General features: G+C 72.4%; 173 protein-coding genes, 1 tRNA gene, 14 pseudogenes and 1 riboswitch (2 of these 189 running past the window's edge). Of the genes and pseudogenes, 78 read left to right on the forward strand and 110 right to left on the reverse strand.

Going from position 1 to position 230,686, the window contains the following annotated elements; translation table 11 throughout:
* The 3 genes from AC4IHM_RS02220 to AC4IHM_RS02230 form a co-directional block, all read right to left on the reverse strand.
* A protein-coding gene (locus AC4IHM_RS02220; protein WP_490865390.1) for a DUF6343 family protein crosses the window boundary here: on the reverse strand, window positions 1-291 show its 5' portion. It extends 51 nt beyond the left edge of the window; the window shows 291 of its 342 coding nt (coding positions 1-291); the start codon lies at window positions 289-291; its stop codon lies off the left edge, out of view.
* A 68-nt stretch (window positions 292-359) separates the two neighbouring features.
* Entirely contained in the window at window positions 360-794 is a 435-nt protein-coding gene (locus AC4IHM_RS02225) for a PPC domain-containing DNA-binding protein (RefSeq protein ID WP_490865391.1), read from the reverse strand.
* Between the two features lie 65 nt (window positions 795-859).
* Entirely contained in the window at window positions 860-1,636 is a 777-nt protein-coding gene (locus tag AC4IHM_RS02230) for an IclR family transcriptional regulator (RefSeq protein ID WP_490865392.1), read from the reverse strand.
* Between the two features lie 86 nt (window positions 1,637-1,722).
* Here AC4IHM_RS02230 and AC4IHM_RS02235 point away from each other — a divergent pair, with 86 nt between their 5' ends.
* The 8 genes from AC4IHM_RS02235 (at window position 1,723) to AC4IHM_RS02270 (ending at window position 9,070) form a co-directional block, all read left to right on the forward strand.
* On the forward strand, window positions 1,723-2,895 hold the full coding sequence (locus tag AC4IHM_RS02235; RefSeq protein ID WP_490870736.1) for a cupin domain-containing protein: 1,173 nt from the start codon (window positions 1,723-1,725) through the stop codon (window positions 2,893-2,895).
* Window positions 2,892-3,731: a fumarylacetoacetate hydrolase family protein gene (locus AC4IHM_RS02240; RefSeq protein ID WP_490865393.1), complete on the forward strand. Its 840-nt coding sequence runs from the start codon at window positions 2,892-2,894 to the stop codon at window positions 3,729-3,731. The genes AC4IHM_RS02235 and AC4IHM_RS02240 overlap by 4 nt, the downstream gene beginning before the upstream one ends.
* Complete coding sequence (locus AC4IHM_RS02245) at window positions 3,731-4,429, forward strand: maleylpyruvate isomerase family mycothiol-dependent enzyme (RefSeq protein ID WP_490865394.1); 699 nt, start codon at window positions 3,731-3,733, stop codon at window positions 4,427-4,429. The genes AC4IHM_RS02240 and AC4IHM_RS02245 overlap by 1 nt, the downstream gene beginning before the upstream one ends.
* A 31-nt stretch (window positions 4,430-4,460) precedes the next feature.
* Complete coding sequence (locus AC4IHM_RS02250; RefSeq protein ID WP_490865395.1) at window positions 4,461-5,756, forward strand: FAD-dependent oxidoreductase; 1,296 nt, start codon at window positions 4,461-4,463, stop codon at window positions 5,754-5,756.
* Window positions 5,753-6,271 carry a hypothetical protein gene (locus AC4IHM_RS02255; protein WP_490865396.1) on the forward strand — a complete coding sequence of 173 codons (519 nt, stop codon included), beginning with the start codon at window positions 5,753-5,755 and terminating at the stop codon, window positions 6,269-6,271. Before AC4IHM_RS02250 ends, AC4IHM_RS02255 begins: the two co-directional genes overlap by 4 nt.
* A complete protein-coding gene (locus AC4IHM_RS02260) occupies window positions 6,268-6,960 on the forward strand; it encodes a 3-oxoacid CoA-transferase subunit A (protein WP_490865397.1) in 693 nt (230 codons plus the stop codon). The genes AC4IHM_RS02255 and AC4IHM_RS02260 overlap by 4 nt, the downstream gene beginning before the upstream one ends.
* Window positions 6,960-7,601 (forward strand): 3-oxoacid CoA-transferase subunit B, encoded by a 642-nt coding sequence (locus AC4IHM_RS02265; RefSeq protein WP_490865398.1) that lies wholly within the window; start codon window positions 6,960-6,962, stop codon window positions 7,599-7,601. Before AC4IHM_RS02260 ends, AC4IHM_RS02265 begins: the two co-directional genes overlap by 1 nt.
* 176 nt (window positions 7,602-7,777) lie before the next feature.
* A complete protein-coding gene (locus AC4IHM_RS02270) occupies window positions 7,778-9,070 on the forward strand; it encodes an MFS transporter (protein ID WP_490865399.1) in 1,293 nt (430 codons plus the stop codon).
* A gap of 29 nt (window positions 9,071-9,099) precedes the next feature.
* Here the strand turns inward: AC4IHM_RS02270 and AC4IHM_RS02275 are convergent, their stop codons facing one another.
* The 3 genes from AC4IHM_RS02275 to AC4IHM_RS02285 all read right to left on the reverse strand — a co-directional run bounded on the left by AC4IHM_RS02275 (window position 9,100) and on the right by AC4IHM_RS02285 (window position 11,195).
* Window positions 9,100-9,537 carry a VOC family protein gene (locus AC4IHM_RS02275; protein WP_490865400.1) on the reverse strand — a complete coding sequence of 146 codons (438 nt, stop codon included), beginning with the start codon at window positions 9,535-9,537 and terminating at the stop codon, window positions 9,100-9,102.
* A 145-nt stretch (window positions 9,538-9,682) separates the two neighbouring features.
* Entirely contained in the window at window positions 9,683-10,108 is a 426-nt protein-coding gene (locus tag AC4IHM_RS02280; protein ID WP_490865401.1) for a PPOX class F420-dependent oxidoreductase, read from the reverse strand.
* Between the two features lie 82 nt (window positions 10,109-10,190).
* Window positions 10,191-11,195: an NAD(P)-dependent oxidoreductase gene (locus AC4IHM_RS02285; RefSeq protein WP_490865402.1), complete on the reverse strand. Its 1,005-nt coding sequence runs from the start codon at window positions 11,193-11,195 to the stop codon at window positions 10,191-10,193.
* Window positions 11,196-11,308: 113 nt separating this feature from the next.
* On the opposite strand from AC4IHM_RS02285, the gene AC4IHM_RS02290 reads away from it, so the two are divergent.
* Window positions 11,309-11,773 carry a type II toxin-antitoxin system PemK/MazF family toxin gene (locus AC4IHM_RS02290; RefSeq protein WP_490865403.1) on the forward strand — a complete coding sequence of 155 codons (465 nt, stop codon included), beginning with the start codon at window positions 11,309-11,311 and terminating at the stop codon, window positions 11,771-11,773.
* On the opposite strand, the gene AC4IHM_RS02295 is transcribed toward AC4IHM_RS02290, so the two are convergent.
* The gene (locus tag AC4IHM_RS02295; protein ID WP_490865404.1) at window positions 11,758-12,597 is read right to left on the reverse strand and encodes a TIGR02452 family protein; all 840 of its coding nucleotides are present in this window, start codon (window positions 12,595-12,597) and stop codon (window positions 11,758-11,760) included. The two genes, AC4IHM_RS02290 and AC4IHM_RS02295, sit on opposite strands and share 16 nt — an antisense overlap.
* A 256-nt stretch (window positions 12,598-12,853) precedes the next feature.
* Here AC4IHM_RS02295 and egtA point away from each other — a divergent pair, with 256 nt between their 5' ends.
* The 4 genes and pseudogenes from egtA (at window position 12,854) to egtD (ending at window position 17,267) form a co-directional block, all read left to right on the forward strand.
* Window positions 12,854-14,155 (forward strand): ergothioneine biosynthesis glutamate--cysteine ligase EgtA, encoded by a 1,302-nt coding sequence (egtA, locus tag AC4IHM_RS02300; protein ID WP_490865405.1) that lies wholly within the window; start codon window positions 12,854-12,856, stop codon window positions 14,153-14,155.
* A pseudogene (gene egtB, locus AC4IHM_RS02305) lies at window positions 14,152-15,508 on the forward strand (ergothioneine biosynthesis protein EgtB). The gene egtA and the pseudogene egtB overlap by 4 nt, the downstream one beginning before the upstream one ends.
* A 59-nt stretch (window positions 15,509-15,567) precedes the next feature.
* Window positions 15,568-16,308 (forward strand): annotated as a pseudogene (gene egtC / locus AC4IHM_RS02310) (ergothioneine biosynthesis protein EgtC); the annotation flags it as partial.
* Entirely contained in the window at window positions 16,305-17,267 is a 963-nt protein-coding gene (gene egtD, locus AC4IHM_RS02315) for an L-histidine N(alpha)-methyltransferase (protein WP_490865406.1), read from the forward strand. The pseudogene egtC and the gene egtD, both read left to right, overlap by 4 nt.
* A 21-nt stretch (window positions 17,268-17,288) precedes the next feature.
* Here the strand turns inward: egtD and AC4IHM_RS02320 are convergent, their stop codons facing one another.
* Entirely contained in the window at window positions 17,289-18,491 is a 1,203-nt protein-coding gene (locus tag AC4IHM_RS02320; RefSeq protein WP_490870737.1) for an extracellular solute-binding protein, read from the reverse strand.
* Window positions 18,492-18,737: 246 nt separating this feature from the next.
* Here AC4IHM_RS02320 and AC4IHM_RS02325 point away from each other — a divergent pair, with 246 nt between their 5' ends.
* Entirely contained in the window at window positions 18,738-18,953 is a 216-nt protein-coding gene (locus AC4IHM_RS02325; RefSeq protein ID WP_490865407.1) for a dodecin, read from the forward strand.
* Window positions 18,954-18,991: 38 nt separating this feature from the next.
* Here AC4IHM_RS02325 and AC4IHM_RS02330 read toward each other — a convergent pair whose 3' ends face one another.
* Window positions 18,992-19,483, reverse strand: coding sequence for a phosphatase domain-containing protein (locus AC4IHM_RS02330; RefSeq protein WP_490865408.1), 492 nt, complete (start codon window positions 19,481-19,483; stop codon window positions 18,992-18,994).
* 59 nt (window positions 19,484-19,542) lie between these two features.
* Here AC4IHM_RS02330 and AC4IHM_RS02335 point away from each other — a divergent pair, with 59 nt between their 5' ends.
* Complete coding sequence (locus tag AC4IHM_RS02335) at window positions 19,543-20,562, forward strand: LLM class flavin-dependent oxidoreductase (protein ID WP_490865409.1); 1,020 nt, start codon at window positions 19,543-19,545, stop codon at window positions 20,560-20,562.
* Window positions 20,563-20,625: 63 nt separating this feature from the next.
* Window positions 20,626-22,971, forward strand: coding sequence for an ATP-binding cassette domain-containing protein (locus tag AC4IHM_RS02340; protein WP_490865410.1), 2,346 nt, complete (start codon window positions 20,626-20,628; stop codon window positions 22,969-22,971).
* A 43-nt stretch (window positions 22,972-23,014) separates the two neighbouring features.
* Here AC4IHM_RS02340 and AC4IHM_RS02345 read toward each other — a convergent pair whose 3' ends face one another.
* The 6 genes from AC4IHM_RS02345 to AC4IHM_RS02370 form a co-directional block, all read right to left on the reverse strand.
* Window positions 23,015-23,911 carry a DUF2382 domain-containing protein gene (locus AC4IHM_RS02345; RefSeq protein WP_490865411.1) on the reverse strand — a complete coding sequence of 299 codons (897 nt, stop codon included), beginning with the start codon at window positions 23,909-23,911 and terminating at the stop codon, window positions 23,015-23,017.
* Between the two features lie 72 nt (window positions 23,912-23,983).
* Entirely contained in the window at window positions 23,984-24,865 is an 882-nt protein-coding gene (locus AC4IHM_RS02350; protein WP_490865412.1) for a lysophospholipid acyltransferase family protein, read from the reverse strand.
* Window positions 24,865-25,635, reverse strand: a complete 771-nt coding sequence (locus tag AC4IHM_RS02355) for a GNAT family N-acetyltransferase (protein WP_490865413.1) — start codon at window positions 25,633-25,635, stop codon at window positions 24,865-24,867. Before AC4IHM_RS02355 ends, AC4IHM_RS02350 begins: the two co-directional genes overlap by 1 nt.
* Window positions 25,636-25,870: 235 nt before the next feature.
* Window positions 25,871-26,620, reverse strand: a complete 750-nt coding sequence (locus tag AC4IHM_RS02360; protein WP_490865414.1) for a succinate dehydrogenase/fumarate reductase iron-sulfur subunit — start codon at window positions 26,618-26,620, stop codon at window positions 25,871-25,873.
* Window positions 26,617-28,566: a fumarate reductase/succinate dehydrogenase flavoprotein subunit gene (locus AC4IHM_RS02365; RefSeq protein WP_490865415.1), complete on the reverse strand. Its 1,950-nt coding sequence runs from the start codon at window positions 28,564-28,566 to the stop codon at window positions 26,617-26,619. The genes AC4IHM_RS02360 and AC4IHM_RS02365 overlap by 4 nt, the downstream gene beginning before the upstream one ends.
* Window positions 28,567-28,568: 2 nt before the next feature.
* The gene (locus tag AC4IHM_RS02370; protein ID WP_490870738.1) at window positions 28,569-29,240 is read right to left on the reverse strand and encodes a succinate dehydrogenase; all 672 of its coding nucleotides are present in this window, start codon (window positions 29,238-29,240) and stop codon (window positions 28,569-28,571) included.
* 131 nt (window positions 29,241-29,371) lie between these two features.
* Between AC4IHM_RS02370 and AC4IHM_RS02375 the strand changes: the two genes are divergently transcribed.
* Window positions 29,372-30,256 carry a LysR family transcriptional regulator gene (locus tag AC4IHM_RS02375; RefSeq protein ID WP_490865416.1) on the forward strand — a complete coding sequence of 295 codons (885 nt, stop codon included), beginning with the start codon at window positions 29,372-29,374 and terminating at the stop codon, window positions 30,254-30,256.
* A gap of 19 nt (window positions 30,257-30,275) precedes the next feature.
* On the opposite strand, the gene rmdA is transcribed toward AC4IHM_RS02375, so the two are convergent.
* The 3 genes from rmdA to AC4IHM_RS02390 form a co-directional block, all read right to left on the reverse strand.
* The gene (rmdA, locus tag AC4IHM_RS02380) at window positions 30,276-32,420 is read right to left on the reverse strand and encodes a cyclic Di-GMP phosphodiesterase RmdA (protein ID WP_490865417.1); all 2,145 of its coding nucleotides are present in this window, start codon (window positions 32,418-32,420) and stop codon (window positions 30,276-30,278) included.
* Complete coding sequence (locus tag AC4IHM_RS02385) at window positions 32,417-33,229, reverse strand: SAM-dependent methyltransferase (protein ID WP_490865418.1); 813 nt, start codon at window positions 33,227-33,229, stop codon at window positions 32,417-32,419. The genes rmdA and AC4IHM_RS02385 overlap by 4 nt, the downstream gene beginning before the upstream one ends.
* A 226-nt stretch (window positions 33,230-33,455) precedes the next feature.
* Window positions 33,456-34,391 carry an SCO0930 family lipoprotein gene (locus AC4IHM_RS02390; protein WP_490870739.1) on the reverse strand — a complete coding sequence of 312 codons (936 nt, stop codon included), beginning with the start codon at window positions 34,389-34,391 and terminating at the stop codon, window positions 33,456-33,458.
* Window positions 34,392-35,212: 821 nt separating this feature from the next.
* On the opposite strand from AC4IHM_RS02390, the gene AC4IHM_RS02395 reads away from it, so the two are divergent.
* From AC4IHM_RS02395 to AC4IHM_RS02405, 3 genes are all read left to right on the forward strand, one after another.
* Window positions 35,213-35,344 (forward strand): hypothetical protein, encoded by a 132-nt coding sequence (locus AC4IHM_RS02395; protein WP_490865419.1) that lies wholly within the window; start codon window positions 35,213-35,215, stop codon window positions 35,342-35,344.
* A gap of 15 nt (window positions 35,345-35,359) precedes the next feature.
* Window positions 35,360-36,124, forward strand: coding sequence for a bestrophin-like domain (locus tag AC4IHM_RS02400; protein WP_490865420.1), 765 nt, complete (start codon window positions 35,360-35,362; stop codon window positions 36,122-36,124).
* A 185-nt stretch (window positions 36,125-36,309) separates the two neighbouring features.
* Window positions 36,310-36,837, forward strand: a complete 528-nt coding sequence (locus tag AC4IHM_RS02405; protein ID WP_490865421.1) for a hypothetical protein — start codon at window positions 36,310-36,312, stop codon at window positions 36,835-36,837.
* Between the two features lie 79 nt (window positions 36,838-36,916).
* Here AC4IHM_RS02405 and AC4IHM_RS02410 read toward each other — a convergent pair.
* Window positions 36,917-37,412 (reverse strand): annotated as a pseudogene (locus tag AC4IHM_RS02410) (hypothetical protein).
* Between the two features lie 329 nt (window positions 37,413-37,741).
* Here AC4IHM_RS02410 and AC4IHM_RS02415 point away from each other — a divergent pair.
* Window positions 37,742-38,407 (forward strand): class F sortase, encoded by a 666-nt coding sequence (locus AC4IHM_RS02415; RefSeq protein WP_490865422.1) that lies wholly within the window; start codon window positions 37,742-37,744, stop codon window positions 38,405-38,407.
* A gap of 30 nt (window positions 38,408-38,437) precedes the next feature.
* Here AC4IHM_RS02415 and AC4IHM_RS02420 read toward each other — a convergent pair whose 3' ends face one another.
* Window positions 38,438-39,271: a polysaccharide deacetylase family protein gene (locus AC4IHM_RS02420; protein ID WP_490865423.1), complete on the reverse strand. Its 834-nt coding sequence runs from the start codon at window positions 39,269-39,271 to the stop codon at window positions 38,438-38,440.
* A 109-nt stretch (window positions 39,272-39,380) separates the two neighbouring features.
* Here AC4IHM_RS02420 and AC4IHM_RS02425 point away from each other — a divergent pair, with 109 nt between their 5' ends.
* Both AC4IHM_RS02425 and AC4IHM_RS02430 read left to right on the forward strand, forming a co-directional pair.
* A complete protein-coding gene (locus AC4IHM_RS02425; RefSeq protein WP_490865424.1) occupies window positions 39,381-39,842 on the forward strand; it encodes a universal stress protein in 462 nt (153 codons plus the stop codon).
* A gap of 102 nt (window positions 39,843-39,944) precedes the next feature.
* The gene (locus AC4IHM_RS02430; RefSeq protein ID WP_490865425.1) at window positions 39,945-41,351 is read left to right on the forward strand and encodes an amino acid permease; all 1,407 of its coding nucleotides are present in this window, start codon (window positions 39,945-39,947) and stop codon (window positions 41,349-41,351) included.
* Window positions 41,352-41,367: 16 nt separating this feature from the next.
* Here AC4IHM_RS02430 and AC4IHM_RS02435 read toward each other — a convergent pair whose 3' ends face one another.
* Window positions 41,368-42,522: a CapA family protein gene (locus AC4IHM_RS02435; protein WP_490865426.1), complete on the reverse strand. Its 1,155-nt coding sequence runs from the start codon at window positions 42,520-42,522 to the stop codon at window positions 41,368-41,370.
* A gap of 232 nt (window positions 42,523-42,754) precedes the next feature.
* On the opposite strand from AC4IHM_RS02435, the gene AC4IHM_RS02440 reads away from it, so the two are divergent.
* The 3 genes from AC4IHM_RS02440 (at window position 42,755) to AC4IHM_RS02450 (ending at window position 44,819) form a co-directional block, all read left to right on the forward strand.
* Window positions 42,755-43,309 carry a sigma-70 family RNA polymerase sigma factor gene (locus AC4IHM_RS02440; protein WP_490865427.1) on the forward strand — a complete coding sequence of 185 codons (555 nt, stop codon included), beginning with the start codon at window positions 42,755-42,757 and terminating at the stop codon, window positions 43,307-43,309.
* Window positions 43,310-43,450: 141 nt separating this feature from the next.
* Window positions 43,451-43,966, forward strand: coding sequence for a hypothetical protein (locus tag AC4IHM_RS02445; protein WP_490865428.1), 516 nt, complete (start codon window positions 43,451-43,453; stop codon window positions 43,964-43,966).
* 202 nt (window positions 43,967-44,168) lie between these two features.
* Entirely contained in the window at window positions 44,169-44,819 is a 651-nt protein-coding gene (locus AC4IHM_RS02450; RefSeq protein ID WP_490865429.1) for a zf-HC2 domain-containing protein, read from the forward strand.
* A gap of 3 nt (window positions 44,820-44,822) precedes the next feature.
* Here the strand turns inward: AC4IHM_RS02450 and AC4IHM_RS02455 are convergent, their stop codons facing one another.
* Both AC4IHM_RS02455 and AC4IHM_RS02460 read right to left on the reverse strand, forming a co-directional pair.
* The gene (locus AC4IHM_RS02455; protein WP_490865430.1) at window positions 44,823-45,686 is read right to left on the reverse strand and encodes an Fpg/Nei family DNA glycosylase; all 864 of its coding nucleotides are present in this window, start codon (window positions 45,684-45,686) and stop codon (window positions 44,823-44,825) included.
* A gap of 41 nt (window positions 45,687-45,727) precedes the next feature.
* Window positions 45,728-47,818, reverse strand: coding sequence for a SpoIIE family protein phosphatase (locus AC4IHM_RS02460; RefSeq protein ID WP_490865431.1), 2,091 nt, complete (start codon window positions 47,816-47,818; stop codon window positions 45,728-45,730).
* Window positions 47,819-47,941: 123 nt separating this feature from the next.
* On the opposite strand from AC4IHM_RS02460, the gene AC4IHM_RS02465 reads away from it, so the two are divergent.
* Window positions 47,942-49,363 carry a lipase maturation factor family protein gene (locus AC4IHM_RS02465; RefSeq protein WP_490865432.1) on the forward strand — a complete coding sequence of 474 codons (1,422 nt, stop codon included), beginning with the start codon at window positions 47,942-47,944 and terminating at the stop codon, window positions 49,361-49,363.
* 46 nt (window positions 49,364-49,409) lie between these two features.
* Here AC4IHM_RS02465 and AC4IHM_RS02470 read toward each other — a convergent pair whose 3' ends face one another.
* The 6 genes and pseudogenes from AC4IHM_RS02470 to AC4IHM_RS02495 form a co-directional block, all read right to left on the reverse strand.
* Window positions 49,410-49,799, reverse strand: a complete 390-nt coding sequence (locus tag AC4IHM_RS02470) for a glycosyl hydrolase-related protein (RefSeq protein ID WP_490870740.1) — start codon at window positions 49,797-49,799, stop codon at window positions 49,410-49,412.
* A 72-nt stretch (window positions 49,800-49,871) separates the two neighbouring features.
* Window positions 49,872-52,434, reverse strand: a pseudogene (locus AC4IHM_RS02475) (alpha-mannosidase); the annotation flags it as partial.
* Window positions 52,435-52,542: 108 nt separating this feature from the next.
* Window positions 52,543-53,829, reverse strand: coding sequence for a glycoside hydrolase 5 family protein (locus AC4IHM_RS02480; protein WP_490865433.1), 1,287 nt, complete (start codon window positions 53,827-53,829; stop codon window positions 52,543-52,545).
* Between the two features lie 31 nt (window positions 53,830-53,860).
* Window positions 53,861-54,757, reverse strand: coding sequence for a carbohydrate ABC transporter permease (locus AC4IHM_RS02485; protein WP_490865434.1), 897 nt, complete (start codon window positions 54,755-54,757; stop codon window positions 53,861-53,863).
* Window positions 54,754-55,671 carry a carbohydrate ABC transporter permease gene (locus AC4IHM_RS02490; protein ID WP_490865435.1) on the reverse strand — a complete coding sequence of 306 codons (918 nt, stop codon included), beginning with the start codon at window positions 55,669-55,671 and terminating at the stop codon, window positions 54,754-54,756. Before AC4IHM_RS02490 ends, AC4IHM_RS02485 begins: the two co-directional genes overlap by 4 nt.
* Before the next feature lie 6 nt (window positions 55,672-55,677).
* Window positions 55,678-56,974: pseudogene (locus AC4IHM_RS02495) on the reverse strand (ABC transporter substrate-binding protein).
* Between the two features lie 215 nt (window positions 56,975-57,189).
* Here AC4IHM_RS02495 and AC4IHM_RS02500 point away from each other — a divergent pair.
* On the forward strand, window positions 57,190-58,236 hold the full coding sequence (locus tag AC4IHM_RS02500; protein ID WP_490865436.1) for a LacI family DNA-binding transcriptional regulator: 1,047 nt from the start codon (window positions 57,190-57,192) through the stop codon (window positions 58,234-58,236).
* Window positions 58,237-58,378: 142 nt separating this feature from the next.
* Complete coding sequence (locus AC4IHM_RS02505; protein ID WP_490865437.1) at window positions 58,379-59,734, forward strand: amidase; 1,356 nt, start codon at window positions 58,379-58,381, stop codon at window positions 59,732-59,734.
* A 10-nt stretch (window positions 59,735-59,744) separates the two neighbouring features.
* Here the strand turns inward: AC4IHM_RS02505 and AC4IHM_RS02510 are convergent, their stop codons facing one another.
* Entirely contained in the window at window positions 59,745-60,227 is a 483-nt protein-coding gene (locus AC4IHM_RS02510) for a GNAT family N-acetyltransferase (RefSeq protein WP_490865438.1), read from the reverse strand.
* Window positions 60,228-60,270: 43 nt separating this feature from the next.
* On the reverse strand, window positions 60,271-60,447 hold the full coding sequence (locus AC4IHM_RS02515; RefSeq protein WP_490865439.1) for a hypothetical protein: 177 nt from the start codon (window positions 60,445-60,447) through the stop codon (window positions 60,271-60,273).
* A gap of 473 nt (window positions 60,448-60,920) precedes the next feature.
* Between AC4IHM_RS02515 and AC4IHM_RS02520 the strand changes: the two genes are divergently transcribed.
* Window positions 60,921-61,364: a hypothetical protein gene (locus AC4IHM_RS02520; RefSeq protein ID WP_490865440.1), complete on the forward strand. Its 444-nt coding sequence runs from the start codon at window positions 60,921-60,923 to the stop codon at window positions 61,362-61,364.
* Between the two features lie 73 nt (window positions 61,365-61,437).
* Here AC4IHM_RS02520 and AC4IHM_RS02525 read toward each other — a convergent pair whose 3' ends face one another.
* The 7 genes and pseudogenes from AC4IHM_RS02525 to AC4IHM_RS02555 all read right to left on the reverse strand — a co-directional run bounded on the left by AC4IHM_RS02525 (window position 61,438) and on the right by AC4IHM_RS02555 (window position 73,068).
* Window positions 61,438-62,940: an SDR family NAD(P)-dependent oxidoreductase gene (locus AC4IHM_RS02525; protein WP_490865441.1), complete on the reverse strand. Its 1,503-nt coding sequence runs from the start codon at window positions 62,938-62,940 to the stop codon at window positions 61,438-61,440.
* 103 nt (window positions 62,941-63,043) lie between these two features.
* On the reverse strand, window positions 63,044-64,387 hold the full coding sequence (locus AC4IHM_RS02530) for a wax ester/triacylglycerol synthase family O-acyltransferase (protein WP_490865442.1): 1,344 nt from the start codon (window positions 64,385-64,387) through the stop codon (window positions 63,044-63,046).
* Between the two features lie 154 nt (window positions 64,388-64,541).
* On the reverse strand, window positions 64,542-66,860 hold the full coding sequence (locus AC4IHM_RS02535) for a GH92 family glycosyl hydrolase (RefSeq protein ID WP_490865443.1): 2,319 nt from the start codon (window positions 66,858-66,860) through the stop codon (window positions 64,542-64,544).
* Between the two features lie 65 nt (window positions 66,861-66,925).
* Window positions 66,926-69,548: pseudogene (locus AC4IHM_RS02540) on the reverse strand (PA14 domain-containing protein).
* Between the two features lie 190 nt (window positions 69,549-69,738).
* The gene (gene glgC / locus AC4IHM_RS02545) at window positions 69,739-70,959 is read right to left on the reverse strand and encodes a glucose-1-phosphate adenylyltransferase (protein ID WP_490865444.1); all 1,221 of its coding nucleotides are present in this window, start codon (window positions 70,957-70,959) and stop codon (window positions 69,739-69,741) included.
* 51 nt (window positions 70,960-71,010) lie between these two features.
* Entirely contained in the window at window positions 71,011-72,174 is a 1,164-nt protein-coding gene (glgA, locus tag AC4IHM_RS02550; RefSeq protein WP_490865445.1) for a glycogen synthase, read from the reverse strand.
* An 87-nt stretch (window positions 72,175-72,261) separates the two neighbouring features.
* A complete protein-coding gene (locus AC4IHM_RS02555) occupies window positions 72,262-73,068 on the reverse strand; it encodes a (2Fe-2S)-binding protein (protein ID WP_490865446.1) in 807 nt (268 codons plus the stop codon).
* 227 nt (window positions 73,069-73,295) lie between these two features.
* Here AC4IHM_RS02555 and AC4IHM_RS02560 point away from each other — a divergent pair.
* Window positions 73,296-74,018 (forward strand): annotated as a pseudogene (locus AC4IHM_RS02560) (DMT family transporter); the annotation flags it as partial.
* A 14-nt stretch (window positions 74,019-74,032) separates the two neighbouring features.
* Here AC4IHM_RS02560 and AC4IHM_RS02565 read toward each other — a convergent pair.
* Window positions 74,033-75,877, reverse strand: a complete 1,845-nt coding sequence (locus tag AC4IHM_RS02565; protein WP_490865447.1) for a transglycosylase family protein — start codon at window positions 75,875-75,877, stop codon at window positions 74,033-74,035.
* A gap of 345 nt (window positions 75,878-76,222) precedes the next feature.
* On the opposite strand from AC4IHM_RS02565, the gene gnd reads away from it, so the two are divergent.
* Window positions 76,223-77,662 carry an NADP-dependent phosphogluconate dehydrogenase gene (gnd, locus tag AC4IHM_RS02570; protein WP_490865448.1) on the forward strand — a complete coding sequence of 480 codons (1,440 nt, stop codon included), beginning with the start codon at window positions 76,223-76,225 and terminating at the stop codon, window positions 77,660-77,662.
* Between the two features lie 643 nt (window positions 77,663-78,305).
* Here the strand turns inward: gnd and AC4IHM_RS02575 are convergent.
* The 10 genes from AC4IHM_RS02575 to AC4IHM_RS02620 all read right to left on the reverse strand — a co-directional run bounded on the left by AC4IHM_RS02575 (window position 78,306) and on the right by AC4IHM_RS02620 (window position 89,772).
* Window positions 78,306-78,974 (reverse strand): aspartate/glutamate racemase family protein, encoded by a 669-nt coding sequence (locus AC4IHM_RS02575; RefSeq protein WP_490865449.1) that lies wholly within the window; start codon window positions 78,972-78,974, stop codon window positions 78,306-78,308.
* Window positions 78,975-78,994: 20 nt separating this feature from the next.
* The gene (locus AC4IHM_RS02580) at window positions 78,995-79,339 is read right to left on the reverse strand and encodes a GNAT family N-acetyltransferase (RefSeq protein ID WP_490865450.1); all 345 of its coding nucleotides are present in this window, start codon (window positions 79,337-79,339) and stop codon (window positions 78,995-78,997) included.
* Between the two features lie 32 nt (window positions 79,340-79,371).
* On the reverse strand, window positions 79,372-79,791 hold the full coding sequence (gene panD / locus AC4IHM_RS02585) for an aspartate 1-decarboxylase (RefSeq protein ID WP_490865451.1): 420 nt from the start codon (window positions 79,789-79,791) through the stop codon (window positions 79,372-79,374).
* Between the two features lie 262 nt (window positions 79,792-80,053).
* Entirely contained in the window at window positions 80,054-80,839 is a 786-nt protein-coding gene (locus AC4IHM_RS02590; RefSeq protein WP_490865452.1) for a thioesterase II family protein, read from the reverse strand.
* Entirely contained in the window at window positions 80,836-81,711 is an 876-nt protein-coding gene (locus AC4IHM_RS02595; RefSeq protein ID WP_490865453.1) for a 3-hydroxybutyryl-CoA dehydrogenase, read from the reverse strand. Before AC4IHM_RS02595 ends, AC4IHM_RS02590 begins: the two co-directional genes overlap by 4 nt.
* Window positions 81,708-82,736: a 3-oxoacyl-ACP synthase III family protein gene (locus AC4IHM_RS02600; RefSeq protein WP_490865454.1), complete on the reverse strand. Its 1,029-nt coding sequence runs from the start codon at window positions 82,734-82,736 to the stop codon at window positions 81,708-81,710. The genes AC4IHM_RS02595 and AC4IHM_RS02600 overlap by 4 nt, the downstream gene beginning before the upstream one ends.
* 9 nt (window positions 82,737-82,745) lie before the next feature.
* Complete coding sequence (gene ccrA / locus AC4IHM_RS02605; protein ID WP_490865455.1) at window positions 82,746-84,119, reverse strand: crotonyl-CoA carboxylase/reductase; 1,374 nt, start codon at window positions 84,117-84,119, stop codon at window positions 82,746-82,748.
* 7 nt (window positions 84,120-84,126) lie between these two features.
* The gene (locus tag AC4IHM_RS02610; protein ID WP_490870741.1) at window positions 84,127-85,704 is read right to left on the reverse strand and encodes an FAD-binding oxidoreductase; all 1,578 of its coding nucleotides are present in this window, start codon (window positions 85,702-85,704) and stop codon (window positions 84,127-84,129) included.
* A gap of 64 nt (window positions 85,705-85,768) precedes the next feature.
* The gene (locus AC4IHM_RS02615; RefSeq protein ID WP_490865456.1) at window positions 85,769-87,022 is read right to left on the reverse strand and encodes a cytochrome P450; all 1,254 of its coding nucleotides are present in this window, start codon (window positions 87,020-87,022) and stop codon (window positions 85,769-85,771) included.
* A gap of 266 nt (window positions 87,023-87,288) precedes the next feature.
* Window positions 87,289-89,772, reverse strand: coding sequence for an ATP-binding protein (locus AC4IHM_RS02620; protein WP_490865457.1), 2,484 nt, complete (start codon window positions 89,770-89,772; stop codon window positions 87,289-87,291).
* 545 nt (window positions 89,773-90,317) lie between these two features.
* On the opposite strand from AC4IHM_RS02620, the gene AC4IHM_RS02625 reads away from it, so the two are divergent.
* The 9 genes and pseudogenes from AC4IHM_RS02625 to AC4IHM_RS02665 all read left to right on the forward strand — a co-directional run bounded on the left by AC4IHM_RS02625 (window position 90,318) and on the right by AC4IHM_RS02665 (window position 127,386).
* Window positions 90,318-91,532: a cytochrome P450 family protein gene (locus AC4IHM_RS02625; protein ID WP_490870742.1), complete on the forward strand. Its 1,215-nt coding sequence runs from the start codon at window positions 90,318-90,320 to the stop codon at window positions 91,530-91,532.
* A 68-nt stretch (window positions 91,533-91,600) separates the two neighbouring features.
* Window positions 91,601-109,279: a type I polyketide synthase gene (locus AC4IHM_RS02630; protein WP_490865458.1), complete on the forward strand. Its 17,679-nt coding sequence runs from the start codon at window positions 91,601-91,603 to the stop codon at window positions 109,277-109,279.
* 62 nt (window positions 109,280-109,341) lie between these two features.
* Entirely contained in the window at window positions 109,342-117,954 is an 8,613-nt protein-coding gene (locus AC4IHM_RS02635; protein ID WP_490865459.1) for a type I polyketide synthase, read from the forward strand.
* Between the two features lie 107 nt (window positions 117,955-118,061).
* Window positions 118,062-121,175, forward strand: a pseudogene (locus tag AC4IHM_RS02640) (type I polyketide synthase); the annotation flags it as partial.
* Window positions 121,172-123,514 carry a type I polyketide synthase gene (locus AC4IHM_RS02645; protein ID WP_490865460.1) on the forward strand — a complete coding sequence of 781 codons (2,343 nt, stop codon included), beginning with the start codon at window positions 121,172-121,174 and terminating at the stop codon, window positions 123,512-123,514. The pseudogene AC4IHM_RS02640 and the gene AC4IHM_RS02645, both read left to right, overlap by 4 nt.
* A gap of 6 nt (window positions 123,515-123,520) precedes the next feature.
* Window positions 123,521-124,876, forward strand: coding sequence for a crotonyl-CoA carboxylase/reductase (gene ccrA, locus AC4IHM_RS02650; protein ID WP_490865461.1), 1,356 nt, complete (start codon window positions 123,521-123,523; stop codon window positions 124,874-124,876).
* A 63-nt stretch (window positions 124,877-124,939) separates the two neighbouring features.
* Entirely contained in the window at window positions 124,940-125,773 is an 834-nt protein-coding gene (locus AC4IHM_RS02655; RefSeq protein ID WP_490865462.1) for an SAM-dependent methyltransferase, read from the forward strand.
* 95 nt (window positions 125,774-125,868) lie between these two features.
* Window positions 125,869-126,321 carry a cold-shock protein gene (locus AC4IHM_RS02660; RefSeq protein WP_490865463.1) on the forward strand — a complete coding sequence of 151 codons (453 nt, stop codon included), beginning with the start codon at window positions 125,869-125,871 and terminating at the stop codon, window positions 126,319-126,321.
* 339 nt (window positions 126,322-126,660) lie between these two features.
* The gene (locus AC4IHM_RS02665; protein WP_490865464.1) at window positions 126,661-127,386 is read left to right on the forward strand and encodes a GntR family transcriptional regulator; all 726 of its coding nucleotides are present in this window, start codon (window positions 126,661-126,663) and stop codon (window positions 127,384-127,386) included.
* Between the two features lie 70 nt (window positions 127,387-127,456).
* Here AC4IHM_RS02665 and AC4IHM_RS02670 read toward each other — a convergent pair whose 3' ends face one another.
* From AC4IHM_RS02670 to AC4IHM_RS02690, 5 genes are all read right to left on the reverse strand, one after another.
* Window positions 127,457-128,605 (reverse strand): ABC transporter ATP-binding protein, encoded by a 1,149-nt coding sequence (locus AC4IHM_RS02670; RefSeq protein WP_490865465.1) that lies wholly within the window; start codon window positions 128,603-128,605, stop codon window positions 127,457-127,459.
* A gap of 12 nt (window positions 128,606-128,617) precedes the next feature.
* A complete protein-coding gene (locus AC4IHM_RS02675; RefSeq protein WP_490865466.1) occupies window positions 128,618-130,390 on the reverse strand; it encodes an ABC transporter permease in 1,773 nt (590 codons plus the stop codon).
* An 83-nt stretch (window positions 130,391-130,473) separates the two neighbouring features.
* Entirely contained in the window at window positions 130,474-131,562 is a 1,089-nt protein-coding gene (locus tag AC4IHM_RS02680; protein ID WP_490865467.1) for an ABC transporter substrate-binding protein, read from the reverse strand.
* Window positions 131,563-131,571: 9 nt separating this feature from the next.
* The gene (locus AC4IHM_RS02685) at window positions 131,572-132,453 is read right to left on the reverse strand and encodes an amidohydrolase family protein (RefSeq protein ID WP_490865468.1); all 882 of its coding nucleotides are present in this window, start codon (window positions 132,451-132,453) and stop codon (window positions 131,572-131,574) included.
* A gap of 38 nt (window positions 132,454-132,491) precedes the next feature.
* Complete coding sequence (locus tag AC4IHM_RS02690; RefSeq protein ID WP_490865469.1) at window positions 132,492-133,397, reverse strand: substrate-binding domain-containing protein; 906 nt, start codon at window positions 133,395-133,397, stop codon at window positions 132,492-132,494.
* A 434-nt stretch (window positions 133,398-133,831) separates the two neighbouring features.
* Between AC4IHM_RS02690 and AC4IHM_RS02695 the strand changes: the two genes are divergently transcribed.
* The 8 genes and pseudogenes from AC4IHM_RS02695 to AC4IHM_RS02730 all read left to right on the forward strand — a co-directional run bounded on the left by AC4IHM_RS02695 (window position 133,832) and on the right by AC4IHM_RS02730 (window position 141,096).
* Window positions 133,832-134,440, forward strand: coding sequence for an SRPBCC family protein (locus tag AC4IHM_RS02695; protein ID WP_490865470.1), 609 nt, complete (start codon window positions 133,832-133,834; stop codon window positions 134,438-134,440).
* A 335-nt stretch (window positions 134,441-134,775) separates the two neighbouring features.
* A pseudogene (locus AC4IHM_RS02700) lies at window positions 134,776-134,979 on the forward strand (HpcH/HpaI aldolase family protein); the annotation flags it as partial.
* Between the two features lie 202 nt (window positions 134,980-135,181).
* The gene (locus tag AC4IHM_RS02705) at window positions 135,182-135,511 is read left to right on the forward strand and encodes an aldolase/citrate lyase family protein (protein ID WP_490865471.1); all 330 of its coding nucleotides are present in this window, start codon (window positions 135,182-135,184) and stop codon (window positions 135,509-135,511) included.
* Window positions 135,512-135,536: 25 nt separating this feature from the next.
* Complete coding sequence (locus AC4IHM_RS02710) at window positions 135,537-136,598, forward strand: amidohydrolase family protein (RefSeq protein ID WP_490865472.1); 1,062 nt, start codon at window positions 135,537-135,539, stop codon at window positions 136,596-136,598.
* On the forward strand, window positions 136,595-138,247 hold the full coding sequence (locus AC4IHM_RS02715) for a thiamine pyrophosphate-binding protein (protein ID WP_490865473.1): 1,653 nt from the start codon (window positions 136,595-136,597) through the stop codon (window positions 138,245-138,247). The genes AC4IHM_RS02710 and AC4IHM_RS02715 overlap by 4 nt, the downstream gene beginning before the upstream one ends.
* Window positions 138,248-138,287: 40 nt before the next feature.
* Complete coding sequence (locus tag AC4IHM_RS02720) at window positions 138,288-139,169, forward strand: hypothetical protein (RefSeq protein ID WP_490865474.1); 882 nt, start codon at window positions 138,288-138,290, stop codon at window positions 139,167-139,169.
* Between the two features lie 62 nt (window positions 139,170-139,231).
* Window positions 139,232-140,212 carry an ABC transporter substrate-binding protein gene (locus tag AC4IHM_RS02725; protein WP_490865475.1) on the forward strand — a complete coding sequence of 327 codons (981 nt, stop codon included), beginning with the start codon at window positions 139,232-139,234 and terminating at the stop codon, window positions 140,210-140,212.
* Window positions 140,213-140,244: 32 nt separating this feature from the next.
* Window positions 140,245-141,096 (forward strand): amidohydrolase family protein, encoded by an 852-nt coding sequence (locus AC4IHM_RS02730; RefSeq protein WP_490865476.1) that lies wholly within the window; start codon window positions 140,245-140,247, stop codon window positions 141,094-141,096.
* A 67-nt stretch (window positions 141,097-141,163) separates the two neighbouring features.
* Here AC4IHM_RS02730 and AC4IHM_RS02735 read toward each other — a convergent pair whose 3' ends face one another.
* Window positions 141,164-142,882, reverse strand: coding sequence for a carbohydrate-binding module family 20 domain-containing protein (locus AC4IHM_RS02735; protein ID WP_490865477.1), 1,719 nt, complete (start codon window positions 142,880-142,882; stop codon window positions 141,164-141,166).
* A 389-nt stretch (window positions 142,883-143,271) separates the two neighbouring features.
* On the opposite strand from AC4IHM_RS02735, the pseudogene AC4IHM_RS02740 reads away from it, so the two are divergent.
* Window positions 143,272-143,629, forward strand: a pseudogene (locus AC4IHM_RS02740) (ArsR/SmtB family transcription factor).
* Window positions 143,626-143,754: a DUF6126 family protein gene (locus tag AC4IHM_RS02745; RefSeq protein WP_490865478.1), complete on the forward strand. Its 129-nt coding sequence runs from the start codon at window positions 143,626-143,628 to the stop codon at window positions 143,752-143,754. Before AC4IHM_RS02740 ends, AC4IHM_RS02745 begins: the two are co-directional and overlap by 4 nt.
* Window positions 143,755-143,782: 28 nt before the next feature.
* Here AC4IHM_RS02745 and AC4IHM_RS02750 read toward each other — a convergent pair whose 3' ends face one another.
* Complete coding sequence (locus tag AC4IHM_RS02750) at window positions 143,783-144,133, reverse strand: ArsR/SmtB family transcription factor (RefSeq protein WP_490865479.1); 351 nt, start codon at window positions 144,131-144,133, stop codon at window positions 143,783-143,785.
* A gap of 112 nt (window positions 144,134-144,245) precedes the next feature.
* Window positions 144,246-144,671 carry an ATP-binding protein gene (locus tag AC4IHM_RS02755; protein WP_490865480.1) on the reverse strand — a complete coding sequence of 142 codons (426 nt, stop codon included), beginning with the start codon at window positions 144,669-144,671 and terminating at the stop codon, window positions 144,246-144,248.
* A 204-nt stretch (window positions 144,672-144,875) separates the two neighbouring features.
* Here AC4IHM_RS02755 and AC4IHM_RS02760 point away from each other — a divergent pair, with 204 nt between their 5' ends.
* The 9 genes and pseudogenes from AC4IHM_RS02760 to AC4IHM_RS02800 all read left to right on the forward strand — a co-directional run bounded on the left by AC4IHM_RS02760 (window position 144,876) and on the right by AC4IHM_RS02800 (window position 159,661).
* Window positions 144,876-145,886, forward strand: a complete 1,011-nt coding sequence (locus AC4IHM_RS02760; protein ID WP_490865481.1) for a LacI family DNA-binding transcriptional regulator — start codon at window positions 144,876-144,878, stop codon at window positions 145,884-145,886.
* A 291-nt stretch (window positions 145,887-146,177) separates the two neighbouring features.
* Window positions 146,178-150,469 (forward strand): annotated as a pseudogene (locus tag AC4IHM_RS02765) (discoidin domain-containing protein).
* Window positions 150,470-150,553: 84 nt separating this feature from the next.
* A complete protein-coding gene (locus AC4IHM_RS02770; RefSeq protein WP_490865482.1) occupies window positions 150,554-151,567 on the forward strand; it encodes a LacI family DNA-binding transcriptional regulator in 1,014 nt (337 codons plus the stop codon).
* 151 nt (window positions 151,568-151,718) lie between these two features.
* Entirely contained in the window at window positions 151,719-153,131 is a 1,413-nt protein-coding gene (locus tag AC4IHM_RS02775) for an extracellular solute-binding protein (protein WP_490865483.1), read from the forward strand.
* Between the two features lie 67 nt (window positions 153,132-153,198).
* Window positions 153,199-154,158, forward strand: coding sequence for a carbohydrate ABC transporter permease (locus tag AC4IHM_RS02780; RefSeq protein WP_490865484.1), 960 nt, complete (start codon window positions 153,199-153,201; stop codon window positions 154,156-154,158).
* 18 nt (window positions 154,159-154,176) lie between these two features.
* The gene (locus AC4IHM_RS02785; protein ID WP_490865485.1) at window positions 154,177-155,052 is read left to right on the forward strand and encodes a carbohydrate ABC transporter permease; all 876 of its coding nucleotides are present in this window, start codon (window positions 154,177-154,179) and stop codon (window positions 155,050-155,052) included.
* A gap of 131 nt (window positions 155,053-155,183) precedes the next feature.
* Entirely contained in the window at window positions 155,184-156,788 is a 1,605-nt protein-coding gene (locus tag AC4IHM_RS02790) for a glycoside hydrolase family 13 protein (RefSeq protein WP_490865486.1), read from the forward strand.
* A gap of 111 nt (window positions 156,789-156,899) precedes the next feature.
* Entirely contained in the window at window positions 156,900-158,684 is a 1,785-nt protein-coding gene (locus AC4IHM_RS02795) for an ATP-binding SpoIIE family protein phosphatase (RefSeq protein WP_490865487.1), read from the forward strand.
* A gap of 69 nt (window positions 158,685-158,753) precedes the next feature.
* A protein-coding gene (locus tag AC4IHM_RS02800; protein WP_490870743.1) for an IS5 family transposase occupies window positions 158,754-159,661 on the forward strand; the annotation gives its coding sequence in 2 pieces (ribosomal slippage) (window positions 158,754-159,099 and window positions 159,099-159,661; 909 coding nt in all).
* Here AC4IHM_RS02800 and AC4IHM_RS02805 read toward each other — a convergent pair.
* Window positions 159,658-161,559, reverse strand: a complete 1,902-nt coding sequence (locus AC4IHM_RS02805; protein ID WP_490865488.1) for an ABC transporter ATP-binding protein — start codon at window positions 161,557-161,559, stop codon at window positions 159,658-159,660. The two genes, AC4IHM_RS02800 and AC4IHM_RS02805, sit on opposite strands and share 4 nt — an antisense overlap.
* 156 nt (window positions 161,560-161,715) lie before the next feature.
* Between AC4IHM_RS02805 and AC4IHM_RS02810 the strand changes: the two genes are divergently transcribed.
* The 3 genes from AC4IHM_RS02810 to AC4IHM_RS02820 all read left to right on the forward strand — a co-directional run bounded on the left by AC4IHM_RS02810 (window position 161,716) and on the right by AC4IHM_RS02820 (window position 165,914).
* Window positions 161,716-162,648, forward strand: a complete 933-nt coding sequence (locus AC4IHM_RS02810) for a lysylphosphatidylglycerol synthase transmembrane domain-containing protein (RefSeq protein ID WP_490870744.1) — start codon at window positions 161,716-161,718, stop codon at window positions 162,646-162,648.
* Window positions 162,649-162,792: 144 nt separating this feature from the next.
* On the forward strand, window positions 162,793-165,012 hold the full coding sequence (locus AC4IHM_RS02815) for an NADP-dependent isocitrate dehydrogenase (protein ID WP_490865489.1): 2,220 nt from the start codon (window positions 162,793-162,795) through the stop codon (window positions 165,010-165,012).
* Between the two features lie 104 nt (window positions 165,013-165,116).
* On the forward strand, window positions 165,117-165,914 hold the full coding sequence (locus AC4IHM_RS02820) for an N-formylglutamate amidohydrolase (RefSeq protein WP_490865490.1): 798 nt from the start codon (window positions 165,117-165,119) through the stop codon (window positions 165,912-165,914).
* 39 nt (window positions 165,915-165,953) lie between these two features.
* Here the strand turns inward: AC4IHM_RS02820 and AC4IHM_RS02825 are convergent, their stop codons facing one another.
* The 3 genes from AC4IHM_RS02825 to AC4IHM_RS02835 all read right to left on the reverse strand — a co-directional run bounded on the left by AC4IHM_RS02825 (window position 165,954) and on the right by AC4IHM_RS02835 (window position 168,561).
* Window positions 165,954-166,484 carry a hypothetical protein gene (locus AC4IHM_RS02825; RefSeq protein ID WP_490865491.1) on the reverse strand — a complete coding sequence of 177 codons (531 nt, stop codon included), beginning with the start codon at window positions 166,482-166,484 and terminating at the stop codon, window positions 165,954-165,956.
* Window positions 166,481-167,056 (reverse strand): RNA polymerase sigma factor, encoded by a 576-nt coding sequence (locus AC4IHM_RS02830; protein ID WP_490865492.1) that lies wholly within the window; start codon window positions 167,054-167,056, stop codon window positions 166,481-166,483. Before AC4IHM_RS02830 ends, AC4IHM_RS02825 begins: the two co-directional genes overlap by 4 nt.
* Before the next feature lie 71 nt (window positions 167,057-167,127).
* On the reverse strand, window positions 167,128-168,561 hold the full coding sequence (locus tag AC4IHM_RS02835; RefSeq protein ID WP_490865493.1) for a S8/S53 family peptidase: 1,434 nt from the start codon (window positions 168,559-168,561) through the stop codon (window positions 167,128-167,130).
* Window positions 168,562-168,731: 170 nt separating this feature from the next.
* Between AC4IHM_RS02835 and AC4IHM_RS02840 the strand changes: the two genes are divergently transcribed.
* The gene (locus tag AC4IHM_RS02840) at window positions 168,732-171,365 is read left to right on the forward strand and encodes a CHAT domain-containing protein (protein WP_490870745.1); all 2,634 of its coding nucleotides are present in this window, start codon (window positions 168,732-168,734) and stop codon (window positions 171,363-171,365) included.
* Between the two features lie 13 nt (window positions 171,366-171,378).
* Here the strand turns inward: AC4IHM_RS02840 and AC4IHM_RS02845 are convergent, their stop codons facing one another.
* Window positions 171,379-173,202, reverse strand: a complete 1,824-nt coding sequence (locus AC4IHM_RS02845; protein WP_490865494.1) for a LuxR family transcriptional regulator AbsR2 — start codon at window positions 173,200-173,202, stop codon at window positions 171,379-171,381.
* A 72-nt stretch (window positions 173,203-173,274) separates the two neighbouring features.
* On the opposite strand from AC4IHM_RS02845, the gene absR1 reads away from it, so the two are divergent.
* Window positions 173,275-174,354, forward strand: a complete 1,080-nt coding sequence (gene absR1, locus AC4IHM_RS02850; protein WP_490865495.1) for a beta-glucuronidase AbsR1 — start codon at window positions 173,275-173,277, stop codon at window positions 174,352-174,354.
* 160 nt (window positions 174,355-174,514) lie between these two features.
* Here absR1 and AC4IHM_RS02855 read toward each other — a convergent pair whose 3' ends face one another.
* From AC4IHM_RS02855 to AC4IHM_RS02905, 11 genes and pseudogenes are all read right to left on the reverse strand, one after another.
* Window positions 174,515-175,609 (reverse strand): LLM class flavin-dependent oxidoreductase, encoded by a 1,095-nt coding sequence (locus AC4IHM_RS02855; protein ID WP_490865496.1) that lies wholly within the window; start codon window positions 175,607-175,609, stop codon window positions 174,515-174,517.
* Window positions 175,606-176,982, reverse strand: coding sequence for an NtaA/DmoA family FMN-dependent monooxygenase (locus AC4IHM_RS02860; RefSeq protein WP_490865497.1), 1,377 nt, complete (start codon window positions 176,980-176,982; stop codon window positions 175,606-175,608). Before AC4IHM_RS02860 ends, AC4IHM_RS02855 begins: the two co-directional genes overlap by 4 nt.
* 19 nt (window positions 176,983-177,001) lie before the next feature.
* A complete protein-coding gene (locus AC4IHM_RS02865) occupies window positions 177,002-178,201 on the reverse strand; it encodes an LLM class flavin-dependent oxidoreductase (RefSeq protein WP_490865498.1) in 1,200 nt (399 codons plus the stop codon).
* 87 nt (window positions 178,202-178,288) lie between these two features.
* The gene (locus tag AC4IHM_RS02870; protein ID WP_490865499.1) at window positions 178,289-179,035 is read right to left on the reverse strand and encodes a GNAT family N-acetyltransferase; all 747 of its coding nucleotides are present in this window, start codon (window positions 179,033-179,035) and stop codon (window positions 178,289-178,291) included.
* Window positions 179,036-179,114: 79 nt separating this feature from the next.
* Window positions 179,115-180,137 (reverse strand): ABC transporter substrate-binding protein, encoded by a 1,023-nt coding sequence (locus tag AC4IHM_RS02875; protein ID WP_490865500.1) that lies wholly within the window; start codon window positions 180,135-180,137, stop codon window positions 179,115-179,117.
* Window positions 180,138-180,204: 67 nt separating this feature from the next.
* The gene (locus tag AC4IHM_RS02880; protein WP_490865501.1) at window positions 180,205-180,984 is read right to left on the reverse strand and encodes an amino acid ABC transporter ATP-binding protein; all 780 of its coding nucleotides are present in this window, start codon (window positions 180,982-180,984) and stop codon (window positions 180,205-180,207) included.
* Window positions 180,981-181,958 carry an amino acid ABC transporter permease gene (locus AC4IHM_RS02885; protein ID WP_490865502.1) on the reverse strand — a complete coding sequence of 326 codons (978 nt, stop codon included), beginning with the start codon at window positions 181,956-181,958 and terminating at the stop codon, window positions 180,981-180,983. Before AC4IHM_RS02885 ends, AC4IHM_RS02880 begins: the two co-directional genes overlap by 4 nt.
* 205 nt (window positions 181,959-182,163) lie before the next feature.
* On the reverse strand, window positions 182,164-182,313 hold the full coding sequence (locus AC4IHM_RS02890) for a hypothetical protein (protein ID WP_490865503.1): 150 nt from the start codon (window positions 182,311-182,313) through the stop codon (window positions 182,164-182,166).
* Between the two features lie 33 nt (window positions 182,314-182,346).
* A riboswitch (SAM riboswitch) is annotated at window positions 182,347-182,461 on the reverse strand.
* Window positions 182,462-182,532: 71 nt separating this feature from the next.
* Window positions 182,533-183,190 (reverse strand): annotated as a pseudogene (locus tag AC4IHM_RS02895) (glutathione S-transferase C-terminal domain-containing protein); the annotation flags it as partial.
* Window positions 183,191-183,310: 120 nt separating this feature from the next.
* Entirely contained in the window at window positions 183,311-183,433 is a 123-nt protein-coding gene (locus tag AC4IHM_RS02900) for a putative leader peptide (protein WP_490865504.1), read from the reverse strand.
* A gap of 201 nt (window positions 183,434-183,634) precedes the next feature.
* On the reverse strand, window positions 183,635-184,705 hold the full coding sequence (locus tag AC4IHM_RS02905; protein WP_490865505.1) for an enoyl-CoA hydratase/isomerase family protein: 1,071 nt from the start codon (window positions 184,703-184,705) through the stop codon (window positions 183,635-183,637).
* 364 nt (window positions 184,706-185,069) lie between these two features.
* Between AC4IHM_RS02905 and AC4IHM_RS02910 the strand changes: the two genes are divergently transcribed.
* Window positions 185,070-186,095: a C40 family peptidase gene (locus AC4IHM_RS02910; protein WP_490870746.1), complete on the forward strand. Its 1,026-nt coding sequence runs from the start codon at window positions 185,070-185,072 to the stop codon at window positions 186,093-186,095.
* A 292-nt stretch (window positions 186,096-186,387) separates the two neighbouring features.
* Entirely contained in the window at window positions 186,388-188,049 is a 1,662-nt protein-coding gene (locus tag AC4IHM_RS02915) for a SulP family inorganic anion transporter (RefSeq protein WP_490870747.1), read from the forward strand.
* A 36-nt stretch (window positions 188,050-188,085) separates the two neighbouring features.
* Here AC4IHM_RS02915 and AC4IHM_RS02920 read toward each other — a convergent pair whose 3' ends face one another.
* From AC4IHM_RS02920 to AC4IHM_RS02995, 16 genes are all read right to left on the reverse strand, one after another.
* A complete protein-coding gene (locus AC4IHM_RS02920; RefSeq protein WP_490865506.1) occupies window positions 188,086-188,925 on the reverse strand; it encodes an HpcH/HpaI aldolase/citrate lyase family protein in 840 nt (279 codons plus the stop codon).
* Window positions 188,926-189,010: 85 nt separating this feature from the next.
* A complete protein-coding gene (locus AC4IHM_RS02925) occupies window positions 189,011-190,477 on the reverse strand; it encodes a dihydroorotase (protein ID WP_490865507.1) in 1,467 nt (488 codons plus the stop codon).
* Entirely contained in the window at window positions 190,470-191,912 is a 1,443-nt protein-coding gene (locus tag AC4IHM_RS02930) for an MmgE/PrpD family protein (protein ID WP_490865508.1), read from the reverse strand. Before AC4IHM_RS02930 ends, AC4IHM_RS02925 begins: the two co-directional genes overlap by 8 nt.
* The gene (locus AC4IHM_RS02935; protein WP_490865509.1) at window positions 191,905-192,789 is read right to left on the reverse strand and encodes a cyclase family protein; all 885 of its coding nucleotides are present in this window, start codon (window positions 192,787-192,789) and stop codon (window positions 191,905-191,907) included. Before AC4IHM_RS02935 ends, AC4IHM_RS02930 begins: the two co-directional genes overlap by 8 nt.
* Window positions 192,790-192,844: 55 nt before the next feature.
* Entirely contained in the window at window positions 192,845-194,077 is a 1,233-nt protein-coding gene (locus AC4IHM_RS02940; protein WP_490865510.1) for a CaiB/BaiF CoA transferase family protein, read from the reverse strand.
* A complete protein-coding gene (locus tag AC4IHM_RS02945; protein ID WP_490865511.1) occupies window positions 194,074-194,892 on the reverse strand; it encodes an IclR family transcriptional regulator in 819 nt (272 codons plus the stop codon). The genes AC4IHM_RS02940 and AC4IHM_RS02945 overlap by 4 nt, the downstream gene beginning before the upstream one ends.
* A 75-nt stretch (window positions 194,893-194,967) precedes the next feature.
* Window positions 194,968-196,233 carry an Ohr family peroxiredoxin gene (locus tag AC4IHM_RS02950; protein ID WP_490865512.1) on the reverse strand — a complete coding sequence of 422 codons (1,266 nt, stop codon included), beginning with the start codon at window positions 196,231-196,233 and terminating at the stop codon, window positions 194,968-194,970.
* Window positions 196,230-197,591, reverse strand: a complete 1,362-nt coding sequence (locus tag AC4IHM_RS02955) for a M20/M25/M40 family metallo-hydrolase (RefSeq protein ID WP_490865513.1) — start codon at window positions 197,589-197,591, stop codon at window positions 196,230-196,232. The genes AC4IHM_RS02950 and AC4IHM_RS02955 overlap by 4 nt, the downstream gene beginning before the upstream one ends.
* 34 nt (window positions 197,592-197,625) lie before the next feature.
* Window positions 197,626-198,390: an SDR family NAD(P)-dependent oxidoreductase gene (locus tag AC4IHM_RS02960; RefSeq protein WP_490865514.1), complete on the reverse strand. Its 765-nt coding sequence runs from the start codon at window positions 198,388-198,390 to the stop codon at window positions 197,626-197,628.
* On the reverse strand, window positions 198,387-199,289 hold the full coding sequence (locus tag AC4IHM_RS02965) for an ABC transporter permease (RefSeq protein WP_490865515.1): 903 nt from the start codon (window positions 199,287-199,289) through the stop codon (window positions 198,387-198,389). Before AC4IHM_RS02965 ends, AC4IHM_RS02960 begins: the two co-directional genes overlap by 4 nt.
* 11 nt (window positions 199,290-199,300) lie before the next feature.
* Window positions 199,301-200,131 carry an ABC transporter ATP-binding protein gene (locus AC4IHM_RS02970; protein ID WP_490865516.1) on the reverse strand — a complete coding sequence of 277 codons (831 nt, stop codon included), beginning with the start codon at window positions 200,129-200,131 and terminating at the stop codon, window positions 199,301-199,303.
* A gap of 41 nt (window positions 200,132-200,172) precedes the next feature.
* Window positions 200,173-201,297, reverse strand: a complete 1,125-nt coding sequence (locus AC4IHM_RS02975; protein WP_490865517.1) for an ABC transporter substrate-binding protein — start codon at window positions 201,295-201,297, stop codon at window positions 200,173-200,175.
* A 34-nt stretch (window positions 201,298-201,331) separates the two neighbouring features.
* Window positions 201,332-201,733, reverse strand: a complete 402-nt coding sequence (locus tag AC4IHM_RS02980) for a nuclear transport factor 2 family protein (RefSeq protein ID WP_490865518.1) — start codon at window positions 201,731-201,733, stop codon at window positions 201,332-201,334.
* Entirely contained in the window at window positions 201,733-202,044 is a 312-nt protein-coding gene (locus AC4IHM_RS02985; protein ID WP_490865519.1) for a hypothetical protein, read from the reverse strand. The genes AC4IHM_RS02980 and AC4IHM_RS02985 overlap by 1 nt, the downstream gene beginning before the upstream one ends.
* Before the next feature lie 7 nt (window positions 202,045-202,051).
* Window positions 202,052-203,128, reverse strand: coding sequence for a methyltransferase domain-containing protein (locus tag AC4IHM_RS02990; RefSeq protein WP_490865520.1), 1,077 nt, complete (start codon window positions 203,126-203,128; stop codon window positions 202,052-202,054).
* A 225-nt stretch (window positions 203,129-203,353) separates the two neighbouring features.
* On the reverse strand, window positions 203,354-205,384 hold the full coding sequence (locus AC4IHM_RS02995) for an oxidoreductase (protein ID WP_490865521.1): 2,031 nt from the start codon (window positions 205,382-205,384) through the stop codon (window positions 203,354-203,356).
* 333 nt (window positions 205,385-205,717) lie between these two features.
* Between AC4IHM_RS02995 and AC4IHM_RS03000 the strand changes: the two genes are divergently transcribed.
* The 4 genes and pseudogenes from AC4IHM_RS03000 to AC4IHM_RS03015 form a co-directional block, all read left to right on the forward strand.
* Window positions 205,718-206,452 (forward strand): GntR family transcriptional regulator, encoded by a 735-nt coding sequence (locus AC4IHM_RS03000; RefSeq protein WP_490865522.1) that lies wholly within the window; start codon window positions 205,718-205,720, stop codon window positions 206,450-206,452.
* 205 nt (window positions 206,453-206,657) lie between these two features.
* Window positions 206,658-210,233 carry an urea carboxylase gene (gene uca, locus AC4IHM_RS03005; protein WP_490865523.1) on the forward strand — a complete coding sequence of 1,192 codons (3,576 nt, stop codon included), beginning with the start codon at window positions 206,658-206,660 and terminating at the stop codon, window positions 210,231-210,233.
* Window positions 210,230-211,969 (forward strand): allophanate hydrolase, encoded by a 1,740-nt coding sequence (atzF, locus tag AC4IHM_RS03010; protein WP_490865524.1) that lies wholly within the window; start codon window positions 210,230-210,232, stop codon window positions 211,967-211,969. The genes uca and atzF overlap by 4 nt, the downstream gene beginning before the upstream one ends.
* Before the next feature lie 334 nt (window positions 211,970-212,303).
* Window positions 212,304-212,510 (forward strand): annotated as a pseudogene (locus tag AC4IHM_RS03015) (MmyB family transcriptional regulator); the annotation flags it as partial.
* A gap of 117 nt (window positions 212,511-212,627) precedes the next feature.
* Here the strand turns inward: AC4IHM_RS03015 and AC4IHM_RS03020 are convergent.
* Window positions 212,628-213,041 carry a winged helix-turn-helix transcriptional regulator gene (locus AC4IHM_RS03020; RefSeq protein ID WP_490865525.1) on the reverse strand — a complete coding sequence of 138 codons (414 nt, stop codon included), beginning with the start codon at window positions 213,039-213,041 and terminating at the stop codon, window positions 212,628-212,630.
* Between the two features lie 101 nt (window positions 213,042-213,142).
* On the opposite strand from AC4IHM_RS03020, the gene AC4IHM_RS03025 reads away from it, so the two are divergent.
* Window positions 213,143-213,994: an alpha/beta fold hydrolase gene (locus tag AC4IHM_RS03025; RefSeq protein ID WP_490865526.1), complete on the forward strand. Its 852-nt coding sequence runs from the start codon at window positions 213,143-213,145 to the stop codon at window positions 213,992-213,994.
* Window positions 213,995-214,167: 173 nt separating this feature from the next.
* On the opposite strand, the gene AC4IHM_RS03030 is transcribed toward AC4IHM_RS03025, so the two are convergent.
* The 6 genes from AC4IHM_RS03030 to AC4IHM_RS03055 form a co-directional block, all read right to left on the reverse strand.
* The gene (locus tag AC4IHM_RS03030; protein WP_490865527.1) at window positions 214,168-214,770 is read right to left on the reverse strand and encodes a hypothetical protein; all 603 of its coding nucleotides are present in this window, start codon (window positions 214,768-214,770) and stop codon (window positions 214,168-214,170) included.
* 38 nt (window positions 214,771-214,808) lie between these two features.
* A complete protein-coding gene (locus AC4IHM_RS03035) occupies window positions 214,809-216,026 on the reverse strand; it encodes a DUF7224 domain-containing protein (RefSeq protein ID WP_490865528.1) in 1,218 nt (405 codons plus the stop codon).
* Window positions 216,027-216,028: 2 nt separating this feature from the next.
* Window positions 216,029-216,772, reverse strand: a complete 744-nt coding sequence (locus AC4IHM_RS03040; protein WP_490865529.1) for an ATP-binding cassette domain-containing protein — start codon at window positions 216,770-216,772, stop codon at window positions 216,029-216,031.
* 76 nt (window positions 216,773-216,848) lie between these two features.
* Window positions 216,849-217,130 (reverse strand): hypothetical protein, encoded by a 282-nt coding sequence (locus AC4IHM_RS03045; protein WP_490865530.1) that lies wholly within the window; start codon window positions 217,128-217,130, stop codon window positions 216,849-216,851.
* Window positions 217,131-218,396: 1,266 nt separating this feature from the next.
* Entirely contained in the window at window positions 218,397-218,579 is a 183-nt protein-coding gene (locus AC4IHM_RS03050) for a hypothetical protein (RefSeq protein ID WP_490865531.1), read from the reverse strand.
* Window positions 218,576-218,989 (reverse strand): ATP-binding protein, encoded by a 414-nt coding sequence (locus AC4IHM_RS03055; RefSeq protein WP_490865532.1) that lies wholly within the window; start codon window positions 218,987-218,989, stop codon window positions 218,576-218,578. Before AC4IHM_RS03055 ends, AC4IHM_RS03050 begins: the two co-directional genes overlap by 4 nt.
* 228 nt (window positions 218,990-219,217) lie before the next feature.
* Here AC4IHM_RS03055 and AC4IHM_RS03060 point away from each other — a divergent pair, with 228 nt between their 5' ends.
* From AC4IHM_RS03060 to AC4IHM_RS03075, 4 genes are all read left to right on the forward strand, one after another.
* Window positions 219,218-220,483, forward strand: a complete 1,266-nt coding sequence (locus AC4IHM_RS03060; protein ID WP_490865533.1) for an NsdA family TPR-like regulatory protein — start codon at window positions 219,218-219,220, stop codon at window positions 220,481-220,483.
* The gene (locus tag AC4IHM_RS03065; protein ID WP_490865534.1) at window positions 220,480-221,004 is read left to right on the forward strand and encodes a GNAT family N-acetyltransferase; all 525 of its coding nucleotides are present in this window, start codon (window positions 220,480-220,482) and stop codon (window positions 221,002-221,004) included. Before AC4IHM_RS03060 ends, AC4IHM_RS03065 begins: the two co-directional genes overlap by 4 nt.
* Window positions 221,005-221,057: 53 nt before the next feature.
* Window positions 221,058-221,774 carry an AbiV family abortive infection protein gene (locus AC4IHM_RS03070; RefSeq protein WP_490865535.1) on the forward strand — a complete coding sequence of 239 codons (717 nt, stop codon included), beginning with the start codon at window positions 221,058-221,060 and terminating at the stop codon, window positions 221,772-221,774.
* A 202-nt stretch (window positions 221,775-221,976) separates the two neighbouring features.
* The gene (locus AC4IHM_RS03075; protein ID WP_490865536.1) at window positions 221,977-222,693 is read left to right on the forward strand and encodes an HNH endonuclease; all 717 of its coding nucleotides are present in this window, start codon (window positions 221,977-221,979) and stop codon (window positions 222,691-222,693) included.
* Window positions 222,694-222,868: 175 nt separating this feature from the next.
* On the opposite strand, the gene AC4IHM_RS03080 is transcribed toward AC4IHM_RS03075, so the two are convergent.
* The 12 genes and pseudogenes from AC4IHM_RS03080 to AC4IHM_RS03135 form a co-directional block, all read right to left on the reverse strand.
* The gene (locus tag AC4IHM_RS03080; RefSeq protein WP_490871012.1) at window positions 222,869-223,339 is read right to left on the reverse strand and encodes a hypothetical protein; all 471 of its coding nucleotides are present in this window, start codon (window positions 223,337-223,339) and stop codon (window positions 222,869-222,871) included.
* A 36-nt stretch (window positions 223,340-223,375) separates the two neighbouring features.
* Window positions 223,376-223,570 (reverse strand): annotated as a pseudogene (locus AC4IHM_RS03085) (HGGxSTG domain-containing protein); the annotation flags it as partial.
* The gene (locus AC4IHM_RS03090) at window positions 223,567-223,806 is read right to left on the reverse strand and encodes a hypothetical protein (protein ID WP_490865537.1); all 240 of its coding nucleotides are present in this window, start codon (window positions 223,804-223,806) and stop codon (window positions 223,567-223,569) included. The gene AC4IHM_RS03090 and the pseudogene AC4IHM_RS03085, both read right to left, overlap by 4 nt.
* Window positions 223,807-224,031: 225 nt before the next feature.
* The gene (locus AC4IHM_RS03095; protein ID WP_490870748.1) at window positions 224,032-225,117 is read right to left on the reverse strand and encodes an AAA family ATPase; all 1,086 of its coding nucleotides are present in this window, start codon (window positions 225,115-225,117) and stop codon (window positions 224,032-224,034) included.
* Window positions 225,118-225,272: 155 nt separating this feature from the next.
* Window positions 225,273-225,953 carry a bifunctional DNA primase/polymerase gene (locus tag AC4IHM_RS03100; protein WP_490865538.1) on the reverse strand — a complete coding sequence of 227 codons (681 nt, stop codon included), beginning with the start codon at window positions 225,951-225,953 and terminating at the stop codon, window positions 225,273-225,275.
* Window positions 225,950-226,102 (reverse strand): hypothetical protein, encoded by a 153-nt coding sequence (locus tag AC4IHM_RS03105; protein ID WP_490865539.1) that lies wholly within the window; start codon window positions 226,100-226,102, stop codon window positions 225,950-225,952. Before AC4IHM_RS03105 ends, AC4IHM_RS03100 begins: the two co-directional genes overlap by 4 nt.
* Window positions 226,093-226,284: a hypothetical protein gene (locus AC4IHM_RS03110; protein WP_366284905.1), complete on the reverse strand. Its 192-nt coding sequence runs from the start codon at window positions 226,282-226,284 to the stop codon at window positions 226,093-226,095. Before AC4IHM_RS03110 ends, AC4IHM_RS03105 begins: the two co-directional genes overlap by 10 nt.
* A gap of 188 nt (window positions 226,285-226,472) precedes the next feature.
* On the reverse strand, window positions 226,473-226,667 hold the full coding sequence (locus tag AC4IHM_RS03115) for a hypothetical protein (protein ID WP_490865540.1): 195 nt from the start codon (window positions 226,665-226,667) through the stop codon (window positions 226,473-226,475).
* On the reverse strand, window positions 226,664-226,888 hold the full coding sequence (locus AC4IHM_RS03120; protein ID WP_490865541.1) for a hypothetical protein: 225 nt from the start codon (window positions 226,886-226,888) through the stop codon (window positions 226,664-226,666). Before AC4IHM_RS03120 ends, AC4IHM_RS03115 begins: the two co-directional genes overlap by 4 nt.
* Before the next feature lies 1 nt (window position 226,889).
* Window positions 226,890-227,246, reverse strand: coding sequence for a hypothetical protein (locus tag AC4IHM_RS03125; RefSeq protein ID WP_490865542.1), 357 nt, complete (start codon window positions 227,244-227,246; stop codon window positions 226,890-226,892).
* Window positions 227,247-227,248: 2 nt separating this feature from the next.
* Complete coding sequence (locus AC4IHM_RS03130) at window positions 227,249-227,440, reverse strand: hypothetical protein (protein ID WP_490865543.1); 192 nt, start codon at window positions 227,438-227,440, stop codon at window positions 227,249-227,251.
* Window positions 227,441-227,450: 10 nt separating this feature from the next.
* Complete coding sequence (locus AC4IHM_RS03135) at window positions 227,451-227,708, reverse strand: helix-turn-helix transcriptional regulator (protein WP_490865544.1); 258 nt, start codon at window positions 227,706-227,708, stop codon at window positions 227,451-227,453.
* 251 nt (window positions 227,709-227,959) lie between these two features.
* Between AC4IHM_RS03135 and AC4IHM_RS03140 the strand changes: the two genes are divergently transcribed.
* Window positions 227,960-228,319, forward strand: a complete 360-nt coding sequence (locus tag AC4IHM_RS03140; protein ID WP_490865545.1) for a helix-turn-helix domain-containing protein — start codon at window positions 227,960-227,962, stop codon at window positions 228,317-228,319.
* A gap of 2 nt (window positions 228,320-228,321) precedes the next feature.
* Window positions 228,322-229,578 carry a tyrosine-type recombinase/integrase gene (locus tag AC4IHM_RS03145; RefSeq protein ID WP_490865546.1) on the forward strand — a complete coding sequence of 419 codons (1,257 nt, stop codon included), beginning with the start codon at window positions 228,322-228,324 and terminating at the stop codon, window positions 229,576-229,578.
* A 96-nt stretch (window positions 229,579-229,674) separates the two neighbouring features.
* Here the strand turns inward: AC4IHM_RS03145 and AC4IHM_RS03150 are convergent.
* Together AC4IHM_RS03150 and AC4IHM_RS03155 are read right to left on the reverse strand one after the other, a co-directional pair.
* Window positions 229,675-229,748, reverse strand: a tRNA-Pro gene (locus tag AC4IHM_RS03150).
* A gap of 103 nt (window positions 229,749-229,851) precedes the next feature.
* Window positions 229,852-230,686, reverse strand: the 3' portion of a protein-coding gene (locus AC4IHM_RS03155; protein WP_490865547.1) for an Ldh family oxidoreductase. It continues 239 nt past the right edge of the window; 835 of the gene's 1,074 nt are visible here — the last part of the coding sequence; its start codon lies beyond the right edge, outside the window — the gene reads right to left on this strand; the stop codon is at window positions 229,852-229,854.

Genomic DNA, 230,686 nt, shown 5'->3' on the forward strand with positions numbered 1-230,686 from the left:
CGTCAGGTCCGCCGCCGCCAGCAGGGCGAAGGCCGCGCAGACGATCGCGAGGCCCACCACGGGGCCGCGGCCGGGGCTGTCGCCGGGGCCGGTGCCCGCGGCCCACACGCCGAAGAAGGCGGCCCCGGCGACGAACAGCGGCAGGAAGACGGCCGACAGCAGCAGGCGCATGCGCAGCGGGCTCTGCGCGGTGGCCGGTTCGGTGCCGGTGCGCGGGAAGCGGCGGCCGACCACGCCGGACCGTGCGCGGGAGACGGGTTCCGTGGCCCCGTGGGGGCGTCGGTCGCTCATGCCGTTCCTCCGTGACGGTCGGGGGTGTCCAGTGGCCGGGGCCGGTAAACCGCTGTGCGCCGGCCGGCTCAGCCCGGGTCGATGAGGGCCAGGCCGACATCGGGCCGGTAGGTCTTGCCGAGTTCGGCCGGGCTGTCCCGTACGACGACCTCCAGCGTCGGCCAGACCCGGCCGGAGAGCAGGTGGCCGCCGCGGGTGGAGCCGTCGGACAGGCCCACTACGGTGTGCAGGTGCGGGGTCGGTCCGTCGTCGGCGACGGCGATGTCGCCGAGCAGCGAGAGCACCTCGCACTGCTCGTCCACCGGGATGCGCCGGTAGTCGCCGGCCCGCCGGTCGAACCAGCCGACGACCGCCTCCGTGAAGCCGCCCACGGCCGTCACCTGGGAGGCCCCGAGCGACCGGCGGCGGGCGAAGGCGGTGAGTTCGCCGACCGCTTCCTCACCGGGGTCGAGCACCACCACGTACACCGCGGACGGGCCGCCCTGCACCTGCTGCCACTTCATGCGCACCCGGGTACCCGGCGCCGGTCGGGCCAACCGCCGCGCCGGACACCGCCCCTCCCGCCGGGTCAGTCTCCCGCCGCCAGGTCCGCCTCCAGCGCCCGTGCCGCCGCGTCGAGCGTCGCGACCAGGCCGCGGAGCCGGTGCGGGTCGTAGCGCACGCTCGGCATCGACACCGAAAGGCCCGCCACGGCCCGGCCGTCCTCGTCGCGCACGGGGACGCCCACGGCCACCAGTCCCCGCTCGGAGCGTTCCTGGTTCACGGCGAAGCCGCTGCGGGCGACGCGCTCCAGCTCGGTCCGCAGGGCGCCGAGGTCCGGGCGGTCGCCGGGCCGTTCGCGGTAGCGCTCGGGCGCGTACACGTCGGCCAGCTCCTCCTCGCTCAGCTCGGCGAGCAGCAGCAGGCCGGCCGTGGTGCGGTGGGCGGGGAAGACCATGCCCTCGCGGGAGCCGACCCGCAGGGCCCGCGCGCACTCCTCACTGGCGATGAAGCGCGCGGTGTCGCGGGTGCGGACGGTCAGGTTCGTGGTCTCGTCCAGGAGGCCGACGACCCGGTGCAGATGGGGCAGCGCGGCGGCGCGCAGCAGGGAGACCTGGGAGCGGGAGTGGGCGGCCAGCTCCAGGACGGGTCCCGCGTGGTAGACGCGGTGGTCGTCGCGCACGGCGAAGTCCCGGTAGACCAGCATGGCCAGCAGGCGGTGCGCGGTCGACCGGGCCACACCGAGGCGGTCGGCGATCTCCGAGACGGTCAGCGCGCCCTCCATCTGGAGCATCGTGGCGGCGCGCAGGGCGTGGTCGACGCTGGCGATGGCGTAGGCGGGCGGATTCTTGAGCGGCTTGTCCAACGGGGCCCCCACGGGTTGTTCTGCTCTCCAGAATCTACCTGTCCTCCCTGCGGACTCGGGAGCAGGCTGGGTCCGTGACTTCCTCCATCGCTTCGCAAACCGTCACTTCGGACACCGGCACGGGCTCCTCCCCCGTCCGGCTGCGGGCCGTTTCCGCGGCGGACCAGCCCGAGGTCACCCCGGCGCTCCAGGAGCTGTACCGGGGCTTCGAGCGGGAGCTGCTCGTGCCGCTGTGGACCGAGATCGGCGACCTCATGCCCGCCCACCCGCGCTCGCGCGCCGTGCCGCACCTGTGGCGCTGGGAGCGGCTGCGCGAGCTGGCCGCGCGGGCCGGTGACATCGTGCCCGTCGGGCGCGGCGGCGAGCGCCGGGCCATCGCACTGGCCAACCCGTCGCTGGGCGGACGGCCGTTCGCCACACCGACGCTGTGGGCGGCGATCCAGTACCTGATGCCGGGCGAGGACGCGCCCGAGCACCGCCACACGCAGCACGCCTTCCGCTTCGTCGTCGAGGGCGAGGGCGTGTGGACCGTCGTCGGCGGGGACCCGGTGGCGATGCGGCGCGGCGACTTCCTGCCGCAGGCGGGCTGGAACTGGCACGCCCACCACAACGCCACCGCCGAGCCGATGGCGTGGATCGACGGCCTGGACATCCCGTTCCAGTACGTCTGCGAGGCGCAGTTCTTCGAGTTCGGCCGCGACGAGATCAGCGACGCGGAGCGCGTCACCCCGGACCGTTCGCGCGCCGAGCGCCTGTGGGGCCACCCCGGTCTGCGCCCGGTCTCCGCCGCCGCGACCGGGCCCGGCTCGCCGCTGCTCGCCTACCGCTGGGAGCACACCGACCGGGCGCTGAGCGACCAGCTCGCCCTGGAGGCCGAGGGCCACGGCGGCACCGTCGAGCCCGGTCACGCGGCCGTCCGCTTCACCGACCCGGCGTCCGGGGCCGACGTGCTGCCCACCATCCGCGCCGAGATGCACCGCGTGGCGCGCGGCGCCGAGACCGCGCCGGCCCGCGAGACCGGTTCGTCCGTCTACCAGGTCTTCGACGGCTCCGGCACCGTCACCGTCGGCGCCGCCTCGTGGTCGGTGACCCGCGGCGACCTGTTCGCCGTCCCGTCCTGGCAGCCGTTCTCCGTGCGCTCCGAGGCCGGCGCCACCGACTCCGACTCCGGCGCCCTCGATCTGTTCCGCTTCAGCGACTCCCCGGTCTTCGAGGCGCTGCGCCTGGACCGCACCCATGTGGAAGGAACCACCCGATGAGGCTCGCCACCCTCCGCCTGGACGGCACCACCCGGGCCGTGAAGCTGGACGGCGAGGTCCTGGTCGACCTCGGGGTCCCCGATGTCGGCGCCCTGCTGGACCAGGAGGACTGGGCGGAGCGGGCCGCCGCGGCGACCGGGCCGACGTACCCCGTCGACGGCGCCGACCTCGCGCCCGTGGTCCCACGTCCCTCCAAGGTGGTGTGCGTCGGCCTCAACTACCGCAACCACATCCGGGAGATGGGCCGCGACCTGCCCGAACACCCCACCCTGTTCGCGAAGTTCGCCGACGCGCTGATCGGCGCCCGCGACGACATCGTGCGCCCCGGGGAGACCCAGGCGTTCGACTGGGAGGTCGAACTCGCCGTGGTCGTCGGCGCCCCGGTGCGCCGCGCGAGGGGCGCCGGGGCCGAGCGGGCGATCGCCGGCTTCACCGTGCTGAACGACATCACCTGCCGGGACTGGCAGTTCCGCACCCGTGAGTGGCTCCAGGGCAAGATGTGGGACTCCAGCACACCGGTCGGACCGTACCTGGTCACCCCGGACGAGCTGCCCGGCGGGGTCCGCCCCGCGCTCGGCGTCCGGCTGACCGTGGACGGCGAGGTCATGCAGTCCGACTCCACGGCCGACCTGCTCTTCGACCCGGTGCGCCTGATCGAGTACGTCTCGACGGTCGTGCGCCTGAACCCTGGCGACATCATCGCCACCGGCACCCCGGGCGGCGTCGGGCACGCCCGCAGGCCGGAGCGCTATCTGCTGGGCGGCGAGACGGTCGTCGCCGAGATCGACGGCATCGGGCGCCTGGAGAACCGGGTCGTCGAGGAGAAGTCGGCCTGATGTCCCGTACGTTCGAGGAGGCGCGCCGGTGGGTCGCGCTCGGCACCCCTCTGCTGGCCGGGGCGGCGCAAGCGGCCCTCGGCGTGCCCAGTGCCCTGCCGGGCTGGACGCGGGGACACGTCGTCGCGCACGTCGCAGCCAACGCCGACGCGCTGGGCAACCTGGTGCGCTGGGCCGCCACCGGCGAGCGGACCCCGATGTACGCCTCGCCCGAGGAGCGGAGCGCCGGCATCGAGAAGGGCGCGCTGCTGGGCGCCGACGAGCTGAGGGCGTGGCTGCGCGACGCGGCGCGGCGCCTCGCCTCGGCGATGGCCGCGCTGGACGCGGACCAGTGGCGGACGCCCGTCGTCACCGCCCAGGGCCGGACCGTGCCCGCGACCGAGCTGCCCTGGCTGCGCGCCCGCGAGGTGTGCGTCCACGCGGTCGACCTGGGCACGGGAGTGTCCTTCGCCGACCTGCCGGCCGGCTTCGTCGCCGCGCTCTGCGCGGACGTGGTGGCCAGGCGCGCCACCAGCCCCGGCCCGGCGCTGCTGCTGACGGCGTCGGACACCGGCGCCCGCTGGGAGCTGCCCGGCCGGGGCGACCCGGTCGAGGTCACCGGCCCGTCGGCCGAGCTGGCCGCCTACCTCACCGGCCGGGCGAGCGCCCTCACCACCCGCCACGGCGACCCGGCCCCCGCTCTGGGCCCCTGGCTCTGAGCCGCACGGCCCACGACCCACGGAAGTGACGATGAACCCTGCGACACCAGCCACCCCGACCGCCCCCAACGTCATCGTCGTCGGCGGCGGCATCGGTGGCCTCAGTACCGCGTTCGCCCTGGTCCGGCAAGGGCTGCGGGTCCGCGTCCTGGAGCGGGCCGAGGAGTTCGGCGAGGTCGGCGCCGGCCTCCAGATCGCGCCCAACTGCACCCGCGTCCTGGACGAGTACGGCCTGCTGGACGAGGCGAAGATCCTCGGTGTGCTGCCGGAGAACATGGTGATGCGCGACGCCCTCGACGCCCGGGAACTGACCCGGCTCGACCTGCGCGACCTGGAGCGGCGCTACGGCTTCCCGTACCTGGTCATCCACCGCAGCGACCTGCACGGCATCTTCCTGCGCGCCTGCCGCGCCGCCGGTGTCGAGCTGCTGACCGACCGCACGGTGGTCGCCTACGAGCACACCGGCGCCGGCGCCCGGGTGCGTCTGGAGGACGGCCGCACCGAGGAGGCGCCGCTCGTCGTCGCGGCCGACGGGCTGCACTCGGCGGCCCGGCGGCAGCTGGTCGGCGACGACGTGGTCAGCTCCGACTACGTCGCCTACCGCGCGGCCGTCCCGATCGAGAAGGTGCGGGACAACGGCGTCGCGGAGAAGGACGTCACCGTGTACGTGGGCCCGCGCTGCCACTTCGTGCAGTACGCGCTGCGCGGCGGGGACATGTTCAACCAGGTCGCCGTGTTCCGGTCTCCGAAGGCGCTGGCCGGGCAGGCGGACTGGGGCACGCCCGACGAGCTGGACGCGGCGTTCGGGGCGACCTGCGACACGGTCCGCAGGGGCATCCCGCTGATGTGGCGGGACCGCTGGTGGCAGATGCTCGACCGGGACCCGATCGAGACATGGGTGCACGGCCGGATCGCCCTGCTCGGCGACGCCGCCCATCCGCCGCTGCAGTACATGGCGCAGGGCGCGGTCATGGCGATCGAGGACGGCTGGGTGCTGGCCCGGCACGTGGCCCGCCACGGCACGCCCGGCGGCCCGGACTGGGACGCCGTGCTCACCTCGTACGAGGCGGTCCGCGTCGAGCACTGCCGCCGGGTGCAGTCGACGGCCCGCGCCTGGGGCGAGCTGTGGCACCTGGACGGCGAGAAGCGCCTTCGGCGCAACGCGGTCATGCGGGAGCGGGACCCGTACGACTACGGCTTCACGGACTGGGTCTACGGGCCCACCGCGCTGACCCCGGACGAGGAGCCCGCGATGTTCACACCGGTCCCGCTGGACCCGCCGCCCGCCGGACAGCCGGACGCCCTGACCGGAGGGCAGACCCGGTGAGCGCCGCACACCCGCACGCGACGGCGCACATGCCGTCCGGCGCCCGGCCGGGCGACGTGGACGCCACGGCACCGCCCGGCGTGCCGTCCGGGGCACCGGACTTCGGCCCGGCCGCGGTCGGCGACACGGCGTGGGGCGATGTCCACGGCGCCGACGAGGGCAGCCGCGGCGTCACCCGGACGGCCGTCCCGCCGGCCGGCCTGCCCGTGGCCACGGGCGACCGGCTGTGCGGCTCCCGCCTGGACGCGGCGATCACCGCCGCGCGCAGCACGGAGTCCGGCCGCGCCCGGGGCGCGGGTCGGGGCGGGTACGCCGCCGTGGTGGCCGCCGGGCGTGCGACGCGCCGGGCCGGGATCGGCGGGGACGCGGTCGGGCCGAACGACGCGTTCGCCGTGCGGTCGCCGGCCTCCGTGCCGCGCGAGCACGGGCCCCGCCGGGGCATCACCGCGACCGGCGGCGGCCGGGCGCCGGGCGTGGTCCTGGAGATCGCGACCGGTGAGGTGGGCGCGCGATGAGGACGGTCTTCGCCGAGACGGCGGACGAGGCCGTGGCCGGGGTCGAGGACGGCTCGACCGTGCTGGTCGGCGGCTTCGGCCTGGCCGGCATGCCCTTCGACCTGATCGACGCGCTGATCCGGCAGGGTGCGGGCGGTCTGACCGTCGTGTCGAACAACGCCGGCAACGGCGACGCCGGCCTCGCCGCGCTGCTGAGGGCCGGGCGGGTCCGCAAGGTGATCTGCTCCTTCCCGCGCCAGAGCGACAGTTACGTCTTCGACGAGCTGTACCGCGCCGGGCGCGTGGAGCTGGAGGTGGTGCCGCAGGGCAACCTCGCCGAGCGGATGCGGGCCGCCGGGGCGGGCATCGGCGCCTTCTACTGCCCGACCGGGGTCGGCACACCGCTGGCCGAGGGCAGGGAGACCCGGGTCATCGACGGGCGGACGTACGTCCTGGAGTACCCGATCAGGGGTGACGTGGCGCTGATCTCGGCGCACCGCGCGGACGGCATGGGCAACCTCGACTACCGCAGGACCGCACGCAACTTCGGCCCGGTCATGGCCACGGCCGCAAGTACCGTGGTCGCCCAGGTCACGCGGATCGTGCCGACCGGTGCCCTGGACCCCGAGGCCGTGGTGACGCCGGGCATCTACGTCGACCGTGTCGTTCGGGCCGACGCCCGCCGGCTGACCGTCCAGGGAGCCCGCTGATGAGCGCCCCCGGCCCGCTGAGCACCGACGCGCTCGCGGCGCGCGTCGCCCGGGACATCCCGCCCGGCTCCTACGTCAACCTCGGCATCGGGCAGCCGACCCGGATCGCCGACCACCTCGACCCGGCCGCCGGGATCGTGCTGCACACCGAGAACGGCATGCTCGGCATGGGGCCCGCCGCCGTGGGCGAGGAGATCGACCCGGATCTCACCAACGCGGGCAAGGTCCCGGTGACCGAGCTGCCGGGTGCCGCGTACTTCCATCACGCCGACTCCTTCGCGATGATGCGCGGCGGTCATCTGGACGTGTGCGTCCTCGGCGCGTTCCAGGTCTCCGGGCGGGGCGACCTCGCCAACTGGCACACCGGCGCCCCGGACGCCGTCCCGGCCGTCGGCGGTGCGATGGACCTGGCGATCGGGGCCCGGCGGGTCCACGTGATGATGCGGCTGTTCGCCCGCGACGGCTCGCCGAAGCTGGTCCCGCGCTGCACGTACCCGCTGACCGGGACGGCCTGTGTCTCCCGCGTCTACACGGACCACGGCGTCTTCGCGACGGGCCCCGACGGGGTGCGACTGCTGGAGGCGTACGGGATCACTGCCGAGGAGCTGCGCGAGCGGCTGGCGGTGCCCCTCATCCAGTGAGGGCCCGCCGGATCGCGGCGGGCCGGCCGTCGACCGGTCCGAACGTGGGCAACCCGCAGCCCGCGCCTGCCAGTTCACCGGAGGCGGGCAGCAGCCGTGCACGGCAGCGACGTACAACCATCGGTTGTGCGGACCCGATGCCTGTTGTTTGATGCGCGGGGCCGCCGCTCGCTTTGATGTCGGGCGTGGCGGATTCGAGTGCGGTGGGGCCGGGTGCGGTGGAGTCGGGCGTGGCGGGGAGCGGGTCGCTGGGGCGGCCGTTCGGGTGGCTGTGGGCGTCGTACGCCGTCAGCACCTTCGGCACGCGGCTCGCGTTCGACGCGTTCGCGCTGATCGCGATCGTGGTGCTGGACGCGGGGCCGGCGCGGGTGGCGGCGCTCTCGGCGGCCGGTCTCGCGGTGGGCGCGGTGGTGGCGGTGCCGCTGGGACCGTGGGTGGAGTTCCGGCGCAAGCGGCCGGTGATGGTGGCGACGGACCTGCTGCGGTGCGGGGTGCTGCTGAGTGTGCCGGTGGCGTACGCGCTCGGTCTGCTCGGTTTCACTCAACTGCTGGTGGTGTCGGTCGTCGTCGCCGCGGCCGACATCACGTTCCGGGCCGCCTCCGGTTCCTGCCTCAAAACGCTGGTGCGACCGGAGCATCTGCTGACCGCGAACGGCCGGTTGGAGGCGACGACATGGACCGCGACGATGCTCGGGCCGCCGGTCGGCGGGGCGGCGATCGGGATGTTCGGGCCGGTGGTGACGGTGGCGGTGGACGCGGTGAGCCATCTGCTGTCGGCGCTGGGCATCCGCGCGATCGGGGGCGGGGAACCGCGCCCGCGCCGCGCCGAGGCGCCCCGGCTGCGGCCGGGTGACCTGCTGGACGGCTGGCGCTGCATCCTGGCCTCGCCGCGGCTGCGTCCGCTGTTCCTCAACACGGTCCTGGTCAACGCCCTGATCATGGCGACCGCGCCGCTGCTCGCCGTCCTCATGCTGGGCGATCTGGGCTTCGCGCCCTGGCAGTACGGGCTCGCCTTCGCGGTGCCGTGCGTGGGCGGCGTGATCGGCTCGCGGCTGGCCCGCCCGCTGGTGACGCGCTTCGGGACGGACCGGGTGCTGGTCGCCACCGGGGTGCTGCGCGTCTGCTGGTCCGTCGGGCTGGCCTTCGTCCACCCCGGGGTCTCGGGGCTGGTCCTGGTGATGGCCGTCGAGTTGGGCCTGATCACCTCGGTCGGCGTCTTCAACCCGCTGTCCGCCACGCTCCGGCTCGAACTGACCCCGGCGGACCGGATCGCCCGCACCCTGACCGCCTGGACGATCAGCGGAAAACTGACGACGGCGGCCCTGACCGCCCTCTGGGGCCTCCTGGCCGCCCTGACCGGACCCCGCCCGGCCATCGCCCTCGCGGGCGCGGCCCTCCTGACGACCCCGCTGCTCCTGCCGCGGGGCCGCCGCGAGCGCGACCGGGCCGCCGGGCGGGGCCTGCCGTAGACCGGTCGGGCCCCGCCCGGCGCCGCCGGTCAGCTCGGCTCGCGGGCCCCGGGAACGGCCTCCGTCACGCCGTTCAGGGGTGAGGCCGGGTCGCTGCCGTAGGGGCGGGTGAAGGCTTCCAGGGCATGGCCGGACGGGTCGGTGAAGTAGACGCCCCGGCCGCCGTCGTTGCGGTTGACGCGGCCCGGGTGGCGGCCGTGCGGGTCCGCCTGGAGGGGGACGCCGTCCTCGACGAGGCGCGCGAGGATCGCGTCGAACTCGTCTTCGGAGACGAGGAACGCGTAGTGCTGCACGGGGATGTCGTGGTCGACGGTGGCGAAATCCAGGATGACGCCGTTGGCGGTCGTCACGGGCAGGAAGATCCCGGCCGGGGCGCCGGCCTCGAGCCCCAGGATCCGGGCGAGGAAGTGGGCGGACTTCTCCCTGTCACGGGAGAGAACGATGGTGTGGTTGAACTCGACTGACACGGTCAATGCCTCCGCGGGCATCTCGGCGGCGCCTCCATGCCTCACCCGGACGGTGACCGACACGCGATGCCGCGCCCCGGATCCTAGACGAGGCGTCGCGCGCCGGTCGACCCCGAACCGGGCCCGCCCGTACGGCCGGACGCGTTCAGGTGGAGGCCTGGCCGCTGTCCTTCAGGGCGCCCCAGCCGTGCCAGTGCTCCACCTCGATCCAGGCGTTGACCCTGCGCCGTACCCGGTCCGGGTACGGGTTGCCCGTGTAGTGCGTGGAGAGGCGGTCGATGCCGGTGCGGTCCTCGTCGTCGCGGATCTCGACGACCCGGCCGATGAGGCTGACGTGCGTGTACCAGTCGTCGCCCGCGAGGACGGTGAGGGTCACGCGCGGGTCGCGGCGCAGGTGCTTCAGACGCACCCGCCCCTCGTCGAGGTTGATCAGCACACGGCCGTCGTCCTCCCACAGGTACCAGGTGGCCGTGGAGACGGGGGCGCCGTCCGAGCGGAGGGTGGCCATGACACACGGGTTGGGGCGGCGCAGCAGTTCTACGGCCTCGGACGGCAGCGGCGGCTTGGACATGCGGACTCCTCTGATCCTGGTGTGGGCCGAGGCTACTTCGGCCCGCCGGTGCGCTGTCGCCCACCCGGTACCCCGGACGCGCTCAGTCGGACGGCTTCTCCTCGAAACTGGCGAAGTACGCCGCCGCCATGTCCTCCCCGCCGTGTCCCTGCGCGGCCGCGCGGGCCAGGCGTTTCGCACCCGCGGCGGCCACGTCGAGGCGGACGCCGTTGGCCTCGCCGGCCTCGACGATCAGCCGGGCGTCCTTCTCGGCCGTGCCGACCGCGAACTGGGGCGGCGTCAGCGCGCCGTCGCGGATCAGACCGGCCTTGGCGCGCAGGTACCCCATGTCGAGCGGGCCGCCCTCGATGGCCTCGAAGAAGCCGTCCGGGTCCACGCCCAGTGCCTTGGCGAGCGCCAGGACCTCGCCGGCCGCGTTGCTGACGGCGATGACCCAGCTGTTGGCCACCAGCTTCAGCCGGGTCGCGCTGCCGGTCGCGCCGTCCTCGCCGGTCCACACCGTGCGGGAGCCGACGGCGTCGAACACGGGCGCCACCGCGTCCCGCGCCGCGGCCGGACCGGCGGCCAGCACCATCAGCCGACCGGCCTCGGCGGGCTGACGGGTGCCGAGGACGGGGGCGTCGAAGAAGACGAGGCCGTGTTCCTGGGCGAAGGCGGCGAGGTCGGCGACCGCGTCGACGCCCGCGGTGGTCGACTGCGCCCAGGCGGTGCCGGGGCGCAGGCCGGGGGCGGCCCGCCGCATGACGTCGAGGGCGGCCGGGCCGTCGTAGAGCATGGTGAGCACGACATCGGCGCCCCGTACGGCCTCCTCCGGGTCGGCGGCGACGTGCGCGCCGTCGGCGGCCAGTGGCTCCGCCTTGTCCCGGCTGCGGTTCCAGACGCGGACGGCGTGTCCGGCGCGGGCGAGGTTGCGGGCCATCGCGGCACCCATGATGCCGGTGCCCAGGACGGTCACGGTGAGCTGATCGGTCATGACAGTCGGCTTTCTGGCTCGTACGGTCTCTGGCTCGTGCAATCTCTGGCTCGTGCGGTCGGTGGCGGGTCCGGCGCCGGGGCGGGTACCCGGGGGCCGGCGTGCCCGCCTCATGCTTGCCGCTCACGGTGGCCGCTGCCACTCGGCGGGGCCCCGGCACCGGGCGCACCGTGCGGGCGGCGTGGGCCCCCGGCCGGGTGCGTGACCCCGTCCCGTACGGTACGGCCGTGAACGCCTTCACCGACGACACCGACAGCACCGAAGACACCGCCCCCGGCCGTTGGGGTCCCTCGGCCACCGCCGAGGCCGACCCCCGGGACGTGGGCCGGGTGCGTACCGAGTACTCCCCCGCGCCCGACGGCGACCCCGATCCCGGCGAGATCGTCTGGACGTGGGTGCCCTTCGAGGAGAACGACGGGCGGGGCAAGGACCGGCCGGTGCTCGTGGTCGCCCGCGAGCGCGCCGGCACGGTACTGGCCGTGCAGTTGTCCAGCAGGCGGCGCGACGGGGACCGCGCGTGGGTGCCGATCGGGAGCGGGCCCTGGGACCGCTCCGGACGCGATTCCTGGGTCGGCGTGGACCGGGTGCTGCGGCTGCACGACACCGGGATGCGCCGCGAGGCGTGCGCCCTGGACCGGATGCGGTTCAACCTCGTGCGGCAGCGGCTGCGGGAGTGCTACGGCTGGAGCTGACGCCCCGGCCGCCGGCCGTCCGGGAAGGCGTGCGCGAACGCCTCCCGGACCGTGCCGCCCGGCGTGCGGTCCAGGATGGCGAACGCCACCCGCTCGAAGGCCCCCGCGAACCGTCCGCCGGGTCCGAGCAGCGTCCGGAACGCGCCCGCGACCTGGGCGGGGTCGTTGCGGAACACACCGCAGCCCCAGGCGCCGAGCACCAGCCGCCGGTACCCGTGGGCGGCGGCCGTCTCCAGTACCCGCCCGGCACGCGCGGCCAGGGCGGCGGGCAGCTCGGCGGCGCGCTCCGGGGCCGTGCGCAGCACCACGCCCGCGTTCGGCGCGACGGAGGTCAGGAATCCGGCGGTGTACGGCTCGTCCAGCAGGCCGCCGCGGTCGTCGCGGAAGACGGGCACGGCGGGCGAGTGGATGACGCGGTCCGTGTAGAACGGGTCGCGATGGGCGCGGTGGTGGTCGTAGAACTCGCGCGCCCGCAGCAGGCAGGTGTAGAGCGCGGAGGCCCGGCACAGGGCCTCCTCCTGGGCCTGGGCGCCGTTGAGGTGGCCGCCGCCGGGATTGCGGGCCGAGGCGAAGTTGAGCACGGCCACCTCGCCGCCGAGGCGGCGCGCGGCCTCCAGGCTGCTCTCGCCGGTGACCTCGAAAACCGTCTCCACCGCGGCGAACGGGGGGTGCTCCACGGGCCCCGGACCGTACATCCGGGTGCCCTCGCGCGCCCGGTCGACCGCCGCCCCGAGCAGCACCTCGCGCCCGTCGGACCCGCGGTAGGCCCCGGCCGTCACGATCTGCTCGGTCTGCTGTGCGATGCCCCGCAGGCGCGCGCTCACGGCGCCACCCCCGTGGGCGTCGTGAGCGCACACCGTGCGCACTCCCCCGTCGTGCTCATGCGGGAATCCTGGGTGATGCTGGTGGTGCGGTGCAACGGAGTTTCCCGACCGGCGGATCACGCGGACCATCGATCGGGAACGTCCCGAAATGCATCCTTGTGCGGAGCGGCGCGAGGGTCTTGGGTGGGACGAGTGTGCCGGCCCGGCCCACCCGAAAAGGGCCGGCGGCATGGTGGAATCTCAGGAGGATCCCGACATGTCAGATTCGGTTGGTGGCTGTATCCGGCCACGTACCGCTGTCAGTGAGGCGGAGGTCGAGGCACTCGTCCACGGCATCTGCTTCAAGACCGGCCCACCGGAGCGCCTCGGCGTCGAGGTGGAATGGCTCGTCCACGAGCTGCGCGCGCCGCGGCTCCCCGTGTCACCCGAACGACTGCGGGCGCTCTACACCGCACTGCGGGCCGTCCCTCTGAGGTCGGCCCTGACCGTCGAGCCCGGCGGCCAGCTGGAGCTGAGTTCGCTCCCCGCCACATCCCTCATGGAGTGCGTCGACACCGTCTCCGCCGACCTGGACGCCGTCCGCGCCGTGCTGCGCGAGGACGGTCTCGCCCTCGTCGGACTCGGCCACGATCCCTGGCAGGAACCCCGCCGCTTCCTGCGGGAGCCGCGCTACGACGCCATGGAGGCCTGTCTGGACCGCGGCGGTTGCGCGGGCCGCTTCATGATGTGCGCCTCCGCGTCCGTGCAGGTGTGCGTGGACGCCGGTCATGAGGAGCCGGGGCCGCTCGGTCACATACGCCGCTGGTGGCTGGCCCACCAGTTGGGCGCGGTCCTGGTGGCCGCCTTCGCGAACTCCCCGCTGGCCGGCGGCCGGCCCACCGGCTGGCGGTCCACCCGGCAGCTGCGGTGGGAGGAGATCGGCACCGAGCGGGCGGGCGGCCCCCGGCTGGACACCGACCCGCGCGGCACCTGGGCGCGGCACGTGCTGGACGCCCCGGTGATGTGCGTACGCCGGGACGAGGGGCCGTGGGACATTCCGGAGGGTCTTGCCTTCCGGGAGTGGACCCGGAGCCGGGCGCCGCGACCGCCGACCCGGGAGGATCTCGACTACCACCTCACCACGCTCTTCCCGCCGGTGAGGCCGCGCGGCCACCTGGAACTGCGCATGATCGACGCGCAGCCCGGCGACGACGGCTGGAAGGTGCCGCTCGCCGTGACGGCGGCGCTGTTCGACGACCCGGAGGCCACCGAGACCGCCTACCGGGCCGTGAAGCCGCTCGCCGAGCGCACCCAGGGCCTGCCCGCCCCGCACAACCCGCTCTACCGGGACGCGGCCCGCGACGCCCTCACCGATCCGGAGCTGCGCGAGGCGGCCGTCGTCTGCTTCACCGCGGCGCTCGCCGCCCTGCCCCGGCTCGGGGCGACGACCGAGGTGACGGACGCCGTCGCCGGGTACCTGGAGCGCTACGTTCTCAGGGGCCGCTGCCCCGCCGACGATCTGCTGGACCTGCCGGACAGCGCGAGCCGTGGCCGGCACGGGAGGGAGACCCGCCCATGACCGACGCGACCGACGAGACCGTCACCGCGACCGCCGAAGGGGCGGCCACCGACCCCGAGAGGCTGCGCGAGCACGCCCTGAACACGCTCGTCACGGCCCGTGAACGCACCACGTTGCTGACCGGTTGCGTCGAGGGCCCCGACCTGACCGCCCAGGTGTCGCCGCTGATGTCCCCGCTGGTGTGGGACCTGGCGCACATCGGCAACCAGGAGGAGCAGTGGCTGCTGCGCGCCGTCGGCGGACAGGAGGCGATACGGCCCGAGATAGACAGTCTGTACGACGCCTTCGAGCACCCCCGCTCGGAGCGGCCGAGCCTGCCGCTGCTGTCGCCCGCCGAGGCCCGCGGGTACGCGGCGGACGTGCGCGGCCGGGCGCTGGACGTGCTGGAGGGGACGGCGCTGCACGGGACGCGGCTGACGGAGGCGGGCTTCGTCTTCGGGATGATCGCCCAGCACGAGCAGCAGCACGACGAGACGATGCTGATCACGCATCAGCTCCGCAGGGGCCCGCAGGCCCTGACCGCCCCGGATCCGGCGCCCGTAGCGCTGTTCACCGGCCCGGCGGAGGTCCTGGTGCCCGGCGGCCCGTTCACGATGGGCACGTCGACCGAACCGTGGGCCCTGGACAACGAACGCCCCGCGCACCGGCGGGAGGTGGCGCCGTTCTACCTGGACACCACGCCGGTGACCAACGGCGCGTACCAGGCGTTCATCGACGACGGGGGCTACGACGACCCGCGCTGGTGGGCCCCGGAGGGCTGGGACCACATCCGCCGGCACTCCATCACCGCCCCGCTGTTCTGGCGCCGCGACGGCGGGCAGTGGCTGCGGCGCCGCTTCGGGGTCACCGAGGCGGTGCCGGCCGACGAGCCGGTGGTGCACGTGTGCTGGTACGAGGCGGACGCCTGGGCGCGCTGGGCCGGGCGGCGGCTGCCCACCGAGGCCGAGTGGGAGAAGGCGGCCCGCCACGACCCGGCCGGTGAGCGCTCGGCCCGCTATCCGTGGGGCGACGCCGACCCCGGCCCGGAGCACGCCAACCTCGCCCAGCGGCATCTGCGTCCGGCGCCCGCGGGCAGCTATCCGGCGGGCGAGTCGCCGCTCGGCGTACGGCAGTTGATCGGCGATGTCTGGGAGTGGACGTTCGAGCGACTTCGCCCCGTACCCGGGCTTCAGGGCGTTCCCGTACCGGGAGTACTCGGAGGTGTTCTTCGGGCCCGAGTACAAGGTGCTGCGCGGCGGTTCCTTCGCCGTGGGCACGGTGGCGAGCCGGGGCACGTTCCGCAACTGGGACTATCCGATCCGGCGGCAGATATTCTCCGGGTTCCGCACCGCCCGGACCCCGGAGGCCTTCTGATGTGCCGTCACCTCGCCTACGTGGGCCCCGAGGAGCCGCTGGGCGGGCTTCTCGTGACGCCCCCGCACGGCCTGTACCGGCAGTCCTGGGCGCCCCGGCACCAGCGGTACGGCACGGTCAACGCCGACGGGTTCGGCGTCGGCTGGTACGCCGGGGACGACCCGGTGCCGGCCCGGTACCGCCGGGCCGGGCCGATCTGGGCCGACCGGTCCTTCGCCGACCTGGCCCGGGTCGTGCGGACCGGCGCGCTGCTCGGGGCCGTACGGGACGCGACGCTGGCGGGCTCCGACGCGGAGGCCGCGGCGGCGCCGTTCGCCTCGGGGGCCTGGCTGTTCAGTCACAACGGTGCCGTGGCGGGCTGGCCCGGCTCGCTGTCCCGGGTGGCCGCGGCGCTGCCGGCCGAGGAGCTGCTGTCGCTGGAGGCGCGCAACGACTCGGCGCTGGTGTGGGCGCTGGTGCTGGCCCGGCTGCGCGCCGGGGACGACGAGGGCCGGGCGCTGGCCGAGACGGTGCTGGAGGTCGCCGCCGCGGCCCCGGCCTCCCGGCTCAACCTGCTGCTCACGAACGGCGCCACCGTCACCGCCACCACCTGGGGCGACACCCTGTGGTACCTGTCCCGTCCCGGGGGCGGCACGGTCGTCGCCTCGGAGCCGTACGACGACGACCCGCGCTGGCAGGAGGTCCCCGACCGCACCCTGCTCGCGGCGAGCCGCACGGACGTGCTGCTCACTCCGCTCAAGGACCCGGGCGAGACCGCCCGCGCAGACGCTTTCGCCTCTTCGAAGGAGCCCCGCACGTGAGCCAGTTCCGTCTGACCCGGACGCTGCCCGAGGACGCCACGGACGCCGCCCTGCGCGCCGATGTCCTGGCGGGCCTGACGAGCACGCCCAAGTGGCTTTCGCCCAAGTGGTTCTACGACGCGCGGGGCAGTGAGCTGTTCGAGCGGATCACCGCGCTGCCCGAGTACTACCCCACCCGGGCGGAGCGGGAGATCCTCGTCGAGCGGGCCGGCGAGATCGCGGCGGCGACCGGCGCCCGCACCCTGGTGGAGCTGGGCTCGGGCTCCTCGGAGAAGACGCGGTTCCTGCTCGACGCGCTGACCGGGCTGCGCGCCTACGTCCCGGTCGACGTCAGCGAGAGCGCCCTCACCCAGGCGGGCCGGGCGCTGGTCGCCGAGCGGCCGGACCTCCAGGTGCACGCGCTGATCGCCGACTTCACCGCGGGACTGACACTGCCCGCGACGCCCGGTCCCCGGCTGGTGGCGTTCCTCGGCGGCACCATCGGCAACCTGCTGCCCGAGGAGCGCGCCGTGTTCCTGGCGGCCGTCCGCGCCCTGCTCGCCCCGGGCGACGCCCTGTTGCTGGGCACCGACCTGGTCAAGGACGAGCGGGTGCTGGTCAGGGCGTACGACGACGCGGCCGGGGTGACGGCCGAGTTCGACAAGAACGTGCTGCGGGTGGTCAACCGGGAGCTGGCTGCCGACTTCGTGCCCGACGCCTTCGAGCACGTGGCGCTGTGGAACGCGGAACGGGAGTGGGTCGAGATGCGGTTGCGTGCGCGCAGCGCGCAGACGGTCAAGGTCCAGGCGCTCGACCTGGCCGTGGACTTCGCGGACGGTGAGGAGTTGCGCACCGAGGTGTCCGCGAAGTTCCGGCGGGAGGGTGTGCGGGCCGAACTGGCCGCGGCCGGTCTGGAGCTGGCCCACTGGTGGACGGACGGCGAGGACCGTTTCGCGCTGTCGCTGAGCGTGGTGGGCTGATCCCGGCACCTCGGCGGCCCGTCAGCGGGCGTTGGGGTCCAGGAGTTCGGTGATGCGCTCGGAGGCCCGTTTCGCCTCCGAGTGCTCGTCGCCGCCCGTGAGCACCTTGGTCATGTACTCCTTGATGGGGTTGTCCGCCTCGACGGCGCCCCAGCGGGGGGTGCCCGGCGTCGCCCGGCCCTGCGCGGCGCCGGTGGCCATCGCCTCCACCCCTTCCTCGCCCGCGACCTCCTCGGCCAGCGACTTCTTGTTGGGGACGTAGTTCATGGTGCGGGCCAGTTCGGTGTTCCACTTGGCGCCCGCGAGGGCCTCGACCACGGCGATCGCGCCGTCCCGGTCGTCGGTGTTCTGCGGGACCACGAGGTCGGAGCCGCCGGTGAACACGGCGCCGGGCTTGTCGGCGCTCTTGCCCGGCACGGGGAAGAAGCCCAGCTTGCCCTTGAGTCCGGGGTTCTCGCGCAGGATGGACTGGGCGAGCCCGGGGACCGCGATGATCTGTGCGATCCGGCCCCCGGCGAACACGCCGGCCTGCGGCGGGTGTTCCTCGTCGGCGTCGACGGGTCCCTCGCCCAGGGCCTGGAGTTCGCGGTAGAAGTCCATGCCGCGCAGGGCGGCGGCGCTGTGCAGGGCGCCCGTCCACAGGCCCTGGCTGTCGACGGCCAGGTCGCCGCCCTCGTCCCAGACGAAGCCGGACAGCGTGTACCAGTCCTGTCCGGCGAGGTAGATGCCCTGGTCTGCGCTCTGGTCGAGTTTCTCGGTGGCGGCGAGCCACTCCTCGCGGGTGCGGGGCGGCTCGGTGATGCCGGCCTCCTGGAACAGGTCCTTGCGGTAGATGACGACGCGGTTGGCGGCGTACCAGGGGATGCCGAACTGCTGGGACAGGTACTCCCCCGGTTCGGCGAGGCCGGGGAGCCAGTCGCGGATGCCCCAGTCCCGCATGGACTCCAGCGTCAGGTTCTCCAGCCTGCCGCCCTCGGCGTACTGCGGAACCTGGGTGTTGCCGACCTCGATGACATCGGGCCGCTCGCCCCCTCCGTCGGATCCGAGCGCCGCCTGCACCTTGTCGCCGATGCCGGTCCACTCCTGGATGCGGATGTCGAGGCCGAGGGCGGGATGCCCGCGTTCGAAGTCCTCGGTGAAGCGCTTGAGGAAGTCCTCCGAGGCGCTGCCCTTCATCAGCCACACGGTGACGGCACGCCGCCCCGACCCGCCGTCCGACGGCATCAGACCGCAGCCGCTCAGCAGGGAGGCGGACACACAGACAAGGGCGAGCAGGCAACGTTCTCACGAAGGTCCCTCTGATCGAACGGGTGTCTGGAATTTTGGTATGTACCAATAAGAAGGTCAAGGGGTCGATCCAAGCCGTCGAAGCCGCGGACGCCTCGCGGGACGCCGCCACTTGGGGCACGGTGGAGTCACGCGCGCCGCACACGACACCGCCGCGCCGCGGTGGTGGAAGGGAGTACCCGCATGTCGGAACACACCTACCGGGTCACCGAGATCGTCGGCACCTCGCACGACGGCGTCGACCAGGCCGTCCGCAACGCCGTCAGCCGCGCCTCGGAGACACTGCGCAATCTGGACTGGTTCGAGGTGACCCAGGTGCGCGGCCAGATCGAGGAGGGGGAGGTCGCCCACTGGCAGGTCGGGCTGAAGCTCGGCTTCCGCCTGGAGGAGTCGGACTGACCGACCCGGGCCGCGGCCCCTGGACGCGCTCCGGACCGTCAGGTGCGGCCCTCGCGCTCCTGCGCCGCGCGCAGCTCGGCCGACCGGGCCGCCCAGCGTGCCCGGACGACGGCGAAACCGGCCCGTTCGGCGTCGTCGCAGACCAGCTCGTCGTCGTCCACGAGGACCCGGACCTCGTGGGTCCTGGCGAGCCGCCGCAGGCTCTCCAGCTTGGTGCGCCGGGCGGGCCTGCGGTCGGCGTCGCCCCGCATGTGCACCGGCCCCCGCGGCAGGCCGTGCGCTGCCGGCCAGTCGAGCGTGTCGCGCCGGCAGCGCTCGGGCCGGCCGGTCAGATGGACGATCCCGCACTCCTCGGCGCACCGCAGTGCCGGCGCCACGCCCTGGGCGAGCGGCGGATCGTGCGGCGCGGCGGCGAAGAAGGCGTCCCAGTCGCGCGGCCGGCGCTCCAGGAAGCGCTGCCGGTGCGCGGTGCCGGCGAGGGTGTTGTCCAGGTCGAACACGGCCACCGGGGGGCGGCTGCTGTCGCTCACCCGCCCACCCTAGGACCCGTCGCCGGGAATCTCCGCGCCGCTCAGGCGTTGAACACCGTGTGACCTCCGCGATCGCGAGCACCCGCTTCTCCGTCCTCGACCGCTCCCGCGTCCGTGCGGGCGGCACCGCCGGCCAGGCGCTGCGCGACACCGTGGAGCTGGCGCGGGAGGCCGAGCGGCTCGGTTACCACCGGTTCTGGGTGTCGGAGCACCACGGCGTGCCCGGGGTGGCCGGTTCCGCGCCGACGGTGCTGGCCGCCGCCGTGGCCGCCGCGACCCGACGCATCCGGGTCGGCACCGGCGGTGTGATGCTGCCCAACCACCGGCCCCTGGTCGTCGCCGAGCAGTTCGGCGTGCTGGAGTCGCTCTTCCCCGGCCGGATCGACATGGGGCTCGGCCGCTCGGTGGGCTTCACGGACGGCGTCCGCAGGGCGCTGGGCCGGGACAAGGCCGCCGCCGACGACTTCGGCGCCCAACTGACCGAGCTGCTCGGCTGGTTCGAGGGAAGCTCCGGCACGGGTGTGCACGCCCTCCCCGCGGAGGGGCTGAGCGTCCCGCCGTTCGTGCTGGCCATGGGCGAGGGCGCCGCCGTCGCCGCCCGCGCCGGCCTGCCGCTGGTCATCGGGGACCTGCGCGACCGGGACCGGATGCGCCGCGGCGTGGACCGCTACCGCGCCGGGTTCCGCCCCTGCGCGTGGAGCCGGGAGCCCTACGTCGTCGTCTCCGGCGCCGTCGCCGTGGCGGGCACCCCCGAGGCGGCCCGGCGGCTCCTGGTCCCGGAGGCCTGGTCGATGGCCCACGCCCGCACCCGCGGCGCCTTCCCGCCCCTGCCTCCGGCCGAGGAGGTCGAGGCCCGCGCGATGACCGCCAAGGAACGCGGGCTGTACGAGTCCGGTCTGGCCGGCCACATCGCCGGCACCGAGGAACAGGTCGCCGACGAGCTGGAGTCGCTCCTGAAGGAGACGGGCGCGCAGGAGGTGCTGGTCACCACGAGCACCTACGACCGCGAGGCGCTGCTGGACTCCTACCGGCGACTCGCCCGCGTCGTCGGCGCGGGGACACGGAGCCGATCCGCGTAGAATCACGGGGTTTGTCCCCACTTGCCGCCGGCCCCGGCCGAAGACCGTACGGAGTTCCACGCAATGCACAGCCCCCACGACTCGTACGTCCGGGTGCGCGACGCCCGCGAGCACAATCTCAAGGGCGTGGACGTGGACGTCCCCCGGGACGTGGTGGCGGTGTTCACCGGTGTCTCGGGCTCGGGGAAGTCGTCCCTCGCCTTCGGGACGGTGTACGCGGAGGCGCAGCGGCGCTACTTCGAATCCGTCGCGCCCTACGCCCGCCGGCTCATCCACCAGGTCGGCGCCCCGAAGGTGGGCGAGATCACCGGGCTGCCGCCCGCGGTGTCGCTGCAACAGCGCCGGGCGGCGCCGACCTCGCGCTCCTCGGTCGGCACGGTCACCAACCTCTCCAACTCCCTGCGGATGCTGTTCTCCCGGGCCGGTGACTACCCGCCGGGCGCCCCCCGGCTCGACTCGGACGCCTTCTCGCCGAACACGGCGGTGGGGGCCTGCCCGGAGTGCCAGGGGCTCGGACGGGTGCACCGCACGAGCGAGGAGCTGCTGGTCCCGGACCCCTCGCTGTCGATCAGGGACGGCGCGATCGCCGCGTGGCCGGGCGCCTGGCAGGGCAAGAACCTGCGGGACGTGCTCGACGCGCTCGGGTACGACATTGACCGCCCCTGGCGCGAACTGCCCGCCGGACAACGGGAATGGATCCTGTTCACGGACGAGCAGCCGGTGGTCACGGTGCACCCGGTACGGGACGCGGGGCGCATCCAGCGGCCGTACCAGGGCACGTACATGAGCGCCCGGCGGTATGTGATGAAGACGTTCTCGGACTCGAAGAGCGCCACGCTGCGGGCGAAGGCGGAGCGCTTCCTGACCAGCGCGCCCTGCCCGGTCTGCGGCGGCGGCAGGCTGCGGGCGCGGTCCCTCGCGGTGACCGTCGGCGGTCGCACCGTCGCCGAGCTGGCGGCACTGCCGCTCACGGAACTCACCGAAGTGCTGCCGACCGACGGCGAGGTGGCCCGGGTGCTCACCGGGGACCTCGTCTCGCGGATCGCGCCCGTCGTCGAGCTGGGGCTCGGCTATCTGAGCCTGGACCGCCCGACGCCCACCCTGTCGGCGGGCGAGTTGCAGCGGCTGCGGCTGGCGACTCAGCTGCGCTCCGGGCTGTTCGGGGTCGTGTACGTCCTGGACGAGCCGTCGGCGGGACTGCACCCGGCGGACACCGAGGCGCTGGTGACGGTGCTGGAGCGGCTCAAGGCGGCCGGCAACTCGGTGTTCGTGGTGGAGCACCACCTCGGCGTGATGCGCGGCGCCGACTGGATCGTGGATGTCGGTCCGGGGGCGGGCGAGCACGGCGGGCGGGTGCTGTACAGCGGCCCGGTGGCCGGTCTGGCCGGCGTCGGGGGGTCGGCGACCGCCCGTTACCTCTTCGACCGCTCGCCCGCCCCCGCCCGCGCGGCGCGCGCCCCGCGGGGGGCCGTGACGGTGGGGCCGGTCACCCGGCACAACCTGCGCGGGGTGAGCGCGCGGTTCCCGCTCGGTGTGCTCACCGCGGTGACGGGCGTGTCCGGCTCCGGCAAGTCGACGCTCGTGGACGAACTCACGGAGGACCTGCCGGGCGTGGACCGGCTGGTCCGTGTCGACCAGCGGCCGATCGGACGGACCCCGCGCTCCAACCTGGCCACGTACACGGGCCTGTTCGACGTGGTGCGCAAGGTCTTCGCGGCCACCGGCCAGGCCCGCGAACGGGGTTACGGCGTGGGCCGGTTCTCCTTCAACGTGCCCGGCGGGCGCTGCGAGACCTGCCAGGGCGAGGGCTTCGTCGGCGTGGAGCTGCTGTTCCTGCCCAGTACCTACGCGCCGTGCCCGGCCTGCGGCGGGGCCCGGTACAACCCGCCGACGCTCGAAGTGGCGTACCGGGGACGGAACATCGCGGAGGTGCTGGACCTGACGGTGGAGGAGGCGGCGGAGTTCTTCGCGGACACCGCGGCGGCGGCGCGCAGCCTGGCCGCGCTGCTCGACGTGGGTCTTGGCTATCTGCGGCTCGGCCAGCCGGCCACCGAGCTGTCCGGCGGGGAGGCGCAGCGCATCAAGCTGGCGAGCGAGTTGCAGCGGGGGCGGCGCGGCCACACCCTCTATCTCCTGGACGAGCCGACGACCGGACTGCATCCGGCCGATGTCGAGGTGCTGATGCGCCAGTTGCACGGTCTGGTCGACGCCGGGCACACGGTGATCGTCGTCGAGCACGACATGGCCGTGGTGGCGGGCGCCGACCGGGTGATCGACATGGGTCCCGGCGGTGGCGGGGCGGGCGGGCGGATCGTCGCCGAGGGCACGCCCGCCGAGGTGGCACGGGCGAGCGGGAGCGTCACCGCGCCGTATCTCGCCGAGGCCCTCCACGGCGGCGCGCGCCGGTGAGCCGGGCTCATCGGCGCGCGACCTCGCGGTGACGACCGGGCCGCTACTCGCGGTCCCGTCGGGCGTCGTCCTCGACGGTGTCCTCGGTCTCGGCCTCGATCCGCTCCTTGCGGACCCGTCCGTGCACCGTCTCCTCCTCGGTGCGCTCCTGCGTGGTCATCCGGACGCGCTCCACCGGCACCGTCTCGGTCTCCACGACGGGGCGTTCCTCGTGCAGGGTGACCTCGTGCTCGGCCTCGCCGATCTCCGGTCCGGAGAGCGCGTCGTCACGGTTGGCGTCCGTGATCGGTTCGCGCTCCACCCGCACTTCCTCGTGGGTGAGCGGAACGGTCTGCTGCACCTCTTCGGTGACCACGTACTTGCGCAGCCTGGCCCGGCCCGACTCACGCCGTTCGACGCCGACGTGCATCTGCTCCTCGGAGCGGGTCATGGCGCCGTCGCCGCGCATGTCCATGCGGTCCGGGGCGCCCTGGATGTCGCTCCGGCCGGCCGGCGTGTCGGCCGCGCCCATCGTGCCGGCCGCACCGGCAGCACCAGCGGCACCGGCGGCTCCCATGTCCGTGTCCGTGTCGGCGGACGAGCGGTCGTCGTCGGTGCGCTCGGCCTCGGACAGCACGCTGTCCCAGTTGATGCCGTAGTGGTCGTAGAGCCGGTGCTCCTCGGTCTCCGACAGATGGCCGCCCGCGTCGACGTCGACATTGGGCGCGTCCTTGACCTGGTCCTTCTGATAAGGGACCTCAAGGTGATCCTGCACCAGCGCGGCGTCGCGGATGGGCACGAAGGACTCGCTGGAGCCGAACATGCCCGTCTTGACGCTCACCCATTCCGGGCGCCCGGTCATGTCGTCGAAGAAGACGTGCTTGGCGTCGCCGATCTTGTTGCCGTCCCCGTCGTAGACCGGCTGGTCCAGGACGTTGGCGATCTCTTCACGGGTGATCATCTGCCATCACCCTCCTTCCGGAGTGCTTGCCTTTCGGTTGTCCGTATCAGCGGGGAGGAAACAGCGCATACCTCATAAAGCACACATACTCTTCGAAAGTGCTTCCCTCCGGTGGCCGTCACCCGTCCGGCCGGTCCCGGCCACCGGCACTCCGGGGGCCGACCGCTGGACGGCCGCGGCCAGGGAACGGCGGTCGCGGTGGCGGCCGGGCGGGACGAGGGGGCACACTTCCACCTCGGCGGTCAGTCCGCGGGCCGACGCCACCCGCCACAGGGAGGCGAGCAGGGTGTCCTCGCCGACGAACGCGGGTACTGTGCTCACCTCCCGCCCGTCGGCCCGGTAGCGGATGCGGACCGGCTGGACCGGCACCCCGGCGTCCAGGGCGGCCTGGAACACGGCCCGGCGGAAGGGTCCCTGGGCGCGCCCGCACCAGGTGCTGCCCTCGGGGAAGGCGGCGACCGCGGCTCCGGAGCGCAGTGCCCCGCCGAGCGCGGCGACCGTGTCCGGCAGGGCCCGCAGCCGGTCCCGTTCGATGAACAGCACCCCGCCGCGCGCGGCCAGCGGGCCCGCCACCGGCCAGCGCCGGATCTCGCTCTTGGCCAGCATCCTGGCGGGGCGCACGGCGGCCAGCAGCGGAACGTCGAGCCAGGAGACGTGGTTGGCGACCAGGAGCAGACCGCCCTCGGGCGGGGCGGCGGCGCCGGTGAAGCGGACCCGGACGCCCGCGGCCCGCACGACGCACCGGCACCAGCGCCGCACCAGGGCGGCGGGCACCCCGCCCCGGGAACGGCGGCGCCCCCGGCCGAGCGGTGTCAGCACGAGCGCGACCCCCGCGAGGAGCAGTACGGCGACCGCGGTGAGCCGCAGCACGGCGCGCGGCGGGGACACCGCTGCCCGGGACGGCTCCACGCAGCTGCCCGGGGTGCAGGGCGCGACGGGCAGCCAGGCGCTCATCAGGCCGGGACGAGCGAGAGGAAGTGCCGCAGATAGCGCGGGTCGACCCGGCTCATCGGCAGCAGCACGTACAGGTCGGCGACGCCGAAGTCCGCGTCGTGCGCGGGCTCCCCGCAGACCCAGGCGCCGAGCCGTAGGTAGCCGCGCAGCAGGGCCGGCAGGCCGGTCCGGCCGGCGGGCGCGGCGGTGCGGGCAGTCCACGGGAGCAGCGGCCGTACGCGGTACTCCTCGGGCGCCAGGTGCTTGGCCCGCACCCGCTGCCAGGCACCGGCGGCGAGGGCGCCGCCGTCGGCGAGCGGGAGCGAGCAGCAGCCCGCCAGCCACTCGTGGCCCCGGTCGCTCATGTAGCGCGCCAAGCCGGCCCAGATGAGCCCGATGACGGCGCCGTCGCGGTGGTCGGGGTGCACGCAGGACCGGCCGACCTCGACCAGCGCCGGCCGGATCGGGTCCAGCGCCGCGAGGTCGAACTCGCCCTCGGCGTACAGCCGTCCGGCGACCGCCGCGCGCTCGGGCGGCAGCAGCCGGTAGGTTCCGACGACCCGGCCGGTCGACTCCTCGCGCACGAGCAGGTGGTCGCAGTAGGCGTCGAAGGGATCGATGTCGTACCCGGGCTGCGGGCTCGCCAGCAGCGCGCCCATCTCCCCGGCGAACACGTCGTGCCGCAGCCGCTGCGCGGCCCGCACGTCCTCCTCGTCACGGGCGAGGGCGACGGTGTAGCGGCGGGGCGCGGTGGGCTGCGGGGGACGGTCTGCGGTCAGTACGCCGGTCATGGCACTCTCCTGGTCACGGGCCGGGGCGGCGACGGCGGACCGACGCTGTACGGTCCGCCGCCCCTGTTCTTCCGCCGCCGGTTGGCCGGTGCGTGACCTGGGCCGGGAGAGTGGATGTGGGGCTGTTGAATGCCAGGGGCGCCGGTGCCCCGGCGCGAGAAAGCGAGACGGGGCCGGGATGAGCACCTCTCCCGGCCCCGTCCGTCCGCGCTCTCGGCGAACGTCGTGGGGGAGGCTAGCCTCTGGCCACCTTGCGGGTGGCCCGCAGCCACTCCTTGTTCATGCCGGTGATGGACATGAGCGGGATGCCCTTCGGGCAGGCCGTGGCGCACTCGCCGGCGAGCGTGCAGCCGCCGAAGCCCTCGTCGTCCATCTGCGCCACCATGTCCAGCACCCGCGTCTCGCGCTCGGGTGCGCCCTGCGGCAGGACGTTGAGGTGGTTGACCTTCGCGGACGTGAACAGCATCGCCGCCCCGTTCGGACAGGCCGCGACGCACGCGCCGCAGCCGATGCACTCGGCGTGCTCGAAGGCGAGGTCGGCGTCCGGCTTCGGCACCGGGGTGGCGTGGGCCTCCGGCGCGGCACCGGTGGGCACGCTGATGTAGCCGCCGGCCTGGATGATCCGGTCGAAGGCCGAGCGGTCCACGATCAGGTCCTTCACGACCGGGAAGGCGGCGGCCCGCCATGGCTCGATGTCGATGGTGTCGCCGTCCTGGAAGGACCGCATGTGCAGTTGGCAGGTGGTGGTGCGCTCGGGGCCGTGGGCGTCGCCGTTGATGACCAGCGAGCAGGCGCCGCAGATGCCCTCGCGGCAGTCGTGGTCGAAGGCGACCGGGTCCTCGCCCTTGAGGATGAGTTCCTCGTTGAGGGTGTCGAGCATCTCCAGGAAGGACATGTCGCGGGAGATGCCGTCCACCTCGTACGTGGACATCGCACCGTCGGCGTCGGCGTTCTTCTGCCGCCATACGCGCAGGGTGAGCTTCATGCGTAGCTCCGCTGGGTGGGGTGGACGTACTCGAAGACCAGGTCTTCCTTGTGCAGGGTGGGTGCCTCGCCGGTGCCGGTGAACTCCCAGGCGGCGGCGTAGGAGAACGCGTCGTCCTTGCGGGCCGCCTCGCCGTCGGGCGTCTGGGACTCCTCGCGGAAGTGGCCGCCGCAGGACTCCGCGCGGTGCAGCGCGTCGAGGCACATCAGCTCGGCCAGCTCCAGGTAGTCGACGATGCGGTTGGCCTTCTCCAGGGACTGGTTGAACTCCTCGCCGGTGCCGGGGACCTTGATGCGCCGCCAGAACTCCTCGCGGATCTGCGGGATGCGCTCCAGGGCCTTGCGCAGCCCGGAGTCGGTGCGGGCCATGCCGCAGAACTCCCACATCAGCTCGCCCAGTTCGCGGTGGAAGGAGTCCGGGGTGCGGTCGCCGTCCACGGACAGGAGCAGGTTGAGCCGGTCCTCCGTCTCGGCCAGCACCTCCTGCACGACCGGGTGGTCGTCGTCGATCCCGTCCTTGTGGGGATTGCGGGCGAGGTAGTCGTTGATGGTGGCCGGCAGGACGAAGTAGCCGTCGGCCAGGCCCTGCATCAGCGCGGAGGCGCCGAGCCGGTTGGCGCCGTGGTCGGAGAAGTTGGCCTCGCCGACGGCGAACAGGCCGGGGACGGTGGTCTGGAGGTCGTAGTCGACCCACAGGCCGCCCATCGTGTAGTGCACGGCGGGGTAGATCCGCATCGGCACCCGGTACGGGTCCTCGTCGGTGATCCGCTGGTACATGTCGAAGAGGTTGCCGTACTTCGCCTCGACCGCCTTGCGGCCCATGCGCTCGATGGCGTCGGCGAAGTCCAGGTACACGCCCTGGCCGCCGGGCCCCACTCCCCTGCCCTCGTCGCAGACGTTCTTCGCGGCCCGGGAGGCGATGTCGCGGGGCACGAGGTTGCCGAAGGACGGGTAGATGCGCTCCAGGTAGTAGTCGCGCTCGTCCTCGGGGATCTCGTTCGGCGGCCGGTCGTCGCCCTTGGCCCTGGGCACCCAGATCCGGCCGTCGTTGCGCAGCGACTCGCTCATCAGCGTCAGCTTGGACTGGTGTTCGCCGGTGCGCGGGATGCAGGTGGGGTGGATCTGGGTGAAGCAGGGGTTGGCGAAGTAGGCGCCGCGCCGGTGCGCCCGCCACACGGCGGTCGCGTTGGAGTTCATGGCGTTGGTCGACAGGTAGAAGACGTTGCCGTAGCCGCCGCTCGCCAGGACGACGGCGTCCGCGAAGTAGGTGTCGATCCTGCCGGTGATCAGGTCCCGGGCGACGATGCCGCGCGCCCGGCCGTCCACGACGATCAGGTCGAGCATCTCGGTGCGCGGATGCATCTCGATGTTGCCGGCCGCGATCTGCCTCGACAGCGCCTGGTAGGCGCCGAGCAGCAGTTGCTGCCCCGTCTGGCCGCGGGCGTAGAAGGTGCGGGAGACCTGGACGCCGCCGAAGGAGCGGGTGTCGAGCAGACCGCCGTACTCGCGGGCGAAGGGCACGCCCTGGGCCACGCACTGGTCGATGATCTCGACCGAGATCTGCGCGAGCCGGTGCACGTTGGACTCGCGCGAGCGGAAGTCGCCGCCCTTGACGGTGTCGTAGAACAGGCGGTGCACCGAGTCGCCGTCGTTGCGGTAGTTCTTCGCGGCGTTGATGCCACCCTGCGCGGCGATGGAGTGGGCGCGGCGCGGGGAGTCCTGGTAGCAGAACTGGACCACGCGGTAGCCCTGTTCGGCGAGGGTGGCGCCGGCCGAGCCGCCCGCGAGCCCGGTGCCGACGACGATGACCGTCTGTTTGCGCCGGTTGGCGGGGTTGACCAGCTTCGCCTCGAAACGGCGCGTGTCCCAGCGCTCGTTGACCGGTCCCGCGGGGGCCTTGGTGTCGGCGACCGGCTCACCGGTCGTGTAGTCGGTGTACGAGGGCATCTTCAGCTCACCACTCCGGTCATGACGCCCACGGGTACGGCGATGAAGCCGGCCGTGAGCAGCAGCGCGAGGACGACTGCGACGGTCTTCAGGGCGCGGTCACGGGTGCGGCTGCCGGCGCCGAGGGTCTGGGCGGCGCTCCAGAAGCCGTGCTGGACGTGCAGGCCGAGGGCGAGCATCGCGACGATGTAGATGACGTTGCCGTACCAGGTGGAGAAGGTGTCCACGACGTTCTGGTAGGGCTTGCCCTCCTCGAAGCCGCCGGAGTGCACGGTGCCGGTGGTCAGGTCCAGGACGTGCCACACGATGAAGAGGCCGAGGATGACCCCGCCCCAGCGCATGGTGCGGGTCGCGTAACTGGAACGCGGCTTCCTGTGCACGTACTTGCTGGGCCTGGCCCTGATGTCGCGGCGGCTGAGCTGGTACGCGGAGACGGCGTGGGCGACGACGGCGACGACCAGGACGACGCGGATCAGCCAGAGCGTCCACTCGTAGTGCATGAACGGTTCGCCGACCGTGCGCAGCCAGTGGCCGTAGTGGTTGAACTCCTCGGCCCCGAAGTAGATCTTGAGGTTCCCGATCATGTGGGCGACCAGGTAGAGCAGCATGATGAGACCGCTGATCGCCATCACTGTCTTCTTGCCGACGGTCGAGTCCCACACGGTGCGCGCCATGGACGGCCGTCGGTCCGTCCGCGTTGCCAGAGCCATGTCACAGGACGTTACGGGGCCGGGAACCTATCGGTCCAAGACATGGAACACCTCGTTTCCATAGGCCTTGGCTATGGTCAACGTATGCTTGCGGGATGCAGTTGCAGCAGCTCCAGTACTTCGTGGCGGTCGCCGAGACCCGGCACTTCACCCGGGCCGCGGCGACGGTCCACGTGGCGCAGCCCTCGCTGTCGCAGCAGATCAGGGCGCTGGAGCGGGAGCTGGGCGCCGACCTGTTCCTGCGGGCGCGCGGCAACATCACCCTCACCGACGCCGGGGAGGCGCTGCTGCCGCTGGCCCGGCGCATCCTGGCCGACGCGGACACCGCCCGGCACGAGGTGCTTGAGCTGGTGCAACTGCGCCGCGGCCGGGTCCGGCTGGGCGCCACCCCGAGCCTGTGCACGGGCCTGCTCCCCGACGTGCTGCGCGCCTTCCACGACCGCTACCCCGGTATCCGGTTGCTGATCGAGGAGGGCGGCTCGCACGACCTGGTACGGGAGCTGGCGCGCGGCGCGCTCGACCTCGCCCTGGTCGTACTGCCGCTGCCCACCGCGTCGCCGGCGCTGACCACGGTGGAGCTGCTGCGCGAGGACCTGGTGGTGGTGTCCTCCCCGGAGTCGCCGAGGCCGGGCGACGGGCGGCGGGCCGTGCGCGTCGCCGATCTGGAGGGCGAACGGCTTGTGATGTTCCGGCACGGCTACGACCTGCGGGAACTGACGGTAGCGGCGTGCCGCGCGGAGGGCTTCGAGCCGGACTTCGCGGTCGAGGGCGGCGAGATGGACGCGGTACTGGGCTTTGTGCGGGCCGGGCTCGGCATGGCCGTCGTACCCCGGATGGTGGCGGCGCGGTCCGGGCGCGGACTGCGGGTGACCCCGCTGGCCCGACCCGGCCTGTACCGGACGATCGCCCTGGCCCATCGCAGCGACGTGGCTCCGCCGAGGGCGGCGCGGGAGTTGCAGCGGATGCTGCTGGAGCGCTGACGGGCCCCTTCGGGCCGGGTCAGCCGGCCGCGTCCACCAGGGCCAGGTCGTGCAGGCGCTCCGGCGGTCCCGGGCGGGCGTAGTACCAGCCCTGGGCCGTGTCGCAGCCCAGTATGCGCAGCTGCTCGGCCTGGGCGCCGGTCTCCACGCCCTCCACGGTGACCGCGAGGTCCAGGCTGTGGGCCAGGGCGACGATGCCCTCGACGATCTTGAGGTCGACGGGGTCGGCGGGGAACTGCTGCATGCTCTGGGTGAAGGAGCGGTCCAGCTTGAGGACGCTCACCGGGAGCCGGCGCAGGTTGGCGAGGTTGGAGTAGCCGGTGCCGAAGTCGTCCAGGGCGATGTCGACGCCCATCTCGGCCAGCCGGCGCAGCGGCTTCAGCAGGTCGTCGTCCGCGCCGATCAGCGCCGACTCCGTCACCTCCAGGCACAGCGCGTCGGGGGTGACCCCGGCCCGCTCCAGGATCTCGACGGTGTCCTGGACCAGTCCCGGGTGGGTGAGCTGGCAGGGCGAGAGGTTGACGTTGATGCGCAGCGGGCCCGCCGCGCTCGTCTCGCCGTACCGCTCCCGCCAGGCGCGGGCCTGCCGCACGGACTGCTCCAGCACCCAGCGGCCCAGCGGGACGATCAGCCCCGTGTGCTCGGCGAGCGGGATGAACCGGTCGGGGCCGAGCACACCGTGCTGCGGGTGCAGCCAGCGCACCAGGGCCTCGGCGCCGCGCACGCTGCCGTCGCCGAGGTGGACCAGCGGCTGGTACTCGATGAAGAACTCGCCCCGCTCCAGGGCTGCCGGCAGCGCGGTGGTCAGCCCGTGCCGGGTGATGACCCGGGCGTCGGCCTCCGGGTCGGCCAGCTCGAAGCGGTTGCCGCCCGCCGACTTGGCCCGGTACATGGTGATGTCGGCGCTGCGCAGCACCTCCGCCGGGCTGCGCTCCCCCGCCGGTCCCTCGACGATGCCGATGCTGCCGCGCACGGTCAGCTCGCGGCCGTCGACACTGATCGGGGCGAGCAGCGCGTTCATGATGCGCCCGGCCAGTTCGTCGACCTCGTGGCGGGTGTCGGGGCCGGTGGTCAGCGCGACGAACTCGTCACCGCCGAGCCGGGCGACCATCTCGCCCGGCCGGGTGGCGCAGCCCTGGAGCCGGTCGGCGACCTCCACGAGCAGCCGGTCGCCCGCCGCGTGGCCGAGGCTGTCGTTGACGGTCTTGAAGCCGTCGAGGTCGAGATAGCACAGGCCGAAGCGCTGCTCGGGGCCCGCGCCGAGGGCCTTCTCCAGGCGCTCGAAGAAGAAGCTGCGGTTGGGCAGGCCGGTGAGCGCGTCGTGCGTGGCCTCGTAGCGCAGCCGCAGATTGAGCAGCCGCCGCTCGGTGGTGTCCTCCATCAGCGCGAGCTGGTACTGCGGGGTGCCGTCGGCGTCGCGCAGCAGGGACACGGTCAGATTGGTCCACAGGACGGTTCCGTCGGCCCGGGAGAAGGCCTTCTCCACGTGGTAGTGCTCGCGCTCGCCGCGCACCAGCTCGTCGTAGAGTCGCCATATCTGCGGGGCGTCGTCGGGGTGCGTCCACTCCATGGCGCGGCGCCCGCCGAGCGTCGGGTCGGCGATGCCGAACATGCGCATCAACGCCTCGTTGACCTGGAGGACGTTGCCCTCCAGGTCGGCGATGCCGATGCCTATGGCGGCGCCCTCGAAGACCGCGCGGAAGCGGGCCTCGCTGGCGTGCAGGGCCTCGGCCACCACGCCCTGCGCCTTCAGGGCGGCCTGTGCGATGGCCTCCTGCTCGGCCAGGGTCCGGGCCCGCAGCGCTCCGGCGAAGCCGGCCGCCATGGCGTGCTGGAGCCGTGCCGAACGGGCCCGCAGGTCCTCGGGGTCGCCGTCCTCGCCGCAGTAGAGCACGAGGTAGGCGTCGACGCAGTCCAGCGTCCGGGCAAGCGCCTCCGGGTCGGTGCAGTGGGAGTCGACCAGCGCGACGCCGACCGATCTGGCCTCGTCCGCCTCGAAGCTCCGCGCGTGCAGTACCTCGCTCAGCCGGCGCGCCAGCGGCAGCAGTTGCTCCTCGAACTCGGGCCGGGTCGACGAGGTCGAGGCCACCGGGAACACCGCCCGGCTCCAGATCGTCGCGAACCGGCGCAGTCTGCCCTCCGGCCCGTCCGGCTCCGCGATCACGCCGTGCGTCCCACGCCGGCGAACCCGGAGAACGCGTACGGGTCCTCGTCCTCAACGGCCCCCTCCGGCCGCCAGCGCGCCATCGGGACCAGTCCGGGCTCCACCATGTCGTACCCTTCGAAGAACCGCGCGATCTCCTCGCGCGAACGCATGATCAGCGGACTGCGGATGTCCTTGTACACGTCCACCGCACCCTCGGCCCGCTCGGCGGGCAGCGGGATTCCCTCGTACGAGGCATGGGTGAGGACGAGCAGGCTGCCGGGCGCGAGCGCGTCGCTCAACTCCGCCACCGCAGCGTACGGGCCGTCCGCGTCTTCCACGAAGTGCAGTATGGCAACCAGCAGCAGGGCGACCGGCCGATTCAGGTCGATCAGTCGCCCCACCTGGGAACTGGCCAGGATCTCCTGCGGCTTGAGGAGGTCCGCGGCCACGACGTCCGCTTCGTCGTGGCCGGCCAGGACCGCCTCGCTGTGCGCGACCGCCACCGGGTCGTGGTCGACGTACACCACGCGGGCGCCGGGGCGGTGGCGTCCCGCCACCTCGTGGACGTTGCCGAAGGTGGGGATGCCGGAGCCGATGTCCAGGAACTGGTCGATGCCCTGTTCGGCGGCGAAGCGCACGGCCCGGCGCATGAACGCGCGGTTCGCCCGCATGATCATGGGGAGTCCCGGCAGGAACTCCATGGCCCTGCGGGCCGCTTCCCGGTCGACCTCGAAGTTGTGCGAACCGCCCAGGTAGAAGTCGTAGATCCGGGACACGCTGGGCACCGAGATGTCGATGCTGCGAGGGGCCCAGGCGGGACGCTCCATCTAACTCTCCAAGGCATAGGCGATCCGGTGTTCGAAGTGAGGCTACTGATCGCCCGCCAAAGGGGCGAGCCCAAACGGAAATTGACCATCCGTTCCCGGTCACTGCCCACGGCACGTGCCATGGGCGAGGGCAGGCCGGAGCGCACGAACGGGACCGTCCCCTCCGCCTGGGTACGGAGGGGACGGCCCGCTGGTCGCGCGCTGAATGTGGGCAGTCGGGAGGTCGCTACTCCTTCGGCGCGCCGACCGGCTTTCCGTCGGGTGCGACGGCGTACCAGGTGCCGCCGACGCCCTGACCGTTGGTGTCGCCGGCCTGCTTGTCACCGGCGAAGGTGTAGATCGGCCAGCAGTTGACCGTCTGCTGGGCGGTGCCGTCGGGCCGGGTGAAGCTCATCAGGCCCTTCTTCACCACGCCCTTGGTGTCGTTGGTCTCGACGGGTGCCACGACCGGCCACTTCGCCAGGCAGTCACCGGTGCACGCCGACACGGGCTTCGGCCAGGCCTCGTCCTTCATGAAGCGGTAGACGGTCATGCCGTTCTTGTCGACGACGATCTCGCCGAGCTTGGGGTCCTCGCGGGTGGACAGCCCGGCGGCCGGTTCCGCCTGGGCCTTCTTGCCGTCGGCCGCGAGCGCGTACCACTTGCCGCCGACGCCCTGGCCCTTGACCTGTCCGGGGGCGGTGTCCTTGGCGTAGCGGTACGCGGGCCAGCCGCCGATGGTCAACTGCTTGGTGCCGTCGGGCCGGGTGACCTCGCCGAGCAGCGTCTTGTCGATGCCCTCGCCGGCCAGGGCGTCGTCCGCGGCCACCGGCGGCCAGGCGGTGGCGCAGTCGTTCTCGCACGTCGTCTTCGGCGGCTTGGCGGTGTCCGCGTCGAAGCGGTAGAGGGTGTGGCCGGATCCGTCGGTCACCACAGCGCCGACCTGGGCGTCCGTGGAGACGGACAGCTTGCCGGCGGGCGCCGGCGCGTTCGCCGAGGCCTGCGCGCCGACTCCGGCTCCGGCACCGGCGCCGACTCCGATGTCGCCGACATCGCCGGGCGCGGCCGTGGCACCCACGTTCTGGCTGCCGGCACCGCCGCTTTCCTGGCCGCACGCCGTCGTCAGCGCCAGCACCGCCGCAGCGCTCGCCACGAGTGAGGCGCTCCGCCAGGAGGTCTTCATCGTCAATCCCCGATCATCGCGAATGTGTTGGGGCGCCCTGCTGGGCCGCCGCACGACACTGAGTACGCGCGAGGGAGCCGGTTGTGTTCAACGCGGGCGCGGATTTCTTCGCGTAACCCGACCGCAACCCGGCGTTCTCCGCCGTTCTCCGGCGTTCTGCGGCGTTCTCCGGCGTTCTGCGGCGCCGTCCTGTCCGTCGTCGCACACCGGTGCGGGGCCCGGGGAAACCGGCTTCACGGTGTTCAAACCGCCGGCCGACGTGTGTCCCTCCTTCGGGGCATTCACCGGTCACTCGGGCGTGGCCCGGTGCGCCAGGCTCCATGATCTGCGACGTGCATGGACCCGAACCGACCCGATCCGCTTGTGCCGGACGGGTGTTGGCCCTGGTGACGCTGACGTTCACGCTCGTCGGCGCACCGGTAGGACCGGCGCAGGCGGACGCCTGCGCGTACGCGTCGACCGGCCCCGGCGGCACCGAGGCGGTGGCGGTCGCCGGGAACGTCTCCTGGCCCACCTTCCCGCCGTGCCTCCCGCCCTCACCGACACCGACGCCCACCCCGACACCCACGCCTCCCCCGCCCTCACCGAAACCCACGCCGCCACCCCCCGCACCGAAGCCGCCCGCCCCGGAGCCCGAACCACCGCCCGCGCCGCCGCCCCCGCGGCCGGAGCCGGCCCGGCCCGCGCCGCCGCCCCCTCCCCCTCCGTCCCCGACGCCGACTCCGGCTCCGACGCCCAGCCCGACCCCGGCGCCGGTCCGTCCCGCGGCGCCCGCGCCCAGTCCGTCGGCCACGCCGGCGCCCCGGCCGTCGCTGAGCCCCGTGCACTATCCGCGCCGCACCGCCGCCCGGCCGCCGCAGCGGTCCTCGCGCGGGACCACGTCACCCCTCGTCTTCGTCCTGCTCATCACGGTGCCCGCGGTGGTAGCCGTCGCCGCGCTCCGTGCGCGCTGATCCCTGGAGTCTGTCTTGCCGGAATGGCTTGTTCTCACCCTCGCGATGCTGGCCGCCTGTGTCGTGGTGGTCATCGTCACCCTTCTGCGGCACCGCACGGCCTCCGACGACGAGGACATCACCGAGACCCCGGACGTCATCGAGTACATGACGATGTGGATCGGCGTGGTGTACGCCATCGTGCTTGGCCTGGCCATCGCCGGTGTCTGGGAGGCGCGCAGCGCCGCCGAGGACCACGTGCAGACGGAGGCCGTCGCGCTGCACGAGATCTCGGAGCGCGTGCGCGTCTACCCACCCGAAGTCCGTGACCGCATCCGGGCGGATGTCAACGCCTATGTCGGACACGTCGTCACCACCGAGTGGAAAGCGATGGCCGACCACGGCGAGGTGACCGAACGCGGCACCGAGCTGCTCGACCGCGTCCGCGCGGACGTCAGCGACTACGAGCCGAGGTCGGACTTCGAGGCGCAGGCGTACCAGCCGCTCGTCGACCAGGTGGCCCTCGCGGACCAGGCCCGCACCGCGCGGGCGCAGTCGACCGGGGCGACGATGCCCGGGGTGGTGTGGTTCGGGCTGATCGCCGGGGCCGTCGTCACGATCGGGATGGTCTTCGCCCTGCAGATCCGGCGTACGCCGCGCGAGCTGGTCCTCGCCGGTCTGTTCTCCGCGCTGATCGCCTTCCTGCTCTTCCTGATCTGGGACTTCGACGCCCCCTTCAGCCGGGGCCTGGCGTCGTCGACCGATCCGTTCCTGAGCCTGTTCCCGGGCGTCGGGGACTGACCCGGCCGCCCGGGGGCGCGCGACACGCCGTCACCGTCGCCTGAGCGGCCCACACCTTTGCCCCGTTCGCGCGACTGCGATCGCGCCGGGGCGCGCGGTTTCCTAGCGTTTCGGGCATCGAGGTGCATTCCTGGCGCGAGCGGAACAGGTCCGCCGCTGCTCCTCGGGGACCCGGAGGATTCATCATGCGCGCGATACCCGTCGCCTCGGTCGCACTGCTGGGCGTCGCCGCCCTCTCCGCCTGTGTACCGGCCGGGGCGGCCTCGGGCGACAGTTCGACGTTCGGCTTCACCGTCCACCCGGCGACCGTCGCGCCCGGCGGTGAGGTCACACTGGGGGTGGGCCGCGGTGCCGGTGGCTGCCGGGGGCGCGTCACGGTCACGTCGCCGGTGTTCGACACGGTCACCATCCCCCGGCACGAGTCGTCGGCGACGGCACGCGTCGACCGGGAGGCCCGGCGCGGGGCGGTCTACCAGGTGGCCTTCGCCTGCGAGGAGCGGACCGGGACCGTGAACCTGACCATCGCGGGCGGCGGCCACTCGCACCACCCGACCCCCGAGCCCCGTCACCCCAAGGGCGTGCACGCCGGCGAGGGCGGCAGCATCGCCGGGTTCGACATGAAGCAGCTCGGGCTCGGCATCGCGCTGGTCGCGGGTTCGGTGGGCGCGGCGTACCACCTCTCGCGCCGCCGCTCCCGCGAGGACGGCGCCTGACCCTCCCGCACCGCGCACAGGGCTTCGCCCCGGACCCTTACCGGATCCGGGGCGAAGTCCTGTGGGCGGGACGGTCGGATCAGATGCGCCGCTCGGCCCGGCGGCGCATCCAGAACAGTCCGCCGCCGGCCACCGCCGCGGCGACGAGTCCGCCGCCGATGGCGATGTCGGCCGGGGTCGCCCCGCTCGTGCTGCTGCCGCCGATGCCGCCTCGGACACCGCCGATGACGGTGAAGGCGGCCGGGCGGGTCAGCTGCCCGCCCGAGCAGTTGACGGTGATGTCGTACGAACCCGGCCGGGCGTCCTCCTTGATGGTGGCGGTGCCCTTCGACGTTCTCGTTGGCCCCCCTGACCGGAGTCAGGTGGGTGGTCCGGAACGCGTCCGAGGTCATCGTGCCGCCCTGCGGGCAGCCGTCGACCGTGACGGTCATCTGACCGCCGCGGGCGATCACGCTCGGCAGGGCGACGATGTTGCTCGGCTGGTTGTGGTCGCCGCCGGCCGTGGCCGCAGGGGCGGCCAGCCCGAGGACAGCGACCGCGGCGCCGGCTGCCGCGAGGGCACGATAGTTGCGCATGTGATCCTCCGCGGAAGACGCCCCGGGACCCGTCCCCGGTCGATCGGCGAGAAAGCGTCTCCCAGAAAGACCCTCAGTTGCCGTGCCCGGGGCCGCATTTCGGGAATGGTCCGTCCTGGTGAGAGGCATAGCGGACCGGAACCTCGGGAGTGGATATCACCGCAGGTCACGTACCGTCAGAAATTTCCCGGCGGTAAATCCCGGATGGCTCACAAAAGCACTGCGTGCCACCCGTTCGCCGCCGCCCCGTCGCCGGTCGGACGCGCGGCGCTTAGCGTGCTCGTATGCGCGGATGACCGGGCGACGGCCGGGTCGAGAGGGGATGGCGAATGTACGAGTCCGGGTTGGCCGAAGAGGAGGAGCGGCCCAGGAAGCGTGCGCCCTGGGGCGTGATAGCGCTTGTGCTGCTGACCGGGCTCGCGCTGATCCGCAACGGCTCCGGGGAGTTCGACGTGGGCCCGCCGCAGCCCGCGTCGGCCGCCGCCTCGGACACCCGCGCGGCGGCCGACGACAACGCCGTCACCGGCGTGGCGCCGCTGCCGTACGCGGTGCCCGACCGGGTCTCCGTGCCCGCCATCCAGGTCGACGCGCCGGTCATGCCGGTCGGTCTCGACGTGGACGGCTGGGTCGACGCGCCGCCGCCCGAGGACCCCAATCTGGCCGGCTGGTTCACCGGCGCGGTCTCCCCCGGCGAAAAGGGCACCGCGGTCGTGGTCGGCCATGTCGACAACGAACAGGGCCCCGCCGTCTTCTACGGACTCGGGGCCCTCAAGAAGGGGAACAGGGTCGAGGTGCACCGCCAGGACGGAAAGACGGCGGTCTTCGAGATCTACGGCGTCGAGGTCTTCGAGAAGAACAATTTCCCCGGGGACCGGGTCTACGCCTCCAAGGGCACTCCCGAATTGCGGGTCATCACCTGCGGCGGCGGTTTCACCAAGCAGAACGGCTACGACGGGAATGTCGTCGCCTTCGCCCGCCTGGTCGAGGCCCGCTGAGCGGCCCCGGCCGGGCGGGAGCGGTGACGGTCAGGCGTCCTGCCGCCGGGGGACGGTGAGCTGGTAGCCGGAGTCCAGCAGCTCGGGCAGATAGCGGCGCAGCGCGTGCACGCTCTGCGACCGGTCGCCCCCGGCGTCGTGCGAGAGCACCACGACGCCGGGGGCGGCGCCGTGCCCGACCCGGTCGACGATGGTGCCGGTGCCGGGGGTGGTCCAGTCGAGGGTGTCCACGGTCCAGGCGAGCGGTTCCATGCCGAGTTCGGCGCCGAGCTGGAAGGTGGCGCGGTTCCACGCCCCGTACGGGGCCCGGAACCAGCGGGGCGGTTCGCCGCAGGCCTTCTCGACGACCTCGCTCGTGCGCTCCATCTCGGAGCGGATGCGGCCGCGGGTGAGCAGGGTGAGCTGCGGGTGGGACCAGGTGTGGTTGCCGACGACGTGTCCCTCGTCGGCCATCCGGGAGAGCAGGTCCCTGTTGTAGTCGGCCATCTCGCCGCACACGAAGAACGTCGCGCGCACGTCGTACTTGGCCAGGGTGTCCAGGATGTCCGGGGTGTACTGGGGGTGGGGTCCGTCGTCGAAGGTGAGCAGCATGGTGCGGCCCCGGCCCGTCATGCGCAGGATCGGCTCGCTGCGCACCGGGGGCCGTCGGGGCACGTCCCGTGGTGCGCCGTATCCGGTCATGGGCTGGAGGCGGTAGGCGGAGGGCTTGAGCGAGCCGCGTGGAGCGGGGCCGGGGGCAGGGGCGACCGGCCGGGCCGGGCCGTCCCCGAGGCCCACCGCGAGCGCGCCGGCGGTGCCGGCCGCTCCCACGGCCACGGCGCCGGCGAGCAGGGCGCGGCGGGTGAGCAACTGGTCCTTCTTCATGACTCATCAGTCGCCCGCCCACGGTGCGCCGCACCTGAGCAACACCGGTGCGGCGGCACGAATCCACCCGCCCGGCCCAAGATCACGGACCACCCGGTACTCTCGCCGCGTGACGCAACAGCACTCCCATCAGTTCGAACGGGGCACGGACGGGCCGAAGGTCATCGTCGTCGGCGTCGACGGCTCCGACTCCTCGCTCAGGGCCGCGGCCTACGCAAGCGGTCTGGCCCGGCGGCAGGGCGCGCTGCTCGCCGTGGTGTACGTGCAGCCGCTGCTGGCGGGGGGCGCGGCGATGGGGGCGCCGGTGGCGGAGACGACCGACGAGCTGGCCGAGGACCTGGTGGCCCAGATCCGGGAGGCGACCGAGCAGGCCAAGGGGATATTCGACCTGCGCTGGGAGTTCCACACCTTCCGCGGCGACCCGTACGGCGGCCTGGTGAGCACCGCCGACCGGCTCAAGGCGGACGCGGTGGTGGTGGGCGCCTCCGAGCAGGCCGGGCACCGGTTCGTCGGCTCGGTCGCGGTGCGGCTGGTGAAGGCGGGGCGCTGGCCGGTGACCGTGGTGCCGTAGCCCGGGGCGGGCCGGTGTGTGCGCCGTGGCTTCCGTCGCGGGCGGGTGTGAGTCATCATCGTCCACCGTCAGCCGTTTGCCGTTCGGGAAAAGGTGGGACGCATGGCCGGGTTCCGCATGGGTGAGGGTGTTCTCCGCCGCAAACCCATCGAGCACATCGAGGAGACGGACAGCGGCGGGGGCCTGGTGCGCTCGCTGGGACTGTGGCAACTGACCGCGATCGGCGTCGGCGGCATCATCGGGGCGGGCATCTTCACGCTGGCCGGCACGGTCGCCAACGGCAAGGCCGGTCCCGCGGTGCTCGTCTCCTTCCTCATCGCGGGCGTGGCGAGCGCGGCGGCCGCGCTGTCGTACGCCGAGTTCGCCGGGATGATCCCGAAGGCGGGCTCCGCGTACACCTACGGCTACGCGGTCCTCGGCGAGTTGGCGGGCTGGTTCATCGGCTGGGACCTGCTGCTGGAGTACACGGCGATCGTGGCGGTGGTCGCGATCGGCATCTCCGGCTACTTCAGCTTCCTGGTCGGTGAGACGGGCGCCGACCTGCCGAACTGGATGCTGGGCGCGCCGGGCACCGGGGACGGCCACCGGATCGACCTGTTCGCGGCCGTCCTGTGTCTGCTGATCGCGTATCTGCTGACCCTGGGCATACGGAACGCGGCCCGTTTCGAGATGGTCGTGGTCGTGCTGAAGGTGCTGGTGGTCCTGCTGGTGATCGGGGTCGGCGTCTTCCACGTCAGCACCTCGAACTACAACCCGTTCTTCCCGTACGGGGTCGGCGGGGCGTTCACCGGTGCGGCCACGGTGTTCTTCGCGGTCTTCGGCTACGACGCCATGTCGACGGCGGCCGAGGAGTCGAAGGACGCCCAGCGGCACATGCCGAAGGCGATCATCTACTCGCTGGTCATCTCGATGGTGCTGTACGTGGGTGCCTGTCTGGTGCTGACCGGCATGCAGAACTACAAGGACATCGACCCGGAGAGCGGCTTCTCGACGGCGTTCAAGTCGGTGGGCCTGGGCGGTCTGGCCGACATCATCGCGGTGGGCGCCATCATCGGCATCCTCACGGTGATGTTCACGTTCATGCTGGGCGTCACCCGGGTGTGGTTCAGCATGAGCCGGGACGGGCTGCTGCCCAAGTGGTTCGCGAAGACGCACCCGACGCGCCATGTGCCGACGCGGGTCACCTGGATCGTCGGGTTCGCGTCGGCCGTGATCGCCGGGTTCCTGCCGATCGGCGAGGCGGCCGAGCTGACCAACATCGGCATCCTGCTGGCGTTCGTGGTGGTGTGCGCCGCGGTGATCGTGCTGCGCTACCGGCAGCCGGAGCTGCCGCGCACCTTCCGTACGCCGTGGATGCCGTTCGTGCCGGCGCTGGGCATCGTCTTCTCGGTCTGGCTGATCACGTTCCTGCAGTGGCAGACCTGGCTGCGGTTCGCCGTGTGGTTCGTGGTCGGCCTGGTGATCTACTTCGCGTACTCGTACCGGAGGTCGGAGCTGGCCCGCGGGTAGGGCGCGGGGCGGCCGGCTACTTCCCCATGACGAGGCCGTCCTTGGCGGCGCCCCGGCCGAGGACGACGTCGCGGATGCGGTCGCGTACGGCGCGCAGGTCGGCGCCCTTGTCCAGCGCGCGGTTGAGGTTCACCACCCGGCCGGCGTCGACGTCGAAGAGCTGCGGGACGAACTCGGCCTTCGTCACCCGCCAGCGTTCGCCGGGCCGGGCGGGCGGGGCGAAGGTGAAGCGGCCGATGGCCGACTGGTTGCCGCGCGGATCGCGGGCGCCCTCGTCGTTGACCATCTCGCCCGCGATCTGGTCGCCCATCCCGTAGACCACCCAGGTGCCGTTGACCTTCTCGTAGGCCTGCGGGACATGGGCGTGGGTGCCGAGGATCAGATCGATGTCGGGTCGGTCGCCGGTGCGTGCGGCGGTCAGGCTCCGGGCCAGGGCCAGTTGGTCGCGGTCGGGCTCGTCCTGCCATTCGGTGCCCCAGTGCAGGGACACGACCACGACGTCCGCGCCGGCCTGCCGGGCCGCCCGGGAGTCGGTGAGGATCCGTTCCTCGTCGATCAGGCCGACCGCCCAGGGCTGTCCGGCGGGCAGCGGGCGGCCGTTGGTGTGGAGGGTGTAGGCGAGGTGGGCCACCTTGGCCCGGCCCGCGCGCAGCACGGTGGCGGTGCGCGCCTCGTGCTCGGTGCGTGCCGTTCCGGCGTGGCGCACGCCGACCCGGTCGAAGGCCTCCAGGGTGCGGCGGATGCCGTCGGCGCCGTCGTCGGCGCTGTGGTTGGAGGCGGTGGAGCAGCTGTCGTAGCCGGTGTCGGCCAGCGCTTTGGCCACCTCCGGCGGGGACTTGAACAGGGGGTAGCCGCTGTAGTCGCCGTCCGCGCCGTACACGGTCTCCATGTGGCACAGGGCGGGGTCGGCGCGCGCGACGACGGACTGGGCGCCGGCGAGCATGGGGCGGAAGTCGTAGCCGGTGCCGCCGGCGTCGAAGCGGGCCCGTTCGATGACCGGGTCGTGCGGCAGTACGTCGCCGGAGGCGACCAGGGTGAAGGCGCCGGTGTCCGCGGCGGACGGGGCCGGCGCCGGCTCTCTTGGCGGTTGGTGGTCGCGGGCCTGGCAGGCCGCGCCCGCGGTGAGAAGCGCGGTCAGGGCCAGGGCCACCTGCCGACTGCGTGTGATCATCCGTTCACTCCGCTGGGGTCGCACACACCAATGAAAAGTCACATTTACTGATAAATAGGTAAGGAGGCTCGGCCCGTCACGGGCGGCTCCGACACGCTCATTAGCCCGTCCGGCGTGCGCGAACGGGGTGCGCCGACCGTTCGTCGAACCGTTCGTCGACGCGATCGACCGTCCGCCGCACATCGCTGCGCGCGCCCTGTCCCCGAACGGCACCCTGAGATGCCATACGGCCATGACGGCCGGAATCACCCTGACGGACAGGACGCACGGGACGACCGCCGAGCACGAGCTTGCCGCACTGCAGCGCGAGCACGGCCGGCCGCTCTTCGCGCTGCTGCTGCGGCTGAGCGACGGCGACCGGCAACGCGCCGAGGATCTCGTGCAGGAGACCCTGGTGCGCGCCTGGCAGCACCCCGAGGCCCTGCGCGCCGACGACTTCGACTCCGTACGGCCCTGGCTGCTCACCGTGGCCAGGCGACTCGCGATCGACGCGCGCCGGGCCCGGCAGGCGCGGCCCCCGGAGGTCGGCGACGCCGTGCTGGAGAACGCGCGCGTCTGCGCCGATCACGCGGAACGGGCCGCGGCCGCCCTCGATGTGCGCGAGGCCGTGAAGACACTCACACCGGAGCACCGTGAAGTCCTGGTGCTGGTGTATTTCCAGGGGGCGAGTGTGGCCGAGGCCGCGGTTGCCCTCGGCATCCCGACCGGTACCGTGAAGTCCCGCGCTTACTACGCGCTGCGAGCCCTGCGCAGAGTGCTACCGGGATACGCCGCCGACCTGCGGTGAAACCGACCGTATGGTCAAGCCTCCGTAAAGCGCCTTGCCCAGGACCCCCGTTGAGTAATCGGCTGTCCTCATCCGTGTTCCGGACGGGGGTCCATGACCCGGGTCGGGCGACGCGCACGCACCGGAGGAAGGCAGGAAGGGATGCTGCACAGAGGGCACGAGAGCACGGACGGCACCGGCGGGGGCGAACTGACCGTCCCCATGGCCTGGTTGTACGCCGAGTACATCGCCGACGAGCTGCTGCGGACCGGCGACCTGATGCCGCCCACGTCCTTCGAGTTCCGCGCCGGGCGCGACGCCCTGGCGCTGACCGTCTTCCTGTCCGACACCGAGAACGAGCTGAGCGGCATCCGGGTCGTCACCCACCTGGAGACCTGGCTGTCCCTCACCGCCTACGACCAGCCGTGGCACGAGTGGGTGCGCGCACGGCTGGCCGAGGTCACGGCCGAGGTCGTCGCCGCCGGGCGGTACTCGCCCGACCTGGAGCTGGCCCGCGCCGCCTGGCGCTGGCTCCAGGAGACCGAACTGCTCGCCCCGGACCTGAACGCGGTGCCCGGTGGAGCACCGGTGACCGGGGAGGACGAGGGACCGAAGGTGTGGACGCCGGCCTGGCAACTGGGCCTGCCGCTGGGCCACCTCGCCATCCACCTCTTCTAGCTCTTCCGGGCGGGCCGGGGCGGTTTCCCGGGTGCGCGGGCCGGCGCACGAACTTCTTCCAGGACGGACCAATCCACGGGCTCGGCCGCTCCGAACCCCTAGGTTGCGATTCGGTATCCGGCTTGAGTGTTTCGGCTGTCGGGTGCGTACGGGTGGGAGCAAGGAGTGACACCACCCGCACCCAACGGCACGAGGATTCGGCATGAGGTCCCTGGAAAGGCATCGTGACGTCGGCGCCTACGCGCTCGGCGTGCTGGACGAGGCGGACGCGTTCCGCTTCGAGGACCACCTCATGGAGTGCCCCCGGTGCGCGGCCCAGGTGACCGAATTCGGCCCCGCCGCACGTCAGTTGATGCTCTACCGGCAGGCCACGCCCCGACTGGTCAGCCCGCTGACCCGGCCCGGACCGCGACTCCTCGACCGGCTGCTGTCCGAGGTGGCCGCCCGGCACCGGGCGGGCCGCAGGCGGATGCTGTACGCCGTGGCCGCCGCGATCGTGTGCGCCGTGGCGGGCCCCGGCGTCGTGCTCTGGGCGGGCCAGGCCGACTCGGCGGTGCGGGTCACCGCGACCGACGAGCGCTCCGGGGTGTGGGCGCAGCTCACGACCGAGGACGAGGTGTGGGGCACCGAGGTGGAACTCGAGGTCAAGGACGGGGCGGGGCCGCGCTCGTGCCGGCTGATCGCCGTCGGCCGCGACGGCACGGAGCAGACGGTCACCAGTTGGAACGTCCCCGGGCACGACGCCCGGCCGAACACGATGCACGGCGGGGCCGCCCTGCATCCCGACGAGATCGCCCGCTACGAGGTGCGGACCTCGGACGGGAAACACCTGGTGACGCTGCCGCCGGGGTGAGCCTCACTTGAGCAGCCGGGACAGCCTGCGGTCCGCCAGCGGCTTGCCGCCGGTCTGACAGGTCGGGCAGTACTGGAGCGAGGAGTCGCTGAAGGACACCTCGCGAATGGTGTCGCCGCACACCGGGCAGGGCTCGCCGGCCCGGCCGTGGACCCGCAGTCCGCTCTTCTTCTCGGCCTTCAGCCGTCCGGCCGCGACGCCCCGGGAGCGTTCGACCGCCTCGGTGAGCGTGCCGCGCAGGGCGGCGTACAGCCGCGCGGTCTCCTCGTCGGTGAGCGAGGCGGCCAGTTTGAAGGGGGACATCCTCGCGGCGTGCAGGATCTCGTCGCTGTAGGCGTTCCCCACGCCGGCGATCAGGCTCTGGTCGCGCAGGGCGCCCTTGAGCTGCCGTCGCTCGCCGTCCAGGAGCGCGGCGAAGCGCGCCTCGTCGAAGCCGTCGGCGAGCGGGTCGGGCCCGAGCCGGGCCACGCCCGGCACCTCCCGCGGGTCGGCCACGACATACACGGCGAGCCGCTTCTGCGTGCCCGCCTCCGTCAGGTCGAAGCCGGCCCCGCTCTCCAGGGCGACGCGCAGCGCGAGCGGGCCCTTGCCGGGGCGGGGCAGGCCGCCGGGAAGGCTGTCCCGCCAGTGCAGCCAGCCCGCGCGGGCCAGGTGGGTCACCAGATGCGGGCCGCCGGCGGTCTCGATGTCGAGGAACTTGCCGTAGCGGTGCACGGCGGCCACCTGGTGGCCCTCCAGGGCGGTGAGCGGCGGGTCGTACGTCTTCAGGACGCTGATCGCCACGGGCAGGACACGGACGATCTCGCGACCGGTGAGGTGCTCGGTCAGAAAATCTCTGAGCGCCTCGACCTCGGGCAGTTCGGGCATGTGTCCAGGGTGCCACCGAGGGCGGGCGATGTCAGCGCGGATCAGTCCGCGCGGTGGGGCACCACGAACTCGGACCACACGCACTTGCCGCCGCCGCGCGCCTCCACACCCCACTGGTCGGCGAGCGTGTCGACCAGGAGCAGCCCTCGCCCGGAGACCCCGTCCTCCCCGACCTCGCGGCGCCGCGGCAGGGCGCTCGATGAGTCCTCTACCTCGACCCGCAGCCGCCGGTCGGTCCCGGTGAGCAGGCGCAGCGTGACGACCGCGGAGCCCTCGGTGTGCATGAGGGCATTGGTCATCAGCTCGTCGGCGACCAGTTCGATCTCGTCGCTCTGGTCCTTGGCCCCCCAGGACCGGACCGCGGCACGGATCATGTGCCGGGCCTCGGTGAGGGCCTCGGGGTCGCCCGGGGACACGTGCTGCTGGACCCGGCCGAAGGTCCGGGGGGCGCCCAGCCCGTGGCGGCGCAGCACAAGCAGCGCGACATCGTCGTCGCCGCGGCGTTCGTCGGCCACGTCGATGAGCCGGTCGGCGAGGTCCCGTACGTCCTGCGGTCCGGAGGTGATCAGCGCCGTGAGGACCTGCATCCCCTCGTCGAGGTCGGCGCCGGGCTGCTCGACCAGACCGTCGGTGCACAGCAGCAGGGTGTTGCCCGGGTCCAGTTCGAGGGTGGCGACCGGGTAGACGAGCCGCCCGAACTCGGCGGACAGGCCGAGCGGCAGCCCGCCCTCGACGAAGACCTGACGGCAGGAGCCGTCGGCGTACCGCAGCAGGGGGTCGATGTGTCCGGCGCGGACCACCTGGACCACACCGGTGCCGAGGTCGACCTCCGCGTACAGGCAGGTCGCGAAGCGGTCGGTGTCGAGTTCGTGCAGGAAGACCGAGGCCCGTGCCATCACCGTGGCCGGGGGGTGGCCCTCGGCGGCATAGGCGCGCAGCACGATGCGCAGTTGGCCCATGACGGCGGCGGCGTGCGTGTCGTGGCCCTGGACGTCGCCGATGACGGCACCGACGCGTCCGCCGGGCAGCGGGATCAGGTCGTACCAGTCACCGCCGATGTCCCGGCCGAAGTCGCCGCCGATGGAGGCCCCGCGGTAGCGGACGGCCACGTCGCAGCCGGGCACGCTGGGGATGGTGCGCGGCAGCATGGCCTGCTGGAGGCCCTCGGCGAGGTCCATCTCCTGTTCGTAGAGCATGGCCCGCTGGAGGCTCTGCGCGATGCCGCTGCCGAGCGCGACGAGTACGTTGCGGTCCTGCGGGGAGAAGCCGCGCCGGTCGCTGTAGAGCAGCCCGATGGCGCCGATCGGCCGGGCCTGGGCGATCAGCGGCAGGTAGGCGGCCGCGGTGATGTCGAGGTGGGTGATGTGCTTCCACAGCAGCGGGTAGCGCTCCGCGAAGTCCTCGGGCGACTCGATGAAGCGGGGGCTGAGGGTGCGTACGGCCTCGCTCATCGGGTAGGGCTCGTCGATCCGGGTGACGCGGGTGCCGGGGACGAAGCTGTTCTCGGGGCCGTCGGCGACCAGCCGGATGCGGCCGGCCTCCACCAGGCCCATCACCAGGCTGGTGGCGCCGAGCCGGGTGAGGCCGTGGGTGTCCCGCAGGACGTCGATGACGTCGTCCACCGTGCGGGCGTGCGCGAGGGCGGCGGTGGCGAGCTGGACGACGTTGGTGAGCCGGCGGCGGGCCTCGTCCTGCGCGTCCTGCTCGCGGCGGCCCTGGATGTCGCCGACCTCCTGGGTGGCGTCGCGCACGATGCCGATGATCCGGCGGGGGCGGCCGGTCTCGTCGCGGCGGATGTAGCCCTGGGTGCGGGTCCAGCGCAGGGTGCCGTCGCGGCGGCGCAGCCGGAAATACGTGCCGTAGTTCTCGCTGCCGTCCTTCATGGCCTGGGCCACGATGGTGTCCATCCGGCGGCTCTCCGCCGTGGGGACACGCGCCGACAGCGACTGGGGCCGCCCGTCGAACTCCTCCGGGCGCAGGTCGAACACCTCGTGGGCCTGGGCGTCCATGTGGAACAGTCCGGTGTCCAGGTCCCAGTCGAAGCTGCCCATGCGGTTGAGCGCCAGGATCGGGTCCGGGTGGGCGGGCCAGTCGTCCGCGAGTGACTGGTCACTCGCTCCCCGATCAGCCATGGTCCCCACCTTGCCAGGGTTCGTCCGATTCTTCGACTCCTGTTCCGCCGCCCGGGGCCACCGATGACCGACCCGTGCCCGACCGGGGTACACAGAGCGCAACCGTACGAGAGGAGCGCGGCCGTGGAGTGGTTCGCCGCACCGGACTACTGGCCGGCCCGGCTGGTCTTCCAGCGGGGCCTGGCCGCCGTGTATCTGGTCGCGTTTCTCGCGGCGGCCCGGCAGTTCCGGGCGCTGATCGGCGAGCGGGGCCTGCTGCCGGTGCCCCGCTTCGTCGAAGGGGTGCCGTTCACCCGGGCGCCGAGCCTGTTCCGGCTGCACTACTCGGACCGCTTCTTCGCGGTCTGCGCCTGGACGGGCTGCGCGGTGTCGGCGGCGCTGCTGGCGGGGCTGGACTCGCTGCTGCCGCTGTGGGGCGCGATGCTGCTGTGGCTGGTGCCGTGGGCGCTGTACCTCTCGATCGTCAACGTCGGACAGACCTGGTACTCGTTCGGCTGGGAGTCCCTGCTGCTGGAGACCGGCTTCGTCGCCGTGTTCCTGGGCAACGACGAGGTGGCACCGCCCGTCGTCGTGCTGTTCCTGCTGCGCTGGCTGCTGTTCCGGGTCGAGTTCGGGGCGGGGCTGATCAAGATGCGCGGCGACGAGTGCTGGCGCAGGCTCACCTGTCTGGACCACCATCACGAGACCCAGCCGATGCCGGGTCCGCTGAGCTGGTTCTTCCACCACCTCCCCCGGCCCCTGCACCGCGTCGAGGTGGCCGCCAACCACGTCACGCAGCTCGTGGTGCCCTTCCTGCTCTTCACCCCGCAGCCCGTCGCGACGGTCGCCGCGGCGCTGATGATCGTGACCCAGCTGTGGCTGGTGCTGTCGGGCAACTTCGCCTGGCTGAACTGGATCACCATCGTGCTGGCCCTGTCGGCGGTCCGGTTCCCGGCCGATCCGCCGGCCGTGTCCGCGGCGCCGCTGTGGTACGAGGCCGTGGTCCTCGCGGCGGCGGCACTGCTGGTGTTCCTCAGCCACCGGCCGGTCCGCAACATGATCTCCCGGGGCCAGGTGATGAACCGCTCCTTCGACTCCCTCCACCTGGTCAACACCTACGGCGCGTTCGGGACGGTCGGCCGGGTCCGCTACGAGGTGGTGATCGAGGGCACCGCCGACGAGGTGGCCCGCGAGGACTCGCACTGGCGGGAGTACGAGTTCAGGGGCAAGCCCGGCGATCCGCGCCGTTGGCCGCGCCAGTTCGCGCCGTACCATCTGCGGCTGGACTGGCTGATGTGGTTCGCCGCGCTGTCCCCCGGGTACGCCGGATCGTGGTTCGGCACCTTCGTGGAGCGGCTGCTGGAGAACGACCCCGCCACGCTGAAGCTCCTGCGCCGCTCCCCCTTCCCGCCCGACGCGCCGCCGCGCTTCGTGCGCGCCCGGCTGTTCCGGTACCGCTACACGACATGGCGCGAGCTGCGCGAGACGGGCGCGTGCTGGGAGCGGACGTATGTACGGGACTATCTGCCGCCGACCCGGCTGAGCCGGGTGCCGGAGCGGTACTAGACCTGTCGGGCGACGCGGGCCCGGCTCCCCGGGCCCGCGGGTCGCGCTACGCGCGCGTGAGGCGCAGGGTCATCAGCTGGAAGGGGCGCAGCCGTACGGCGATCCGGTCGCCGTCGGCCTCGACCGCGGGCTCCTGTCCGGCGAGCGGGCGCTCCAGCAGGTCGGTGACCGCGACGCCCGCGACCGGGAAGCCGGCCGTGAGGGTGGCCCCGGCCCGGCCGCCGTGGGCCTCGTGGAAGCGGACCACGACATCGCCGCTGCCGTCGTCGGCGAGCTTGACCGCGGTGACCACGACCGCGTCCCGGTCGACCGTCACCAGCGGCGCGACCTGTCCGGCGCCGGTGACCCGCCGCTCGGGCAGGTTGATCCGCCAGCCCTCGCGGACGGCGTCGCCGATGTCCGCGCCCGGCACCAGCGCGTGCCGGAACCGGTGCACGCCCTGGTCGGTCTCGGGGTCGGGGAAGCGCGGGGCGCGCAGCAGGGAGACCCGGACCGTGGTAGTGGTACCGGCGTCGCCGTCGGTGCGGACGGTGCGGGTGACGTCGTGGCCGTAGGTCGAGTCGTTCACCAGTGCGATGCCCCACCCCGGTTCCGCCAGGTGGACGAAGCGGTGGTTGCAGGCCTCGAACTTGGCTGCCTCCCAGCTGGTGTTGGTGTGGGTGGGCCGGTGGAAGTGCCCGAACTGGGTTTCCGACGCGTACCGTTCGGCGTGCACGTCGAGGGGGAAGGCGAGCTTGAGGAACTTCTCCGTCTCGTGCCAGTCGACCTCGGTGTCCACCTCCAGCCGCCGCTCCCCCGGTGCCAGGGTGAGTACCTGGGTGACGCGGGAGGAGCCGAAGGAGCGGACGATCCGCACCGAGGCGCCGTCGTCGCCGGGGGCGATCTCGTCGGCGTCGGTGAGGTCGGTGACCGTGTTGCGGTAGAACTCGTCGAACGTCCCAGGCGTCCCACATGTTGGGGAAGTCGGGGTGGAGCTGGAGCAGATTGCCCGCCGTGCCCGGGGCGATGGTCTCGCGGTCGGCGGCGATGTCGTACGCCGACACCACCAGGCCGCGGCCGTCGATCTCGACGCGCAACAGGCCGTTGTCGAGGACGTGGCCGCCGCCCGGCCGGGGCGTGCGCTCGGTGCGGCCCTCGGCGACGGGGGCGCCGGCCGCGCCCGCCGGGACGCCGGCCCGGGGGTGCGGGGCGGAGTTGAAGAGCAGCGGGGTCTCGCCCTCGCCGGCCAGGGCGCGCTGGGCGGCCTCGACGATGCCGTTCAGCTCGGCGGCGACGCGGTCGTAGGTCGCACGGGCCTCGCGGTGGACCCAGGCGATGGAGGAGCCGGGCAGGATGTCGTGGAACTGGTGCAGCAGGACCGTCTTCCAGATGCGGTCCAGGTCGTCCGCCGGGTAGCGGAATCCGGTGCGCACGGCGGCCGTGGCCGCCCACAGTTCGGCCTCCCGCAGGAGGTGTTCGCTGCGGCGGTTGCCCTGCTTGGTCCTGGCCTGGCTGGTGAGGGTGGCGCGGTGCAGTTCGAGGTACAGCTCGCCGACCCAGACGGGCGGTTGCGGGTTCTCGGCCTCGGCCTTCTCGAAGAAGGCGCGCGGACTCTCCCAGGCGACGGTCGCCGAGCCTTCGAGGTCGCGCAGCCGGGCCGCCTTGGCGATCATCTCGCGGGTGGTGCCGCCGCCTCCGTCGCCCCAGCCGGTGGGGGCGAGGGAGTGCCGGGCGACGCCCTTGTCCTTGAAGTTCTTCGCCGCGTGGGCGATCTCGCTGCCCTTCATGGAGCAGTTGTAGGTGTCGACGGGCGGGAAGTGCGTGAAGATCCGGGTGCCGTCGATGCCCTCCCAACGGAAGGTGTGGTGCGGGAACTTGTTCGTCTGCGACCAGGAGATCTTCTGCGTCAGCAGGTACTTGGCGCCGGCCGCCTTGATGATCTGCGGCAGGCCGGCCGCGAAGCCGAAGGTGTCGGGCAGCCACGCCTCGTCGTTCTCGACGCCGAACTCGTCGAGGAAGAACCGCTTGCCGTGCACGAACTGCCGGGCCATCGCCTCCGAGCCCGGCATGTTGGTGTCCGACTCCACCCACATGCCGCCGGCCGGCACGAACCGGCCGTCCGCCACGGCCTTCTTCACCCGGGCCCACACCTCGGGCCGGTGGTCGCGCACCCAGGCCCACTGCTGGGCCTGCGACATGGCGAAGACGAAGTCCGGCTCGTCCTCCAGGAGGGCGGTCATGTTGGAGGTCGTGCGGGCCACCTTGCGTACCGTCTCGCGCAGCGGCCACAGCCACGCCGAGTCGATGTGCGCGTGACCGACGGCGCTGATGCGGTGCGCGGAGGGGACGGCGGGGGCGGACAGCACCTCGGTGAGCCGGGAACGGGCCCGCTCTGCGGTGCCGTTGACGTCCTGGAGGTCGATGGCGTCCAGGGCCTTGTCGATCGCGCGCAGTATCTCCCAGCGGCGCGGCGAGTCCACCGGCAGCTCGGCCATCAGCTCGCCGAGCACCTCCAGGTCGAGCACCAGGTGCCACACGGTCTCGTCGAGGACGGCGAGGTCCATGCGGGTGAGCGTGTACTGCGGCTCGCTGCCCGCGGTGTCCTTGTCGCCGAGCCGGGTGGGCAGGAAGGGGTGGTAGTCGAGGACGACCGGATTGGAGGCGGCCTCGATGTGCAGGCGCACCTGCTCGCCGCCGTCGGCGGGGGCGCCGATCCGCACCCACTGGTTGCGCGGGTTGAGGCCCTTCACCGGGGTGCCGTCGGGCCGGTAGACCAGGCCCTCGCACTGGAAGCCTGGCATGTTCTCGTCGAAGCCGAGGTCGAGGAGCGCCTCGACCGTCCGCCCGGCCCACTCCTCGGGGACGGTGCCGGTGACCCGGAACCAGCTGGTGCCCCACGGGGCTCCCCAGCGGGCGCCCACCTCGATGGGCTCGGGTTCGGCGGCGAGTCCCTCCTCGACCGGCACGGGCTCGCCCGGCGCGTGCCACACCGCCACGTCCAGGGGCACGGACTCGGGGTAGAGGGCGGGGCGGACGCGCTCGTCGAGGACGCGCTTGAGGCGGGCTTCGACCAGGTTGCGGTCGTCATGCATGCGGGTGCTCCGGGGTCGGGGGCGGGTGGTTGCCGGGGGCGGGTCGCGGTGACGGGGGCCGACGTCAGGTACAGCTCCCCCACCGCGCGCGCTTCGAACCGTGCGAGGTCACGGGCGGGTGTCCGCCCGGCGGGCGTCGGGTCGGTGCGGGGCGTCAAGCACCTGGTCGGGGGTGACGACCTCGGTGATGCCGCGCGCCGCGAGGTGCTGCGTGTCGGCGGCGCGCGTGTCGAGGACGGTGGTCGGGCGGGCGCCGTCGGCGACCAGTCGGAAGAAGGCGTCGAAGACGGCGCCGCCGGGGGCGCAGGCCGGGCGCGCGGCGGGGTCGGCCGGGACGGCCAGCGCGGTGGTGCGCGGGGCGGGCGCGGGCCTGGTTCCCTCGCGTGCCGCACGGGCGGCGCGGGCCAGCACCCGTGCCGTTTCCTTGGGGCGGCGGTCGTTGGTCAGCAGGCCGAGCCCGTACTCCAGCTCGGGGAAGTCGGCCAGCGCCCGGGACACGTCGTGCGAGCACCACCAGGTGACGCCCCACAGGCCGGGGCAGTCCAGGGCGTTGTCGACGGTCGCCTCGGTGAAGGCGGCGGCGTGCTCGGCGGGGACGAGGGGCGCGGGGGCACCGACCTCCTGGAGCCAGACCGGGCGGTGCGGGTCGTCGGCCCAGGCCTTGCTCAGCTCGATCAGATACGCGGCGTGGTGCTCACCGGGCACGGAGGCGCGGCCGTGGCGCTGGGCGGTGCCGTTGAAGACCCAGGAGTGCACGGCCGTGACGGCGCCCCGGCGGGCGGCCTGGGCGGGCGTGAAGGGCTGGTCGTCCTGGTACCAGGTCGCGTCGTACTCGGCGTGCAGGTGCATGCGGCCGGGGGCGCCCTCCTCGCAGGCGGCCAGCATCCGCTCAAGCCAGGCGTCGATCTGGGCGCTGGTGGCCCGGTCCGGGTCGGGGTGGGGGCCGGCGGAGAACTGGTTGACCTCGTTGCCGAGGGTCATGCCGAGGAAGTTCGGCCGGCCGGCCAGCGCGGCGGCGAGGGTGCGCAGGTAGGCGGCCTGGCCGTCGATGACCTCGGGGTCGGTGAACAGATTGCGGCGATGCCAGGTGCGGGTCCACGCGGGTACGAAGTCGAAGCTGCTCAGGTGGCCCTGGAGACCGTCCACGTTGACGTCGAGACCGCGTTCGGCGGCGGCGTCGGCCAGTTCCACCAGCTGCTCGACCGCGCGCTCGCGGATCAGGGCGCGGTTGGGCTGGAAGTAGGGCCACAGCGGGAAGACCCGGATGTGGTCCACGTCCAGCGCGGCGACCGAGTCCAGGTCGGCGCGCACGGAGTCGAGGTCGAAGTCGAGCCAGTGGTGGAACCACCCGACGCTCGGGGTGTAGTTGACGCCGAAGCGCACGGCAGGAGGCATGCGGTGTCCTTGTGGGGAGGAAGTACGTGGATCAGCCCTTGACCGCGCCCTCGCCGACGCCGCGGAAGAAGTACCGCTGGAGGCAGGCGAAGAGGACGATCAGCGGCGCCACGGCGATGATCGTGCCCGCGGCGACGAGCCGTTCGTCGTTGGCGAAGGTGCCGTGCAGGTAGTTGAGGCCGATGGTCAGGGTGAACTTGGAGGGGTCGCTCAGTACGATCAGCGGCCACAGGAAGTCGTCCCAGGCGCCCATGAAGGCGAAGATCGCGACGACGGCGAGGGTGCCCTTCACCGCGGGCAGCGCGATCCGTGTGAACCGCTGCCAGACGTTGGCGCCGTCGACGTAGGCCGCCTCCTCGATCTCGTAGGGGAGGCTGAGGAAGGCGTTGCGCATCAGCAGCACGTTCAGGGCGCTGACGCAGCCGGGCAGCACCACCGCGACCAGGGTGTTGTTGAGGCCCAGCTCCCGCATGGTGGTGAACTGGGCGATGATGATGCCCTCCACGGGCACGAGCATCGCCAGGATGAACACCAGGGTGGTGACGCGCCGGCCGCGGTAGCGCAGCCGGGCCAGGGCGTATCCCGCGAGGGCGGCGCCGACGCAGTTGGTGACGACGTTGGCGGCGGCGACCTTCAGCGAGTTCAGGGCGTAGTCCCAGACGGGGATGGTGTCGGCGACCCGCGCGTAGTTGTGCGTGGTGGGGTCGGAGGGCAGGAACTTCGGCGGGGAGCCGAAGATGTCCTCGGTGGGGCCCTTGAGCGAGGTGGACAGCTGCCACAGGAACGGGCCGATGGTCAGGGCGAGGACGCCGAGCAGCAGCAGGTAGCGCAGGGCGAGTTCCCAGATCCGTACCCGGCGGCCGTGCTCGTCGGTGATCCCGGGTTGCCGCTTTGGGACGGCGGGCCGGGGCTCTTCGGCGACGCTCACGACTCCTCCTTCCGGTCCGCGCGCAGGACGAGCAGCATCAGGGCGACGGTGACGACGAAGACGACGACGGAGAGGGCGGAGGCGTAGCCGACGCGTCCGGTGAGGCCGGTGCCGGTGCGCTGGACGAGCATGACGAGGGTGGTGTCCTCGCCGGCCGGGCCGCCGCTGGGGCCCGCCATCAGGTACACCTCGGAGAACACCTTGAAGGCGGCGACCGAGGAGAGGGCCGCGACCAGGACCATGGTGGAGCGGACGGCGGGCACGGTGACGGTGAGGAAGCGGCGGACCGCGCCCGCTCCGTCCACGGCGGCGGCCTCGTGCAGTTCACGCGGCACGTTGGCGAGCGCCGCCAGATAGATGATCATGTAGTAGCCCAGGCCCTTCCAGACCGTGACGGCCATGGCGCTGAGCAGGATCAGCCACTGGTCGCTCAGGAAGCCGACCGGACCGGCGCCGACCGTCTCCAGCAGGGAGTTGACCAGGCCGCGCTCGTCCAGCAGCCACACCCAGATCAGCCCGACGACGACGATCGAGGCGACGACCGGGGTGTAGAAGGCGGAGCGGAAGAAGGTGATGCCGGGGATGTTCTTCTGCACCAGCAGGGCGAGCAGCAGCGGCAGCAGGACCAGCGCGGGGACGACCCCGAGGACGTACAGGGTGCTGTTGCGCAGGCCGATCCAGAACATGTCGTCGTGGAGCAGCTCGCGGAAGTTGGCGAGGCCCACGAACTCGCCCGGGACCAGGGTGCGGCGGTCGGTGAAGGAGTTGACGAGGGTGGAGACGAACGGATAGAGGATGAACGCGCCGGTGATCAGCAGGCCGGGCGCGGCGAACAGCCAAGGACTGGCCGGTAGTTGGCGCCGTACACGCCGGGTGCCGCCGGCCGGGGTGCCGGGGAGGGTGGGGCTCGCCATGGTCTCTCAGCCCTGCTGCTGGAGGAGCCGGTCGCACGCCTTGACGGCGTTGTCCAGTGCCTCCTTGGGGCTCTGCTTGCCCTGGAGCGCCTTGGCGACCTCGTTGCGCAGCTCGGTCTTCATCTGCTCGCTGAACAGCACGGGCGTGTAATTGACGGCGTTCTTCAGCGACTTGGCGGCGGCGACCCGGACGCGGGTCTCGTCGGTGCCGTCCTCCTTGGTGAAGTACGGGTCGTCGAGCGATCCGGCGGTGCTCGGGAAGATGGCGACCTGCTTGGCGAAGGACATCTGGTGCGCCGCGTCGGTGACGTAGTGCGCGAAGGCGACCGCGGCGGGCTTGTGGCTGCTCCTGGCGTTGACCATCAGGCCCATCACGTACATGTTGACGTGGCCGGTGCTGGTGATCTGGTCGGTGATCCCGATGTTCTTGTACAGACTCGGGGCCTGCTTCTTGAAGTTGGCGAGGTCCAGCGCGCTGCCGGGGTTCATGGCGACGGCCCCGGTGAGGAACTTCTTCCCGGAGGACTCGGGGGTGGCCGTGAGCGCCTGCGGGTCGAGGGCCTTGGCGGCGTACAGCTCCTTGTAGTGGGTGAGGAGTTCGACCCCCTTGGCGTCGTCGAAGGCGAAGGCGGTGCCCTCCTCGTTCATGAGCGGTACGCCGTAGCGGCCGAAGTCCTCGACGGTGGGCACGTTGGCGAGCGTGGCGACCTCGCCGCCGGTCTTGTCGGCGATCTTCAGGGCGGCGTCGAAGACCTCGTCGTACGTCTTGGGCGGCTGCTCGGGGTCGAGCCCGGCCTTCTCGAAGAGGGTCTTGTTGTAGAAGAGCGGGCCGGTGTTGAGGTACCAGGGGAAGGCGTACGTGCCTTCCGTGCCCGGTATCCGGTGGCTGGCCCAGGCGCCGTCCAGGTACTCCTTCGCGTACTGGCCGGCGGCCTTGTCGAGGTCGAGGGCGAGGCCGGCCCCGGCGAGCGGGGCGACGAGGTCCGGGGAGACGTTGACGAACGTCGGGCAGGGTGCCGCCGGCGGCGTCGGCGCTGATCTTGTCGGCGTAGCCCTCGCCCGGCTGGTCGACCCACTTGACGTGGGTGCCGGGGTGCTCCTTCTCGAAGCCGGCGATCAGGTCCTCGAAGTAGTCCTTGAAGTTGGCCCGCAGGTTCCAGGTCTGGAAGGCGATGTCGCCCTCGACCTTGCCCGAGGCGTCGGCCGAGCCGCCGCCGTCGTCTTGCGAGCCGCAGGCGCCGAGCGGCAGGACCAGGGCCGCGACGATGGCGGCGGCGACGAGTGTTCTGCGCGAGGTGGGCACGGTGACACGTCTCCCTGAAGACGTCGACGGTGGGATGGCAGCGACCATGCACGGCGATTCCGCGGGAAGTCAATGGATTCATCGGAACTAAAGAAGTGCGGAGTTCATTAGTCCAGGTCAGAGTGGATATCACCGGAGACTTGCCGCGATCACTAATGCGCTTTAGGATCTCTCCACTCAAGCGCTTTAGCTCATGCCCGGGGAAAGGGGCGTCCATGCCGGCCAAGCGGCCTGCCGCACGCCGGCCGACGATGAAGGACATCGCGCGCCGGGCCGGGGTCTCCGAGAGCGCGGTCTCGTTCGCGCTGAACGACCGGCCCGGGGTCTCCGAGATCACCCGGGACCGGGTGCGCCGGGTCGCCGAGCAGTTGGGCTGGCGGCCCAGCACGGCGGCGCGCGCGCTGTCCGGGGAGGGCGCGGCGACGGTCGGCTTCGTGCTGGCGCGGCCCGCGCACACCCTCGGCGTGGACTCCTTCTTCCTGCAACTGGTCTCGGGCATCCAGGAGGTGCTGGCGCGGCGTCATCTGGGTCTGCTGTTCCAGGTGGCGCGGGATGTCGACGACGAGTGCGCGGTCTACCGGCGCTGGTGGGCCGAGCACCGGGTGGACGGTGTCCTGGTGGTCGACCCGCGCACCGACGATCCGCGCCCGGACCTGCTCGACGGACTCGGGCTGCCCGCCGTGGTGATCGGGGGTGCGCCGGACGAGCGGCATCCGGGACTGTCGACGGTGTGGGCGGACGACGCGGGCGCGATGGCCGCGCTGGTGGACGGGCTGCACGCGCTCGGCCACCGGCGGATCGTGCACATCGCCGGGCTGCCGGGCCTGGCCCACACCGAGCGCCGGATCCGTGCCCTGCGCGCCGAGGCGGGGCGGCGGGGCCTCGGCGAGGTCCGGTCGGTGACCACCGACTACTCGGACGCGGAGGGCGCCGCCGTCACCCGCCGGGTCCTTGAGGCCCCCGCTCCCCCGACCGCCCTGATCTACGACAACGACGTGATGGCCGTCGCCGGGGTCGCCGCCGCGGCCGGACTGGGCTACTCGGTGCCGGCGGACGTGTCCGTGGTGGCCTGGGAGGACTCGGCGCTGTGCCGCATGGTCAGGCCGTGTCTGTCCGCCCTGTCCCGGGACAGCGTGGAGTTCGGCCGCACGGCGGCGACGGAACTGACCGCCCTGCTGGACGGCGGCCCGGCCCGCACGGTGCGGGTGCCGGTGCCGCGGTTGATCGAACGGGACAGCACGGGGCCGGCCCGCCCGGCCTGAACGGGGCCGAGCGGTGGACCGCCGCCCGGCCGGAGGCAGTCCGGCGGGACGTGCCCGCGCCTGTCGACACGGGCGCCCTGGACGGGCAGCGTGCTGCTTCATACTCGTCAGTAGTCCCGTTGCCGCGCCCCGAGGAGCCCCCGTGACCGACTGGGCCGGACGGACCGCCGTCGAGATCGCCGCCGCCGTGCGCGAGAAGCGGGTCACGCCCCGTGAGGTGGTGGCGGCGCATCTGGCCCGCGTCGAGCGGCTGGACGGCCGCGTCGGCGCCTTTCGCGTCGTGCGGTCCGCGGCGGCGCTCGCCGAGGCCGAGGAGCTGGGCGCCCGGGGCGATCTGGCCCGACTGCCGCTGGCCGGCGTGCCGGTGGCGGTCAAGGACAATCTCGCGGTGCGCGGCGAGTCCACCCGCAACGGCTCCGCCGCGACGCCCGACACGCCCGCCGGGGCGGACCACGTCACCGTGGCCCGGCTGCGGGCGGCCGGCGCGGTGGTGGTGGGGCTGACCAACGTGCCCGAGCTGTGTGTGTTCGCCACCACCGAGGGCGTGCACGGCACCGCCCGCAACCCGTGGGACACCGAGCGCTCGGCGGGCGGTTCGTCGGGCGGCGGCGCGGCGGCGGTGGCCGCCGGGATGATCCCGCTCGCGCTCGGCAACGACGGCATGGGCTCGCTGCGCATCCCGGCGGCCAACTGCGGTCTGGTCACGATCAAGCCGGGCCACGGCGTGGTGCCGGCCGGCATCGGCGAGGGCGACTGGTTCGGCATGGCCGAGAACGGGCCGCTGGCCACGACGGTCGAGGACGCGCGCCTGATGCTGGCGGTCCTCGCGGACGACCTCACGGACGGCGGGCCCCCGCGCCGTACGGACACCGCTGCCCTCCGGATCGCCGTCTCCCCGCGCAGCCCGCTCGCCGGCGTCCGCGCCTCCCGCCCGTACGCGGACGCCGTCCGCGAGGCGGCCGGGGTGCTGATGAGGGCGGGGCACCAGGTACGGCGGGCCGACCCGCCCTATCCGGCGTCGCTGGGCCTGACCGCCCTGACCCACTGGACGGCCGGCACCGCGGTGGACGCGCGCGGACTGGACCGGCGGCTGCTGGCCAGGCGTACACGGGTGCACGCGGCCCTCGGACGGCGCTTCGTGCGCGGGGTGGCGACCGGCGAGGGGCGTCAAGCGCTGCGTGGACGCCTGGAGCCGTTCTTCGCCGAGTACGACGTGCTGCTCACGCCGGCGCCGGCCCGCCGCTCCCCCAAGGCGGGGCCCTGGCACGAGCGGGGCTGGCTGCGCAACGTGGTGGCCGACTCGGCGTACTCGCCCTTCACCCCGCCGTGGAACCTGACCGGCCGGCCGGCGCTGGTGGTGCCGCTGGGCACGCTGCCCTCGGGCGCTCCCGGTGCCGTACAGCTGGTGGGGCGGCCGGGGTCGGAGGCGGCGCTGCTGGAGCTGGCGGAGCGGATCGAGGCGCTGCGGCCCTGGCGGCGGACGGCCCCGCTGCTCTAAAGGGCGGGTCCTACAGCGCCCGGTACATGATGTGCAGGCCGACCCGCCCGTGCCGCGGGTGGTCGAAGGCGTCCGGCACCGTGCCCAGGATCGTGAAGCCGAGCAAGGTCCACAGCCGCACCGCCGGGTTGGTCTCGACGACGGCGTTGAAGACCATGCCCCGGTATCCGTCGGCTCGGGCGGCGGCCAGGACGTGTTCGGCGAGGGCCCGGCCGGTGCCGCGTCCCGCCCGGTCGGGGTCGACCATGAATCCGGCGTTGGCGATGCGGGCGGCGGGGCCGCCGTAGTTCGGGGTGAGATAGGCGGAGGCGACGACGGTGCCGGTCTCGTCCTCGGCGACGTAGACGCGCTTGGCGGGGTTCATCCACAGGGTCCGGGCGTCCGCCTCGCCGGTGTGCGGGTCCCAGGTGTAGCTCTCGCCGGCCGCGACGATGCGATGCCAGAAGGGCCAGATGCGCGGCCAGTCCTCGGACGTGGCTTCCCTGATCGGCATGGGCGTGAGTCTCGCACGCCCACGCGTCCCTCGGTGCCGCGGGTCAGTCCACGCTGGGCAGGATGTGGGGCTCGGCGAGGTCTTCCTCGTAGCCCGCGAGGCGGATGGGGGCGGAGCGCGCCCACACGTCGAGGCTGCCGATCTCTCCGGGTCGGCGGCCCGCACGCTGGGTGCGTTCCTTGGGGCGTTGTTCTGGATTCGTCGTCGTCTCCGGTGTCACCGCGCACTCCTTATGTGTCGGGTCACCCTCGGGGCCTGTCGGCCAGTCTCCTGTCCGGCACCAGGCGCCCGCTCGGGTGTGAGTCGAATGCTGCTCGGACGCGGTGGCGCCGGTCACTCGTGCGAGAGCAGGCCGTTGTGAACCGGCTTGTCCCATGACGGACCATGGGTGTGGGTAGTGCCCTGTACTGCCGTCCGTCCGCTCCAGACTAACCAAATGAGCGGGGGTGCGCTCTATGGGGCTCAAAACATGGCGGAACCATTGCCCTTTCACCCATGCGCAGTTGGCCCGAGTCTGCCCCGGTTCATCCGCTTGCGCACCACATGCAGCTCACCCGTTCGGCCTATATCGCCGACCGCGCCTTCGAATACCGCCGGCGACGGGTCGCGCAGTTCAGTCGCCGTTGGCTGCGGCGCAAGCTCGCCATGGTCTGCTGCCCGTCGGCAACGGCTGTCTCGTGGGAGGACCGAGGCATGGAACTGCGCAGCGTCGAGGAGCTGATGGACCTGCTGTACGCCTGCCGGGGCGAACGGCCCGCCGCGGAGCACGACGGCGGGCCCGTGGACCTGCACGAGCACGCGCTGCGGACCGCCGCGCTGCTGCGCAGGCGCCGCCCGGCCGACAAGGAACTCCAGGTCGCCGGCCTGGTCTCGCCCGTGGGCCGGCTGCTGTGGCCCGGCGGTCCGGCCGGCCGGACCGCCGACGCGGTGCGCCCGCTGCTCGGCGCCCGCGTCGCCCGTCTGCTGCGCCGGCACGCCGGTGCGGAGGGCCGGGTCCACGACGACGACCTGGTCAGCCTGTGCCTGGCGGAGGAGGAGGCCCGCACCGCCGTCTTCGACGCGGGGGTCCTGGAGGACTGGCGTACGGTGCTGGAGCTGACGGCGGCCCGCAACGCGCGGCTGGGCGCCGTCGACTGAGCCGGCGCCGGGCCGACTCACCGGCCGATGACCGCTGTTGACCGCCGGCGACGGCGGCCCGGTGTTGTGCCCGTCACCAGTTGCCCGGCGCGTAGTCCTTGAGGAAGACGCCGTACAGGTCCTCGCCCTGCTCGCCCCGCACGATCGGGTCGTAGACGCGGGCCGCGCCGTCGATCAGGTCGAGGGGGGCGTGGAAGCCGGCCTCGGCGAGGCGCAGCTTGTCGTAGTGGGGGCGCTCGTCGGTGATCCAGCCGGTGTCCACCGAGGTCATCAGGATGCCGTCGGTGTCGAACATCTCCTGGGCACTGGTCCGCGTCACCATGTTCATGGCGGCCTTGGCCGCGTTGGTGTTCGGGTGGCCCGCGCCCTTGTAGCCGCGGGCGAACACGCCCTCCATCGCCGAGACGTTGACGACGTAGGCGCGGCCCGCGGGCGCCCTGCGCGCGGCCTCGGCCATCGCCGGACGCAGCTTGCTGATGAGGATGAACGGCGACGTGTAGTTGCACAGCTGGGTCTCCAGCAGTTCCACCGGGGAGATCTGCTCGATGCTCTGCACCCAGGTGTTGCTGTCGACGACATCGGGGACCAGGCCGCCCGCGTCGATGGCGGTGCCCTCACGGTGCCGTACGACGCTGGCGTTGCCGGCGACCAGGGCGAGGTCGGCCACCTGCTGCGCGTCGAGCCCCGAGGCGCCGGCGGGCAGCGCCGCCAGTGCGTCCACCGCACCGGAGCCGAAGGCGCCGATGACGTGGTGGGCGGGCAGTTCACCGGCCGGCAGCGGGGCGCTCTCGCCCTCGACGAGCGCGGCGTACGCGGAGGGCAGGCGGCGCACGGTCTGGGTGGCGTTGTTGATCAGGATGTCGAGCGGGCCCCGCGCGGTGACCTGGTCGGCCAGGGCCACGGCCTGGGCCGGGTCGCGCAGGTCGAGGCCGACGACCTCCAGGCGGTGGATCCACTGCGCGGAGTCGTCCATGGCCTTGAAGCGGCGGATGGCGTCCTTGGGGAAGCGGGTCGTGATCGTGGTGTGGGCGCCGTCGCGCAGCAGCCGCAGCGCGATGTACATGCCGATCTTGGCCCGGCCGCCGGTGAGCAGCGCGCGCTTGCCGCCGAGGTCGGCGCGGGCTTCGCGGCGGGCCCGGTTCTCGGCGGCGCACTGCTGGCAGAGCTGGTGGTAGAAGTAGTCGACCTCGGTGTAGCGCTGCTTGCAGATGTAGCAGGAGCGCGGGCGCTGGAGTATCCCCGCGATCCGCCCCTCCTCGGTACGGGGGGAGGGCAGCAGGCCCTCCGTCTCGTCGTCGATGCGCTCGGCGGACCCGGTGGCCGTCGCCTCGGTGACCGCCTTGTCGTGGGCGGTCTTGGCGGCCCGGCGCTCCTGGCGGCGGCGCTGCTTGACCATGCGGTAGATGTGCGAGGTGGCCCGGCGGACCCGGATCGCGTCGGGGTGGTCGACCTCCAGCCCGTCGAGTTCCTCAAGCACCGAGAGGCAGACGGCGAGCCGCTCCGGGTCGATACCGGGGCCGTACGCGGAGGCGGTCACCTCGTCCGTGGTCGCCGAACCGTCCTGTGTCACCGTCATCGCCGCTGCCGCTTCCCTGGTCACCCGCGGCGCTCCGAGACGCGTCCGCTTTCGAACAGCGGATTTTATTCAGCGTCGGGGCACGGAGCCAAACCCGTCCCGCTCAGGAACCGCAGGCGGTGAGCAATGTCTCCACCTCCTGCGCCAGGGCCACGGCGAACCGGTCCAGGTCCGGCACGGCCTTCGCGTCGGCGACCAGGCCGTAGTGGACCTGTCCGCGATACGTCGAGACGGCCACCGCCAGGGAGTGGCCGCGGGCCAGCGGCGCCAGCGGGTAGACCTCGGTGAGCGGGTGGCCGCCGAGCCGCAGGCCGAGGCTGGGCAGCGGCACGCTGGTGACCAGGATGTCGAACCAGAGCCGGGCGGCCTGCCCGACCAGGGGCCCGCCGAGCCGGTGGCCGAGGGCCGGCACGTGGTCGGCGAGCAGGGCTACGGCACCGGCGCCGCGGCCGGGTCCGGCGTCCTTGTTGCGGTCCATGGCGGCGCGGACCGTGCCGAGCCTGGACAGCGGGTCGGGGTCGCCGACCGGCAGCCGGGTCAGATAGCCGGAGAGCCGGTTGCCCTGGGGGTGGGCGGTGCGCGGGCGGCGCTTGGCGACGGGGATCAGCGCGCGGGGCGCGACGCCCTCGCTGCCGTCGCCGCGCTCGTCCAGCCAGCGGCGCAGGGCCCCGGCGACGACCGCGATCAGGACGTCGTTGACGGTGCCGCCGACGGTCTTGCGCACCCGGTGCACGTCGTCGAGGTCGACGGCGACTCCGGCGATGCGGCGGCTGCCGGAGGATTCGGCGGTGAGCGCGGCCGAGGAGCGCACGTCGAGGGTGGACAGCGCCGCGGCGGCACCGATGTCGAGGGCGCGGCCCGCGTCGGACAGGGCGCCGCGCACCCGGCCCGGCAGTGTGCGCACGTCCGGCAGGACCGCGCGCCGGGGTTCCCGGGCGGGGCGGGGCCGGGGCGCGGGCAGGTCCATCGGGTCGAGGATGCCCGCGGCGAGGGTCAGCGCCCGCAGACCGTCGGCCAGGGCGTGGTGGAACTTGAACAGCACGGCGAAGGCGGCACCGTCGGCGCCGGGCAGCACATGCGCCTCCCACGGCGGCCGGCCGCGCTCCAGGGGCCGTTCCATGAGGCGGCCCGCGCGAGCGTGGAAGTGTGTCGTCGGGGCGTGCAGCCGGACATGGTCGAGCGGGTCGAAGCCGGGGTCGGGCTCGCGGGTGGCGCCGCCGAAGGAGAACGGTTTGAGCAGGGCGAGCGGCGGCTGCCAGGTGTCCCGGATCCGCATCCGCAGTCCGGGCACCGCGGGGGCGCGGGCCGCGAGCAGGTCCGCCGCGTGGGCGCCCGCGGTGGGCGAACCGGCCTCGAAGACCCCGAGCGCGCCGAGGTGCATGGGGTGCTCGGCGGACTCGATGTTCCAGAACGCCAGGTCGAGGGGGGCGAGCGGATCGGCAGTCAAGGGCGTGCCTCGCATGGACGGTGAGTGGACAAGCAGTCAATCGCTCACCACCGATTACGGTCAAGTACGATCAAGCTACGCACAGTTAACAGCAGGTTAAAGTCCCGCCCCTTGTGGAGGGGCGGGACCGCGCAGGCCCATGGGGCGCCTGTGCTCAGGTCAGCGGTGGCGGCGCCGCCTCCTCGGAGGTTCCCCACCCGGACGGCTGCGGGCCGACCGTGAAGCCGATCGACCGAATGGAGCGCAGGGCGTCGGTCGTCAGATAGGTGCGGGCGTAGGCCGTGCCGTCGGTGCGGGCGGACTGGACGTAGCGGTCGGAGTCCGAGGTGCCGGGCGCCGTGATGGTCAGGGCGCCGCGCGGGTAGTAGCGGCGGTCCAGGGCCAGGTCGACGCGGTCGAAGACGGGCGTGGACAGGCCCCAGGTGTCGTAGCCGGGCTGGATCGGGAAGATCCCGATCGAGGAGAGCACGTTCCAGGCGGACATGGTCCCGAGGTCGTCGTTGCCGGTCATGCCGGTCGGCGTGTCCGTGAACAGGGTGAGCGCCGCGTGCACCACGTCGGTCGTCTTCCAGGGCTGCCCGGTCGACAGGTAGGTGTACGGGGCGATCAGGTCGGGCTCGTTCTGCGGGTTGTACTTGTCGGCGTTGTAGTAGTCGTACGGCCCGTTGACCCACACCTCGCGGGCGGTCTTCGCCGGGTCCTCGACGAGCCGGTCGTAGGCGAAGAACGAGTCGAGCCGGTCGTTGGCCGCCTCGGTGCCGCCGATGAGGTCGATCATGCCGGGCAGGTCGTGCGGCACGAGCCACTGGTACTGCCAGGCGGTGCCCTCGTGGAAGCCCTCGCTCTGCGCCGGGTCGGCGGGTCCGGTGAAGGCACCGGAGGCGTCGCGGGCGCGGAAGAAGCCGGTCGAGGGGTCGAAGACGTTGCGGTAGCTGCGGGCCCGGCCGGCGTACCGCTCGGCGTCCTCGTCGTGGCCGAGGTCGCGTGCCATCCGGGAGAGCATCGCGTCGGACAGGGCGTACTCCAGGGTGGCGGAGGCGCCGTGGTCGTAGTCGGAGTCGCCGGGCTTGGCGTGCGGGCGGCCCGCGATGTACGGGGCGAAGCCGTCGGCGAGGTACTCGCGGTTGGCCTCCCGGCCGACGGCCGGCGAGTCGGCAGGCGGGACCGAGTCGGCGTTCTTGCGCAGCGCCCGGTAGGCCCGCTCCTCCCAGCCGTGCAGCAGGCCCTGCTGGTAGGCGTTGGTGAGGAAGGGGGTGACCGGGTCACCGGTCATGATGTTGGTCTCGACGGTGCCGTAGCCCCACTTGGGCAGCCGGCCGCTCTCCTCGTCGATTTTGACGACGGAGATGGCCATGTCCCGGGCCTCGCGGGGCGCGAGCAGGGCGAGCAGTTGGGACTGGGTGCGGTAGGTGTCCCACAGGGACCAGTTCTGGTAGTACGTGAAGCCCTCGGCCCGGTGGGTGCGCTGGTCCCAGCCGGTGTAGCGGCCGTCCACGTCGCTGCCGATGTTGGGGGCGAGGAAGGACCGGTACAGGGAGGAGTAGAAGGTGCGGCGCAGGGTGTCGTCGCCGCCCCGGACGCGCACGTCGCCGAGGCGGTTCTCCCATGTCCGCCGTGCCGTGTGGCGCACGGTGTCGAAGGAACGGCCGCCCTCGGCACGGAGGTTGAGCGCGGCGCCGCGCGCGTCCACGTAGGACAGGGCGGTGGTCGCCTCGACGGTGCGGTCCTTCGTCGTGTCGAAGCGGACGTAGGCGCCGTCGCCGCCCGTCTTCGCACCGGCGGTCACCGTGCCGTCGTCCCAGGTGCCCCAGGAGGCGAAGGGCCGGTCGAAGCGGGTGATCGTGTAGACGGTGTAGGGCTCGGTGTCCTGGCAGAAGCCGCTGCCGGTGATCGCGGTGCGCACGGTCCGGCTGTCCAGGACCTCGACCTTCGTCGAGACCTTCTTGTGCAGCGACTGGCCCGCGTTGAGCAGGACGTTGGCCTTGTCGGTGGCCGGGAAGGTGTAGCGCTGCACCCCGGTACGCTCGGTGGCCGTCAGCTCCGCGCCGACGCCGGAGTCGAGGCCGACCCGGTAGTAGCCGGGGCTCGCCTCCTCGTCGTCGTGGCTGAAGGACGCGGCGTACTTCGCGTAGTCCGTCTCGGTGACCTCGCCGGTGGTCGGCAGCACCGGCAGGTCGCCGCCGAGGCCGCAGCCGACCCCGGAGAGATGGACCAGGGAGAAGCCGCGGACATGGGTGTCGGAGTGGTCGTAGCCGGTGTTGTGGCCGGTGTCCGGCGAGAACTGCACCATGCCGAAGGGCACGGCCGCGCCGGGGTAGGTGTTGCCCTCGTTCTCCGTCCCGATGAAGGGGTTCACCAGGTCGGTCAGGTGCTGGTCGGTCGTCGGAGCGGCCTGCGCCGCCGGGGCGGTGAACAGCGCGGACGCTGCCACCACCCCGGCCACGCACAGGCGCAGACGCCGGGTGCCTCTCATGTGCGGTGACCTCCGGAGGGTCTGCCGTGTCGTGCGGGATGTCCCGCGGGACGACGTGCGGGTGCTCAACTGGCCGGGCATCCCGCGGGGGTGGGCTGGGACGCGTCGTGGATGAGTGCCTCGTGGGCGGCCCTCACCCGCTCGACATCCGGCTTCAGTACCTTGCGGTCGTAGGTGGTCAGGCCGTTCAACTCGCCCTCGAACGTCCGAGATCTGGGTGTAGACGGCGCCGTTGCTGCCGCGGCAGGCCAGCGCGTGGACCTCGTCGAGCTTGGTGAGGTAGTCGTCGGTGTACGTCTGCGGGTCGACATCGACGTACGACTGCTGCACGGACCAGGCGTGTCCGGGCACCGCGAGGCCGAGACCGCCGTACTCGCCGGTGACCTGGGCGCGTTCGCCGTCCGGGGCGGGCGGCAGGGCGGGGCTGGGATAGCCGTGCTCGTCCATGATGTCGCCGGCGCCGCCGTCGGCCCCGAGGTTCAGGCCCGACTGGTTGTTGACCAGGCGGGTCGGGTCCCAGGCCTTGGCCTGCTCGGCGACGCGGCCGACGTCGTACTGGCCCCAGCCCTCGTTGAAGGTGACCCACATGATGATCGAGGGGTGGCTGATGTGTTCGTCGATCATCTCCTTCATCTCGCGCTCGTACTCGGCACGGGCCGCGGCGGACGGGTTCACCCCGGCGGTCATCGCCGGCATGTCCTGCCACACCAGCAGGCCCAGCCGGTCGGCCCAGTAGAACCAGCGGTCGGGCTCGACCTTGATGTGCTTGCGCACGGAGTTGAAGCCGAGCTGCTTGTGCAGCTTCAGGTCGTGGGCGAGGGCCTCGTCGGTGGGGGCGGTGTGCAGACCGTCCGGCCAGAAGCCCTGGTCGAGGGTGGCCATCATGAAGACGGGCGCGCCGTTGAGGACCGTGCGCGGCACGCCGTCGACCTTCTCGACGGCGATGGAGCGCATCCCGAAGTAGCTCTGGACGCGGTCGGAGCCGACGGCCACCTTCAGGTCGTACAGGAACGGGTCGTCGGGCGACCACAGGCGCGGGTCGCGGATTTGCAGGGTCAGCGGCTCGCCGGTGCGTCCGCTCACCGTGGCGACCTGACGCTTTCCGGCGTACGCCGTCGCGCTGATCCGTACGCCGTCGCGCACGCCCTGCGCCTGGACGGTCAGGGTGCCCGTGTCCGCGTCCGGGCCGAGGTGCGGGGTGAGCTTGAGGGACTCGACGTGGTCCCGGGCGACCGGCTCCATCCAGACGGTCTGCCAGATGCCGGAGCTGGGCGTGTACCAGATGCCGCTCGGGTCGAGGCGCTGCTTGCCCACCGGCGGGTTCTCGCCGTTCGCCGCGTCGGTCGGGTCGTAGACACCGACGATCAGCTCCTGGCTGCTGCCCGGCTTCAGCGCGTCGGTGATGTCGGCGCTGAACTTGTCGTATCCGCCCTTGTGTTCGGCGACCCTGGTGCCGTTGACGTACACCTCGGACTGCCAGTCGACGGCGCCGAAGTTGAGCTTCAGCCGCTGTCCGGAGCCGATGTGCCAGTCGCGGGGCACGGTGAAGGTGCGGCGGTACCACATGCGGTCCTCGTGCCGCTGGAGGCCGGAGAGCTGGGACTCCACCGGGTACGGGACGAGGATGCGCTCCGCCAGGTCCTTGCCGACCGGCGGCTGCTCGCCGGCCTCGGCCGCGGCGAACTGCCAGCGGCCGTTCAGGTTCCGCCAGGCGTCGCGGGTCAACTGCGGGCGCGGGTACTCGGGGAGGGCGTTGTCCGGTCCCACCTCGTCGGCCCAGTCGGTGCGCAGCTCGTGGGTGGACCGGTTGCCGCCGCTGCTCCAGAAGGCGTTGACAACGTTGCCTTCGGCGTCTTCGAGGCCGCCCTCGCCGTCGTAGCGGAGGTCCGCGGTGCCGGGGGCGTCGCCGTTCTTGTTGCCGACGACGGGTTCGTCCAGGGCGACGAGCAGGGCGCTGGGGTCGGCGGGGTCGACCTCGGCCCCGCCCAGGGGCCAGGCGGCGCCGCCGATCACCGCTTCGAGATGGTCGGCGAGGCCGGCCGGGGCCGCGGCGAGGGGGGCGGCGAAGTCGAGCCGGAGGGTACGGCCGGTGGCCTCGACGGTGGTCGACGTCGCGCCGTTGTAGTCGAAGCCGTCGGGCAGGCGGAACGCCGACTGCGGGACCGGCACCTTGCTGCCGCCCGGCTCGGTCCAGCGCAGGTGGAGATTGGAGCCGCCGTAGTGCTCGAAGTACTCCAGCTTGATGTCGTACGACTGACCCGCCGTCAACTCGATGGGCTCGGCGCTCTGTTCCACGTCCCAGTCGTCGACCCAGTGGTCGATGGCGAGCCGGCCGCCGATCCAGAGGCGGAAGCCGTTGTCGCCGATGATCGAGAAGGTGTGGGCGCCGGTCTTCTCCGGGACCAGCTTGCCGGTCCAGCGGACGCTGACGTCGTCCGACTGCCCGGTGGCGAAGGCGAGCCGCGGCTCCAGGGTGTCGAAGTCGACCTGCGGGTCGAAGCCGGTGGCCTTCAGCTCGTGGAAGTCGAAGGCGCCGGGCGCGGAGTGCGTGTAGTACTCGCCCTTCAGGCCGTGGATCTCCGCGGCGGCGTCGGCCGCGTTCGCGCTCGGCACGGCGGCGAGTCCCGCGACGCCGAGCGCGGCGGCGAGCAGTAGTGCCAGTCGGTCTCTGAGTCGTTTGGTGCGCACTGACCCTCTCCTCGAGAACGGGTGGTGGCTGATGGCTCAGGACATCGATGTCATACATCGATGTAACAGCAGAGGCATGACAACATGGATTCCGTCGGGCGTCCAGGGACATGACAACAGCCCCAGGTGCTTCGCCCGTATCCCGCGTCCGCCCCGCGGGCCCCGCCCCTCCCGGCCGGCACGCGGCCCGTCACGGCACCCGTTGCCCCTTGCCCAGCGCGATCACGCCGCCCTTGGAAACCGTGTACAACTCGGCGTCCCGCTCCGGGTTGACGCCGATCGTCGCGCCCGGCGGTACGTCCACGTTCTTGTCCAGCACCGCCCCGCGCACCACCGCGCCCCGGCCGACGTGCACATTGTCGTGCAGCACCGAACCCTGCACGACCGCGCCCGGGTCGACCACCACGCCCGGCGAGAGCACGGACCGGGTGACCTGGCCGCGGATCAGGCAGCCCGCGCTGATGATCGACTCGCTGGCGATGCCGCCGGCGTTGAAGCGGGCCGGCGAGAGCTGGGTGGAGTGGGTGTAGATCGGCCAGTCGCGGTTGTAGAGGTTGAACGCGGGCCGCTCGGCGATCAGGTCCATGTGGGCGTCGTAGTAGGCGTCGAGGGTGCCCACGTCCCGCCAGTACCCCTGGTCCCGGGTGGTCTCCCCCGGCACGTGGTTGGCGCTGAAGTCGTACAGCGCGACCTCGCCCCGGTCGGTGAGTCCGGGCAGGATCGAACCGCCCATGTCGTGCACGGAGTCCGTGTCCTCCGCGTCGCGTTGCAGGGCCTCGACGAGGGCCTTGGTGGTGAAGACGTAGTTGCCCATCGAGGCGAAGACGCACTCGGGGTCGTCGGCCAGTCCGGGCGGGTCGGCGGGCTTCTCCAGGAAGCCGGTGACCGTCTGCCCGTCGGAGCCCGGGGTGATCACACCGAAGGACGGCGACTCGGCGCGCGGGACCCGTATCCCGGCGACGGTGACGCCCGCGCCGGACTCGATGTGCTGGGTGAGCATGTGCCGCGGGTCCATCCGGTACACGTGGTCGGCGCCGAAGACGGCGACATACTCGGGCCGTTCGTCGTGCACCAGGTTCAACGACTGGAGGATCGCGTCGGCGCTGCCCAGGTACCAGCGCGGGCCGAGGCGCTGCTGGGCGGGGACGGGGGTGACGTAGTTGCCGAGCAGGCTGGACATCCGCCAGGTGGTGGTGATGTGCCGGTCCAGGGAGTGCGACTTGTACTGAGTGAGGACGCAGATGCGCAGGATGTCGCCGTTGACCAGGTTGGACAGGACGAAGTCGACGAGCCGGTAGGTGCCGCCGAAGGTGACCGCGGGTTTGGCGCGGTCCGCGGTCAGGGGCATCAGGCGCTTGCCCTCTCCGCCCGCCAGCACGATCCCGAGCACCGAAGGACCTCCACGACGCATGGCCGCTCCCCTCACCCTCGTCCACCCTCGGCCGCCCCAGGTCGGGGCCGCCTATGTCCGCTTCAGGATCTCCTCGTAGAGCCGCACCGTGCGGCGGGCGACCGCGTCCCAGCCGAACTCGTCCACCGCCCGCTCCCGGCCCGCCTCTCCCATCCGCCGTGCGCCCGCGGGGTCGCCCAGGACGGAGTCCAGGGCCCGCGCGAGCCCCGCCTCGAAGTCGTCGTCCGCGCCGTCCGTCCCGGAGACGAGTACCCCGGTTTCACCGTCCGCCACGACCTCGGGGATCCCGCCGGTCCTGGAGGCGACGACCGGGGTCCCGCAGGCCATCGCCTCCAGATTGACGATGCCGAGGGGCTCGTAGACGGAGGGGCACACGAAGACGGCGGCATGGGTCAGCAACTGGATCACCTCGGGCCGCGGCAGCATGCGCGGGATCCAGTGCACGCCCTCGCGGGCACGGCTCAGTTCGGCGAAGAGGTCACGGAACTCGCGGTCGATCTCGGGGGTGTCCGGGGCGCCCGCGCACAGCACGACCTGCGCGGCCGGGTCGATGCCCCGCACGGCGCGCAGCAGGTGGGGCACGCCCTTCTGCCGGGTGATGCGGCCGACGAACAGGACGTAGGGGCGGGAGCGGTCCAGGCCGATCCGGTCCAGCGCGTCCGTGCCGTGGTCGGGCCGGTAGAGGGCGGTGTCGATGCCGTTGTGCACGACGTGGACCCTGGAGGGGTCGAGCGCCGGGTAGCAGCCGAGGATGTCCTCACGCATGGCGCCGGAGACGGCGACCACCGCGTCGGCCGACTCCACCGCGGTGCGCTCGGCCCAGCTCGACAGCGCGTATCCGCCGCCGAGCTGCTCGGCCTTCCAGGGGCGCAGGGGCTCCAGGGAGTGGGCGGTCATCACGTGCGGGACGCCGTACAGGAGCTTGGCGAGGTGGCCGCCGAGGTTGGCGTACCAGGTGTGGGAGTGGACCAGTTCGCGGCCTTCGAGGGCGGCGGTCATGGCGAGGTCCACGGAGAAGGTGCGCAGCGCGTCGTTGGCGCCGTCGAGCGCGGGCCAGGAGCGGTGGCGCAGCACGCCGTCGGCGCGGCCCTCGCCCCAGCAGTGCACGTCGAGGTCGACGAGGCGGGCGAGTTCCCGGGCGAGGAACTCGACGTGGACACCGGCGCCGCCGTACACGTCCGGGGGGTACTCCCGGGTCAGCAGTCCCACACGCACCCGGAACCTCCCGTCCTGTCGGCCGTTTCCCTCATGGTCACCCAGACCGGCCGCCTGGGGAAGAGCGCGGGGCCGGAGATCGCCGGATCACGCGGAACCCGGCGGCCGGGGAAAGCAGCAGTCGCCGCAGACCCCGGCGCCGGGCACCCGGTAGTACAGGCAGCAGCTGCGGCGCCGGAAGGCCGTGCCGGTGAGGGTGCCGGTCCCGGCGAGCAGGGGGTGGGCGAGCAGCCCGGCGGTCAGGGACCGGGCGCGGGCGGCGGTGTCCGTACGGCCGTGGCTGCGCGCCCAGCGGTCCAGTTCCCGGGCGGCTCCGGCAAGCGCGGAGGCGGCGTTGCCCCACAGCAGCCCGGTCGCGACACGGTACCGGGTGTGCACGGCCGCCGTCAGGGGCACCAGGTGGGCGGTGAGCACCACGTCCGCGACGGTGCCGGTGTCGCCGGGCAGGGGGTGCAGCTCGGCGAGCCACAGGTCGTCGGGGGCGGTGGCGTCGGGGTCCCAGTGCAGCAGGCGCGGCGCGAGGTCGGGGACGCTTGCGCAGAGGGCGGCGCAGCCCAGCGTCACCGACCACAGGCGGGCGGCGAGTCCCTGGTGGGCCACGGAGGCGGCGACCCGGGCCTCGGGCGTGCGCAGGGCGGTGGCGACCTTCCGGACGCGGAAGGCCAGCGGGTCGTCCCCGACCGCGGGGTGAACGTCCGCCGCCGCGTCCGCGTGTCCCGGTGCGTGAGCGTGTGGGTGGCCGTGTGCGTGGCCGTGTGTACGGGTCTGTGGGCGAGCGCTTGTGTGGGCGTGCGCGAGGGTGGGCAGCGACCGGGGCGGCGTCGGCCGCGACGTGTGCAGGGCGAAGAAGCCGCCGAGCGGGCGGAGGGCGCGGAGGGCGGGGTCGAGGTCCACGGGGACCAGTGATACCAAGGCGTTCGGGGGCTGGGAACAGGGGGATGGCTCTGGAGCACCCCACCCTGGGGAGTAGGGCGGGGCCGTCGTACTCCATCGGTAGTAGGACCCAATGAATGCTCAGGGACGACGACGGGAAGCCCCTGGGACGGCATTGTGTTGTCGATGGAAGACGACCCTTCGCCGCGCCGGGCCCAGCGCCCCCGCCTCACGCAGAGGAGCAGCCGATGAGCGCCCTCGCGTTGTCCGTGCTGCTGTCGCTCGTCTCCGCCGTGGCGTACGCGGGCGGGGCGATCGTGCAGGAGCGGGTCGCGGCGTCCTCCCCCGCCGCCCAGTACGCCCCGCTGCGCCGGCCCGGCTGGTGGGCGGCGGTCGCGCTCAACGCTCTCGGCGGGCTGCTGCACGTGGTGGCCCTCGCCCTCGGCCCGCTGAGCCTGGTGCAGCCGCTCGGCGCGCTCACCATCGTGTTCGCCCTGCCCATGGCGGCGCTGTTCGTGGGCCGCAGGGCCGGCGCGACGGCCTGGCGGGGCGCGGTCATGGCGACGGTCGGTCTGGCCGGCCTGCTGTCCCTGGTCGCCGCCTCCCACGCGCAGTCGCTCACCACGGCGCAGCGGGTCGGGGCGGCCGTCGTCACCGGCGGTGTGGTCGTGGCGCTGATGGTCGCGGGACGGGCCGCGCACCGGCACCCGGCGGTCCGCAGCATCCTGCTGGCGACGGCGTCCGGCATAGCCTTCGGCATGTCCTCGGTCTTCACCAAGACGGTGGCGGTCGACTGGGCCGGCGGCGTGTCGGCCGCCGACCTGCCGTCCCTGGCCGTGATCGGCGTACTGGCCACGGCGGGCATGGTCCTGTCGCAGGCCTCCTACCGGGGCGCCGGTCTCGCGGCCCCGCTGGCCACGCTGACGGTCGTGAACCCGGTGGTGGCCGCGGTGGTCGGCATCACGATGTTCGGCGAGAGCTTCCGTTACGGCACCACCGGTACGGCACTGGCCCTGAGCTGCGGTGTGTTGGCCGCGGGCGGACTGATCCTGCTCACGACGGAACGGATCGCGCGGGAGGCGACCGGGGGTGTGTCGGCGGGGGTCGGGGCGGGGGCAGGCGCGGTGAGCGGGTCGGCGGCGGTGGCCGGGACCCCGGCGGTGCCGGCCGAGGCCGAGCCGATCGCGGCCGGGCCGGTCGGGGCGGAGCCGGTCGGGGCGGAGCCGGTCGGGGCGGAGCCGGTCGCGCCGGGGCTGGTCGAGTCCGGACCGGTCACGTCGGTTGCGGTTGCGGTGGCGGGTGTTGCGGCGGGGCCGGTCGCATCGGTGCGGGGCGAATCGGTGCAGGTCGAGGAGGCGCGGGTGCCGGGCGGGGGCGAGGAGCGGCGGGGCGCAGCCGTCGTCCCGCCGGCCGACAGGCTCCTCGTGTCCTCACCGCCGGCCCCGGACACCGCCCCCGCCGAGGAGGCGTACGAGGCCCGGGGGCCGGCGGAGGGCGTGGGTTCGCCGCCCTGCTTCGGCCCGTTCCACGGCGGTCCGTTCGTCCCGCCGCCCGTGATCGGCCCGCACCGGGTCCGGATCAGATCTTGACGCCGCCCGCCCGCAGATACGCCAGCGGGTCGAACGTCGGAACCGAAGTCGGGCCCCGTCCGCACCTCGAAGTGCAGGTGCGGGCCGGTGACGTTGCCGGTGGCACCCGAGCGGCCGATGCGCTGGCCGACGGCCACCGACTGACCGTTCTTGACGGAGATCGCCGAGAGGTGTGCGTACTGGGAGTAGCGGCCGTCGTTGTGCCGGACCACCACCTGGTATCCGTAGGATCCGCCCCAGCCGGCGCTGACGACCCGGCCGGCCGCGACCGACTTGACCGAGGTGCCGGTGACGACGGGGAAGTCGACGCCGGTGTGGTAGCCCTTGGACCAGGAGGAACCCGCCTGGTGGTAGGGCGTGCCGGTGGAGGCGTCGACAGGGGCGACGACCGTCTGGTGCGTGGTGGCCCTGCCGCTGTCGGAGGAGGACTTCTTCGGCTGCTTCTTCGGCTCCTGCGGCTTCTTCTGCTGCTGCTTCTGCTGGGGCTTGGCCGTCCTCGACTCGCTGCGGGAGGCCGTGGCGCTTCCCTCGCCGCGCACGGACAGGCGCTGACCCGGCAGGATCAGGTCGGGGTCCGTTCCGATCCGGTCCCGGTTGGCCTCGTACAGACGCTGCCAGCCGCCCCGGACCCGCTCGGTGTCGGCGATGCCGGAGAGGGTGTCGCCGGTGACCACCGTGTACATCCGGGCCTTGCCGGCCCGGGACTGCGGCGTGGTCTGGGGCTGGACATCCTTTACGGAACCGGAACCGGAACCGGACTTCCCGGCGGACCCGCCCGTGGACTTCACGGCGGGCTTCTCGGCCGCCTTCACGGTGGGTGTGCCGGCGGACTTGCCGTCCGGCCGGATGTCGGGCGTCCCGCCGCCCCGGGTCAGTCCGGCCCGCTGCGAGCACACCGGCCAGGCGCCGGGGCCCTGTCCGTCCAGCACCTTCTCGGCGACGGCGATCTGCTGGTCCTTGGTGGCCAGGTCGGCGCGCGGGGCGTAGCGGGTGCCGCCGAAGGCCGCCCAGGTGGACTGGGTGAACTGCAGGCCGCCGTAGTAGCCGTTGCCGGTGTTGATGTCCCAGTTGCTGGTGGACTCGCAGGCGGCGACCTTGTTCCAGGTCTCCACGTCGGCCGCGTGGGCCGTGCCGGTACCGATGAGCGGGAGAGCCAGTCCCGCGCCGCCCGCGGTGACGGTCAGTGAGGCGCGGTTGATCCTGTTCGGCTGATACCGGCGGTGCCGGCCGCGTACGGCCATGGAGGTCCCCCTCGACATTGCGTCACGAGGGGCAAAAGTAAGCGCCGCGAACAGGCCATGACAAGACGGCAATCGGCCTGTTGGTCACGGCAAGTGGCGGAGAACGGGTGGGCGTTGCCCAAACGGTCCGCCCGCCCGCTGAGGCACCTGGGCCCTTCCGTGCGTACTGGAGTCCGCCGGGGCAGAAAGTGCGACCGGTGAACCGGCACGTCAGGATGGTCGAGCGGCGATACTGGCGGGCAGGCCGGCAGCACGGTCACGGGTCACCACGAGCACAGCCGCCGCGTACACCGGCACCACGGATACAGGGCACCACGGACACCAAGGTCATTAGGAGCCAACCCAATGAGCACTACAGCGCAGATCGGCGTCACGGGTCTCGCGGTCATGGGCCGCAACCTCGCCCGCAACTTCGCCCGCAACGGCTACACGGTCGCGGTGCACAACCGGACGGCGTCGCGCACCCACGCGCTGGTGAAGGAGTTCGGGAGCGAGGGCGACTTCGTCGAGACCGAGACCGCCAAGGAGTTCGTGGCGGCGCTGGAGCGGCCACGGCGCTTGGTGATCATGGTGAAGGCCGGCGACCCGACCGACGCGGTGATCCAGGAGTTCGCCCCGCTGCTGGAGCCGGGCGACATGATCATCGACGGGGGCAACGCGCACTTCGCGGACACCCGGCGCCGGGAACGCGAGCTGCGCGAGCAGGGCATCCACTTCGTGGGCACCGGCATCTCGGGCGGTGAGGAGGGCGCGCTGAACGGCCCGAGCATCATGCCGGGCGGCTCGAAGGAGTCGTACGACTCGCTCGGCCCGATGCTGGAGAAGATCTCCGCGAAGGCGGCGGACGGTTCGCCCTGCGTGACGCATGTCGGCCCCGACGGCGCCGGCCACTTCGTGAAGATGGTGCACAACGGCATCGAGTACGCCGACATGCAGCTGATCGGCGAGGCCTACCAACTGCTGCGCGATGTCGCCGGCTACTCCCCCGCGCAGATCGCCGACATCTTCCGCACCTGGAACACCGGACGGCTGGACTCGTACCTGATCGAGATCACGGCCGAGGTGCTGTCCCACGTGGACGCGGAGACGGGCAAGCCGTTCGTGGACGTGGTGGTCGACCAGGCGGAGCAGAAGGGCACGGGCCGCTGGACGGTGCAGATCGCGCTCGACCTGGGTGTGCCGGTGTCCGGCATCGCGGAGGCCGTCTTCGCCCGTTCCCTGTCGGGGCACGCGGCGCTGCGGGACGCCTCGCGCGGGCTGGCGGGCCCGAAGGCGTCGGCGCTGAGCGAGGCGGAGGCGGGTGCCTTCGCCGACCGGGTGGAGCAGGCGCTCTACGCGTCGAAGATCGTGTCGTACACGCAGGGCTTCCACGAGATCGCGGCGGGCAGCGAGGAGTACGACTGGAACATCGACCTCGGCGCGGTCTCCGCGATCTGGCGCGGCGGCTGCATCATCCGCGCGGCCTTCCTGGACCGCATCCGCGCCGCGTACGACACCCGGCCGGACCTGCCGAGCCTGCTGTCCGACGAGACCTTCGCGCAGGAGATCGCCGCCGCGCAGGACGACTGGCGCGAGGTCCTGGTCGCCGCGACCCGGCAGGGCGTACCCACGCCCGGGTTCGGCGCGGCCCTCGCCTACTACGACGCCCTGCGCGCGGAGCGGCTGCCGGCCGCGCTGACGCAGGGGCAGCGGGACTTCTTCGGGGCGCACACGTACCGCAGGACGGACCGGGACGGCGCGTTCCACACCCTGTGGGGCGGGGACCGGTCGGAGGTCACCGCGTAGCGAGGGCGGGCCGCGGCGGGCGACGGGCTGCGCTGAGGCTCGCCGCCCGCCGTGGAGTTGGTTCACACCCGTGGCCGTGGGCCGTGGCCGAGGCCGTGGATCAGGTGAGCGGTGGTCCCGGCTCCGGGTTGGGCAGCGGTTCCGGTCCCGGCGGGATCGGTGACGGCGAGGGCTCGGGCGGTCCCGGGGGCGGCGGGGTGGGCTGCGGGCCGGGGCCGGGGGGTTGCGGGCCCGGTCCCGGAGGTTGCGGGCCCGGTCCCGGGGGCTGGGGTGTCGGCTGCGGGCCGGGGCCCGGGGGCTGGGGCGTGGGTTCCGGGCCGGGGCCCGGGGGCGCGGGCGGAGGGGTGGGTTCCGGACCGGGGGGCGGCGGCGTCAGGGGGTTCGGCTGCGGAGGATCCGGGTCCGGACCAGGAGGCGGCGGCGTCAGCGGATTCGGCTGCGGAGGATCCGGGTCCGGACCAGGAGGCGGTGGTGTCAGGGGGTTCGGCTGCGGGGGATCCGGGTCCGGACCTGGGGGCGGCCCCGGCGTGGGTCCTGGCGGGACGGGGTCCGGATATGGGTTCGTCATGGTGGTGTCCTCCGGCCAGTCGGTCGACGTCGGCTCTGGACTTGTCCCCCGCCTACCCGAGGGCCGCCTCCCCACTCACTCCCCCGCATGAACGGCCGGGCCCAGGTGGCCCAGGCCCGCCGCGACCGCACCGGCGGCCAGTCCCGACGCGGGCCCGGCCAGCACCGGGACGCGGGTGTCGACCGAGTCCCGGGCCGGCGCCATGGATGCCTGGGCCAGGACGATCACATCCGCACCGGTCACGGTGTCGGCGGCCTCGGCGACGAGCCGCAGGTAGCCGTCGGTGTCGCCGGCCTCGAACCGCGGCCAGGCACCGTCGACCAGAGGGGTGCGCACGGCCACGGAGCGGCCGGCGCGCCGGGCCTCCTCCTCGATCAGTGCCGTCGTCGGGGCGAGGGTGCTCTCCAGCGCGGCGAGGACAACGACGCGCGGACCGGCGGCGACCGCGGCGGCGGCCATCGGACGGTCGACCCGCAGCACCGGCACGCCCGCGTCGTCTGCGGCGGCCTCGGCGACGGCGCCGATCGTCGAGCAGGTGCACAGTACGGCCCGCGCCCCCTCGGCGACGGCCCGCCGCAGCACGCCGAGGACGGCTCCGCTCACCGCGTCGGGTCCTTCGCGGCGCGCCCGGTCCAGCAGCCCGGCGTCCACGTGATGACGCAGTTCGAGGCCCGGGTGCGCGGTGTCACGCAGGGCGTCGAAGACCGGGACGTGTACGGGCGAGGTGTGCAGCAGTGCCAGCACGCGTACTCCCCCTCCCGGGCTCAGAATCGCCCGGGGTGCGCCACGAGCCACTCCCGAGCCGCGCGCAGCAGCTCCGGGTCGGCGGCGGGAGCCTCGTCCGGGTGGCGCTCGGCCCACTTCACGACGTAGGGGCACAACGGGGCGACGACGACGCCCTCGCGCCGCGCGAGGGCGTACAGCTCGCGCGTCAGCGAGCCGGCGACGCCCTGGCCCTCGTGGGCCGGTTCGACGATCGTGTGGACGGGGACGAGGGCCCGCTCGGGGGCGTCCAGGACGAAGTACTCGATGCGGCCGACGGCCTCGCCGGCCCCGAGCGCCTCCAGGCGGTCCGCGGCCCGGTCGTCGCGGATCTCGATGTCGCTCACGGCCACGCTCCTCGTCCCGCGGGATCAGTACGTCAGGCCGACGCGGCCTGCGGGCTGCGCTCCTGGTCCGACCCGGGCACCGGCTCGGACGCGTCGGCGCCCAGGGCGACGATACGGTTGCCGCCGTCCACGTGCACGACCCGCGGCCGCAGCGAGCGTGCCTCGGCGTCGGTGACCTGGGCATAGCTGATGAGGATCACCAGGTCGCCGGGGTGGACGAGATGAGCCGCGGCCCCGTTGATCCCGACCACGCCGGAGCCCCGCTCGCCCTCGATGACGTAGGTCTCCAGCCGGGCCCCGTTGGTGATGTCCACGATGTGCACCAGCTCACCGGGCAGCAGATCGGCGGCGTCCAGCAGATCGGCGTCGACGGTCACCGAGCCGACGTAGTGCAGGTCGGCCTGGGTGACGGTGGCACGGTGGATCTTGGACTTGAACATGGTACGCATCATCGGGGTACTCCCACAGTAGGCTCCCTGCCTGCGTTTTTGCAGGTCAAGGGCTTTCTCCACACTCTACAACGGGTCGCACGTCCGGGCGGATTCCCCAGGTCTTTCAGAACTCGTGCTGATCACTTGCCGGCCTCCCCGCCGCCCCGTCAGACGGTCGCAGGAAGGCTTCGCCCACTCTGGCGGACCCCACCATGGCGGGCGGCGGACGGGCAGGCGCGGGCCTACGGCATCGCCCCCCTCATGACGCTGCCGGGACCGGTCGTCACGGACCCGGACGGCCGGCCGGCAGGGTGGACAGTGTCGTGGTGATTCGTCGGGCGACCCCCGACGAGTGCGCCGTGAGGTAGAAGTGGCCGCCCGGGAAGGTGACCAGGTCGAAGGCTGACGTGGTGTGTTCCTGCCAGGCGGCGGCCTCCTCGGCGGTCACCTTCGGGTCTTCGGAGCCGGTCAGCACGGTGATCGGGCAGTCGAGGGGCGGGCCGGGGGCGGGGCGGTGGCTCTCGACGATGCGGTAGTCGGCGCGGATGGCCGGCAGCACCATCCTGACCAGTTCCTCGTCGGCGAAGACGCGGGAGTCCGTGCCGCTGAGCGCGCGGATCTCGCGGAGCAGGCCGTCGTCGTCGAGCAGGTGGGCGTGCTCGGTGCGCTGCCGCGAGGGGGCGCGGCGGCCGGAGGCGAACAGGGCGGCCGGTGTCCGTCCGGCGCTCCGCAGTCCGCGGGCCACCTCGAAGCCGAGGACCGCGCCGAGGCTGTGCCCGAAGACGGCGAGCGGCCGGTCCGTCCACGGCAGCAGCTCGGCCACCACGTCGCGGGCCAGCGCGTCCATGCTCGGCGCGAACGGCTCGCCGCGGCGGTCCTGGCGGCCGGGGTACTGGATCGCCAGCACCTCCACGCCGTCGCCGAGCAGCGCGGGCAGCCCGGCGAAGAAGCTGGCCGAACCGCCGGCGTGCGGCAGGCAGACGAGGCGTACCGGGGCGTCGGGCAGGGGCCGGAAGCGGCGGATCCACAGGCTGTCGCGCGGGGCGCCGTCGCCGGCACCACCGCTCATGAGGCGGCCCGCGCGGTGTCGTAGCGGTGGAAGCCGTGGCCCGTCTTGCGGCCGAGGCGGCCCTCCTCGATCAGCCGGTCGAGGAGCGGCGGTACGGCGTGCCGGGCGTCGCCGGTGCCGTGCTCCATGCTGCGGGCCACGGCGGCGATGACGTCGAGGCCGATCAGGTCGAGGACGGCGAGCGGGCCCATGGGGTGCCCGCAGCCGAGGGTCATGCCGCGGTCGATGTCCTCGGCCGTGGCGATCCCGGACTCGTACATGCGCACCGCGGCCATGAGGTAGGGGATCAGCAGCGCGTTGACGACGAAGCCGCTGCGGTCCTCGGCGCGCACGATCTGTTTGCCGAGTGTCTCGGTGATGAGTGCCTCGGCGCGCCGGGCGGTGCGGTCGGTGGTGTGCGTGGAGCGGATCACCTCCACCAGCGGCATGGTCGGCACCGGGTTGAAGAAGTGCAGGCCGATCACGTCGCCGGGACGGTCGGTGGCGTTGCCCAGGTCGGTGATGGAGAGGGAAGAGGTGGTGGAGGCGAGGACGACGGCGGGGTCCTGGACGGTCTTGGCGAGCGCGGTGAACAGCCGGAGTTTGGTGTCCCGTTCCTCCGGCACCGCCTCGATGACGAAGTCGCGGTCGGCGAGCGCGTCGGGGTCGGCGCCGAACACCGCGCGCCGCTCGGCGTCCGCGCGTTCCGCGTCGCCGATGCGGCCCTTGGCGTGGGCCCGGTCGAGGAGGGCGAGGACGCGCTCGCGGGCGCGGTCGGCGGAGGCCGGCCGGGAACTCAGGACGTGTACGTCGAGACCGGCGCGCAGGCATTCGGCGGCGATCCCGGCGCCCATGGTGCCGCCGCCCGCGACGCCGACGAGGCGGGCGCTCACGCCGCGCTCCGCACGGCCGGCGCCGACCAGCGCAGCAGGCCCGCGGCGACCGCCATGCCGGCGCCGAACCCGGCGAGCAGCACCAGGTCGCCGGGGCGCAGCGCGCCGGAGCGGTTGGCCTCGTCGAGGGCGATGGCGACGGACGCGCTGCCGGTGTTGCCGCAGTGGTCGAGCGGCAGGTGGGTGGTGGCGTCGGCCAGCCCGCAGGCGTCGACGAGTTCGGCGACCATCATGCCGTTGGCCTGGTGGGGCACGAAGTGGTCGATGTCGGCCGCCTTGTGGTCGCAGCGTTCCAGCAGGGCGTCGATGACGGCGGGCACATTGTCCATGACGTAGTCGCGGACCTGACGTCCCTTCATGTGCAGGACGTGGCCGCGCTCGGCGAGCGTTTCGGGCGAGGTGGGGCGGCGGCTGCCGCCGCCGGGTATCTCGATGAGGTCGTGGGCGTCGCCGCCGCCGACCATGTCGAGGTCGAGGAAGCCGGGGCCGTCGTCGACGGCGGCGACCACGGCGGCTCCGGCGCCGTCGCCGAACAGCACGCTGGTGGCCCGGTCGTCGAAGTCGACGAACCGGGAGTAGACGTCGGTGCCGATGACGAGGGCCTTGGCGGCGGGCCGCAGGGTGATCAGGGCGCGGGCGAGGGCGAGCGAGGTGACGAAGCCGGAGCAGGCGATGTTGACGTCGAAGCAGCCCGCGCGGTGGGCGCCGAGCGCGTGCTGTACGAGGGTGGCGGTGGCCGGGATGGGGGCGTCGCCGGTGGTGGTGGAGACGATGAGGTAGTCGATGTCGCCCGTGTCGAGACCGGCGGCGTCGAGTGCGAGGCGGGCGGCGTGCACGGCGAGGTCGGAGGCGGCCTCGTCGGGGGCGGCGAAGCGGCGCTCGACGATCTGCGTCCTGCGCTCGATCCACTCCTCGCTGGTGCGGGGCACGAGACGGGCGACCTCGGCGTTGGTGACCACCCGTTCGGGCAGGTAGGAGCCGGTCGCGAGGATGCCGATGCCGGCGGTCGGCGGGTCCGTGGTCATGTTCGTGTCCTACCTTTCGAGCGTGGGTCCGAACGGTCGGCCCGCCGCGTTCGCGGTGAACGGCCGCAGCGGGGTGAGGGTGTCCTCGCCGATGCGGGCGCGCTGTTCGGGCGCGGTGACGCCGAGGCCGGGGGCGGGGGCGAGGCAGAGCACGCCGACCTTGCCGATGTGCTGGTTGAGCTGCACGAGCCGGGTCGCCTCCGCGACCTGGGCCAGCGGGTAGGTCTCGGAGATCACCGGGGCGATGCTGCCCTGCTCGAAGAGGCGGGCGCAGTCGGTCATCTCCTGGAGGTTGGCGATGTGGCTGCCGATGATCCGCTTCAGCTTCATCCACAGGTAGCGGTTGTCGAAGGTGTGGTGGTAGCCGGTGCTGGAGCCGCAGGTGACGACCGCGCCGCCGCGCCGGACGACGAACACGGAGATGCCGAAGGTGGCCCGTCCGACGTGTTCGAAGGCGATGTGCGGGTCCTCCCCCACCTCGCGCCGGATGACCGCGCCGAGTCGTTTGCCCGCCTTGACGGCCTGTTCGGGGTCGTCGCCGGTGTCGTCGCCGATGCCGATCTCCTCGCGGTTGATCACCACGTGGCAGCCCAGTTTGCGGGCGATGGCCTCCTTCCGTTCGGAGCCGACCACGCCGACGGCGATTCCGCCGCCGTTGCGAACCAGTTGGGCGGCGTAGGCGCCGAGGCCGCCCGAGGCGCCCCAGATCAGCACGATGTCGCCCTGCTTCATACGGGCGCCCCGGTCGCTGACGAGCATCCGGTAGGCGGTGCCGCCGCACACGGGGATGCTCGCGGCCTCCTCCCAGCTCAAGTGCGCTGGCTTGGGCACGAGTTGGCTGGCGCGGGCGACCGCGTAGTGGGCGAGTCCGCCGTAGTTGGTCTCGAAGCCCCACGCGAGCTGGGCCTCGCTGAGCATGCCGTCGGTCTGGGTGGCCGGCTCCTGGTCGTCGACGTGGGCGGGGCTGACGATGACGTGGTCGCCGATCCGCCAGCGCCGCACCCCGGAACCGACCCGCACGACGACACCGCAGCCGTCGGAGCCCAGGACGTGGAAGGGCTGGTCGTGCCGGGCCGCCCAGCCGCCCTGCCTGGCATAGGAGCGCAGGAAGCGGAAGGTGGACAGCGGTTCGAACTTCGCCGACCAGACGGTGTTGTAGTTGACGGAGCTGGCCATGACGGCGATCAGCACCTCGTCCGGGGCGAGTTCGGGCATCGGGACCTCGCCGACGTGCAGGCTGCGGCGTACGTCCTTGTCGGTGGTGTCGGCGAAGATGCCCTCGTCCTCGATCCGCAGGTGCGCGGCGGTGAAGGTGTCGGGCAGTGCGGCGGCGGCGAGTTCGTCCGGGGAGGCACCGGACAGTACGGCGTCGGTCAGGGACATGGATACCTCACTCGCCGGTGGGGAGTTCGACGGACAGCGCGTGGTGGAAGATGTCGCGGGGGTCCCATTGCGCCTTGACCCGCTGGAGTCTCGGGTAGTTGTCCTTGTAGTAGAAGGCCGGCCAGGGCACGCCGGAGTCGTTGTGTGCGGGGTCGGCGAGGTCGGCGTCGGCGTAGTTGATGTAGCAGCCGTCCCAGGTGCCGTCGGGCACGGGCACTCCGCCGGTGTCGGCGTAGACGTCCTTGTACATGCCGCGCACCCAGGCCAGGTGGGTTTCGTCCTGGGCCGGGTCGGTCCACCACGCCTGGTACTGCATCTTGACGACCGAGTCGCGCTGCGGGATGGCGGTGGCGTCCGGGGCGACGGTGGCGATCTGCCCGCCGTACGGGAAGATGATCAGGGAGGCACCGGGGTTGCTGTAGTCCGTCGTGGTCAGGCAGCGGTGGATGACCGCGGCCTGCTCCGGGGTGAAGTTGCCTTTCAGGTACGCCGACTTGGCTTTGACTCGGACGGCGGGGGCCGCGTAGTTCGAGGTGGAGATGTACCGGGTGACCTGTCCCCAGGTCGCCTTGGTCGGCGCGGCGGTCAGGGCCTGGCGGATGCCGTCGGCGGTGCCCTCGCCGATCGCGGCGAGGTGGTCGGCGAGGATGTCCTCGGCGCCGTCCACACTCGCGTCGACCTGGGTGATGAGGGTGAGGACGCCGGTGGCGACGTGGTTGAGGCCGAAAAGACTGGACAGCGCGGTCTCCGGGGTGCCGGGGGCGCTGTGCTCGTTCAGCCAGCCGATGTAGTTGCGCAGCAGCCGGGCGAAGTCGGCCTCGTCCACGGCGGTCCAGGGGATGGCCGTGACGTTGAGCAGGACGTGCGAGGGCGGCTGGGGCAGCAGGGTGCTCGGGTCGTCGCCGGTGGCGCCGGGGGTGCGGAACCAGTACCGGGTGACGACGCCGAAGTTGCCGCCGCCCCCGCCGGTGTGCGCCCACCACAGGTCGTGGTGCGGGTCGTCGGGTTCGGCGGTGGCGACGACGGCGCGGGCCCGGCCGTCGGCGTCCACGACGACGACCTCCACGGCGTACAGATGGTCCACCACCAGGCCGAACTGACGGGACATCAGGCCGTATCCGCCGCCCACGGCGTGCCCGCCCATGCCGACCGAGTAGCAGAGGCCGGCGGGCAGGGTGACGCCCCAGCGGTGCAGCAGGGTGTCGTACACGTTGAGGAGGATCGCGCCGGGCTCGATGGCGAAGGCGCGGCGCTCCGCGTCGTAGGTCACCTCGTCCAGGGTGGAGAGGTCGAGTACGGCCTCGATCTCCGGGTTGTAGACGAAGTTCTCGAAGCAGCCGCCGCCGCTGCGCACCGAGAAGCGCTTGCCTGCGTCCACCAACTCCTGGACGGCGGCGACCGCCTCGGCGGTGGAGCGGATGACCCGGATCTGGTCCGGGCTGCCGGTCCAGCGTTTGTTGTAGCCGCTGGTCATGTCGGCGTAGCGGGCCTGGCCGGGGGTGACGACGATCGGTGCTGGAGCCGTGCCGCCCGTCCCGCCTCCTGGCCTTGCTGGTTCGGCGGCCTGTGCCGTGCCGGATGCCATTGCTGCCACGCCTGCTCCCGCCGCTCCCGCCATCGCGTATCCAAGTAGCTGCCTGCGGCCTGGTTCAGGCACGGGCCACCGCCGGCATCCGGGTGACGGCGCTGACGAAATTGCTGGTGACCCGGACCGGTTCGCCGATGTGGAAGTTTGGGGTGACGCGCAGCAGTTCCTTCAGCAGGACGCGCAGCTCCATGCGGGCCAGGACGTTGCCGAGGCAGTGGTGAGGGCCGCCGCCGCCGAAGCTGATGTGCCGGTTGGGGGTGCGGGCGAGGTCGAGGACGTGCGGGTCCGTGAAGACGCGCTCGTCGCGGTTGCCCGAGGGGTAGAAGAGGGCCACCTTGTCGCCCTCGCTGATGTGCAGCCCGTGCAGCTCGGTGTCGCGGGCCGCGGTGCGGCGCAGCGTGAGCACCGGGGTGGACCAGCGCAGCAGTTCCTCGATGGCCTTGCCCGCGCGGATGTCGAAGTCGGCCGCGAGCAGGGCGCGTTGTTCGGGGAAGTCGGACAGGGCCTTGCCGGCGTGGCTGATGGTCTGGCGCGGGGTGTCGAAGCCGGCGCCGATCAGCAGCAGGAAGAAGGCGCTGATCTCGGCGTCGGTCAGGCCCTCGCCGTCGACCCGGGCCTGCACCAGGTCGGTCATGACGTCGTCCTGCGGATCGGCGCGGCGGGCCTGCGCGATCTCGACGGCCTTGCCGGAGACGAGCCCGACGACCTCGTTGACGATGTCGGCGCGCGACCGGCCGGACTTCTCCGCCTCGTCGCGGCTCGACAGCATGACGGTGATGGCCTCGGTGAAGCGGTCCAGTTCGTCCGCCTCCAGGCCCAGCATGTACGTCATCGTCCAACGGGCCATCGGCATCGAGACCTTGGCGACGAAGTCGCACTCTCCCGCGGTCGCGAAGTCCTCGACGATCCGCCGGACCTCGGCCTCCATCGAGCCGCGCATCTGCTCCATGCGGGAGGGGCTGAAGGCGGCCGTGACCAGGCCGCGCACCTTCAGGTGGCGGGGCGCGTCCATGGCGACGATGGACTGCGTGGCCTGGAGGATGTCGTCGGGCAGCTCCTCGAACTGGACGCCCTTGCTGGAGACGAACAGGTCGGGCCTGCTGCTCACGGCCACGATGTCGGCGTGCCGGACGACCGCCCAGAATCCGTCGTCCGGGGGTGTCGGCAGGAGGCTGCCCTCCGGCGCCTTGTGCCAGGAGACCGGGCGTTCGTCGCGCAGGACGCGGAAGGTGTCGTCCCACGCCGCCGGGGGCTGCGACCAGAAGTCGATGGACGAGATGTCGGCGATGTCGAACTGCCGGGCCGCGGTGGTCACCAGGGTCTCCTCCTCGGGGAAGCGGCACGCGGGGGGCCGTGGGAATCGGCACGGCCTGGTGTGCCGACGCACCGCCGAGCATGCGGCCGTCCCCTTGCCGGGTCCTTGTGGGACCGCTTGCGGCTCGCTTGCCGGGACGGCTTCGCTGGGTGGGGGGACGGCCGTCCGGGCACGTCGAAGGGGGATCGTCGCGGGGTGGTGGGGAGCGGAACGGCCGTGCGGGGCGCGTCGCGAGGAGGGGTGGGAGAGGCGGACCCGGGGTGGTTTCAGGCGGTGCGCGGTGGTGAATCGACGAGGCCGGACCAGTCGTCGGCGCGAGGGGGGCGGGCGGCACCGGCCGTGTCCGGGGGGTCCATGCACCCCGGCGAGGTGCGGCGGGGCGGGCGGCGGTACTGGTCGCGGTCGGTGCCGACCGGACCCGGTTTGTGCAGGACGGCCCGCAGCGCGCTCGCGCGCAGCCGTGTCCGCTCCGTGCCGCTCAGTTCGGCGAGCAGCACCTCCTGGACCAGCGTCTCGCGGAACGCGAGCCGGAACGGCGGCCGTGGCTCCTTGCGCAGCAGCCCGCACCGCGCCGCCGCCTCCACAACCGGCTCCGGGTCCGTGTCCTGCGCCACGACGTCCCTGACCAGCCCCAGGTCGAAGTGGGTGCCGAGCGCCGCGCAGCAGCGCAGTACCTCCACCATCTGTCCGGGCAGCGCGCCGATCCGCCGGCCCAGCGCCTGCCGCACCCCGAGCGGCACGTCCACCAGCGCGGACTCCGCCGTCGTACGGTCGCGCAGCGACTGCGGGTCGCCGACGCCCGCGAGGAACTCGTGCAGGAAGTACGGGTTGCCGCGGCTGCGCTCGTGCAGGACGCGCAGCACGTCGTCCGGCACCCTGGCGCCCGTCCTGACTCCGACGAGGTCGGCGCTCTCGCCGGGCGAAAGGCCGGTCAGCCGGAGACTGCGGGTGCGTGGGTCGCTGAGGATGTCGGTGACCGCCCCGCCCTTCATGAAGTCCGCGGCGACTCCGGTGTCCTCCGCGGTGACGACGACGCCGAGCGGTTCGCCGTGCAGGCGCGTGCGCAGCAGGCCCAGCAGTTCGAGCGAGCGCTCGTCGGCCTGGTCGAGGTCCTCCAACACGACGACCAGCGGTTCCTCGGCGGCCAGCGCGAGGAGCGTCTCGCACATCGCGTCCTGGATGAGGAAGCGTGCCAGGGTCGGCGGGTCCTCCGCGGTCAGGCACCGCCGGCCCGCCTCCGGGTCGAGCATCAGCGGGGCGAGCAGGCTCCCGAAGCGGGCCTCCGCCCGGCGGAACGCCTCGGGGCGGGAGACCGCGAGCTGGCGGAAGACCTGCGACCACACCCAGTACGCCGGTACGCCCTCGCCCGAGGTGCAGCAGCCCCACACCACCTCCAGGAGCAGGTCGTTGAGGTCCGCGGCGACCTCCTCGACCAGTTCGGTCTTGCCGACGCCCATCTCCCCCAGCACGGCGGTGAGATGACTGCCGCCGTTCAGCGCGTCCAGGACGTGCGAGCCGAGCAGGGAGCTTTCGCGTCCGCGTCCCACGAACAGGCCCCTGGCACGACGGGCACTTGGGGTGGGCGAGCCTGCGGCGGCCGGGAGATCGTGGGGCGCTGCGCGGAGGGCGGTTCCGCCCGGGGCGGGCGCGATCGCGGGAGCGGCTGGATCGACAGGAGCGGCGGGGTCGGTGCCGTCCGTGACATCCGAGGGGTCCGCGTCCAAGGGGCCGGTCTCGACCGCGCCCAGCCGTACGGATCCCGGGGCCGCGGGTCCCGAGGAGGCGGCGGGTTCCGGGGCGTCCGTCGCCGTCGGGGGCTGTCCGCTGTCCGTCCCGTCCTCGCCGGCTCCCCCGCTGACCAGCCGTACCGGTGACCGCAGCAGGTCGAGGCGCTGGCGGAGGATGTCCGCGTGGACGCGCTGGAGTTCGCCGCCCGGGTCCACGCCCAGTTCTTCGGCCAGGTGGAGGCGGGTCTGCTCGTACAGCCGCAGCGCCTCCGCCTGGCGGCCCAGGTGGTAGAGGCCGGTCATCAGATGGCCCACCAGCCGTTCGCGGGTGGGGTTGTGCTGGACCTCCGGGTACAGCGCCCGTACCACCCAGTCCGCGTCGCCGAGCGCCAGACAGGCATCGGCCTGGGCTTCCAGGGCCGTCAGCCGCAGTTGTCCGAGGCGTTCGCTCTCGTGCGCGATGGGTGCGTAGGAGACGAGTTCGAGGTAGGGCTGGGCGTCCCAGAGGGTGAGCGCCCGGGTCAGGTCGTCGCGGGCGCGCTCGAAGCGGCGGTCGGCGATGTGCCGCCGGCCGCGCTCCAGGAGCCGCTCGAAGCGGTAGGCGTCGACGAGTTCGGGGTCCAGCTCGAAGACGTAGCCGGGGGCGCGATAGCGGAGCCGGGCGTGGCCGCCGCCCCGTTCCTCGGCCCCGGCGAGGGCGCGGCGCAGATGGGAGACGTAGGTCTGCAGGGTGGCGACGGGCTGGCGGGGCGGGCGGGCGCCCCAGAGTTCGTCGACGAGTTGTCCGGCCGTGACAACGTTTCCTAATCGCACCAGCAACAGCCCGAGCAGTGCGCGGTGGCGCAAGGGTCCGAGCGGCAGCGGGGTCCCCTCGTGCACCAGAGTGAGCGAGCCGAAGACACGCAGCTCCCAGGCGGGGTGGTTGGTTTCATCTCTTCGGCCCGGGGCCCGGACGGCCCCTTTCGGTGCGAGCGGCGTCACGCTCGCCTTTTCCACGGTCACGCGCTCGGAGGGTTCAGCCATGCCCTTCCTTCGTTCACGGGGGCGGAGGGTGGGCCACTCGCACGCCGACCGGTCGAACACGGCGTCAACTGCGGAAAGACCTGCCTGCGTTCAACTCCTCGGCCGCAGTCGTCCGTACACGGATCAGCGTCAGTACTGGCCCCGAACACCGGAATTCTGCGTTCAGTGGTACTGGCGCGATCGTAGAACACTTGTCGCCCCATGAGTACGGCGTCGGCCCTTCAGGCGTTTCGCCCACCTGGCCTACTGGCGGGCGGAAGGCACCGGCGACTTGCGGAAATGCGAATTCCTGGTTCATATCCGGTGGATAAATCGGGACAGGCTTTCCGGCGGGCGGCCCGCCAGGCCTTATTGTCATGCCCACGGCGTTTCAACATAACTCCTCGCCCCGCCCCGCAAGGACTCCGCAAGGCATCCGGTCAGCGTTCCGCAAGGTGTTCCGCCAGCGCCCGGCAAGGGGGGCGGGACATGCTCCCCGCAGCAACCCCGCAGGACCCGGAGCAGGGAAGCGATCCCGTGGCCAGGAGGGCGCAGTCGTGCAGGAGATGCAGCAGGTGACCGAGGAACTGGATGTCAGCTTCGTGCAGACTCCCCACGAGGTGCTGAAGCGGCTCCGCGAGGCCGGACCCGCAGTGAAGGTGATGCTGCCGAACGGTTCGCTGGTGTGGATCGTGACCCGCTACGACGAGGTGCGCCAGGCCCTCGGCGAGAACGGCCTGAGCAAGAACTTCAAGGGCCTCAACGAACTGATGACCAAGCAGACCAAGGAGGGCCACGCCCCGAAGCAGTACGACGAGGCGCTCGTCGGCCACATGCTGGCCAGCGACCCGCCGGACCACACCCGGATGCGCCGGCTGGTCAACAAGGCCTTCACGCCCCGCCGGGTCGAGGCCATGCGGCCCATGCTCGAAGAGCTGACCACCAAGCTGCTCGACGAGATGGACCGGCACGAGGAGATCGACCTGCTGGAGGCGCTCGCCTACCCGGTGCCGATGGAACTGCTCTGCACGCTCCTCGGCGTGCCGGAGGCCGAGCGGCTCGCCTTCGGCCGGTACGCGGCCACCGTGCTGTCGGACCTCGCCCCGGAAGGCTACGAGGAGGCCACCCGGGCGATGCGCGAGTACCTGGTGAAGCTGATCCGGGTCAAGCGCGAGAACCCCGGCGAGGACCTGCTGAGCGCGCTGATCGCGGCCCGCGACGAGGACGACAAGCTCACCGAGGGCGAACTGCTCGCCACCATCTACCTGATGTTCTCGGCCGGCACGGAGACGGCGGTCAACCTCATCGGCAACGGTGTGCTGGCCCTGCTCACCCACCCCGGGGAACTGGCCAGGCTGCGCGCCGACCGTTCCTTGCTGCCGCAGGCCGTGGAGGAGTTCCTGCGCTTCGACGGCCCGGTGAACCTCGCCACGTTCCGTTACACGGTCGAGCCGGTGGTACTCGGGGACGTCACGATCCCGGTCGGCGAGGTGGTCATGGTGTCGCTGATGGCCGCCAACCGCGACCCCGACCGCTTCGACCAGCCCGAACTCTTCGACATCACCCGCCCGATCGGCGGCCAGATGACCTTCGGGCACGGCATCCACTACTGCATGGGCGCCCCGCTGGCCCGCCTGGAGGCCGAGATCGCCATCGGCATGCTCCTCGACCGCTTTCCCGGCCTCGCCCTGGCCTGTGACCCGAACGAGCTGCGGTGGCGGCTCAGCACGGTCACCCACGGCCTGGAGAAGCTGCCGGTCCGGCCGCACGGCGACGTTTGAGGCCCCGTCACTCCCAGCACTGCGTTTCCAGGTGGTTCCCCGGCGGCACGGCGAAAGGGATGTGCGTGATGGGTGCGGTTCACGACGCGGCCACGGGTACCGGCGCCCGTACGGATGCCGGAGCCGACACGGACCGGGGTGGTGGTGAGCCGGTCGCGGTGATCGGCGTCGCCTGCCGCCTCCCGGGCGCCCCCGACCCCGCCGCGTTCTGGCGGCTGCTGCGCGAGGGCCGCGACGCGATCTCCGAGCCGCCGCCCGGCCGCCACCCGGCGGGCGACGACGAGGCCGCGCCCCGCCGCGGCGGCCATCTGGACCGCGTCGACGGCTTCGACGCGGCCTTCTTCGGCATCTCGCCCCGCGAGGCGGCGGCGATCGACCCGCAGCAGCGGCTCGCCCTGGAACTGGGCTGGGAAGCACTGGAAGATGCCGGCATCGCCCCCGACTCGCTCGGCAATGCACCCGCGGGCGTGTACATGGGCGCGATCGCCGACGACTACGCCTCCCTGCTGCGCCGCGGCGGCCCCGAGGGCATCACGCGGCACGTCTTCACCGGCGTCCAGCGAGGTGTGATCGCGGGCCGGCTCTCCTACTCGCTGGGGCTGCGGGGGCCCAGCCTGACGGTCGACTGCGGCCAGTCCTCGTCACTGGTCGCGGTCCACCTGGCCGCCGAGTCCCTGCGCCGCGGCGAGTCGACGCTCGCCCTGGCGGGCGGCGTCCACCTGAACCTGGTACCCGAGAGCACCACCGCCGCCGACCGCTTCGGCGCGCTCTCCCCCGACGACCGCTGCCACACCTTCGACGCCCGCGCCAACGGGTTCGTACGGGGTGAGGGCGGCGCCCTGGTCGTCCTCAAGCCGTTGTCCCGCGCCCTGGCCGACGGGGACCGCGTCTACTGCGTGCTCAGCGGCTCCGCCGTCAACCACGACGGTGCGGGCGAGGGCCTGGCCGTACCGAACGCCGAGGCCCAGCGGGAGGTGGTCACCGCCGCTCTCACCGCTGCGGAGGTGGGCGCGGCGGACGTGCAGTACGTCGAACTCCACGGCACCGGAACGCCGGTCGGCGATCCCGTCGAGGCAGCCGCGCTCGGCGCCGCGCTGGGCACGGCACCCGACCGGACGGCTCCGCTGGCGGTCGGCTCGGCCAAGACCAACGTGGGCCACCTCGAAGGCGCGGCCGGGGCGGTGGGCCTGCTGAAGACCGTCCTCGCCCTGCACCACCGCGAACTGCCCGCCAGCCTCAACTTCGAGACGCCCAACCCGGCCATCCCCTTCGAGCGGCTGCGCCTGCGGGTGCAGACGGCCTCGGGCGCCTGGCCCCTGCCCGACCGGCCGCTCGTGGCCGGTGTGTCGGCGTTCGGGGTGGGCGGCACCAACGCCCACGCGATCCTGACGCAGGCGCCGCCCGCGCGGCGGCGTGGGGCGGACGCGGGTGGCGCGGAGCCGGGGCGGGCGGATACGGGGGACGCCGGCCCGGGGCGGGCGGTGCCGTTGGTGGTGTCGGCGGCCGGCCCCGAGGCGCTTGCGGCGCTGGGCGGGCGTCTCGCGGACCAGTTGGAGTCGGAGCCCGGCCTCCGGCTTCCCGATGTCGCCCACGCGCTGGCCACGACGCGGGCCTCGCTGCCGCACCGGGCGGTCGTGGTCGCCGACGGACACGAAGGCGCCGTGACCGGTCTGCGCGCCCTCGCGGACGGTGTCAACGCGCCGCAGGTGGTCGGCGGAACGGTCACCGGTGCGTCCGGGCCCGGCCCGGTGTTCGTCTTTCCCGGCCAGGGCTCGCAATGGGCCGCCATGGCCCACGCCCTCTACGCCGAGAGCCCCGTCTTCCAACGCTCCCTGGACGCCTGCGCCGACGCACTCGACCCCCTCACCGGCTGGCCCCTCATCACCACCCTCACCAGCGACGACAACACCTGGCTCCAACACGTCGACAAAGTCCAGCCCGCACTCTTCGCCGTCATGACCAGCCTCGCCCACATGTGGACCCACGCCGGCATCCAGCCCGCCGCCGTCATCGGCCACTCCCAAGGCGAAATCACCGCCGCCCACATCGCCGGCATCCTCACCCTCCACGACGCCGCCCACATCATCACCACCCGCTCCACCGCCATGCGCCACCTCTCCGGCCACGGCACCATGGCCACCATCAACGCCCCCGCCCACCACATCGAACCATGGCTCCACGGCCACGACGCCACCATCGCCGCCCACAACTCCCCCACCACCACCGTCATCACCGGCACCCCCCAAGCACTCGACCACCTCACCACCCTCAGCGAAACCAACGGCCTACGCATACGCCGCATCAACGTCGACTACGCCTCCCACTCACCCCAAGTCGACACATACCAGCAGGAGATCACCACCGCCCTCGCCGGCATAGAACCACAACCCGCCCGCATCCCCATGATCTCCACCGTCACCGGACTGCCCGTCCACGGCCCCGAACTCAACCCCACCTACTGGTACACCAACCTCCGCCAACCCGTCCTCTTCCACCAAGCCCTCACCCACCTCATCGAAACAGGCCACCACACCACCATCGAAATCAGCCCCCACCCCGTCCTCACCCCCGCCATCAACGAAAGCCCCATCACCACCACCCTCCACACCCTGCGCCGCGACCACGCCACCCCCACCGACTTCACCACCGCCCTCGCCCACGCCCACGTCACCGGCACCACCCCCACCTGGACCACCCAACTACCTGATCCCACAGGCCGGGTGGACCTCCCGACGTACCCCTTCCAGCGCCGTTCCTACTGGCCGAAGCCGACCACCGCGGCGGTCGCGGCGATCCCGGGGGCCGCCGTGGATCTCGCGCCGGACGAGGAGGACGAGCCCACGAGTCCGTCCGGTACGCCGCTGGCCGGGCGGGTGCTGGACATCGTCCTCAACGAAAGCGCGCGGCTGCTCGGGCACGCCTCGGCAGCCGACGTGCCGCCGCGGGCCACCTTCAAGGACCTCGGTTTCGACTCGTTCGCCGGCGTGGAGCTGTGCAAGCGCCTGTCGGCACTGCTGGGGCGCCGGGTGCTGGTCAACTCGACGTACGACCACCCGAGTCCGGCCGAGCTGGCGGCGTTCCTGGAAGACGAGCGGGGGGCGGTGGAGACCGCCGTCACTCACGGCCGTACGGCGGCGGAGGACGACGATCCGATCGTGATCGTCGGAATGGCGTGCCGCTTCCCCGGGGATGTGCAAGGGCCGGAGGATCTGTGGCGGCTGCTGGTCGAGGAGCGGGACACCATTGGCGACTTCCCCACCGACCGGGGCTGGAACACCGACGAGCTGTACGACCCCGATCCGGCCAACCCCGGTACCTCGTACGTCCGTCGGGGTGGGTTCCTCGACGATGTCGCCGGGTTCGACGCCGCCCTCTTCGGTATCGCACCGCGCGAGGCACTGGCGATGGACCCGCATCAGCGGCTTCTGCTGGAGAGCGCCTGGGAGGTGTTCGAGCGGGCCGGTATCGAGCCCGGTTCGCTGCGCGGCAGTCGTACGGGTGTGTTCGTGGGGACGAACGAACAGGACTATGCCACCTACACCACTTCCGCTCCGGCACAAGGCAGTTCGGCACAGGGCGGTGAGGGCTTCCTGCTCACCGGGCACGCGGCGAGCGTGGCGTCCGGCCGGCTGTCGTACGTCTTCGGTCTGGAAGGCCCGGCCCTGACCGTCGACACCGCGTGCTCCTCGTCGCTGGTCGCCCTGCATCTGGCCGTCCAGTCGCTGCGCTCAGGTGAGTGCGACCTGGCCGTGGCGGGCGGGGCCACCGTCATGTCGACGCCGGGCATGTTCCTTGAATTCTCCCGCCAGAAGGGGCTTTCGGCGGACGGCCGCTGCAAGGCGTTCGACGAGTCGGCGGACGGCACCGGCTGGTCGGAGGGTGTGGGCACGCTGCTGGTGGAGCGGCTCTCCGACGCCCGCCGCAACGGCCACCCGGTCCTCGCCGTCGTCCGCGGCACCGCCGTCAACCAGGACGGCGCCTCCAACGGCCTCACCGCACCCAACGGCCGCTCCCAGGCCCGCCTGATCCGTACAGCACTCGACAGCGCCGGACTGGCACCCGCCGACGTGGACGCCGTCGAAGCGCACGGCACCGGTACCCGGCTCGGCGACCCCATCGAAGCGCAGGCCCTCCTCGCCACCTACGGCAGCCAGGAGCGCGCCCACCCGCTGTATCTCGGCTCGGCGAAGTCCAACGTGGGCCACACCCAGGCCGCCGCGGGCGTCGCGGGTGTCATCAAGATGGTCCTCGCCCTCCGCCACGGGCTGCTGCCGCGCACGCTGCACGTCACCGAGCCGACCTCGCACGTCGACTGGTCGTCCGGCGCGGTCGAGCTGCTGACGCGGAGCCGCTCCTGGCCGGAGGTGGAAAGGGTCCGTCGGGCCGCCGTCTCGGCCTTCGGCATCAGCGGCACGAACGCGCACATCATCCTGGAACAGCCCGAGGAATCGGAGCGGACCGAGGAAGCCGAGCGGCCGACCACGGACGCGACGCCCTCCGGACTGCCCCTGCTCATCTCAGCCGCAAGCCCCGAGGCACTGGCGGCCCTGGGCGAACGCCTCGCCGATCACCTGGAGTCGGAGCCCGACCTCCCCCTCCCCGAGGTCGCCCACGCCCTGGCCACCACCCGCGCCCTGCTCCCCCACCGCGCAGCCATCCTCACCCACGACCACACCACCACCCTCACCGGCCTGCGCGCCCTCGCCCACAACCACCCCACCCCACACCTCATCACCGGACACGCCACCACCGGCCCCGGCCCCGTCTTCGTCTTTCCCGGCCAAGGCTCCCAATGGGCCCACATGGCCCACACCCTCTACGCCGACAACCCCGTCTTCCAACGCTCCCTGGACGCCTGCGCCGACGCACTCGACCCCCTCACCGGCTGGCCCCTCATCACCACCCTCACCAGCAACGACAACACCTGGCTCCAACGCGTCGACATGGTCCAGCCCGCACTCTTCGCCGTCATGACCAGCCTCGCCCACATGTGGACCCACGCCGGCATCCAGCCCGCCGCCGTCATCGGCCACTCCCAAGGCGAAATCACCGCCGCCCACATCGCCGGCATCCTCACCCTCCACGACGCCGCCCACATCATCACCACCCGCTCCACCGCCATGCGCCACCTCTCCGGCCACGGCACCATGGCCACCATCAACGCCCCCGCCCACCACATCGAACCATGGCTCCACGGCCACGACGCCACCATCGCCGCCCACAACTCCCCCACCACCACCGTCATCACCGGCACCCCCCAAGCACTCGACCACCTCACCACCCTCAGCGAAACCAACGGCCTGCGCGTCCGCCGCATCAACGTCGACTACGCCTCCCACTCACCCCAAGTCGACGCATACCAAGACCAGATCACCACCGCCCTCGCCGGCATAGAACCACAACCCGCCCGCATCCCCATGATCTCCACCGTCACCGGACTGCCCGTCCACGGCCCCGAACTCAACCCCACCTACTGGTACACCAACCTCCGCCAACCCGTCCTCTTCCACCAAGCCCTCACCCACCTCATCGAAACAGGCCACCACACCACCATCGAAATCAGCCCCCACCCCGTCCTCACCCCCGCCATCCAAGACACCGCCACCCTCACCGCCCTCCACACCCTGCGCCGTGACCGCGGCACCCCCGCCGACTTCACCACCGCCCTCGCCCACGCCCACGTCACCGGCACCACCCCCACCTGGACCACCCAACTCCCCACGCTCGCCCACCAAACCACCCTCCCCACCTACCCCTTCCAACACCAGCGCTACTGGCTGGATCGCCCCACGGTCACCGCCGCTCAGCCGGGTGTCGACGTGCGCGACCACCCGCTGCTGAGCGCGGCCGTGTCGCTGGCGGGCGCGGGTGTGGTGCTGACGGGCACGCTGGGCGCGGGATCTCCCGAGTGGTGCGGCGATCACGCGGTGTCCGGAACGGTGCTGCTGCCGGGTACCGCCTTCGTGGAGATGGCGGTCCGGGCCGGTGACGAGGTCGGGTGCGGGTCGGTCGAGGAGTTGACGCTGCGGGCGCCCCTGGCGCTCACTGCGCCGGTGACCGTACAGGTGGCGGTGGGCGAGCCGGACGCGTCCGGGCGCCGTCCGGTGACCGTGCACTCCCGGCCGGGGTCGGGCCGCGCGGACGCCGCGTGGACGCTGCACGCCGAGGGTCTGCTGACCGGGAGCGGCCCGGACGGTGCCGACGACTCGCCCGCCGTTCCCGCCGCTCTCGTCTCCTGGCCGCCGTCCGGTGCCCGCCCGCTGCCGACCGGCGCGCTGTACGACGACCTGGCCGGCCAGGGGTACGACTACGGTCCGGCGTTCCGGGGCGTCCATGCCCTGTGGCGCCGCGACGACGAGGTGTTCGCGGAGGTGGAACTGCCTGCGGAGGCGGGCGCGTCGGACGGGTTCCTGCTGCATCCGGCGCTCCTCGACGCCGCTCTGCACTCCGTGGCGGCGAGTGGCCTGTTGCCGCGAGTGGGCGGCATCCGGCTGCCGTTCGCCTGGTCCGGGGTGCGGGTGCAGGCCTCCGGTGCGCGGGCGCTGCGGGTGCTTGTGCGGCGTACGGGGCCGGAGTCCGTGGAGCTGACCGCCGTGGACGGCGCCGGTGCGCCGGTGGTGTCCGTGGCGTCGCTGGCGCTGTTGCCGGTCTCCGTGGAGTCGTTGCGCGCGACCTCCCGGTCCGAGGCGCTGCTCGCGGTGCGGTGGGAGGAGGCCGGGCCGGGCGGTGCGGTGGACGCGGCGGCGCCGACCGAGTGGGCGGCCTTACTCTCCGGTTTTCGGGCGGGCGGGCTCGATGACTTGAGCGCGTCCGACGGGCCGGTACCGCCCGGCGGACTCGCGCCCGTGCTGCTGGACCTCGCCGGTCAGCAGCGTGCGGAAGTCGGCGAGTTGGTCGTGTCCGTGCTGGCTGTCGTCCGCCGCTTCGTGACCGACCCGGGCCTTCGGGACCGCGGGCTCGTGGTGCGGACCCGGGGCGCGGTCGCGGTGGGCGACGAGGACGGGGTCACCGATCCGGCGGCGGCGGCCGTATGGGGTCTGGTCCGGTCGGCGCAGAGCGAGCACCCCGGCCGGTTCGTACTGGTCGACACGGACACGGAGGCCGCTCTCGCGCCGGTCGCGGCCGGCGGGGAGTCGCAGCTCGCGCTGCGGGACGGTACGGCGTACGTACCGCGTCTCACCAGGCATTCGTTCGCCGAGGACACCGCCGCGGCAGCCGTCTTCGACCCCGACCGCACGGTCCTGGTGACCGGTGGCACGGGCGGTCTCGGCTCGCTGGTGGTGCGGCATCTCGTCTCGGCGTACGGGGTGCGGAGGTTGCTGCTGCTCAGCCGTTCGGGGGCGGCCGCGTCCGGGGCGGACGAACTGGTGCGGGCCTCGGCGGAGTACGGCGCCGTGGTCGACGTACGGGCCTGTGACATCGCGGACCGGGAGGCGCTGGCCCGCGTCGTGGCGGAGGTGCAGGGGTCCGGGCATCCGCTGGGCGCCGTGCTGCACCTGGCGGGTGTCCTGGAGGACGCGACCGTCGGGGAGTTGGACGAGGCGGCCGTGGCGGCGGTGCTGCGGCCGAAGGCCCTGGGCGCCCTGCATCTGCACGAGTTGACCGCCGGTCTCGACCTGTCGGCGTTCGTGCTGTTCTCGTCGGTGGCGGGGGTGCTCGGCAACCCGGGGCAGGCCAACTACGCGGCGGCCAACGCGTTCCTCGACGCTCTCGCCGTCCGGCGGGCGCGGCTCGGGCTGCCCGCGCTGTCGCTGGCGTGGGGGCTGTGGGAGCAGCCGTCCGGGATGACCGGGGAGTTGGACGGGCGGGATGTGGCCCGGATACGGCGGGCGGGGCTGTCGCCGTTGCCGGCCGGGGAGGGGCTGGCCCTGCTGGACGCGGCCCTCGCCGAGACGGTGCGGGAGGGCGGCGGCCCGGCCGCTCTGGTGCCGGCGCTGATCGACACGGCGGCGCTGGTGCGGGCGGGGCGGCCCGTGCCGCCGCTGTTGTCCCGCCTCGCGCCGCGTGCCGTACGGCGGACGGCCGCGCAGGGCGTACCGGCGGCGCCCCGGTCGGGGTGGGCGGAGCGGCTGGCCGGTCTCTCGGGCGAGGAGCGGGAGCGGTTGCTGCTCGGGGTGGTGCGCGACGAGACGGCGTTGGTGCTGGGGCACGCGAGCGGGGACGGTCTCGATGTGGCCCGGGAGTTCCGGGAGCTGGGACTCGACTCGCTGATGGCGGTCGAGGTGCGCAACCGGCTGGCGGAGGCCACCGGTCTGACCCTGCCGTCCACGGTGGTCTTCGACCATCCGACGCCCCGCGCTCTGGCCCGGTTCCTGGACGGGCGGCTCACCGGTGGCGAGGAGGCCGTGCCCAGTGGTGCGGGGGCCGCCGCGGTGCGCGGCGACCATGACGAGCCGGTCGCGATCGTGGGGATGGCCTGCCGTTATCCGGGCGGGGTGGAGGGCCCCGCCGATCTGTGGCGGCTCGTGCTCCAGGAGCGGGACGCGGTGGGCGAGTTCCCCGTCGACCGCGGCTGGGACCTGGGCGCGCTGTTCGACCCGGCGGCCGGTGCGCGCGGTACGAGTGCCACGCGGCACGGCGGGTTCCTGGACGACGCGGCCGGTTTCGATCCGGCGTTGTTCGGGATCTCGCCGCGCGAGGCGCTGGCCATGGACCCGCAGCAACGGCTGTTGCTTGAGGTCTCCTGGGAGGCCCTGGAGAACGCGGGTATCGCGGCGGAGAGTGTGCACGGTTCGCGCGGCGGGGTGTTCGCGGGGCTGATGTACCACGACTACGGCACCGGTCGGGGCGAGGTTCCGGAGGGCGTGGAAGGGTATCTGCTCACGGGTGGTGCGGGCAGTGTCGCCTCGGGCCGGATCGCCTACGCGCTGGGGTTCGAGGGGCCCGCGCTGACGGTGGACACGGCGTGCTCGTCGTCGCTGGTGGCCCTGCATCTGGCCGCGCAGTCGCTGCGGCGCGGTGAGTGCGATCTGGCGCTGGCCGGCGGGGTGACGGTGATGGTCGCGCCGGACACGTTCGTGGAGTTCTCCCGGCAGGGCGGGCTGGCGCGCGACGGTCGCTGCAAGTCGTTCGCCGAGGGCGCCGACGGCACCGGCTGGTCCGAGGGCGTGGGCATGCTGCTGGTGGAGCGGCTGTCGGACGCGCGCCGCAACGGGCACCGGGTGCTGGCCGTGCTGCGCGGCTCGGCCGTCAACCAGGACGGCGCGTCCAACGGCCTGACCGCCCCGAGCGGCACCGCCCAGCAGCGTGTCATCCGCCAGGCGCTTGCCGACGCCGGGCTCTCCCCCGCCGATGTGGACGCGGTCGAGGGGCACGGCACGGGCACCGTGCTGGGCGACCCGATCGAGGCCGGGGCCCTGCTGGAGGCCTACGGCAGGGAGCGGCCCGCCGGACGGCCGCTCTACCTCGGCTCGGTGAAGTCCAACCTCGGTCACACCCAGGCCGCGGCCGGTGTCGCGGGCGTCATCAAGATGATCACGGCGTTGGAGGCGGGGGTGCTGCCGCGCAGCCTGCACGCGGACGCGCCCTCGTCGCACGTGGACTGGGCGTCCGGCGGGGTGGAGCTGCTCGCGCGCAGGCGGGACTGGCCCGAGGTGGGCAGGGCTCGGCGGGCCGCCGTGTCGTCGTTCGGGATCAGCGGCACCAACGCGCACATCATCCTGGAGCAGGCGCCGCCGTCCGCCGAGCCTCCCGAGCGCGGCCCGGACCCGGCCGTCGTCCCGCTTCTGCTGTCGGCGGCCGACCCGGAGGCGCTGCGCGCGCAGGCCGGACGCATCGCGACGACCCTGGACGGTGGTGCGGAACTCACGGACGTGGCCTGGTCGTTGACGGCGACGCGCAGCGCGCTGCCCTGGCGGGCCGCGGTCGTGGCCGGGGGCCGGGAGCGGGCGGTGGAGCGGCTGCGGGCGGTGGCCGAGGGGCGGTCCGCCGCCGGGACGCTCACGGGCCGGGCCCGCGAGGACGCCCTGCTGGCGGTCGTCTTCAGCGGCCAGGGCAGTCAGCGGCTCGGCATGGGCCGGGAACTGTACGGCGCCCAGCCGGTGTTCGCCGCCGCCTTCGACGAGGTGTGCGAGCACTTCGCCCCGCATCTCGACGGCTCTCTCCGGGAGGTCGTGTTCGGTGCGGACGCGGAGCTGCTGGACCGCACCGACCACGCGCAGGCCGCGATCTTCGCCGTCGAGGTGGCGCTGTACCGGCTGTTGGAGCACTGGGGTGTGCGGCCGGGGCTGCTGGTCGGGCACTCCATCGGTGAGTTCGCGGCGGCCTGTGTCGCCGGGGTGTGGTCACTCGCCGACGCCTGTGCGCTGGTGGCCGCGCGCGGGCGGCTGATGCGGGCGGTGACGGCGGACGGGGCGATGGCCGCCGTGGAGGCCACCGAGGAGGAGGTGCGGCGCGCGCTGGCCGGACACGGCGACCGGGTCGGGCTGGCCGCGGTCAACGGGCCGTCCGCCACGGTGGTCTCCGGGGACCGGGAGGCCGTCGAGGAGGTGGCGGAGCGGTTCCGGGCCGAGGGCCGGCGGGTACGGCGGCTGCGGGTCGGCCGTGCCTTCCACTCGGCGCACATGGACACGCTGCTCGACGCCTTCGCGGAGGTCGTGTCCCGGGTCCCCTTCCATCCGCCCGCCGTACCCGTCGTGTCGAACGTGACCGGCGCGCCGGCCAGCCCGGACGAACTGTGCTCGCCCGCCTACTGGGTGCGGCACATCCGTGAGACGGTCCGCTTCGCCGACGGTGTGGGCGCGCTGCACGCGGCGGGTGCCACGGCGTACCTGGAGGTGGGGCCCACCGGTGTGCTCACCGGGGCCGTGCGCGACAGCCTGCCCGAGGACGCCTCGGCCACGGTCGTCGCGGCGCTGCGCACCGACCGGCCGGAGACCGCGGCCTTCGTGGAGGCGCTGTCGGCCCTGCACCTGTCGGGGCTGCGGGTGGACTGGTCGAAGGCGTTCGAGGGCACGGGCGCCCGCACCGTCGAGCTGCCCGGCTATCCCTTCCGGCACCGCCGCTTCTGGCTCGCCCCGCCCGCCCGGTCGACGGCACCCGACGGATTCGCCGGTCTGCTCGGCGAGTTGGACCTCACCGAGGAGCAGACGCGGACGCTGGACGCGCTGCTCGGCAGCCGGGACCGCGCCGAGCGGCTGCGGCGCCGGGTCCACCGGGTGGCGTGGGTGCCGGTGAGCGCCGACGGGGCGCGGCTGCACGGGCGGTGGCGGGTGGCGCTGCCCGCCGGTGCGGATGCGGCTGACCCGCGGGTGACGGCTCTGCTCTCGGCGCTGGAACGGGCCGGCGCCGAGGCCGTGACGGGCCCGGCCGGGGACGGTGCCGCCGACGGTGTCGTGGTCGCCGCCGCCCTGGCTTCCGACCCCGGTCTTTTCGCCCTGGAGGCCGCCCGTGCGGCCGGTCCTGACGCCCTGCTGTGGTTTCTCACCGAGGGTGCGGTCTCCACCGGGTCCGAGGACGCGGTGCGCGCGGTGGCGCAGGCCGCGGTGTGGGGGCTCGGCCAGGTGGTCGCGCTCGAACTTCCCGCGGTCTGGGGCGGTCTGGCGGACGTGGGCGGCTTCGGCGACCGTGACCTGGACGCGCTGTGCGCCGTACTCGCCCGCGGCGGGCGGCCCGGCCGGGAGGACCAGGTCGCGCTGCGCGACGGACGGGTGTTGGGCCGCCGTGTCGTGGCGGCGGCCGACGGCGCGTTGGAGGCGGACTCGGCGGGCGCCTGGCGCCCCGACGGTACCGGTGCCGTGCTCGTCACCGGCGGGACCGGGGCGCTCGGTGCCCACACCGCCCGCTGGCTCGTGGACCACGGTGCGCGGCGGCTCGTCCTCACCGGTCGCCGGGGAGAGGCCGCTCCGGGCGCGGCCGAACTCGCGTCCGCCCTGCGCGCGCGGGGGGCCGAGGTGTCGGTGGAGGCCTGCGACGCCGCCGACCGCGCCGCGCTCGCCGGTCTGCTCGCCCGCCACCGGCCCACCGCCGTCTTCCACGCGGCCGGTGTCTTCGCGGCCCGCCCGGTGAGTGAACTGTCCGCCGAGGAGTGGGCCACGGTGCTGGCGGCCAAGGCCGACGGGGCGCGCCACCTGGACGAACTCACCCGGGAGGCGGGCCTTGAGCTGGACGCCTTCGTGCTGTTCTCCTCGATCGCCGGGGTGTGGGGCAGCGCCGGGCAGGCCGCGTACGCCGCGGGCAACGCGGTGCTCGACGCCCTCGCCCAGCGGCGGCGGGCCGACGGGCTGCCCGCGGCGTCCGTCGCGTGGGGGCCGTGGGCGGGCGCCGGCATGGCGGCGGACGGCGAACTGGCGGGGCTGCTGCGGCGCAGCGGTCTGCGCCCGCTCGACCCGGGGGACGCCCTGGCCGCGCTGGCGGAGGTGCCGGCGTCGGGACAGGCCTGCCGGGTCGTCGCCGACGTGGACTGGCCGCGGCTGACGGCGATGTTCGCGGCCGTGCGGCCCGGCCCGCTGTTCGCCCTGATGGCGGCGGACGAGGAGGCGGAAGCGACCGCGGAGGGCGAAGTCGCCGGTGACTTCGCGCGCCGGGTGGGCGCGATGCCGCCCGTGGAGCGGGAGCGGGCGGTCCTGGCGCTGGTGCGGGACGAGGTGGCCGCCGCCCTCGGGCACGACGCGGCGCACGACCTCGATGTCACGCGGACCTTCAAGAGCCTGGGCCTGGACTCGCTGACCGCCGTGGAGGTCCGCGACCGGCTGACCCGGGCGACCGGCCTCGTCCTGCCCGCCACGGTCGTCTTCGACCACCCCACCCCGCGCGATCTGGCCGCCGCGGTCCTCGACCGGGTGACGGGCGTGGCGCGGGAGTCCGGGCCGGCCCCGACCGCGGCGGCGGACGACCCCGTGGCCGTCGTCGGCATGGCCTGCCGCTACCCCGGCGGCGCGGTCGGCCCCGAGGACCTGTGGCGGCTGGTCGCGGAGGAGCGGGACGCCGTCGTGGACTTCCCGGCGGACCGCGGCTGGGACCTGGCCGCGGTGTACGACCCGGACCCGGCCGCGACCGGCACCTCGTACTCCTGCGAGGGCGGTTTCCTGGACGACATCTCCGGTTTCGACCCCGGCCTCTTCGGGATCTCGCCGCGTGAGGCGCTGGCCATGGACCCGCATCAGCGGTTGCTGCTGGAGACGACCTGGGAGGCGTTCGAGCGGGCCGGGATCCCGCCGACCTCGCTGCGCGGCAGCAGCACGGGGGTCTTCGTCGGCGCGGGTGAGCAGGACTACGCGGGCGGGGTGACGGACGCCCCCGAAGGCGTCGCCAACCATCTGCTCCTCGGGCACACCGCCAGCGTTCTGTCCGGCCGGGTCGCCTATGTCTTCGGCCTCGAAGGGCCCACCCTCACCCTCGACACGGCCTGCTCGGCCGGTCTGGTCGCCCTGCATCTCGCGGTGCGGGCGCTGCGCGGCGGGGAGTGCGACCTCGCGGTGGCGGGCGGTGCGACGGTGATGTCGACGCCGGGCGGTTTCGTGGAGTTCAGCCGGCAGCAGGTGCTCGGCCGGACCGGGCGCTGCCGCTCGTACTCCGACGACGCGGACGGCTCCGCCTTCTCCGAGGGCATCGGCACGCTGGTCGTCGAGCGGCTGTCGGACGCGCGGCGCAACGGGCATCCGGTGCTGGCCGTGATCCGCGGTACGGCGGTCAACCAGGACGGCGCCTCCAACGGGCTGAGCGCGCCCAACGGGCGGTCCCAGCGGCGGGTGATCCGGCAGGCCCTCGCCGACGCCGGGCTGTCCCCGGCCGACGTGGACGCCGTCGAGGGCCACGGCACCGGAACCCCGCTCGGCGACCCCATCGAGGCGGAGGCGCTGCTCGACACCTACGGGCGGGACCGGCCGGCCGAACGGCCGCTGTACCTCGGCTCGTTGAAGTCCAACATCGGCCACACCCAGGCGGCGTCGGGCATCGCGGGCGTGATGAAGACGGTGCACGCGCTGCGGCACGGTGTGCTGCCCCGCACCTTGCACGTGTCCGCCCCCTCCTCGCACGTGGACTGGTCGTCCGGCGGCCTGGAACTGCTCACCGAGACGCGAGAATGGCCGCGGGTGGAACGGGCCCGGCGGGCGGCGGTCTCGGCGTTCGGGATCAGCGGGACGAACGCGCATGTGATCCTTGAGCAGCCCGGAGAACCCGAACAGCCCGGGGAGCCCGAAGGCCCCGGAGAACCCGAGGACACGCGGGCGCCGGACGCGCCCGTGCCGGCCGGCTCCGTGGCCCTCGACTCCGGCCCCGCCGTCCTGCCGCTGTCCGCGGCGACCGCGGCCGGGCTGCGCGAGCAGGCCCGCAGGCTGCACGACTGGCTCGCCGGCCGGCCCGAGCAGGCGCCCGCCGCGCTGGGGCGGGCCCTGGCGACCACCCGGGTGACGGACCTCGAACACCGGGCGGCCGTCGTCGCGGGCGACCGGGAGGAGGCGCTGGCCGCGCTCGCGGCCCTGGCCGACGGGGAGGCGCACGCCCGACTGGTCGCCGGTGCCGCCGCGCCGGGCGCGGGTCCGGTGCTGGTCTTTCCGGGGCAGGGCTCGCAGTGGCCCGGCATGGCGGTCGAACTCCTCGGCTCCTCGCCGGTGTTCGCCCAGGCGCTCGCCGAGTGCGACGCGGCGCTGGGCGAGTTCGTCGACTGGTCGGTCCTCGACGTGCTGCACGACCGGGCGGGCGCGCCCTCGATGCGGCGCCTCGACGTGGTGCAACCCCTGCTGTTCGCGGTGATGGTGGCGCTGGCCCGTACCTGGCGGGCGGCCGGGGTGGTGCCGGCGGCGGTCGTCGGGCACTCGCAGGGCGAGGTGGCCGCGGCCTGTGTCTCGGGTGCGCTGTCCCTGCCGGACGCGGCACGGATCATCTGCCTGCGCAGCAAGGCCATGCAGGAGGAGCTGTCCGGGCTCGGCGCGATGGCGTCGGTGGCCGGATCGCGGGAGTGGGTCGCCGCCCGGCTCGCACGCTGGGGCGACCGGCTGAGCGTGGCCGCGGTCAACGGGCCCGAGTCGGTGGTGGTGTCCGGCGAGCCGGCCGCGGTGGAGGAGTTCCTGGCGGACGCCGAGTCGGCGGGTGTCCGGGCCCGCCGGGTCAAGGGCGCGATCGCCGCCGGGCACTCGGCCCAGGTGGAGCTGGTGCGCGACCGCGTACGCGGCGAACTGGCGCCCGTCGCGCCGCGGGCGGGCGAGGTCCCGGTCGTCTCCACGGTCACCGGGACCGTCGTCGACGGCTCCGGCATGGACGCCGACTACTGGTACCGCAACATGCGCGAGCCGGTCCGCTTCGACGCGGCCGTCCGGGAGCTGCTCGACCGCGGCCACCGGGTCTTTCTCGAAGTGAGCCCCCATCCGGTGCTCCTGACGGGGCTTCAGGAGACGGTGGAGGACGCGGGCGCGTCGGCCGCCGCGCTGGGCACGCTGCGCCGCGACGAGGGCGGTCCCGACCGGCTCGCCCTCTCCCTGGGCGAGGCGTACGTCGCCGGGGTGCCCGTCGACTGGCCGCGCGCGCGGTACGCGCACACCCCGCCGGTCTTCGTCGAGCTGCCGACCTACGCCTTCCAGCGGCAGCGGTACTGGCTGGACGCGCCGCGCCAGTCGGCCTACTTCGCCGCTCCGGCCGCCGCGCAGGCACCGGTCGCGGACGACGACTCGGCCCAGCGGCGCTTCTGGGCAGCGGTCGAGAACGGGGACGTCGACGCGCTCCTGGGCGAACTGCCGCTCGTGAACGGGCAGGTGGCGTCGCTGCGCGACCTGCTGCCCGCGCTCGCCGACTGGCGGCAGACCTCACGCGAGGACGCGGCGCTCGACCGGTGGCGGCACCGGGTGGTGTGGGAGCCGGTCGCCACGGCCGCGCGGCCCGCGCTCGACGGCGGCTGGCTGCTCCTCGTACCGGACGAGCCCGCGGCCCGTTCGGTGGCCGCGCGGGTCGAGGCGGTGCTCGGCGCGCACGGGGCGGCGGTGACCCCGCTCGGGCTGCCCGCCGGGGCCGGCCGGGCCGCGGTGGCCCAGGCGCTGGACGGGGTGGAGGCCCCGGCCGGTGTGCTGGCGCTGACCGGGCTGCTCGACGGCCCGCACCCCGAGCACGACGCCGTACCGTCGGCGCTGGCGGCCACGCTGGCCGTCGTACAGGCCCTCGGCGACGTGGACTGGGCGGCGCCGCTGTGGGTGCTGACCCGGGGTGCGGTCGCGGCCGGTCCCGCGGACCCGGTGGCCGCGCCGGAGCAGGCGATGGTGTGGGGGCTCGGGGCGACCGTACGGCAGGAGCATCCCGAGCGGTGGGGCGGGGTGATCGACCTGCCCGAGGACCTGGCGGCGCGCGCGCTGACCCGGCTGGTGGCCGTGGTGTCCGGGGACACCGGCGAGGACGAGGTGGCGCTCAGGGCGTCGGCGGCGCTCACCCGGCGGCTGGTGCCCGCACCGCTCGGCGACCGGCCCGGCGGTTGGAAGCCCACGGGTACGGTGCTGGTCACCGGTGGTACGGGCGCGCTCGGCGGGCACGTGGCCCGGCACCTGGCCGCGCTCGGGGCGCCCCATCTGCTGCTGACCGGGCGGCGCGGCCGGGACGCGCCGGGCGCGCGGGAGCTGGTGGCCGAACTCACCGCGCTCGGCGCGCGCGTGAGCGTCGCGGCCTGCGACCTCGGTGACCGTACGGCGCTCGCGGAGCTGCTGGCGCGGATCCCGGCCGAGGACCCGCTGACCGCCGTCGTGCACACGGCGGCGGCCGTGGACGACGCGCTGCTGACCTCTTTGACACTCGACCAGCTCCAGCGGTCGCTGCGGGTGAAGGCACGCGCCGCACGCCATCTGGACGAGCTGACACGGGACCTTCCGCTGGAGCGGTTCGTGCTGTTCTCGTCGTTCGCGGGCGTCACGGCCGACGCGGGACAGGGCGGATACGCCCCCGGCAACGCCTACCTCGACGCGCTCGCGCTGCACCGGCGGGCGCTCGGCCTGCCCGCGCTGTCCGTCGGCTGGGGGCACTGGGCGGGCGGCAGCGGCCTGGAGGGCGGCGAGGTGGTCGCCAACCGGCTGCACCGCTTCGCGATGGAGTCGATGGACCCGCGGCGGGCGGTGCGCGCGCTGGAGTGGGCGGTGGCCGGCGACAGCGGTCATCTGGTGGTCGCGGACGTGGACTTCACCCGCTTCGAGGCCGGCTCGGTGAGTGCCCGGCCGACCCGGCTGTTCCTCGGCCTGCCCGGCTACGGCGAGGCGGTGCGGCCCGCCGGGGGGCCGGCCGGTGCCCCGGCGGAGACCGGGCGCGCGGCGCAGACCGGGTCCGGCTTCCGCGACCGGCTCGCGGAGACCCCGGCCGGTGACCGTGCGGCGCTGGTGCGGGATCTGGTGCTGCGTCAGCTCGCCGCGGTGCTCGGCCACGGCGACCCCGGCGAGATCTCCGCCACCCGGCTCTTTCGCGAACTGGGCATCGACTCGCTCACCGCGGTGGAGTTCCGCAACCGGCTCGGCGCGGCCACCGGGCTGCGGCTGCCGGTCGGCGTCGTCTTCGACCATCCCACGCCGGAGGCGCTGGCGGCCCACGTGCTCGGCGAACTCGTCGTGGCGGACGGGCCCACCACCGGCGACGACCCCGCGGCGGATGTCGAGCTGGACCGGCTGGAGGCGGCCGTGGACCGGCTCGACGCCCCGGCCTCGGCGGCGGTGGCGGCCCGGCTGCGGGCCCTGCTGGCGCGGCTGCCGGACACCCCGGCGGCGGGCGCCGCCGACGAGTCGCTGGCGGCGGCGACGACCGCGGAGGAGGTCCTCGGCTTCATTCAGGAACGGTTCGGCAGGTGACGGGCCTCCCGGTCCCGGCCCGGTCCCAGGTCCAGCCCCAGGCAGCACAGGAGATGCGTGCAGTGACGAGCAGCGACAGCGCCGCCGGCTCCCCGGCGGCCGGCGGCGACAAGGTCGTCGAGACCCTCAAGTGGATGGCGAACGAACTCGACGCCACCAGACGGCGGATGGCGCGACTGGAGGCCGAGCGGTCGGAGCCGGTCGCGATCGTCGGCATGGGCTGCCGCTTCCCCGGGGACGTGGCCTCCCCCGGCGATCTGTGGCGGCTGCTCGCCGAGGGCGGGGACGCCATCGGGCCGCTGCCCGCCGACCGCGGCTGGCACCTGGAGACCCTGTACGACGCCGACCAGGCCGCGCCCGGCACGGCGTACGTCCGCGAGGGCGGATTCCTCGCCACGGCGGGCGACTTCGACGCGGGCTTCTTCGAGATCTCGCCGCGCGAGGCCCTCGCCATGGACCCGCAGCAACGGCTGCTGCTCGAAGTCGCCTGGGAGACGCTGGAGGACGCGGCGCTCGATCCGGCGGCGCTGCGCGGCAGCGGCACCGGCGTGTATGTGGGCACCAACGGCCAGGACTACGTCCCGCCCATGATGGACGGGGTCGCCGACCTCGGCGGCTACCTCGGCACCGGCTCCACGCAGAGCGTGCTCTCCGGACGGCTCGCCTACACGCTGGGGCTGGAGGGTCCCGCGGTCACCGTGGACACCGCGTGCTCGGCGTCCCTGGTGGCGCTGCACCAGGCGGTACGGGCACTGCGCGGCGGCGAGTGCGACCTCGCGCTCGCGGGCGGCGCCACGGTGATGTCGACCCCGTGGACGCTGGTGGAGTTCTCCCGGCAGCGGGGCCTCGCGCCGGACGGCCGCTGCAAGACGTTCTCGGAGCGGGCCGACGGCACCGCCGTGTCGGAGGGCGTGGGCCTGCTGCTCCTGGAGCGGCTGTCGGACGCACGGCGCAACGGCCACCGGGTGCTGGCGGTGGTGCGCGGCTCGGCCGTCAACCAGGACGGCGCCTCCAACGGCCTGACCGCCCCCAGCGGCACCGCCCAGCGGCGGGTGATCCGGGCGGCGCTCAAGGACGCGGGCCTGGCCCCGGCCGACGTGGACGCCGTCGAGGCGCACGGCACCGGAACCCGGCTCGGCGACCCCATCGAGGTGGACGCGCTGCTGGCCACCTACGGCCGGGACCGTGACGCGCAGCGGCCGCTGTGGCTCGGCTCGGTCAAGTCCAACCTGGGCCACACCCAGGCCGCCGCCGGGGTCGCAGGCGTCATCAAGTCCGTACTCGCCCTGCGGCACGGCATGCTCCCCCGCACCCTGCACGCGGATCCGCCCACCGCCCACGTCGACTGGAGCAGCGCCGGCGTACGGCTGCTGCACGAGGAGCGGCAGTGGCCGCGCACGGACCGGCCGCGCCGGGCGGCGGTGTCGTCCTTCGGGATCAGCGGGACCAACGCGCACGTGGTGCTTGAGGAGGCCGGCCCGGCCGACCGGGAATCCGCGACCGGCACGAACGGCGCGCACCTCGCCGAGAGCAGCGTCCCCGCCGCCCTGCCCTGGCTGCTGTCCGCCCGCACCCCGGCCGCCCTGCGCGGCCAGGCGGCCCGGCTCGCCGCGCACGTGCGGGCGCACCCCGGGCTGCGCCCGCCGGACCTGGCGTGGTCGACGGCCACCACCCGGGCCCGGCTGCGGCACCGCGCCGTGGTCGTCGCGGCGGACGGCGAGGAACTGCTCGCCGGCCTCGGCGCCCTCGCCGACGGCACACCGGGCGCGGGCGTCGTACGCGGCGAGGCGGGCGAACGGCCCTCGCCGACGCTGCTGTTCACCGGCCAGGGCGCGCAGTACGCGGGTATGGCGGGGGAACTGTCCGCCGCTTTCCCCGTGTTCGCCGCGGCCCTGGACGAGGTGTGCGGGTACCTCGACCCGCTGCTCGAACGCCCGCTGCGCCCCGTCCTGTCGGGGGACCCGGCGGCCCTTGACCGTACGGCGTTCACGCAGCCCGCCCTGTTCGCCGTCGAGACCGCGCTGTTCCGGCTTGTGGAGTCCTGGGGCGTCGTACCGGAGCGGCTGATCGGGCACTCCGTCGGCGAGTTGACCGCCGCGCACGTGGCCGGGGTGCTGTCCCTGGCCGACGCGTGCGCGCTGGTCGCCGCGCGCGGCCGGGTCATGGACCGGCTGCCCGTGGGCGGGGTGATGATCTCGGTGCGGGCGAGCGAGGCCGAGGTGTCCGGGCTGCTCACGCCCGGGGCCGGCATCGCCGCCGTCAACGGTCCGCGGTCCGTCGTCCTGTCGGGCGAGGCGGAGGCGACCGGCGCGGTGGCCCGTGCGCTCGCCGAGCGCGGACACAAGACCCGCCGTCTCACGGTCAGTCACGCCTTCCACTCGGCGCTGATGGAACCGGCCATGGCGGAGTTCCGCGAGGTCGCCGCCCGCGCGGCCTACCACGAACCGCGCATCCCGCTGGTCTCCGCGCTCACCGGCGACCTCGTCGGGCCCGGCGAGGTCACCGACCCCGAGTACTGGGTGCGGCACCTGCGCGAACCGGTCCGCTTCCTCGACGCGGTGCGCACCGCCGAGGCCGACGGCGCGCGGGTCTTCCTTGAGCTGGGCCCCGACGGAGTGCTCACGTCGATGGCGGCGGACTGCCTGGCCGACCGCGCGGCGTCCGTCCTCGCCCCGACCCTGCGCGAGGGCCGTCCCGAGGTGCGGTCCCTGCTCACCGGGCTCGGTCAGGCGTACGCGGCCGGCGTGGACGTCGACTGGAGCGCGGTCTTCGCCGGGACGGGCGCGGTGCGCGCGCCGTTGCCGACGTACGCCTTCGAGCACCAGCGGTACTGGATCACGGCGGGGCGCGCCTTCGACGGCGCCGCCTCCCCCGCCGAGCCGGTCGCCCCCTCGGCGGCCCCGGCCGCCCGCCGGGCGCCGGCACAGACGCTGGAACTGGTCCGCTCCGCCACCGCCGCCGTCCTCGGGCACACCTCGACGGAGGCCGTGGCGGCCGACCGCCCCTTCTCCGAACTGGGCGTGACCTCCGTGGGCGCCGCCGAGCTGAGCGCCGAACTGCGCGCGGCGACGGAGTTGTCGGTGCCCGCGTCGGCCGTCTTCGACCATCCCACCCCGCAGGCGCTCGCCGACCATCTGGACCGGGAGCGCCGGGGTGAGACCGCGCAGGCGAGCGGCCCGGGTCCGGCCCGGCGCGGCGCGCCCGACGAGCCGGTGGCGATCATCGGCATGGGCTGCCGCTTCCCCGGCGCGGTGGCGAGCCCCGAAGACCTGTGGCAGGTGGTGGCCGACGAACGCGACGTACTCGGTCCCTTCCCTGACAACCGGGGCTGGGACCTGGAGGAGTTGTTCAGTCCGGACGGCGACCGGGGCACGTCGACGGAGGCTCGGGAGAGCGGGTTCCTGTACGACGCGGGCGAGTTCGACCCGGCGTTCTTCGGGATCTCGCCGCGCGAGGCGCTGGCCATGGACCCGCAGCACCGGCTGCTCCTCGAAACGGCGTGGGAGGCGATGGAACGGGCCGGGGTGGACCCGGGCACGCTGCGCGGCAGCCGCACCGGCGTCTTCGCGGGCCTGGTCGGCCACGACTATCTGCCGGGGCCCGACCGGATGCCGGACGACCTGGTGCCGTACTTCGCGACCGGTATCGGCGGGTCCATCGCCACCGGGCGCGTCTCCTACACCTTCGGCTTCGAGGGCCCGGCGGTCACCGTGGACACGGCGTGCTCGTCGGCGCTGGTCGCGCTGCACCAGGCGGTACGGGCACTGCGCGCCGGCGAGTGCGATCTCGCGCTGGCCGGGGCCGCGACGGTGATGGCCTCGCCGGGCGCGTTCGTGGGGTTCTCGGGGCAAGGGCTGATGGCGCCGGACGCGCGCAGCAAGTCCTTCGCGGAGGCGGCCGACGGCACCATGTGGTCGGAGGGCGTGGGCATGCTGCTGGTGGAGCGGCTGTCGGACGCGGTGCGCGGCGGGCACCGGGTGCTGGCCGTCGTCCGCGGCACCGCGATCAACCAGGACGGCGCCTCCAACGGCCTGACCGCGCCCAACGGCATCGCACAGCAGCGCGTCATCCGCGAGGCGCTCGCCGACGCCGGGCTCACCCCGGCCGACGTGGACGCCGTCGAGGCGCACGGCACCGGAACCCGGCTCGGCGACCCCATCGAGGCGCACGCCCTGATGGCGACGTACGGCCGGGACCGGGACGCGGAACAACCGCTGCGGCTCGGCTCGATCAAGTCGAACATCGGGCACACCCAGGGCGCCGCGGGCGTCGCCGGGGTCATCAAGACGGTGATGGCGCTGCGCCACGGGCTGCTGCCGCGGTCGCTGCACGTGGACGAGCCCTCGACGCGGATCGACTGGTCGCGGGGCGCGGTGCGGCTGCTGACCGAGGCCGAGGTGTGGCCCGCGGTGGACCGGCCGCGCCGGGCGGGCGTGTCGGCGTTCGGCGCGAGCGGCACCAACGCGCATGTGATCCTCGAACAGGCCCCGCCCGCACCCGTGGTGGACGAACCGCGACGGCCGCTGCCGGTCACCCCGCTGGTGCTGTCCGGGCACACGCCCGCGGCGCTGCGCGGCCAGGCGGCCCGGCTGGCCGAACTGCTGGAGCGCGCCAACGCCCCGGAGCCGGCCGATGTCGCCTGGTCGCTCGCGACCACGCGTACGGCACTGGCCCACCGCGCGGTGGTGCTCTCCCGCGGCCCGGACGACGCGCTCGCCGGACTGCGGGCGCTGGCGGCGGGCGAGGAGGCGCCGCAGGTGGCCATCGGGCGGCCCACCGGGTCGGAGGCCGTCTTCGTCTTCCCCGGGCAGGGCTCGCAGTGGGTGGGCATGGCGTCGCGACTCCTCGAACGCTCCGAGGTGTTCAGGGACACCTTCGCCGACTGCGAGCGGGCCTTCGCCGACCTGATCGGCTGGTCGGTGACCGGCGCGATGGCCGGCGCTCCGGACGCGCCGTCGCTCGACCGCCTCGACGTGGTGCAGCCGGTGCTGTTCTCCGTGATGGTCTCCCTCGCCCGCACCTGGCAGGCGGCCGGGGTGCGCCCGGCGGCCGTCGTGGGCCACTCGCAGGGCGAGATCGCCGCCGCGCACGTGGCGGGCGCGCTGTCGCTGGCGGACGCGGCCCGGGTGGTGGCGCTGCGCAGCCGGCTGATCGTGGACGTGGTGGGCCTGGGCGCGATGGCCGGGGTGTCCAAGTCCCGCGAGTGGGTGGCCGAGCGGCTGCGGCCGTGGGAGAAGGAGCTGAGCGTCGGCGTGATCAACGGGCCGGAGTCGGTGGTGGTCACCGGCGACGTGACGGCCCTGGAGGAGTTCCTCGCGGTGGCCGAGGCGGAGGGCGCGCAGGTGCGCCGGGTGCGCGGCGCGGTGGCGCCGGGCCACGCCCCGCAGATGGAGCGGCTGCGTGAACAACTTCTCGACTCTCTGGCCGAGTTGGTTCCCCACGAGGGCACGGTCCCGCTGTGCTCGACCGTCACGGGTGAACTGCTGGACACCACGACGATGTCCGCCGGGTACTGGTACCGCAACGCGCGCGAACCCGTGCAGTTCGAGGCGGCCGTACGGCATCTGCTGGACCGGGGGCACCGGGTGTTCCTGGAGATGAGCCCGCACCCGCTGCTGCTCGGCGGGGTCGCCGACATCGCCGCGTCGCAGGACGTGCGGGTGGCCGCCCTCGGCACCCTGCGCCGCGACGACGGCGGCCCGGAACGCACCGCGCGGGCCCTCGCGGACGCGTGGGCGCACGGGGTGGACGTGGACTGGGCGGCGGCCGTGTTCGACGGGGTCGGCGCGCGCCGCGTGGATCTGCCGACGTACGCCTTCCAGCGGGAGAACTACTGGCTGCGGCCGGTCAACGGGCCGGTGGGCGCGGGAGTGCGCGGCACCGGGCACCCGCTGGCCGACGCCGGCGTCGAACTCGCCGACGGAGGCGTGGTCCTGACCGGCCGGCTGGTGCGCCGCTCGCTGCCCTGGCTGGACGACCACGCGGTGGCCGGGGTGGCGCTCCTGCCGGGCGCGGCCTTCGTGGAACTGGCCGTGTGCGCGGGCGACTTGGCGGGCTGCGGGACCGTGGAGGACCTGGCCCTCCAGCAACCACTGGTCGTCCCGGCGAGCGGCGCCGCAGTGGTGCAGGTGACGGTCGACGCGCCGGACGGTGCGGGGCGGCGCGCGGTACGCGTCCACGCACGCCCCGACGCCGCCGAGGAGTCCCCCTGGACCCAGCACGCCGAAGGGTTCCTGGCCCCGGCCGGATCCGACCCCGAGCCCCTCACCGACTGGCCGCCGCGCGACGCCGAACCCCTGCCGGCCGACGACGCCTACGAGCGCATCGCCGCCGCCGGCATCGAGTACGGTCCCGCCTTCCGCGGCCTGACCGCCGCCTGGCGGCACGGCGACGAACTGTTCGCCGAGGTACGGCTCCCCCGGCCGGAGGCGAAGGACGCCCCGCAGTACGGCATCCACCCCGCCCTCCTGGACGCCGCCCTGCACGTCGTCGTCCTGAACAGCCTGCACGGCCAGGAGAACAGCGGGCAGCTCGCCTTCAGTTGGAGCGGCGTCACACTGCACGCCCAGGGCGCCGCCGAGCTGCGGGTCCGGGTGGTACGGCTCGGCGAGGGCTCCTTCGCCTTCCACCTGTACGACGGTGCCGGGCAGCCGGTGCTCACCGCCGAATCCGTCGCCGTACGCCCGATGGCCGCCGCCGAACTGACGGCGCCGCCCACCGGTGCGGACGACGCGCTGTTCCGGCTGGACTGGACGCCCCTGCCGCCCGCCGAGGCCGGCGCCGTCCGCTGGGCGGTACTGGGCGAGCGGTGCGCGGCGGTGTGGCCCGCCGAGGTGGACGCCCGCCACCACTACCCCGACCTGACCGCGCTGGCCGCCGCCGTGGACGCGGGCGCTCCCGTGCCGGACGCGGTGGTGGTGGCGGGTGCGGGCGGTGCACCGGGGGATCGTCGGGTGCTGCTGGACGCGCTCGCACTCTGCCGGGCGTGGACGGAGGACGAGCGCTGGGCCCAGGCACGGCTGGTGTTCCTGACCCGGCGGGCGGTCACGGCCGACACGCCGGACGGCCTCGCGCACGCCCCGCACGACACGCCGGGCGACCTCGCACAAGCCGTACAGGACATCGACCTCGCGCACGCTCCGCTGTGGGGCCTGGTCCGCTCGGCGCAACAGGAGCAGCCGGACCGCTTCGTGCTGCTCGACAGCGACACGGCGGCGGTCCCGCCGGTCGTGCTGACAGCGGCGCTCGGCTCGGGCGAAGCCCAACTGGCCCTCCGCGAAGGGATTCTGCGCGTTCCGCGGCTCGCGCGGGCGACCGCCGCCGTCCCGGCGGTCCACCGCCCCCTCGACCCCGAGGGCACGGTCCTGATCACCGGCGGCACCGGCACCCTCGGCGGCATCCTCGCCCGCCACCTGGTGGCCCGGCACGGTGTACGGCACCTGCTGCTGACCGGCCGCCGGGGAGCCGGCGCGCCGGATGCCGAACGGCTGCGGGCGGAGCTGACCGAAGCCGGGGCGACGGTCACGGTGACCGCCTGCGACGCGGCCGACCCCGAGGCGCTGGCCCGGCTGCTGGCCGCGATCCCCGGACCGCATCCGCTCACCGGCGTGTTCCACCTGGCCGGTGTCCTCGCCGACGGCGCACTCGGCTCGCTCACCGAGGAGCACCTCGACACCGTGCTCCGGGCGAAGGCCGACGCGGCCTGGCACCTGCACCGGCTAACCCGGGACGCCGACCTGGCCGCGTTCGTCGTGTACTCCTCGATGGCCGGCACCTTCGGCGGCGCGGGCCAGGCCAACTACGGTGCGGCGAACGCGTTCCTCGACGCCCTGGCCCGGCACCGGCGGGCCGCGGGCCTGCCGGGACTCTCCGTCTCCTGGGGTCTGTGGCAGGACCGCTCGGAGATGGGCGCCGGGCTCTCCGAACAGGACCTGGCCCGCCGGATGGCCCGCTCCGGCACCCGCGCCCTGACCGCCGAGCACGGCATGGCGCTGCTCGACACGGCCCTCGGCGCCACCGACGCCCATCTGATCGCCGCCCGCTTCGACTTTCCCACGCTGAGGGCCCAGGCGGGCGACGGAACGCTCCCCGCGCTGCTGCGCGGCCTGGTACGGGCGGGGCGGCGCCGGGCGGGGGCCGCCGACCGGACGGGCCTGCGCGACCGGCTCGCCGCGCTCGGCCCCGCCGAACGCGCCGCCGCCCTCCTGAGCGCCGTCCGCACCACCGTCGCCGTCGTCCTCGGGCACGGCTCCGCCGAACAGGTCGACGACACCCGCGCCTTCCGCGAACTGGGCCTGGACTCACTGACCGCGGTGGATCTGCGCAACCGGCTCTCCGCCCTCAGCGGCGTGAAACTCCCGGCCACACTCGCCTTCGACCACCCCACCCCGCGCGCCATCGCCGCCGTCCTCGACGAGAAGCTGTTCGGTACCCCGGTCGAGGCGGTCCCGCCGGTCCTCACCGATCTGGACCGCCTGGAACTGGCCCTGCTCGGCGCCGACACGGCCGATCCGGCCCTGCGGGCCAAGATCACCATGCGGCTGCACTCCCTCGTGACCCGGTGGAGCGAGGCCGACGCGCCCCCGGCGGCGGCCGACCCCGCGGACAACCTCGGTCTGAAGGACGCATCGGTCGATCAACTCCTGGACTTCATCGACGACATGGGAAGCTTCTGAGCCCCCACCGGAGTCGGCCCGGACGGCTTCCGAGCCGCCGGAGCCTTCGGCAGAAAGGGACGCGTTCCGTGGAAGACACGCGGATCATCGAGTACTTGAAACGAGTGACGGCCGATCTGCACCGTGCCCGCACCCGGCTCCTGGAGCTGGAGTCGGGACGGCAGGAACCCGTCGCCATCGTCTCCGCGGCCTGCCGCTTCCCCGGCGGCATCGACTCGCCCGAGGACCTGTGGCGGGCGGTCGTGGAGGAGCGCGACCTGATCTCGGCCATGCCCGCCGACCGGGGCTGGGACATCGACGAGCTGTACGATCCCGACCCGGACGCCGTCGGCCACATGTACGTCAAGGAAGGCGGCTTCCTGGAGGACGCGGCCGGTTTCGACGCCGCCCTCTTCGGCATCCCGCCCCGCGAGGCACTGTCGATGGACCCGCAGCAGCGACTGCTCCTGGAGACGACCTGGGAGACGTTCGAGCGCGCTGGCCTCGACCCGCGCGGCCTCGCCGGCTCCCGCACCGGCGTCTACATCGGCATCCTCTCCCACGACCACGGCGCCCGGCTCACCCCGGCGCCCGAGGGTTTCGAGGGCATGATCGGCGCCGGCACCGCGGGCAGCATCGCCTCCGGCCGGCTGTCGTACGTCTTCGGCCTGGAAGGCCCGGCCCTGACCATCGACACCGCGTGCTCCTCGTCGCTGGTCGCCCTGCACCTGGCCGTCCAGGCACTGCGCGCCGGTGAGTGCGACCTGGCCGTGGCGGGCGGCGCCACCGTCATGTCGACGGTCGAGTCCTTCGTCGAGTTCTCGCGTCAGCGGGGCCTGGCTCCGGACGCCCGGATCAAGGCGTTCGACGACGCGGCGGACGGCTCCTCCTGGAGCGAGGGTGTGGGCACGCTGCTGGTGGAGCGGCTCTCCGACGCCCGCCGCAACGGCCACCCGGTCCTCGCCGTCGTCCGCGGCACCGCCGTCAACCAGGACGGCGCCTCCAACGGCCTCACCGCACCCAACGGCCGCTCCCAGGCCCGCCTGATCCGCACAGCACTCGACAACGCCCGTCTCGACCCCGCCGACGTGGACGCCGTCGAAGCGCACGGCACCGGTACCCGGCTCGGCGACCCCATCGAAGCGCAGGCCCTCCTCGCCACCTACGGCCAGAACCGCACCACCCCCCTGCGCCTCGGCTCGGTGAAGACCAACATCGGCCACACCCAGGCCGCCGCGGGCGTCGCGGGCATCCTCAAGACGATCTGGGCCATGCGCGAGGGCCTGCTCCCCCGCAGCCTCCACCTCAGCAGCCCCACCACGCAGGTCGACTGGAGCGAGGGCGCCGTCCGCGTCCTCGACCGCGCCCTGCCCTGGCCGAAGACCGACCGGCCCCGCCGCGCGGGGGTGTCGGCCTTCGGCATCAGCGGCACGAACGCGCACATCATCCTGGAACAGCCCGAGGAAACCGAAGAGCCGGAAGAACCCGGGCGGCCCGCCGGATCGACACCGCCGGGGTTGCCCCTGCTCATCTCCGCGGCGAGCCCGGAAGCGCTGAGCGACGCCGGGCGTCGACTGGCCGACCATCTCGAACGGTTCCCCGAACTCCCCCTCCCCGAGGTCGCCCACGCCCTGGCCACCACCCGCGCCCTGCTCCCCCACCGCGCAGCCATCCTCACCCACGACCACACCACCGCGCTCACCGGCCTGCGCGCCCTCGCCCACAACCACCCCACCCCACACCTCATCACCGGACACGCCACCACCAGCCCCGGCCCCGTCTTCGTCTTTCCCGGCCAGGGCTCGCAATGGGCCGCCATGGCCCACGCCCTCTACGCCGAGAGCCCGGTCTTCCAACGCTCCCTGGACGCCTGCGCCGACGCACTCGACCCCCTCACCGGCTGGCCCCTCATCACCACCCTCACCAGCGACGACAACACCTGGCTCCAACACGTCGACAAAGTCCAGCCCGCACTCTTCGCCGTCATGACCAGCCTCGCCCACATGTGGACCCACGCCGGCATCCAGCCCGCCGCCGTCATCGGCCACTCCCAAGGCGAAATCACCGCCGCCCACATCGCCGGCATCCTCACCCTCCACGACGCCGCCCACATCATCACCACCCGCTCCACCGCCATGCGCCACCTCTCCGGCCACGGCACCATGGCCACCATCAACGCCCCCGCCCACCACATCGAACCATGGCTCCACGGCCACGACGCCACCATCGCCGCCCACAACTCCCCCACCACCACCGTCATCACCGGCACCCCACAAGCACTGGACGAACTCACCGCCATAGGGGAAGCCGACGGCCTGCGCATACGCCGCATCAACGTCGACTACGCCTCCCACTCACCCCAACTCGACACATACCAAGACCAGATCACCACCGCCCTCGCCGGCATAGAACCACAACCCGCCCGCATCCCCATGATCTCCACCGTCACCGGACTGCCCGTCCACGGCCCCGAACTCGACCCCACCTACTGGTACACCAACCTCCGCCAACCCGTCCTCTTCCACCAAGCCCTCACCCACCTCATCGAAACAGGCCACCACACCACCATCGAAATCAGCCCCCACCCCGTCCTCACCCCCGCCATCAACGAAAGCCCCATCACCACCACCCTCCACACCCTCCGCCGCGACCACGCCACCCCCACCGACTTCACCACCGCCCTCGCCCACGCCCACGTCACCGGCACCACCCCCACCTGGACCACCCAACTCCCCACCCGTACCACCCCACTCCCCACCTACCCCTTCCAACACCAGCGCTACTGGCTGGAGACGGGCTCCGCTCCCGCTCGCGTCTCCGTCGGCGCGGCTCCGGTCACGGACCCGGCCCCGCAGGCTCGGGACCGCTTCTCCGGGCTCTCTCGGGATGATCTGCTCGACGAGTTGCTGGCCCTCGTCCGTGTGCATGCCGCCGTGGCGCTCGGGCACGACTCGCCGGAGCCCATCGGGCCCGAACGCACCTTCCAGGAGCTGGGGTTCGAGTCGCTGACGGCGGTCAACCTGCGTCGGCGGCTTGTCGCGGAGACCGGGATCGAACTGCCGGTGAGCGTGGCCTTCGACCATCCGACGCCCGTCCTGCTGGCGCAGCACCTCGCCGGCCTGCTCGCGGCGGACGAGGCGGCGTCGGCGGAGGCGGCCGAGGGCGGCGCGGAGCTGGCGGACGCGACGGACGACGAACTGTTCGCGCTGATCGACGCCGACGGCTCGGAGGGGGCGCGATGAGCGACGAGGCCAGACTGCGGGAGTACCTGCGCAAGGCCACCGCCGCGCTCCAGGAGGAGCGGCGGAGGGTGGGGGAACTCTCCGACCGGCTCGCCGAGGCGGAGCGGTCGCGCGGGGACGACCCGGTGGCGGTGATCGGTATGGGCTGCCGCTGGCCCGGGGGCATCGACACCCCGGACGAGCTGTGGCGGGCCCTGGTGGAGGAGCGGGACTGTCTGTCCCCGTTCCCCGCCGACCGGGGCTGGGACGTGGCCGGGCTGTACGACCCGGAGCCGGGGATCCCGGGCCGGTGCAGTGTGCGGGAGGGCGGCTTCCTCGCGGGCGCGGGGGCTTTCGACGCCGAGTTCTTCGGTTACACGCCCGAGGAGGCCGCCGGGACCGACCCGCAGCAGCGGGTGCTCCTGGAGACGGCGTGGGAGGCCGTCGAGAACGCCGGGATCGATCCGTCGACGCTCGCCGGTTCGCCGACGGGCGTCTTCGTGGGGCTGACCCCGCAGGGGTACGCGGGGACGGGCGGCGGGCGGGAGCGGCCCGAGGAGGGCACCGACCATCTGGCCGTGGGCACCCTGCCGAGCGCCGCGTCCGGTCGTATCGCCTATGTCCTGGGCCTGCACGGTCCCGCGCTGACCGTCGACACCGCCTGTTCCTCCTCGCTGTCCGCGCTGCACCTGGCCCGCCGCTCACTGCTGTCGGGCGAGTGCTCGCTCGCGCTGGCGGCGGGCGTCACCGTGATGGCCGTACCCGATGTGTTCCTGGAGCACAGCAGGTTCAGCGCGCTGGCGCGGGACGGGCGTACGAAGCCGTTCTCGGCGGAGGCCGACGGCGGCAACTGGGCCGAGGGTGCGGGTGTGCTGCTGCTGGAGCGGCAGTCGGACGCCGAGCGGCACGGGCATCCCGTCCTCGCGCTGGTGCGCGGCTCCGCGGTGGGCCAGAACGGCACCAGCAACGGGCTGGCGGTGCCCAACGGCCCGGGGCAGCGGCGGGTGATGAAGCGCGCGCTTGCGGACGCCGGGCTGTCGGGCGCGGATGTCGACTATGTGGAGGCGCACGGGACGGGCACGCCGTTGGGTGACTCGATGGAGGCGGAGGCGATGCTCGCGGTCTACGGCCGGGAGCGGCGCCCCGAGCAGCCGCTGCTGTTCGGCTCGGTCAAGTCCAACATGGGGCATCCGCAGTCGGCGGCCGGGATGGCCGGCGTCATGAAGGCGGTGCTCGCGCTCGGGCACGGCGCCGTGCCCGCGACGCCGAACTGCGTGCCGCCGCTGGAGACGGTGGAGCGGTCCGCCGGGGTGCTGCGGCCGGTGCCGGCCTGCGTGCCGTGGCCGGGGTCGGGCCGGCCCGAGCGGGCCGCCGTGACGGCCCTCGGCGCGGGCGGCACCAACGGGCACGTGATCCTTGAGCGGCCCCCGCACCCGCCGTGGGAGCGGTCCGCGCCCACCCGGTACGTACGGCCGCTGCCGTGGCTGCTGTCCGCGAAGGACCCGGCCGCGCTGCGCAGGCAGGCCCGCAAGCTGCTCGATCACCTCGACGCGCACCCGGGGCGGTGGTCCGACGCGGAGATCGCGTACTCGCTGGCCGTGACGCGGAGCGCGTTCGCGCACCGGGCCGCCGTGGTCGGCGGAGACCGGGGGCAGTGTCTGGCGGGGTTGCGGGCGCTGGCCGACGGGGAGCCGTCGCCGTGGGTGAGGTCGGGGCTCGCGCGCACCGGCCGTACCGTGCTGGTCTGCGCGGATCCCTGCGCCTCCGGTCCGCCCTGCCACGGCCGGCTGCCCTGGGAGTGGACCCCCTTCCGGGACGCCGTCGCCGATCTCGACGAGGCGCTGGTGCCGTACGCGGGCGGGCGGTCGCTGGCGGAGCTGCTCGGTCCGGCGAACGGACGGGTCACGGGGGAGGACGCGGCGCTGGCCGGGTTCGCGGTGGTCGTGGCGCACGCCTGGCTGTGGCAGGCGTGCGGGGTCCGGCCCATGACAGTGGTGGGCGAGGGCCGGGCCGGGCGCTGGGCCGCCGCCCATCTGCGCGGCGAACGCACCCTGGAGGCGGCGCTCGCCGGGCTCACGGACGGCGACGAGCCGCCGCCCGGCCGCGCCGCGGCGGGAGCGGGTTCGGCGGTGATCGAGTTGCCGGTAGCGCCCGGTGCCGAGTCGCCCTCCTTCGCCCGTCAGTTGAGTGCGGCCTTCGTCTCCGGTGTCCGGCTGGACCGGGAGGCGGTCTTCGCCGGACCCGACGTGGGGCCCGTCCCGCTGCCGACCTACGCGTTCGCCGGAGCGCACCACTGGTGGCTCCCGCCGGCTCCGCCCTCCTCGTCCCTCTCGCCCTCTCCCGCTTCCGAACAGAGGTGAAGCACCGTGTCGTTGACCGACGCCGTACTGGCCGAGGCCGCCCCCGACGACCTGGCACGCGCCGCGCTGCCCTCGCGGTTCACCGCCGCGCATCTGCGCGTCGAGGACGAGGGGGTGTTCGGTGCCGCCGAGGACAAGGACGTACGCCGCACGCTGCGGGTGGGTGAGGTCCCGATGCCCGAACTCGCCCCGGACGAGGTGCTGATCGCCGTGATGGCCAGCTCCGTCAACTACAACACCGTCTGGTCGGCGAAGTTCGAGCCGCTGTCCACCTTCCGCTTTCTGCGCTCCTACGCCAGGCAGGGTGGCTGGGCGGCCCGGCACGACCAGCCCTTCCACGTCCTCGGTTCGGACGCGGCGGGTGTCGTCGTGCGGGTCGGTTCCGGGGTGCGGCGCCGGCGGATCGGCGACCACGTGCTGGTGAACGCGGCCCGGGTGGACGACCAGGAGGCGGCCAACCAGGCGGACGGCATGCTGGGCGAGCACCAGTTGGCCTGGGGCTACGAGACGAACTTCGGCGGGCTCGCCCACTACGCGGTGGCGCGGGCCAGTCAGCTCATCCCGAAGCCGCCGCACCTGACGTGGGAGGAGGCCGCGACGGTCCCGGCGTGCGCGGGCACCGCGTACCGCATGCTGGTCGGTGACCGCGGGGCGCGGATGAAGCAGGGCGATGTCGTGCTGATCTGGGGCGCGTCCGGCGGGCTCGGCGCGTACGCGGTCCAACTCGTCCGCAACGGCGGCGGGATCGCGGTGGGCGTGGTCGGCTCGCAGGAGAAGGTCGCCGCCGCCCGGAAGCTGGGTTGTCATGTGGTCGTGAACCGGCAGGAGATCGGGATCGGCGACGACGCGGGCGACGACCCCGAGTCGACGCTCCGGGCCGGCCGACGGCTCGGCCGGATCGTCCGGGAGGCTACGGGCACGGACCCCGACATCGTCTTCGAGCACGTGGGCCGGTCGACGTTCGGCATCTCGGTGTTCGTGGCCAGGCGCGGCGGCACGGTCGTCACCTGCGGGTCGAGCACGGGGTACGTCCACCAGTTCGACAACCGCTATCTGTGGATGCGGCTCAAGCGGATCATCGGGAGCCATGTCGCCAATCTCCAGGAACAGGTCGAGTGCGCCCGGCTGTTCACGCTCGGCGGTCTCGCACCCGCGCTGTCCTCCCTGTTCCCGCTGGCGGAGGTCGGCGAGGCGACCCGGCTGGTGCAGCTCAACCGGCACGTCGGCAAGGTCGGCGTGCTCTGCCTCGCCCCCACCCCCGGCCTCGGTGTCACCGCGCCCGAACTGCGCGCCCGCATCGGCGAGCAGGCCCTCAACCCGCTGCGGGAGTTCGCGGCCCACCCGACCACCGCGGTCCTCTGACCCCCTTCTTGTGTCCACCATGCGCGGCTGTTCACCCTGCGCGACCATCGAAAGGACCCTCACATGACCGACTCGACGCAGTCCCTCCCCGTGCCGGAGGCCGTCGGCAAGCTGTACGACCGGCTCACGCTCACCGCGCTGGGCGACGGGACGTTCAACCCGAACATCCACATCGGGTTCTGGGACACCCCCGACTCCACGGCCACTTTGGAGGAGGCGGTCGACCGGCTCACCGACGTGCTCATCGAACGGCTGCTGGTGGACGACACCGCCCATGTCCTCGATGTGGGCTGCGGGGTCGGCGGTCCCGGACTGCGGGTGGCGCGGACGACGGGGGCCCGGGTCACCGGGGTCAGCATCAGCCAGGAGCAGGTGAAGACCGCAGGCCGGCTCGCCGAGGAGGCCGGGCTCGCGGACCGGGCCGTGTTCCAGCACGCCGACGCGATGAAACTCCCCTTCGAGGACGGCTCGTTCGACGCCGTGATGGCCTTGGAGTCGATCATCCACATGCCGGACCGGCAGCAGGTGCTCACGGAGGCGGCCCGGGTACTGCGGCCGGGCGGCCGACTGGTGCTGACCGACGTCTTCGAACGCGCCCCGCGCAAGGAGACCCCGCACCCGTCGATCCAGAAGTTCTGCCGCAACTTCATGGTGACGCTCGCCGACGCCGACGACTACGTCGCCCTCCTGCACCGGTCGGGGCTGCGGCTGCGCGGGCTGCTGGACATCACCGAACACACCCAGCAGCGCACCTTCCGGGAACTCTCCCGCCCCGCCGCGGGCGAGGACCGCCCCGAGGCCCTGGGCCAGACCAACCTGCCGGACCTGTTCCACCCCTCCGACATGCTGGGCGTGGACGAGTTCGGCTGCCTGCTGGTGGCGGCGGAACGCCCCTGAGCCGGCCGGGATGGATAAATCGCGCGGGAGCGCCTAGCCTTGGCGCCGGTGTAGCTGTTGGAGCACAGTTGCTTGAGGATGTTGGTGGGGTTGAGATGGCGGTAGGCAAGGTCATTCGTTTTGACGGGGTGCGGGGCTATGGGTTCATCGCCCCCGAGCTGGGCGGGGAAGACGTCTTCCTGCACGCCAACGACCTGCTGGTCCCGGAGACTTCCGTGCGTTCCGGTACATGGGTCGAGTTCGAGATCGAAGAGGGCGACCGCGGACCCAAGGCGTCGTCCGTCCAGCTCGCCGACAGAGCGCCGGCGGCCATGACGCTGTCGCACGCGGGACGGCCCCCGGCGGCTTCGGCAGCGGTACAGGCGCCCGCCTCCGGGTTCCAGACCGGCGAGGAACCGACGTGCGACGTGCTCAGCGTCGCCGAGTACACCGGCGAGGTCACGGAACTCATGCTGAGCGCGGCCCCCTCGCTCACGGGGGAGCAGATCACGCGCCTGCGCCGGCGACTGGTCGAGCTGAGCAGGAGCCACGGCTGGGTCGAGGGCTGATCGCGGCCGTCCGCTCTGCGGGAACGACCGAGGGGTGGTACCGGAATTCTCCGGTACCACCCCTCGGTCTGTGGCGCCCACGCGTCGGGCGACAGAAGCGGATTGTTCAACAACAGTCGGGCACCACTCGGGCCCCATGGATGTCCGATGATCCTCGGCGGTCAGGCGCAAGCCCGTGTGAACCGCGTGCCGTGCGAGCATCAGCCATGCGGAATTGAAAGTTGTTATACAATACGGGTCGGGACGCCGGGCGTGCCGCCGGACGCGAGCAGGCCGGGACTCTGTCAGGGACAACGCGACGCATGTGCCGTATCCGGGCCATATGGGAGGACCAACACCATGGCGTCAGCCGCGAGTACGGACCCGAGCACGGCGAACGGTTCGGACTCGATTGCCAACCGAACGCTACAGGCGTACAACGACCTCCGTGCGCTGCTGCTGTCCGGGCACTACGAACCGGACTCGCGTCTGACCGAGTCGGAGCTGACCACACGCCTGGGAGTCTCGCGCGGGACGGTGCGTTCGGTGCTCGCGCGGCTGGCCCAGGAGGGGTATGTCACCGCCGAGGCGCACCGGAGCGCCCGCACCCGCTCGTTCTCGGTGAACGAGGCCCTGGAGATCCTGGAGACCCGCGAGGTGCTGGAGGCGGCACTGGCGGCGAGCGCCGCGGAACGGGCCACCGACGCCGACATCGCCGCGATGACCGAGACCTGCGAGCGCATGTGGGGGTGCCAGGTACCGGGCGGACGTGACGAGTACTGGCGGCTCAACCGCAGGTTCCACGAGCAGATCCGTGAGGCGGCGCGTCATGCCACGCTCGCCCGGTTCATGGACAGCCTGCTCTACCCGCTCGTCATGCAGCAGTACCGTGACGCGGACCGGGCCCACCCGCGCACCGACTCCGTCCGGGAGCACGAGGCCATTCTCGCCACGATCGCCACCCGCAATCCGGAGGCCGCCGCCGCGGCGATGCGGCATCACCTGTCGGCGGCCCGGCGGGCTCTTCAGCTGCAACTGGGCGAGCCCGCCGCCTCGTCGGCTCCGGCCGGCCAGCGGACGCGGTGACGGACCGGTCGTCCCCGCGGGTGCTCGCCGCTCAGCACGCCGGGGCGGCGGGATCCGTACGTGGCAGCGCTCAGGACCACAGCGCGATGGTCCACGTGGGGTCGAGTACGACGGTCACCTCGTCGCCCGGACGGGCGTCGAGATGGGCGTCGGCGTGTGCGCGAAGCTCGATGTCACCCGCCGCGACGACCACCTCCTGGCGGTCACCGAGGTACTCGCTGGACGTGATGCGCGCGGTGAACCGATTGGCGGTCTCGGTCTCCGGCGTCCCGGCGGTGACCCGGATGTTCTCGGGCCGGACGCACACGGAAAGCTCCTGGCCGGCGACGGGGGCCTCGGCGGGCAGGGTGAAGCGCTCGCACCGCACCACTCCCAGGGCGGTCTTGGCGTCGATCGCGCGGGCACCGGAGCCGACCGCCTTCTCCGTGACGCCCGGGATGAGGTTGGCGCTGCCGACGAAGTCCGCCACGAACCGCGACGCCGGCGAGTCGTAGATCTCGTTCGGCGTTCCGATCTGCTCGATCCGGCCCAGGTTCATGACGACGATCGTGTCGGACATGGCGAGGGCCTCGCCCTGGTCGTGTGTCACGTAGATGGTGGTGACGCCGAACTTCTTCTGGAACGAGCGCAGTTCGGTGCGTAGCTGGGCGCGCAGCTTGGCGTCCAGGTTGGACAGCGGCTCGTCGAGGAGCAGCACCTCCGGCTCGCACAGGAGCGCGCGGGCCAGGGCCAGCCGCTGCTGCTGGCCGCCGCTGAGCTGGGTCGCCCACCGGTCGGCGTACTCCGAGAGCCCCACCTGGTCGAGCATGGTGAGCACACGTTCGCGCGTCTGCTCTCTCGAGTAGGTGGTGCGGCCGTGGCGGAGGGGGAAGGCGGCGTTGTCGAACACCTTCATGTGCGGCCAGATGCCGTAGGACTGCGGCACCATCGCGATCGGCCGGGCCTCGGGGGACACGTCGCGGCGCGCCGCGGCCGAGAACACCGACTGGCCGTTCATCGATATCTCGCCGCGGTCGGCGGTCTCCAGGCCGGCCAGACAGCGCAGCGTGGTCGTCTTGCCGCATCCGCTGGGCCCCAGCAGGGTGAGGAAGCGATTGCGCGGCACGGTGAAGCTGACATCCTCGATGCCGCGGCTCACCTCGCCGCTGCGCTGCGGGGTGTAGCGCTTCTCCAGGCCGGAGATCTCGACGGAGTAGTCGGGGGAAACCAGGTTCTGCATGGTCAGCACACCTCACACGTGTTGTTGGAAGCCACGACGGTTGACCCACCAGACGGAGACGGCGGAGAGGGCGAGCAGGAGGACGGCCAGGGCGCTGGCCTCGGGATAGTTGGCGCTCTCGCCGATCATGTCCCACAGCAGTACGACGACGGTTCGGTTGTCGGAGCTGGACAGCAGCAGCGCGATGGGAAGTTCCCCGAGCGCGTTGGCGAACACCCACAGCCAGGTCCGTGACACCGCGGGTGCCACGAGGGGGAACACCACCCGGCGGATCACGGTGGTGCTCGACGCCCCGGAGACGCGGGCCACCTCCTCAAGGCCGGGGTCGAGTTGCAGCAGTGCCGTCTGGATCATGCGGGAGCCACGCGGGATGTAGCGGGTGGTGAGCGCGATGACGATGATCCACACGGTGCCGTACACCGGGATGGGCAGGAACAGGTAGAGGAACAGCACCGCCATGCCGAGGACGACGCTGGGGATGGCGAAGACCAGGAAGGACAGGTCGAACAGCGCTTGTCCGGTGCGGCCGCCGCGGGAGGAGGCCAGGGCCAGCCACAGGGCGAAGCCTGCGGTCAGGGTCGCCGTGAGCAGGCTGATGACGAGGGTGTTGACGAGCGCGTGGCTGAGGTTCGGGTTGGTGAAGATCGAGCCGTAGTTGGCGAGGCTGAGCCCGTCCAGGCTGTCCAGGGTGATCGGCTGGAGGAACGGGGTCAGGCTCGTCCACACCAGGGTCAGGATGGGGACCACGATCGCCACGAGCACGTAGAGCGCCACGAGGACGGCGGCCGGGATCCGCCACCGTCCCAGTCGCACGGGGGTGGCCCGGTATCCCTTGCCTCCCACCACGCGGAAGCGGTGTGCCTCGCGCGTCTGGTGCCGGTAGACGGCGATCATCACGAGGGACAGGAGGACCAGCAGCACACCGTAGGCGCTGGCCTGGCCGTAGTCGGGCAGTCCCGACGGCGGTTGCAGTGCGGCCTGGACGTAGCTGCTGAACACGTAGATCTGGTCCGGCGTCCCGAGCATGGCCGGGATGGCGAACTCCTCCAGGGCGATGACGACCAGGAGCATGCTCGCCGCGGAGGTGGCCGGCAGCGTGAGCGGCAGGACGATCTTGCGTGTCCGGGTCAGCCATCCGGCTCCCGAGGTGGCCGCGGCTTCCTCGAACTCAAGGTTGAGCCGGGCGAACGTCGGCGCGAGCATGACGTACATCCCCGGTACGCCGAAGATCGCGGCCACCAGGATCATGCCGGGCAGCGAGTAGATGTCGATCGTGTATCCCACGGTCCGCTCGATGGCGAGGGCGATCGGGCCGTTGGCGGGGTTGGCCGCCAGGACCCAGGCCACCGCCATGACCGTGGCCGGCACGGCCATCGGGGCGAGGGTGCTCGGGGCGAGGAAGCGGCGGCCGGGGATGTCGGTGCGTTCGAACAGGTAGGCCAGGGTGACGCTGATGATCGTGGCCAGAACGACGGTGCCGGCCACGAAGATCAGGGAGTTGAGCGCGACCTCGACCAGGCGCTCGGAGGTGAAGATCTTGGTGAAGTTGGCGAACGAGAACCCTGTGACCTGGAAGGGCAGTTTGAAGGCGCTGTTCTTGAAACTGCTGTAGACCAGCGTCACCAGGGGGAAGAGCACGAGATAGGCGAGGATGGCGCCGATGGCGATGTTGACGCCGACCAGGACACGGTCCCGGCGCTTGGGACGTACGTCGGCCACGTCGGCCTGGACGCGGTCCTGGCGCTCAGGGCGTACACCGGCGGAGGGCTGGGTGCCAGACTGCATCGCTGAAGTCTCCAAGGGTGAGCGGACGAGTCCTCTGCCTGCCGCGGCCGCGGCCGCGGGCAGAGCCGCGTCGGTGACGGCTGTCAGTTGACGCCGGTGCCCAAGGCGTCTTCGACCTTGGGGAAGAAGGCTGAGAACTCCTCGTACTGCTTGACGTCGGTTTCGCTGAACCACTCGACGCCGGCCTTGCACAGGGCAGCGATGACACGGTTGGTGTCGGCGTCCGTGCAGTCGGTGCTGGTGGGAATGACCGAGTTGTAGGTGTTGACCAGCGCGTCCTGCCCTTCCTGCGAGGCGAGGAAGGCGGTGAGGAGGCGGCCGGCCGCCGGATGGGGCGCGCCCTTGGGCGCGAAGAGATAGGACTTGTTGGCGTTGGTGGGACCGACCGGCGCGACGGCGATCGGCGCCCCCTTGCTCTGGTCCTCCAGTACGAGATTGATGAGGTCGGTGCCCACGGGCGTCTGGCCCGAGACGATGTTGACGTGCGCCTGTGTGGTGTTCTCGGTGTAGTGGGGCTTCAGCTTGGCCAGCCCGGCGGCGTACTTGAGTCCGGCGTCGGTGCTGAGTGAGGGGTCCTGGGCCCACACGGTCATGAAGGAGCCGCGTGACTCGACGGTGAGTTTGCCGCCCTTCCACCGGGTCCCGAGCAGGTCCTTCCAGCTCTCGGGCACGTTCTGCTCGGGGACTGCGGCGGTGTTGTAGGCCCAGACCTTCGGTACGGCCCAGACATAGACGAAGTCGTCGGAGAAAATCTGGTCGGAGGGCACCCCGTAGTCGGCCCAGTCCACCTTGGCGGCCATGTCCAGCGAGGGCAGTACGGTCAGTCCGCCGGCGTTGGAGACGTCGAAGCTCACCCGCTTCGCGGCCTGTTCCACATTGAGCTGTGTGACGAGGTCCGGAGCCTTCTTGTTCGTGTACTTGACCTTGATTCCGGGGTACTTCTTCTTGAACGCGTTGATGGCCGGCCGCATCTGCGACTCCGGCTTCGGCGCGAACCAGATGACCTGCCCCTCGGCCTTGGCCTCCTGGTACAGCTCGTCCAGGTCCGTGGCCTTCGGGTCGGGTGGCGGGCCGCCGCCGCACGCGGTCGCGAGCAGGGCGACCACCGTGCCGAGGGCGGTCACAAGGGCGCCGCGGTGCCGGCGGCCGGCGGGGAGCCGGGCTCGGTTCATGGGTACCACCTAGCGCTGGGAGGTGGAGGCGGCGGCACCGGCGAGCCCGTACAGCCGGGCGGCGGTGCCGCCCGCGATCAACGCCAGGGCCGTGGCGTCGAGCGACGGCAACTGCTCCTTGACGAGATCGGCCAGTTCGGACAACGTCCCGGCGGAGGCGGGGTAGTTGGAGCCCCACATCACATGGGCGGCACCGAATTCCCCGACCAGCTTGCGGACCAGTGGGGCGGCGGAGCCGGCCTCGCGTTGTGCGCGCAGGACCGCAGGCGGGGTGAGCTTGACGAAGACGCGGCCGGTCCCGCTGAGCGGGGCGAGGCCCGGGGCGTCGGGGTAGGACGGGGTGTCGTCGTCCAGCCGGGGCCGGCCCGCGTGGTCGAGGACCACGGTGAGTCCCGGGTACTGATCGAGGAGTGCGGCGAGGATCGGGGCGTGCTGGGCGTGCATCTGGATACAGACCGGTACCCGGCGCTCGGAGAGGAACTGCCACACCGGCGCCATGCGCTCGTCGTCGAGGCCGCGGCCGGGTGTCGGCACGGCGGTGGTCCCGTCGGCGGCGCGGATACGGACTCCCGAGAAGCCCCGCTCGTCGATCCAGTGGTGGAGGTCGTCGACCGCCTTCGCGGAGAGGAAGTCGACCGAGCAGACCCCGCTGACGCGGTCGCCGTGCCGGGCGAGCTGGTCGGCGACGTAGGTGTTGTCGAAGCCGTAGACCGTGGAGGCCTGGACGACGACGAGGTGATCGACGCCGGCCGCGTCCGCCTGGCGCAGCAGGCCGTCGATGTCGGTGGGCCGCTGCCGGGACCAGTCGGAGCGGTGCCCGCCGAGGGGAGCCGCGGGGTAGGCGTCGGTGTCGGGCGAGATGATGTGGGTGTGTGTGTCGACGTTGAACATGCGCACCTCTGTACTGGTGGATGGCACGGGCGGGGTGATCAGGCTCGTTCGCCGAGGTGCCGGGTGAAGTCCGCGAGGAGTTCCGCCACGGTGACGGGCGTGCGGATGACGTTCTGCTGGAGCGCGTAGTCGATCGCGCTCTGCAGTCCGGCGACGAGTTCCTCGCCCGGCCCGGACCGCAGGGCGCGCACGCGGGGGCCGGGTGCGCTCTCGGCCGCCTTGCGCGCCTCGATCTGGTCGCCGAAGGCCTGGTAGAGGTCCCGGACGGCCTCCGGATCGGTCTCCAGCAGATCCCGCCGTACGGTGAGCATGTGGTTGATCGGAACCGTCCCGTGCCGGGCGCCCCACGCCTCCTCGGCCTCGCGCCAGTCGGGGATGAGCGGCACCAGGGGGCCCTGCGCCCCGTCCAGCGCCGGCGGGCCCAGCACGGCGGCCACCACGTCGCCGCGCTCCAGGACGTCGAGGACCTTCCCGGTGACCCGTTCGACGTTGGGGGGTTCGACGTAGCTCGCCACGTGCGGCTCCTCGGTGGTGACCCAGGTGACGTCCTTGGCGTCGACGTCGAACTCCTCGTGCAGGATGCCGCGGACCCACAGCCCGGTCGTCTGGCTGTACGCCCGGACACCGACGCGTCGGCCGGCCAGCTCCGAGGGGCGGATCTCGGCCGATCCGGGCCACCGGGTCAGGGAGTGGTGGTGGAAGTCGCCGCTGAGCACCACCGGGAGCAGCGCGATCGGTACGCCGGCCTCGTGGGCCTGGAGGAAGGTCGCGATCGCCATCTCGCTCACGTCGTAGCGCAGTTCGCGCACCATCGGGGCGAACGCCTTGTAGATGGGATCGGCCGCCGCGAGTTCGACGGGGCGGCCCCCGGCGCGGAAGCCGGGGTCGGTGAGGAACGTCGTGTGCGGATAGGACTTCACCGCGACGGACAAGGTGCTGGACATGGAGAACTCCTCTGTTGCGTCCCAACGCGGGGAGTGAACTGACGTCGGTGCTGTGATGGCGCGACTCGACCGACGGGTTAACGCGAAGTGTCCGACAGTTTCGGCCACCGTACGCTCCCACCAGGGCGCCATCAAGGCTTCGAAGGCTGGATCGTAAAACAATCCGCGTCGTCGTCATGGCGAGCGCGGCTTCGGTTCGCCGCGTTCCGGCCAGGACCGTGCCTGGTGACGCGTGCGGCACCCCGGATTGGCAGATTGTTGTACACGATTCCCGGCCTGACTAGAGTCCGGACGCAGAAAATCCGATGCTCCTCGAAGTTCTTGCTGATCCCATACGGCACTGCTAGCTTGACAGCGCAAGTTGTCTAACAATCTGCAGTTCGCCACAGACGGATGCGGAGCCCGTTCAAGATCACCTAGCGAGGAACGCAGCTGTGATAAAGATCGACGAAGAGATCGCCGTCCCCGCACCGGCGTCACGGGTGTGGGAGGTCATCTCCGACCCCGCCGAAGTGGTGTCGTGCATCAACGGTGCCCAGCTCGGCGAGTCGCACGAGGACGGCTCCTTCGACGGCACACTGATGGTGAAGTTCGGCGCGGTGCGCGTGCGGTTCGGGGCCCGGATCTCGCTCGACCTGGACGAGGCCGCGCGAGAGGGCCGGCTGTCCGCCCGGGGCAGGGACGGACAGGGCGCAACCCGTTTCAGCGCACACGCGACCTTCCAGGTCATCGAGGACGGGCCCGAGACCACACGGGTGCAGGTGTCCGGCGAGATCAACCTCGCGGGCCGGCTGGCCTCGGTGATCGAGGCGGGCGCCGGCGCGGTCGTCGCCCGGATGACCAAGGACTTCACGCGGGAGCTGGTCCACCGCTGCGCCGGGGACACGGCACCCGCCGCCGCACCCGTCACGGAACCCGCGCCGGTCGGACCGGTGCCCGCTCCGCCGTCCCGGTGGGCGCGCGTGCGCGCCTGGTGGCGGCGCCTGCTCCACAGGCGGCGCGGCGGCACAGTGGGCGAGGCCCCCGGTGCCCGGGTCGAGTAGCGGCGGGGCACCGGGCCGGACGCGGACCCTCTTCCCGGCACTCATGCTGTCCGACCCGGTCACGGCGCTGGAGTACGCGACGACCGATCACGGCGGCCTGCCGACGGAGACCGAACACGAACCGAGGGACGCCACGTCGGCCGGCAGGCCGCCCCGGCGGGCGCGCATGCGGGCCCGGTGGCGGACCGAGCACAAGCGACAGAGCGGAGCCCCCAGTGGCACGACTGAACAGCATCATCCAGGCGTTGGAGTCGGGGCAGCACGCCTTCGCGGCGTTCGCGTCCCCGGACCCGGTCACGGCACTCGAATTCGCCACGACCGACTATGACGGCCTGGTGTTCGAGGCCGAACACAAACCGTGGGACGCCACGACACTGCGGGACAGTCTGCAGTACCTTCTCAACCGCAGGCGGATCTTCGAGGCCGGCACACTCGCCCCCTCCCCCACCCCCCTTGTCCGCGTCCCGGTCAACGGCGCCGAACAGGGGCAGTGGCACGCCAAGCAGGCCCTCGACCTCGGCGCGTACGGCATCGTGTGGCCGCACATCAGCCGGGTCGAGGAGGCGCGCAACGCCGTGGCGGCCTGTCGCTACCCGCGGCTGCCCGGTGCCGCGCGGTACGCCCCGGCGGGACTGCGCGGCGACGCGCCGACGGCGGCGGCACGTTACTGGGGCGTCTCGAACCAGGAGTACTACACGAGGGCCGACGTTCTGGCCGCTCGCCCCGGACGGCGAGATCCTCGTGGTGATCCAGATCGAGGACCAGCTCGGCATCGACAACCTCCCGGCCATCCTCGACGAGGTGCCGGGCATCGGACTCATCCTCATCGGCGAGGGCGACCTCAGCCAGGAACTGGGCGTGCCCCGTCAGTTGGAGCACCCGCTGATGGTCGAGGCAAGGCGCCGGATCGTGGACGTTTGCCACGCGCACGGCGTCGTGGTGGGCCACCCGCACGTCACCGAGGACAACGTCCGGCAGGTGCTCGACGAGGGCTACCGCTTCCTCATGTCGGCACCGGTGCGCACCTACCCCGGCCTCGACGCCGGCCGCAAACTCACCGGCCGCTCCTGACCCGGAACACGTGGAGAGAACTTTCATGATCATTGACTGCCATGGCCACTTCACGACCGCGCCCCCGGCGCTGGGCAGGTGGCGCGAGAAGCAGATCCGGGCCTTCGAGGAGTCCGGCGCACGCGTCTCACCCGAGGAGTTGCGCATCACCGACGACGAGATCCGCTCCGCCGTCGAGAACGGTCAGCTCAAGCTCCAGCTGGAACGCGGCACCGACCTGACGCTCTTCTCCCCCGGCGCGGGCAAGATGGCGCACCACTACGGCGACGAGCGGACCAGCCTCGACTGGTCCCGGGTCAGCAACGACCTGATCGCCCGGGTGTGCGGCCTCTTCCCCGAGCGGTTCGTGGGTGTGTGCCAGCTTCCGCAGTCCCCGGGCGACGCGCTGCCCGCCTCCGTGCGCAACTGCGTGGCCGAGGTCGAACGCTGCGTCGAGGAGCTGGGGTTCGTCGGCTGCCTGCTCAACCCGGACCCGTCGGACGGGTATTACCAGGCCCCGCCGCTGACCGACCGGGTCTACTACCCGCTGTACGAGAAGCTCGTCGAACTCAACGTCCCCGCCATGGTCCACGTCGCGATGTCGCGCAATCCCGCGCTCCAGGGCACCTGCGCCCACTACCTGGCGGGCGACACCGCGGCGTTCATGCAGCTGTGCATGTCCGACCTGTTCAAGGACTTCCCGACACTGCGGCTCATCCTGCCGCACGGCGGCGGCGCCGTCCCCTACCACTGGGGCCGCTACCGCGGAGTGATGCAGGACCAGGGCAGGCCGCCGCTGGAGGAGGCGATCCTGCGCAACGTCTACTTCGACACCTGCGTGTACCACAAGCGCGGCATGGAGCTGCTGCTGGACATCATCCCCGCGGAGAACGTGCTGTTCGCCTCGGAGATGATCGGCGCCGTCCGCAGCGTGGACCCGGAGACCGGCCGCCGGTTCGACGACACCAAGTACACCCTCGACTCCATCGACACCCTCGACGACGCCGACCGGCGGGCGGTCTACGGCGGCAACGCCCTGCGCGTCTTCCCCCGCCTGACCAGCCGGCTCCCGGCAGTCCACGACCAGCCCAAGGAGGCCGCACGGTGAAGGTCTACGAAGCACTCGCGGCAGCGTTCGCGGCCGAAGGCACCACGGACGTGTTCGGCATGATGGGCGACGCCAACATGCACTGGATGAACGCGCTGGCCGGCCACGGCACCCGCCTGTACGAGGTGCGCCACGAGGGCGCGGGACTGAGCATGGCGCACGGGTTCGCCCGCGCCGCCGGCCGGCCCGGCGTCGTCACGACCACCAGCGGCCCCGGGACGGCGCAGCTGGCCACGTCGATGATCGTGGCCAGCCGGGCGCGCACCCCGCTGGTCGCCTTCTGCGGCGAGACGGCACTGGGCGACGAGGGCGCCGTGCAGTATCTCGACCAGCGCCGGTTCGCCGCCGCGATCGAGTGCGAGTTCCTCCGGGTGACCAAGGCGGACTCGGCCCAGGAGGTGGTGCGGCGCGCCTTCTACGTCGCCCGTTCCGAATCCCGGCCGGTGATGGTCAGCGCCCCGATCGACGTGCAGTTGCAGGAGTTCGAGGACGACCTGCCGTATGTGCCCTCCACCGAGCTGCTGAACAGCCCCGGGCTGCTGCCGCACCCGGCCCGGATCGAGCAGGCCCGCGACATCGTCGCGTCGAGCAAGCGCGTCGTGATCGTCGCCGGGCGGGGAGCGCGCCAGGCGGAGGCGGGCGAGCAGATCCTCACGCTCCAGCGCCGCACCGGCGCCATGCTCGCCACCACGTTGCAGGCCAAGAACTGGCTCTGCGACAGAAGCGACTACCACGTGGGCATCGCGGGCCTGTTCGGCAGCAAGCTGGCGATGGAGCTGTTGCAGGAGGCCGACTGCGTGGTGGCGGTGGGCGCGAGCCTCAACCACTACACCATCGAGAGCGGATACCTGTTCCCCGAGGCCAAGTACGTCCAGATCGACACCGCGGCCCATGTGGTGATGGGCAACGGCCGGGTGGCCGACGCCTACGTCCAGGCCGACGCCGCCACCGGTCTCGCCGCCCTGACCGACGCGCTCGCGGAACGCGGTGTCGAGCTGGAGGGTTTCCACACCCCCGAGGTGCACCGCCGGCTCACCGCCCCGCTGATCGACCCGGCCGAGTACCACAGGGAGCCGGGGCTGCTCGACCCGCGCGAGGCGATCGCGGTCCTCGATGCCGAACTGCCCGGCGAGATAGGGCTCGTGCTCGGCAGCGGGCACCAGACCGACTTCGGCACCATGCTCTTCCAGCGCTCGCGCGAGGTCACCTCGAACTACGGCATGTTCGGGGCCATCGGCCAGGCCCCCCTGCTGACCATCGGCACCGTCGTCGCGGGCGGCGGCAAGCCCACGTTCGTGGTGGAGGGCGACGCCAGCTTCCTGATGCACCTGTCGGAGTTCGAGACCGCCTGCCGCTACGAACTGCCGGTACTGGTCGTGGTCATGAACGACGAGGGACTCGGCGCGGAGTTCCACAAGGCGAAGGCGAAGGGCCTCGACCCGGAACTCGCCGTGATCCCCACCCCCGAACTGGGCGCGGTGGCCCAGGCACTCGGCGGCGGCGGTGCGACGGTCCGCACCACCGGCGAACTGCGGGCCGCACTGGCCGAGTACGTCCGCGACCCGCGCCCCACCGTGATCAACGTCCGGATCACCCGCGACGTGCTCAGCGTGCCCTACCGGCGCATCCAGTACGGGGAGGACGTGTGACCACGACATGGCTGACGACCCACGACGCGAGGAGCCGGGCATGAGGATCGTGCTGGGAAGAGACGACTACGCGGCCCCGGCCGTCGACGCGGCCGCGGCCGCCGGTGCCGAGCCCCGGCGGCTCGACGTGCGCCCCGTGCACAAGGCGTCGCGCGGATTCGTGAACGACGCCTCGGCGGACATCTGCGAACTGGCCGTGGTGACACTCCTCCAGGCGGCGGCCTACGACCGTCCGGTGGTGCTGCTGCCGGTCACCGTGCTCGGCCGCCACCAGCACCAGACCCTGGTCACGCTGGGCGAGCAGGGCGTGGACGGCGTGCGGGGCCACAGCGTCGGCGTGCGCTCGTGGAGCCAGACCACCGGGGTGTGGCTGCGCGGGTTCCTGACCGAGCAGTACGGCATCGGCCTGTCCGAAGTGGACTGGCGCACCTACGAGGACGGGCACATCGACTCCTACTCCGACCCGGCGTGGGTGAAGCGCGCGCCCGAGGGGGCCAAGCTGCCCGCCGACTTCCTCGACGGCCGGGTCGCCTACGGGATCATGGGCAACGAACTGCCGTCCGACGACCGGATCCGCACCGCCATCCCCAACGCGCCGCAGGTGGCGGCCGAATGGGCCGCGCGCAAGGGCTTCGCGCCCATCAACCACGTGGTCGCGGCCGGCGAGTCGGCCGCGCACGACGACCCGAAGAGCGTCCTCGCCGTCTACGACGCGCTGGCCGGGGCCGTCGCGGCCGACCCGTCGGCCTCGGGAGCGGTGCCCCTGAGCCCGGTGGGCTTCGAGGCCCTTCGCGGACCCGTCACCGCGGTCGCCCGCTACGCGTACGAGCAGGAGGTGCTGCCGCGCCGCGTCGAGTACGACGAACTGGTCGACCGCACCTGCGCCGCGCTCGGGGTGACGGCGGCGCGACTCGGCGGCTGACCGGCGCGTCCCCTCCCCCGAACTCCCCCGAACCAAGGAACGAAGGAAGGACTGGACAGGACATGGACAAGCTCACGGTGGTCCTGGGGGACTACCCGCACGGGCGGCCCCTGCTGGACGGCGATGTGCGGGTGCCCGGTCACGAGGTGAAGCCGGTGGAGGTCAAGCCGGTCATCGGGGCCTACCGGCGGATGATCCGCGACCTCGAGTTCGACGTGTGCGAACTCGCCCCGACCAGCTACCTGCTGGCGTTGCAGGCCGGTGTCCCGCTCACCGCGGTCCCGGTCTTCCTCAACCGCCGCTTCCACCACGCCGACGTGCAGTGCGGCGCGGATTCGGGCATCCGCTTCCCCCGCGACCTCACCGGCAGGCGGGTCGGCGTCCGCGCCTACACGGTCACCACCGGGGTGTGGCTGCGCGGCATTCTGCACGACGAGTACGGACTGGACAACGACACGGTCACCTGGGTCGTGGACGACGAGGACCACATCGAGGGACGTGCGCCGGCCAATGTCGAGCGCGTCGGCGACGGCCGGTCGCTGGCCGAGTTGCTGCGCGCCGGAGACATCGACGCGGCACTGAGCGGAAACGCCGGCACCGGACGCGCGGGCGCGCCCCGCGCGGGCTGGTCCGCACCCGCCGAGCAGGCCGGAGGCGAGGACGGGCCGTACCCGCTCTTCCCCGACCACGAGGTACTCGCCACCGACTGGTACCTGCGTACCGGCGTCTACCCCCTCCACTCGGTCATCGCGATACGCGGGGCGCTCGTCGACGCCGACCCCTCGCTCCCGTCCGCGCTGTACGCCGCGTTCGCCGAGGCCAAGCGGCGCCAAGTGGCGGCCGACCCGGAGTGGACGGCGCTGCCCCGGCTGGGCAGGCAGGCCAAGCAGATCGGGGGCGACCCGATCCCCTACGGCCTGGACGTCAACGACGCGAGCATCCGGGCGCTGGTGAAGTACTCGCGGGACCAGGGGCTGCTGGACGCGGACTTCCCGGCCGAGCCCCGTCAGCTGTTCGCCGAGGGCGACTACCCGGACGCCTGAGCCGGCCCACCGACATCACGATGGAGCGATCCATGGACATCATCGACACCCACTGCCACATCATCTCCGAGGACGTGACCCGCTATCCCCGTGCCCCGATCGGCGGAAAGCAGTCCGGCTGGGCCACCACCCGGCCGGTCACCGCGGACGGCATGATCGAGCGCATGGACGAGGCGGGCATCGGCCGGGCGGTGCTGGTACAGGCCACGACCGCCTACGGCTACGACAACTCCTACGTGCTCGACAGCCGTACCCGACGGCCGGACCGGTTCATCGCGGTGGGCACCGTGGACCCGCTGCCGGCCGACGCCGCCGACCGTCTCAAGGCGGTGACCGGCGACGGCGGCCTGTCCGGTGTGCGGCTGTTCACCAGCGGAAGCACGGTACCCACCCAGGGCGAGTGGTTCGCCGCGCCGGAGACCTATCCCTTCTGGGAGAAGGCCGCCGAACTCGGTGTGACGGTGTGCCTCCAGATGAGGCTCGGCCCGGCGACCGAGCAACTGCACGCGCTGCTGCGGCGGTTCCCGACGGTCCGGGTGCTCCTGGACCACATGGGCTACCCCGACATCGCGGCCTCGCCCGCCGGCGCCGGGGCCGAGGTGGCGCGGCTGGCCGTCCATCCGGGCCTGCACCTCAAGCTGACCCACCGCAACCTCGAACGCCTCCACGACGCCGGCGAGGAGGCCGCCGGCTTCCTCGACCCCGTGCTCGCGGCCTTCGGCGCGAACCGGATCGCCTGGGGCTCCAATCTGCCCGCGGCCGAGCAGTCGCTCCCGCAACTCGTGGCGCTCGCGCGGGAGGTGCTGGCCGAGGTGCCCGAGGCCGACCGCCGGGAGATCTTCGCGGGCACGGCACGCAGGCTGTACCCGGGCCTGGCCGCCTAGGCGGCCTCTGCCGGGAAGGACCGGGAAGGACCGGGAAGGACGGGGTCGGCCTCGGGCCGGGGGCGGGTCAGTCGCGCCAGGTGTCGTCGAGGGTGCTTCTGGCGGCGCCGACGGTCGCGGTGCGGTTGGCGCCGCCCTCCCAGGTCACGTTTCCCGCCGCGTCCTTGCGGAGGTACTTGTACGCGAAGGACGTGCCCGCGGGGAGGTCCACGTCGAGCCTCCACACCGGGTAGGCGGCCGGGTCCAGTCTGGGCGCGCTGTCCGGGTTCCAGTTGCCGAGTTCCGGCCGGTCGCCGCTCACGTGGATGTCCTGGCCCCAGTCGGTGGTCGCGTCGACGGCGAAGGACACCCCGGAGGCCACCGGGTCGGCACCGCCGCCGCAGGTGCGGGCGCCCGTGTGCAGGGCCACGGCCGTGTCGGCGCCGAGGGTGGCGGTGAACCGGCCGGACGCGTCGACCGTGACGCCCCTGCCCGACTGGACGTCGCAGTAGTCCCCGGCGGGCAGCGAGGTCTGGAAGGTGCGGGTCAGCGAGGACGCCTCGTGGTTGATGGCGACGTACGCCTTGGAACCGCGTCCGAAGGCTATCTGGTCACCGCCGTTGTCCCACCAGTCGGTCACGGACTGGCCGCGCGCGGTGTTGCGGAGGCCGACCATGGAGGAGATCTCCCGCCAGGCGTGCTGGCACGACCAGCCGTCGCTGTAACAGGCGTCGACCCGGCCGCCGTTCGGGGGGCCGGCGTCCTGGTCGGTGAACTCGTAGCCCGAGTGCACGTCGGGGCTGCCGTAGGGCCAGGCCAGCATGAAGACGTGTGCCAGGGTGTAGTCGGCGCCGTCCTTGTAGTTGAGGGTGTCGCCGCCGCGCTCGGTGTCGTGGTTGGCGACGAAGACGTTCGACTTCTCCGAGGCCAGGTAGCCCCAGCCCTCGCCGAAGTTCTTCAGGTTCGCGAGGTTCTCGTTCTGGAAGACGCGCTTGAGGTCCCGGGCGTAGCGGAACTCCTGCACGTCGCCGGTGCCGAGGTACTCGCTCGGGGAGACGGCCTCGCCGGCGCCGTAGATCGCCTCCTGCTTCCAGTAGGCGTCCGGGTCGCTCAGCCGGGACTTGATGGCGGCGAGGTCGGCGGCGGCCATGTGCTTGGCCGCGTCGATCCGGAAGCCGTCGACGCCGAGGGACAGCAGGTCGTTGAGGTAGCCGGCGATCGTGCCGCGGACGTACTCCTCGCCGGTGTCGAGGTCCGCGAGTCCGACCAGCTCGCACTCCTGGACGTTGAAGCGGTCGCCGTAGTCGTTGATCTGCGAGGTGCAGTTGTCGAAGTCGGGGGGCGAGTAGAGGCCCGGGTAGTCGTACTTCGTGTACGACGAACCGCCGGTGCCGGTTCCGCTGCCGGCCGACATGTGGTTGATGACCGAGTCCGCGACGACCTTCACCCCTGCCGCGTGACACGTGTCGACCATGCTCTTGAACTGCTCGCGGTCGCCGAGGCGGCCCGCGATCTCATAGCTCACCGGCTGGTACGAGGTCCACCACTGCCCGCCCTGGATGTGCTCCTGCGGCGGTGAGACCTGGACGAAGCCGTAGCCGGCCGGACCGAGGGTGTCGGTGCACGCCTTGGCCACCGAGTCGAACCGCCACTCGAACATCACCGCGGTGACGTCCTTGTCGCCGGGCGGGGAGGCCTGAGCCGGTGCCGCGGCGGTGAGGAGGCTGCCGGCCACGCCGGTGGCGAGGGCGAGGGCCGCGGCGGTGGTTCCGCGCGTTCTCCTGGTGCTCTTGGTACTCCCGTGCATGGAGTCTCCCGTGTGAGGATGCGGGTGTCCCGGGTGGCGACCGACGGCTGACCGGGGAGTCGGCGGAGTCGGCGCACCCTTGCAACTTGTTTCTGCAAGATGACTGCAAGGTGTTGCGGTCGTGACCGTAAGGGTGCCGCTCAACCACGGTCAACCCCTCGTACGCCCTTTCCGTGTCCGGCACATGACGCCGCATCAGCCAACGCCCGGAACGAGAGATGTAAGGCTTTTCTGAAACTTTCCGTCCACTCTTCCGGCGTCAGACGGACGGCTTCTCCGAGCTTCGCCTCGGTTCGGGTACTCTTGAAGAGTTCTTCAATTGCTCAGTTGCTGTGGTCCACATGTGCTCCTGCCGGGAGCGCCCAAGCAACCGGCGGGGAGTGATCGCAGTGCCGGTTCCGTTGTACGAGGCGAAGGCGGAGTTCTTCCGGATGCTCGGGCATCCGGTGCGCATCCGCGTGCTGGAGCTGTTGCAGGACGGGCCGACGCCCGTGCGCGACCTGCTGTCCGCCATCGAACGTCGAGCCGTCGAACCTGTCCCAGCAGCTGGCTGTGCTGCGCCGCTCCGGGATCGTCACGGCGACCCGCACCGGCTCCACGGTGATCTATGAACTGGCCGGCGGCGATGTGGCCGAGCTGCTCGCCGCCGCGCGCAGGATCCTCTCCGAGCTGATGGCGGGCCGGCAGGAGTTGTTGCGGGAGCTGCGGGCCACGGAGATCACGGTGAGCGGGGAGGCGACACGATGAAGGACGAGGGGCGCCGGTTGGAGCGGGGTGTGGCGATCCGGGCGGGTTTCTACATCTTCGGCACACATCTCTTCGCCGGTTTCGTCTGGCTGCTCTTCTACCTCGGCGAGCACGCCCACAAATAGCCGGTGGCGGGCACGGCCGCCGCGCCCCTCACGCCGGCGGCTCCCGCCGCCCCTGCGCGGCGTGCAGGTCGGCGAGCAGCTCCGCCTGGCCCGCGAGCACACCGGACAGGATGGTCCGGGCGACCCTGAGCAGCTCGGCGACGTGCGGGCTGGTCAGCGAGTAGTAGACGGTCGAGCCCTCCTTGCGGGACACCACCAGGTCGGCCCGGCGCAACACCGCGAGCTGCTGCGACAGGTGCGCCGGCTCGATCCCCACCTCCGGCAGCATCTCGGCCACCGCGTGCTCCCGCTCGCTCAGCAGCTCCAGCACCCGGATCCGGGCCGGGTGGCCGAGCGTCTTGAAGAACTCGGCCTTCAACTGGTAAAGCGGCGTACTCATCCTGTGACACTTCCTCGCCGGGGGGTGCCGGTCGGGCGTACTCGCCTGTACGAACCGAGCCGCCTGCCGCTCCTGTCGACCTGGGCAGTTGCCGAGGTTAGCAAGTAGGCGCTCACAGGGGGAGCGTGATCCAGATGCACTTGCCGCCGTCGTCGCGGTCGCCGCGGACCACGGCCGTGCCGCCCAGGCCGGTGGTCAGCTCCATGACGGTCGCCAGACCGCCCGCCCGGCCGCCGGTCGCCGCGCCGTGCAGCGGCGGCTGGTACGGGTGACGGTCGTGCACGGCGAGGGCGAGGCAGTCCGCGCCGACCGCGTAGGTGATGGTCACCTGCTCGGACGGCGGTACGGCGTGCCGGACGCTGTTGGTGACCAGCTCGCTGAGGATCAGCAGGGCGGGCCCCACCGTGGGGTGGTACGGGTTGACTCCCCACTCGGCGAGCGCCTGCTCGGCGGTCTGCCGGGCCAGCCGGACCGCCGAGGGCTCCGCGGGCAGCGTGAGCACGTGCCGGTGCGGCAGTGGTTCGAGCAGGGTGGTCATCGCATCTCCAGTGGGGGCACCGGTGAGAGGTGCGGTCGGGCACCACAGCATCTAACGAATTGCATAATTTCGCAATTCACTATCTCTCACCTTGCGGGGCCTCTCACCTTGCGGGGCCTCTCACCTTGCGGGGACTGCTCGCCTTGAGGAGCCGGTGCCGCCGGAGAGCAAGCCGCTTGCGAGCCCTGCGTTAGCCTTTCGTGTGTGACGCGACGACTTGCTCAGGTGGCGAAGAAGGTTGGGGTCAGCGAGGCCACGGTCAGCCGGGTGCTCAATGGCAAGCCGGGGGTTTCCGAGGCGACCCGGCAGTCGGTGCTGAGCGCGTTGGACGTCCTGGGCTACGAGCGTCCGACCCAGTTGCGCGGCGAGCGAGCCCGGCTGGTGGGACTGGTGCTGCCCGAACTGCAGAACCCGATCTTCCCCGCGTTCGCCGAGGTCATCGGCGGTGCGCTGGCCCAGCAGGGGCTGACACCGGTGCTGTGCACCCAGACCAAGGGCGGCGTCTCCGAGGCCGACTACGTCGAACTGCTCCTGCAGCAGCAGGTCTCCGGGGTGGTGTTCGCGGGCGGTCTGTTCGCCCAGGCGGACGCACCGCACGACCACTACCGGCTGCTCGCGGAGCGCCACATCCCGGTGGTGCTGATCAACGCCTCCATCGAGAATCTCGACTTCCCGTGCATCGCCTGCGACGACGCGGTGGCCGTCGAGCAGTCCTGGCGGCACCTGGCCTCCCTCGGCCACGAACGCATCGGCCTGGTCCTCGGGCCCTCGGACCACGTCCCCTCCCGCCGGAAACTGGCCGCCGCCCACGAGGCCGCGGCCGCCATGGACGCCGTGCTGCCGCAGGAGTTCGTCGAGCGGTCGATGTTCTCCCTCGAAGGCGGCCAGGCGGCGGCCTCCCGCCTGCTGGAGCGCGGGGTCACCGGCATCATCTGCGCCAGCGACCCCCTCGCCCTCGGCGCCATCCGCGCCGCCCGCCGACGCGGACTCCACGTACCCCACGACATCTCCGTCATCGGCTACGACGACTCCGCCTTCATGACCTGCACCGAACCCCCGCTCACCACCGTCCGCCAACCCATCGAAGCCATGGGACGCGCCGCCGTCGACCTCCTGTGCGCACAGATCCAGGGCACCGAAGTCCCCCACGGCGAGTTGCTCTTCGAACCCGAACTCGTGGTCCGTGGCTCCACCGCGCAGCCGGCCGCCCGGTAACGGTCCTGCGCAAATTTCTTGCGTGAAATGCCGGTGTTTTGCGGCTGCCAGACGCAGACGGTGAAAGCCCCTGATCCGAGGGGTTACCGGCAGCCACCCGCGTCCCGCCCTGTGCGCCCGCTCCCGCCCGGCGCCGAGATCGCCCTGTCTTCCCTGTGGACGACCCGACAGTTCTCTGCAACTCTCTGAGCGCTCAACGCAAATGGCGAAGAACATTGAGTGTCCACCTGATGGGTGCATCCGACTGAGCCGTGCCTCGCCGCTGTCCGGCGAGGCGGAGATCGGGGACAGATGAGAAACCGGAACCGGAGATCACGTCTTCTGAGCACCGTGGTCGCGACCAGTCTCCTGGCGCTGGGAGGACCGCTGCTGTCGGCCAACGCAGCCGAGGGTCCCGACATCGCCGTGGGGGACGCCGCGTCGGCGAGCAGTTCGCACGGCGAGTACGGCGCCGCCAACATCACCGACGGCGACCAGGGCACGTACTGGCAGAGCGGCGGGTCGCGCCTGCCCCAGTGGGTCCAGACCGACCTGGGCGCGACGGAGCGGATCGACGAGGTCGTGCTGAGGCTGCCCGCGGGGTGGAAGAGCCGCGCCCAGACGCTCTCCGTCCAGGGCAGCGCCGACGGCACGGGCTTCAGCACACTGAAGGGCTCCGCGACGTACGCCTTCGACCCGGGGGCGGGCAACACCGTCACCGTCGGCTTCCCCGCCACGCGGACCCGGTTCGTGCGGGTGGACATCACGGCCAACTCCGTCGGGCGGTCGGCCCAGCTCTCCGAGCTGGAGGTCCACGCGGCCGGTGAGTCGTCGACGAACCTCGCCGCCGGCAGCCGTCTGACGGCGAGCGGTTCGGCGGGGACGCACACACCCGCCAACGGCAACGACGGCGACAGGGCCACCTACTGGGAGAGCACCGGCGACGCGGTGCCGCAGTGGCTCCAGGCCGACCTCGGCTCGTCCCGCCGGGTCGACCGCGTGGTGGTGCGGCTGCCGGACGGCCGGGGTGCCCGCGGCCAGACCCTGAAGATCCAGGGCAGCGGCAACGGCTCGGCCTTCACCGACCTGACCGCCGCCAAGGCGTACACCTTCGACGCGGCGGGCGACCGGTCGGCCACGATCGCCTTCGACGCGGCCACCACCCGCTACGTGCGCGTCCTGGTGACGGCGAACTCCGGGCAACCGGCCGCCAGGATCTCCGAGTTGGAGGTCTACGGGCCCGCGACGGGCGACACCCGGGCGCCCACCGCCCCGGCCGGCCTCGCGTTCACGGAGCCGGCCACCGGACAGGTCCGGCTCACCTGGAAAGCGGCCTCGGACGACACGGCCGTCACCGGATACGACCTCTACGCCGACGACGAACTGCTGACGACGGTCGCGGGCGAGGCCACCACGTACACCGACACCCGGCCGGCCGACACGAAGGTCACCTACCACGTGCGCGCCCGGGACGCGGCCGGCAACCAGTCGGGGAACAGCAACCGGGTCGTCCGCCGGGCCGGCACCGGTGACACACAGGCCCCCACCGCGCCCGCGCATCTCGCCCTCACCGAGTCCGCCGCCGGGCGGACCGGGCTGACCTGGCGCGCCTCGGCCGACGACCAGGGCGTCACCGGATACGACATCTACGCGAACAACCGGCTCCGCGCGAGCGTCGCCGGCGACGCGACCGCCTACACCGACACCCGCCCGGCGTCCGCGAACGTCACCTACTCCGTGCGGGCGAGGGACGCGGCCGGCAACCGGTCCGGCACCAGCAACTCGGTGACGCGAGGCGGCAGCGGGGAGGCATCCAACCTCGCCGTCGGCAAGCCGATCAGCGCCTCGTCCTTCATCCACACCTATGTCGCCGAGAACGCCAACGACAACAGCACCTCGACCTACTGGGAGGGAGCGGCGGGCAGTTACCCGAACACGCTGACCCTCGCGCTGGGCGCGAACGCGGATGTCGACAGTGTCGTCCTCAAGCTCGACCCGGATGCGGTCTGGTCGAAGCGCACCCAGAACATCGAGGTGCTCGGGCGTGCCCAGGACGCCTCCGGCTTCACCACTTTGGTGGCCGCGAAGGACTACGTCTTCGACCCGGCGAGCGGCGGCAACAGCGTGACGATACCCGTCGGTGACCGGGCCGCCGACATCCGGCTCAGGTTCACCTCCAACAGCGGGGCGACGGCCGGGCAGGTCGCCGAGTTCCAGGTCGTCGGCGTCCCCGCGCCCAATCCCGATCTGGAGGTGACGAATCTGACCACCTCGCCCGCCTCCCCCGTCGAGTCGGACGAGATCACCGTGTCCGCGACCGTCCGCAACAGCGGTGCGGCCGCCGCCCCGGCCGGCTCCCTCGCGGTGCGGCTGGGCGACACCAAGGTCGCCACCGCCGAGTTCGGCGCCCTGGAGCCGGGTGCGCAGAGCACGGTCGGCGCGTCCATCGGTGCACGCGAGGCCGGCTCCTACGAGCTGAGCGCGGTCGCCGACGAGGCGGACGAGATCATCGAGCAGAACGAGACCAACAACACCTACACGCGTCCGGAACCGCTGGTGGTCAGGCCGGTCCAGAGTTCCGACCTGGTGGCGGCCACCGTGAGCACCTCGCCCTCCAGCCCGGCCGCCGGCGACGAGGTCACGTTCGAGGTCGCGCTCAGGAACCAGGGCACCCAGGACTCCGCGGGCGGCGGCCACGCGGTGACGCTCGCCCTGCTCGACTCCAAGGGCGCCACCGTCACGACGCTGACCGGCGCGCACTCCGGCGTCATCGCCGCCGGCACGACGGCTCCCGCCGTGGACCTCGGCACCTGGAAGGCGGCCGACGGCTCGTACACCGTGCGGGTCACGGTGGCCGACGACGCGAACGAACTGCCGGTCAAGCGGGAGAACAACACCTTGACGCAGCCGCTGTTCGTCGGGCGTGGCGCGAACATGCCGTACGACATGTACGAGGCGGAGGACGGCACGCTCGGCGGCGGTGCCACCGCGGTCGGTCCCAACCGGACCATCGGCGACATCGCGGGCGAGGCCTCCGGCCGCAGGGCCGTGCGTCTGGACCGGACCGGCGCGTACGTCGAGTTCACCACGAGGGCAGACACCAACACCCTGGTGACCCGGTTCTCCATCCCGGACGCGCCGGGTGGCGGCGGCACCGAGGCCACGATCAACGTGTACGTCGACGGCGTCATGCGGAAGGCGCTCCCGCTCACGTCCAAGTACGCCTGGCTGTACGGCAACGAGGCCGGGCCCGGCAACTCCCCCGGCGAGGGCGCGCCGCGCCACATCTACGACGAGGCGCACATCATGCTGGGCGAGACCGTCCCGGCGGGCAGCAGGATCCGGTTGCAGAAGGACGCCGCGAACACCTCCGACTACGCGATCGACTTCGTCAACCTGGAGCAGGTCGCCCCGGTGCCCAACCCCGACCCGGCGGCGTACGCGGTGCCGGCCGGATTCACGCACCAGGACGTGCAGAACGCGCTCGACCAGGTCCGCATGGACACCACGGGCAGGCTGGTCGGTGTGTATCTGCCGCCGGGCGACTACCAGAACGTTCGAGCAAGTTCCAGGTGTACGGCAAGGCCGTGCGGGTGGTGGGGGCCGGTCCCTGGTTCACCACGTTCCACGCGCCGTCGACGCAGGAGAACACCGATGTCGGCTTCCGGGCCGACGCCACGGCGAAGGGCTCGTCGTTCGCGAACTTCGCCTACTTCGGCAACTACACCTCCCGCATCGACGGGCCCGGCAAGGTGTTCGACTTCTCCGACGTGTCGGACATCGTGATCGACAACATCTGGAACGAGCACATGGTGTGCCTGTACTGGGGCACCAACACGGACCGGGTCACGATCAAGAACTCCCGGATCCGCAACATGTTCGCCGACGGCGTCAACATGACCAACGGCTCGACCGACAACCTCGTCTCCAACAACGACGCACGGGCGACCGGTGACGACAGCTTCGCGCTCTTCTCGGCGATCGACGCGGGCGGCGCGGACATGAAGGACAACCTCTACGAGAACCTGTCGACGACGCTGACCTGGCGTGCCGCGGGTCTCGCCGTGTACGGCGGCTACAGCAACACCTTCCGCAACATCCATGTCGCGGACACCCTGGTCTACTCGGGGATCACCATCAGCTCGCTGGACTTCGGCTACCCGATGAACGGCTTCGGCACGGATCCGACGACCTTCGAGAACATCTCGGTCGTCAGGGCCGGCGGGCACTTCTGGGGCGGGCAGACCTTCCCGGGGATCTGGGTGTTCTCGGCGTCCAAGGTGTTCCAGGGCATCCGGGTCGGCAACGTCGACATCGTCGATCCGACCTACAGCGGCATCATGTTCCAGACGAACTACGTGGGAGGGCAGCCGCAGTTCCCGATCAAGGACACGGTGTTCACGAACGTCTCCGTGACGGGCGCGCACAAGAGCGGTGACGCGTTCGACGCCAGGTCAGGTTTCGGCGTCTGGGCCAACGAGATGCCCGAGGCGGGGCAGGGACCGGCGGTCGGCGAGGTCACCTTCAACGGGCTCAGGCTCGGTGACAACGCCGTGGACATCCGCAACACGACCTCCACCTTCACCATCGTCCGCAATCCGTAGCACCGCATGGGCCAGGCCGGTCCTTGTCGGACCGGCCACTGACTGGCGCAAGTTCCTTGCGGAACTTGCGCTAGTCTTGCGTTCGTGACACGACGACTTGCTCAGGTGGCGAAGAAGGTTGGGGTCAGCGAGGCCACGGTCAGCCGGGTGCTCAACGGCAAACCCGGGGTCTCCGAGACGACCCGGCAGTCCGTGCTGAGCGCGTTGGACGTCCTGGGCTACGAGCGTCCGACCCAGTTGCGCGGCGAGCGAGCCCGGCTGGTGGGACTGGTGCTGCCCGAGTTGCAGAACCCGATCTTCCCCGCGTTCGCCGAGGTCATCGGCGGTGCGCTGGCCCAGCAGGGGCTGACACCGGTGCTGTGCACCCAGACCAAGGGCGGCGTCTCCGAGGCCGACTACGTCGAACTGCTCCTGCAGCAGCAGGTGTCGGGCGTGGTCTTCGCCGGCGGCGGTCTGTTCGCCCAGGCGGACGCACCGCACGACCACTACCGGCTGCTCGCGGAGCGCCACATCCCGGTGGTGCTCGTCAACGCCTCCATCGCGGACCTGGACTTCCCGTGCATCGCCTGCGACGACGCGGTGGCCGTCGAGCAGTCCTGGCGGCACCTGGCCTCCCTCGGCCACGAACGCATCGGCCTGGTCCTCGGCCCCTCGGACCACATCCCGTCCCGCCGGAAACTGGCCGCCGCGCGGGAAGCGGCGCAGGCCATGCACAGGGAGCTGCCCGACGAGTACGTGCAGCGGTCCATGTTCTCCCTCGAAGGCGGCCAGGCGGCGGCCTCCCGCCTGCTGGAGCGCGGGGTCACCGGCATCATCTGCGCCAGCGACCCCCTCGCCCTCGGCGCCATCCGCGCCGCCCGCCGACGCGGACTCCACGTACCCCACGACATCTCCGTCATCGGCTACGACGACTCCGCCTTCATGACCTGCACCGAACCCCCGCTCACCACCGTCCGCCAACCCATCGAAGCCATGGGACGCGCCGCCGTCGACCTCCTGTGCGCACAGATCCAGGGCACCGAAGTCCCCCACAGGGAACTGCTCTTCGAACCCGAACTCGTCGTCCGCGGCTCCACCGCGCAGGTGTCCGCCATGTAGCGCGCACCCATCATCTGCGACTGCCTGTCGCACAATTACGAAATCAGCGCGTGATATTGCGTTCACTTGTTCACGGTGGTTGAGTGTGCGGCGCCCCACAACGCATCGGCGGTGGGGCGCCTTCCACGTTCATGCCCGAGGGGGACCACCCATGAGAAGTGCTCGGTTCCGCCGTACTCGTCGTACCGGCGCCATCACGCTCGTCTCCGCTCTCACGCTGACCGCCCTGGCCGCCTGCGGCACGAGCAGCAGCGACGACGGCGGCTCCGAGGGCGGCACGGGGTCCTCCGACCCGGCCGCCGCGCTGGACCCGAAGACCAAGGTGACGCTCACCATCGACTGCATGCCCCCGGCGGCGAAGGCGGCCGAGCTGAAGGAGTGGAAGGAAGACGTCAAGGAGTTCAACAAGACGTATCCCAACGTCACCATCGAGGGCCGCTCCACCCCGGGCCAGTGTCTTGAGCCACCGCGCTTCACGGCGATGCTGAAGGCGAAGTCGCAGCCCGACGTGTTCTACACGTACTTCACCGACCTGCCCCAGGTGCTGGACAACGACGGCGCCGAGGACATCACCGCGTACGTCAACGAGAAGACCGTGCCGCTCCTGAAGGACATCGACCCGAACGTCCTCGGCTCGCTCAAGCACGACGACAAGCTCTACGGCCTGCCCACCAGCAACTACACGATGGGCCTGCTGATCAACCGCAAGCTCTTCGAGAAGGCCGGACTCGACCCGGACAGCCCGCCGCGCACCTGGGACGAGGTCCGCACCGCCGCCAAGAGGATCGCCGGTCTGGGCGACGGAATCGCCGGCTTCGGCGAGTACAGCGCGGGCAACACCGGCGGCTGGCACTTCACCGCCCAGATGTACAGCCTCGGCGGCGAGGTCGTGGACGCGAGCGGCAAGAAGGCGGCCTTCAACGACGAGCTGGGCAAGCAGGTCGCCGAGAACCTCCACGCCATGCGCTGGGAGGACGACAGCATGGGCAAGACCCAGCTGCTCAAGTGGGGCGACCTGCAAAAGCAGATCGCCACCGACAAGCTCGGCATGTTCCTCGCCGCGCCCGACGACATCGCGTACATGGTCCAGCAACTCGGCGCAAAGTACGAGAACTTCGGCATGGGCCCGATCCCGGGCGAGCACAGCACCCTGGCCGGCGGCAACAACTACATGGTCAAGAAGGGGATATCGCCCGACAAGATCAAGGCCGCCGTCGCCTGGCTGAACTTCAAGAACCTCACCGTCGGCAAGGGGCAGTTCGAGTGGGCCCGCACCAAGGCCGACGACCTGCCGGTGGGCATCCCGCAGCCCAACTTCTGGCTGAACGAGTCGAAGACCAAGGACGACGCGGCCCGCGTCGAGTACGCCACCATGCCGGTCGCGAACTTCAAGACGTTCATGGACAACCCGGTCCCGGGCAAGGCCGAGCCGCCGAAGGCCCAGGAGGTCTACAAGGTCCTGGACAACGTGATGTCCGGCATCCTCACCAACAAGAACGCCGACATCGACAAGCTGCTCTCCACCGCCGAGCAGCAGGTCAACCAGGTTCTGGCCACGCAGTGACCGGCCTCCTCGGGGGGTGGGCCGCACCGCCCCCCGGGGTCCACGAGATCAGTCCCAAGGAGCGACGATGTCGGCCCCCAGTCTGACCCCGGGCAAGGCGGCGAGACCCCGCCACCCGCAGCCGCCGCCGGACGAACCGCCCCCGCCGCGCGGTTCCTTCGGCAGAAGCCTCCGGCGCAATCTCACCGCGCACGGCTTCCTGATCGGGGCGGTCCTGTGCTTCGCGTTCTTCTCCTGGTACCCCATGGTCCGGGAGTTCCTCCTCGCCTTCCAGAAGACGGAACACGGCGAGGTGTCCTGGGTCGGCATGGACAACCTGGTCACGGTCTTCAACGACCCGGCCTTCTGGCAGGCCTGGCGCAACACCCTGCTGTTCACGGTGCTGGCCCTGGTCTTCGGGTTCGCCGTGCCGTTCGTCGTCGCCCTCGTCATCAACGAGCTGAGGCACGGCAAGGGATATCTGCGGCTGCTCGTCTATCTGCCGGTGATGCTGCCCCCGGTCGCCGCCGTACTGCTCTTCAAGTACCTGTACGACCCCGGCTACGGCCTGCTCAACGAGCTGTTCGGCGCCGTCGGGCTGCCCGAGCAGCAGTGGCTCCAGGACCCCGACCTGTCCATGCTGTCCGTGGTCATCGCCTCGACCTGGATGAACATGGGCGGCGCGGCGCTCATCTACCTCGCCGCGCTCCAGGGGATCCCCGGCGAGCTGTACGAGGCGGCGGAGCTGGACGGGGCCGGGCTGCTGCGCAAGGTCTGGCACGTGACGATCCCGCAGACGCGGCTCATCCTCTCGCTGATGCTGCTCATGCAGATCATCGCCACCATGCAGGTCTTCGTGGAACCCTTCCTGCTCACCGGCGGCGCCGGCCCCGAGGGCTCGACCACCACCGTCGTCTACCTCATCTACCAGTACGCCTTCAACTTCAACAACTACGGTGCCGCGGCGGCCCTCGGCCTGCTGCTCCTCGTACTGCTGGCCGGGTTCTCGGCGGCGTACGTGAAGCTCAGCCGCGCCGAGGACGAGTAGAGCCGGGGGAAACCGCAGATGTCCACACGCACGCTCATCGCACCGGCCCAACTCGCCCGGCCCCGCGGAAAGTTCCTCTACTGGCTGACCTTCGCCGTCGTCGTCGCCCTGTTCACCGTGGTCTTCCTCGGCCCGATGTACTGGATGATCTCCAGCGGGTTCAAGGACACCCAGGAGGTCGTCCGGACACCGCCGACACTGGTGCCCGAGTCCTTCCGGCCCGAGAACTACTCACAGGCCTGGGACGTCATGGGCCTGGCCCGCCTGCTGTGGAACACACTGTTCTACGCGTTCGGCGCCCTGGCCTTCCAACTGGTCCTCGACGTGGCGGCGGCGTACTCCCTGTCCAAGCTCCGCCCGGTCTTCGGCAAGGCCATCCTGGGCATGATGCTGGCGACGCTGATGATCCCGGCGACCGTGCTGGTCGTGCCGCAGTACCTGACGGTGCTCGACGTGCCGATCTTCGAACGCAATCTGCTCAACACCCCGTGGGCGATCTGGCTCCCCTCGGTGACCAACGCCTTCAACATCTTCCTGCTGAAGCGGTTCTTCGACTCGATCCCGCGGGAACTGCTCGACGCCGCGTCCATGGACGGCGCCTCGCCCATGCGCACGCTCCGCTCGATCGTCCTGCCGATCTCGCGGCCGATCCTCGGTGTGGTGTCCATCTTCGCGGTGGTGGGCGTCTGGAAGGACTTCCTCTGGCCCATGCTGACCCTGCCCGATCCGGCCAGGCAGACGCTGAACGTCGGGATCTACTCCCTGTCCAACGGTGTGCCCGTCAACGTACTGATCGCCGCGCTCACCATGGCCTCACTGCCCACCCTGATCATCTTCCTGATCTTCCAGCGCAACATCATGAGCGGACTCACCGCCGGCGGGCTCAAGGGCTGAGGCCGAGGCTCCCGGCCCGCGTCCCGCCCGCCCGATCGGCCCGTCCCGTCAGCCTTCGCCGCCGGCCCGTCCGACGCCCCGCTCAGTCCGGGCCGGCGGCGAAGATCCACCCTGCCCGAAAGGACCGTCACGTGGCAGCCCCCACCTCGCACCAGACCGCAGACTGGTGGCGCGACGCCGTCATCTACCAGGTGTACCCGCGCAGTTTCGCCGACGGCGACGGCGACGGCACCGGTGATCTCGCGGGCGTCCGGGCGAGACTGCCGTACCTCGCCGAACTCGGTGTCGACGCCGTCTGGTTCACCCCCTGGTACGTCTCCCCGCTCGTCGACGGCGGCTACGACGTCGCCGACTACCGCACCATCGACCCGGCCTTCGGCACCCTCGGCGAGGCCGAGAAGCTGATCGCCGAGGCCCGGGAGCTGGGCATCCGCACCATCGTCGACATCGTCCCCAACCACGTCTCCGACCAGCACGCGTGGTTCCGGGCGGCACTGGCCGCGGGTCCGGGCAGCGCCGAGCGGGAGCGCTTCCACTTCCGTCCCGGCCGCGGTGCGAACGGCGAACTGCCGCCCAACAACTGGCCCTCCCAGTTCTCCGGCCGCACCTGGACCCGCGTCCCGGACGGCGAATGGTACCTGCACCTGTTCACCCCGGAGCAGCCCGACCTCAACTGGGCCCACCCCGAGGTGCGCCGGGAGCACGAGGACGTGCTGCGGTTCTGGTTCGAACGCGGGGTCGCGGGCGTACGCATCGACTCCGCCGCCCTGCTCGCCAAGGATCCCGCGCTCGCGGACTTCGAGGAGGGCGTCGACCCGCACCCGTACATCGACCAGGACGAACTGCACGACATCTACCGCTCCTGGCGGGCCGTCGCCGACGAGTACGGGGGCGTCTTCGTGGGTGAGGTGTGGCTGCCCGACGCCGAGCGCTTCGCCCGCTATCTGCGGCCCGACGAGCTGCACACCGCCTTCAACTTCAACTTCCTGTCCTGCCCCTGGGACGCCGGCCGGCTGCGCCGCACCATCGACGACACCCTGGCCGAGCACGCCCCCGTGGGCGCCCCCGCCACCTGGGTGCTCTGCAACCACGACGTGACCCGCACGGTGACCCGGTACGGCCGCGCGGACACCGGCTTCGACTTCGCGACGAAGGCCTTCGGCACCCCGACCGACCTGGCGCTCGGCACCCGGCGCGCCCGCGCCGCCGCGCTGCTGACGCTGGCCCTGCCCGGGTCCGTCTACCTGTACCAGGGCGAGGAACTCGGCCTGCCCGAGGCCGACATCCCGCTCGGGCGGATCCAGGACCCGATGCACTTCCGCTCCGGGGGCAGCGATCCGGGCCGGGACGGCTGCCGCGTACCGCTGCCCTGGACGGCCGACGCCCCGTACTGCGGTTTCGGCTCCGAGACGGAGCCCTGGCTGCCGCAGCCCGAGCACTGGGCGGCGTACGCGGCGGACCGCCAGAGCGCCGACCCGGAGTCGATGCTCGCGCTCTACCGCCGGGCGCTGCGGCTGCGGCGCTCCACCGAAGGGTTCGGCGACGGCCCGCTCGACTGGCTGCCCGCGCCGGACGGTGTCCTCGCCTTCCGGCGCACGGGCGGCCTGACCTGCGTCGTCAACCTCTCCGCTGAGCCGGCCCGGCTGCCCGCGCACCGCGCGCTCCTGCTGGGCAGCGGGCCCCTCGACGACGACGGCCGGCTGCCGCGCGACACGGCGGTGTGGCTGCGCGACTGAGGTTGCGGGCCGCCGCCCCGGCCGGTGGACCCACCGATCGAGGTACCGCCGTCGCCGCTCTCCCCGAGGCGAGGCAGAATCGGGGCAGGAGGCCGTGGGAGGAGGCGACGCGTGCGGGAACGACCGTGGCTGCGCGAGGTCCGCCGGCCTCCCCGGGCCCTCGTGGACGGCCGCCGGGCTCTGAAGGCCGCCCTGCGGCCGGTTACCGACGCGGTGCGGGCCCGGCGCCGGCTGGCGTGGCTGAACGAGGCCGGTACCCGCATCGGGTCCACGCTGGACCTGCGGCGCACGGCCGAGGAGCTGGCCGCCTTCACCGTGCCCGAGCTGGCCGACGGGTGCGCGGTGGACCTGCTGGAGTCGGTGCTCAGGTTCCAGGAGGGCGACCGCTCCACGGCGAACACGGGTACACCCGAGCTGAGGGCCATGGCCGTCTCCGAGATTCCGGGGCTCGACCTCGCGCCGGACCCGGTGGGCGAGGTGTCCGTGTACACCGCCGGGCGGCTCGTGCGCACCTGCCTCGACACCCGCGGGCCCGTGCTGGTGGCCCGGATGGGACGGCCCGACTTCGCCGCCGTGGCGCCCACCGCCGAGGCGGCCGCTCGCCTGCGCCAGGCGGGGGTGCACTCCTATCTGGCGGTGCCGCTGATCGCCCGCGGGGTGCTGCTTGGCCTGGCCGACTTCGTCCGGGCCGGCAGCCGGGCGCCGTTCACGCGGGCCGACGTGGCCCTGGTGATGGAGCTGGCGTCCAAGGCGGCCGTGTACATCGACAACGCCCGGCTCTACGGGCGCGAGCGCGAGCACGTGGTCAGCCTGCAGCGGGCCCTGCTCCCCCGCTCCAGCCCGAGCACGCCAGGACTCGACGTGTCCTCGTGCTACGACCCGGCCGCCGATCCGGCCGCCGTGGGCGGCGACTGGTTCGACGTCGTCTCGCTGCCCAGCGGACGCACCGCGCTGATGGTGGGCGACGTGATGGGCCGCGGTCTGGCCGCCGCCGCGACCATGGGCCGGCTGCGCACGGTGGCCCGGACCCTGATGGCGCTCGACATCGCGCCCGAGCAGTTGCTCGCCCGGCTGGACCTGGCCGCGCGCGGCCTGGAGGAGGACCAGGTCGCCACCTGTCTGTGCGCGGTGTACGACCCGCACGGCGGCACCTTCCGCATCGCCAGTGCCGGTCATCCGCCGCCCCTGCTGACCGGGGCCGACGGCGTCGCCGCGTTCCTGGAGGTGCCGGCCGGGGCGCCGCTGGGGGCCGGGATGATCCCGTACGACCCGGTCGAGTGCCCGGTGCCGGTGCGGGGCCGGCTGACGCTGTACACGGACGGCCTGATCAGGTCGCGCACCGCCGACCTCGCCACGCAGATGGAACGGCTGCGCGAGGCGGTCGGCGACGGTGTCGCCGGGGGCGGCGCGGCGTGCCGGGCGGTCATCGAGCAGGTCGGCGGCGACCGGTCCGACGACGCCATCGTCCTGGTCGCCGCCGCTCGGCCGCTCGGCCCGGAGGGCGATGTGTACGTACGGACGCTGCCGCCGGACGGCAAGGCGGCCGGGCAGGCCCGTACCGCGGTGCGCGAGCAGTTGGTGCGGTGGGATCTCGAGGACCTGGTCGAGGTCACGGAGCTGGTGGTCAGCGAGCTGGTCGCCAACGCGCTGCGGTACGGGAACGCCCCCGGCGAGCTGCGGCTGCTGCGGCACGAGCGGCTGTCGGTCGAGGTCTCCGACTCGGGGCCCGACCTGCCGCGGATCCAGCACGCGGGCGAGAGCGACGAGAGCGGGCGCGGGCTCCAGCTGATCAACATGCTGTGCCGGCGCTGGGGTTCGTGCCGCACGCCCGAGGGGAAGGTCGTCTGGGCCGAGCAGGATCTGCCCGCGCGGACGGGGACGGCCGACGCGCCGTAGCGGTCGTGCCGTCCCGGGCTCGGGAGTTCACGGGCGTCTCCTAGGTCGTGTCTGATAATTGGTCTTGTGGTGGGTCGTGGTGAGCTGACGGATGTGGCGTGGGAGCGGATAGCGCCGCTGTTGCCGGGTGTTGACGGGCGGGGGCGTCCGTGGCGGGATCATCGGCAGGTGATCAACGGGGTGTTGTGGCGGTTGCGGACGGGTGGTCCGTGGCGTGACCTGCCAGAGCGCTTCGGGCCGTGGCAGACGGTCTATGAACGGTTCGCCCGCTGGGAGGCGGACGGGACCTGGGCGCGCCTGCTCGAAGAGGTCCAGGTCCGCGACGACTCGGTCGGGGCCGTGGAATGGACGGTCTCGGTCGACTCCACGATCAGTCGGGCCCACCAGCATGCAGCCGGCGCCCGCAAAAAGGGGCGTCGGCGGGGGACGAACTGGAAGATCCGGAACGCGAGGCGGATCGTCAGGCGCTCGGTCGGTCCCGCGGTGGGCTGACCACCAAGGTTCACCTCGCCTGCGACGGCCGGGGCCTGCCTCTGGCCGTCCTCGTCACACCCGGCAACGTCAACGACTCGACAGCCTTCGAGGCGGTCCTGGACGCGGTGAGAGTGCCCCGGACCGGCGTCGGGCGGCCGCGTCGCAGACCCGACGCGGTCATCGCCGACAAGGCGTATTCGTCACGGGCGATCCGCCGGACGCTGCGTCGCCGGGGCATCCGGGCGGTGATCCCGGAAAGGGCTGACCAGAAGGCCAACCGGATGCGGCGCGGCCGGGCCGGCGGCAGGCCACCGGCCTTCGACCGTGGTCTCTACAAAGCTCGCAACGTCGTCGAACGCTGCTTCAACCGGCTCAAGCAGTTCCGGGCCATCGCGACCCGCTTCGACAAACTCGCCGCCCGCTACCGGGCCGGACTCCACCTCGCAGCACTCATCCTCTGGCTCCGCGAACCGCGCCAAGACCATTTGTCAGACACCCCCTAGGCCGCCGCCTCCGGCTCCGCCGTCCGCCGCTCCGTCGGGCGTCCCTCGAACCGGGTGCGGTGCAGTTGGGCGTAGCGGCCGCCGGACGCCAGGAGTTCGTGGTGGGTGCCGCGTTCCACGATGCGGCCGGCCTCGACCACCAGGATCTGGTCGGCCGTCCGGATCGTGGACAGCCGGTGTGCGATCACCACGGCCGTCCTGCCCGCCAGGGCCTCCGCGAGGGCCTCCTGGACGGCCGCCTCGGAGGTGTTGTCGAGGTGGGCGGTGGCCTCGTCGAGGATGACGACGCGCTGGCGGGCCAGCAGCAGCCGGGCGATGGTCATGCGCTGGCGCTCCCCGCCGGAGAGGCGGTAGCCGCGCTCGCCGACCACGGTGTCGAGGCCGTCGGGCAGGGAGCGTACGAGGTCGACGAGGCGGGCCCGGCGCAGCGCGTCCCACAACTCGGTGTCGGTGGCGCCCGGCCGGGCCAGCAGCAGGTTGGCGCGGACCGTGTCGTGGAAGAGGTGGCCGTCCTGGGTGACCATGCCGACGGTGTCGCGCAGCGAACGGGCGCTCAGGTCGCGGACGTCGACGCCGCCGACGCGTACGGTGCCGCCGTCGGTGTCGTACAGGCGCGGCAGCAGTTGGGCGATGGTCGACTTGCCGGCGCCGGAGGAGCCGACGAGCGCGACGGTCTGGCCCGGTTCGGCGCGGAAGGAGAGGCCGTGCAGGACCTCGTCGCCGCCGCGGGTGTCCAGGGCGGCGACCTCTTCGAGGGAGGCGAGGGAGACCCTGTCGGCGGAGGGGTAGCCGAAGCGTACGTCGTCGAACTCGACGGCGACCGGGCCCTCGGGGACGGGGCGGGCGGCGGGCTTCTCGTCGATGAGCGGGGTCAGGTCAAGGACCTCGAAGACCCGCTCGAAGCTGACGAGGGCGCTCATGACCTCCACGCGGGCCCCGGCGAGCGCGGTGAGGGGTGCGTAGAGGCGGGTCAGGAGCAGTGCCAGCGCGACGACGGCGCCCGGGTCCAGGGTGCCGCGCAGGGCGAACCAGCCGCCGAGGCCGTAGACGAGGGCCAGGGCCAGGGCGGAGACCAGGGTGAGCGCGGTGATGAAGGCCGCCTGGGCGGTGGCCGTGCGGACGCCGATGTCGGCGACGCGGCGGGCGCGGTCGGCGAACTCGTCCGACTCCTCCTCCGGGCGGCCGAACAGCTTGATCAGCGTGGCGCCGGGCGCCGAGAAGCGCTCGGTCATGCGGGTGCCCATCGCGGCGTTCAGGGTGGCGGCCTCGCGCTGGAGGCCGGCCATGCGGCGGCCCATGTGCCGGGCCGGGAGCACGAACACCGGGAGCAGCACCAGCGCGAGCAGGGTGATCTGCCAGGACAGGGTGAGCATGACGGCGAGGGTGAGCAGCAGGGTGACCAGGTTGCTGACCACGCCGGACAGGGTGTTGCTGAAGGCCCGCTGCGCGCCGATGACGTCGTTGTTGAGACGGGAGACCAGCGCGCCCGTACGAGTACGTGTGAAGAACGCGACCGGCATGCGCTGCACATGATCGAACACGGCTGTCCGCAGATCGAGGATGAGTCCCTCCCCGAGCGTCGCCGAGAGCCTGCGCGAGAGGATGCCCAGCACCGCCTCCGCGAGGGCGATGAGCGCGATCAGCAGGGCGAGGCGTACGACGGTGCCCTCGTCGCCGCCCGACACGATGGTGTCCACGACGCGTCCCGCGAGGACGGGGGTGGCGACGGCGAGCAGTGCGGTCAGCACCCCGAGCAGTACGAACCGGGCGATGCGGCGGCGGTGCGGGCGGGCGAAGGCGGCGACGCGGCGCAGTGTCGCGCGGGCGAGGGGGCGGCGCTCCTGCTCGGCGTTCATGACGCTGTGCAACTGGGTCCAGGCTGTGGTCTCCATGCTCATGTCGAAGACGGTAGAACCTCAAGGAAACTTGAGGTCAAGGAGCCGTCGCCCGCGGTCCGTAACGCGGTGTCCGTGCGGCGGCCATCCGTAGTTGGCGCGCCTCGGGGAATCTCTTGTGGTGTGACGACAGCGGCACGACTTCCCGGGAAGCCACTGCTGCGCCGCGTCCCGGCCCGCCGGATCCTGTGTGTCCTTCCGCTGCTGCTGGTCACCGTGGTCGCGGTGCGGCACCGGTCGGTGCTGGCCGAGGGCTTCGGCCAGCTCGCCACGGCCCGCTGGCCCTGGCTGCTGGCCGCGGCCGGGGCGACCTGTCTGACCTGGGTCGCCGCCGCCTGCACCCGGCAGGGCGCGGTGGTGGAGCGGCTGCCCCGGCGACGGCTGGTGGCCACGCAGTTCGCGGCGGGCGCGGCCAACCACCTGCTGCCGACGGGGCTGGGGGCGAGCGCGGTCAACCTGCGGTTCATGGCGATGTGCGGGCTGCCGCTGGCCCGGTCCTCCGCCGCCCTCGCCCTGTATCTGCTGGCGGAGAGCGCCGGCCGGCTCGCCCTGCTGGGTGCCCTGCTGATCGCGTTCCCCGGCGCGCTGCGGCTCGGCACGCTGCTGCCCGAGGCGGCCGCGGGGCCGCTGCCGGCCCTCGTGTGCGCGGTGCCGGTGGTGGCGGCGGGCTTACTCGTGCTGGCACCGCGGTTGCGCGGGGCGGCGGTCTCCTTCCTGCGGACGGCGCTCGGCGAGGCCCGTTCGGTGCACGGGCGGCCGGCGCGTGCGCTGGCGCTGTGGGGCGGCGCGCTCGCGTTCCCCGCGCTCCAGGCGACGGCACTGGTCCTGGTCGGGCGGGCGCTGGGCCTTGCGGTGCCGGCCGCGCACATGGCGGTGGCGTACCTGGCGGCGACGGTCGCGGTGGCGCTGGTGCCCACGCCGGGCGGTATCGGTTCGGTCGAGGCGGCGCTGGTCGTGGCGCTGGTGGCCACGGGCGGACCGCCGGCCGTCGCCACGGCGGTGGTCCTCGCGTTCCGGCTCCTGACCGTCTGGCTGCCCCTGCTGCCGGGCGCGCTGACGCTGGCCGTACTGGTCCGGATGCGGGTGATCTGAGCACGAAGCCCGCGCCCCGACCCACTTGTCCGGCGCGGGTCGCGTGCGACTGGCCGGAATCTCCGGGCGACCCCTGTCGAGCCGAGGTCGATCAGGAGATATCTTGATGTCGAGCAATGTTGCAGACGTGGAGCGGAGCACCCGGTGACTGACTCGACCATCATCTATACGCACACTGACGAGGCCCCGGCCCTGGCGACGTATTCGTTCCTGCCGGTGGTCCGGGCGTACGCCTCGCAGGCGGGTGTCGCGGTCGAGACCCGCGACATCTCGCTGGCCGGCCGCATCATCGCCCTGTTCCCGGAGTACCTCACCGAGGACCAGCGCGTCCCGGACGCCCTCGCGGAACTCGGCGAGCTGGCCAAGACCCCCGCGGCCAACATCATCAAGCTGCCGAACATCTCGGCGTCCATCCCGCAGCTCAAGGCCGCGATCGCCGAGCTGCAGAGCCAGGGCTACGCCCTGCCGGCCTACCCGGACGACCCGAAGACCGACGAGGAGCGCGACATCCGCGCCCGCTACGACAAGGTCAAGGGCTCCGCGGTCAACCCGGTCCTGCGCGAGGGCAACTCCGACCGCCGTGCCCCGGCCTCGGTGAAGAACTACGCCAGGAACCACCCGCACCGCATGGGCGCCTGGAGCGGCGAGTCCAAGACCAACGTGGCGACCATGGACGAGAACGACTTCCGCTCCACCGAGAAGTCCGCGGTGATCGCCGAGGACGGCTCGCTGCGGATCGAGCTGGTCGGCGACGACGGCACCACCACGGTGCTGCGCGAGTCGGTGCCGGTGAAGAAGGACGAGGTCGTCGACGCCTCCGTGCTGCGCGTCGCCGCGCTGCGCGAGTTCCTCACGGCGCAGGTCGCCCGCGCCAAGTCCGAGGGCATCCTGTACTCGGTGCATCTGAAGGCCACGATGATGAAGGTCTCCGACCCGGTCATCTTCGGCCACGCGGTCCGCGCCTTCTTCCCGAAGACCTTCGCGCGGTACGGCGAGACGCTCGCCAAGGCCGGCCTCACCCCGAACGACGGCCTGGGCGGCATCTACAAGGGCCTGGAGTCCCTGCCCGAGGGCGCCGAGATCAAGGCCTCCTTCGACGCCGAGCTGGCCGAGGGCCCGGAGCTGGCCATGGTCGACTCCGACAAGGGCATCACCAACCTGCACGTGCCCTCCGACATCATCATCGACGCCTCCATGCCGGCCATGATCCGCACCTCCGGCCACATGTGGGGCGCGGACGGCCAGGAGCACGACGCCCTCGCGGTCATCCCGGACTCCTCCTACGCCGGCGTGTACCAGGCCGTCATCGAGGACTGCCGGGCCAACGGCGCCTACGACCCCGCCACGATGGGCTCGGTCCCGAACGTCGGCCTCATGGCGCAGAAGGCCGAGGAGTACGGCAGCCACGACAAGACGTTCGAGATCCCCGCCACGGGCACGGTCCGCCTGGTCGACACGGCCGGCAACACCGTCCTGGAGCAGGCGGTCTCCGCCGGTGACATCTTCCGCGCCTGCCAGACCAAGGACGCCCCGATCCGCGACTGGGTCAAGCTGGCCGTCACCCGCGCCCGCGCCACCGGCGACCCGGCCGTCTTCTGGCTGGACGAGGGCCGCGCCCACGACGCCAACCTGATCGCCAAGGTGAAGGCGTACCTGCCGGAGCACGACACCGAGGGCCTGGACATCAGGATCCTCGGCCCGGTGGAGGCGACCAAGCTCTCCGTGGAGCGCATCCGCCGCGGCGAGGACACCATCTCCGTCACCGGCAACGTGCTGCGCGACTACCTGACCGACCTGTTCCCGATCCTGGAGCTGGGCACCAGCGCCAAGATGCTGTCGGTCGTCCCGCTGATGGCGGGCGGCGGCCTGTTCGAGACCGGCGCCGGCGGCTCCGCGCCCAAGCACGTGCAGCAGCTCGTCAAGGAGAACTACCTGCGCTGGGACTCCCTCGGCGAGTTCTTCGCCCTGGTGCCGTCCCTGGAGCAGTACGCCGAGGTCACCGGCAACACCCGCGCCAAGGTCCTCGCCGACGCCCTCGACCGCGCCACGGCGACCTTCCTCAACGAGGACAAGTCCCCGACCCGGCGCGTCGGCGGCATCGACAACCGCGGCAGCCACTTCTACCTGTCCCTTTACTGGGCGCAGGAGCTGGCCGGGCAGACCGACGACGCGGAGCTGGCCAAGGCCTTCGCGCCGCTGGCCGAGTCGCTGGCGGCGGGCGAGCAGCGCATCGTGGACGAGCTGAACGCCGTACAGGGCAAGCCCGCCGACATCGGCGGCTACTACCAGCCCGACCCGGTCAAGGCCGCCGAGGTCATGCGTCCGTCGGCCACCTGGAACGAGGCGCTGGCGTCCCTCGCCTGATCCTCCGCGGGCCCCACGGCACCCCGTCCCCGCCCCGGCGGAGACGGGGTGCCCGTCTGTCTCGCCCCCGCCCCGCCGTCCCCGCGTTCCAGTGGAGGAGCCCCGTGACCGACGCCCAGGTGTCCTTCGAACTCGTCCCCGGCGCTCCCGCGTCGCCCGTGATCCTGCACGTGCCGCACTCCTCCCGGCGGATCCCGGCCGGGGTCCGGGCCGGCATCGTGCTGGACGACGCGGCGCTGGAACGGGAGCTGGACCACATCACCGACGCGCACACGGCCGAGATCGCCGCGGCGGCGGGGGCGCTGGCGGGCGTCACGCCCTGGCGGTTCGTCAACCTGGCCTCGCGGCTGGTCGTCGACCCGGAGCGGTTCCCGGACGAGCGGGAGGAGATGACGGCCGTCGGCATGGGCGCCGTGTACACGCGGACGACGCACCGCGAGGTCCTGCGGGCCGCGGGCACCGACCCGGAGCCGCTGATCGAGCGGTACTTCCGGCCGTACGCGCGGGCGATGACAGCGGCGGTCGCCGACCGGCTCGCGGTCGCCGGACGGGCCGTGATCATCGACGTGCACTCCTACCCCACCGAGCCGCTGCCCTACGAGCTGCGCGGCGAGGGCCCGCGCCCGCCCGTCTGCCTGGGCACCGACGGCTTCCACACACCGCCCGAGCTGCTCGCCGCGGCCCGGGAGGCGTTCGCCCCCTGCGGGCGGACCGGTCTGGACAGCCCGTTCGGCGGGGCGTACGTGCCGCTGGACTTCCACGGGAAGCGGGGCGAGGTCGGCGCGCTGATGGTGGAGATCCGCCGGGACACCTACATGAGCGAGCCGGGCGGCCCGGCCGGTCCGGGTCTGTCCCGGCTCGCCGAGTCGCTCGCGGCGCTCGTCGACGCCGTGTCCGTCTGAGACCGGTCCGACGGATCCGACGGAGGCGGGCACCACCGTTCAGGCGCGCAGCCACTGCGTCACGACCACCTCGCGGCCGGTGCGCAGCCGCAGGGCGAAGGGGCCGGTGGGCGGGGCGTCGCCGGTGAACCGGCCCATGTCGTCCGATGTCAGCCGCGCATGGGCGCGCGGGCCGCTCAGTACCTCGATCCGGGCCGGTCCCGGCGGCAGCACCTGGCCGATCAGGCCGTCCGCCGTCACCTCGACGTCGACGGTCACCTCGTCGGCGCGGAAGGTCAGCATCCGCGGCGGGTCCGTCTCTCCCCTGACCGGGATGGCGTCGACCAGTGAGTCGAAGGTCAGCTCGGCGACCCGGGCGTCCAGATCGTGCAGCGCGAAGGCGTCGACGGCGATCCGCCGCAGCTCGGCCGGTACCGGGTCCAGGATCGCGGCGGCCTGCCGCAACTCCTCCTCCAGGACGGCGCCGTCCGGCTCGCCGTCCGGGAACGTCCCCTCGGGCGGCGGGTCCCCGGAGTCCCCGGAGTCCCCGTGGCCGTCGTAGTCGTCGTAGTCGTCGTCGAGATCGCTCATACCGTCCCCCGGGCCTCTAGCCGGGCCCGCAGCCGGCGCAGACAGCGCTGGCGCATCGGCCCGATGCTGCCCACCGCGATACCCAGCGCGGCGGACACCTCCTGGTAACTGGGCGGCGGCACGGAGATCAGCACCCGGAGCAACTGGCGGCACCGCTCGCCCAGTTCCTCGAACTCCTGCCACAGCCGCCGCACGCGCTCGGTCTGCGCGGCGGCCTCCTCGGAGTCGAGCACCGACTCCTCCGGTGTGCGGTCCTCGCTCGGCCGGTCGAGCAACTGCGGATCGTCGGTCGGCGTCCACCGCTTCGACGCCCGGAGCACTTTGAGGCACTCGTGCCGTGCCGTGCTCGCAAGCCAGGAGCCGGTCTTCTCCGGCTCGCGGATCCGCCCGAGGTGCTGGGCGAACCGGAACCAGGCGGTCTGGTACACCTCGTGCGCGTCGGCGTCGGAGAGCCCGTGCGCCCGCACGACCGACCAGACCAGCGGGCCCAGCCCGTCCACCAGTGACTTCCACGCCGCCGCGTCGCCCTCGGCGGCCGACCGGACGAGCGCCCCGACATCTGCACGGTCCACGGTCCCACCCCTCGTGTACGACACGTCATCGTACGCCGCGCAGGAGGTGGTTCCGGCCGGCGCCGCAGCGCTCACGACCCGCCGGCCGACGGGTCGAGGGTGAGGGGGTGCCAGGTGGGCGGCAGCAGTGCGGGGACGTGTGCCCCGCGCACCTCCGCGTACTCGGTGTTGGCGGCGAGCAGTTGGCCGCGGGCCGCGCGCGGGTCGGTCTCCTTCCGCGCCGTCATGTGGGAGGCGACCAGGCCCGCGACCACGGGGGTGGCGAACGAGGTGCCGCTCCACTGCGCGTGCCCTTCGAACATCACCTGGTCCGGCTTGGCCGGGGCCTCGCCCGGCTCGCTCAGCACCCCGTTGTGCCGGGGGTACTGGCAGGTGCAGGGGTAGGCGAACCCGAACCGGCAGGCGTCGTAGGTGGAGTGCTGGTAGACGTACGGCACGGGTGCGCCGAAGCCGGTCAGGGCGCTGGTGAGGCGCTCGCCCGGGGCGTAGGCCCTGACCCAGCCGCCGTGGTTGGTGAAGCAGGCGCCGAACTCGCCGTCGGAGCGCAGCGCGCCGACCGACAGCACGGAGTTCTCCCAGCCGGGCAGGTCGGCGTAGGCGGCGGGCCAGAAGGGGGTGGCGCTGGCGTTGTTGCCTGCGGCGGCGACCAGCAGGGTGCGCCGGCCGCGGAGTTCCTCCATGAAGGCGTGCACGCCGAGCAGGCCGTCGGTGCGGCCGTTGGAGGAGCCGGCGGAGAGGCTGAGGATCTCGGGCCAGCCGTCCCGGTCGACGGCTTCGAAAAGCTTCTCGCCCAGCTCCGACTCCAGGATGGCGCCGGCGTCGTTGAGGGTGTTGCGGACGGTCACCTCGGTGTTGGGGGCGACGGCGGCGACTAGCCCGGCGATGAAGGTCCCGTGGCCGGCGTACTGCTGGAGGACGCCGTCGTCGCCGCACTCCCGGATCTGGGCGTCGCCGTCGGTGTGGGCGAGCAGGGGGTAGGACCGGTAGTCGTGCATGAGGCCGGTGTCGAGGACCAGGACCCCGACGGCGGTCTTGGCGTCGTACGGCGTCTCGGCGGCGGCCGGATTCGGCGGTTCGCCGACCGGGACGGGTACCGGCTCGTCGCCGGGGCAGGCGTTGACGGCGATGGAGACGACGTGGTTGCGGCTGATCAGCCGGCGGCCGGCACGGCCCTCCATCGTCCGCAGGGACCGCAGGGCGTGGGCGACGGTGGGGTCGCCTGCCCGGTCGCCCTCGCCGGGGTCGCCGACCCGGATGCGGGTGATGCCGGTGCGGTTGGTCTCCGGGCTCGTCCGGCGTACGTGGTCCGAGGTCAGGCCGGCCATCGTGGTGAAGTGGTCGCGCACGGTGTCCTCGACGAGGCGGGCCTCGGCGCCGTCGCGGGCGAGGACGACGCCCTTCTCGTAGAAGAACTCGGCGGAGTCGTCCGGACCCATCGCCAGGGGTACGTCCGGCATCGAGCGCTGGATCTGGTCGAACTGCTCGCGGAATCGCTGTGGTGCCATGGCATGTCCTTAACGGAGACGGCGGTGGTGGCGACGGTCGAGGCGGCGGTCGTCAATCAGAGTCCCGAGATGGCTGATTGATACAGACTCGAACCTGTGTGGTGTGGTTCCGGAGCACTACCATCCGTGGGGTGACAGCGGGAAACGACTCGGTCCTCCAACTGCTGCCGATGGTGTTCGCCGCCCCCAGCGAAGCACTGGCGCGGGCGGAGGAGCTGCTCGGGGCCGGTCCCTCGCCGCTGCACGCCTCCGTCGCCCATCAGGTGATCGGCATCTGGCAGCGGGACTTCGGCGACACCCGGCGGGCGCTGGCCCATCTGCGGCGGGCCCGCGATCTCGCCGCCCGCGCGGACTCGGCCGAGCGGGAGGCGGACGTACTGGCCACGCTCGGGGTGGCGTTGGTGCACTCCGGCCGCACCCGGGAGGGCCTGGCGGCGTTCGAGCGCGGGGTGGCGCGCGGTACCGGGCACACCAGGGCGCGGGTGCTGTACCGGCGGGCGTACGTGTGGTGGGTGCTGGGCCGGCACGGCGAGGCGCTCGATGACGTGCGCCGGGCGATCCCGGTACTGCGGCAGGCGGACGACGTGATCTGGACGGCGCGGGCGCTGACCCTGCGGGCCACCGTGCATCTGGCGCTCGGCGCGGTGGAGCGGGCGGACGCCGACTTCACCGCGGCGGAGACGCTGTGGGACACCACGGGCCAGGAGCACGACAAGGCCGACGCGGTGGAGAGCCGGGGGCTCGCCGCGTTCCGCTCGGGCGACGTGCCGGCGGCGCTGCGGCTGCTGGACGAGGCGGCGGAGCGGTACGCAAAGCTGGGCACGCCGACGTTCATGCTCACCATCCGGCGCTGCGAGGTGCTGATGGCGGCGGGTCTCGCCACGGAGGCGCTGGCGGAGGCGGACGGGGCGATCGCCGCGCTGGACGGGATCGGCGGGCAGTCCACCCGGAAGGCGGAGCTGCTGCTGGTGGCCGCGCGGGCGGCCCGGCTGGCGGACGAGCCGCAGACGGCGCTCGCCCGCGCGGCCCTCGCGGTGCGGCTGTTCGCCGCGCAACGGCGCACCTGGTACGAGACGCACGCCCGGCTGGTGCTGATCGAGGCCCGGGTCGCGACGGGGCACGGGTCGGGCCGGCTGGTCGCGGACGCGGCGGCGGTGGCGGAGCGGCTGGCCGCCTTCGGGGCGCCGGCCGCGCCGGAGGCGTCGCTGCTCGCGGGCCGGATCGCGCTGGGGCTCGGCTGGCGGGCGGACGCGGAACGGCATCTGGCGGTCGCCGCGCGCAGCCGGCACGGCGGGCCGCCGCCGGCCCGGATGACGGGCTGGGCCGCGCAGGCGTTGCGGGCGCGGGCGGCCGGGTCGGCGCGGGGCGTGCTGGAGGCCTGCCGGCGCGGTCTTGACGTCCTGGACGACCACCGGATGACGCTGGGCGCCTCGGAGCTGCGGGCACGGGCCACCGCGCAGGGCGCGGAGCTGGCGGCGCTGGCGCAGCGGGAGAGCCTGGTGTCGGGCGGCCCGCGGCGGCTGCTGGTGTGGAGCGAGCGCTGGCGGGCGACGGTGCTCTCGGCGCCGCCGACCCGGCCGCCGGCCGATCCCGTGCTGCTGAGCGGTATGACGGCGTTCCGCGAGATCGCCGCCCGCGCGGAGGAGGCCCGGACGGGCGGTGGCCGGCCCGTTCCCGCCCTGGAGCGTGAACAGCGGCGCCTGGAACGGGAGATCCGCTCCCGCACCCTGCACATGCGGGGCGAGGCGTCCGGCGACGGCGACCGGTTCGACGTGGGGCGCCTGCTGCTGCGGCTGGGCGACGACGTGCGCCTGGTGGAGCTGGCGGTGCTCGACGGGCGCGTGCACGTACTGCTGTGCGGGCGGGGACGGGTGCGGCGGTTCGAGGCGGGGCTGCTGGCCGAGGCGGAGCGGGAGGCCGAGCATGTGCAGGCCGGGCTGCGCCGGCTGGCCCATCCGGGGGCGGAGGCCCGGCTGCCGCTGGTGGAGGCGGCGGGCGCGCGGTTGCAGGAGCTGCTGCTCGGTCCCGCCGCGGCGCACCTCGGCTCCGGCCCGCTCGTCGTGGTCCCGCCGGGCCGGCTGCACCGGGTGCCGTGGGCCCTGCTGCCCGCGCTGCGCGAGCGGGTGCTGAGCGTGTCCCCGTCGGCGAGCAGCTGGCTGCGCGCGAAGGACACCGCTCCCCCGCCCGGCGGCCGTCAACTCCTGGTACGCGGCCCGGGACTGGCGAGCGGCGGCGCCGAGGTACCGCAACTGGCCGACCGGTACGGGGGACCGCGGACGCCGGGGGGCGAGCAGGCGTGGGTGCCGTCGCCCGGCGGCGGGTACGGGGGGCCGCCCGTGGTCCTTGAAGGGAGCGAGGCGCGGGTGCCACGGGTGCTCCGGGAGCTGGACGGGGCGGCGTTGGCGCACATCGCCGCGCACGGGACGTTCCGCGCGGACAGTCCCCTGTTCTCGTCGCTGCGGATGGCGGACGGGCCGCTCATCGTGCACGACTTCGAACGTCTGGACCGCAGCCCGTACCGGATCATCCTGTCCTGCTGCGACACCGCCCGGTTCGCCTCGGTCGGCGCGGACGAGCTGCTCGGTCTCGTCACCGCGCTGCTGCCGCTGGGCACGGCCGGGGTGGTGGCGTGCAGCGCGCCGGTCAACGACGCCGCGGTGGTGCCGCTGATGCTCGCGCTGCACAAGGGCGTGGACGCCGGTCTGTCGCTGGCGGAGGCGCTGCGCGACGCGCGAGCCGCGCTGCCGGGCGACGCGGTGCACCAGGCGACGGGGTGGGCCTTCTGCGCCTTCGGGGCGGCCTGAACACCGGCTGCGGTCAGGCCGGTTGGTGCTCGGGCAGGTCCATGAGCCAGGGCAGGGCGCCGCGGTCGCCGGCACCGAGGCGGGTGTAGGCGCCGTAGAGGTGGTTGCCGACGGTGCGGACGGACAGGGTGAGCCGCTCCGCGATCTGCCGGTTGCTCAGTCCGGTCGCGGCGAGCGTGACGATCTGCCGCTGGCGGGCGGTGAGTTCGCCGAGCACCAGACCGGAGAGGGCGGGGGTGCGGGCGCCCTGGCAGCGCCGGGCGAGGGCGACGGCGCGGGTCCGGGCCGTGCGGGCGGCGCGCGGGTCGCGGTGGACGCGTACCGCCTGGGCGTGCGCCTCGGCCGCGAACAGCAGGAAGCCGCGCCGCTCCAGTTCCTCGGCGGCCCGGTCGAGGGCCGGTCCGTCGTCACGCGCGAGGGCGTCGGCGTGCGCGGCGAAGACGCCGGTCAGCCGGCCGGCCACCGGCTCGGGCGCGCCGAGCCGGACGGCGTCGTACGGGTCGCCGGCGGCGGCCGTACGGACCGCCTCGTCGAGGTCGCCGCGAGCGGCGGCGGCCCAGGTGGCGGAGGTACCCCGGCCGCCCTCCGTCGCCTCGCCCGACTGGGCCGCGGCCAGGTCGAGTTCGGTACGGCAGTCCGTGTCCTCGGGGGTGGTCCGCAGACCCTCCCGGGCCCAGGCGGCGGCCTCGCGCAGCCGGCCGCGCAGCCGTGCGAACCGGGCGCGCAGGGCCGCGTACGGAGCGGGCAGCCGCTCGCCCTCGGCCGCCAGCCACTCCCCCACCGGCGTCTCCAGTGTCCGTACATCGGCCTGCTCGATGCGCAGGGCGAGGGCGGCCCGCTCCGCCTCCAGGGCGGGGCCGCACCGGTCCGGGGTGCGGGCCAGGCGCCGGGCCCGCAGCCGGCCCGCCGCGGCGCGCAGCACCGGGCCGTGCAGGGGGTGGGCGAGCCGGGTGGCGCCTAGGTCGTCGACGGTGACCAGGCCCTCGGCCTCCAGATGCTCCAGGATCCGTACATCCAGGTCGTCCAGGTCCAGGTCCAGGGGCAGGGGCTCGGCGAAGGCGAGCAGTTCGAGCGTCTCGCGCTCCCGCGCGGGGGCGCGGTCCAGGACGTGGGCGGTGCGCTCGCGCACCGCCGCGGTGACCGGCACCGGTCCCCGCCAGGCCCGCTGGTCCGTGCCCGGCACCGGGGCGAGCGGCCCCTGCTCGCGCACGGCGGTCAGCAGCTCGCGCAGCAGCCGCAGATCCCCCCGGCACAGGCGATGCAGCCGGTCGGCGGTGAGCGGCTCAAGGCGGGTGCCCGCGGCGGCCGTGAGCAGTTCGGCGGTGTCCTCGCGGGGCAGCGGCGCGAGGGCCAGGCGCGCCAGCAGCTCGCCGGACCACAGCCGGGACACCGCGCCCGGCGCGGGCGCGCCCTCGGTGGCGACGACCAGGAGCCGGGTGCGGCCGTGCAGGGCGAGCTGGTGCACGAGGGCGGCGGACGCGCCGTCCAGCAGATGCGCGTCGTCGACCAGCAGCAGCCGTACGCCGGAAAGGAGTTGTACCGCCCGGTGCAGTGTGACGGTCTCGGGGAGCAGATGGGCGAAGGCGGCGAAGGGGATCTCCCGGGTCCCGGGTGTTCCGGCCGCTCGGGCGCAGTCGGTGCCGCGGACGGCCTCCGTCACGAGCCTGCTCTTGCCGCAGCCCGCCGCGCCGGTCACCACGAGGCCGCCCCGTCCGGCGGCCAGCGACCGGCGCACCAGCGCCAGTTCGTCCGCCCGCCCGGTGAACGGCCAGGGCGTCTCCAGTGTCTTGGTGTCCCGCAGAGAAGTCGTCACGGCAACATGAGTCGGCATACTCATCCCTGATACAGCGCGACTTGAGTAACCCCCGACTCAGGCGCCCGGACCGGGCCGGACGGCAGGCTTGGGGCCATGACCGCACGCTACTGCTCGCTCGCGCAGCAGCCGGCCCCCGTGTTCGCTCCGGGGCTGGCCGCCGAGCGTCTCGCCGCGCTCGTCGGCGGGCAGCGGATGTGGGTCAACGGCACCGTGCTGCACTACTGCTTCCTCGGCGGCGACACGGACGCCTCCGTGGTTCCGATGCCGGGCACCGGCCGGCCGCGGCGGGTGTCGTGGGTGGGAACCGAGGAGCAGCGGGACGTGGTGCGCGACTGCTTCCGGGAGTGGCGGGACCTGGGTGTCGGACTCGTCCTCACCGAGGTCCGCGACCGCTCGGAGGCGGAGCTGCGCATCGGCTTCCAGCCCGGCGACGGATCCTGGTCGGCGGTGGGCAAGGACGCGCTCCGGGTCGGGCTCAACGACCGTACGATGAACTTCGGCTGGGACCTGACCGCGCCGGGCGAGCGCGCCACGGCCCTGCACCAGATCGGACACGCGCTCGGTATGCTGCACGAGCACCAGAGCCCGTACGCCGGGATCCTCTGGGACGACGAGGCCGTCTACGCCGAGCTGGCGGGCCCGCCGAACAACTGGAGCCGGGAGCGGACCTTCCACAACATCCTGCGCAAGCTCGACACGGACGAGGCCAACGGCCCGGTCTGGGACCCGCACTCGATCATGGAGTACCCCTTCCCGTCGGGGCTGATACTGGAGCCCGAGCACTACCGCTCGGGCCTGCGTCCGCCCGGTACCCTCTCCGCCGCCGACAAGGAGTTCGCCCTGCGCTGGTACCCGCCCGTCGGCCGGCCGGGGCCGCTGGTGCCGTTCCGCTCGGTGCCGCTCGGTCTCGGGTCGGGCGAGCAGGCCGACTTCCGCGTGGACCCGCCGGAGACCCGTGCGTACACGGTGGGCACCTTCGGTGACAGCGACGCCGTCGTCGTGATCTTCGAGGAGCGGGACGGTGTGCCGCGCTATCTCGCCGGACAGGACGACGGGGGAACACCCGGCAACGCCACGATCAGGGCCCGTTTCGTCAAGGGCCGCCGCTACGTCGTCCGGGTGCGCCTGTACTCCTCCTGGGGCGCGGGCGAGACGGCGGTCATGTGCTGGTGACCGCGCGGCTCCTGAGCACCCGGGCGCCGTGACCATGTTCCGGCGCCGGGGGTTGGTCCGGGTTCCGCCGCCTTCGGGGGAGGGAGACGGAGCCCGGACCGTGCCGTGTCCGCCGCTGGGGGGCGGCGGACACGGCGACACGGCGGGCCGGGCGGTGTCCTCATCCCCGGTGTGCGGCGGTGGGCCTCGGCCCGCTGGACGGCAGCACGGGCCCCCAGGCGAACGGCGGGTCCGGGATGTCGCGTCGCAGCTCCGGGGCGACCTCGGACTGGAACAGTTCGAGGGAGCGCCGGTGCTCGGCATCGCCGAGTCCGCTCGCGTCGGCGTGCACGTGCAGCACCGTGTGCCCGAACCGTTCGTGGTAGCGGTGCACCTTCTCGGCGACCTGCCGCGGGCTGCCGATCAGTGCGGAACTGCGCTCGACGAAGTCCTCCAGGGTCTCGAAGACGACGGGCAGGCCGGTCTCGCGCTGGAAGGCGAGGTTGCTCTCGAAGATCGGACGGTAGGTGGCCAGGGCCTGCTGCGAGGTGCGGGCCACGTACAGGGCCGCCGAGCCCGCCCCGACCGCGATGTCCGCCGGATCGTGCCCGTAGTGCCGCCAGCGTTCGCGGTAGTGGTCGATCAGCTCCCCGTACGGCTCCATCGGGTGGGTGACGTTCGCCGAGAAGAGCGGGTCCCCGTAGCGCGCGGCGAGGTCGACGGACTCCTTGCTGGTGGCGCTGCCGTGCCAGACCCGGACCGGACGCTGGTGGGGCCGCGGCCACACCTCGGCGTCGGTCAGTTCCGGCCGGAAGCGGGTGTGGGCGGTGACCCGGTCCTCGCGCCACAGCCGCCGGAAGACCTCGTAGCTCTCGGCGTTGCGTTCCCACTGGTCCTCGGGGGTGACGTGGAACAGCTGGCGCTGGGCGGTGCCGTTGCCCTTGCCGATGATCAGTTCCAGGCGTCCGCCGGAGAGGTGGTCGAGGGTGGCGTAGTCCTCGTAGGCGCGGACCGGGTCGAGCAGGCTCAGTGTCGTCACGGCGGTGAACAGCCGTATGCGGCGGGTCAGCGCGGCGATATGGCTGAGCACGACCGGGGGCGAGGAGGAGATGAAGGGGCGCTCGTGCCGCTCCCCCACGCCGAAGCCGTCGAAGCCCAGCTCCTCGGCGAGTACGGCGTTGTCGAGGACCTCGCGGAAGCGTTCGTGGGTGCTCTTGAGTTCGCCCGTGACGGGGTCGGGGCGGTGCACGATGAGGGTGATGGCGAGGAACCTCACGACGCGGTCCGTGCGTTCGCGCGTGCCGTGTCGGGGTGGGCGAGGCCGAGGTGGTCGCGCAGGGTGGTGCCCTCGTAGTCGGTGCGGAAGACGCCCCGTTCCTGGAGCAGCGGGACGACCTTGTCGGCGAACTCGTCGAGGCCGCCCGGGGTGATGTGCGGGACGAGGATGAAGCCGTCGGCGACATCGGCCTGCACGAAGTCGTCGATGGTGCGGGCGACGGTGTCCGGGGTGCCGACGAAGGTCTGCCGGTTGCCGGTGTTGATGACGAGGTCGCGGATGGACCAGTTGTTGGCCTCGGCCAGCTCGCGCCACTCGCGGGCGGTGGCCAGCGGGTCGCGGTACATGCGCACCTGGGCCCGGCCGCGCGCGATGTGCTCGCCGCTCACGTCCGGGTCGACGGCGGGCAGCGGGCCGTCGGGGTCGTAGGAGGACAGGTCCCGGTTCCAGACGAACTCCAGGTGCTTGAGCGCGGTGGCGCCGCTGACCTGCTGTCGGCGTACCTCGCGTGCGTGCTCCTCGGCCTCGGCGTCGGTGTCGCCGAGTACATAGGTCGCGGAGGGCAGGATGAGCAGTTGGTCGGGGCGGCGGCCGTACCGGGCGAGGCGGGACTTGACGTCCGTGTAGAAGGCCTGGCCCTCCTTCAGGGTGGCGTACCGGCTGAAGATGGCGTCCGCGTCGGCGGCGGCGAACTCGCGGCCCTCCTCGGAGTCCCCGGCCTGGAAGATGACGGGGCGGCCCTGCGGGGAGCGGGGCACGTTGAAGCGGCCGTGGATGTCGAAGTGCCGGCCCTGGTGGACGAAGGCGCCGGCCTTGGCGTCGCTGAGGAAGGTGCCGGTGGCGGGGTCGGCGACGATCTCGTCCCCGTGCCAGGAGTCGAGGAGTTCGCCGGTCGTGGCGAGGAACTCGCGGGCCCGTGAGTAGCGTTCCTCCTTCGGCAGGAAGCCTCCGCGGCGGAAGTTCTCGCCGGTGAAGGCGTCCCAGGAGGTGACGACGTTCCAGGCGGAGCGCCCGCCGGAGAGGTGGTCGAGGCTCGCGAACTGGCGGGCCACCTCGTAGGGCTCGTTGAAGGTGGAGTTGATGGTGCCGGTCAGGCCGAGGCGGTCGGTGACGGCGGCGAGCGCGGCGAGGACGGTGAAGGTGTCGGGACGGCCGACGACGTTGAGGTCGTAGATCTGCCCGCCCTGTTCGCGCAGGCGCAGGCCCTCGGCGAGGAACAGGAAGTCGAACTTGGCGCGTTCGGCGGTCCGCGCGAAGTGCGCGAAGCTGCTGAACTCGATGTGGCTGCCGGCCCGGGGGTCGCTCCACACGGTGGTGTTGTTGACGCCGGGGAAGTGCGCGGCCAGGTGGATCTGCTTCAACGGCTTGCTCATGGTGGCGGTTCCTTCCGGCTCAGGCGGCGTAGCGGTTGGCGGGGCGGGTCAGGCCGAGGAGTCCGCGCAGGGTGTCCGCCTCGTATGCGGTGCGGAAGGCTCCGCGGCGCTGGAGTTCGGGGACCAGGCCGCGGGTGATCGCCGGGAGGTCGTGGTCGTGGTCGGCCGGCCGCAGCCGGAAGCCGGTCAGGCCGGCCGCCTGGAACTCCTGGAGCAGATCGGCGAGTTGGCTCGGTGTACCGGTGAAGGTCAGGGCGTCACTGGTGTACGGCTCGCCGGCCAGGGTGTCGAGGCGTTCCCTGCGGGCGGCGGCCTCGGCCGGGTCGTCGTCGAGGAAGACGAGCAGGTCGGCGAAGATGTGCACGGGTTCGGCGGCGCGTTTGGCGGCCTCCTGCTCGGCGCGGATCTCGGCGACGATCGTCCGGGCCCGGCCGGTGTCGTGCGGTGTGATGTATCCGATGTCGGCCTGCCGGGCCACGAGCCGGTAGGGCACGGTCGCGTGGGCGAGGGCGGTGACCGGCGGCTGGCCCTGCGGGGGCCTCGGTGTGATGGAGGGGCCCTTGACGTTGAAGTGCCGGCCCTGGAAGTCGATGTAGTGCAGCTTGCCGCGGTCGACGAAGCGGCCCGTGGCCACGTCCCGGATCTCCGCGTCGTCCTCCCAGCTGTCCCAGAGCCGGCGGACGACCTCCACGTAGTCGGCGGCCTCGTCGAACAGCTCGGTCAGCAACTCCTCGGCCGCGGGGCCCTCGGGGCCGTCGAGGCGGGGTATGGTGCGGCGGCCGAAGTGGGCGGCCTCGTCGGGGCGGGCCGAGACCTTCACCCGCAGTCCGGCGCGCCCGGTGCTGACGTAGTCGAGCGTGGCGAGGGCCTTGGAGATGTGGAAGGGCTCGGTGTGGGTGGCGACGACGGTCGGCACCAGGCCGATGTGCCGGGTCAGGGGTGCGACGCGGGAGGCGATCAGGACGGCGTCGAGCCGGCCGCGTACCTGGTCCGTGCGCTCGTCCGGTTCCAGGAGGTGGGAGGACTGCGGGCCGAGTCCGTCCTCGATGGTCACGAAGTCGAGCAGGCCGCGCTCGGCCTCGGCGACCAGGTCGGCCCAGTATCCGGCGGTGAACAGGTCCCGGGGGCGGGCCGACGGTTCGCGCCAGGAGGCGGGGTGCCAGCCGGTGCCGTCGAGGGCGACGGCGAGGTGCAGTGGAGCGGAGGGGGTTGTGGACACGGGTGGGTGCCTTCCTGGTGGTCCGTTGTGGTGGTCGGTGGGGGAACGCCGGGCTCGCGAGGGGTGGTCAGGTCCGTCCGCTCCTCCTCATGGGGTTGTCGCCGCGGCGGCTGTCGCGGGGGTGCGGACTTCGAGGAAGTCGGTGTGGCGGCGCAGGGTGAAGCCGATGGACTCGTAGAGCCCGATGGCCCCCGTGTTGCTCGCGGCGGCGTGCAGGAACGGGGTGTCGCCGCGTTCCCGGATGCCCGCGGCGACCGCGCGGACCAGGCGGGTGGCCAGGCCCCGGCCGCGGTGTTCCGGGTCGGTGCACACGGCGCTGATCTCGGTCCAGCCGGGCAGTCTCAGGCGCTCGCCGGCCAGGGCGACCAGCCGGCCCCGGTGCCGGATGCCGAGGTAGGTGCCGAGCAGCACCGTCCGGGGCAGGAAGGGGCCGGGCCTGGTGCGCTCGACCAGTTCCAGGATCTCGGGCACGTCGGCGGGTCCGAGCCGTACCGCCTCCGGGTCGGGCTCGGCGCGCAGCGCGGTGTCGACGAGCTGTACGCCGGGCACGCCGCCGGAGGTCCGCCAGCCCTCGGGGACCCGGTGGGCGCCGGGCAGCGCGACGGCGGTGTCCGGGCCGACCAGCCGGTGCAGGTCGGTCCAGGCGGCGGGGTCCGCGGGGTCGGCGAGGGCGGTGAAGACGGCCACGTCGCGGGGGTAGCGGGCGGCCCGTCCCACCCGTTCGGCGAAGTGGGCGTGGGGTCCGGTCAGGGCGGCCCAGACGGCGTTGTCGAGCGGATGCGGTACGGGCGCGGCCGGGGCCGCGTCCGCACGGAGGCCGGTCGGGTGGGTCACGGGCGGGTGGTCCTTTCGTACGGCGAAACCCGCTGCGGGCACGTCTTGTGACGGATCGTCAGTTGTCGGGAGTATGGCGTCAGGAGTTGTCGAGGGGCAGTCCGGGCGGGTTGATCTCGGACTTCTCGACGGCCTCGGCGGAGAGGTTCCAGGCGGCCAGCCACTTGGCGTACTGGCCGTTCGCGATGAGGTGGTCGATGGCCTCGGCGATCGGTTCGACGAGCCCGCTGTCCTTCTTGGTGGTCGCCGCGATCAGTCCCTGGAGGGAGGTGCCTGCCCCGGAGTAGGTTCCCGCGCCGCGGGTGGCGTTGGGGGACTTCGCCGTCTGGGTGACGTGGTAGGCGACGCCCGGGTTGGCGCCGAGGTAGGCGTCGATCTTTCCGCCGTTCAGGGCCAGGTAGGTGCTGTTCTTGCTGGCGAAGTGTTTGACGGTGAGCTGCTTTCCCTCCTGCTTCAGCTTCTCCTGCCACTCCAGGAGGATCTTCTCCTGGTTGGTGCCGTTGTCGACGGCGACGGTCTTGCCCGCGAGGTTGCGGTAGTCGCCGTCGAAGTTCCAAGTGCTCTTCTTCGGCACTTCGAAGCCGATGTCGTCCTTGCGGTAGGAGGCGAAGTCGTACTTGCGCTTGCGTTCCTCGGTGTCCGTGATGTTGGCGAAGGCGACGTCGGTCCTGCCGCTGTCGATGCCGACGAACATGTTCTCCCAGGTGGCGTTCTTCAGTTCGGGCTCCAGACCGAGCACCGCGGCGACCAGCCGGGCCAGGTCGGGTTCGGCGCCGGTGAGGGTCTTCTGGTCGTCGCCGACGTAGGCGAGCGGCGGGAAGCCGTCGGGCAGGGCGCCGACGCCTATGACGAGTTTGCCGCTGTCGCGGACGGAGTCGGGCAGCTTGGCGCTGATCGACTTCACTTCGGAGACCTTCAGCGCCGTCTCCTCGGCGGCGCCGTTGGACAGCCGGCCCACCGTCACCGTGCCGGCGGCGTCGGTCGTGGTGGCGGCGTCGCTGTCACCGCCGCAGGCGGCGAGCCCGGAGGCGAGGGTGACGACGGCGGTCGCCGCCGTGATGCCGCGGAGCAGACCGCGTCGGGAGATCCGGTGCTGGGGCATGGCTGTCCTTGTCGTTGGGAGGGAGGCCGGTGGAGACGGAAGGGGGCGGGGGCGGGCGGGGCGCGGGTCAGAGCACCTTGGCGAGGAAGTCCCGGGTGCGCTCGTGCCGCGGGTGGTCCAGGACCTGGGCGGGCGGCCCCTCTTCGACGATCCGGCCGGCGTCCATGAAGACGACGCGGTCGGCGACCTCGCGGGCGAAGCCGATCTCGTGGGTGACGACGACGAGGGTGGTCCCGCTGGTCGCCAGGTCCTTGATGACGGTGAGCACCTCGCCGACCAGTTCGGGGTCGAGGGCGGAGGTCGGTTCGTCGAAGAGGATGATGCCGGGGCGCAGGGCGAGGGCGCGGGCGATGGCCACGCGCTGCTGCTGGCCGCCGGAGAGCTGGCGGGGGTAGGCGCCGGTGCGGTCGCCGAGGCCGACGCGGGTGAGCAGTTCCCGGGCCAGGTCCCGGGCCGCCTCCCGGCCGAGCCTGCCGGTGGCGAAGGGCGCGGCGGCGACGTTGTCGAGGACGGTCAGGTGCGGGAAGAGGTTGAAGTTCTGGAAGACGAAGCCGATCCGGCCGCGCTGCCGCAGGATGGCCCGCTCGCTGAGTTCCTTCAGCCGCGTGCCGTGGCGGCGGACGCCGATCGGCTCGCCGCCGACGCTGACGTGTCCCCGTTCCGGCTTCTCCAGGTGGTTGATGACCCGCAGGAGGGTGGACTTGCCCGAGCCGGACGGGCCGAGGACGACGGTGACCTCGCCGGGCGGCACCGCGAGGTCGATACCGTCGAGGACGTGGTGGGTGCCGTACCACTTGTGGACGCCGTGCACCTCAAGGGCGGCCGGCGCGGTGTCGGTGACGGTCATACGGCGGCCTCCCGGCGCATCCGGGCCCGTGCCTCGGCGAGGCCGGCGCGGGCCTTCTGGAACGGCGTCGGCGGCAGGGTGCGGGTGGCGCCGCGGGCGAAGTACCGCTCGACGTAGAACTGGACGACGGAGACGGCGCTGGTGAGGATCAGGTACCAGACGGTGGCGACCAGGAGCAGCGGCACGATGTCGCCCGGGTAGGTGCTGCCCATCGTCTGCACCGAGCCGAACAGGTCGAGCAGGGACACGTAGAACACCAGGGACGTGCCCTTGATGAGGCCGATGAGCTGGTTGACGTAGTTCGGGGTGATGGACCTGAGCGCCTGCGGCAGCACGATCCGGCGGAACTGGTAGCCCTTCGGCAGTCCGAGCGCGGCGGCCGCCTCGTGCTGGCCCTGGTCGACGGAGAGGATGCCGCCGCGGACCACCTCGGAGGCGTATGCCGCCTCGTTGAGGCTGAGGCCGACGACGGCCACGGCCATGTCGGTGGCCAGCCGCGACTCGTCGAAGGTGACGAAGGCCGGTCCGAACGGGACGCCGAGGCTCAACGTCTGGTACAGCGCGGAGAAGTTGTAGAGGAAGATCAGTACGACGATCAGCGGGACGGACCGGAACAGCCAGGTGTAGGTCCAGCTCACGGCCCGCAGGACGGGGCTGCCGGAGAGCCGCCCGAGGGCGAGCAGGACGCCGCCGAGGAGCCCGAGTACGGCGCTGAGCGCGGCCACTTCGAGGGTGACGAGGAGGCCGTCGAGGACGGTGGGGCGCAGGAACCAGTAGCGGAAGCGGTCCCACTGGTAGAAGGGGTTGGTGGCCAGGCCGTGGATGATCTGGGCGACCACGACCAGGACCACGGCGGTGGCGATCCAGCGGCCCGGCCTGCGCAGGGGCAGGACCCGCTCGGCTGCGGGCGGCCGTGGGGTGTCGGCGGCGGGTGCCTCGGCGAGGGACACCGCGGTGCCTGGGGGTTCACTCATGGGTGGGCTCCGGCGGAATCGGCACCCCGGACGCCGTGGGCCTGGTCGGGTGGCCGCTACGGCGGGACGGCAGGGCGGGGAGGACCGCTCTGCGGCGCGAGGCGACGCACGCGAACGCGCGGGGACCGGGGCGGGGTGGACAACGGCACACCGCACGGGCGGTGTTCGTCGTGGCCGGGTGCCCGCTGCGGGACCGGGGCGGGGATCAGTCCTGGCAGCGGGCGCGGCCGGCGTCGGTACACAACGCGCTGCTGACGCGCAGCAGGTCGACGGCGCGGTCGGCGACGAGCGGGCTGGGGTACGGGCGGAGGCGGCCCTGGAGACGGCGTCCGGCCGTCCTGGGAGCTGCGCGCATGTCCGTCACCGTCACTGTCCCGGCCCCGTGGGGCCCTCGCGCTTACCGAAAGAGCGGGTCATCCGGTCCGGTCGTCACCTGGGGCACCCCACCGCGGAGCGAGGGTTGCCGGTCAGCGAGCCAGGGCTTGTCGCTGACACTCATGACCGTTCTTGGTCCGTAAGTAACGCAGTTGGCCGTGCGGGTGTCAACGCCGTTCCGTCAGGTGGGACGGTCCGTGAGATGCCGGCCGAACGCGGGGTGGGCGGACAGGCGCCGCACGTGGGACCACACGGCGGGGTGGTCGGCGGCGCGCCGCGGGGTGTCGTGTCGGACGAGGGCGACCCACACCTCGACGTTCGGCCGCGGTCAGCCGGTCGCCCAGGACGTGGGAGTGCGCGCTCAGGCGCCGCTCCAGGAGGTCCAGCACCTCGGGCAGGGCCGCGGGGTCGGCGGCCCGCGCGCACAGCAGCTCGACCGCTTCCGTCTCCGCCTCCGTGCCGCACGGGTACAGCACCGGGCCGGCGGCGGGTGTGAAGTACCGGGCGAGGTCACGCATGATGTCGCGGGCGTGCGTGCTCACGATCCGGCCGGACCAGCCGTCGCTGAGCACCGGGGCGACGGCCGGTCCCCGGTAGTGGTGGGCGCTCGCCTCGTACAGCGGGCGCAGCGCGGAGTGACCGCCGTCGGAGCAGTCGGGGGACGGGTCCAGCACGGTCACCGGACAGATCTCGTCCAGGCCGAGGAGGCTGTGCACGACGGCGATGCTCAGACAGTCGTCGCGGTCGGGCGACAGGTGGAGGCGGTAGCGGCGCGGCACGGCGTAGTGGCCGCTGCGCGGGTCGCGGCCGATCCGTCCGCGGAAGGCGGGGGCAGGGGTGAGCAGTGTGACGGACATGGTTCTCCCCGGGTGCGGGCGCGTGGACGTACACGCGGTGGAGGCGGGCGGCGGTCCGTGGGCGGGCGCGGGTCCGGGCGGCGTCCTCGCGGGACGCCCGCCGGCCGGCGCCGGGTGGGCTCAGCGCGGGGAGCTGATCGCGCTGCAGACGCGGAGGAGGTCGATGTGCCGGCGGGAGGTGAGCAGAGGGGACGGTACGGGCGTGCGGTTCTCGTCGCCGCTGACCTGTTCGAGGCGCCCCATGCTTCCCTACCTCTTCACTAGGATTCCTAGGGAAGTGTCGACCGGCGCCCGGGGCGCGTCAAGGGGGCGTCCGCCCCCTGGGAAAACCTCGTACGCGGGCCCGGCGCACGGGCCCGACCCGGCCCCGACCACGAACCACGTCGCACACGCCGGCTCGTCCACGCCGGGGGGCGCCGGACCGGGACGCGCCCCCGGTCCGGTTCAGCCGGCGGTGCCGGTCGCGTCGAAGAGCCCCGGCTCTCGCTCGCCGGGCGGACGGAAGAACCGCGCGACGTCCGCGTCGGTGACGTCGGCGAGGTCCGCGGGCGACCAGCGCGGGGCGCGGTCCTTGTCGATGACCTGGGCGCGGATGCCCTCCACCAGGTCGGGGGTGGTGAGGGCCGCGCAGGAGACGCGGTACTCCTGGTCGAGGACGCGTTCCAGCGAGCCGAGCCGCCGGGCGCGGCGTACGGCGGCCAGGGTGACCTTCAGGGCGGTGGGCGACTTGGTGAGCAGGGTTCGCGCGGTCTGCCCGGCGTGCGGTTCGCCGTGGCCGGTGAGGCGGCGGACGATCTCCTCCACGGTGTCGGCGGCGTAGCAGGTGTCGATCCAGGCCCGCCATCCCGCGAGTTCCCCCGCCGGCGGCTCCTGCGCGTGGCGCTCCAGCGCCTCCGCCGCGGGCAGGGTGGCCAGGTCGTCGACGAAGTCCCGCAGGGCCGCGGACGGCACGTAGCGGTCGGCGAGAGCGCACAGCAGCGCGTCGGCGGCGCCGATCGCCGTGCCCGTCAGCGCCAGATGGGTGCCCAGTTCGCCGGGCGCGAGGGCGAGCAGATGGGTGCCGCCGACGTCGGGCACGAAGCCGATGCCGGTCTCGGGCATGGCGATCCGGGACCGCTCGGTGACGACACGGACACTGCCGTGCGCGGAGAGGCCGACGCCGCCGCCCATCACGATGCCGTCCATGAGGGCGACGTACGGCTTGGGGTAGCCGGCGATACGGGCGTTGAGGCGGTACTCGTCGCGCCAGAACGCGGCGGACGCGCTGCCGTCGCCGTCGCGGGCGTCGTCGTGGATGGCGCGGATGTCGCCGCCCGCGCACAGGCCGCGCTCCCCCGCGCCGGTGATGACGACGGTCTCGACGGCCGGATCGTGCTCCCACGCGGTGAGCGCCTCGTCGATGCGGCGGACCATGGCGCGGGTGAGGGCGTTGAGGGCCCTGGGACGGTTGAGGGTGATGTGGGCCGCCCGTCCGGTCGTGTGCAGCAGGACGTTGGCCTGCCCGTCCGCGCTCATCCGAACGCCTCCGTCGGGCCGCCGGCCACGATGACACGCATGATCTCGTCGCTTCCTTCCAGGAGTTGGTGGACCCGCGGGTCGTGGACGACCTCCGGGCGCGGGCCCCACCCGACCCTAGGGTCGGCCGTCCCCGTGGATCCAGCCGGCCCCGCCGGTGGGACACCGCCGTCGTCGTCGGTCCAGTACCGTGCGATGTGCGCATTCTGTGAAGCATTTTTCTGATGAGAGTTTGAACTGATCACAAGAAGGTCATTAGAGTCCGCTTGGCACCCTCACTCGGTGATCACCCATCGGGGGTGACGGTGGAGGGGCAGTGCCCGTCGTGACCGGCAGGCGGCCGGAGGAAAAGGAGACCGCCCACGTGGCCTCCCATCGTCGACCCAAGCAGCAGAGCCGTGCTCGTGTGACCGTGATCACCGCGACCGCCGCCGCAGCGGTGGCACTGACGTCCCAGGCGGCCCAGGCGGCCCCCAAGCCGAGCAAGGACGAGGTCAAGTCCAAGGTCGACAAGCTCTACGAAGAGGCGGAGCGGGCCACCGACAAGTACAACGGGGCCAAGGAGAAGCAGCAGAAGCTCGAGGGCCAGATCGACGACCTCCAGGACGAGGTCGCCCGGGGTCAGGCCGACCTCAACAAGCTGCGCGACAGCCTGGGTTCGCTCGCCAGCGCCCAGTACCGCACCGGCGGCATCGACCCCTCCGTACAGCTCTTCCTCTCCTCCGACCCCGACAGCTACCTCGACAAGGCCGCCACCCTCGACCAGCTCAGCGGTCAGCAGGTCGAGACGCTGAAGAAGATCCAGCAGAAGCAGCGCGCCCTCGCGCAGCAGCGCACGCAGGCCTCCGACAAGCTCACCGACCTCGCGGAGACCCGCAGCGAACTCAAGCAGAAGAAGGAACAGGTCCAGGGCAAGCTCGCCGAGGCGCAGAAGCTGCTCAACACCCTGACGGCGCAGGAGCGCCAGGAGATCCGGGAGAAGGAGCAGCGCGCCAGCCGCTCGGCCGGTGACCGCGTCGAACTCGGCAACGAGGCGCCCGCCTCCCAGCGCGGCTCCGCGGCCCTGGCAGCGGCGGCCACCCAGATCGGCAAGCCCTATGTCTCCGGCGGCACGGGACCCAGCTCCTACGACTGCTCGGGCCTCACCCAGTGGGCCTACGCCCAGGCCGGCGTCCAGCTCACCCGCACCACCTACACGCAGCAGAACGACGGCACCAAGATCGGTATGAGCCAGCTCGCCCCCGGCGATCTCGTCTTCTTCAACGGCCTCGGCCACGTGGGCCTGTACGCGGGCAACGGCCAGGTGCTCCACGCGCCGTACCCGGGCACCTCGGTGCGCTACGAGTCGATCAGCACCATCGGCTCCTTCCAGTTCGGCGTCCGCATCTGACGGACGGCGCCGCCCAGCACGGCCCAGGGCCGGTTTCGGACGACTCCGAAACCGGCCCGTTCCGTGCCGGCGGGCTCCGGTGTGCGGGGACTCTCCATGATGACGAATTGCGAAAGTTTGCAATTCATTAGATGCTGTCTTCCCTGGCCCCGCAGACAGCCGCGGGCCCAGCTCTTTCGTGTCCGCCAGATGGGGGCGCTGTCGGGGAAGTCGAGGCGTCGTGTCCTTTTCGCTGCACCGGGCCAAGGCCCAGTTCCTCGGGCTGCTGCCCGGACGTGCCGATGTGGCGCAGATGCGCCGGAGCCCGCGCCGGGATCTGCTGGCGGGGCTGACGGTGGCGATCGTGGCGCTGCCGCTCGCGCTGGGCTTCGGAGTCTCCTCCGGTCTCGGCGCGGAAGCGGGGCTGGCAACCGCGGTGGTCGCGGGGGCGCTGGCCGCGGTGTTCGGCGGATCGAATCTCCAGGTGTCCGGGCCGACCGGCGCGATGACGGTGGTGCTGGTGCCGATCGTCGCCGCGCACGGGCCGTCCGGAGTGCTCATGGTCGGGCTGATGGCGGGCGTGATGCTCGTGGTTCTGGCGGTGCTGCGGGCCGGCAAGTACATGCGGTACGTGCCCGCGCCGGTGGTCGAGGGCTTCACCCTCGGCATCGCCTGTGTGATCGCCCTGCAGCAGGTCCCGAACGCGCTGGGCGTGGACAAGCCCGACGGCGAGCGGGTGCTGGTCGTCACCTGGCGCGCGCTGCGGGAGTTCGCGCAGCACCCGAACTGGACCTCGGTCGCGCTCGCCCTGGCGGTCGCCGCCGTCATGCTGCTCGGGGCCCGCCGCTGGCCCAAGGCACCGTTCTCCATCCTCGCGGTGATCGCGGCCACCGTGGTCGCCCAGCTCGCCGGCCTCGACGGGGCCCGGCCGATCGGTGACCTCCCGGCCGGGCTGCCCGCGCCCTCCCTGGCCTTCCTCGACCCCGGCGCGCTCGGCTCGCTGCTGGCCCCGGCGGTGGCGGTGGCGGCGCTGGCCGCCCTGGAGTCGCTGCTGTCGGCCTCGGTCGCCGACGGAATGACGGTCGGCGAGCAGCACGACCCCGACCGCGAGCTGTTCGGGCAGGGGCTGGCGAACATCGCCGCTCCCCTGTTCGGCGGGGTGCCCGCCACCGGCGCGATCGCCCGCACCGCCGTCAACGTCCGGACCGGCGCGAGTTCCCGGTTGGCCGCCCTCGCCCACGCCGCCGTCCTGGCCGTGATCGTCTTCACCCTCGCGCCCCTCGTCTCCAGGATTCCGCTGGCCGCGCTCGCGGGTGTGCTGCTGGCCACGGCCGTCCGGATGGTCGAGGTCGGCTCGCTGCGGGCCATGGCCAAGGCCACCCGCTCGGACGCGCTGATCCTCGTCCTGACCGCCGTGGCCACGCTGGCACTCGACCTCGTCTACGCGGTGGTCATCGGCCTGCTGGTGGCGGGCGCGCTGGCACTGCGGGAGATCGCCGGGCAGGCCCGACTGGACGAGGTGCCGCTGGAGCGGGGCGAGCACAGCGACGAGGAGCACGCGCTGCTGGCCGAGCACATCGTGGCGTACCGCCTCGACGGGCCGCTGTTCTTCGCCGCCGCCCACCGGTTCCTGCTGGAACTCGCCGACACCGCCGACGTCCGGGTCGTCATCCTGCGCATGGCGCGGGTGACCACCATCGACGCCACCGGCGCCCTGGTGCTGAAGGACGTGGTGGAGAAGCTGAACCGGCGCGGCATCGTCGTGACGGCCTCCGGCATCCGGCCGGGTCACCGCCAGGTCCTGGACTCGGTGGGGGCGCTCGACCTGCTCCGCCTGGAGGGAAGCGAGTACGCCACGACACCGGACGCGATCCGGGCGGCGCGTACGCATCTGGAGTGCACCGGCGTACTGCCGCCCCTGCCCGCCCAGGCATCGCGGGCCGCCGGTACGCAGGCGGGGGAAACGGCACGTTGAGCACGGGGCCGGCCCGGCGGCGGCCCGCCCCGGGTCTCACCGCCCGCCGGTCTCCGGCGCCGCCGCCAGGACGCGCCGGGCGCCGCGCACCACCGCCTCGTCGATCATGCGGCCGGACTCGTCCCGGGCCACCCCGGAGCCGGCCCGCTCGAACCGCTCGACCAGCGCGCGGGCCCGGTCCAGTTCACTGACGGACGGGGTGAACACCTCGTTCACGACAGGGAGTTGCGCGGGGTGGATACAGGTCCGGCCGCCGAATCCGAGGCGCTTGAGCGCGGTGGTCGAGCGGCGCAGGGCGTCGAGGTCGCGGAAGTCGGTGCTGACCGGGCCGAGCGGCGGCGCCAGCCGGGCGGCCGCGCTGACCAGCGTGAGCTGTGTGCGCGGCCACAGCAGTTCCCTCTCGTCCGGCCCGGGGGTGATCCCCGTGTCGGCGCACAGGTCCGCCTCGCCCAGTTGCAGTCGCGTCACCCGCGGGCCGCGGGCGATGAGCGGGGCGGCCAGCAGGGCGGCCGCGCTCTCCAGAAGGGGGCACAGGGCGATCCACGGAGCCGCGGCCAGCTCACCGCAGACGGTGACGAGGTCCGCGACCCGCTCCGTCTTGGCCACCAGCATCCCCGTGACGGCGGGAAGGGCCACCGCGCGGGCGTCGGCGAGTCCGAGGCCGCCGGGGTTGATCCGGACCCAGATCTCGGGGCCGGGACGCCGGCCGGAGGGCGCCAGCCCTTCCAGCCAGCGGGCGGAGGTGGTCCGGGCGTACTCCTTCGCGGTGGGGGCGACGCCGTCCTCCAGGTCCACGATCACGGCGTCGGCCCCCCTGCCGAGGGCCTTCGCCAGCATGTCCGGGCGGTCCCCCGGCACGTACAGGGCGGATCTCACGCGTCGTACTCCTTCATGTGCGCCCGGTGCGGCGCGGTGGCGAAGCGGCTTTCGTCCGCCACCGCGGTGGGTGTGCCGGGTCCGCTCAGCCACCGGTGGGACGGTGCAGGTAGCGGCCGGCCGGCTCGCCGTGCACCTTGCCGTCGGTGAGGATGCGGGTGCCGCGCAGGAAGGTGTCGGTGACCCGGGCGGTCAGCTCGAAACCCTCGAAGGGCGTGTACTCCTGGGTGGACTCCGAGTCGGCCGCGCGGACGGTCCAGGTGTGGTCCGGGTCGACCAGCGCGATGTCCGCGTCGAAGCCGGCCGCGAGCCGTCCCTTGGTGGGCAGTCCGTAGCGCCTGGCCGGGTTCCAGGCGGTCAGGGCGGCGATCCGGCCCAGGGGCAGACCGCGCCTTACGCCTTCGGTGACCATCCCCGGCAGCAGGTATTCCGCCCCGCCGAAACCGGACTTGGCGAGGAAGATGTCGTCCTTGGGCTCGCCGAACTTCACCTCCTCGCGGCAGCAGGCGTGGTCGGAGACGACCCAGTCGACGGTGCCGTCCAGGACGTACTCCCACAGCGCCTCGACATCGTCGCGGGGCCGCAGCGGGGGGTTGACCTTGCCGCCCAGTCCGTGTGCGGTGGTGATGTCGGCGAGCAGGTGGCCGACCGTGACCTCACGGCGGAAGTCGATGTGCGGGAAGGCCTTGCCCATGCGCACCGAGGCGTCGACCGCCTTGTGCGAGGACAGGTGCAGCAGGTTGATGGTGGGCAGGCCGGTCTCGTGGGCCAGGTAGGAGGCGATGGAGACGGCCAGGCCCTCGGAGTGCTGCGGGCGGGAGGCGCTGTAGGCGGCCAGTCCGGTCAGCTCCCCGGCCTCCTCGACCAGCTTGGTGTACGCCGTCATGATCTCGGCCGTCTCGCAGTGCAGGGAGAGCGAAATCTGATCGGCGATCTCGGGGAACCGCTCCCGGGCCTCCTGGATGCCCCGCATCACGAACTCGAAGTGGGCGTAGTCGTACCGCTCCCCCTCGGGCGTCATCAGGAACGAACTCTGGTCGGCGGAGCGGCCGTGCAGGCCGTGGCTGCCGTAGAACATGAACACCTTGAACGAGGTGACACCGTGCTCGCGCACCAGGTCGGGTATCTCGGCGATGTGCCCCTTGGACATGGGGGCCAGGTGGTAGGCGTAGTCGACGTGGGCGCGGTTCTCCGTGCGCTCCAGCACCTCGGGGAAGAAGTCGGCGTAGGCGCCGCCCTTGTTGAGGTAGTACTGGCCGGTCCGCATGTAGGTGAGCGCGGAGGTGACACCGCCCTGGGCGCAGGCCTTGCTCTCGCTGGCGGCGTCCTGGTCGAGCGGGTTGTAGATCCCCCAGTGCTGGTGGGCGTCGACGACTCCGGGGAAGGCCAGCTTCCCGCCGCCGTCGACGACCTCGCGGGCGCCGCCGGTGTCCACGCCGGGCGCCACTTCGACGATCTTCCCGTCCCGTACGGCGATGTCGGCGGTGCGTGCCTCGTCCCGCTCGTCGCTGACGACACGGACGTTGGTCACCACGAGGTCGTAGTCAGTCACGATGGTCTCCTGCCACTGTCTTCAGCTCGGCCATGGGGCGGAGCAGGTCTTGGATGTGGTTCAGTTCGGCGAGCCGCAGGCCCCGGTCCATGACGGTGTCGATGGCGGTCCCGGACAGCCGGCCGGCCGCGTTGTCGCGGAACTTCAGGGCGAGTTCGGCGTCCGACAAGGGGCGGTGCGGGCCGCCGCGGTTGTCCAGCACCTCCTGCCGCCAGATGCGGCCGTCGGTGTCGTGGGCGGTGAGCACCGCGGGGAACTGCCGGGGGAAGACGGCGGTGGCCGTGTCGTCGGCGACGACCTCGACCTTGGCCATGAGTTCCCGGCGGGCCGGGTCCCGGGCGAGTTCGTCGGTGAAGTCGTCGAGGCCGAGGCCGAGGCCGCCGCCTCCGCCCAGCAGTCCGGCCGCGACCATGTAGGGGCCGGAGAACTGGGCCTGGTAGCCCGTCTCGGGGGCGCGCTTGCGCTCGATGGGCTGGCCGATGGTGCGGATCACCGGCGCGGGTACGCCGAGCACCAGCCGTTCCACCTTCGCCGGGTCGAGCCCCCGCTCGCGCAGGGCCATCGCGGCGTCGGCCGCGGTGTGGGTGAAGTGGTTGGCCGGGTAGGGCTTGAAGAAGATGCCCGGCACGGCCCATTCGGCGCCGAGGTCCCCGGTGATGGCGCTCGGATCGTAGACGCCGTGCAGGAACGCCTCGAAGAACCCGAAGCGCCCCTCCAGGACGGTGGGCGGTCCGCTGAAGCCCCGCCGCACCAACTGGGCGGCGGTGACCGCGGACTGGGCGGCCAGACCGCAGTGCAGTCGCTTGACGGTGCCGCCGGTGCGGTTGGCCTCGATGATGCCGGCGGCCATGGAGGCGGTGACGCCGAGTACGTCCACGAGGCCGTCCTCGGTGAGGTCCAGCAGCAGACCGGCGGCGACGGCCCCGCCGAGTGCGCCGCAGATCGAGGTGGCGTGCTGGCCGTGTTCGAAGAAGGTGGAGTTGCCGGAGGCGCGGTCGTAGCCGGCCATGCCCAGCCGTACGCACACCTCTAGGCCCACGGCGACGGCCCGGATGGTGCTCGGGCCGTCCGCGCCCGCCGTCTCGGCGGCGGCCAGGGCCGCCGGAACGACCGAGGCGCTGGGGTGCAGCACGGACGGCAGGTGGGTGTCGTCGTAGTCCAGGGAGTGGGCCAGCACCCCGTTGGCGAGGGCCGCCAGGGGCGCGGGCAGCAGGGTGCCGCCGCCGCCGACCACGGTGGCCTGGGGCCGGCCGCCCTGTTCCCGTACGTGCTCGACGATCGCCGCGGAGGTGGGCAGCCGGTGGGCGGCCACGCACAGCCCGAGGACATCGACGACCCGCTTGCGGACGCTGTCGGTGACCTCCCGCGGCAGTGTGGCGTACGCGGTTCCGGCGGCGAACTCGGCGAGCTGCCGGGCCAGGGTGTGTTCAGCCACGGCCGTCTCCCGTGGCCGGGTCGCTGATCACGGCCAGCGGGCGTACCGGAGAGCCGGTGGCGCCGAACAGCGGCAGCGGGGAGAGCACGAAGGTGAACTCGTGGACGCCCTCGGCGGCGATCTCCTCCAGGTCCAGCGTCTCGATGATGTAGATGCCCGACTCCACGAGCAGCACCCGGTGGGCGGGCAGGCTGCTGTGGCCGGCGCCGGGGGCCAGCCGTTCGAAGGCGATGGAGTCGGCGCCCACCGCGTGCGCCCGGCGGGCGGCGAGCCACTGCGCGCCCGCCTCGCCGACGCCGGGGACGCCGGAGTCATGGCCGATGAAGGCGTCCCGGTGGGGTGCGTCGAACTGGCGTCCCCAGCCGCTGCGGACGAGGACAACGTCACCGGGTTCCACGGGGGTGCCCTGGCCGCGTTCGGCGGCCTCCAGGTCGGCGACGGTGATCTCGTAGCCGGGCCCGCAGACCTCGGCGCCGAGCGCGGCGGGTATGTCGAGCAGGACTCCGCGGCGCACCATGGGGGCGATGGTGTGCACTCCGTGGTCGGGGTAGACACCCCCCTCGCCCGCGGTCCTGGCGTCCGCGCCCCCGAAGAGTTTTCCCTGGTGGGAGACGTGGGCGAGGGCGTCGATGTGGGTGCCGACATGGGTGCCCATGACGAGCATGTCGTTGGCCGCGGAACCGCCGTCCGGGCGCACCCGGTCCCCGTGGCGGCGTGGCAGGGTGTGCCAGTAGGCGGGGTGGTTGGGCGACTGGGGCATGCCGACGGAGAGTTGGCGGCCCAGATCGAGGACCCGCACACCTTCGCGTACCACCGCCAGGAGGGGGTCCCGCGGCCTCGTGGGCGCGGGTCCGGTGATCGATGCCGTGCTGCTCATGTACGTCCCGTCCTTCTTTCGGTGGTTCCGTGCCGCGCTGTCCGCCCGTTGGCGGTCAGGAGACGACCCTGCGTTGCCGAAGCTCCGTCAGTTCCTTTGCTGTCACTCCGAGTTCGCCGCAGAGGACCTCGTCGGTGTCGGCTCCGAGGCCGCGTCCGGTGAAGCGGATGCCTCCCGGTGTGCCGGACATCCGCCACATGACGTTGTGCATGAGCAGCGGGCCGAGGTCGTCGTCCTGGACCGTGGTGAGCATGTCGGTGTCCCGGACGTGGGGGTCCTGGACGAGGTCCCGGGCGTCGTAGACGGGTGCCACCGCGGCCCCGGCGTCGGTGAACTCGGCGATGACCTTCTCCCGGGTGCGTTCGGCGATCCAGCCTCCGACCAGGTCGTCGAGGAGGTCGGCGTGCTCGGCCCGCCCGGCGCCGGTGGCGAACCACGTCTCCCGCACGACCTCCTGATGGCCCACCAGCTCCATGACGCGTTCCGCGATCCGCTGGGCGCTGGTGGAGACGGCCACCCAGTGGCCGTCGCGGGTGCGGTAGGTGTTGCGCGGCGCGTTGTTGGTGGACCGGTTGCCGTGGCGGTGCTCGACGACGCCGAGTTGGTCGTAGACCGTCGGCGAGGGGCCGACGGCGGCCATGATGGGCTCGATCAGGCTCATGTCCACCACCTGCCCCCGGTGCTGCGGATCGCGGTCCCGGTGGTACAGCGCCATGGTGGCGGCCGAGGAGGCGGCGATACCGCAGATCGTGTCGGCGAGCCCGAACGCCGGGAGGGTGGGCGGACCGTCGGCCTCACCGGTCAGGTGGGCGAATCCGCTCATTGCCTCGGCGAGGGTGCCGAAGCCGGCCCGGGAGGCGTACGGGCCCCGCTGGCCGAAGCCGGTGATGCGCACGATCACCAGGCCGGGGTTGATCCCGTGCAGGACCTCGGGGCCAAGACCCCAGCGTTCCAGGGTGCCGGGGCGGAAGTTCTCGACCAGGATGTCGGCGCTCTCGGCGAGCCGGCGAAAGAGCGCGGCGCCGTCGGGGTCGGAGAGGCTGAGGCCGACGGTGCGCTTGTTGCGGGATATCTCCTTCCACCACAGCGGTACGCCGTCCTTGGACTCGCCGTGTCCGCGCATCCCGTCACCCGCGACGGGGTGCTCGATCTTGACCACGTCCGCGCCGAAGTCACCGAGCAGTTGGGCGCAGAGCGGTCCGGCCAGGATGGTGGAGGCGTCGATGACGCGGATGCCCCGCAGCGGCCCGGGGCCGTCGTCCGGGGCCTGCTGCCGCGGTGTCGTCATGGTGTGTCCTTTCGTTCCCCGGTGGTGTCCCGTACGGCACCGAGGTCGGCCGAGATGTCGGCGGCCGCCTTGGCCACCTGTTCGCCGAGTTCATGGCTGCTGGTCTCGGCGAACATGGCCCTGGTTCCGCAGACCGAGACCGACCCGACGACCTGCCCTATGGGGCCGTGCAGGCAGGCGGCCACGCTCGCCGCCTCCGCCTGCCGCTCCCCCACGCTGACCGCGTAGCCCGCCGCGCGGATCAGGGAGATCTCCTCGCGCAGGGTCGTGGCCGAGGTGATGGTGGCGTCGGTGACGCCGTCCAGACGGTGGTGGTCGATGTAGTCCTCCACCTCCGAGTCCGGGAGGGCCGCGAGGATGGCCTTGGAGGAGGAGCCCGCGTGCAGCGGGTGGCTGGTGCCGAGCGCGACCGACATCCGGATCTCCTGGTGGGAGAGGACCTGGTCGACGTAGACCCGTGACCAGCCCTGGCGCAGGGAGAGGGTCGCGGTCTGGCCGGTGAGTTCGGACAGGGCCACCAGATGGCGGTGGGCGATGGAGGGGACGTCGAGTTCCCGCATCGCCGCGAGTCCGATGTTCAGGGCTCCGGGCCCCATCCGGTAGGCCTTGGTCTCCTCGTCGAAGGAGAGGAAGTTGCCCGCCACGAGTTCGCGCAGGATGCGGTGGGTCACCGCCTTCGACAGCCCTGTTTCCCGTGCGATCACCGAGACACCTTGGGCGTGGGGGGTACGCGCGATCGCGTCGATCACCGCGAGTGCCCGGGAGATCCCGGAGCGGCTGCGGCCGGCGTGCTCTGCGGTTTCTTCGATGGTCATGGGAACCTCGGTCGGTTGGCCGACCCGACTGCCGGGCCGACGTGGATGGGTCGCTCACGCAGTTGGACCGCGGTGTCAACCGCCGCCGTGAATCTCCGTGATGACCTCGATGTTGCCCCGGACCGCGTTGGAGTAGGGGCACAGGGTGTGGGTCAACCGCACCAGATCCTCCAGCGTGTCCTGCGGGCATTCGGGGGCGCCGACGCTCAGCCGGACCGCGATGCCGTACGTCCCGCCCGGCCGCGTGCCGAGCGTGACGGCGGCGGTGACCGCGACCGGTCCCGGGGTGACCCGGCGGCGCCGCGCGGCGACCTCCAGCGCGCCGCCGAAGCAGGCCGCGTAGCCGGCGGCGAAGAGTTCCTCCGGGTCGGTGCCCGTGTCGTCCTTCGCCCGCTCGGCCGGCCGGGACAGCGACACGTCCAGCGAACCGGTCGTGGACCGGGCGCGCCCCGCGCGACCGCCCGTCACCTCGACGGTGGCCGTGTAGAGCGGGGTGAACCCGGGCGCCTCGGCGCGGTCGGCGGCGTGGCCCAGTACATGGGCGGCGACGGCCGCCGCGAACTCCTTCGGCTTCTCCTCGGCGACGAAGTCGGTGCCGCCGTCGATGCGGACCAGGGGCGCGTCGGGGAACGCCGCCGTGACGACGGAGTTCATCCGGTCGAGGACGTCGTCGCTGCCGTGCAGCAACAGGGTCGGTACGCCCGCGAGCGCGGCGGGGTCCGTGCGGTGGGCGAAGACCGCGCGGTAGGCGACTGCGTAGTCCGGGCCGACGCTGAGGTACTCGGCGACCTGACGGCTGCTGGACTCGGCCGAGATCGTGGGGTAGAGCCACCGGATGCGGTCCCACACCACCCGCAGGTGGCTGCCGTCGGAGGCGGGGGTGTATCCGGGGGCGTATCCGGCCGCCTTCTCGGCGCGTTCCTCGTCGCTGTAGAGCGGGATGCCCTGGAAGACGAGGCTCAGTACCCGCTCGCGCTGTTGCACGGTGGCCTCGGCGGCGACGATGGCACCGGTGTGCTGGCCGAGGAGGTGCACCTGTGCGAGGCCGAGCGCGTCGGCGATCTGCCACAGCGCCGAGGCGTACTGGGGGATGGACCACTCCTCGGGGGCGGCGTCCGACATCCCGAAGCCGGGGATGTCGACGGCGACGGTGTTCAGTCCGTGCGCGGCGAGTTCCGCCAGGGCCGGTTCGTAGGTGGCCGAGGAGAGCGGCGACTGGTGCACGGCGAGGAGCGCGGGGCCGGAGGTGTTCCCGGAGCGGCGGAAGTGGACCTGGCCCCAGGGCAGTTCGAGGTACCCGCGGTGCGAGGCGCCCTTCAGATGAGTGGCGTGGCGGCTCATGCGCCCACCGCCATCGCGGCCATGATCCCGACCACGTGCTTGACACCCATGCGGTAGTCCTCCAGACGTATGTGCTCATTGGGGCCGTCGATGCCCGCGTCGGCGCGGGAGACCCCCACGCCCACGATGGGCAGGCCGGACAGGGCGCCCTGGTTGCCGATCCACTGGGTGTAGGGCTCGACGAGGGGTTCGGCACCGTAGGCCGTGCGTGCGGTCTCGGCGACGAGGTCCACGAACGGGTCGGTGTGGTCGGTGTGGTGGGGGCGGCTGGTGGCCATCACCTCGACGGCGATGTCCTCGAAGCGGGCCGCCGACAGGTGGGCGCGGACGGCCGCCAGCACCCGCTCGGGGTCCTGGCCGGGCACGAGACGGATCTCGACCTTGGCGGTGGCGGTGGCCGGGATGCCGAGGGTCACGTCGTCCGCGAGGTCGCCGCCCTCGATGCCGGTGACGGTGAGGGTCGGGACGGTGCGGATCGCCACGGCGGCCTCGGTGTCGTTCAGGTCTCCCCTGAAGGCGTCGACTCCGGCGCGCTTCTTCAGGAAGGCGCCGTCGAACGGCATCCTCTCCAAAAGCGCGCGCTCGGCGTCGGTGGGCACGCGGGCGTCGTCCGTGAAGCCCTTGACGGCGCAGGTGCCGTCGGGGTTCAGGAGAGTGGCCAGGGCTGCGGTCAGCCGGGTGGTGGCGGACGGCAGCAGGACGGTGTTCTGGCTCGTCAGTTCACGGGTGAGGGTGGTGGAGGTGAGCCGCAGGTAGAGGATGCCCTTCTCGCCGAGTTTCAGCAGCGGCCGGCCCTCGCCGTCGGCCCAGGAGTTCTCCCACAGGGCCGCGTCGGCGGCCAGCCGGCCCGCGTGCGCCGCGACGAAGGAGCCGAGCCCGGGGCTGTGCAGCCACTGCTTGCCCTCCAGGATGTATCTGCTGGTGACCGGGGGTTCCTGGCCGGAGAGCCGCCAGACGGCCGCGGCGTGCACCCGCGACATGAGGGCGCCCTTGTCGTCGGCGACGCCACGGGCGTACAGCCGGCCGTCGTGGATCTCGGCGGCGTACGGGGGGCTGATCCACTCGGATTCGTCGCCGGTGGGTTCCACTTCCACGTCGTAGTGGTTGAAGTGCAGGAGCCGGCGGGCACCGCCGCCGATCTCGGCGAGGACGTAAGGGTGGGATTCCTCCCAGGGGATGATCTCGGCGGTGCCTCCCCAGCGTTGCACGGAGGCCTTGAGGAAGTCGGCCGTGGCGGCCATCTGCTCGGGCTCCTGGCGTCGGCTGCGCAGTCGGCACAGTTCCTGGAGTTCGGCGACGAAGGTGTCGAAGTGTTCGTCGACGGCGGCCAGGGCTGCGCCCAGGTCGAACTCGGGCATGCGGGGTGCTCCAATTTCCGGGCGGGCGTGGGTGCTAGTGGATGACGGCTCCGCCGTCGACGAAGATGGTCTGACCCGTCGTCATGACCGCCGCGGGGCTGAGGAGATGAGCGACGGTGAGGGCGACATCGCGGGCTTCGGCCATCCGTCCGAGCGGGATGCCGGCCAGCTTGTCCGTCATGTAGTCGCCGTCGGCCCGGACATCCTCGGTCATGCCGGTCGGCACGATGGTGGGCCCGACCGCGTTGACGCGGATGCCGTCGGGGGCCCATTCCAGGGCCAGGACGCGGGCCATGTGCATCACACCGGCCTTGCTGACGCAGTAGGCGAGGGTGTTGAGCACCGCTATGTGGCCGTTGGTGGACCCCATGTTGACGATGCTGGCCTCGTCGGCCGAGCGCAGCGCCGGGTAGGCGGCCTGCGACATCCGGAAGGTTCCGGTGAGGTTGACGTCGAGGACGAGGCCGAATTCGTCCACGCCGGTCGTGGCGGCCGGGCCCCTTCTGACGATCCCGGCGTTGTTGACGAGGTGGTTGAGCCTGCCGTGCGCCGCCACCACCTCGTCGACCGTGCGGCGGCAGGAGTCGGCGGAGGTGATGTCGAGGCGGTGGCGGGTGTGCGGGCCCGCGGCGGGAAGGCCGTCGCGCCACTGGTCCTCGGGGAGGATGTCGGCGGCGGCGACGGTGGCGCCCAGTTCGGCCAGCCGGGTCGCGATGGCGGCGCCGATCCCGCGGGCGGCCCCGGTCACCAGGGCCACCCTGCCGTCGAACCGCACGGGGTCGCTCTCGGGGATGCTCATGCGCCGATCACCGTGTTGTCCTCGGCCCAGAAGGCGAAGCGCTTCTGGGCGGTGCGGATGATGAAGTGGGCGATCAGTCCGAGCAGCGAGAGGACCACCAGGACCGCGAACATCCCGGCGATGTCGAAGTTGTAGTTGGTCTGCAGCAGCAGGTAGCCCAGGCCCTCCTTGGCGCCGATGAACTCGCCGACGACCGCGCCGAGGATGGCGAAGACGATGCCGATGTCGAGGCCGGCGAAGATGAAGGGAAGGGCGCCGGGCAGCCGCACCCGGCGGAAGACATCGAACTTGCTGGCCCCGAAGACGGTGAGCATCTGCACCCGGTCGGCGTCCGCCGAGCGCAGTCCCTCGACGACGTTGACCAGCATCGGGAAGAACGAGATGACCGCCGCCATCACGACCTTGCTGGTCATGCCGAACCCGAACCAGACCACGAACAGCGGCGCGAGGGCCACCTTCGGGACCGTCTGGAAGGCGACGATGTAGGGCATCATCGTCTTCTCGACCAGCCTGACCTGGGATATCGCGGTGCCCAGGAAGAGCGCCGCGCCGACTCCGAGCAGGAAGCCGTACAGGGACTCCAGCAGGGTGACCTTCAGATGTGTCCAGAACAGGGCGTCGGACAGCTGGGTCACCAGCGCGTCGGCGATCTGGCTGGGCCGGGGCAGTACGTACTCGTCGACCCCGAGAGCCGGTACCAGGAACTGCCACAGCAGCACGACCGTCACGAAGACCCCGGGGACCAGGACCCATTCGGGGTGGTCGCGCAGGTCCCGGCGGCGACGGGCGGGGGCGGCCGGGGCGGGCTTGGCCGGGGCGGCCGTGGCCGGGGCCGATGTCCCGACGGCGCCGTCCGGTCCGGTGCCGTCGCCGCCTGCGGCCTTGTCGGTGGTCGTCATGGGCAGCCTCATCAGTCGATCACGCCTTGGGCGTTGAAGTAGGTGCGGATCCGCTCGACGTGGACGCCGGCCCGGTCGGAGGCCATCACACTCAGGTCCCGCGGGCGTCCGAGGTCGATGTCGATGACCTCCGCGATCCGCCCCGGGCGGGGGCTCAGGACCACGACCCGGTCGGACAGGAACACCGCCTCGGGGATGGAGTGCGTGACGAGGACCACCGTCTTGCCGCTCTCGCGCCAGATGCGCAGCAGTTCCACGTTCATGTACTCGCGGGTCATGGCGTCCAGGGCGCCGAACGGCTCGTCCATCAGGAGGACCGACGGATCGTGCACCAGGGCCCGGCAGATACCGGCCCGCTGCTGCATTCCGCCGCTGAGTTCGTCGGGGTACTTGTCCTCGAATCCGCTCAGCCCGACCATCTCCAGCAGCTCACCGGCCCGCTTGCGGTAGACGGACCGGTCGAGCCGCTGGACCTCCACCGGGATCATCACGTTCTGCACAATGGTGCGCCAGGGCAGGAGCGTCGCCGCCTGGAAGACCATTCCCACCTCGGGCAGCGGACCGTCCACGTCACGCCCGGCCACCCGGACGGTGCCCTCGCTGCGGGGAATGAGCCCGGCGAGGATTTTCAGCAGGGTCGTCTTGCCGCAGCCCGAGGGACCGACGATCGAGATGAACTCACCACGCCTGACCTTCAGATCGATGTCGGACAGCGCGTGGGTCGGCTCGGACTTACGAGGGCGGTAGATCTTGTGCAGCCCGCTCAGCTCGATCCAGCTGTCCTCGTCGGTTTCCGCGGCGGCGGCCGCACGGGGGCGGCGGCCGAGGGTCTTCATGGCCATGGTGACCTCCTTCGCTTTCCTGGTCCTGGCGTCGCCGCCGGCTATTCGGTGGCGCTCTTGGCTTTGCTGATCACGGCTGCCCCGTCGAAGTCGCCCGCGTCCTTCAGCAGGCTGTCGTCCCACAGGGCGTCGATGTCGGGGTCCTTGGTGATGGTTCCGGAGGACTTCATGTAGTCGGCGGTCCTCGTCCACGCCTCGTCGCTGATCGCGCCCCAGTCACCGAAGGACTCCGGCTTCCCCTCGGCCGGCACGGCCGTCTTCACCCAGGCTTCGAGGATCGCGCTGTCGTTCTTGATCCGTGCGTCGGCCTTCTGGCCGGAGAGGATCGCGGGGAACACCTTGTACCCGTCCTTCATCGCCGCCTCGGGATTGACCGCGGAGAAGAGCAGGCCCTTGTAGGAGGCGCGCAGGAAGCGGGTGATCTCGTCCTTCTTGGAGCGCAGCGTGTCCTCGCGCACCGCGTAGGTCAGCGAGCGGATGCCGTCGAAGCGCTCGCCGTTCTTCAGGTATTCGAACTTCTTCCCGGTGAGTTCGAGGGTGGTGTACGCCTGCGTGTACAGGGCGAGCGCGTCCACCTTGCCGCTCTCCAGCGCCGACAGCGCCTGGCTCCCGACGCCGACGGGCAGCAGGTCGATGTCCTTCTGCGGGTCCAGTCCCGCGTCCTCGGCGAAGGCCCGCGCGTAGGGGGCCGATCCGGAGGCGAGGCTGATCACCCCGATCTTCTTGCCCTTGAGGTCCGAGCCGCTCTCGATCCCCTTGCCGGGCAGGGTGGCGATGCGCCAGGGCCAGTTCTGCACCAGGCCGCCGACCGCCACCACGGGGACCCCCTTCTCCCGCGCGGCCAGGATGGCGCTCGCGTCGGCGGGGCTGATGTCGGCGCTGCCGGAGGCCACGGCCTGGATCGCGGCGACCGAGCCGTCGGTGTTGATCGTCTTGACGTTGATCTTCTCCTCGCCGAGGAATCCCTCCTCCTTGGCCACCGCGTAGGTCGCCACCTCCTCCTTGGGCCCGATGACGGCCGAGGCGATGGCCATCTGGACGGTCGCGCTCTCCTTGCCGGAGCTTGCGGGCGAGGACTCGGAGGACGCGCCACCGCCACAGGCGGTGAGGACGGCCAGGGCCGACACGGTGAGGGCGCCGGCGCCGGCTCTCAGGGCGTTTTTCATGATCGGTACCTCTGCTGTTCGGTGAAAGGGGTGGTCAACCACGAGTCGAGGTACCGATCGCGGTGTCGGAGAGGTCGTTGTAGACGTGCTGTTCCGCGATCAGTCCGTCGCGCAGGACGAAGACATCGGCGTAGCGCACGCCGTCGAAGGGCATGCCGCCCAGGTCCTCGCCGTAGAGGGTGCCGAGCGAGGTGACGGTCACCAGGCCGTCCGGGTCGGTGCCCGTGGCGTACCGGTCGCGGTGCTTGCGCACCCACCGGTAGCGGCCGCGCTGGCCGGCGGCCATCTCGGGCAGGGAGCCGTAGGCGGTGCCTCCCGGGAAGACGATGCGCGGCTGCGGGGCGAGCAGTGCGCCGGCCTCGTCCAGTGCGCGGTCCTCGCAGAGCTGGAGATACCGGTCGACGGTCTCGGCGGGGCCGAGCGGGGCGGCGTCCATCAGCCGGTCTTCTGCTGGAGGGTGGATTCCCACTGGTCGCGCAGGGGGCGCTCGGCGGGGCCGCTCTCCGTGATGATCCGCATGAGCCTGGCGATGGCCGCCTCACGCCGGTTGTCCAGCACCCGCTGCTCGTCGTCGGTGGGCTCCAGGGAGTCGAGCTCGCCCGGGGTGAGCACCCCGCGGCGGACCAGCAGGGCCTCCATGGCGTGCAGCCGCTGGGTGGTGACGTGCAGCTCCGTGTTGAGCTGGAGCAGCAGGTCGAAGAGCTTGCCGATGTTGCGGTCGCGGAAGTAGTCGAATTCCTCGGTCACGGTCGTCTCACTTCTCCGGCTTGGTCGCGGTCAGGACGGCCCAGGGGAAGTGCCATTCGCGGCGGTCCCCCCAGCCCTCGGGGCGCTTGCCCTCCCGGCGCTCGTCGAACGGTGTCCAGTCGGCGCCGGTCAGTCCGGCCTGGGCGCAGATGTCGAGGAGGTCGGTGGCGAACAGGTCGCGGAAGAAGGGCTCGTTGTTGCGCTCCGCGTGCTCGTGGATGGTGGCGTCGCGGAAGGGGTCGCCGGTGGGGTGGAACTCCAGGAAGCTCATGGTGCCGCCGGGCTTCAGCAGCCTGGCCGCCTCGCGGACGGTCTCGCGGACCGCCTCGGCGGGCATCTCGTGCAGCACCATGGTGCCGGTGACGACATCGCAGGAGGCGTCCTCGATGCCGGTGTTCCGGCCGTCCCCCTGGCGGTAGGTGATGGCGGCGCCCTCGGCCTCCGCCTCGGCGTGGGCCAGGCGCAGACCGGGGGCGGCGAAGTCGATGCCGATGACCTCGGCCTCGGGGTAGCGCAGGGCCAGCGGACGGGTGCTCTTGCCGAAGCCGCAGCCGATGTCCACGACCCGGCCGACGGCGGGGTCGTCGGGCAGCGCTGTCTCGGTGAACAGGCGGTGGAACTTGTAGCCGTCGTTGTCGCGGAGCATCACGATCCGGGCGCCGAGTTCGTACACGTAGGCGCTCAGGTCGTCGGAGTAGAAGCTGCCGGGCTGGATGTGGATGTCGTAGTCCGTGTACCAGTCGGGCAGTTCGACCTGGGTGCTGAGTTCGAGGGTGCCCTTCGGCGTGTCCGGTATCTCGTCGAGCTGTTCGCGCAGCGCCTCGGCCCGGTTGACGACGGCCTCGCCGACGGTCTTCCAGAGCATCTTCTGCTGGACCCGCTCCAGGTGGCTGTACCAGGGGTACAGGCTGAGTTCGTGCAGGCGGCCGGTGGCGTCGTCGATGGTGTCGGCCACCGGGCCGGTCGCCCGGTACTCCTCGACGAGGGCCGGGTAGAGGGTGTCGGACCAGCGCTTGCGCAGCGCCAGGATGAAGTCCACGGAGGAGCGTTCGTCGAGGGTGAGCTGGTTCTCGATGTCGATCATGTGTCTCTCCTTCTCGGGCATGGCCTTGGGAGCGGTCGGGCGCCGGACGGGGCATTCGGCGCCGACGGGGTGCGGACAGACCGGTGGCAGGGGTGCGTGGCCTTGGGTGGGCCGGGCGGCGGTCGGTCGCGGTGGGGGCCGGCCCGGTGCGGCGGTGTCGGTCGCCAGGGGTGCGGCGGCCGGCGGTGGTGCCTGACCGGGTGGAGCGACTGCTGGTTCGGGGCGTCAGTGGGTCTGGGCGAGGAGTCCGGCGCCGGTGACGGCGTCGGTGAGGAAGGTTCCGGCGAGCCGGCCTTCGTACACGGCCTCCAGCGCGGTGCGCGGGGCGTTGGCGTCGCCGACGACGTGGACGCGTGGGGCGTCGTCCCGGGCGTCGAGTTCCCGGTAGAGTCCGTCGTCGGCCACCGGCAGTCCCACGTCCACGACGGCCGTGACGCCGGTGAGTTCTTCGGTGTGGCCGCTGAGGGTGTCCCGCAGGACGACGGTGTCCCCGTCCGCCGCGGCCACGTCCCGCATGATGTGCGACCTGATGCCCAGCTCCCCCATCCGGCTGGTCAGCGCCAGCTTGGAGTAGGTGGTGATCTTCGAGGCGAACGAGGCGGTGGGCGACAGGATGTGCACCTGGGCGCCCTCGCGGGCCAGGGACTCCGCCACGGAGGCCGCCGCCCAGGTGCCCTGGTCGTCGCGGACGAGGACCGTGCCGCGCAGTGGGGAGCCGGCCGCGGGCAGCGCGGTGATCGCCTCCAGGATGTCGAACACCGGTGGTCCGCCGGGCAGTTCGCGGCGGCCGGGGTGAGCGCCGGTCGCCACGACGACATCGTCGAAACCGTCCAGCCGGCCCCCGGGCAACAGGTCGCCCGCCGTCACCCGCTCGCCCAGTCGTACGTCGACGGCGCGGTGGACGAGTTCGCGGGCCAGGTCGGTGACCATCAGCCCGAGCCGTTCGCGGCCCGGGACCGTGGCCGCGACTCGGATGCGCCCGCCGAGGTCCTGGCCGGCCTCGGCGAGGGTCACCTCGTGTCCGGCGTCGTGCGCGGCGAGCGCGGCTTCCATCCCGGCCGGCCCTCCCCCGACGACCAGCACCCGCCGGGCCGGGGCGGACGGCGCCGACCGCAGGGCCGCCCACTCCTGCTCCGCGCCGACCTCCGGATTGACCACGCAGGCGATCGGCAGGTTGGCCTCCAGCCGTCCGACGCACCCCTGGTTGCAGGCGAGGCAGGAGCGGACGTCGTGCGGCCGGCCTTCCAGGGCCCGGCGGACCAGATGGGGGTCGGCGATGTGCGGGCGGGCCAGTCCGACGAGGTCCGCCTCTTCGGCGGCGACGAGTGCCGCGGCCTCCGGGAGGCTGTCCAGTCGGCACACGGCCAGCACCGGGAGGTCGGGCAGCTCCTTCTTGAACAGGGCCGCGTGGTGGCGGAACTGCGCGTGCCGGAAGCTCATGTCCGCCATCTGTGTGCCCAGTGAGTAGCTGCCGTGGTAGGCGGCGTGGCTCACATGGACGTACAGCAGCGGGAACTCCCGCTTCAAGCGGTCGACGATGTCGACCATGTCGGGAGGTGTGAGCCCGCCGGGGAGGAACTCGTCCGCGCTGACCCGGATGCCCATGGGCAGCCCCGGAGCCTGGGCGAGTACCTCGGTCAGTACCTCGCGGGTGAACCGGAGCCGCCCGTCCGGGCCCGCGCCGTAGGCGTCGGTGCGGGTGTTGGTGAAGGGCGAGAGGAACTGCTCGATCAGGTGGCCGTGTCCGAGATGGATCTCCACACCGTCGAACCCGGCCCGCTGCATGCGCCGGGCCGCGGCTCCGAAGGCGCGCACGACGATGGCGATGTCCGTCCGGGCCATGGCGTGCGGGATGTGCGTGCCGGCCGCCCACGGGGTGGTGCCCGGCGACCACGCCGCGGTGCGGGTGGCGTCGCCGTTGGCCTGGCGGCCGGTGTGCAGGAGCTGTGCGAACAGCTTCGCGCCGTGGGTCCGCACGGCCCGGACGACGGCCGCGTAGGCGGGTACGGACCCGTCGTCGAAACTGCCGAGGCTGATGTGCCGGCCCGCGCTGGTCGGGTGGACCCGGATGCCCTCGGTGATGATGAGCCCGACGCCGCCACGCGCCCGCTCGCCGTGGTAGGCCGCGTGCCGTTCGGTCGGGCGGTTGTCATGGCCGAAATTTGTGGTGTGCCCGGGGACGAACACCCGGTTGCGCAAGTGGACTTCACCGAGACTGACCGGGGAGAGCAGAGTGCTGATGTCTGTGCTTGTCACCTATGATCCCCCAATCCGAGGGCCGGCGCTCAGCAGCGTTCCGTTGACAGGTACGCCGTTCGATTGAACGGAACACTAAGCAGCCACAATGGGCGCGTCAATCAAAACTCTCGAGTAACTTCGACTGGTAACATCCGGCCATTTTCGGCCTCATTGACGTAACGAATGGCTCCGGCCGGAGCCCGCCACCGGCCGCGGCACCCCGCGGGCGTCCGCCCGCATCGGGCAGAGGCGAACCTTCCCGCGCGGCCGGCCTCGGGTGAGATCCCGGAAACAAGCCGTTCACCGCAAGCGGGTGCTATGGGAAACAAGCGATTTCTAGCGTGTCCGCCCATGGATTCAAAGCTGTATACGCAGCCGGATGCGGTCCTGGATCCGGCTGAGGCACCCGCTCCCCCGCTGCGTGAGGCGGTCTACCGGAAGCTGCGGTCGGCCGTGCTCGACGGCGAGTTCGGCCCGCGCGAGAGGCTGGCCGAGATGCGGCTGGCCACCCGGTACGGGGCGTCACGGACCCCGGTGCGCGAGGCGCTGGCACGCCTGCTCGCCGACGGTCTGATCGAACGCGGCGACGGCGGCTTCTTCGTCACGATCCCCAACCTGACCCAGCTCAAGGACTTCTACGAGCTGCGGGTCACTCTGGAACTGCGCGGCATCGCCCGCGCGATCGAGGACCCCTCCGTACGGCACGACCCGGCGATCGTCACGGCCGAACTGGACCGCTGGTACGCGATGCGCGAGAACCCCCCGACCCCCGACCCGCGCTTCGTCGTCCAGGACGAACGCTTCCACGCCGAACTCTCCCGCGCCTCCGGCAACCCCGCCCTCACCGACGCGCTCGTCACGGTCAGCGAACGCATCCGCCGGGTGCGGATGTACGACTTCCTCACCCAGGACCGGGTCGAGACGACCGTCGCCGAGCACATCGAGATCATGGAGTTCGTCCGTGACGGGCGGCTCGACGAGGGCTACCGGGCCCTGCACACCCATGTCGGCGACTCGATGGCCGTGGTCCTCGAACGCGCCCAGCGCGCCATGACCCAGATGGCTCTGCACGCCGACCGCCTCTGAGACCACGGAGCTGCCGCCCCGGCGCGACGACGTACGACCGCCACGTCCGCCACCGGCCCCACGCGCGCCCCGACCTGGCGGCTGCCGGAGGCACGACGCGGTCGCCGGCCCGCTGTGCCCGAGCAGGGACCAGGCCGGCGACCACGTCCTGCCCGCACAGCCGTCGGCCGTCCGAACCCCCACCCCGTTCCGAGGAGTTGTCGCCGTGTTCGACACCCTGCTCGTCGCAAACCGCGGAGAGATCGCCTGCCGCATCATCCGCAGCGCCCACGCCCTGGGCCTGCGCACGGTAGCGGTGTACTCCGACGCCGACCGCACGACCCCGCACGTCCGGATGGCCGACGAGGCCGTACGACTGGGCCCGGCGCCCGCCGCCGAGAGCTATCTGCGCGCCGACCTCGTCCTTGCGGCCGCGCGGTCCACCGGAGCCGGCGCGGTCCACCCCGGCTACGGTTTCCTCTCCGAGAACACGGCCTTCGCCACCGCGGTGGAGGAGGCGGGCCTGGCCTTCGTCGGGCCCACACCCGCCCAACTGGAGGTCTTCGGCGCCAAGCACACCGCGCGGGCGGCGGCCCTCGCGGCGGGCGTGCCCCTGCTGCCCGGCAGCGGACTGCTCGCCGACGAGACGCAGGCGCTGCGCGCGGCGCGGGAGACCGGCTACCCGGTGATGCTGAAGGCGACGGGCGGCGGGGGCGGCATCGGGATGCAGGCGTGCGCCGGGCCGGACGAACTGCGGGAGGCGTTCGCCCGGGTGACCCGGCTGGCCCGGGGGAGCTTCGGTGACGGCGGGGTGTTCCTGGAGCGGTACGTCGAACGCGCCCGCCATGTCGAGGTGCAGGTCTTCGGCGACGGAGCGGGCGGGATCGCCGTGCTCGGCGACCGGGACTGCACCCTGCAACGCCGCAACCAGAAGGTGCTGGAGGAGGCTCCGGCGCCCGCTCTGCCCTCCCCGGTGCGCGCCAAACTGCACGCAGCCGCACGGGAGTTGTGCGCCTCGGTCGACTACCGCTCGGCCGGCACGGTCGAGTTCGTCTACGACCCGGTGCGCGAGGAGGCGTACTTCCTGGAGGTCAACACCCGGCTCCAGGTGGAGCATCCGGTCACCGAGGAGGTCCTCGGCATCGACCTGGTGGCCTGGATGCTGCGGCTGGCCCGCGGCGAGAGCGGCTTCCTGCGGGAACCGCCGGAGCGGTGCCACGCGGTCGAGGCCCGTGTCTACGCCGAGGATCCCGCCCTGGACCACCGGCCGAGTTCCGGACTGCTGACCCGGGTCGCCTTCCCCGAGGGCGTACGGGTGGACGGCTGGGCGGAGACCGGGCAGCAGGTCTCCACCGCGTACGACCCGATGCTGGCCAAGATCGTCGCGACCGGCCGGGACCGCGCGGAGGCGTTCGCCCGGCTGGCCGACGCCCTGGACGAGACCAGGGTGGACGGCGTGGAGACCAACCTCGGGCTGCTGCGCGCCGCCTGCCGCGAACCGGTGGTGCTCGACGCCGGGCACACCACCGCCTCCCTCGCCGGTTTCGCCGACCCGCGTCCGCGCATCGACGTGGAGCGCGGCGGGGCGCAGACGACCGTGCAGGACTGGCCGGGCCGTACCGGTCACTGGGAGGTCGGCGTCCCGCCCGGCGGTCCGATGGACGACCTCTCCTTCCGGCTCGGCAACACCGCCGTCGGCAATCCCGAGGACGCACCCGGCCTGGAATGCACCCTGGAGGGCCCGGCCCTGCGCTTTCGCCACCCGGCCCTCGTCTGCGTCACCGGCGCCCCCGCCGAGGTCACCCTCGACGGCCGGCCCGCCGCGCAGTGGGAGCCCCTGCCCGTGGCCGCCGGTCAGGTGCTGGCGGTCGGCACCGCGCAGGGACCCGGCATGCGCACCTACGTCCTGGTCCGCGGCGGTCTCGATGTCCCCGGCTACCTGGGCAGCGCCGCCACCTTCACTCTCGGCGGCTTCGGCGGCCACGCCGGACGGGCCCTGCGCACCGGGGACGTCCTGCGTCCGGCCGCCCCCGCCGCCGACGCCCCGGCCCCCGCGCCGGTGGCGCCGGGATCCCGCCCGCACTTCACCGCCCACTGGCGGATCGCGGTGAGCGAAGGCCCCCACCCCGCACCGGACTTCCTCACCCGCGACGGCATCAGGACCGTCTACGAGACCGACTGGAAGGTCTCCGCCCAGTCCGCCCGTACCGGCGTACGCCTGATCGGCCCACGCCCCGGCTGGGCCCGCCCCGACGGCGGCGAGGCCGGCCTGCACCCCTCCAACGTCCACGACACCGCCTACTCGGTCGGCGCGGTCAACCTCACCGGCGACACCCCGGCCATCCTCGGTCCCGACGGCCCCAGCCTCGGCGGCTTCGCCTGCCCGGTCACCATCGTGCGCGGCGAACGCTGGAAGACCGGCCAGCTGCGTCCGGGCGACACCGTGCGCTTCGTCCCCGTCGGCGAGGCGACCGCCGACACCCTGCGCCGCGCGCCCGCCCTGCTCGCCCTCCCCACGAACACCGGCCCGGACGGCGACGACGGCGTCCTCGCCCGGCGCCCCGCCACCGACACCACCCCAGAGGTCACCTACCGGCGCGGCGCCGAGGACAACGTCCTCGTCGAGTACGGCCCGATGACCCTCGACCTGGCCCTGCGCATGCGCGTCCACGCGCTCGCCCAGCACCTGCGCGCCCTGCGGCCGTCGGGGCTGGTCGACATCACACCGGGCGTCCGCTCGCTGCACCTGCACACCGACCCCGACGCCCTCCCGCTGCGCACCCTCCTGGGCCTGCTCCAGGAGGCCGAGGGACAACTGCCCGCCGAACCCACCGTGTCCAGCAGGGAAGTTCACCTTCCACTGTCCTGGGACGATCCCACGGTCGACGAGGCCATCGCCCGTTACACCGCCTCCGTACGCGACGACGCCCCCTGGAACCCGTCCAACATCGAGTTCATCCGCCGGATCAACGGCCTGGACAGTGTCGAGGACGTACAGCGTGCGGTGTTCGCCGCGCAGTACCTCGTGCTCGGCCTCGGCAACGTCTACCTCGGCGCTCCCGCCGCCACCCCGCTCGACCCCCGCCACCGCCTGGTCACCACCAAGTACAACCCCGCCCGCACCTGGACCGCCGAGGGCGGGGTCGGCATCGGCGGCTCCTACCTCTGTGTCTACGGCATGGAGAGCCCCGGCGGCTACCAGCTCATCGGCCGCACCGTCCCCGTCTGGGGTGGTCTGCGCCCGCCCCGCTCCTTCGCCGACGGCACGCCCTGGCTGCTGCGCTTCTTCGACCGGATCGTCTGGCACCCGGTGAGCCCGGCCGAACTGCTAGACATCCGGGCCGACCTGGCCTCCGGCCGGACCGCGCTCGACATCCGCCCCGGCACCTTCTCCCTCGCCGACCACGAGGCGTTCCTGCGCGAGAACGCCGACGACATCGCCGCCTTCCGTACCCGCCAGTCCGCCGCCTTCGAGACGGAGCGCCTGGCGTGGGAGGCCGCCGGCGAGTTCGCCCCCCGCAGCGAACCCGAGCCCCGCCCCGCCGACCGGGCGGCCCTGGCCCTTCCGCCGGGCGCCGGTCTGGTCGAGGCACCGCTCAGCTCGACCGTGTGGAAGGTCGAGGTGGCACCCGGCACCCGGATCGAGCCCGGCCGTCCCCTTCTGGTCCTGGAGGCCATGAAGATGGAGGTCGTGGTCCGCGCGCCCGCCCACGGCGTCGTCACCGACGTCCTGGTCAGTCCCGGACAGCAGATCGACGCCGGCACCCCGCTGGCCGTCGTCGTACGAGAGGAAGCAGCGTGACCCGGAGCTGCGCGGCACACGTCGCCGCCGCCTATCGCAAGATCGCCGAGACCGACCGGCCGGAGGTGTGGATCACCCTGCGCCCCGAGGCGGCGGCCCGCGCGGACGCCGAAGCCCTGGACGCCCGGCTGGCCGCCGGTGAACGGCTGCCGCTGGCGGGCGTGTTGGTCGCCGTCAAGGACAACATCGACGTGGCCGGACTGCCGACCACCGCCGCCTGCCCCGCCTACGCCTACACCCCGGACGCCTCCGCACCGGCGGTACGGCGGCTGCTGGACGCGGGCGCGATCGTGCTCGGCAAGACCAACATGGACCAGTTCGCCACCGGTCTGGTCGGCACCCGCAGCCCGCACGGACCCGTCCGCGCGGCGCTGCGCCCCGAGAAGATCTCCGGAGGCTCAAGCTCCGGCTCGGCGGTCGCCGTCGCACTCGGGATCACCGACATCGCCCTCGGCACCGACACGGCCGGCTCCGGCCGGGTCCCCGCCGCCCTCAACGGCATCGTCGGCGTCAAGCCCACCCTCGGCCTGGTCCCCACCACCGGCGTCGTCCCCGCGGCCCGCTCCTACGACGCCGTCACCGTCTTCGCCCGCACCCTCACCGAGGCCCAGCGGGCGCTCGCCGTCATGACCGGCCCGGACGACGGCGACCCGCGCGGCCGCACCTGGCCCGACGACGTACCCCTGGCCGCCCCCGCGCACCCGCGCCTGGCAGTGCCCCGCGACGAGGACCTCGCGCCGCTCTCGACCGAGGCACGCGCCGCGTTCGCCGACACGGTGAAGCGACTGGAGGCCGCGGGCGCCACCACCGCCGTCATCAACGTCTCGCCGCTGCTCCAGGCGGCCCGGCTCCTCTACGACGGCGCCCTGGTCGCCGAACGGTACGCCGCCGTGGGCGAGTTCATCGCCCGCGACCCGTCGACGACGGACCCCACGGTCGCCGGGATCATCCTCGCCGCCGGCAACCTGCCGGCCCACGCCCTCGCCGCCGACCAGGAACGTCTGGACAAGTACAAGGCCCTCGCGCACCGCACCCTGTCCGGCTACGACGCGCTGCTCCTGCCCACCACCACCGAGCACCCCGACATCGCCGCCGTCCAGGCCGACCCCGTCGCCGTCAACTCCCGCCTGGGCACCTACACCAACTTCGTCAACCTCCTCGACCTGGCCGCCGTCGCCGTCCCGGGCGGCGAGGCGGACGGCAGCCCCTTCGGCGTCAGCGTCATCACCCGCGCGTTCGAGGACCAGCCCGCCCTCGACATCGCCGCCCTCCTCACCGGCGAGCAGGCGCCGGATCCGCTGCCCGGTACGGGCGTCGACCTCGCGGTCTTCGGCGCCCACCTGCGGGGACAACCCCTCAACCACCAGCTCACCGACGCGGGCGCACGCTACGCGGGCGAGGTCACCACGACCACCGCCTACCGCCTCACCGCCCTCGACACCGCCCCGTCGAAGCCCGGCCTGGTTCGCGTCGGCCCGGACGCCGGTGCGGAGATCACCGGCGAACGCTGGACCCTCTCCCCCGCGGCCCTCGGCCGCTTCCTCGCCGCGCTGCCCGCGCCCATGTCCCTCGGCCGGGTCGAACTCACCGACGGCAGCTGGATCCTGGGCTTCCAGTGCGACCCGCACACCGCTGCCGCGGGTACCGACATCACCCACCACGGCAACTGGCGAACGTACTTGGAGGCAACGGCGCACCGCACATCGCTCCCGGTGCGTGAGCGGCCGGTTCGGTGAGGACGAAGCGTGCCGTGTCGGCGTTCCCGCAGGCGTCGTACGTCGGCTGACACAGGGCCCGCCCCAGGGGATTCACGCCCCCGCCGGAGCGGACGAGGTCCATCAGGTGGGCGTGTTCGGCCTCATCGAGGCCCAGGGCGCGGTCTCGGCCTCGTGACCGGTTCCGCCGGCATCATGGCACCGCCGCTGCGGCGAGTGGGCCGGGGCTGGGAGTCGCGGTTCGCCGTCAACCACCCGGGCCATTCGCCCTGGTCAACGGGTTGTGGCCGGCGCTCACCGACGGCCGGTGGAGTGGATCGCCTACGGCCAACGCCCTGTTCGCGCTCCGCCTCGACGGCTCCGCCGGGCCGCGGACCGCTACCCGCGTGACCCGCACCTGGCCGCGCTGCTGGCCGGTGCGCTGCGGCTGAACTGCAACGTCCTGCTCGTGCCCGAGGACGACCAGGAAGTCGTCCTGATGACGGCCGACCCCGGATCACCTGCCGAGCGAGCCCTGCGCCGAGCGGACCTCGCGGATCTCGCAGTCCATTGCACCCCTTGAGCCGGGGTGTTGCGACGACCACTGGAACCCAAGATCCACCGGCCGGGGCTCTGCCGCGCCCTGGGGGTGGCCGGTTCCGCTCGCCGTCCTCGGGCGCTTTTCCGACCGTGGCTCTTCCTATCCAGTCGGCCGGGCCTCGACGAGCCGGTTATTGCGGTCGATCTCCGGCATGTGCGTCTCGGCCCAGACCCGCAGGGCGGAAAGAGGACCTTCGAGGGACAAACCGAGGTCGGTGAGCCGATAGTGGACGGCCGGCGGCACCGTGGGTTCGACACGGCGCGCGACCAGGCCGTCACGGGCCAGGCTCTGGAGCGTGACGGACAGCATCTTCTGAGAGATGCCCGGAACGCGACGCCGGAGTTCCGCGAACCGGAGTTCACCGGGATCCGCCTCGGCCAAGACCTTGACCACCATCGACGTCCACTTGGTGCCGATCCGGTCGAGCAGCCGACGGGTCGGGCAGTGCGGGTCCAGAAGGTCACCGCGCGCACCTGGCCGCCGACCGGGTTCGCCGGGCGCGGGAGTGGTCACCGGAAGCTCACCACCTGATGGGAAAGTGCCGTCTTGGTAGCACCAGGCTAGTTCCCTACCGTGACCCTGTCACCATTCCTCACCACCTCGGGAGCCCCTCAGTGCCCGAACTGCGACGCGTCGCCGTCAACGGCGTCGAACTCAACGTTGCGATCGCCGGATCCGGCCCGGCCGTCCTGCTGCTGCACGGCTTCCCGCACACCTGGGAGCTGTGGACGGACATCATGGCCGGTCTGTCCGACCGCTACCGCGTCATCGCTCCGGACTTGCGCGGCTTCGGCGCGAGCAGCCCGGCCACGTCCGGATACGATGCCGCCGGCCTCGCCGAGGACGCTGCGGCACTTCTCACCGAACTCGGTGAGCACTCCGCATCAGTAGTGGGCATCGACGCGGGTACGCCGGCGGCGTTCCTCCTCGCCCTCCGTCGTCCCGATGTCGTCCGACGCCTGGTCGTCATGGAATCCGCACTGGGCGGGCTGCCCGGCGCCGAGGACTTCCTCGCCGACGGGCCACCGTGGTGGTTCGGCTTCCACACCGCCGAACCCCGCCTCGCCGAGACCGTGTTGGAGGGGCATGAGGCCGCCTACATCGACTGGTTCCTGGACACCGGCACGCTCGGCGACGGAGTGCCTGCTGCCATCCGGGACGCCTTTGTCCGGGCATACACGGGCAGCGGCGCGTTGAGCCGCGCGTTCTCGTACTACCGGGCTCTGCCCCAGAGCGCACTGCAAATCGCGCAGGCCGTCACCACTGCCCGACTGACGGTACCGACCATGGCAGTCGGCGCCCACCCCGTCGGCACCGCGCTGGAACGCCAGCTCCGCCCCGTCACCGACGACCTGACCGGACACGTCATCGAGAACTGCGGCCACATCATCCCTCTGCACCGGCCGCACGCCCTGCTGGAGCTGTTGAATCCCTTCCTGACCACCGAGGGCACGACTGCGGCGTGACCGGAACAGCCGCCGACATGGGAAACACGCCCTGGAGCGGCGCCACTTCGACGCAGTCGCCCAACCTCACGGCAAGACCGGGTCCGACGATCCCGCGTGCGCCGTCCCCATCCGCGTGCATGAGGAACTTCCTGACGGAGTCTTCACCAAGCTCCGGCCATCGACCGGGATCGCTACCGCGACAGCCGGGACGGACGGCCCGTGGTGAGCGGGAGGACGGCTGCGGCCAGCCCGGCGGCTCCCACTGCGATGGCCGCGACGAACGCCGGTAGGTAGGTCGGCTCGTGCAACGGCCACGCCCACCGTGCAGGGACCCCGCCGTGCACCCCGAACGCCGCACAGGCGATGGGAAAGACCACGACGATCGTGGCCGCGACGCGAGGGCCGGTGAGGAGGCGCAGCAGCAGGGCGAGTCCGAGGTAGCCCAGGAAGTTCCGTGCCATGCCTGTGGCGAGGGTGTGCCCGGTCGTCGAGGAGATGAGCCAGCCTCCGGTGAACATCACGAGTGCGCAGGCCGTCATGATTGCGGCGTCCCACAGTCCGACAGGGCGCACGGCAGTCACTTCAATGGTGCTGTCCGCGCGGGACTGTCCGTGCAGGATGAGGCACACCGGTGCCAGTGGCAGCAGGAAGGGAAGGGGAAGCGAGAAGGACATTCCACCCACTACGACCGGCACGGGTACCCGGATGGAGTCGGCGACGGCGCCGAGTGCCAGGCAGGCCACGAGGCTGGCGCAGACTGCGGGGACTCGCCGGACGTGAAGCCACCAGTCCATGGATGTTTCTTTCTGTCGGTCGGCTCGTCGTAGCGGGCTCACAGGCGCTCTGCGTCGAGGACAGGCTGTAGGTCGCATCGGGTGAGTGTCTTGGCGTTCTGCTGGAACCAGAGCCTCTGTTCCTGCTGGGGCCTTTCGAAGACACTCCTGGCAGCTTGGACTTCGGCCGGCGCATACCGGGACGCGACGACATCAGGGTTCGCGCCTGCGGTGATGGTGAGCCAGACGCTGAGCGGTCCATAGGCCCGGCTTCCAGGCCACTCGCCGGTTCCGGCGCAGGCCGGGGGCTCCTTGGGCAGGGCACTCAGCGCCAGAAGGGCGCGGACATCGTCCGAGTTCGGTGTTGAGGATCGGGGCGACAGCTGTGCGGCGGTCGTGACTCCGGCGGCGGTCAGACGGCTGTGGGCATCCGTTACCCACGTAGCGACATCCTGGGCGGCGTCGTGCTGCTCGGGCCAGAGACAGACCTGCGGCTGGGTGCCTGAGCAGGTGCGGGAGGCGGTGGAGCGGGATTCGGCCGCACTGTAGCCGAGGGGGTGGACGATCCATGCCGGGACAGCCACGGCGATGACCAGGACCACGGGGGCGAAAAATCGCGGTCCCCGTGCCGGTGCTGTCACCATCCACGCGACCACGAGCAGTCCGACCGAGACGAGGACCGGGGCGAGGATGCTGCGCGGTGCGGCCACTTGATCCAGCTCGCAGCACTCGGCCAGGTTCGTACCGTTCAGCTGCCGAACCCAGAAGACGTTCATCGCCGCCGGATACGCCATCCACACGAAGCTTGCCACCAGCGCCACAGGCACGGCCGGCAGCCGGGGCAGGCTGAGACCGAGGACGTATCCGACGACGGTGTGCGCCGCCACGACCAACAGCTCCAGAGCAAGGATCGCCGCCGTGGTCGAGTCAGGGCTGCCTGCGGCCTGCGGCAGGAGGAGTCCGAGGGACAGCCCGACCGCAACGACTCCCAGGACGAGAGTGGGTGCGAGAACCGTGAGGGAGACGCCGGTGAAGGTCCGCGCCGGCGCCCCCCGCAGAACTCGTGACTGCCGGACACGCATTCCCTCCCAGGCGCCGCAGGCAGCCACGGCCGGTGCCGTCCAGACCAGCAGGGACGAGCTTTGCCCTGCGACCGAATCCCAGTACCCACGGGTCACCAGCTCGGCGACGCTCTCGCGATAGGCAAACAACCAGAGGACCAGCAGAAGGCCGATACGAGGGGCGATCGACACACGCAGTACGGTGCTCCAGGGCATGTCTATGCCTCCCCCTTGACCAGACCGGCATAAGCGGCGTCGGCACGGCGTCCCGACGCCACTTGACGGGGGGCAAGGTCCAGGAAGGAGACGGTCGATCCCTGGAAGAGGACATTTCCCCGGTCAAGGAGCACGACCGAGTCATAGCTGTCCTCCAGGTCTTCTGTCTGGTGGGTGGAGACCACGAAACCCGCCTGGTCCTTGAGGTCGTCCAGGAGACCGCGGAACACCCTGCGCTGCGTCGGATCCAGGCCGGCGGTCGGCTCGTCCATCAGCACCACCCGTGCCGAGTGCACCAGCGTCTGGGCGATGCCGAGGCGACGCAACTGGCCTCCCGACAGTTGCGCAGCGGAGCGTTCGGCCAACTCGCCCAGTCCCACCCGCCTGATCGCCGCCAGCGATCTGTCCCACGCCTCGCGCCTCGACAAGCCCTTCAACCATCCGGCGTACGCAGCCTGCTCCCTGACGCGCAGCCCCGGAACCGGAGTCACCTGCTGCGGCAGCCAGCCGACCTGCTGCCGGTACCGCTTCAGGTCCCCCCGCCTGCTGGTGTCAAGGGCACCGAGCGTCACACTGCCCGCACTGGGCCTGAGCGCGGACGCGAGAAGCCCCAGCAACGTCGACTTCCCGGCGCCGTTCGGCCCGAGAAGCACAACGCACCCCGACGGCAGGTCAAGCGTCAGGTCTTCCAGGACAAGACCTCGGCGCCGATAACCAAAGCAACAGCGCGAGACATGGATGGTCATTCTGTCCTTCTGTCGACTTCCGTGAGAGGAGTGGCCCCCCGAAGAACCGAGGGGCCACTGCTGGTTTCACATGTTGTCAGTAGCGGGTGACGACGCTGTTGACGCTGAGCCTGGTGGAGCCGATGTAGATGAAGTAGAACTGCGCCTTCCCCACCTCGCCCCATGACACCGTGTTGCACGTGTTGCTCCGGGTGCCGTGACTCACGTCGGGGAGAAAGTCTCTGACGTGGTCGAGTTCGAGGGTCGCACTGCTGGGCCCTCCGAAGCTGCAGCCGGAGAAGCTCACGGTCGTGCTCGCCCCATCGGTGTGGTTGTCCGTCCAGCGGCGGGACTCGTTGCCACCCAGCCAGTTGGACATATTGCTGCTCCAGCTTCCTTCACTCGTAGGCGCCCATGACGCGACCCTTCACGTGAAAAACCTGTGAAGGACCTGTGACGACCCGGACCGTACGTTCCCGATCTCGCCCCAGCAATGAGCAAAACCGAAGATCAGACATCCTGACAGCGAAGATCGCTATGCAACCCACTCCACTAGAAGCTTCCGAACGGTTACTCAGAGGAGTATCGGCAGGCTGAAGCACCACCAACGCAATGGCGCCGGGCCGACCGCCGACACCGCGTGGATTCGAGTGGGGCGCGCCGCGCATCCGTCAGCCCGCAACCACCAAGCCCCCTCGACGGCCCGAACGGCATCCACCCGACTTATCAGTCATTGCAAGACGATCAGATCGAGTGACTCTTGGTGAACCTGGGGAGCATGAAGCGCTCTACGGAGCAAAGATCGAGCACCGAACATGTCTGAAAGTGAGTGTCTTCCAACCTCGGGATGATGCGGTCAGGGGCCCAAGGCGGGGTCTGGCAAGACCCACGCGAGCACGCCCATGGAGGACGCACGCAGGCCCTGGAACCACTCGGCGGCCTTCCCAGGCGCTGCCGTTCGCGTTCTTGGTAGCGGTTCGGGCTCTCAGCCTCCGGGACCAGGCCCCCGCCGGAGCGCACCTCGGGATCCCAGCCTTCGACACAGACCGCGTCGGTGCCGGCCGGATCGGGGGTGACCATGACGTTCGACCGGAAGGTACGCGACCCAGCGATTCCGGGTGGAGACCCTCATCTCGCGGGCCGACGCGCCCGTGTCGTCGAGGAGATCCGCCCCCTCATCGCTCGGCGTGTCCTGTCCGTCGGCCCCAATCCCGATGCCCACCTGGCCCGCGCGGCGGACGCGTGTTGAGCGCGGTCCTGCGCGACGCCGCACACCGGATCGACCTGGCTCGCCGACGCAGGCGTACAAGTCCACGTCCTGCATCGTCGCAACCACCCGCTGGCCGGGGCAAGGGCACTGATCCCCACCTGGTCCCCAAAAATGACCGAGGGCCGGTTTCGGATGTCTCCGGAACCGGCCCTGACCTGCGACTTCGTAAAGTCGGGACGACAGGATTTGAACCTGCGCCCCCTTGACCCCCAGTGAACGAAAACACCGTCCACAGGGGTCTGTGAGTTCCGGGGAGTGCACAAACGTCCAGGTCAGGGCCAGCTTTTCCGGCTCGTTCCACGGAGTCCGTGAGATCTGTGTGAGACGACGAAGCCCCGGCTCGGTGGAGTTCACCGGCCGGGGCTTCGTCGCGTCTCAGCTCTGCCGCGACTCCAGCAGGGTCAGCCGCTCGGGGCTCTCCGAGGTCCACTGATCTACACCGTGCTCCGGCCGCAGCACCCACAGCGTGCCGCCGCGCACGTCCGTGACAATCCCGCGCCGGTCGGCGTCCTCGTCGTGGATCAGGTCGCCCACCCACGGGCTCCGCTTCTCGATCACTTCTGCTCCTCCAGCTCAGCCCACACGATCTTTCCCCAGCGCCGCTCATCCGTGCCCCAGTCGGCCGCGAGCGCGGCCACCAGCGCCAGGCCCCGACCGTCCTCGTCCTCGTCGCCCGCCTCACGCTCCACGGGCCGCGTCCGCGAGAAGTCCGCGACCGCCACCCTGACCTTTCGCACGGTGGTGCGCTCCACCACCACGCGGATGGACTCCCGCCGGGCGTGCTGCACCGCGTTGGCCACCAGCTCGGAGACGATCAGGGCGCCGTTCTCGGCCGCGCTCTCCAGTCCCCATGCGGTGCAGGCGGCGCGCACCAGACGGCGGGCGGTGGCGGCGCTCTCGGGCTCACGGGGCAGGGTCTCGCTGTAGCCGGGATGCCCGGTCGGTCTGGGAGTGGTGGTCACGGTCATCAGGACCCCTCGTCGGTGAGCGGGTGGTGCGGCCCGCCCCCGACGGGGGACGCGGGGGCGGACCACGCCAACCGGCCGCCGCTGTCCGTCCGGTGGCGGCCTGTCACTCAGTGAACGACGGGCTGTGACGCCTCGTGAGGAAAAGTCCGGCCGCCGTGCAACGCGGGCAACCGGAAATTTCGCGCGCACTCCGGCGCCCCGATCCTGCTACCTCGCTACCTTGAAAGCGTGGAGGCGAACAGGCACCTGGCGGATGCGCTCACGGAAGCAGGGCTGACCCAGACCGAGTTAGCGGAGGCGGTGAACGACTACCTCCGGTCGGTCGGCAAGGACGGCACGGTCAGTGACCGGACGGTGCGGCACTGGCTGACCGGAAAGACCCGCTGGCCCCACCCTCGGCAGCGCGAGGCCCTGGAGGCAGTATTCGGCCGTAGTGCCGGGAAACTCGGGTTCCGACCCCCAGCAGGCCGACGAAGCACAACCAGGAAGGAGGACCCTGTGCACCGCAGGAACTTCCTCGCCGCCGCCACCGGCGCGACCGCCGCCGCTGTGCCGCTGGTCGCTGCCCGGCCGCACGCAGTGGGCACCACGGACGTGATCCGGCTGCGCAGCGGCCTGGACGCCCTGACGGCCCTGGACGCCACCCGTGGCGGCCACGAGGCCCTGGAGCGGGCCGCGCTCGCGGGCGCCACCGAGGCCCTGGACCTCCAGAAGCGCGCGGCCTCCCAGCGCATCCGGCAGCGCCTCTTCAGCGTCGCCGCGAACTACACCGCGTCGGCCGCGTGGTCGGCCGTGGACGCCCGCCAGAGCGACCGCGCGCTGACCCACCTGAACCGCGCGCTGTACCTGGCGGGCATGGCGAAGGACCCGGTGGCGGAGCTGCGCGTGTGGAACTCGCACGCCATGCTCGCGCTGCATCGCGGGGAGTTCTCGCAAGCCGTGGACGCGGGCCAGGCCGCGCAGGCGACCGCCATCACGCGCAGAGACCCGCTGTTCGCCTCCCTGGCGCACGCGCGCACGGCGGTGGGGCATTCCAGCGTCGGGGACCGCCGGGGCGCCCTGCGGTCGCTGGGGCACGCGGAAGACGCTCTGGCGAAGGCGGGCGCGGACGAGCCCCGGCCGTCCTGGGTGGCCTTCTACGGGTCTGCGGAGCTGCTGGCCATCACCGCCATCGTGCGGGACGAGATCGGGGATGCAGCGGGCGCGGAGGCGGCCTCCCACCGCGCCCTGGCCGCCATCCCGCAGCAGTTCCGCCGGAACCGGGCCCTGGCCACCCTCCAGCTCGCCACAGCGCAGCTTCACCAGCGCGACGTGGACCAGGCGTGCGTGACGGCGGAGAAGGTGTTCGTGCTGATGCACGGGAACGCCCTGCCGGGCCGGATGCGGTCCTACCTCGGGGACTTTCTCCGCGACTTGATTACTCTGGCGCCGCACTCCACGACTGCGCGAGAGTGGGAAGACCGTTACCGATCTGAATGGAGCCAGGTTCGATGACCCCTGCCCTGGAGCTGCGCCACTACGGCCACGACGACCTGTCGGAGATCCGGCAGACGTTGATCGACGTGCACGCGGACGTGCACGCCGACCGCATGGCCGACGACGAGTTCCGGCAGAAGTTCCCCTGGTTCGTGGATCACTGGGGCGGGAACCCCGGCTTCTCGTGCGTGATCGCCCGCGAGGGGGACGAGGTGGTGGGCTTCGCCTACGGTGCCCCTGGCGCGGAGGGCCGGGAGTGGTGGCGGGAGCACCTGGACCCGGCGCCGGAGAAGTCGAGCACCTTCCACTTCTCCGAGTTGATGGTGCGTGAGCAGTGGCGGAAGACGGGCACGGCGGAGCGGCTGCACCGCGCGCTGATGGATGCCCGGGATGACGACCTGGCGGCGCTGCTGGTGGACGTGACGCACCCGAAGGTCCAAGCCCTGTACGAGTCGTGGGGCTACCGGAAGGTGGGTGAAGACCAGCCGTTCCCCGATTCCCCGGTGTACGCGGTGATGCTGGTGGACCTGCCGCTGTAGCGCTTTGCGCCGATTGCGTCCAGCTCGGTGCAGACGAGTTAGTAGGGGGAAACTTGGGTACGGTCGAAATGATTCCTGGCGAAGCACGCGAGTTCTGGAAGGCGTTGATGGATAATGCATCATCCTTGATATCAGATGCCCATGTCCTTCTCTCTGCTGAATCTTATGGCCGGGCAAGGTCGCTTACCGTTCTGGCTCAGGAGGAGCTAGGCAAAGCCCTCTGGATCTACGAAGTTTTTGAGCACGCCTGGAGCGAAGGCAGTGAGGCGCCCCTCGCAGTGGATGCCCTTAAGAGGCATGGTCGCAGTCATGCGAGAAAGTACATGCAAGCCTTCGTGTTCGGTGATGACTTGGCGATGTTCTGGGGTGATTACAGCGCAGAGGTCAGCGCCCCCCGTGAGGGTGAGTCTTGGAAAGACGCCTACGAACGGCGTCAGGGGGAAGCCGAGTCTGCGGCATCGGGTGCGAACCTGGCCAAGCAGCGCGGTTTCTACGTCGATCGAGACGATAACGGCATCGTGCATTCACCTACGGGCATCGACGCCGGGACGACTGATGCCGATCTACAGACTGCTGCCCAAGTCGTGGAGATGCTACTAATCCGCGACCACTCCCGGATGAAATCGGAAGCGGTAACGCCGTACGACAGCACACACGACCAGCAGTTTCGTCTTCTCCCCATCTCGCATCCGCAAGACTGGGCTGCGGCATCTGACGAATTTCGGAGAGGGACCACCAGCGCGGGCGACGAGGAGCCCCAGAACGAGTGACGAACCGGCAGGTTCTGATGGCCGAGATCCAGCGACGCGTGGTTCGGGATGTGCTGGCCAACTATGAACTCTACGGGACGGGCTGCGACTTCCTCCCGTTCAGCCTGCCGCCGCCAGATCCCCCCCCCAGATACGCCGGGCGCGGGCTCGGCTCGATCGAGTGCCAAGCCGATTGTCAGTGGCCCCCTCTAGCATGACGCCCATGCCCGCCAATCGCCCCGCCATTCCCAGCGCGTTGGACAGACGAGTCCGTGTCGAAGCTGGCCACCGCTGCGCCATACCGGTCTGTCGTATCCCCGTCATCCAGATTGCCCACATCCGACCTTGGGCGCAGGTTAAGCGACATGAGTTTGAGAACCTGATTGCCCTCTGCCCGAACTGCCATACGCTCTTTGACCGAGGCCACATCGACCGAGTGTCCATGCTCCAGTACAAGGCCAACCTGAGCCCGTTTTCCCCATACTCTCTAGCTACGCACCCTGACCATATTGATTTTTTGACGGCCTATCAGAAATTTCGCGTGTTCATCGAGATGTGCCTCACGGCCATTTCCGCATTTCAGGCGGCAGAGCAGCGCGGCTCGTCGGCTAGCGAACTTCAACCGAGTTTGGAAGCGATCGGCCACGCGACCGAGGAGGCATGGTACACAGAGTTTTGCTTCTGCATGGTGGCACCGAAACGCGTGAAGAATCTGTCCCTGAAGATCTTGCATATTATCGTGAGAAGGGGCTGCAACGTCCTCGGGAGACCAGTCCCCACCGATTTTGCTGAGGCGGGACCACTCGATGATCTCCCTGCGATGTGGGAAAAGCTGCATCACGAGATACACAAGGTACTCAACAAGCCCGCCCGGAAGACAGTCAAAGTGATGCCGACACGTCCGATCTTCGTGGACGAAGTTGTAGACAAGAACAGGTGATGTGCAACGTGCTATCGAACGGGGCGCTCCCGGCCCGGGAGCTGTCGCGGAGATTGAAATTATGGAAAGCCGCTGAGAAGAAACCGGAGATTGCTTGATGTGTCGAAGGCACACCAGGCTCCCGAACGCGCTGGAGCCCCGCTCAGGCACGAACGGGGCCCAGGCGGGCGAGGAGTCACGCGGGCATGCCACGGGCCTGCCCGTCCGCCATCACTAGGCGGACCACCGAGGCCATCACCGTGGCGACCTCCGGCTTCCGGGCGTCCAGCCCGAAGGCGTCCAGCGACCGGTTCAGGATCTCGAACATGATCTTCGTTTGGGCCTCGGCCAGCGTCACCAGACGTTCGTCCACGCCCATCCGGGCGGCCACCTCGCACATGCGCACCAGACGATCCCGCTCGGCGCTGTAGAGCTTCAGCCAGCCGTGTGTCTGCGCCTCGTACGTCTCGTCAACGCCGGGGAACTCCGTGGCCCCCTTCTCGGTCCGGGAAGCCAGACCCCAGATCAGTGCATTGGCCTCCGTCTCCTGCACCCGCTCCAGCAGCCACGCCACGTGGCCGGACGCCTGCCGGATCAGCCGGGCCATCACCACGGCTGGGTCCTCGGCCGGACCGATCTCGCCGAAGGTGGTACCCCACTCAGCCATCGCCAGGCGGCGCGCGGCTGCGGCCTTGGACCGGGGCGTGGCCCCGCCGTGGTTGCGACACCGGGTCGCCCCCTCCACGGGCCACTTCTGGCAGCGCCCGCCGTTCCGCGTCTTGGCCCCGCAGCGGCCGTCACCACCCGCCTGTGGACCGTTCCCGCCTCCCCCGGAGGCACGGGCCGTTCCACGGGATGCGGACGCCTGACGGCCCTTCATGGGATTGCTCGCGCTCATGCTGCCTCGGCTCCCTTCCGGGCTCCCTGAACGCCCTCCTGCGGGCCGTTCATGCCCCGGGCCGGACCGGTGGTCGCCGGGCGCTCCAGCGGCACCCCGGTGGCGCCCTGGCCGTCCTCCGGCTGCACCTCGGGGCGCCCCGCGCTGTGGGTGCCGTGCCACCACACGCTGAACATCAGCACGCCGGTCGCGGCCGCGCTCCCGGCGCAGGCGCTCAGCATCATGGACAGGTTCATGATCTTGCTCCTTCGACTGTTGTTGATCTTGCTGTGCGTTCCGCCCCCCTTTCAGGGGGGGGCGGAAACGTGCACCTCGGCCGCGTGTACCGCGTGCACCTGAGCGTGTAGCTGTGACCTGCGGCTTTGCCGGGACCGTGCACCCGGCGTGCCCCACGTGCACCTGCACGCCGAAAACGCCGCGTGCACCTGTTCGTGCACCCCTGCACGGCCTCGTGCGGGCGGTCAGAACAGGGCGCCGGACGGGGCCCGGTAGACCGTGCCCGCGCCCGCCGGACCCGCCTTCGCCTCCAACTGCCCGGCCTCCACGAGCTTGGCCAGACGGCGCCGCGCCTTCTCCTTCTGCGCCGCGCTCGGCTTCTCCGTCTCGAAGATCGCCTTCGCCGCCTCCAGGGCGGAGATCCCGCCCCGGCTCGCACCGGCCAGCGCCACGAGATCCGCCATGTGGTGCACGGTCGTGGTGCCGGTGGTGTGGTCGTGCAGCAGACGGAACGGGCCCACCTCCGCGAACGGCTGCTTCAGGTGACGCAGGCTCACGATCGGGTCGCCCGCCTCACCCCACAGCGAGATCACCGAGCCCGCGCCCGACGTGATCCACGTAGAGCCGTAGATGTCCGCGAGGGTGTTCGGCTCAGCGCCGTTCGCGCCACGCTTCACCGTGTGGTGCAGCTCCAGCACTTGCACGCCCTCCCGCAGCGCGAACTGCCGCGCCCGGTTCCACCCGGCCCCCACCTCGTCGTCGGACAGCCCAATGGCCGCGTCCTTCAGCGAGTCCACGACCACGGTGTCCGCCCCGGCCTGCTCGCACATGCGCATCAGGGTCTCGGGGTGGCGGGCGAGGTCCGCCGGGGGCTGCCCCTCCCACACCACGAGGCGTTCGCTCAGCCGGTGCGGGTCGTCCCCGGCGAAGATGCGCGCCCCGGCCCGCCGGGTCTGCGCCGGGCGGTCCATCGCGAGCAGCAGGACCCGCTTACCGGGTGCCACCGGGAACCCGAGCACCGTCGGCTGAAGGCCGATGTGCGCCCGGATGATCTGGTGTGCGAGCGTCGTCTTGCCCACGCCCTGCGGGGCCCCGATCAGCAGTGCCTCACCTTCGGCCCACAGGATCTCTTCGCCATGCCCCCAGACCGCCGGAGGTACCTCGGGGACGTTGTGGAAGAACGCCCCGCCGGGCTGGAGCAACTGCACCACGGCAGCCACCTCGGCCTGCTCGTGCTGCCGGGCCTCGGTGTCCCAGATGGACCGCATCGTCTTCAGCAGGTCCGCTTCCCCGATCGGGTCGGCGGACGCGGCGTTGGCGGCGCGCACCATGTCCGAGTACCAGGACCACCCGCGCGGCGGGGCGAACTTCCAAGCGTCGCCCGCGTAGTGCCCGGCCACGGCCGCCAGCCAGTTGTTCCCGCGCGCCGGGTCGTCGGCCGGAAGAGACAGCAGGTCGGAGAGCTGAGACCCCGGCAGCCGGCCAGCTACCACGCTGCCACCCGTACCGGGCTGCGCAGTGCGGGCCAGCTCCGCCACCCAACCGGGCAGCAGCGCCGGTTCGGCGTCGTGGACGACCGTGTAAACGTCGTCCGTCTTGGACCCCGGGACCATGACGTACGCGCCCGGCCCGTCTTGAAGTCCACGGCCGTCCCGAGGGTGTTCGAGTAGCCGTCCGCCTTCCCGCCGGACTCCCCCTCGGGGAGCCGGAAGACCATCTGGAGGCCCCCGCGCCCCGTCCGGTACGTGAGCGTCTTGGGCATGTCCCGGTCGGCGCTCAGCGCCTCCCAGGTGGCCTCACCCGGCTTCCCCCCGGCTACGTCCACGTCCACCACGGCGCGGCCGGTGAGGGTCTGCCCGATGTTGAGCTGCCCGGACGGCCCCCACTTCATCCACCACATGCGGATCTCGCCGGGGTCGGTGGTAGCGTCCTTCGAGCCGTGGTCGTTGCGCGGGTGCTTGCCCGGCGACTTGCAGGCGTAGTTCCCGCAGGTGCACCCGTCCTCGGTGACGCGGTGGCAGGGGAAGACCTTCACGCCCTCGGCCGCGAGCGCCAGGGCCGCCGCCAGCAGGCCGTCAGGGTCCGCCAGAGCACCGTTCCCGGCGTCGGTGGACTCCGGGGCTGCCGGGGCCAGTTCGGGGCGCTCGGCGCCCTTCTCGTACTTCACGACCGGCCCCCCGCCTGCTGCTCGAACAGCTCGGCCAGGCGGCGCCAGAAGGCATCCCACGGGTCCGCCGGTGCACTCGCCTGAACCTCGTGCGTCCGGCCGCCGGAGGGCTCCGGCTCTCCGGCCGTCTCCTTGCGGGTCACGTCCACGGCGAACCCTCCTTGGTGGGGCGCAGGGCGATGACGGCCCGCAGCTCGTTGACCGGCTGGCCCGTCTCCCGCGCCACAGCCTCGAAGGCGTCGCAGGAGTCGCGGATCATCTCCGCGTTGTACTGCTCGTCCGTCTTGGACGGCTTCCAGTTGCGCCCCTCGTGAGCGCTGGACTTGAACATCTCGGCCCCTCCGCGCGAGTCGTCTCGTGTGGTGTGCGGGCCGATGGGGATCGTCTGGGGAGACCGGAGTCCAGGCGAGAGGGGCGGTATCCTGAATGCGTAGATACCGGGCTCTCAGTGGGTCGGTCTGCACTTCGTCAGCAAGAGCGGCGTTCACCTCCAGGGGCGCCGCTCTCGCGTTTCCGGGGTCAGGGCAGCGGCAGCACCGCGCAGTGCTCCGCGTGGTCCTGGGCCACCTCCAGGGCGCCGTCCTCGCGCCGTCCGTGGCCGCACCCCGAGCAGTCCCAGCGCGGCCCCTTCTCGTCCTCGGTGACGGTGACCCGGGCGTCCGTGTGGACGGCGCGGAACTCCGTCTGCTGCGGGCCGGTCTGCTGCTTCGTCATGCTGCACCTCCGGGTGCGTCGAAGGACACGGCCACGCACTCCCGGCCGTGATGCTGCGCGGCGTGGTGCGGGTCGTCGGCGGCCTCCGACCGGCCACAGCCGGAGCAGGCCCACCGGCCGCCCTGGACGGTCACACAGCCCCCGGTACGGGTGCTGTAACCGTCGGGGTTCTCGGGCTGCTTGGGGCCGCTCACGGCGCCGTCCACGGGCGTCCAGGCCACGTCACACCGCCCGGCACTTCGCGGCGTGGGCCTCGGCGCGCTCGCGGGCCACGTCGTCCCAGCCGTAGCCGATCTCGTCGCGCTCCCCGCAGCCGTAGCAGTAGGTGTAGGAGACCTCCCCTTCGGCGGTGCGCGCGGTGGTGACGAGGTTGCCGCCCACCGTGCGGTACTGCTTGCCGATGTGGTCGCCACGCTCCGGCTTCATGGAGACCTCGCGGGTGTCGGTCGCGTTGGACAGGTCCACCTGCCAATCGGCGTCGATCGCGTCGTACATCTCGGCGTCCGTGATGTTGGCCAGCGGGCCCTGTTGCTCGGGGGCCGCCACGATCCGGCCGTCTCCGTCAGTCGCGTAGTTCATGTTCAGCTCCAGTGGTCATGCGGCAGGTTGCCGCCGGTGGTGGTGCATCCGGCCGCGTGGGTGCGGCCGTTGTCCTCGCCCTGGCCGGTCATCTCGCAGGACGAGCACGCCCATACGCGGTGGCCGTCGGGCCCGTTGCTGGTCTCCACCCGGCCCCCGCAGTCGGCGGTGAGGTAGAAGCGGGATTCGAGCAACGAGGCCACGTCAAGCCGCCACGAGCGCGGCCGGGGCGGGCGGATGCGGGTCCGGGTCACCGGACAGCACCCGCACGAGCGAGGCCGTCAGGAAGACCTTCCGGCCGCTCCCCAGCGCGAGGTACTGCACCGGGGACTCGCCGCGCTTGATCAGCTCGTACAGGTGCCCCCGGGAGATGCCGAGAGCAGCCGCGCACTTCTCCACGCTGACCGTGGCGGGCCAGGTAGTGCGGATCTCGGCGAGGGTGGGCGCATCGGCGTTTGCCATTTCCGTTCCCTCCTGGTCGTGAATTTCCTTTGCTGTCCAATAGCGTTGCACACGATCAGAGAGGTTTCAGAACACTAGATAAGCAGGTCAGACTAGATACGAGCCCACAATGTCCGATTCTCGGTAGCAGGGCAGCGCCCTTGATCAGCGGAGACAGAGAAACCTGCAAACTTCCCTGCATACAGGACCGTCCGGGGACCGTTTAAACGTCACCTATGCCCAGTCGGCATAACTCGTGCTACATTGCTGCCATGCAATCAACACGACACCCCTTCGGGGACACCACACGGCACGTTGGCCACACCGTTCGTGACCTGCGGGAACGCCAGGGCATCAGCACCACGGTGATGGCGGAGCGGCTGACCGCCCTCGGGCGGCGCATCGCACAGTCCGGCGTCACGCGCCTGGAGGCAGGTCAACGGCGTATCGACGTGGACGACCTGACCGCGCTCGCGGTGGTCCTCGGCGTCCGGCCCGCCTCGCTCCTGCCGTCCGGCGCCCCGCTGGACCCGTGCACGAACGGCGAGCACGCCTACGACTCCCGCGAGATCACCGGCCCCGGTCCGCGCACCTGCAACGACTGCGGCCACACCGAGGACCTGGAGATCTGACCATGCCCGACCCGATCAAGAAGCTGCCGCCCAACAGAAGAGGGCAGGTCAGATACCGCGCCGTGATCGACATCGGCTACGAGCCGCAGACGGACAAGGCCACCGGTGAAGTGATCACCGACCCGGCCACCGGCGAGCCGAAGATGAAGCGGAAGCAGCTCACCATCACGAAGGACACCAAGACGGCGGTGAAGGACGAGCTGGCCCGCATCCGCCACCAGCGCAGCGCGGGCACGTACGTGGCCCCCGCGAAGATGACCGTCAGCGCCCTGCTGGACCTGTGGCTGAAGTCGGCCACGCGCGACGTGGAAGAGGCCACGGCCAGCAACTACGACAACGCGCTACGGCCCGTGCGGAAGTACCTAGGGCACAAGCCGGTCCAGGAGTTGAGCGAAGAGGACGTGGAGGCGTTCATCGACTGGATGGTGACCGAGGGGCGGCAGCGTGGCGGGAAGCCCGGGACGGGCCTCGGCATACGGTCGGTGCGCCTGACCCTCGGGCGTCTGCGGTCGGCGCTGAACCTTGCGGTGCGGCGCGGCCTGGTGGCCCGCAACGTGGCGGAGCACGTGACCATCTCGAAGCAGGCGAAGGAGAAGGCGAAGAAGGCCACGGCCGTGCACAAGCCGTGGAACCAGGAAGAGGTGAAGCGGTTCCTGGAGGGCATCCAGGGCCACCGCTCGTACGCGCCCATGCTGCTCGCCCTGATCGCGGAGCGCCCGGCGGAGGTGTGCGGCGCCCGCTGGAGCCCGGACGTGGACCTGACGGCGGGGACGATCGCCGTCGGCACCAACACGCGGACGATCGTCTACGACCGCACCCAGGAGAAGGGGCAGCGGAACAAGGTCGTGGAGAAGGGCGCGAAGTCCGAGGCCAGGAAGCGCACGCTGCCCCTGCCGAAGCCGGTCCTGCGGGCGCTGAAGGCGTTCCGCGCCACGCAGGCAGCGGAGAAGCTGGCCGCCGGGGAGGCATACGAGGACAGCGGGTACGTGCTCGTGGACGAGCTGGGGCAGCCGTGGAAGACGGACAAACTCCGGCGCGAGGCGCACAAGTTGATGGCCGCGACGGGCGTACGGAAGGTGCGGCTGTACGACGCGCGCCACGCCTGCCTGTCGTGGATGGCGAACAACGGGGTGCCGGACACGGTGGTGTCCGCGTGGGCCGGTCACTCGGACCTGGGCTTCCCCAAGAGGACGTACGTCCACCCCGACCCGCAGTCGCTCAAGGCGGGTTCGGACAAGCTGGCCGAACTGCTCGGCTGACCTTGATCAACAGCGCTTGTGAGATTTTGTGAGACGGCGGCCCTGGAAACGATCAAGGGCCCTGCCGAAGCAGGGCCCTGACCTTGTACTTCACCGTCGGGACGACAGGATTTGAACCTGCGACCCCTTGACCCCCAGTCAAGTGCGCTACCAAGCTGCGCCACGTCCCGGTGCGCGTTTCCGGTGATCGCGCTGGCCGAGACCTTACCGCATCGGCGGAGCCGTCGGTCGCCGGCCGTCTCTCTTCGGGCGGCCGGCGACGTGTGGGGCGTGCTACGCGACGTGCGGCGGGGTGACGCCGAGTTGGGCGGCGCGGTCCGTCAGGTCGCGCCACACCTTCGGGGCCACCGGCACACCGTTGGCGCCGCGCTCCGCGGCCACCGCGGCGCTGCGCTCGCCGGGGTAGTACACCCCGTCGGCGCCGTCCGCGACCGGCAGGCCCTTCAGGGTGGCGAGGGTGGCGTCGACGGCGGCGGTGAAGTCCGCCGCGCTCCCGCCGAAGGCGGCCGGGTCGACGGCGATGAGCAGGGCGTTCTGGCGGTGCTTGCGGCCGGCTGGGTCGTCGGAGTGGAAGGAGGAGAAGATCGGCGCCCCGACCAGGACGCTGGTGAGCAGTTCGAAGGCCAGCGACATGCCGGACCCCTTGGCGCCGCCCAGCGGCAGCGGCATGACCGCCTGTTCGGGGTCGGTGGTGGGGGTGCCGTCCTCGGTGGCGGCGGCGTTCTCCGGCAGCGGGGTGCCGTTGGCCTTCGCCTGGCGGATCTTGCCCAGCGCGATGGTGGCGGTGGCCATGTCGAGCAGCAGCGGCGCGTGGTCGGCGGCCGGTACCGCGATGGCGAGGGGGCTGGTGGCGACGGCCGCCCCCTTGACGCCGGTGTAGCCCATGTTGGGCATGCCGGCGACGAAGCCGAGGCCGACCAGGCCCTGTTCGGCGATCCGCGAGACGTAGTAGCCGATGGCGCCGGTGTGGACGGTGCGGCGTACGCCGACGGAGGCGATGCCGAAGGCGCGGGCCCGCTCGACCGCCTCGTCGGCGGCGGCGCCGAGTGCGACCGGGCCGGGGGCGCGGTCGGCGTCGATCACCGCGGCGGCCGGTGTGCTCGACTCG

This window comes from Streptomyces sp. SL06 (genome assembly GCF_058244745.1).

Excerpts from the sequence above, each read along its gene's own strand:
- AC4IHM_RS02225 (WP_490865391.1), bottom strand. The coding sequence starts at position 794 with ATGAAGTGGCAGCAGGTGCAGGGCGGCCCGTCCGCGGTGTACGTGGTG.
- AC4IHM_RS02240 (WP_490865393.1), top strand. The coding sequence starts at position 2,892 with ATGAGGCTCGCCACCCTCCGCCTGGACGGCACCACCCGGGCCGTGAAG.
- AC4IHM_RS02245 (WP_490865394.1), top strand. The coding sequence starts at position 3,731 with ATGTCCCGTACGTTCGAGGAGGCGCGCCGGTGGGTCGCGCTCGGCACC.
- AC4IHM_RS02250 (WP_490865395.1), top strand. The coding sequence starts at position 4,461 with ATGAACCCTGCGACACCAGCCACCCCGACCGCCCCCAACGTCATCGTC.
- AC4IHM_RS02260 (WP_490865397.1), top strand. The coding sequence starts at position 6,268 with ATGAGGACGGTCTTCGCCGAGACGGCGGACGAGGCCGTGGCCGGGGTC.
- AC4IHM_RS02265 (WP_490865398.1), top strand. The coding sequence starts at position 6,960 with ATGAGCGCCCCCGGCCCGCTGAGCACCGACGCGCTCGCGGCGCGCGTC.
- AC4IHM_RS02270 (WP_490865399.1), top strand. The coding sequence starts at position 7,778 with ATGTCGGGCGTGGCGGATTCGAGTGCGGTGGGGCCGGGTGCGGTGGAG.
- AC4IHM_RS02280 (WP_490865401.1), bottom strand. The coding sequence starts at position 10,108 with ATGTCCAAGCCGCCGCTGCCGTCCGAGGCCGTAGAACTGCTGCGCCGC.
- AC4IHM_RS02285 (WP_490865402.1), bottom strand. The coding sequence starts at position 11,195 with ATGAGGCGGGCACGCCGGCCCCCGGGTACCCGCCCCGGCGCCGGACCC.
- egtA (WP_490865405.1), top strand. The coding sequence starts at position 12,854 with ATGTCAGATTCGGTTGGTGGCTGTATCCGGCCACGTACCGCTGTCAGT.
- AC4IHM_RS02320 (WP_490870737.1), bottom strand. The coding sequence starts at position 18,491 with ATGCCGTCGGACGGCGGGTCGGGGCGGCGTGCCGTCACCGTGTGGCTG.
- AC4IHM_RS02325 (WP_490865407.1), top strand. The coding sequence starts at position 18,738 with ATGTCGGAACACACCTACCGGGTCACCGAGATCGTCGGCACCTCGCAC.
- AC4IHM_RS02340 (WP_490865410.1), top strand. The coding sequence starts at position 20,626 with ATGCACAGCCCCCACGACTCGTACGTCCGGGTGCGCGACGCCCGCGAG.
- AC4IHM_RS02345 (WP_490865411.1), bottom strand. The coding sequence starts at position 23,911 with ATGATCACCCGTGAAGAGATCGCCAACGTCCTGGACCAGCCGGTCTAC.
- AC4IHM_RS02350 (WP_490865412.1), bottom strand. The coding sequence starts at position 24,865 with ATGAGCGCCTGGCTGCCCGTCGCGCCCTGCACCCCGGGCAGCTGCGTG.
- AC4IHM_RS02355 (WP_490865413.1), bottom strand. The coding sequence starts at position 25,635 with ATGACCGGCGTACTGACCGCAGACCGTCCCCCGCAGCCCACCGCGCCC.
- AC4IHM_RS02360 (WP_490865414.1), bottom strand. The coding sequence starts at position 26,620 with ATGAAGCTCACCCTGCGCGTATGGCGGCAGAAGAACGCCGACGCCGAC.
- AC4IHM_RS02365 (WP_490865415.1), bottom strand. The coding sequence starts at position 28,566 with ATGCCCTCGTACACCGACTACACGACCGGTGAGCCGGTCGCCGACACC.
- AC4IHM_RS02370 (WP_490870738.1), bottom strand. The coding sequence starts at position 29,240 with ATGGCGCGCACCGTGTGGGACTCGACCGTCGGCAAGAAGACAGTGATG.
- AC4IHM_RS02375 (WP_490865416.1), top strand. The coding sequence starts at position 29,372 with ATGCAGTTGCAGCAGCTCCAGTACTTCGTGGCGGTCGCCGAGACCCGG.
- AC4IHM_RS02385 (WP_490865418.1), bottom strand. The coding sequence starts at position 33,229 with ATGGAGCGTCCCGCCTGGGCCCCTCGCAGCATCGACATCTCGGTGCCC.
- AC4IHM_RS02390 (WP_490870739.1), bottom strand. The coding sequence starts at position 34,391 with ATGAAGACCTCCTGGCGGAGCGCCTCACTCGTGGCGAGCGCTGCGGCG.
- AC4IHM_RS02405 (WP_490865421.1), top strand. The coding sequence starts at position 36,310 with ATGCGCGCGATACCCGTCGCCTCGGTCGCACTGCTGGGCGTCGCCGCC.
- AC4IHM_RS02415 (WP_490865422.1), top strand. The coding sequence starts at position 37,742 with ATGTACGAGTCCGGGTTGGCCGAAGAGGAGGAGCGGCCCAGGAAGCGT.
- AC4IHM_RS02420 (WP_490865423.1), bottom strand. The coding sequence starts at position 39,271 with ATGAAGAAGGACCAGTTGCTCACCCGCCGCGCCCTGCTCGCCGGCGCC.
- AC4IHM_RS02430 (WP_490865425.1), top strand. The coding sequence starts at position 39,945 with ATGGCCGGGTTCCGCATGGGTGAGGGTGTTCTCCGCCGCAAACCCATC.
- AC4IHM_RS02435 (WP_490865426.1), bottom strand. The coding sequence starts at position 42,522 with ATGATCACACGCAGTCGGCAGGTGGCCCTGGCCCTGACCGCGCTTCTC.
- AC4IHM_RS02440 (WP_490865427.1), top strand. The coding sequence starts at position 42,755 with ATGACGGCCGGAATCACCCTGACGGACAGGACGCACGGGACGACCGCC.
- AC4IHM_RS02445 (WP_490865428.1), top strand. The coding sequence starts at position 43,451 with ATGCTGCACAGAGGGCACGAGAGCACGGACGGCACCGGCGGGGGCGAA.
- AC4IHM_RS02450 (WP_490865429.1), top strand. The coding sequence starts at position 44,169 with ATGAGGTCCCTGGAAAGGCATCGTGACGTCGGCGCCTACGCGCTCGGC.
- AC4IHM_RS02455 (WP_490865430.1), bottom strand. The coding sequence starts at position 45,686 with ATGCCCGAACTGCCCGAGGTCGAGGCGCTCAGAGATTTTCTGACCGAG.
- AC4IHM_RS02460 (WP_490865431.1), bottom strand. The coding sequence starts at position 47,818 with ATGGCTGATCGGGGAGCGAGTGACCAGTCACTCGCGGACGACTGGCCC.
- AC4IHM_RS02480 (WP_490865433.1), bottom strand. The coding sequence starts at position 53,829 with ATGCCTCCTGCCGTGCGCTTCGGCGTCAACTACACCCCGAGCGTCGGG.
- AC4IHM_RS02490 (WP_490865435.1), bottom strand. The coding sequence starts at position 55,671 with ATGGCGAGCCCCACCCTCCCCGGCACCCCGGCCGGCGGCACCCGGCGT.
- AC4IHM_RS02500 (WP_490865436.1), top strand. The coding sequence starts at position 57,190 with ATGCCGGCCAAGCGGCCTGCCGCACGCCGGCCGACGATGAAGGACATC.
- AC4IHM_RS02510 (WP_490865438.1), bottom strand. The coding sequence starts at position 60,227 with ATGCCGATCAGGGAAGCCACGTCCGAGGACTGGCCGCGCATCTGGCCC.
- AC4IHM_RS02520 (WP_490865440.1), top strand. The coding sequence starts at position 60,921 with ATGGAACTGCGCAGCGTCGAGGAGCTGATGGACCTGCTGTACGCCTGC.
- AC4IHM_RS02525 (WP_490865441.1), bottom strand. The coding sequence starts at position 62,940 with ATGACGGTGACACAGGACGGTTCGGCGACCACGGACGAGGTGACCGCC.
- AC4IHM_RS02535 (WP_490865443.1), bottom strand. The coding sequence starts at position 66,860 with ATGAGAGGCACCCGGCGTCTGCGCCTGTGCGTGGCCGGGGTGGTGGCA.
- glgC (WP_490865444.1), bottom strand. The coding sequence starts at position 70,959 with ATGCGTCGTGGAGGTCCTTCGGTGCTCGGGATCGTGCTGGCGGGCGGA.
- AC4IHM_RS02565 (WP_490865447.1), bottom strand. The coding sequence starts at position 75,877 with ATGGCCGTACGCGGCCGGCACCGCCGGTATCAGCCGAACAGGATCAAC.
- gnd (WP_490865448.1), top strand. The coding sequence starts at position 76,223 with ATGAGCACTACAGCGCAGATCGGCGTCACGGGTCTCGCGGTCATGGGC.
- panD (WP_490865451.1), bottom strand. The coding sequence starts at position 79,791 with ATGATGCGTACCATGTTCAAGTCCAAGATCCACCGTGCCACCGTCACC.
- AC4IHM_RS02590 (WP_490865452.1), bottom strand. The coding sequence starts at position 80,839 with ATGAGCGGTGGTGCCGGCGACGGCGCCCCGCGCGACAGCCTGTGGATC.
- AC4IHM_RS02600 (WP_490865454.1), bottom strand. The coding sequence starts at position 82,736 with ATGACCACGGACCCGCCGACCGCCGGCATCGGCATCCTCGCGACCGGC.
- ccrA (WP_490865455.1), bottom strand. The coding sequence starts at position 84,119 with ATGTCCCTGACCGACGCCGTACTGTCCGGTGCCTCCCCGGACGAACTC.
- AC4IHM_RS02610 (WP_490870741.1), bottom strand. The coding sequence starts at position 85,704 with ATGGCATCCGGCACGGCACAGGCCGCCGAACCAGCAAGGCCAGGAGGC.
- AC4IHM_RS02620 (WP_490865457.1), bottom strand. The coding sequence starts at position 89,772 with ATGGCTGAACCCTCCGAGCGCGTGACCGTGGAAAAGGCGAGCGTGACG.
- AC4IHM_RS02625 (WP_490870742.1), top strand. The coding sequence starts at position 90,318 with ATGCAGCAGGTGACCGAGGAACTGGATGTCAGCTTCGTGCAGACTCCC.
- AC4IHM_RS02630 (WP_490865458.1), top strand. The coding sequence starts at position 91,601 with ATGGGTGCGGTTCACGACGCGGCCACGGGTACCGGCGCCCGTACGGAT.
- AC4IHM_RS02645 (WP_490865460.1), top strand. The coding sequence starts at position 121,172 with ATGAGCGACGAGGCCAGACTGCGGGAGTACCTGCGCAAGGCCACCGCC.
- AC4IHM_RS02655 (WP_490865462.1), top strand. The coding sequence starts at position 124,940 with ATGACCGACTCGACGCAGTCCCTCCCCGTGCCGGAGGCCGTCGGCAAG.
- AC4IHM_RS02660 (WP_490865463.1), top strand. The coding sequence starts at position 125,869 with ATGGCGGTAGGCAAGGTCATTCGTTTTGACGGGGTGCGGGGCTATGGG.
- AC4IHM_RS02665 (WP_490865464.1), top strand. The coding sequence starts at position 126,661 with ATGGCGTCAGCCGCGAGTACGGACCCGAGCACGGCGAACGGTTCGGAC.
- AC4IHM_RS02670 (WP_490865465.1), bottom strand. The coding sequence starts at position 128,605 with ATGCAGAACCTGGTTTCCCCCGACTACTCCGTCGAGATCTCCGGCCTG.
- AC4IHM_RS02675 (WP_490865466.1), bottom strand. The coding sequence starts at position 130,390 with ATGCAGTCTGGCACCCAGCCCTCCGCCGGTGTACGCCCTGAGCGCCAG.
- AC4IHM_RS02680 (WP_490865467.1), bottom strand. The coding sequence starts at position 131,562 with ATGAACCGAGCCCGGCTCCCCGCCGGCCGCCGGCACCGCGGCGCCCTT.
- AC4IHM_RS02685 (WP_490865468.1), bottom strand. The coding sequence starts at position 132,453 with ATGTTCAACGTCGACACACACACCCACATCATCTCGCCCGACACCGAC.
- AC4IHM_RS02690 (WP_490865469.1), bottom strand. The coding sequence starts at position 133,397 with ATGTCCAGCACCTTGTCCGTCGCGGTGAAGTCCTATCCGCACACGACG.
- AC4IHM_RS02710 (WP_490865472.1), top strand. The coding sequence starts at position 135,537 with ATGATCATTGACTGCCATGGCCACTTCACGACCGCGCCCCCGGCGCTG.
- AC4IHM_RS02720 (WP_490865474.1), top strand. The coding sequence starts at position 138,288 with ATGAGGATCGTGCTGGGAAGAGACGACTACGCGGCCCCGGCCGTCGAC.
- AC4IHM_RS02725 (WP_490865475.1), top strand. The coding sequence starts at position 139,232 with ATGGACAAGCTCACGGTGGTCCTGGGGGACTACCCGCACGGGCGGCCC.
- AC4IHM_RS02730 (WP_490865476.1), top strand. The coding sequence starts at position 140,245 with ATGGACATCATCGACACCCACTGCCACATCATCTCCGAGGACGTGACC.
- AC4IHM_RS02735 (WP_490865477.1), bottom strand. The coding sequence starts at position 142,882 with ATGCACGGGAGTACCAAGAGCACCAGGAGAACGCGCGGAACCACCGCC.
- AC4IHM_RS02745 (WP_490865478.1), top strand. The coding sequence starts at position 143,626 with ATGAAGGACGAGGGGCGCCGGTTGGAGCGGGGTGTGGCGATCCGGGCG.
- AC4IHM_RS02750 (WP_490865479.1), bottom strand. The coding sequence starts at position 144,133 with ATGAGTACGCCGCTTTACCAGTTGAAGGCCGAGTTCTTCAAGACGCTC.
- AC4IHM_RS02755 (WP_490865480.1), bottom strand. The coding sequence starts at position 144,671 with ATGACCACCCTGCTCGAACCACTGCCGCACCGGCACGTGCTCACGCTG.
- AC4IHM_RS02775 (WP_490865483.1), top strand. The coding sequence starts at position 151,719 with ATGAGAAGTGCTCGGTTCCGCCGTACTCGTCGTACCGGCGCCATCACG.
- AC4IHM_RS02780 (WP_490865484.1), top strand. The coding sequence starts at position 153,199 with ATGTCGGCCCCCAGTCTGACCCCGGGCAAGGCGGCGAGACCCCGCCAC.
- AC4IHM_RS02785 (WP_490865485.1), top strand. The coding sequence starts at position 154,177 with ATGTCCACACGCACGCTCATCGCACCGGCCCAACTCGCCCGGCCCCGC.
- AC4IHM_RS02805 (WP_490865488.1), bottom strand. The coding sequence starts at position 161,559 with ATGAGCATGGAGACCACAGCCTGGACCCAGTTGCACAGCGTCATGAAC.
- AC4IHM_RS02825 (WP_490865491.1), bottom strand. The coding sequence starts at position 166,484 with ATGAGCGATCTCGACGACGACTACGACGACTACGACGGCCACGGGGAC.
- AC4IHM_RS02835 (WP_490865493.1), bottom strand. The coding sequence starts at position 168,561 with ATGGCACCACAGCGATTCCGCGAGCAGTTCGACCAGATCCAGCGCTCG.
- AC4IHM_RS02840 (WP_490870745.1), top strand. The coding sequence starts at position 168,732 with ATGGTGTTCGCCGCCCCCAGCGAAGCACTGGCGCGGGCGGAGGAGCTG.
- AC4IHM_RS02845 (WP_490865494.1), bottom strand. The coding sequence starts at position 173,202 with ATGAGTATGCCGACTCATGTTGCCGTGACGACTTCTCTGCGGGACACC.
- absR1 (WP_490865495.1), top strand. The coding sequence starts at position 173,275 with ATGACCGCACGCTACTGCTCGCTCGCGCAGCAGCCGGCCCCCGTGTTC.
- AC4IHM_RS02860 (WP_490865497.1), bottom strand. The coding sequence starts at position 176,982 with ATGAGCAAGCCGTTGAAGCAGATCCACCTGGCCGCGCACTTCCCCGGC.
- AC4IHM_RS02875 (WP_490865500.1), bottom strand. The coding sequence starts at position 180,137 with ATGCCCCAGCACCGGATCTCCCGACGCGGTCTGCTCCGCGGCATCACG.
- AC4IHM_RS02880 (WP_490865501.1), bottom strand. The coding sequence starts at position 180,984 with ATGACCGTCACCGACACCGCGCCGGCCGCCCTTGAGGTGCACGGCGTC.
- AC4IHM_RS02885 (WP_490865502.1), bottom strand. The coding sequence starts at position 181,958 with ATGAGTGAACCCCCAGGCACCGCGGTGTCCCTCGCCGAGGCACCCGCC.
- AC4IHM_RS02890 (WP_490865503.1), bottom strand. The coding sequence starts at position 182,313 with ATGCGCGCAGCTCCCAGGACGGCCGGACGCCGTCTCCAGGGCCGCCTC.
- AC4IHM_RS02900 (WP_490865504.1), bottom strand. The coding sequence starts at position 183,433 with ATGGGGCGCCTCGAACAGGTCAGCGGCGACGAGAACCGCACGCCCGTA.
- AC4IHM_RS02905 (WP_490865505.1), bottom strand. The coding sequence starts at position 184,705 with ATGAGCGCGGACGGGCAGGCCAACGTCCTGCTGCACACGACCGGACGG.
- AC4IHM_RS02915 (WP_490870747.1), top strand. The coding sequence starts at position 186,388 with ATGCGCCGGAGCCCGCGCCGGGATCTGCTGGCGGGGCTGACGGTGGCG.
- AC4IHM_RS02935 (WP_490865509.1), bottom strand. The coding sequence starts at position 192,789 with ATGAGCAGCACGGCATCGATCACCGGACCCGCGCCCACGAGGCCGCGG.
- AC4IHM_RS02940 (WP_490865510.1), bottom strand. The coding sequence starts at position 194,077 with ATGACGACACCGCGGCAGCAGGCCCCGGACGACGGCCCCGGGCCGCTG.
- AC4IHM_RS02945 (WP_490865511.1), bottom strand. The coding sequence starts at position 194,892 with ATGACCATCGAAGAAACCGCAGAGCACGCCGGCCGCAGCCGCTCCGGG.
- AC4IHM_RS02950 (WP_490865512.1), bottom strand. The coding sequence starts at position 196,233 with ATGAGCCGCCACGCCACTCATCTGAAGGGCGCCTCGCACCGCGGGTAC.
- AC4IHM_RS02955 (WP_490865513.1), bottom strand. The coding sequence starts at position 197,591 with ATGCCCGAGTTCGACCTGGGCGCAGCCCTGGCCGCCGTCGACGAACAC.
- AC4IHM_RS02960 (WP_490865514.1), bottom strand. The coding sequence starts at position 198,390 with ATGAGCATCCCCGAGAGCGACCCCGTGCGGTTCGACGGCAGGGTGGCC.
- AC4IHM_RS02965 (WP_490865515.1), bottom strand. The coding sequence starts at position 199,289 with ATGACGACCACCGACAAGGCCGCAGGCGGCGACGGCACCGGACCGGAC.
- AC4IHM_RS02970 (WP_490865516.1), bottom strand. The coding sequence starts at position 200,131 with ATGGCCATGAAGACCCTCGGCCGCCGCCCCCGTGCGGCCGCCGCCGCG.
- AC4IHM_RS02975 (WP_490865517.1), bottom strand. The coding sequence starts at position 201,297 with ATGAAAAACGCCCTGAGAGCCGGCGCCGGCGCCCTCACCGTGTCGGCC.
- AC4IHM_RS02980 (WP_490865518.1), bottom strand. The coding sequence starts at position 201,733 with ATGGACGCCGCCCCGCTCGGCCCCGCCGAGACCGTCGACCGGTATCTC.
- AC4IHM_RS02990 (WP_490865520.1), bottom strand. The coding sequence starts at position 203,128 with ATGATCGACATCGAGAACCAGCTCACCCTCGACGAACGCTCCTCCGTG.
- AC4IHM_RS03000 (WP_490865522.1), top strand. The coding sequence starts at position 205,718 with ATGGATTCAAAGCTGTATACGCAGCCGGATGCGGTCCTGGATCCGGCT.
- AC4IHM_RS03030 (WP_490865527.1), bottom strand. The coding sequence starts at position 214,770 with ATGGACTGGTGGCTTCACGTCCGGCGAGTCCCCGCAGTCTGCGCCAGC.
- AC4IHM_RS03035 (WP_490865528.1), bottom strand. The coding sequence starts at position 216,026 with ATGCCCTGGAGCACCGTACTGCGTGTGTCGATCGCCCCTCGTATCGGC.
- AC4IHM_RS03040 (WP_490865529.1), bottom strand. The coding sequence starts at position 216,772 with ATGACCATCCATGTCTCGCGCTGTTGCTTTGGTTATCGGCGCCGAGGT.
- AC4IHM_RS03045 (WP_490865530.1), bottom strand. The coding sequence starts at position 217,130 with ATGTCCAACTGGCTGGGTGGCAACGAGTCCCGCCGCTGGACGGACAAC.
- AC4IHM_RS03055 (WP_490865532.1), bottom strand. The coding sequence starts at position 218,989 with ATGACCGTGACCACCACTCCCAGACCGACCGGGCATCCCGGCTACAGC.
- AC4IHM_RS03065 (WP_490865534.1), top strand. The coding sequence starts at position 220,480 with ATGACCCCTGCCCTGGAGCTGCGCCACTACGGCCACGACGACCTGTCG.
- AC4IHM_RS03075 (WP_490865536.1), top strand. The coding sequence starts at position 221,977 with ATGCCCGCCAATCGCCCCGCCATTCCCAGCGCGTTGGACAGACGAGTC.
- AC4IHM_RS03080 (WP_490871012.1), bottom strand. The coding sequence starts at position 223,339 with ATGGCTGAGTGGGGTACCACCTTCGGCGAGATCGGTCCGGCCGAGGAC.
- AC4IHM_RS03090 (WP_490865537.1), bottom strand. The coding sequence starts at position 223,806 with ATGAACCTGTCCATGATGCTGAGCGCCTGCGCCGGGAGCGCGGCCGCG.
- AC4IHM_RS03095 (WP_490870748.1), bottom strand. The coding sequence starts at position 225,117 with ATGGTGCGCGCCGCCAACGCCGCGTCCGCCGACCCGATCGGGGAAGCG.
- AC4IHM_RS03110 (WP_366284905.1), bottom strand. The coding sequence starts at position 226,284 with ATGTTCAAGTCCAGCGCTCACGAGGGGCGCAACTGGAAGCCGTCCAAG.
- AC4IHM_RS03115 (WP_490865540.1), bottom strand. The coding sequence starts at position 226,667 with ATGACGAAGCAGCAGACCGGCCCGCAGCAGACGGAGTTCCGCGCCGTC.
- AC4IHM_RS03125 (WP_490865542.1), bottom strand. The coding sequence starts at position 227,246 with ATGAACTACGCGACTGACGGAGACGGCCGGATCGTGGCGGCCCCCGAG.
- AC4IHM_RS03135 (WP_490865544.1), bottom strand. The coding sequence starts at position 227,708 with ATGGCAAACGCCGATGCGCCCACCCTCGCCGAGATCCGCACTACCTGG.
- AC4IHM_RS03140 (WP_490865545.1), top strand. The coding sequence starts at position 227,960 with ATGCAATCAACACGACACCCCTTCGGGGACACCACACGGCACGTTGGC.
- AC4IHM_RS03145 (WP_490865546.1), top strand. The coding sequence starts at position 228,322 with ATGCCCGACCCGATCAAGAAGCTGCCGCCCAACAGAAGAGGGCAGGTC.